Here is a 227875-nt window from a genome sequence, read left to right as displayed (position 1 = left end):
AATTCGTGGTAAATGATCGCCGACATTTTCTCATGGCTGAGATATGAATGTAGGCGACCGGACAAATCAAAAAAATGTAGCCGACAAGCATCCGATCGAAGGCTTTGGGGGGAGGGATTGCTGACGCTGATAAGTTGAAGGAGGGCGACAGTGTGTCGCCCTCCGAGATCAGAGAAACTGCTTGAATTCGTAGTGCCGAGGAACGGCTGAATTACGCCGCGATCGGAGTCAGGTGTTGCTTGGCCAGTCCGACCAACTTCTCAAAGCCAGCGGCATCCTTGATCGCCATGTCGGAGAGGACTTTGCGATCCAGCAGGATTTCTGCTTTCTTGAGGGCATTGATAAACCGACCGTAGGTCAGTCCCTGTGCCCGGACGGCTGCGCTGATGCGTGCAATCCACAAACGCCGGAAGTCACGCTTCCGATTCTTTCGTCCGTCATACGCGTATTGCTGTCCCTTATCAACTGATTCAGTCGCTGATCGGAACAACCGGCTTTTTGCGCCGTACTGTCCCTTTGCTAGTTTCAGCCGCTTCTTCCGTCTCGCTCTAGTTTTCGGTCCACCTTTTGCGCGGGGCATGACTCAATACTCCTTTTATCCGTGAGGGTCGCTTTTTAAGAGCTTAGTTATACGGCAAGAGGCGGTTCAAAGACAAGGTGGAAGTAGCATCCACCACGGCGGTTCTGCTTAACCGGCGCTTTTGATCGCTTTTCTTATGGCTTAACAAATGCCGCTTTCCGGCTTTCCGTCGGACAATTTTCCCACTTCCAGTGCGGGAAAATCGCTTTTTGGCCCCTTTGTGTGTCTTGGCTTTGGTTTTCATCGAATCCATCCTCTCCGTTTGTAAGCTGCAAGCATATCCCTAATTTTTTGGTGCCACGATCATGATGAGGCTGCGGCCTTCCATGCGTGGGGCATACTCAATGGTTCCGGTTTCAGTCATTTCGGCGATCACCATATTCATCAGTGACCGGCCCATCTCTTGATTGGCCATTTCACGGCCACGAAACGTCAATGTGACCTTGGTCTTGTTCCCGTCAGCCAAAAATTCCTTGATCTGACGGATCTTGATGCCTAAGTCGTGCTTATCGGTGCGCGGCCGAAGCTTGATTTCTTTGACCTGGGTCGACTTTTGGTGACGTCGATTCTGATGGTCCTTCTTGCTGAGCTCGAATTTGTATTTGCCGTAATCCATGATCCGGCAAACCGGCGGCGCTGCCGTCGGAGCAACTTCCACGAGGTCGTAGCCGCCCTCCTGGGCCTGGCGCAACGCGTCTGGCGTGGGGAGGATCCCCAGTTGCTCTCCTTCGGGACCGATGACTCGAACCTCTCGCACTCGAATTTCGCGGTTCACGCGCAGTTTGGGGACGATAACCCACCTCTTAGTGTGTTGGTTGTAGCTCCGGCTGCGCGCGCGTGACGTCGTTCCTGAGAAGATCGATCACTGCAGCCCCTGTCATATTGCCGAGATTTGCCCCGCTCCGTCCCCTGACGGAGAGCGTGCCGCTCTGGACTTCCCGATCCCCCGCCACGAGCATGTAGGGGACCTTGGCTTTCTCCGCTTCGCGAATCTTAAAGCCGATTTTTTCGTTGCGCAGATCGGCATCAGCCCGAAACCCTGCGGCTTTCAACTGAGCGACGACGGTGTTCACATATTCGCGCTGGTTGTCAGTGATGGCCATGACCACGACTTGGACTGGTGCCAGCCAGGTCGGGAAGGCCCCGCCATAGTGCTCGACGAGAATGCCGAAAAAGCGTTCGATGGATCCCATCAAGGCCCGATGGATCATGATGGGCTGGTGAGATTTTCCATCCTCGCCGATATAGCTGAGCTCAAACCGTTCAGGATTGTTGAAGTCTACCTGAATGGTCGAGCATTGCCAGGATCGGCCAAGGGCGTCCTTGATCTTAATGTCGATTTTGGGTCCGTAGAAGGCGCCGCCACCCTCATCCAAATGGAAGGCGATCCCTCGGCTCTTGAGCGCCCCCTCCAGTGAATCTGTCGCGAGAATCCATTTGTCATCCGAGCCGACTGACTTTTCGGGTCTGGTTGACAGGAAAATCTCAAAGTCGGCGAAGCCGAACGATTTTAAGACAAAAAAGGTGAAGTCCAGTACTCGGCTGACTTCATCTTGAATCTGATCGGGCCGGCAAAAGAGGTGCGCATCATCTTGCGTGAAGCCGCGGACGCGCAACAGGCCATGCAGGACCCCCGTGCGTTCATACCGATACACCGTACCAAGCTCGCCGTAGCGGATAGGGAGATCCCGATAGCTCCGCAAGTGCGACTTGTAAATCATGATGTGGTAGGGGCAGTTCATCGGCTTGAGCTGGTACTCGCTGCCTTCCAGCTTCATCGGGGCAAACATATTTTCCCGATAGTAGTCCACGTGACCGCTTGTCTTCCACAAATCGAGCCGCGCAATGTGGGGCGAGTAGACCAAATCGTAGCCGTCTTTGATGTGCTGTTCGCGCCAGAAATTCTCGATCAAGAGCCGTACGAGAGCGCCCTTCGGATGCCAGAGAACTAAGCCTGGACCGATTTCATCTTGGATGGTAATCAGATCGAGTTCTTTTCCGACCTTGCGATGATCGCGGCGTTTGATCTCTTCCAGGCGCGCTAAATAGGCGTCGAGTTCGGCCTGGGTCGGGAAGGACGTTCCGTAGATCCGTTGCAACATCGGGTTGCGCTCATCTCCGCGCCAGTAGGCGCCGGCGGTCGTCAGGAGCTTAAATGCGCCGACGTGACCGGTGGCGGGGAGGTGAGGTCCGCGACAGAGATCAACAAACTCGCCCTGGCTATAGGCCGTGATCGGCTCATGCTCAGGGAATCCTTGGATCAATTCGACTTTGTAAGCTTCGCCGCGGGATTGGAAAAACTGAATGGCTTCTTGTTTCGACAGTTCTTTCCTGGTGACCGGCAGGTTCCGTTTGATGATCTCGCGGACGCGAGCCTCGATTTTCTCGAGATCTTCCGGCGTAAAAGGCCGCTCAAAGGCGAAGTCGTAAAAGAAACTATCTTCAAGCGCCGGACCGATGGTGACCTGTGCCGTGGGAAATACTTCTTTCACGGCCTGCGCCATGATGTGGGTGCTGCTATGGCGGTAAACCTCTCGCCCTTCAGCCGAATCGAACCGGACTGGCTCTATGACAGCGTCTTCAGTCAGCGGCCGTGACAGATCAACAACGATTCCATTGACTTTGGCGGCGAGGACATCGGATCCGACCGATAGGCCGCAGGCCTTCAAGGCCGCTCCCACGGTCTGTCCTTTTTCCAGGACCTGGCTATTCCCGCCTTTGAGAGTGATCTTCATACGTCCGAGTGCTTTTCTTATCCAAACAAAAACAACAAAGGCATTCCGCCGCCTCAAGGCAAACGGATGCCCCTAGCCGAAATGGTAGGCGCGGACGGTCTTGAACCGTCGACCTTTACCGTGTCAAGGTAACGCTCTCCCCCTGAGCTACGCGCCTATTGTCCGGGTGGGCATGCTAATATAGGCCTGCCCACACTGTCAAGAAATGCAAAAGAGAAGGCGGACTCCTTCCGCTGCTTCTGGAAGGCCCCGCCTTCTCTTTATGTTACCGAATACGCAACGAAGTCGTTACTTGACTGCCGAACGCAGTTCCTTCCCTGCAGAGAACTTCGGGACCTTGGCGGCAGGAATTTTGAGTGATTCTCCTGTGCGCGGGTTCCTGCCCATCCGTGCCTTCCGCTTGGAAATCGTAAAGGTACCGAAGTTCACCAGAGAAACGCGCTGCCCTTTTTTTAGCGACGTGGTAACGGCGCCGGTAAAGGCTTGCAGTGCAGTACCCGCTGCGACTTTGGTGATTCCTGCGGAGGCTGCCATCTTCGCAATCAGCTCTTCCTTGGTCATCAGTCCCCTCCTTGGTTATGAATGAATGAGGATGCCGAACGCCTGAAGCTGTTTCCATTGTCCGGGCGAATGTCCGGGCGAATCTTCTGTTGCACTGCCGCACTAGGAGGAGCCGGTGGTTTTTACGCGACTCCGCTTCAATGGAATATGGAGATTCGTAATTTTCTTTCTCAACGTATTTCGATTGAGGCCCAGTAATTCAGCCGCTTGAATTTGATTGCCTTGAGTTTCGCGTAGCGCAGAGGAGATCAGGGGGCGCTCGACGGCGGAAATCAGCATCGGATGAAGATTCTTGGCCGCGCCGTTATGCATCCCCTTCACGAAATCACCCATTTTCTGGTCGAGGAAGTCTTCCAATGAGAGGTCGTGTCCTTTGCCCTTCTGGGATTCCTCGTGGCGCTGGCTCATCATTTGGATCATAGCCGGAGCCCGCTTCAGCACCGTCCGTGATCCCACGATGACCAAAGTTTGTGCGGGATCAATCTGAACGGGAAGTACTTCGGAGAGGCCCTGCCCAGTGTGAGCTTCCACCACTACAGCATCATAGGGGAGTTTCGGGAGATCTTTAGGGAGCGAGTCGGCATCCTGAACCATTGTGACGGAGGCATTCCCGAAAACGGCTTTGAAGTGAGCGTGGACATCGGCATCCGCCGTCAGTAACAGAATGGAAAAAGCCGATGTGGGAACCGACATGCGGGCACCATGCGAAGAAGAGGGCGGAATTATTGCCCAGGGCCGGCATGATGTCAATTGGATATTTCCCCTGCGTGAGGCGGTCATGAGTAAATTGGGGTGAGCGTCGCGCGCGGTTTTCACTGCGTCACGGAAAAGCGCTGTGCATAATTTTCAGAGTAAGAGTCTCCCAGACTGAGTTGGACGCGAGTCCTTTATGCAAACATCGAGTTTTTCGCAAGAGCAAAGACGGCTGCTTGACAGGCGGGAGTTGAGAGCGGTATATGTCTGAATGATCAATTCCTACCGGAATTATCAAGAATGAAAGTGTCGCATCGTGCAACATACGGAATATTGGCTGCTGTCGACCTCGCCATGAATGGGAAGGAAGTCCCTATCCAGGCGCGAACCATCGCCAGACGGCAATCTATTCCAGTGCGATTTCTCGAGCAAGTGCTGCATGCCATGAAAAAGGCCGGTCTTGTCGATAGCACGCGGGGTGCACAGGGGGGCTATCTCCTCCTGCGTGCTCCATCCGAACTATCGGTGGCCGATTTGCTCGAAGCGCTTGATGGACCGGTGTTTCATGACGCCTCACAAAATGGGGCCGGGCAGAATCGGCGCGATACGAGAGAGCAGCTCTTGCTCGGGGCGGTGTGGGAAAAAGTGCATCAAGCCGAACGAAGTGTCCTCTCTGCGATCACGATTGATCAATTAGTCGATCGCCAAAGGGAGCTCGATCAGCAACAGAATCCCATGTATCACATCTAAACTGACGGAGCGGTTTCGGCGGCAGGGTGGTATCTCTGTCGCGGCAAGGGAGGAATATATATGAGTCCCCAAGATCAGCTGACCATACCGGAGATCAAAACCTCTCCGATTCCTCCTGCCTTGCTCGAGGAAATCGAAACGTTTGAAGCGGAAGCGCTTCGTACCATGGCTGGGGAAGTATCGATCGATCTCTTCAAGCCATTCCGATTGCAATATGGAATCTACGGGCAGCGTCAGCCGGGTGTGCAGATGGTCCGTATCAAGATCCCGTTCGGAGGCATCTCGGCCAATCAGCTTCGGCGAGTGGCAGAACTGGCTGATCGCCACGCTACCGCCGTCGGGCATGTCACGACGCGCCAGGACATTCAGCTGCACTTCGTGGAATTGAAAGATGTCCCCACAATTATGCGCGGCCTGGCTGAAGTCGGGCTGACGACGCGTGAGGCCTGCGCCAATACCGTCCGCAACGTGACGGCCTGCCATCTGGCCGGGGTCTGCCAGGGGGAAGTCTTCGATGTGACGCCTTACGCGAAGACCATCGCGTATCACCTGTTGCGCAATCCCTTGAATCAAAGTCTGCCGAGAAAATTCAAGATCGCGCTTTCAGGTTGCAAGCAGGACTGCGCCCTGACCCCGATCCATGACGTCGGGTTGCTGGCAGCCAAGCGAGCCGACGGGACGATCGGGTTCCGCATGGTAGCAGGCGGCGGGTTGGGGTCGGCTCCGCGTATGGCACAAGTGCTGCGTGAATTTACCCCGATGGAAGAATTGTTGCCGAGCATTGAAGCCGTCATTAAGGTGTTCGATACGCTCGGGAACCGCAAGAACCGCAACAAAGCCCGTATGAAATTTGTCATCGAGAAGCTGGGTTTCGATGAATTCAAGCGACGATGGGAAGCCGCCTACGAATCGATGGGATATGCCCGTCCATCACACGAGCCCATCGCGTTGCTCACCCATGCGGACGAGCCCACGCCACTCATCATGCCGACGCGCAATGGGTCAGGTCCGTCGTCGTTGAATGGCAATGGAGCCGGTCATGGCATCGGTCATGAAACTCCGTTTGAAATGTGGAAGCGGACGAACGTCGTCAAGCAGAAGCAGCCCGGGTACGTCACAGCGGCAATCAAGCTTTTTATGGGCGATCTGACATCCGAGCAGATGTTGTGTGTCGCTGACCTCGCCGAGCGGTACGCCAATGGAAATATTCGGACCACCATCAACCAGAACATGGTGATTCGGTGGATCCCGGAGTCGCAGATCGAATCGCTGTACGGCGAGCTCTCTACTCAAGGGCTTTCCGATCCAGGCGCAGAGTTGGTGGAAGACATCATCGCTTGCCCAGGGACCGATACCTGTGGTCTGGGGATTACCTCATCAAAGGGGTTGGCGCGGGCGCTGGCCGAAGTCTTTCCGGCCGGGCGTGTTCCTGAAGACCTGTCCGATGTGAGTGTCAAAATTAGCGGATGCCACAACTCCTGCGCACAACATCACATCTCGACAATCGGGCTACATGGTGTCGGGAAGCGGTTGGGGGAACATGTCGCGCCTCATTATGAATTGCATCTGGGGGGGCAAGTGGATGGCACTCCGAAGATCGGGCAGATGACGGTTAAGCTGCCGGCGAAGGCTGTGCCGGCCGCCCTGTCGCATCTTGTCACCGTGTATCGGCGGGATCGCCTGCCGAAGGAAAACCTGTCCGCGTTCGTTGCGCGCGCCGGAAAAAATAAACTCAAGGACGAGCTGATTCCCTACACCATCGTCCCGGCCTACAAGGACGATCCAACCTTCTACTATGACTGGGAAGGTGAAGCGGAATTCATTCTTGAGGACTTGGGGCCCGGCGAGTGCGCAGGCGGCGCGCTGGAAATGATTGAGAACGGTATCCTCGAAGCAGACCAGGAGCTGTATCAGGCCAAACTGCTGGTCGAGAACCATCAGTATTCCGTGTCGGTGAATAAGTCGTATCGTGCGGTCCTGGCGGCGGCCAAAGCGATGTTGGTCACAGAGGGGCTTGAGCCGTCGACCGACTCGGAAACGTTCATTGAGTTCGATAGCCGGATTGCGCAGAAGGGGATCATCCCGGCGCAGTATCGCGAGCTCAATAAGAAGGTCGGCGATCTCGGCCCCAAAGATACGACGGCGGAGTCGGCGCGTGAAAAAATGGCTTTCGCGAAGGGATTTGTGGATGCCTGCCGTGCTGCGACAGAGCAGATGGGGAAAGACCTCAAGCTTGCGCCGACCCAAGAGGCGGCGGCTCCTGTGAAGGAAGTGGCGGCAGCGGCACCGGTTGCGCCAGCCGCTCCTGCACCAACGGGGGCGCCGGTCTACGATCTCCGGGGTGTCGCGTGCCCGCTGAATTATGTCAAGACGAAGCTCAAACTCGAAATGATGGATGCGGGTGAAAAGCTGGAAGTCTGGCTGGACGCCGGTGAGCCGATCAAGAATGTTCCGATGAGCTTGAAGAACGACGGACATCTCGTGCTGCTTCAGGAAGCGCTGGAGCCGGAGGCCGCGCATTATCGCGTCCTCGTGGAAAAGGTCGAAGGCTAAGGGAGTCAGGGTACGATCATGGCCAGCGGCGGAAGTCCAGAGATGGTGGCGGAACTGAAGCGTGCGAGCGACGCGTTCGAATCTCAGCAGCCGCAAGAGGTGTTGAAGGACGCGATCAAGCGGTTCGCTCCGAAGATTGTCGTCGCCTGCAGTTTCGGTGCGGAAGATGTGGTGTTGGTCGACATGGTGCATCGCATCGATCCCTCGATTCCGCTGTTCTATTTGGATACGGATTTTCTGTTTCCAGAAACCTATGAGACCCGTGATCGCATCATTCAGCAGTATGCGCTGAAGCCGGCACAGGTCATTCAGGTGCAGTCGCTGCTGACGCCGGATCAGCAGGTGGCGCAACATGGGCCGGCGCTCTGGTCGACCGAGCCGGATCGCTGCTGCCAGTTGCGGAAGGTGGAACCGCTGACGCGTGTTTTGAAAGGGTACGACGCCTGGATTACCGGCATCCGCCGGGATCAGTCGCCGACGAGAGCCAACGCGGGGTTGATCGAATGGGACAGCAAGTTCCAACTGGTCAAAGTGAATCCGTTGGCGCGCTGGACCTGGGCGGACGTCTGGACCTACATCAAGGTCTACGAAGTTCCCTACAATCCGTTGCATGATCAGAATTATCCGAGTATCGGGTGCACCCATTGCACCGCTCCGGTGGCGCCGGGTGAAGATCCGCGTGCCGGACGTTGGAAAACTTTTACCAAGACCGAGTGTGGGCTCCACAAAACCTAATATGCCTATTCAAGACTTTATTGCGAAAATCGCCAAGGGGCCCAAAGCCTCCAAAGATCTGACCTGGGATGAATCCAAGCAGGTGATGAAACTGTTGATCGAAGGCCAGGCCACGCAGGCGCAGATCGGCGCCTTTCTCATGGCGATGCGCTTTAAGATGGAATCGGTCTCCGAGTTGGCGGCCTTTACGGCAGCGGCGCGTGCGTACGTTGCTCCGCTGTCGATTCCCAAAGAGCTGGCCGTGGTGGATGTGCCGAGCTATGCGGGAAAATCAGAGACCTTTCACGGGTTGATTGCCGGCGCGATCGTAGCGGCGGCGGCGGGTGCGGCGATCGTGATGCACGGCTATGACGGCATTCCCGGTCGCCCTGGCGCCGCGGGTGTTTTGAAAGCGCTCGGGATTCCAATCGACCTGGATCCGAAGATGGCCGGTGAGCACGTCACAAAAAAGGGATTCGTCTATCTCGATATCGGAATGTATCATCCGCCGCTCTATCGGTTCCTGGAGATGCGCCAGGAAATTGGGGTGCGCAATCTTTTTCATCCGATCGCCCGCTTGCTAAATCCGTCGCGGGCGGCCGCACAAGTGGTCGGCTTATCGCATCCGCCTCATTTTGAAAAAACGGCGGAAGTGTTGCGGATGTTGGGCTGCCCGCGCGCCTTAGTCATTCGTGGCGTGGAAGGCGATCCGGAATTGTCCGTCACGGCAGCGACCCGGGTGCTGGAGTTGCGGGATGAGCGGATCACGCCGTTGGGGATTTCGCCGAAGGATTGCGGTGTGGCGCTGGGCACCTCTCGCGACATGGCCGGGTTTCCCCCGGGGCAGCAGGATAAGGAAGCAGAGTTGCTGCGGCGGATCATTCAGAATCAGATTTCGGGCGGTCCGAAAGATTGGGTTCTGATGAATGCGGCGTTGCTGCTGTATGCCGCAGGCAAAGGGGCTACGCTGCCGGCCTGTTTGCCGATCGCACGCGTCGCGCTTGAAAGCGGCGCCGCCGGGCGCAAGCTGGACGAGTTGGTGCAGGCGCCTCTGGCAGGAAGTAAACGGGGATAATAAAGAGAAAGGTCGCCGGTCGTGAACCATCTTCGTCAGTTAGAAGATCAAAGCGTCTACATTCTTCGCGAGGCCTACAAGAGTTTCGACAACCTGGGCATGCTCTGGTCGATGGGTAAAGATTCGACGGTGCTGCTCTGGCTTGCCCGCAAAGCCTTCTTCGGACAGGTGCCCTTTCCGTTACTCCACGTCGATACGAGCTACAAAATTCCGGCCATGATCGAATACCGCGATCGGATTGCGCGGGAATGGCGTCTGGATTTGGTGGTGGGCCAAAACAAGGAAGCCTTGGCGGCGGGCATGAATCATACGATGGGCCGGGTCGCCTGTTGTACCGCCCTCAAGACGAACGGACTGAAACAACTGATCGAGCAGAAGGGGTACACCGGTATCATTCTTGGTGTGCGAGCGGACGAAGAGGGAACGAGAGCGAAGGAGCGGTATTTTTCGCCCCGCGATAAGCATGGCGACTGGGACTTCCGCGATCAGCCGCCCGAACTCTGGAATCAGTTCAAGACAACCTTCCCGCCTGGTACCCATATTCGCATCCATCCGTTGCTGGATTGGACTGAGATTAATATCTGGGAGTACATCAAGTACGAAAATATTCCCTTCATGGACTTGTATCTCGACAAGGGCGATGGCACTCGCTACCGGAGCCTCGGTTGCGCACCCTGCACCACGCCCATCAAGTCGACCGCGAAGACGGTCGACGAGATCATCAACGAATTGCGTCACACGACAGTCGCCGAACGGGCCGGCCGCGCGCAGGATGAAGGGCGTGGCATGGAGTTGCTACGAAAAGACGGGTACATGTAACGAGGATGATGAAAAAGGCCCCCAACTTCGTTCTCGGCTCATCGAAATCCTCAACGTACCGCAGAGTGTACGTTTCCGGTTTCGACTCGCCTCGGGCCTTGTTGGATGGCTTTTTTGATCATCCTCTCTAAGACTTAAGATGGATTAAGGTAACCATGGACAATCAAACACAGAAGCCCTCGGAAAGTCTGAACATCGTCATTGTCGGACACGTCGATCACGGTAAGTCTACCTTGTTGGGGCGGCTCTATGCCGACACCGGGTCATTGCCTGATGGCAAGCTCGAGAAGGTGCAGGCGATTTGTCGCCAGCAAGGCAAAGAGTTTGAGTATGCCTTCCTGTTCGATGCTTTCCTCGAAGAACAGGAACAAGGAATTACGATCGATACGGCGCGGACCTTCTTCAACTGGAAGGGGCGCCAGTACATCATCATTGACGCACCGGGCCACAAAGAGTTTCTCAAGAACATGATCTCGGGCGCAGCGCGGGCGGAAGCGGCGTTGCTGCTGATCGATGCGCTGGAGGGAGTGAAGGAGCAATCCAAGAAGCATGGCTATCTGCTGTCGCTGCTGGGCGTCCGGCAGTTCGCCGTGGTCGTCAACAAGATGGACTTGGTCGGTTATCGGCAGGATGTGTTTGACGGTATCGAGAAAGAATATCGGGAGTTTCTTGGTCAGTTCAAAGCCGTGCCGGAATGTATTATTCCGGTGAGCGCCAAGCTTGGCGACAACATCGCGAATCGCAGCGCCAATATGGCGTGGTACACCGGCCCGACGGTCCTGGACCAGCTAAGTCGTTTCAAGAAGGAAGCGGCACAATCGGAGCAGCCGCTGCGGTTCCCCGTCCAGGACGTGTACAAATTCGACGCACGTCGGATCATTGCTGGCCGCATTACCGCCGGGAAGCTAAAAGTCGGCGATCATCTGGTGTTCTCCCCGTCGAACAAGCGGGCCAATATACGGTCCGTCGAAGCCTTTAATATCGATCCGCCGCCGACGGAGGGCTATGCCGGTCAGTCGATCGGCATTACGCTCGATGAGCAGATCTTTGTGGAGCGCGGTGAAATCGCGACGCATCAGGACCAGTTGCCGTCCGTCTCGACGGCCTTCAGGGCCAATCTGTTCTGGTTGGGGAAGCGCCCGCTGGAGCGCGGCCGTAAATATCAGTTGCGCGTCGCCAACAAGGAAGTCGACTGCGAAGTAGCCACCATTCACCGGATTATCGATACGATGGATCTGGCGCAGCAACAAGGCAGCACGACCGTGAATAAGAATCAGGTCGCTGAATTGACGCTGCGGACGAAGACGCCGGTGGCCTTCGACTTGTCTGCTTCGTTTGAAGCGACCGGGCGGTTTGTCTTAGTCGATGAATATGATATCGCCGGCGGCGGGATCGTCACGGAACTGATTCACGATGATCAGGAGTTTCTGCGGGAGGAGGCCCGCCGTCGAGATTTCGCGTGGGTCAAGGGCGAAGTCGGCATCGAGGACCGTGCGCGGCAGTATGGGCATCGCGCCGCTATCGTATTGTTTACCGGCGGGCGACATACGGGCAAGTCCTTGCTTGCCAGGCAGTTGGAAGGACGGCTGGTGGGCGACGGGCGGCATGCCTATCTGCTGGATGGAGAGAATCTTCGCCGCGGGCTCGACGCAGATTTGACGGATGAGGAGCGAGGGCAGACCGATGAAATGGCCAGGCGGTATGGTGAAGTCGCCCGTCTGCTGATGGATACCGGTTTGATTGTGGTCTCCACTACGAATCCATTCGGGGCGCACTATAAGGAAGCCGTGCAGGCGATCAGAACGCTCGTCCATCCGGCTCCCGTCATTGCGGTGCACATGAGCAAGACCAGCGAAGAGCCGCCACAGAATACTGACATTGTTTTGAGTGGACCGACGGATCTCGACAAAGCCACCAAACAAATTATGGAGGAGCTCAAGAAGCGGGGCGTGCTGGCCGAAGCCATCGGAGCTAAGCCGACTTTCCAATATTCGATTTAGTCGAGCGCGCTGAATCGTGAGGGGATTGCGGAGATCATTTTTCTTCCGCACCCCCACCGTTTGCGTGGTTTGACTCCCCAGAAACCCCTGTGTTACCGTACCGCCCTGCATCGTTTGACCTGTGAATAGAAAGACTTGTATGGCAGCCGACAAAGACCTCAAGACCATTCTTGGCAAGCTAAAGTATTCCGATGATGCCAAGGTCGTCGAACAGATAACCGAGCAGACCAAACAGGTCCATGCCCGCTTAGCCGGCATCAAGTACAAGCTGGCTGTCATGAGCGGGAAGGGTGGTGTCGGCAAGAGTATGACGACGGTCAACTTGGCGCTGGCATTTGCCCGCCAGGGTGCGAAAGTCGGGCTGCTGGATGTCGATTTGAACGGGCCCTGCGTGCCGCGCATGCTCGGGCTGCATGGGCAAGTGTTGAAGATGACCCCGGCAGGGGCGATTCCTCCGGTCGGTCCGCTCGGTGTGAAAGTAGCGTCGATGGATTTTTTCCTCGGCGATGCCTCGCCGGTCCGGTGGAAGGGGCCGATGGATGTGAGCCCGGTCTGGCTCGGGTTGATGGAAATGAATGTGATCCGGGAGTTTCTCGCCGACGTGATGTGGGGCGAACTGGATTACTTGCTCGCCGATCTGCCTCCCGGGGCGGCCGCCGATAAGCCGCCGGTCATTGCCGGGTTTATCCCGGACCTAGCCGGAGCCATCGTGGTGACGACACCATCAGAAGTGGCCTCCGATGTGGTGCAGAAATCGGTCACCTATGCGCGCGACATGGGCATCAAGGTTTTGGGCATCGTCGAAAATATGAGCGAGTACCGGTGTCCGTCCTGCGGTGAAGTCAATGAACTGTTTGAAGGCAACACCGAAGCGATGTGTGAAGCGCTTGATCTTCCGCTTCTTGGGCGGGTCCCGTTTGACCGAAAACTAGCCCGCACGTTCGATAAGGGCCAGCCGCTGCTTGACGAAACGTACCCGACCATTCAGCGGTACCAGGAGATAGCCGGGCGGATCCGCACGCTGCTCGATTACAAAAAGGTGTTGGCGGATAAGCTGTGATGCGAGAGGAGTTCCTATGAAATTTGTTTGTCTCAATTGCGAAACTTATATGAATTTCGAAAAGGTTGAAAAGCCTGGCGAGGGCGCGCTCGGCGTCTTTTTCGGCTGTCCATCGTGCAACGCCAAGTTCTCGATGGTGACCAATCCAGGCGAAACGCAGATGGTCAGTTCACTCGGCGTCAAATTTGGCGGTCGCACGGTGGCGGCTGAGCCGTTTGAAATGACGCGCGGCACGCTCAAGGATGAAGCCCAAGCCGGTGCCGGGCAGATGGGCGCGTATTTGAATGAAAGAATTCAGGGCGGGCAGCCGGTGGCGACATCGACGGCGACTCCGGACAAAGCCGGAGAAAAAGCGAGCGGCGGGTGTCCCTTCTCCGCGATGGTCGCGGAAATGGGATTGACGGGTACCGGAAAGCCCGGTAACGGAACCGCCCCCGCACCCTCAGATTTTACGTGGACGGCCGATGCCAAAGAAAAGCTCGATCGGTTGCCGGCATTCGTGAAGCCGATGGTGCAGAGCAGCGTCGAAGCCTATGCCAGGAAGAATGGGTTCAAATCCATTACGCTCCAAGTCATGGACGATTCCAAGACCGACTCGCCGAACGGGATGACCTGGTCGCGCGAGGCCGAGCAGCGGCTGGAGAACATCCCGGACTTCATTCGGCCCATGGCGAGAAAAGAGATTGAACGCGTGGCCAAAGAGCGTGGCTTGGTGACAATCACCGCACAAGTCATGGACGAGACCAAAGACAAGTTTATGAAGTTTATGTAAGTAGGAGTTTCATGTCGCAGGGTTCACCTAGGCCCATCCGGATTCCCGGATGGGCCTTTCCTTTAGCCTCAGTGTTAGGCACCTCCATCCGGTCAAACCCTGTCCGGATGTGGGTGCTCTGTTGCTCGCTCGTCGCCCTGCTGGTAGGCCTGGACGGCGGTCTCCTCTTCGCTCAGCATGGTGAGCCTGGTCACGAAGCGGCTGCCGTGGGTTCCTCGGAGCATGGCCACGATCATCACGGACTCACTCTTTCACCGGATAGCTGGGAAGGATCGAATGCCGGTATGGCCTATTCGGAGTTCAATCATCATCTCGCCGGACTTTTTGTACTCCTGATCGGATTTTCTGAGATGGCGCAGGCGCTGCGATCTTCCTCCCTTAGCTGGGCGAGAATGCTCCTGCCTGCCGCCTTGCTGGGCATGGCGGCGTTTCTCTTGATCTGGAGCGATCACGAAGCCTGGCCCATCGGCCCACTGAGTTTCGCGGAAACATTCTTCGGTAACGATCATGAAATCCTCCAGCATAAAGCCTATGGTCTCCTTGCCTTGGCCGTCGGACTCATTGAGCTGTATCGGCGTCTTGATCGGTTGGATCACGTCGGTTGGCTCGTCCCGCTCCCGTTATTCGCCATGATCGGCGGGATCATGCTGTTCGCGCATTCCCATGGCGCTCATCCTGCCGCCCAGAAGATTGCCATGCACCATGCCGTGATGGGCACCTTGGCGGTGTCGGCTGGTTCCAGCAGGCTGGCTTCAGCATGGAAAGGCGTCTTCATGGGGTGGTCTCGTTCCCGTTGGGAGAAGGTCTGGGCGGGTCTCATTCTGCTCATCGGATTCCAGCTTCTTTTTTATTCCGAATAACCCGTGTCATGTCTGTACGCCGCCCGATTGATTGACTCCTTTCAAAGGCCTATGCTACGTCTACGATGGTGAGGGATCAGCCGTTGGCAGCGGCTTCACACCGGTTACGCGTTTCAAAGACGTAGACGAGGGACATATGGGTGGACATAGCCATTGGGCGACAATCAAGCGGTATAAGGGTGCGCAGGACGTCAAGCGCGGAAAGGTTTTTACTAGAATTATTCGCGAAATCGCCATCGCTGCGCGCACCGGCGGTGATCCTGACAGCAATCCGCGTCTGCGCCTGTCGATCGCCAAGGCTAAAGAAGCCAACATGCCCGGCGACACGATTAAAAAAGCCATCCAGCGCGGCACGGGAGAGCTTCCCGGCGTGGCGTATGAGGAGTATGCGTTGGAAGGCTACGGGCCCGGTGGCACCGCGGTCTTGCTTGAAATCACCAGCGACAACCGCAACCGAACCGTGGCGGAGATCCGCAATCTTTTCACGAAGAACCATGGAAATATGGCGGAAGCAGGGGCGGTGGCCTGGCAGTTCCACAAGAAGGGCCTCCTGACGATCGACAAAGGAAAAGCCGACGAAGACCAGTTGCTCACGCTGGCACTTGAAGCTGGCGCAGAGGATGTGAAGGTGAGCGACAAAACTTTCGAAGTGATTTGCGGCACTCACGAATTCGAAGCCGTGAAAAAGGCTCTGGCTGACGCCAAGATCGAGACGACGCTCGCCGAAGTGACCTTTATTCCCCAGAATACAATCCGCCTCGAAGAAAAAGCTGCCGAACAGATGCTGAAGCTGATGGAAGCCATGGACGAACATGATGACGTCCAAAAGGTCCATGCGAATTTCGACATCTCAGAGGAAGTGATGGAGAAGGTGGCCGCGGCGGCGGCGGGATAAGTGCCGACTTGTTCAGTCGTTTTCTGCCACACGAGACGTGAGTCACGATGATCGCCTTTCTCACGGGGCGGCTGGCATTTAAGGCGCCAACCCACCTCACGTTGGATGTGCAGGGTGTGGGCTACGAAGTCCATATTCCGCTGAGTACCTACTACGCCCTGCCCAATCTCGACGAAGTCGCCGCGCTTAATATTCATACCCATCTGCGCGAAGACGCGATTCAGCTATTCGGCTTTCTTTCGCAGAGTGAGAAAGAGGCCTTTTTGCTGTTGACGACGGTCTCCGGTATTGGTCCGAAACTCGCGCTCGGTGTGTTGTCTGGGTTGCCGCTTGTCGAGCTCGTCCGTGCCATTCAATCCGAGGATGTCGAGAAGCTCGCCACGATTCCGGGGATCGGAAAGAAGACGGCGGCTCGTATCGCCCTTGAGCTCAAAGAGAAGATCGTGAAGATTCATTCCGGCCTGCCTTCCGCAACGATCGAGGAGCCAACGGTTTCGGCAGGTCCCTACGATGACGCGCTGTCGGCTCTTGTCAATCTCGGGTATCGCCCTCAAGATGTCAAAGATGCGTTGAAGCGAGTTTCCAAGACGGTCGAGCCTCAGACGGGTCTCAAAGAATTGATTCGTGAGGGTTTGAAAGAACTTGCGAGGGGGTAAACGATGAGTCTATCTACGCGCGCACGAGTGCTGGTCCGGTGTAGCTTAGTGGTGGGCTCTCTCTTGGGACTTCCGTTTGCTGGGTGGGCACAGGATGCCGGCGAGCAAAAGAGTATTCGCATGACCTGCGGAACGTGTCCCGAGGGGTACGCCACCACTGGCACCACGCAGGCTCCGTCAGTCTGTAAAGATGGAGATCCGACGCTGGTCCAGTGTGTGCCTCTTGGGGCTAACATGCTTCCCGTGTGCGGATCCTGTCCCGAGGGCTATGCGGAGATCGGCAGTTCGTCGGTTCCCTCCCGCTGCGGGAACAAGGATGGGGGGCGGTTGTCGCAATGCCAGTTGCAGAAGATGGAGCAGAATCTGCCCGACCCGACGCAAGGCGTCAAGACCTGTCCTCCTTACTGCGGGAGCGCTGCTCAACCAGGCCAGGGTGCTTTGCCGCCGGTCCCGCGTTTTCAGCAGGCTCCGGACCACAAGTAGCCGTCGCGAGATTGTATGACTGAACGGCTCCTCGCACAGCGGACCACCGACGATGACCGTAGCATGGAAAACGTGCTGCGGCCGCAGTCCTTCCACGACTACGTCGGGCAAGAGCGGATGAAAGAGTCCCTGCGCATCTGTATCGATGCGGCTTTGCAACGGAGCGAGGCGCTCGATCACACTATCTTTTACGGACCTCCCGGCCTTGGGAAGACGACAATCGCGCACATCATCGCCAAGGAAATGGGGGCGTCGCTCCGCTCAACCTCCGGGCTCGTGTTGGCGCATGCCGGCGATCTGGCGGCGATCCTCACGAATCTCCAGGCGCATGACGTACTGTTCATCGATGAAATTCACCGGCTGCCGGCGTCCGTCGAAGAGGCGCTCTATCCGGCGATGGAGGACTATCAACTCGATCTGGTCGTCGGGCAGGGGCCTGCAGCCAGAACGGTCAAGTTGGACCTTCCTCCATTCACGTTGGTCGGAGCCACGACAAAAGCGGGGGCGCTGACGTCTCCGCTCCGCGACCGGTTCGGACTCGTGTATCGCCTCGACTTCTACTCACCGACCGATCTGGAGCGGATCGTGACGCGGTCGGCCGGTGTGTTAGGCACATCGATCGATCATGCCGGTGCCGCAGAGATTGCGAGAAGAGCCCGAGGCACGCCTCGTATTGTGAATCGCTTGATCCGGCGCGTCCGGGACTATGCGCAGATTAAGGCCGAAGGGCATATCTCCAGGCAGGTTGCTCAGGAGGCCCTGGTCTGGCTGGGAGTCGACAGTGCGGGGTTTGACGATATGGATCGGAAGATCTTGATGACCATCATCGAAAAGTTCAACGGTGGACCGGTCGGAGTAGAATCCCTGGCTGCAGCGGTGCAAGAAGAGAAGGGGACTCTGGAGGATGTGTACGAGCCCTACCTCATTCAAGCCGGCTACCTCGACCGCACCGGCCGCGGCCGCCAAGCGACAAAGCTCGCCTTCGATCACTTTAGCAAGCCGACGGATCAGCTATTCTAGCGACCGAGTGGTTGAGAATCACACAGTACACGAGGGCCCCGCTCAAGTTGGAGCTGGCGCTCGATCATCGAGGCCTCGGCTCATCCAGGCCGCCGCTAGTCTCCTTTCGCAACTGATTCCTCCCGATTGCCCGTCAATCATTGATCTCCCCATGGTAGTCGCAAGCTCTTGAAAGACTGGGGAGTCTCCTTGCAATAGGCGATTCGAATCCTGTATCATCCTTTGCTTACTTGCACTCGATCTGCCTCTGGACAGTCGTCCAACTCATGAGGCACGGGTGGAGGGGGTTCGCGCATGCCTGGTGACCTTTCCGGTTATCGGAAGGAGATTGATCGTATCGACGATGAGATTCTTCGTCTGCTCAATGAGCGGTCGAAGAGCGTCATCGAGATCGGTCATATCAAGAAAGCTCAGGATGCGGCCGCTAATCTGCATACCCCGGCTCGCGAAGCCGCCATTATCGAGCGATTAGTCGGTCAAAATCCCGGTCCTTTTCCCTCAGAAGCCATCCGTCCCGTCTATCGGGAAATCATGTCGGCGTCTCTTTCGCTGGAAGGTCCGCAGAAGGTGGCCTATCTGGGCCCACGCGCGACGTTCACACACATGGCCTGCATGCAGAAATTCGGCTCGTCGGCTCAATACATTCCGGTCCACAGTATCAAGGAAGTATTCAACGAAGTGGAACGGGGCCGCGCGAATTTTGGTGTTGTGCCGATCGAGAATACGACCGAAGGTGTTGTGAATCACACGCTCGATATGTTCATCGATTCGAACCTCCTGATCTACGGAGAAGTGCTCCAAGAGGTCTCACACCATCTGATGTCGAAGTCCGGCGTGATGGAAGAGGTCAAAAAGATTTGCTCGCATCCGCAGGCGATTGCACAATGCCGCAACTGGATCGAAACGCATATGCCGCATGTGTTGGTGTCGGAAGTCGCCAGCACGGCCCGCGCCGCGGAGATATGTCAGGAAGACGTCACCATAGCCGCCATCGCATCGGAACTGGCGGCTCAGCTCTACGGGCTCAAAGTGATGAAGGCGCGAATCGAAGACAATCTGAACAATTTCACCCGTTTCCTGGTCCTGTCGCAGAAGCCGCCGCAGCGCACCGGGAAAGATAAGACCTCGTTGATGCTGTCGATTAAAGACAAAGTCGGCGCGCTGTATGATCTCCTCAGGCCGTTTGCGTCAAATGGCATCAGCATGACGAAGATCGAGTCGCGTCCCTCCAGGCGGAAGGCGTGGGAGTATATTTTCTTTGTCGATGTGGAAGGCCACATGGAAGAAGAACGCGTGAATCGGGCGATCGAAGAGATTAAAGGCCGCTGTCTCTTTATGAAGATTCTGGGTTCCTATCCGGCCCACAATTAGATCTATGGCACTGCGTATTCATCCAGATATTGCTTCGCTCAGTCCCTATGTCCCGGGGAAGCCGATTGAGGAATTGCAGCGTGAGCTGGGTCTGGCGCGCGTGATCAAGCTCGCCTCGAATGAGAATCCGCTTGGACCATCGCCGAAAGCGCTGGCTGCGCTCGTCGGGGGGCATGATAGTCTGCATCGGTATCCGGATGGCGGCGCCTATCGCTTGCGTCAGGCATTGGCCGATCGATGGAAGGTCAGCCTCGATCACATTATTCTCGGCAATGGATCAGACGAAGTCCTCGGCCTGCTGGCTCGGACGTTCCTGGCGCCGGGCGATGAAGCGGTGATGGCCGATCAGACCTTTGTGATCTACAAGATGGAAGTCACGGCGGCCCACGGGAAAGCGGTGATCGTTCCGTTGGTCAATTGGACGCACGATCTCGACGGAATGGCCAACGCCATTACGGCCAAGACCAGGCTCGTCTTTCTCTGCAACCCCAACAATCCCACCGGGACCATGGTTGCTGCCGATGCCGTCGCCCGGTTCATGGCGAAGGTTCCGGACGATGTGGTCGTGGTTTTTGATGAAGCCTATCTTGAATATGTGTGCGATCCGCATTTCCCGGACAGCTTGCAGTATGTGACGCAGGGGCGGAACGCGATTGTGCTGAGAACGTTCTCGAAAATTTACGGTCTGGCAGGGTTGCGGATCGGGTACGGGATTACGACTCCGGAGATCACGAACTGCCTGAATCGCGTGCGGCCGCCGTTCAATGCCAATACGCTGGCGCAGCGTGCGGCTCTGGCCGCGCTGGGTGACGACGAACATGTGACGAAGAGTCGAGCCGTGAACGCGGCGGGCATGCAGCAGCTCGAACGCGGTTTGCGCGCGCTGGGATTTGCCGCGATTCCCAGCCAGGCGAATTTTGTGTATTTCGACGTCAAGCGCGATGGCCGGCGGGTGTTCGATGCCTTACTGCGCGAGGGCGTGATTGTGCGGCACATTGAGGGCACGATGCTGCGCGTGACGATCGGTCAGCCGGACGAGAATGACGCGTTCCTGGCCTCGTTGAAGAACGTCTTGCAGTCGACGTGACGTAATAGAGAGGGCATCATGATCATCGTCTTAAGACCTGACGCATCTGAACGCGAAGTCGATCATATTATCGATCGCCTGCGCGAGTTGGGATTGAAGTCACAAATTTCAACCGGTCAGGAGCGCACCATCATCGGGGTGATCGGCGACGATCGGATTTTGCACAATCAGCCCCTGACCGCGCTGCCCGGTGTGGAAAGCGTCTTGCCGATTCTCGCGCCTTGGAAGCTGGTGAGCCGGGAATTCAAGAAAGAATCGACGATTATTGATGTGGGCGGGGTAAAAATCGGCGGGAAGAAGCTGGCCATCATGGCCGGACCCTGTGCGGTGGAGCGCCTTGAACTCACGGTTGGAATTGCTCATGAAGTGAAGGCCGCCGGCGCGTCGGTATTGCGCGGAGGAGCCTACAAGCCACGAACGTCACCCTATTCGTTCCAGGGGTTGGGGCGAGAAGGACTGGACTATCTGCTTGAGGCCAAGAAGCAAACGGGATTGCCGGTCGTCAGCGAGATTTTGGACACGCGAGACATTGAGTTGTTTCTGGAGAAGGCCGACATCATTCAGATCGGCGCCCGCAATATGCAGAATTTCGAACTCTTGAAGGAAGTCGGGGCCTATGACAAGCCGGTGCTGTTGAAGCGCGGATTGTCGGCGACTATCAAGGAGTTTCTCCTGTCGGCGGAGTACATTATGTCGCGGGGCAATCGTAACGTCATGCTCTGCGAGCGGGGTATCCGGACGTTTGAAACTCAGTATCGGAATACACTGGATCTGGCGGCGATTCCGACGCTGAAAGAGCTGTCGCATCTTCCCGTCATCGTCGATCCGAGCCATGCCACGGGGAAATGGCAGCTGGTGGCGCCCATGTCCAAGGCGGCAATTGCGGCGGGCGCCGACGGGTTGTTGATCGAAGTTCATTCCAATCCTGAATGTGCCTTGTGTGACGGAGAGGAATCGATCAAGCCGTCAAAGTTCAAAGAGTTGATGCGCGATCTTGGGAATATTGGACGAGCGGTCGGGCGGGACATTTAGTCTGCCACACCTTCTCTCAGGGGAATAGGCCGCGATAGCGTATGGCAGTTCATTTCAAACAGGTCGCAATTATCGGAGTGGGCCTAATCGGTGGGTCGCTCGGGATGATCTTGCGCCGCAAGGGGTTGGCCGATCAGGTGGTCGGCATCGGCCGGCGGGTGGAAAATCTCCAGACGGCCGTCGAGCTGGGTGCGATCGATCGATATGTGGCTGACCCTAAGGACGGTGTGCGTGGTGCGGACCTCGTCATTCTGGCTACACCGGTCGATACCTATGACCGACATCTGAAGGACTGGGGCTCGTGCCTCTCACCCGGGGCCATCGTGAGCGATGTCGGGAGTGTGAAGGGCCTGTTGGTGGAACAGTCCGAAGCCAGCATGCCGGCCGGCGTACATTTCGTTGGCGCGCACCCGATTGCCGGAAAAGAAAAAACCGGTGTGGCAGCGGGAACCGATCAGCTGTTTCAGGGCGCGCGCTGCATCGTGACGCCTACGCCCAAGACCGATGCGCAAGCGCTGGAGCGAGTGCGGGCGTTGTGGCAGGAGACGGGCTCGATTGTGCTGACGATGGATCCGCATGTGCACGATCAGATTCTGGGCGCCGTGAGTCATTTGCCGCATGTTGCGGCCTTCGCGCTGATTGCCGCGTTGGCGAATCTTCGTGACCGTGAAATTCCATCGCTCGACCTGGGGGCGCACTCCGGAGGCGGGTTGCGGGATACGACCAGGATTGCGGCGAGTTCTCCTGAGATGTGGCGGGATATTTTCCTCTGGAATCGCGAGAACGTGGTGCATTTCATCGATGCCTATCAGGAATCGCTCCAGGAGTTTCGGCGGCTGGTCCATGCGGGCGACGGAGCTGGGATCGAAAAGGCGATTGAGTGTGCCAAATCCGAGCGCGAGAAATTGAACGTACGTCCTGCTGTGACGGTGTAACTGAACTATGGCTTCCTTGACGATCACCCCTGGCCGCGCGCTCACCGGAACTCTTACGGTACCCGGCGATAAGTCTGTGACGCACCGCGCGATCATCCTCACGTCGCTGGCCGAGGGTGAAAGCCGATTGTCCAGCTATTGCCGCGGGGAAGATTGCTTGAATACGATGCGCGCGTTTCAGGCGCTGGGCATTCGCATTGATGAACAGCCGGACGCGCTTCGCGTGCATGGCAAAGGGATGTGGGGCTTGCGGGAAGCCGATGGTCCGATCGATTGCGGCAATTCCGGGACCGGGACTCGTTTATTGACCGGGTTGTTGGCCGGTCAGGATTTCTTCACGATTTTGACCGGAGACGAGTCGATTCGCCGGAGGCCGATGGGGCGTGTGGTGAAGCCTCTGCGGGAGATGGGCGCGGTGATTGCCGGGCGTAAAGGCGGGGAGCTGGCTCCGTTGGCCATTACTGGCACGCGGCTCCACGGGATTGATTACACTTCCCCGGTGGCCAGTGCGCAGATCAAGTCGTCGCTCCTGTTCGCAGGGCTCTTCGCCGAAGGCATTATGCGGTTTCGCGAGCCGCGCTTGTCACGCGATCATACGGAGCGGATGTTTCAGTCGTTCGGCATTCCGTTGCGGCAGGATGGCGGGACCTTGGTGCTGCAAGGGCGGCCATCGTCCGGCTGGACCGGGCGTGCAATCGTGATCCCCGGAGATTTTTCCGCTGCGGCATTCTTTCTGGTGGGCGCGAGTATTATCCCGGGCTCTGACGTGACGATTCAGAATGTCGGGATCAATCCGACCAGAACCGGGCTGATCGATGTGTTGACGGCGATGGGAGCCAAGATCGATGTGCTCAATCGGCGGGATGAAGCCGGGGAACCGGTGGCAGATCTTCGGGTCCGGTCGGCCGCACTGAAGGGCGTGACGGTTGGTCCTGAACTGATCCCACAAACAATCGACGAGTTCCCGATCCTCTGTGTGGCGGCGGCCGTTGCGGAAGGTGAGACCACGATCTCCGGGGCTGAAGAGCTTCGTGTGAAGGAAAGCGACCGCATTGCCACGATGAGTGCCGAGCTGAAAGCCATGGGAGCCCAGATCACGGAACTGCCAGACGGTATGGTGATTCGTGGGCTGGGGCAGGCGGGAAAGAATGGCCGGTTGCTCGGGACACTGGCGGGGCAAAGCCATGGCGACCATCGCGTGGCGATGTCGCTGGCTATCGGCGGGTTAACGGCGAACACCTCTACAGCCGTGGCGGATACAGGCTGCGTGGATACCTCGTTCCCGAATTTCGAGCGCACCCTAGCGAGCTTGTTGACGGCATAGGCCCGGGGGCTATAATACGGCTCTTTTGGCTTGAGGAGGCAGGTAGCGGCAGTGATCATCGCGATTGATGGACCAGCTGGCGTGGGGAAAAGTACGGTGGCTCGACAGCTGGCGTCGAGGCTGGGCTACCTCTATCTCGATACGGGAGCGCTCTATCGGGCGGTGGCCTGGAGGACGCTGCGGAGCGGCATCGATCCGACCGATAGCAAGCAAATCTCGGCGTTGCTTCCAGCCCTCTCGATTCAGATGTTGTTTCAAAACGGCGCGATGCTGGTATTGGTCAACGATGTGGATGTTACGAATGAACTGCGTACGCCCGACGTGACGGCAGCGGCCTCGATCGTCTCGGCGATTCCCGCCGTTCGCGAATGGCTCTTGCCGGTGCAACGGCAAATCGGACAACGCGGGTCGGTGGTGGCGGAAGGGCGTGACATCGGAACCAAGATATTTCCTTCGGCGCCGATAAAATTCTTCCTTGAAGCGGACGCGACCGTGCGGGCCGAGCGTCGCCATCGCGAATTGGTGGCGGCTGGGCATCACGCTTCGATGGAAAAGACCTATCAGGATCTATCCGGTCGGGACGAGCGGGATCGTACCCGCGCCGTCGCTCCGCTGGTGCCCGCAGCCGATGCCCGGTTGATCGATACCTCGTCGTTGCGGATTGAAGACGTGGTGGAACAGATGTTAGCGGCGGTTGCGGCGGTCTCGTGAGCGGATTGATTTACGGGATCCTCTGGGTCCTGGTGCGAGCTTCTGCAGCGGTCTTGTTTCGGTTTAAAGTGGAAGGGGCGTTGCCGCGGACGGGGGGAGTGCTGGTGGCGGCCAATCACGCCAGCTATGTCGATATTCCGCTGCTGGGTTGCGGGATGACGCGGCGGGCCTGGTATCTCGGGCGCAATGATTTGTTTCCTGTGCCGGTGTTGAACGGGATTTTGCAGCGGCTTGGCTGGATTCCTCTTCGGCCCGGCCGATTGGATCGAGAGGCGTTCGGGAAAGCGATCAGTCTGATTCAGGCCGGCAAGGTCGTGGTGATTTTTCCGGAAGGCGGGCGCAGTCACGATGGCCATTTACGGCAGCCGAAATCGGGCATCGGGGTGATCGTCTCGCAGACCGGTTGTCCGGTAGTGCCGGCCTATCTGAAAGGGACGTTCGATGTCTTGCCGACCGGTGCCAAGTGGCCGAGGTTTCGGCAGGTGACGGTGAAGCTGGGAGACCCGCTGACCTTCGAGAGCGGGCATCCCAAAGAACACGATAAGGCCGATGCCAAACGTTTTTACCAACAGGTCAGCCGCACGGTGATCACGCAAATCGCCGCTCTCGGAAACGTTCCGCCTCCCATGGCGGGACATGAGGGTGAGCGAGTGTCACCGGAGCAGCAGACTACCGGAGCTCGCAACGCTGAGTGAGCCCGGCTTTTTCACCATCAGCACCCGGCCCATGCCGGAGGATTAGGATCTCTCCATGAGTACCGCATCGACAGGGAATGAACCGAAGTTAGACCGCGCCGCGCTGGCCGCCCTCTACGAGGAGACTTTCCGCAATCTCGAGGAAGGCACAATTACCGAAGGCCGCGTGGTGGCATTGACGAAGGACAAAGTTGTCGTTGATATCGGCTACAAGTCCGAGGGGATGATTCCGAGTGATCAATTCTCGCCGGATGATCTCCAGGCCCTCAAGGTTGGGGACAGCCTCCAAGTCTACATCGAAGAATGTGAAGATGACGACGGCAACTTGGTTTTGTCCAAGGAAAAAGCCGACAAGATGAAGATCTGGGAAGAGCTCGAAAAGCTCTTCAATGAAGAAAAGAGCATCGACGGGAAAATCATTTCGCGGATCAAGGGCGGCATGATGGTCGATATCGGCGTCAAGGCGTTCTTGCCGGGCTCACAGATCGATCTGCATCCGGTGCGTGATTTGGATGGCCTCGTCGGCAAGACCTTCCCGCTGAAGATCATTAAGATCAACCATCGCCGCGGCAATGTGGTGGTGTCCCGTCGAGTCCTTCTTGAGGAGACGCGTGACAAGAAGCGTCAGACGACGCTGGCGAATTTGAAGGAAGGCCAGCTGATTCAGGGCATGGTCAAGAACATCACCGATTACGGGGCGTTCATCGACCTCGGCGGCATTGACGGCTTGCTCCATATCACGGATATGTCATGGGGCCGTGTCGGCCATCCGTCGGAAATGTTCACCGTCGGCGATCGGGTGGAAGTCAACGTGTTGAAGTACGATCGGGAGACCGGCCGTATCTCGCTCGGTCTCAAGCAGAAGTCCGCCGATCCCTGGACGAATGTGGCTGGGAAGTATCCGATCGGCACGCGCGTGCGTGGGCGGGTGGTGAGCTTGACGGATTACGGAGCGTTTATCGAGCTCGAGCCGGGCGTCGAAGGATTAGTCCATGTGTCGGAAATGTCCTGGACGCATGAAGTGCGCCATCCGTCGCGCGTGGTGACCGTGGGCGATCAGGTTGAAGCTGCCGTGTTGAACGTGGATCCGGCCAGCCGGAAGATTTCGTTGGGCATGAAGCAGACCGCTCCCAATCCCTGGGATATGATTGAGAGCAAGTACCCGATCGGCACGAAGATCGAAGGAAAAGTGAAGAGCCTCACCGATTTCGGAGCCTTCATCGGACTGGAAGAGGGCATTGATGGTTTGATCCACATTTCCGATATGTCGTGGACCAAGCATATCAAGCATCCGTCGGAGCTGTTCAAGAAGGCGCAGAAGGTCGATGCGGTGGTGTTGCGGATCGACAAAGAAAAAGAGCGGTTGTCGCTCGGATTCAAGCAGCTCTCACGCGATCCGTGGGACGATGAAATCCCGGCGCGCTACCATGTCAGCGATTCGGTGACGGGGAAGGTCAGCAAGGTGGCCGACTTTGGAATTTTCATCGAGTTGGAAGGTGGGGTCGAAGGGTTGATTCACATCAGCGAAGCCGGATTGGACGGTGCGGCGAAGCTCGAAGAGAAGTTTAAGCTGTTAGATGACGTGACAGCGAAGATCATCAAGGTCGATCGCGAAGAGCGGAAGATTGCGCTCAGCTTGCGCGAACATCAATCCGACTCCGATCGCCGGCAGGTCGATGAATATCATTCCACGCAGGGTGCGCTCGATCAAAGTCTCGGACGCGCCGCGAAGCAGAGCCGTAAGAAGTCGCAGGCGGAAGACTAATGCGAGGCCGCTGGTTGTCTCACACATACATGAGGCATCATGGCTGACGATCAACCGATAGAACGCAGTCCCAAGCGCTCCCTGCTGCGCAAGATTCTTTGGGTCGTGGGGGGTGGTTTGGGGTTGCTGTTCTTGGTCAATCTATTGATGCCTGATCTCGACCTCTCGGGTGAGGATCGCATCGCGCTGATCCGCATCGAGGGGGTCATCGTTGATGCCCAGGAAACGCTCGGCGAACTGAAGAAATTCAGTGAGAATCCCTCCGTCAAAGCGATCGTCCTTCGGATCGATAGCCCTGGCGGAGGGGTGGTCCCCTCGCAAGAGATTTACGATGCCGTGCGCCGGGTGCGGACGAAGAGCAACAAGGCCGTGATTGCTTCCATGGGGAGCGTCGCGGCCTCGGGCGGTTACTACATTGCCGCCGCGACCGATCGTATCGTGGCGAATCCCGGGACCTTAACCGGGAGTATCGGCGTGATCATGGAGATGGCGAATTTCGAGGGCCTTCTCCAGAAGATCGGGGTCGAGGGGGTCGTTATAAAAAGCGGGAAGTATAAAGATGTCGGCTCTCCGCTGAGAAAAATGAGTGAGGAAGAGCGCGGGTTGCTGCAAACGGTTATGGACGACGTCCATAAGCAGTTTATTGAAGCGGTCGCCGAAGGTCGCGCGCTCGAAGTGCCGGAAGTGCAGGCACTGGCCGACGGACGGATTTTTACCGGTCGGCAGGCGAAAGCCGCGAAACTGGTCGATGAGCTTGGCAACCTGGATGATGCGATTCAACTGGCGGCCGATGTCGCGGGAATCGAGGGCGAGCCGAGAATCATTGAACAGCGCCGCCGGTTTTCAATTCGCGAGCTGCTGGAGTCGAAGCTCTCATCGGTCTTGCCAAAATTCGATTTCCATCCAGGGGTGAATCTGAAGTATCTCATGGCCTATTAATCGTGCGGCCATGCGTATGGCCGCACGTGTCCATCAGTGGGACGAAAGGGGGGCGGACATGACGAAAGCGCAGATCATCGAACAGATGTCGGAGAAAGTCACCACGTTGACCAAGCGACAGGCCGAAGTCGTCGTGAATACCATTTTTGACTGTATTCGAGATTCCTTGAAAAATGGCGATAAGACAGAAATTCGTGGGTTCGGAAGTTTTCGCTTGCGGGCGCGGCGGATGAAAGAAGGGCGGAATCCGAAGACCGGAGCGACTGTCGCCGTGCCGGCGAAACGTGTGCCGTTCTTTAAGGCCGGCAAAGAACTCAAAGAGTTACTGAACCAATAGCGCGTGAGAAGGAGTGCCCATGTCATCCTCAGATTCTGCTGAGTCTCCCGGCGCGGAAATTCGCTGGACCGATGGTGCGCTGAAGCGCATGGAGCGTGCTCCGGTCTTTCTGCGAGGCATGGTCCGGCGGTTAGCTGAAAAAAAAGCGCGAGAACTCGGCTACGAAGAGATCGACGAAATCAAGTTGGACCAATTCAAGGGTCAGATGATGGGCTCGATGGGTGGCGCGACCGGTATGGCGTCCGCGGCCGAGGCGATGGAAAAGGGGCAGCTGCCGTGGACTGCGGCGGCGAAGGCGCGGCTCGATGCGGTGCCCGAGTTCATGCGCGGGATGATCAAGCAGATTGCGGAAGAGATGGCTCGCGAAGGCGGGCATATGGAAGTCAATATCGACTTACTCGATCGAGTCGAATCGCTGGCCGATGCGCGGGAGCGGGAGTTGCCTCCGTTGAGATGGAGCGAAGGTGCGTTGGCGCTTCTTCAGCAGAAGATCAAAGACTCGCCACCGATCGCGCTCGAATTTGTCAGTGACATGATTCGGCACGACACGGAAGAGGCGGCCCGTGAAAAAGGGTTTACGGCCATCGATGAAGTGAATGTCATACAATTGTGGGAGGCTCCGCAACAGAAAGTCGCCTGGGCGGATGAGGCGTGGAAGCGACTCCAGACCTCGCCTGATTTCGTCCGGAGTGGTATCCGAAAGGCGGCAGAACGCCGCGCCAGGAAACTGGGCTTGTCCGAGATCGACTCGGACTCTTTGACGACGTTTCGCAATCAGGCGATGATGAAAGCGGTCAAACGGATTCGGTCGTTCGGGTACAACGAGTTGACGTTTGACGCATTTGATACGGCATTGACCAAGACGAAGCGGCTTCAGGGAAACGATCAGGCAGAGAAGCGCTTGCAGGAAATCCGCGGGCATTTTTCCGATCCCAACGTGAAAAAGCCAGAGGGGGGCACGCTTGGGGCCGATCTCATGGGCCGATTCAGAAAGTATCTCAAGGGGGAAGGCGCGTTATAGCGTCCGGTGCAGAGCGCATCTCCGCCGATCTCATCGTATTAGGGCGAGTCGATCCCACCATGTTGATGTTTAACGTGGGTTGCTTGAGTGGGGGATGATGCAGGAACAATTCTCCCGGCATCGCATGCGCGATGCCGGGAGAACTTTCTTAGTGAGTGCCGACAGCTTGCGGCCAGAACTTGTGGCGGATTTGAGGAAGCGGTTCGTTATCGAAATTCGGGATATCGTAGAGACAGCGGTCAATGGTCGCCACTTCGTCTTCCGTCAGATCCAAGGACACTTTCTTTTTCCAAAATTGGTCGAGGGTGAAGTAATCACCCGATTGCGGCTTTTCCGCCATTAACGCGGTCATCTTCTGGAACCCTTCGGTATCGACCCCAGCGATCCGGCCTTTGTTTCGATCGTGGCACCAGCTGAGGACTTCAGCAATGCCGTACATTGTAATGTCTACCTTGACTCGATTGCTCATTGGTTCCTCCTCAAAATGAGCTCGTATTCTAGCGCAAATCCGGTTGAATCGACAAGGCTCAAATCCCTATTCTCTGAAGAATCCGGCAGATTGCATGGTGAAACCAGGGGTCTGTATACTCCGCGAGCGCTCGATTGGGTGACGCATAGGTCGAGCGCACGTCCATGAATAGGCCCATTGGCCCAAGTTGAGAAAGGTGTGAGCTGTGAAGCCAATCTGCCGCCGTATGAACCGCAGGGGGATACGGCTGTTGATTCCCATTTTATCTCTCTTCGCGGGAATCAGCCTGCTGTCTTGTTCCAAGACGGATCCCTACACGCCCCCCGATCTGTTCTATTACTACACGAGTTACAAGGTCGGAAAAAATCCGACGACCATTACGACGGGGGATTTCAATCACGATACATTTACGGATCTCATTACGACGAATATTTCCAGCAATACTCTCTCAATCTTACTGGGCAATGGGGACGGAAGTTTTAGCGACCAAATCCAGGTCAAAGTGTGTCAGGAGCCACGGACTTTGGTTATGGCTGACTTCAATCACGATACCCATGCGGATATCGTGCTGGCCTGCTCAGGCGGTGATGAAGTCGCGTTCTTGATGGGGCGAGGAAACGGCAAGTTTGAAGAGGGGCCGCACTACCCGGTCCATCGAACACCGGTCGCCTTGGCCGTCGCGGATCTGAATGGAGACGGACACTCCGACGTGGTAGTTGCGCTGCGAAACGATAAAATCCAAATATTTCTTGGAACCGGAACCTCAGAGTTTCGTCACGGGGCGCAATATACCTATGGCGATACGCCCACATCTGTGGCGCTGTCGGATCTCAATGGCGATGAGAAGATCGACATGGTCGTCACCAACGGCGGTCCCATGTCGAATGCCGTTTCAATCTGGCTGGGAAATGGGGACGGGACGTTTCGCGATCCGAAAGACTATCGGACAGGCAAGCGCCCGCTCTCAGCCACATTTGCTGATTTCAACAATGATCGCCACCGCGATCTGCTCGTGATCAACGGCGAACGAGATAGTTTCACCACGTACCTCGGTAATGGTAATGGCACATTTCTGCCGGGAAAAGATTCAGGCGCCGATGCCGGGCCTATCTCAGGCGTCACGCGCGATTTCGACGGCGATCGGATTCTTGATGTCGCCATTGCGAATTTGCAGTCCAACGATCTATCGATTCTCTTCGGCAAGGGGGACGGCACCTTTCATTATCCACCGAGAAACTATCCGGCCAAATCGGGCCCGTTTGCGCTGGCGACATTCTGGGTGACCACAAAAGCCGTCGAAGAGCCAGGACTCGTGACGGCTGACAATGGAAATGGCACGGTTTCCATTTTTCTTCATCGCGGACTGAAAGCCGTTAAACCATTGCCACTTGCCTCAGCTGAGCAGTGACTCCTCTATTACGACGCGCAATATCGGCACTTCTTGACAGGTCTTGGACCCTCCGTTAGAGTGACCGACAGGTGTGAGTCAGCGACATATTATTGTCCGTGTGAGCGTAATGCCCCTGAGAACATTTACCTGGTGGTTTGCAATGGGTTCAGTCTTGACCCTTGCGGTTCTCATGGTACAAGGGGGGATACGCGATCTCTTGGAAGGGACCCAGCCGGCTGCAGGCACCTCCGCAGTGGTCTCATTCGGCACCACGATTCTTGGTGGAGGCCTCCTGGCCGGATGCTTAGCGGTTGTGCTCAATCGACTTCGGTAATGACATTGTAGACGCGATGGTATGCGTTGCTTGAAATGCAAAGGGTTTATGATGGTCGAGCGGCACTATACGCTCATGAACCGCCGGCTCTTTGCGCGCTGTTTGAACTGCGGGTTTTGGATTGATCTCGCGGATGTCCTCCGGTTTTTTCATAAGGTAATCGATAGTGGAGTTCGTGGCGGGAAAGTCCGAGAATCCTACCCGCTGTAAGTATGTCCCTGTAGCTCACCCTCCTGGGTAAGGAGCCTCTCTTTGGCTAAGACCTCTGTCCTCACGTCAACGATCCTGGCAGCGGTATTTGGCATCGCGGTCTTGGGAATCCCGCTCGACGCCCAGGCCGAGTATAGCCATAAACAGAAGCGCCATGTTCGGGCCGCGAGTACTTCGGGGGACCGCCTTCCGTGGCGAGTGGCTCCCGCTCATAGCATTTTCATGAAAGAGCTTCGATCTGGCCGGGTGCTCTACCAGCACGACTCTCTCAAGCGACTCTCGCCCGCAAGCCTCACGAAAATCATGTCCGCGCTGGTCATTTTAGAAAAGGGGAAGCTGGATGATCAGGCGACCATCAGTCGCAATGCCGCGCGGGCGCCTAAAACGCATCTTCGGCTTCGTCCGGGAGAAGTGTTCAAACTCGAAGACTTGCTTAAAGCGATGCTGATCGTGTCTGCCAACGACGCGTGTCTGGCTGCCGTAGAACATGTCGGCGGTGATGAAGAGCAGTTTGTCATGCTGATGAACGCGAAGGCCGCGGCGCTGGGGTTGACCGATACCCACTTCAGCAACGGGTGTGGCTTTGATGGTCCTGAGCATTATTCCACGGCCGAGGATCTGGCAAAGCTCAGTGAGGTCGCTCTGCAAAATCCTATCTTCCGCGCGCTCGTGCGCGAGGAACGTGAGATTATCACTCCGATCAGCGGCCACCGTGCGTATGTGTTGCACAGCACGAATCGGCTGTTGGGGCGCATCCCCGGCGTGGAGGGCGTCAAAACCGGGTTCACCTCAAAAGCGGGACGATGCCTCATTGCCAAAGTTTCACAGAACGGCAGCGATTTATTGGTCGTGATTTTAAACTCCAATCGACGCTGGAACACCGCCATGAGCCTCATCGATTTCGGGCTCAAATCTACGGCTACCGTGCAGTAAGTCCCTGTATCAGTCTTTCCTTACCTGTAGAATTATCCCCGCGCGCAATATTCGATTTCCTCAGACTCATTTTTCACACCAGTTCCCCGCGCAGCGGCCTCTGCAAGTCAGCTGGCGCTGGTATCTCCATTTCAAGCGTGATCGATAGGGCTCTTATACGATCGAAATTTTATGCGGATTCCATGCAGCAGAAAAACTATGAGCTCGTGCGGCGGTAGATATCGAGGGGGGAATAGTCGGTTTGCGACGGATCGCGAGGAAGGTCTTGCCTAAAGAACAGCGGTCAGCGGTTTAGTGGGGGGCAGAAAATTCGATGTTGACGTCCTTCCCGAGATAATTGACCTGAAAGCCTTGCTTGTCGTAGGCCATGACGGCGCCCATCACATTTTCATCTCCGTACTCTTCTTTTCCCAACAATTTCCGGATGTCCTCAGGGCTTTCGCTGTTCAATACATTTCTAAAGATGCCTCGAGCCTTGTGGGTAAAGCGGTTGTTGATGAAAATAAGGTCGACTTTCCCATCCTGGACACGGACGCCAGCCATTGGGCCGGTGGGCTTCCGTTGGTCGATCAGGAATATAAAGGCGGCTTCCTGTTCCGCTTTGATCCCGGCGATCTTTTCATTGACCAGGACATCCAGCGCCTTCGCTTCCGTGTCGCCTAGCTTCACTCCGAACAGCGATACGGTCGCGCTGGAAATCTCCTTCGATTCCATCACATCATTTTTGCTCAGCTCGTAGGGCTCTGCGTGCAGCGATGAGGTTGCACTGGTAAGGATCGCCACGAGCATTACGGCTAGCGCGGACAATCCAGATTTCTTCCTCATCGTCTCCCCTTTCGCAGATCAAAGATAGTAGTTGATCGTACCGATTGTTCTGATCATTTCAAGGATAGGCAGGGTTGATTCAGCTTCGAACATTCTATCCAAGGGGCGATGAACTTGCAAGAAAGGTCCAACTCGGAGTGGCAAGGACCGCAGCAGGGAATTCGATAACACAAGACGTGTCTTAGGCGGATACCGTGGTGGCTAGCAGCAGTTCGCCGAGGTGATGGAGGCGTATGAAGTAGTGCTGGTGCTCAGTTTCCAACTCCGACGTCACCGCTTCAAGATCTGCGAGGCAGTCTTTCAGAATCTCGACTCGCTGATGGTCCAACCCTTCCGAACTGTCTAAGAAAAACACGACGCAGCCGCTAATGACGGTATCGAGCGTCATCAGCTGTCCCTGATTCGGGCTGGCAAAGGTTGGCCAGCCTTCGTTGCAATGTGTTTCCCAGGCCGATGTGATGGCGTCACGATTCACAGTCATGGTCTTCACCCTTCCAGTTATGACGATCCCATCCACCCTAGCGCATGGAGAAGGAGTGCGGCAAGCGTGCATAGGCCGATCCCGACAAACCGGTAATCCACATCGTCGCGGTTCAGGCACCACTCAACCACACGCGACCGCCACGCTTCCGGTCCCAGAGCGAGAAGCACCCCCTTGAGGAGCATGACTAAGGCGGTGATAATCCACAGAGGCTGGTAGGTGAGTGGCCACGCTGCGATCAGCAGAACGGCTCCCGCCAGGACCGACACCCACTGCCAGGTCCAGATCGCTGGTTGGTGGCGGATCACCTCCCGCAGACGTTCAACCATGAAGCGGGGTGCCAACAGTAGAGAGCACCCATCGGCGAGCCAGATTCCCGCGATGGCGGCCAAGGCATAGTCCCTCATGATGAACCGGCATCTGTCAGGAAGGACTGGCTCACGGGTACAGACCGCGTTGCAAATGTGCTTGGGCGACCTTGTCGATTCCGTTCATCAGCGCGGCCATTCGCATTGAGACCCGTTTTTCAGTGGCGAACAGCTTGGTCTGATGAAAGGCCGAAGTGATAATGTCGTGGAGTCGGTTTCGGATATCCGCCTCATTCCAGAAGAACCGCTGCAGGTCCTGGACCCACTCGAAATAGGACACAATGACGCCCCCTGAATTCGCCAGGATGTCGGGGATAATAAAAACGCCGTTGTCCTCAAGGATCCGATCGGCCTCGAGTGTGGTCGGGCCATTGGCGCCTTCCGCGAGGATGCGGCACCGAATGGCGGCGGCGTTGTGCACGGTGATCTGCTCCGACAACGCGGCTGGGACCAACACGGTGCATGGAAGCCGGAGCAGCTCTTCATTCGTGATCCAATCGCCCATCTTGGTGTCCTTGAGCGTCTGGCCCTTGGTCTTGTAGCGCTCTAAGAGCTCCCGGATGTTGAGTCCCTTTTCATTGTAGAGACCACCTGTGACATCGCTTACAGCAACGACGCGGGCTCCTTCTTGTTCCATGATGAGGGCGGTGTGCATCCCGACGTTTCCGAACCCCTGCACCACGACGGTGGCGCGATCGATAGAGAGCTGGAGATGCTGTAGCGCTTCCAATGTGACATACACGACTCCTCGGCCAGTCGCTTCTTCCCGTCCTAAGCTCCCGCCGATCGAAAGAGGCTTCCCGGTCACCACGCCGGGGACGGCGTAGCCGACTTGCTGGCTGTAGGTGTCCATCATCCAGGCCATGACTTGTGCGTCCGTCCCGACGTCGGGTGCGGGCACATCTTTATCGGGGCCGATCAACGGGAAAATCTCCGCGGCGTAGCGTCTGGTCAGCCGTTGAAGTTCCGCGTGGGACAATTGTTTGGGCGCGACGGCCACGCCTCCCTTGGCGCCGCCGTAGGGCAACCCGGCCACAGCACATTTCCAGGTCATCCACATGGCGAGCGCGGCGACTTCACCGAGGTTGACGTTGGGATGATAGCGGACACCGCCTTTGGAAGGGCCGCGAGAAGAGTCGTGCTGGACGCGGTATCCGGTGAAGACCTCGACGTGATCATCATCCATCCGGACGGGAATGCTGACGACGAGCGACCGCTGGGGTTGTTTGAGGCGCTCACGCAGGTTGTGGTCCAAGTGCATCGCTTCCGCTGCCTGGTCAAACTGGGAGACGGCCAATCGAAAGGTCGGAGTGTCGAATTCGTTCATGGCGACCTCACTCTGTATCTGGAGAGACTGGCGAGTTCATGCTCATGCTACCGTCTGGAATTCGATAGGGGCCGGTGTCTCGGTCCACCTGAGCGCCAAGGTCTGTTGCAGTTGGTCCAGGAGCGTGTGCGTCACGGCCGCTAAGGAAACCGGACGGCCGATGACCTCAGCCATCGACGTCGCGCGGCTGCCTTGCAGACCGCAGGGCGTGATCCCTTGAAACGGTGAGAGATTCATGTCCACATTGAGAGCCAGCCCGTGCATGGTCACGCCTCGATCCACACGAATCCCGACCGATGCGATCTTGGCATCTCGGGGATCGGTCACCCAGACGCCCGGGGCCTTCGCTTGCCGCTGGCCGACAATCCCATTCTGCCGCAGACAGCGAATGACCGCTTCTTCTAGTTGCTCCACGTAAGCCCGTACGCCTCTGACATGATCTGTCAGGCGAAGGATGGGGTACACCACCAGTTGCCCAGGGCCGTGATAGGTCACAGAGCCGCCCCGGTTGACGTGGTGGATCTCGATTCCGTCCACATGGGCCGCCGTGGGGTCGCCGCCCCAATCAGATAGCAGGGTTCGCCGGCCGACGGTATAGACCGGTTGGTGTTCGAGGATGAGGATGGTGTCGGGTCTTGAATTCATGACCCTCTCATGATGCAGGCGCCTTTGAAGGTCCCAGGCAGCCGCGTAGCCGACAGGCGAAGAGAACCAGATCAGTTCCGTCGGAGCGTGGAACCCGGGCATGTCGGACGGAGCAGCGGCGATAGGCGTGTGGAGAGTCAGCGGTGTTGTCATGGCACGAATTTCTGTATGGGCGGCCGTGGCATGGTTAACGTGGTCTGGCCGGCACGTCCCTGAATGGTCATGTGAAGGGATTGTTGTTCACTCTCCTGCATCGCGCCATGCCAGAAGTCTCCCATGTTGTAGAGCTGGCGTTGATCCAAGGCGGTGATGACATCCCCTGTTTGCAAGCCCGCTGCGCCGGCGACTTTGGCCGGATCAACATTGAGGGCGAGAATCCCGCGCTCTGCCTCTAACCCGAAGCTGGCGGCGATACTGGGAGTGACTGTCACCGGCGTAAACCCGAAATCCGGCCGCGTGATAGTTCCACGAAGCATCATGGAGTGGATGTGAGGATAGACGGTTTCAATGGCAATCGCATAACTGATTGCCTGAGCCGATGGCGCAATCGCGACATTGATGCCGACGACCTGGCCGGATAAATCCACAAGCGGGCCACCGCTATTGCCGGGATTGATAGCCGCATCCGTTTGGATCAGATCGTACAATGTTTCGCCGTTCGGGGTGAGAACCGACCGGTCCAGTGCGCTGACGACTCCTACGGTGACCGTCGATCCGCCCTTGAGAGCCAGGGGGTTGCCGATCGCGATCACGGTTTCTCCAATTTCCAAGGTGGCTGATGCGTTCAGTATGGCAGGGACGAGATCCGTCGCATTGATCTTGACCAACGCGAGATCCAGCAAGAAATCACGGGCAACTACGCGTCCAGGGGTCAATCGCCCGGTCGGCAATCCCACGACGAGACTTGTGACCCCTTCCACCAGGTGATTGTTCGTCAGGATGTAGCCGGTCGGATCGATCACAATGCCCGATCCGGAACCTGATTGTGTTCCATGGAGGGATGGAGCTGAGGGCATGCCGCGCGTCAAAATCGTCACGACCGACGGGCGTACCGCGGCTACGACGGCCGGCACCGACAGAGGCTTTTCGTCAGCGATCGCGTGCGTGTTCCATGCGAAGGTTCCAAGAGCCATGATCGCGAGGATCATCGCAGTCCGTGGCAAGAGAGAGCGGAGGATTGGCTGGGGCAGTTTCATCGGTGTCCTTCAACAAGCTGGAGATACGAATCCTCTGTGGATCGCATTCTCTCACACCTGAGAGGGCGGGGAAAGACGGAACAGGCGCACGTACTTGAGAGCACATGCGCCTGTTGATGGAGAGAGTCGGGCTACTTGATTGCCGCAAACAGCTCTTTAATTTCCGGAGTCTTGAGCTTCTTCAGCGCCTTGGCCTCGATTTGCCGGATTCGTTCACGGGTCACCGACAGGTTGTGGCCGACTTGCTCAAGGGTGCAGGGCTCGTCATACCCGATTCCGAACCTGAGCCGGATCACCGTCTGTTCTCTCGGGGTCAAGGTCCCCAAGATACGATCCAGCTGTTGGGTCATCTCGGTACGATGCACATGGGCATCGGGTGGCGGTACTTGGTGATCGGGAATCATCTCCCCGAACTCCGTATCCCCATCCCCGACCGGCCGCTCGAGGGCGATCGGTTCCTGAAATGCCTGAACGGTTTCATGCAACCGCTCAGGCCTCATGTGCAGTACGTTGGCAATCTCCTCCAGTTTAGCCGGACGGCCGAACTGTTGCCCCAGGCGACGCGTGACCCGGAGAATCCGGCTGGACGCCTCCGTCTGGTGCACGGGGATTCGGATCGTCCGAGACTGATCCGCCAGGGCCCGCGTGATCCCTTGACGGATCCACCAGGTCGCATAGGTGCTGAACTTAAAGCCTTTCCGATGTTGATACCGCTCGGCGGCCTTCATCAATCCAATGTTCCCTTCCTGCACCAAGTCCAACAAGGTCAGACCTCGATGGGTGTAGTGCTTTGCGACATCCACCACCAGGCGGAGATTGCACCGGACCATCTCGTCTTTCCCTCGCTCCAAGACGAGCCGTGCGGCTCGAATCTCATCGAGCAAGGCCTTGAGCTGTTTCGCGACGGTCGCGGCCGGCTTCATCTCCCGGATCGCAGGTTTCAGAATATTCAACATGGCCCGCTCGACGGTATCGAGTGCGGTGGCGGAGAATCCGCTGAGCCCGCGTGCGAGTTGAAGGGCCTTTGTCGATTCCAGCAGAACGGGAGTGCGTTTCGCGCGCGCCATGACTTTCAGCGCGTCCTTCAAGGCCACTCGAATACGGTGCGAGCCTTCATCCAAGCGCTTCGCCAAGGCGATTTCTTCTTCTCGCGTCAGGAGCGCGCGCTCCCCGAATGAGCGAAAGTAGAGCGACTCCAGGAGGAAGGGGCTCGCGCCAGGACTTGTTTTGAGCGTGGCGGCTTCCATGTCTTTCTCCGCCGGCTCCGCGTCCACTTCCGCTTCCCGCCCGATTACTTCCATCGTATCGCTGGCGTCAGAATCGTCGGTGTCGACGTCGGCTGTCGTGGTCTGGTCGTCCATGTGTTCCATTATCCGCAAGTCTTCATGTTCCATCGCGTCACCTCTTGTCTCTTGGTTTCGCATCTGTTCACTCCTGTTAGAGCCGCCTGGGGCCGAGAAGATTCATTCCGATCGCTGGCATTCACTATCCTTCTACGAAGCAAAAGCGATGCTGGATTGAAGATGAGAAGGCCGGTACGCAATCCTGAAGATATTGCAGAAAGATTAGGGGAGCTTAATGAGAGAATTCGAATCGGAGTGTGATGTGAATGCGGCAACTATGTAGGATTTGCACTGCGAATCAGCCGATCTGCCCCACCCGTTCTCTTTGCGATCATCGTTCGTGGTTGATGGAGACGGTCCCGCGCACTGATTAACGGCGAATGGTTTTGGGGAAGTGATATTGAGAGGGATGCGCACTTCACCGGATGGATATAGAAGAGGAGGCTGACGACAGTGGTTGCTATCATCGGTTGCAAAGGGGAGAACGAACCCCCTAGAATGCCGCCCCATGTCACAACTTTTATCAGGCGAACGCATCCATCTCGTCGACAAGAAAGGGCGGCAGTACGCGCTGACGCTCAAGGCCGGGGAGACGTATCAATTTAGCGGGCAAAAAATTCCTCATGACGAGATGATCGGCCGTCCCGACGGGACGGTGGTCATTTTATCTGGCGGGAAAAAGATGCTCGCGTTGCGGCCGACGTTCGGCGACTACGTTCTGAAAATGCCCCGCGGCGCGCAGGTGCTATATCCCAAGGATCTGGCACTTATTCCAATGTGGGCGGATGTGTATCCGGGCGCGCGCGTCTTTGAGGCAGGGACCGGGTCCGGTGCCCTGACGATGGCGCTCTTACGTCTTGTGGGGCCGCAGGGCCTCGTCGTGACGTACGACTTGCGGGAAGACTTTGCAAAAACAGCGCTGACGAATATCAATCGTTACTTGGGTCCGACGCCGAATCTGGTGTCTTTGAGGAAGAGTGCCTATGAGGGGATCGACCTCCTGGATGATGGCGTCCCGTTTGATCGCGTCGTGCTCGATTTGCCGGAGCCCTGGCAGGTCGTGCCGCATGCGGCCAAAGCTTTGCGGTCAGGCGGCATCTATCTGAGTTTTGTGCCGACGGTTCCGCAAGTCGTTCAAACCGTTGAAGCGCTTGAGCGGGCGAAGGTGTTCGGTATGGTGGAGACGTTCGAGTCCCTCATCCGGACCTGGTCGGTGTTGGGCCGAAGTGTTCGCCCCGATCATCGGATGGTGGCCCATTCAGGCTTTATTACGGTGGCAAGGAAGGTCGAGCCGGGTTTGCTGGGGGTCGTCCGCGAGTCAGAGCTTGCGGAGGCGTCTGCCTCAGAGTCTCTCGGGGACAGCGATACAGAAGGGGCCGCGTTATGAAACGGTTGGACGGAAAAGTAGCATTGATTACGGGCGGGAATGCCGGTATTGGAGAGTCTATCGCCAAGCGGTTTGCCGAAGAGGGCGCGGCGGTCGTGATTACGGGTCGACGCCAGGCCGAACTCGATCGGGTGGTCCGTGAGATTGCAGCGCATGGCGGCAAGGTGCTCGCTGTCGCCGGGTCGGTGACGGATGAGGGGCATGTCCAGGCTGTGGTCCAGCAGGCGTTAGCGTCGTTTCGAAAAATCGATGTGTTGGTGAATAACGCGGGCATTGGAGATTTTGGCAAGCGCCTCCATGAGATGGAGGATGCGGCCTGGGCGAATGTGCTGGATGTGAATGTGACTGGAGTATTTCGCATGACGCGGGCGGTCATTCCGGAAATGCTCAAGCAGGGCGGCGGCGCCATCATCAATCTTTCATCGGTTGCCAGCCTGGTCGGTATTCCTCTCTTGTCGGCGTATGCGGCTTCCAAAGGGGCGCTCGACGCGCTCACTCGATCGATCGCGATCGATTACGCCACCGATGGCATTCGCTGCAATGTGGTGAATCCAGGCCTGATCGATACGCCGATGGCCGCTCCCTTGATGGCTAATCCCGATCAGCTGGGATCGATCTTGTCGCACTATCCAATCCGTCGCCCGGGCAAACCCGAAGAAGTGGCGAGTATGGTCCTATACCTCGCGTCGGACGAATCGGCATGGGTCACCGGCGGGACGTTTCGCATTGATGGGGGAATGACCGTGTGGTGAGTCGTCCCACTGGATCTAGAGTACAGGTGAGATGAATTATGGAGATTGACGCACACACAGGGTTTTGCGGGGTTATCGGAAATCCTGTCGAGCATTCGCTGTCACCCGCCATCCACAACGCAGCGTTCCAGCAACTCCGGCTGAATCTAGTGTACCTCGCGTTTCGAGTCGAGGCGATCGGTGAGGCGATCAAGGGGCTCCGCGCGTTGGGTGGATTTCGAGGCGCCAGCGTCACGATCCCTCATAAAGTTTCGTCGATGCCATTTCTCGACGAGATTGACCCGACCGCCAGACACATCGGGGCCATCAATACGATCGTGGCAAAGCAGGGTGCGCTGATTGGGTACAACACCGATGCCACCGGCGCGCTGCGCGCGCTGCGTGGCGGGGTGGGGTCTCTCGCCGGTAAGCGTGTTGTGATGGTGGGATCGGGAGGGGCTGCACGAGCGATTGCCTTTGCCCTTGCCGGAGAATCAGGACTTGCGGGATTCACGTTGCTCGGCGTGGACGCGAACGAGCGGTCGCGATTGGCGGCTGATCTTCGATCGAAGACGGCGCTTTCAGTGGAAGAGGCTCACCTCGACGAAGCCATGCTGGAGAAGACCCTTCCCGCTTCGCACATCCTGGTCCACTGTACTCCGATCGGCATGTCTCCAAAGACAGAAGGGACTTGCGTGCCGGCGTCGCTGTTACACTCAGGCCTGGCCGTTATGGATATTGTCTATAATCCGCGCGAGACACAGTTGCTGAAGGATGCCCGGCAGGCAGGATGCGTGACGATTCCCGGGTTAGAAATGTTTCTGCATCAAGCCGCCGCGCAATTCGAGCTGTGGACCAATCACACTGCTCCGGCGGATATCATGCGAGCTGTGTTGGAGTCTCGCTTTCGATGAATATCGTGTTGATCGGTTATCGTGGGACGGGGAAGAGTACGGTTGGGAAAGTGCTGGCCACGAGACTCGGATGGCCGCTGGTCTCGACTGATGCGGAAATTGTTCGGCGAGCGGCGCGATCTGTTCCGGAGATAGTCGCGCAGCACGGCTGGGAGTATTTTCGCGATCTTGAATCGACGGTCTGTCGGGAATTTTCCGCACAAGATAGATTAATCATCGATACGGGCGGAGGGGCGATCCTTCGTCAGGAGAACGTGGTGTGCTTGAAGAAGACCGGCATGCTATTTTGGCTGACCGCTTCCGTCGAGACGATCGCCTCGCGCATTGGGCGTGATACACAGCGCCCCTCACTCACGGGTACCAAGTCCTTCGTTGAGGAGATTGAGGAGGTCCTGTCGGTGCGAATGCCCCAATATCGAGAGGCCGCCGACCGCATTGTGTCTACCGACGGATGCGCTATCAACCAAATCGTCGAGACGATTCTTTCCTCCATTCAGCCAGAGACCAAGTAGGCCTCTATCTTTCGTGCTGAAGTATGGAGTGGTGCTTCGGTCATCCTTGACATTTCTGCCGCAGAAGTGATTGAACTGTCGTTGTGCGCCCGTAGCTCAGTTGGATAGAGCGCCGGGCTTCGAACCCGTAGGTCGCAGGTTCAATTCCTGCCGGGCGCACCACTTGCTTCGACTGACTGCTAAGTGCTTGAGAAGTAAGAGTCACAACCCTCTCAGACGTCTTCAATCCTCCCTTTGCTTCCATTCCGTTCTCCCGCCAACGGGGAATAGTATTCAGATAGTCCAGGCCCTACAGTAAAAATAATTCATGTGGGGGGTTATTCCATGAGTGGTTATTGCCGAAAAGAGAGACATGGAAGAAACCGGTCTGGTAGGATTTCATTATCAGCACGGTGGCGATGGACTCGTTCCTGCCCGTGCTGTGGTCGGATCCTCCCAAAAGAAGAGCCCATGGGTGCCTGGTGTTGCAAGTGCGGATGGCAATGTGGGTAAATAGATAAGGAGGGAATGATGATTCCTGTATTGCATGATGTAAAGGCAGGTTTTCTTCTTGCTGTGGGTCTTGCGATGCTGATGCTAATCTGTGCCGTTGCCGGATTGGGAACGATTATGCGACCGGCCCGGTGGTCTGATCGGAGGGATTCGCGCTAGTCTTCCCCAGCCAGAATAGTGGATGATCGTCGCTCGGCATCTAGTTCGCTCAGTTCTCCCCCTCGTTCTTTGTTCCCATCACTTCTGTTCGGCGCAATCCTCAAGTGTCAGTATTTGCTCATATAATTTAATGTGTTGCGCCCGCCACCGGTAAATCTTTCCAGAGCAATTTGAATCAAAGGTTTGAGCCCCTGTTGCCCGCGATTGAACTTTTGTGAGGGGACGGCCTAGAGAGGCCCGCTCGGGGAAGACAATTTTGAACCTGGTGCTATAGTTGATCTAACGATTTGCACTGGTTGTCTTTACGCAGGGAAGCCGAGCCTCGACAGAATGTGAGATTCATACGCATTTGAATAGAGGCTGTGACGATCATATTCAGGTGGAATTTTTAACTGAGGAGAATTGTATGACGGGAAGAAAGGTTTCTTTGACCAGTGTGGCGCTGTTGGGTCTAGTCATGATTATGAGTCAAGGTTGCGGGATGAAATGGCTCCAGTCCGATGGCGATGTGGCGACGTCGGCGCAATCAGATAAATCAGACAAGACGAAGAATTGGAATGGGGAAGGTGTCAATCCCAACTTTCCAGGAATGGCACGTGGGGGCGCCTCAGGAGAACTCAGAGGATTTTCACAGAATCCCGATGAAGAGCGATTGGCGCAAAGTGGCTATCGAGCCTCACTGAATGCTTCCGATGTCACCGTAAGGCGGCGCGCGGAGTTGTCGAGGGAAGAGAAGGCGGCAATTGAAGCCGGACTTCAGGACGTGTTCTTCGGTTACGATCAGTGGACTGTCTCTGATGCCAGCATGGAAGCGTTGAATCGTGATGCGAGCTGGCTGAAGGATCATCCTGGTGCCGTTCTGAAGATTGAAGGGCATTGTGACGAACGGGGGACGACCGACTACAATATGGTCCTCGGGGACAAGCGAGCGAAGGCCGCCAAGACGTACCTTCATGAAGCGGGGATCAATCCCAAGCAAGTCGCAATCGTGTCATTCGGCAAAGAGCAGCCGTTTTGTTTTGATCATGCCGAGTCATGCTATCAACAAAATCGGCGGGGACACATGTTGCTTCAGGTGAAGCAGTAGAAGGTTTGCGTCGGCATCATCGCGAGGCGTCCTTCTGAACATCATGTTGAAGGACGCCTCGCCAGAGAGACATGTTCGTAAAACCGCACCCACGTAGCTTGCAGGCATGCCAATTTCAGCGATGAAAAAAATGGCCTCGCTGTTCAAATCCGAGACAAAGTTGGATGAGCCTGGCCCCTCGAGTCCCGATGAGCGTCGGGTTCAGCCGCGCTTCACCACACAGTTTCGAAGCACCTTCTCGGGTGGTCCACATGAAGGGAACGGGCGAACGATCGATCTGTCTGTCGGAGGATGCAAAATCGAAAGTGAAACAGTTGTCGGTCAAGGGAATAAGTTTGAGTGTCGTCTTCATATTCCAGACCTTGATTGGCCGATCATGATCGATGAAGCAATCGTTCGCTGGGTTGAGGGAAAGACCTTCGGATTAGCGTTCACACGGATCAGGTCAGGAGAGCAGGCTAAGATCACTGCGATTATCAGCAAGATTGAGCAAGAACAGCAGGGCTGACCGCTCACCACCTACGCCGAGCCGTTTCGAAATACTACGTGCCGGACCTCCCTTCCTTCCCCAACGATCCCCCCACGCTAGATGGTTTTTGGCCGGACCAACGTCAGTGAGGGGGCTTCATTTGGCTTAGGGAGCCAGTTGGAAGCTTAGTATGAGGAGGACTACCGATTGACATGCTCCCTCTCGCTGTAACAAAGTACCGACAATAGACAGGATGAAACGGAGAGTCTCTTCGTGGCCCTCGTTCTCAGCCTTTTCATTTTTGCAGGAGAACCGAAAGGAGTGTGGAGTGGAGCAACGGTATGCAATTACAGTCAAGTTCTTGGTCAGTGCTGATTCAGCTGAAGATGCTGAGGAAATGATAGAGACTGCCTGTGAAAAGGCGACTGCCGCATTTCCAGAGATGAGCTATGAGGGCATTGAGGATATTGAAGAAGAAGAAGACGACTAAGATGCCGGAGGGCCCGACCCAATGAAGGTATGTGCACGATTCGGAAATAGACAACTGGAGCGCGATGGAAGGACGGCTACCCGATGAGCACCGGAACCGAAGTCATCACGCTGGCGGGCGGATGCTTCTGGTGTCTGGAGGCGGTCTATGATCAACTCAAGGGCGTGCATTCGGTTGAATCCGGCTATATCGGAGGCGCCCTTGAGAATCCTTCCTACGAAGCGGTGTGCGGCGGGAGGACGGGTCATGCCGAAGCGGTACGTGTCACCTATGATCCGACGCTCATCTCTTGTCGGGAGTTGGTCGAAATCTTCTTTTCGATCCACGATCCCACGACCCTGAATCGTCAGGGCAACGACGAAGGCACGCAGTATCGTTCCGCGATTTTCTACCATTCCCCTGAGCAGCGGCAGGTGTCCGAGGCGGTTAAAGCCGCGGTCACAGCCCAAGGGTTATATCCTAACCCGGTCGTTACGGAGATTGTTGCTGCCACAACGTGGTATGAGGCTGAACGATACCACCAAGAATACTTTGCCAGAAATCCGCTTCAAGGCTACTGTCAGTTTGTGGTCAGCCCCAAAGTCGCTAAGTTTCGAAAACAGTTTGTGTCAAAGTTGAAGCACTGACGGGAACCGTCCCGTCATCCTCCGACAATCCACGACAGCCCTCGTTTCGGCACATCCCACGGATCGGGTTTCTGGAATATTTGACGCGTGCTTATATGTACTTGGGTGTGGGGTGGACAGAACGGCCATTCTGAAACAGGATTGCCTTGTACCGTGGTGAGCAATTCATCTTCCTCCTGCCCATCCTGCAATTGAAGAATGATGAGAGGGGTATTGGGGTCGAGCAGGCAGGTTTCCCGTATCTGATGCCCTATAGCTGTTCCGGAAGCATCGACGCGGACTTGTTGCTGCCCTTGAGAGAAAACGGTGTCCCCTATGCGCAGCGGACCTGACGGCGCCAGCGAGTACAAAATCAACGGGGCAGCAAGGATGACGAGGACGGCCAGTCCCATCGACCAGAGTGGCGGATCGGAGCTTTGACCGCCGTTAGAATCAGACGAGACGCTCATGTTTCGGCAATGTCTGAAGTGATTCGGTTATCTGGTAAGTGTAGCTGCTTGGGGAGCTACTGTGGTAGGTGTGCCTCAGCATCCAACCAGGCGTCACCTTCGCCGGTACTGTCCTGCGCTGTGCGAAGCGTTTGGAAATCGAATAGGCGTTGGTCCATGAGAAGCGCCGGGGCCACATTGGCGATCGCCGCCGCGATGCTGTCAGAGGAACCGGGCGAACGTTCTTCCCACTGGCGGAGAAGCGTCTTCACTTCCTTTCGCTTCAGGTCGTCTTGAGAGCCGCACAGATCACAGGGGATGATCGGGAATCCACGGAGTTCCGCATATCGGGCCAGGTCGATCTCTTTCACAAAGGCCAGCGGGCGAATCACAAGATGCCGGCCGTCTTTTGAACGGAGTTTGGGAGGCATGGCTTTGAGCTTGCCGGTGTACAGGAGATTCAGAAACAGAGTTTCATTAATATCATCGCGGTGGTGGCCCAGTGCGATCTTGGTGGCGCCCAACTCAGAAGCAATGCGATAGAGGTGCCCGCGTCTGAGCCGCGAACAGAGGGAGCACGTCGTCTGGCCTTCAGGGATCAGGCGCTTCACGATGGAGTAGGTGTCGCGCGTTTCAATGTGAAACGGAATACCCCGGTTGGCCAGGTACTCTGGCAGGATGTGCGCGGGAAAGCCGGGCTGTTTCTGGTCCAGGTTGACCGCTACGAGATCAAAGCGAACGGGCGCGCGCTGTTGCAAGAGCAGCAGGATGTCGAGTAAGCCGTAACTATCCTTTCCGCCGGACAGACAGACCATGATCTTGTCTCCGTCTTCAATCAGCCGATAGTCGGCGATGGCTTGGCCGACCAGGCGACAGAGCCGGGTCTGGAGTTTTTCAGTCTCTTCGTCTAACTTTGTGAAGGGCGTCGTAGGAATCGGTGATGAGCGCATGGGGCGATTGTACCTGCTCACTTGTCCGGCTGTCGATGGAACCAGGGTAGAACAACGATGGCGCAACCGTCAGTACGATCGATTCTCTTTGTCTGCACCGGTAACATCTTTCGGAGCCTGGCCGCAGAGTATGCACTCAAGCAGTATCGTGAGCCGTCAGGCCTGTATCGTGTCGGATCCGCCGGAATTGAAGCCAAGCCACAATCGATTCATCCCATCGTGCGCGCCAGACTTGTGGAGCGTGGCGCTGATCCTGCTGGGCACCTACAGCGCAAGTTGACACAAGCGTTACTTGACGAGGCGGACTGTGTCGTGGCGATGGGGCGTGATCATCAAGAAGCGGTGCAGCGATTGTTTGGACGATCGATCCCTCTCTTCAATCAACTGTGTTGTGCTCGCGACGAGCCGATCCTCGATCTGCACGAAGCGATTCCCACATGGGAACAGGATGTCGAGCTGGCGCAGGCCTATGTTGTCTCGGTTGTGGATCACATTTGCGATGCGATTCCTCACTTCGCGGCACGATTGTCGTATCTTCTGTAATTTCCAACGCCACACGTTCGTCTCGCGGTTCATTCTTGTACGCGCAGTGACAAAATATTCCGCATTTTCCTGACAAGTGGGCGAAGCCATGTTCAGTGGCCGACGAATTTCACTTTGAATGCTATAGTTTATCAAGTAGCACAATCATTTTGTCGTGAACGTACGAGACGATTGCACGATGCATCGATCAGCTCTTGAGATAACCAAACATCCTGCACATGACGTGATTGATCCGGAATGGGTCGGGTGGTCCGACGACCAGTTGTTGGATCTGCCGATGGGCCGGCTCAATCTGGAGATCAAGGGCAGTTTTCTAGAGGGGCCGATTGCTGAGTTGGACGGTGAGCTGGAATCTCGGCACTTGCGATTCCGTCCACACTATTGGCTGTCGAATGAATGGTTCACGCCGGATGGCGTGCCGGGCATTGCCATTCCGTTCTATCTGGCGCATCCGCGCCTGGCTAAACTTGAGTTGGCGCAGATGCTTGAAGTTGAAGGCGGGACTCCTGATTGGTGTTTGCGGATTCTGCGACATGAAGCCGGCCACGCGATTGAAAATGCCTATCGGATTCGCCGGCGGCGAACACGCCAGGCGATTTTCGGCAAATCCTCCCAGGCCTATCCCAAGTACTACAGTCCCAGGCCGTACAGCCGGAGTTTCGTCCGGCATCTCGATGTGTGGTACGCCCAAAGTCATCCGGATGAAGACTTCGCAGAGACGTTTGCGGTGTGGCTGACGCCGGATTCCACGTGGCATGACCGGTATCGCGGGTGGCCGGTGCTGAAGAAGCTGAAGTATGTCGATGCGGTGATGCAAGAGCTTGCCGAGGTTGACCCGGCCGTCGTGATCACCGACGAAATCGATCCGCTCCCCAGCCTCAAGAAAACGCTTCGTGAACATTATGAGCACAAGCGCGCGCACTATGGCGTGGAACATTCCCTCCTCTACGACCCCGACCTTAAGCGGCTGTTTTCAGACGGGACGGCGCAGCCGGGTAAGCCCAGCGCTGCGACCTTTCTCAACAAGTTTCGGCGGGAAGTGCGTCGTAAGGTCGCGAGTTGGACCGGTGAGTACCAGTACACGATCGACCAGGTGTTGGAGGACATGATCCAACGGTGTCGCCAGTTGGATCTTCGCCTGTCGGTGGCAGAAGAACAGGCCAAGCTGGACTTCACCATTCTGTTGACGGTCCACACGATGAATTATCTGCGTAGCGGCCGACATCGGGTGGCCCTATGAGGCGACTGCGTATTCTTGTGCTGATGCATGAAGACCTGGTGCCGCCGGATGAACTGAACGGCCATGACCTGAGCAAGGTCGGATGGAAGACCGAATATGATGTGGTGTCGACCCTGAGGAAATTGGGCCACGAGGTGCACCCACTCGGAGTGAAAAGCGATTTAGGAGTGATCCGGACGGCGATCGAAGAATGGCGTCCGCACATTGCCTTTAATCTACTGGAAGAATTCGACGGAGTCTCGGTGTATGACCAGAATGTGGTGTCGTATCTTGAATTGCTGCACGTGCCCTATACCGGCTGCAACCCTCGAGGGCTCATGCTGGCGCGCGACAAAGCGCTGACGAAAAAGGTTCTTTCATACCACCGGATTGCCTATCCCGATTTCATCGTCGTGCCGCAAGGACGGAACGTCAAGCGACCCAAAGGGTTACCGTTTCCTCTCATCATCAAATCCATTAGTGAAGAGGCTTCGTTGGGGATCTCGCAAGCCTCTATCGTTGAAGACGATGAGAAGCTCAAAGAACGCGTCACCTTTATTCATCAGAGCATCGGAACCGGGGCTCTGGTCGAACAGTACATCGAGGGACGAGAATTTTATGTCGGGGTGATGGGCAATGGTCACATTCGGGTGTTGCCGGTATGGGAACTGATCATGGACAAACTTCCCGAAGACGCCAAGCGCATTGCCACCCAGCGGGTTAAGTGGAGCCGGAAGTACCAGGATAAGTACGGCATCACATCAGAGGAAGCCAAGAATCTTCCGCCCGGCAAGGCCGAGGAGATCCAACATCTGGCCAAACGGGTTTATCGAGCGCTGGGTCTCAGTGGATATGCGCGAATCGATGTGCGCATGGATGCGGAGGGGAAAGTCTACGTGCTGGAGGCGAATCCCAACCCGCAGATCGCGCATGAAGAAGACTTTGCCGACTCCGCCGAGAAAGCCGACTATAGTTATAAAGACCTGCTCCAGGAACTGCTCAATGTCGGCTTGCGCTGGCAGCCAGCCAAAGCCGCCTAGTCTCTCGCAAGCATTGTCATTGGATCTTGGATAGAACCATCCGGCGTTCGGCCTGGTGAATCGCTATGCAGAGATTCTTGCTTCCTATGAGGAGTCGGCGTGTCTACGGTCCCCAGCGGAAGCCAAACATCAGACTGATGCTGGTTCGATCTTTCTCCGGCAGAGAGGGCTGAAGATTGATATCGTGGAGATTCACCATCAACGTTGATGACAGCGCGATGTTGTGAATGACTTGATACTCGAGCGAGAGGCCGATGGGAATGTACCAACTGGTGTCGTTTCGATTGATTTGGGAGGGCCCGGTGCCGCGGTCCAGATCGGCGTGGATGAGACCGATTCCAGTGAAGGGGACGAGGTTGATGCCGTTATTCAGCCGGAGGTGGTATTTCCCGACTCCGGCAAACGCAATCTGAAAGAGGTTGCCGGTGGGACTGATCTGCATCATCGGTCCGAAGGAAAAGTTTCGATCGGCGTAGTAGTCGACATTGAATCCCAGGGCGAAGACGGTTCCGTCCACCGTGCCGGTCGTTAACCCAAGATCTGACCCAAATCCCCACCGGTTCTCATCTGCACGGACGTGGCTGGGAGAGATACTACTCCACATCAGAATGGCCAGTGCGAATATCCCGATGAAGCGGAGCGGACTGGTGTTCGGTGTGAAGGCAGAGTGTGATCGCATGGCGGGAATCTAGCATAGCGTTTTGACTCGAACAAGGCGCTTGAGAGTCGAGGCACAGGTGCAGTACCCTCACCTTTTTCTCATCGATCTGCCGAGGGAGATTCGTTACCATGACACCGAAAGATGCTGCTGCCGGCCTATTCGCCGCCCTTCCGAAACCCGTCTCAATCGATCAGATCCAAGAGTATGGGATTGAAGTCACCGAACCTCAGGCGCGCCATATCGCGAGGGAGATCCTGTCGCTGAACCTCTATTGGATTCTTGCGGCGGTCGATGCCCACATTCTCCAAAAGTACCGGGTGTTGATCGGCGGGCTCTTGCTCGAATCGGTCACCGCACAATGGTCGTCGGATACATTCGGCTTGGAGCAGTGGGAGGGGTATCGGCACGAGCTAGATGAGCGGCGGGTGTACTATGCGCGACTGATGGACGACCGATTGAACCCGATGGGGCTCAGCGCGGAAGCCGCCACGTTGTTGGAAGACCTGGGCGTGGTGTCGTCCGACGATCGGCCCAAATTACTGATGCTCTTAATCGATTACGCACCGGTCGATCAGTACGCGAAACTCCTTGACGACGTCAGATAATTTCCGGTTTCATGCGCGTTCCCCTTACAAGTATCGGTGAGACAACACCTTCCCGTTCTTGTCGAGTTCATAGAGGAGCGGAGCGCCGGTGGGGATGTTGAGCTCCAACACCTGCTCCTTCGAGAGTTGCTCCAATTCCATGACCAGTGCGCGTAGACTGTTGCCGTGGGCGGCGATCAGAATCGTTTCGCCCTTCAGTACGTATGGCTTGATCTTGCTCTCATAGTAGGGGAGCACCCGCTCCGCCGTATCCTTCAAGCTTTCTCCCCCGGGCGGGCGCACATCAAAGCTCCGGCGCCAGATCTTGACCTGGTCGTCACCGAACTTCTTGGCCGTTTCGGCTTTGTTCAGCCCCTGCAACTCCCCATACATCCGCTCATTCAGCGCCTTGTCCTTCTCGATCGGAATATTTGTTTGTCCGCTTCCCTCAAGCGCCAGGCGCAAAGTTTCATTGGCCCGGGCCAGCACCGAGCTAAATGCTCGGTTGAAGGTAAAGCCGCGCAGTTTATCGCCGGCATTCTTGGCTTCCTGGATGCCGCGCGGGGACAGCGGGACATCGACCCAACCGGTGAACCGATTTTCCAGATTCCATTGCGATTCACCGTGACGCAGCAAGACCAAGCGAGCCATAGTCATCTCCTTTGCTCAGGAAGCCAAGTGTCTGTCAGCAAGAATACTGGATCGGCCGGTCAAGTCAAGCCGTTGCTTTCATCCGGAACCAGCAGTACCATGCCGCTCTATTCGCTCCACTCAGGAACAGACGATCCATGACGGTCCCGCCGGCAGCTGATATGAATTGGTCCGCGCTTGAAGCCTGGTGGTGTGGGATGGGCGAGCGGCTTGCAGTCCTGGACCGGGCGCAGGCGTTCTTCGCCGCCGTTCAGACCGGAAATCATTTCGATCGCATTGCCCAGGTCGGCGCGCAGGCCGATTATGTTTTGTTCGTGCTCATGCGCTATTGGGTGCCGACCGTGCTGCCCCCACCGGGCCGTGAACGGCTGACCAAGAGCGATCCGGACTACTGGCTTGAATCGGAACACATTCTGAAGGCGGCCGCCGTTCGCTTGCGAGAGCTGAAGCCGCTGATCGAATTGCTCACCGCTCCTGGTCCTTTATCCGAATCCTCTCAGGGAAAAGGGCTGAGCGCGTCGCCGGTTACGGAACTCGAGCTGGCGAACATCGTCGAAGGGATTGCCGAAGCCGCAGGGACGTACGGTGGCCCGGACTACACGTCGATCGTCAAAGCCTTCGATCCTGTGCCGCTCCGCCAGACTCAGCCGTTCAAGCACAACAAGAAGCATAGCGCCGAACTGTGGGTTGTCTTTCTGTTGCGTGAACATTTCCGCAGCCTCGGACTGGGAAAGGACCGCTACTGGCCGCTGGTCGCCCCGCTCTGCGCGGCCGCCGGTATTCTGAATCCCAATGGTCAGCCCTATCCGCCGGACGAACTCAAATCCTGGTGGCAGAAAAACTGGCCGCGCACCTACACGCAACTCGAACAGCGACAGGAAGCGACCGACGCGGGTGGGGCTGCGTACGAACAGGACTTTCAATGGTTCCGCGCTTGGATGGGGTGGCAGCAGGGAAGAAGCTGACGGAACGTTTCAATCCGCCGCCCGGTAGCGCTACGTCGAGACCGTCGAAACAGGCTTCGCCGGACGCGTTGGAATTTTGTCTCCGTCCAACTGTCCTTCATCGATCATCTTGGCCAGGCCAGCCAGCGCAATCACATAGAGCACGATTCCCACGTAGATGACATAGGGTTGGACTCCGCCGGCTTCCTTCAGTGCGGCCTCCTGCGCTGAAGGATTGAGCTTTCCTGCTTTCTTAATCTCTGCGATCTCTTCTTTGCAGTGCCAGTAGTACAGGTAATTGGCCGTGGCGCCGGCCATGACGCTCCACACGAGGCCGACGGTCATGTCCCCGGTGATATAGGTCGAGGCCATGGGGCCGATGGCGTACACCGCGGCGTGTAAATACATCTTTCTGTAGAGAAACCAGAGAAATGAGACATAGAGGAACGCGGACCAGTTCCAGCTGAGAGCGAATTTAGGTTGCCCGTCGGAGGAGAACTTTTTGAACTGTTCAAGGTAATAGTCGGCCTTCGGGCCGACGAACTGCCGCCAGAGATTCTGGTCGGATGCCCAGGGTGTGTAGGGGGTCGCTTCGGGTGGCGCATCAGCGGTGGTGCTCCCCGCCGAGTCGGCAGAGGGCGTCACGGAGAGCGCGCGGCCGCATTGCGCGCAGAAGTTGGCGTCTTCAGAATTCTGGTGCTGACAGTGCTGACAGGATTTCATGGACATGCAGCTTAACACACTCAGATAGCCTGACCGAGGTCTTATTGTGAGGAGCCGGATGACTCACTGCCTGACATAGGGCGAGGGAGCATGCTCTGGTGTCGCACGGTCAGATCGCCGTGGAAGCCGGACGGCAATCCTCCTTGCCGGTCTTCGCGTTATTGATTTCGACTCAACCCTATGCTAACTTTCCCCTTCTTTCTTGAGGGGATACGTCTGCTATGCCGACAGAGGAACTCAAAGATTTAGCCGCCAAGTATTTGATGCAAACCTATGCGCGCCAGCCGATTTCAATCGTGCGGGGGCGTGGGGCCAAGGTCTACGATATGGAAGGCCGGGAGTACATCGACTTTGTCGGTGGCATCGCGGTCAATATTTTGGGCCATGGCCATCCGGATTTGGTGCAAGCGATCCAGCGCCAGGCGGCGCAGCTGATTCATGTATCGAATCTCTACTACACCGAGCCGCAAGTCAGACTCGCGCAAATGCTGGTGGATCATTCGTTCGCCGACCGGATCTTTTTCTGCAACAGCGGCGCGGAGGCGAATGAAGCAGCGATCAAGCTGGCACGGCGCTACGGGCATGAGAAACACGGCGCGGACCGGTTTGAGATCATCACGATGAAGAACTCTTTCCACGGCCGCACGATGGCGACGCTGACGGCGACCGGCCAGGAAAAGGTGCAGAAAGGCTTTGAGCCGCTCGTGCCGGGGTTTGCCTATGCGCCCTTCAACGATTTTGCAGCAATTGAAGCGCTTGTCACGGACAAGACCACCGCGATCATGCTGGAGCCGATCCAGGGTGAGGGAGGCGTGCATGTCGCCGATCACGCTTATCTGAAAAATCTGCGGGAGCTCTGCACGCAGAAAGATATTCTCCTGATTTTCGACGAAGTTCAGACAGGAATGGGGCGAACCGGGACGTTGTTTGCCTATGAACAGCTGGGCGTGGAGCCCGACATCATGACGCTTGCCAAGGGACTCGGCGGCGGGATGCCGATCGGGGCCTGTCTGGCAAAGGACGCGGTCGCGGCGGTGTTCACTGCCGGGACGCACGCCTCGACATTCGGCGGCAATCCGCTGGCCTGCGCTGCAGGGCTCGCGGTCTGTCGGCTGTTGATCGAAGGCCGCATGCTCGAGCAGGCCCGGCGCATGGGGGATTATCTCTCCAAGGGGTTGGCCGATTTCAAAGACCGCCATCGCGCGGTGCGGGATGTTCGCGGACTGGGCTTATTGCAGGGATTGGAAGTGGAGATCGATGCGAAGGCGGTTGTCGCGGACTGTCTGACTCGCGGCGTCCTGGTGAATGCCACCAGTGAACGGGTGTTACGCTTTGTTCCGCCGCTGATCATTACTCAGGCGGAAGTCGATCGCGTTTTGGACGTCTTGTCGTCGATCTTCAATCAGCGGACGATGGCGGAAAAGGATCAGCAGCACTGACATGGCGACTTCACGGACATCGAAGAAACGGACCGCCGCCTTTGCGAAAGATTTACTGGATGTGGCGACGATGCCGCGTCCCCAAATCGACGCCTTGCTGCGGCTGGCGACAGCGCTGAAAATGAAGCTGCGGCGGGGGATTTCGCATTCTCTGCTGGAGGGCAAGACACTCGGGCTGCTCTTCCAGAAGCCGTCGACAAGGACCAGAGTGTCGTTTGAAGCCGGTATGAATCAGTTGGGCGGCCATGCGATGGTCTTGCCCATGGCGGATATTCAGCTCTCGCGGGGCGAGAGTGTGGCGGACACCGCGCGCGTGCTGTCTCGTTATCTCGATGGAATCGTGATCCGCACCTACGATCACGGCATCGTGCAGGAGTGGGCGGAGGAAGCCACCATGCCGGTGATTAACGGACTGACCGATCTGAGCCATCCCTGTCAGGCGCTGTCCGATCTGATGACCATCAAGGAAAAGAAGGGGCGCTTCAAAGGCGTAAAGCTCGCCTATATCGGCGACGGGAACAATGTCGCGAATTCGCTGATAGAAGCGGCCGCCAAGGTGGGGATGCACATCGCCTTGGGGTGCCCGGTCGGGTATCAGCCGGATCAGCATGTGGTGGACCGAGCTCGCGTGGAAGCGGCCCGCAACGGATCGGACATCGAGGTCGGAGTCGATCCGCAGATTGCCGTGAAAGATGCCGATGTCCTGTATACCGATGTGTGGATCAGTATGGGGCGGGAACGGGAACAGGCGCGGCGCCTGCGGACGCTGGCGCCCTATCAGTTGAACGGGCGGTTGCTGCAGAAGGCGAAGCCCGATGCCATCGTCATGCATTGCCTGCCGGCGCATCGCGGAGAGGAAATTACCGCCGAGGTGCTCGACGGACCGCAGTCCGTCATTATCGATCAGGCGGAAAACCGGCTGCACATGCAGAAAGCCATTTTGGTTCAGTTGCTGACTCAGAAGAAAGGCAGGGCCTAAGCGCGCATTATGAAACAGACATCGATCAAGAAAATTGTTCTCGCCTATTCCGGCGGACTGGATACCTCGGTTATCTTGAAGTGGTTGCAGGAAACCTATCAGGCAGAAGTGATTGCGTTTTGCGCAGACCTCGGCCAGGGCGAAGATTTGCAGGCGATTAAGGCGAAGGCCAAAAAGCTCGGCGTGAAGAAAGTCTATGTCGAGGATCTGCGCGAGACCTTCGTCAAGGACTACGTGTTTCCGATGTTGCGCGGCAACGCGATGTATGAAGGCTGCTACTTGCTGGGGACGTCGATTGCGCGGCCCCTCATCGCCCGCCGACAGGCCGAAATTGCGCTTCAGGAAGGTGCCGAGGCCGTGTCTCATGGCGCCACCGGAAAAGGCAACGATCAGGTGCGGTTCGAGCTCACCTATATGGCGCTGGCTCCCGGTCTGAAGATCATCGCACCCTGGCGCGAGTGGACGCTGCGATCGCGTCGCGAATGTATCGAGTACGCGGACCGGCACGGCATTCCCGTGACGGCGACGAAAGCCAAGCCCTACAGCATGGATCTGAATCTCTTTCACGTGAGCTACGAGGGCGGCATTCTTGAAGATCCCTGGAAGTCTCCGCCGGAAGAAATATTCCAGATGACGGTGTCTCCCGAGAAGGCGCCTAACAAACCGCTGGAAGTTGAAATCGAGTATGAGCGGGGGAACCCGGTTGCCGTCGACGGCAAGAAGATGAGTCCGGCCAAGCTACTGGCGCATCTCAATAAGCTGGGTGGGGCGCACGGGGTCGGCCGGGTCGATCTGGTTGAAAATCGGTACGTCGGGATGAAGTCCCGTGGCGTGTACGAAACGCCGGGCGGGACAATCCTGCACGTCGCGCATCGCGGTCTGGAATCGCTGACGATGGATCGCGAAGTGCTGCACTTCCGTGACAGTCTGATCCCGCGGTATGCCGATCTGATCTACAACGGGTACTGGTTCAGCCCGGAACGGGAAATGATGCAAGTGGCCATCGATGAAGCGCAAAAAGATGTCTCGGGGACGGCTCGCGTCAAGCTCTATAAGGGCAGTTGCACCCTCGCCGGTCGGAAGTCGAAGAATTCTCTCTACCGGTTGGATATTGCGACGTTTGAAGAAGACGATGTGTACAACCAGAAAGATGCGGAGGGCTTCATCCGGTTGAATGCGTTGCGATTGAAGATTCGGGCGCAAAGGCGGAAAGCGAAGTCCTAATGGCCAGTCGGAAATCCGGCAAAGCGGGGGCAGGCAAGCAGCCGAGCAAGGCCTGGGCGGGGCGTTTTCGCGAGCCTACCGATCGGTTAGTGGAAGCCTTTTCTCGCTCCATCGCGGTGGATAAGCGGCTGTACCCGCAGGATATCCGCGGCAGCATCGCCCATTGCCAGACACTGGCGAAGGCCGGTGTGCTCAGCCGCCGCGACCAGGCGGCGATTGTACGAGGCTTGCAGCTGGTGCAGCACGAACTGGAGCGGGAGCGCTTCAAGTTTCTGCCGGAAGACGAAGATATTCACATGGCGATCGAGCGCCGATTGACCGAGTTGATCGGTCCGCTCGGCGGAAAATTGCACACGGGGCGCAGCCGGAACGATCAAGTGGCGCTCGACGTGCGGCTCTATGTGCGTGAGCAGCTCACGGTCCTGATCGAACGGCTTACGGAATTCCAGCGCGTGCTCGTCGCGCAGGCGACGAAACATCTCGATGTGCCGATGCCGGGCTACACGCATTTGCAGCGCGCCCAACCGGTGTTGTTGGCGCATCATCTGCTCGCGTACGTGGAAATGTTTTTGCGCGATCAGGCGCGTCTTGCGGATGCCCGGACGCGTGTCAACGTGATGCCGTTGGGGTCCGGGGCGCTGGCGGGATCGAATTACCCGGTGGACCGGCTTTACACCGCGACGTTGCTGGACTTTCCCGCGGTCACGCAGAACAGTCTTGATGCGGTATCCGATCGCGATTTCATGATCGAAGTGGCGGCGGCGCTGGCGGTCATCATGATGCATTTGTCGCGCATGAGCGAAGAACTTATTCTCTGGGCCACGCAAGAGTTTCATTTTGTCGATCTGCCGGACGGATTCTGCACCGGCAGCAGCATGATGCCTCAGAAAAAGAATCCTGACGTGCCCGAACTGGTGCGTGGAAAGACCGGCCGCGTCTATGGTCATCTCATCGGATTGATGACGACGTTGAAAGCGTTGCCGCTCAGCTATAACCGCGATTTGCAGGAAGATAAGCCGGCCCTGTTCGACGCTCTCGATACGACGCAAGACTGTGTCGAAGTCATGACGGAGTTGATGCGCCGACTCAAAGTAGATCGGGCGGCGCTGACTCGCGCCTTGACGGGCGGCGGGATGTTGGCGACAGAGCTCGCCGACTATTTAGTGACCAGGGGCGTGCCCTTTCGGGAGGCGCACGCGATTACCGGCAAGATCGTCCGCTGGGCGTTGGATGCCGGGCGCGAACTTTCCGACCTCACGGTCAAAGAGCTCGGCGTGTTTTCGCCCCGCTTTGAGAAGTCCGTGTTGCAACGGCTCACGGTGCAGGGCGCGATCGACCGGAAGTCGCAAATCGGCGGGACTGCCAGGGCGCAAGTGGTTCGCCGCCTCAAAGAACTAACGAAGTTGTTGGCATGACGCAAACGAGCTACATTTTTTTGGCTGGTGTGAGCGTCACTGTATTGACCGTGGTGACGGCCTGCGGCGTCGTGGGCTCGCCCGTGGCTCCGGAGAACGTGGGCGTCAATCCGACGATCACCAGACAGAAGATACAGCTGCAGAAGTCTGGTACGGTGCAGCGAGCGGACAATACCTCGGGGGCGGCGGTTCCGCTAGAGCCGGTGGAGCCAAAAGGGCAAGACGAAGAATTGCCGCCGTTACGACCGGTCGGAACACGATAGTCGAGGGGTTGGGCTCACCGAGCCCGCGTGCTGCTCGCATCAAGAAGACTGCTCCGTCACGGTTTTCGGTGGCGGGTCTCAAATTATTGAATGAGGATTGTCTAGATGCATAATTTCGAATATCGCCAAGGTGAGTTTTATTGCGAGCAGGTGCCGGTGAGTCGCATCGCTAAAGAAGTCGGGACGCCGTGCTATGTCTACAGTCACGCGACCTTGATCCGGCACTTCCATGCGTATGACGGGGCGTTTAAGAACATCCCGCACATCGTCGCGTTCGCCATGAAGGCCAATTCGAATCTGGCCGTCTTGAGAGTGATGGCTAAGGAAGGCAGCGGAGTCGATATTGTGTCGGGTGGTGAATTGTTCCGTGCGCTCAAGGCGGGAGTGCCGCCGTCAAAGATCGTCTTTGCCGGAGTGGGGAAAGACGCTGGCGAAATTGCCGACGCGTTGAAGGCCGACATCCTCATGTTTAATGTCGAGTCTTCGGCGGAGATTCGCGCGATCAACGATGTCGCGGCCTCCGTCGGTAAGAAGGCCCGCATTGCGTTGCGGATCAATCCGGACGTCGATCCCAAAACACATCCCTATATCTCGACAGGGATGAAGAAGAGCAAGTTTGGCATCGCCGCGGACCGCGCACTGGAAGAGTACAAGATGGCCGCCTCGCTGAGCCATATCGAGGTGGTCGGCGTCCATGCCCATATTGGCTCCCAGCTCACCGAGGTGACCCCGTTCGTAGACTCATTGAAGAAGGTTGTCGGGCTCATCGGCACGCTGAAAGCGCAGGGGATCAACATCCAGTATCTGAACATCGGCGGTGGGTTGGGGATTACCTATTCCGAGGAAAAACCACCGCTGCCTCAAGATTTGTCGGACGCGATTTCACCGATCGTAGCCCATCTCGGCCTGACCTTGGTGATGGAGCCGGGGCGTGTCATTGTCGGCAATGCCGGCATCCTCGTGACGAAGGCGTTGTACTTGAAAGAAGGGGAGGCCAAGAACTTTGTCATCGTCGATGCGGCGATGAATGATCTCCTTCGCCCCAGCCTCTACGGCGCCTACCATGAAATCAAGCCGGTCAATGAAGAAGCCGGCCACCGAGCCAAGCAGCAGGTCGATATCGTCGGTCCGGTCTGTGAGTCGGGAGATTTTCTGGCCAAGGACCGTTTGCTGGCCGCCGTGAAGCCGGGTGAATTGATGGCGGTGATGAGCGCGGGAGCCTACGGGTTCGTGATGGCGTCGAATTACAACTCGCGACCCCGCATCCCGGAAGTGCTGGTCCAGGGCGAAGACATCCATGTCATCCGCGAGCGTGAAACGTACGAGGATCTGGTCAAGGGCGAGATGATTCCGGCGTTCTTGAAGTAGGGCGAGGCGCGGGCGGCCTGCCGATTCCCGTACCTTGAGAAGGAGCCATTATGTTTACCGGTTCTCATGTCGCGATCGTGACACCCTTTCGAAAGGGCAAAGTCGACGAGCGGGCGTTGGGCGATCTGATCGAGTGGCAGATTGCCAAGGGTACGAACGGTATTGTCCCGTGCGGTACGACCGGAGAGTCCGCCACGCTGTCACACGAGGAGCACAACCGTGTGATCGAGCTGACGGTAGAAGTGGTTCGCCGTCGAGTCCCTGTTACGGCAGGGACTGGCTCCAATAGTACCGATGAGGCGATCTCGCTGACGAAGCATGCGAAGGAGGCCGGGGCCGATGCCGCCCTGCTCATCACGCCATATTACAACAAGCCGACGCAGGAAGGGTTGTATCGCCACTATAAGGCGATTGCCGAGGCCGTCGATTTGCCGCTGGTGCTGTACAACATTCCCGGGCGAACCGGCGTGAATATGCTCCCGGCGACGGTCGCCAGATTGGCCGTGATCCCGAACATCGTGGGTGTAAAGGAAGGCAGCGGAGTGATTCAGCAGGCGTCGGATATCGTGCAAACGTGCGGCGGTCGCCTTGCGGTGCTTGCCGGCGACGATGCGATGACCCTGCCCATGATGGCGGTCGGCGGTCAAGGTGTGATTACCGTGACGGCCAATATCGCTCCAACTGAGATGGCGAACATGGTCAAGGCGTTTGCGGCCGGAAACATTGAGGAGGCTCGACGTCTCCACTTCCAACTGTCGCCCTTATTTGCCGCGCTGTTCTATGAAACGAATCCGATTCCCGTGAAAGAGGCGCTGGGAATGATGGGGAAGATCGATCCCGAGCTTCGCTTGCCGCTGTGCCCGATGGGGAAAGAGAATCGAGATAAGCTGATGCAAGTCATGAAAGAGGCCCGATTTATTTAGTGTGACCGGCAGAAGGATGAGACGCGGTTATGATTAAAGTTGTAGTGGCTGGTGCGGCGGGACGGATGGGCTGCCGGTTGGTTGCGCTGGTGCGGGATTCGACGGCGTTGACATTAGCCGGGGCGCTTGAGGGGAGTGGGCATCATGCCATCGGCGATGACGCCGGCGAGATCTCCGGGACCGGGCGCGCCGGGGTGGCTATCACCAGTGATCTGGCTGCGTTGATGGAACGCGGCGAAGTCGTCATTGATTTTTCCGCTCCTGATGCGACGCTCGAGCATTTCCGTATTGTCGCGCAGCATCGCCGGGCGATGGTCATCGGCACGACGGGGCTCAATCCGTCTCAACTTGAAGAGGTCAAGGGGCTTGCGAGACACGTTCCCTGCGTGTTGTCTCCCAATATGAGCGTGGGCGTTAACTTGATCTATAAAGTCATCGGGGAGATGGCCAAAACATTGGGTGACGACTACGACATCGAAGTGATTGAGGCGCATCACCGTCTCAAGAAAGACGCACCGAGCGGTACCGCATTGAAAATTGCGGAAGTGCTGGCGCATGCCGTCAACCGTGATCTAGATCAGGTCGGCGTCTATTCCAGAAAAGGCCTGATCGGGGAACGGAAGAAACAGGAAATCGGCATTCAGACTATCCGGGCCGGCGATATTGTGGGAGATCACACTATCCTCTTCGGCGGGATGGGCGAGCGCATCGAAGTGACGCATCGTGCCAGCAGTCGCGATACCTTTGCTCGTGGCGCGTTGCGCGCGGCTCGATGGGTCGTGCGCCAGCCACCGGGCCTCTATGACATGATGGACGTGTTAGGTCTGAAGTGATCCGGTTCTGAGTCAGTATTGAGGCAGGTTTCCTCCCCCTCGTATCACCCTACCAACTTCAGCGCATTTCCGTACGGTCTCTGTGCAGCTTGATCTGGATGAACATCTAGGCAATGTTTCTCCAGGCAGCGGAGGGATGCGGCTATACAGCCGACTCTGTACGTGTGGGAAGTTTCGAGCTAATTCGACGAGGGGGCAGATTGCGGGAAACTGTGGCCGCAGGTCTCACAGGACACGACCAGTTGGTCGCGTGTGTAGCTGATCATACGATAGCAGGATGGACAGCACAGCACGGCCGTCCGGGGAACGGTAGACAACTTCGTCACCGCGGGTTTCATCGACGGGTGGTATTCCCGTCATGAATCGCGGATCCGGTTGACGTACCGATCGTCTCTTTCGAGCGAGTCTGGACCGTCGCCGAAAGCCTGGCGTAGAGCAGTTGGGCGGCCTCCGTCCATTTCGGATTCGAAGGAGCGCCAACAAAAGCTGCCTCAGCAGCTTTTTGCTCATCGTACGTAAGTGGTTTTGGTTCTGCCATAGACGGTCAATGTCTTGCCGTGATGGGCCGTGGTTCTTGGTCCGCTGCTTTTCTCCGACCACAGTTTAAGCACGCAAACACTGTGATCGCAAGTCCTGCGTCCAAATCCACCGCCCGCTCTGGCAACATTGAACCGCTGCATTTATCGCATGTCTTCATGGGCGGACTGTAACACTTACAGAAATGGATGCATATCCTTCTGAAGTACTGGATGGAAGGGGGCAAGAGTCCTTTTTACCTAGTTGTACCCTAGGCCATTTGGCCATTCTTGTACGCGTTGCAACAGGCCGCGCAGTAGGCTCAGCCTTGACAGTGCCAGGACGGTTCCATAGGATTGTGGTCAGCTTGACTGGAACACACTATGTATAGATTATTTCTGATCATTGGATTGCTAGTCCTGTTATTCGTGCTCTTGAGGAGCATGTATCGGAATTTCCAGCAGGCCGGTAGATCGACCCCGCCGCCATTGGATGGCGATCAGATGGTCCAAGATCCGGTCTGCGGGGTATTTGTCCCGAGAAAAACTGCAATTGTTCGGGAGATCGGAGGGATCTCCAATTGCTTTTGCAGCCAGGAATGCGCGGTGAAATTTCAGGAGTCGCGATCGAGTTAGCAGCCGGAGTAACTGTAGTCTGACAACTTTTCTTCTTTGTCGAACTTCAGCAGAATCTGACACTGGTTCGGTGAAAAATTAAATAGCGGCATGCCGGACTTTCCGCCGGCAATGCGGTAGTACGTCCAGGTTTCGCCGCCGAAGAAGCGAGGCGCTTTCCCGTCAGGCGTGCCCCAGTTTTTCTCAAACCAGGTTTTGTCTTTTCCTTGAAGTTCGGCCGGTTTGAGCGAGGCTTCAAGATAGGGATTGCTGGAGCTACAGGCAGTCAGAGCCAAGCAGCCGATCAAAAACACAGCAGAGAGACGCATGAGCGATTCCTCCTCAGATGCGACACACAACGGACGATGTGCGGCTTGGTTGAGGCGCAAATTCTAACCCCCGTCAGGAGAGCTGTCAAACCGCGGTATCGCGTTGCGTCGTACTTGAGTTCCCCCTAAAATGGCCGACACAGAGTATGCGTAAACGTCATCTCGACAATGAAAGGATGCTCCCATGAAATTTTATCTCGATACGGCGAATGTAAAAGAAATTCAAGAAGCGGCCAGTCTTGGGTTGCTCGACGGGGTCACGACCAATCCGTCCCTCGTGGCGAAGGAAGGCCGCAGCTTCAAGGAAATGCTGGTTGAAATCTGTAACATCGTCGACGGGCCCATCAGCGCGGAAGTCGTCAGCGTCGAAGCGGATGCCATGGTCAAGGAAGGAAAAGAACTGGCGAAGATTCACAAGAATATCGTGGTCAAGGTCCCGCTCATTGCCGAAGGATTGAAGGCCACCAAGCGGATGGCCGCTGAAGGCATCAGAGTGAACGTCACTCTGTGCTTCTCGCCCACCCAGGCGCTGCTTGCGGCGAAAGCCGGAGCCTGGTGTGTCTCGCCCTTCATCGGGCGTCTCGACGATATCAGCTCCAACGGCATGGAGCTGATCCGCCAGATCCTGACCATCTATAAGAATTACGACTATAAGACGTTCGTCTTAGTGGCAAGCGTTCGCCATCCGCAGCATGTCGTGGAAGCAGCGCTGGCCGGTGGCCATATCTGCACGATGCCGTTTTCGATTTTCCAGCAAATGGTCAAGCATCCGCTGACGGACATCGGCCTCAAGAAGTTCCTGGCCGATTGGGATGCCCAGACGAAGAAATAAGTGCGCTGGTCACTTGGCGGGATGGAGCTTGTCGATTTCGCGGCGTGCCTGCGCAAAGACCGAATGGAACATGGGTCGCGTCAGCTTTCCGGTAAACGTATTCTGCTGGCTGGGATGATAGGAAGCGAGCAGGAGGTCTCCCCACGGAAGACGGTAGGCGACGCCGTGTCCAAACTTAGGCGTTGGTGACGGGATAGTGTGTCCATCAGCTCTGTGCGTTTTCAGGTAGTGATCAAAAGCAATCTTTCCGAGCGTGATGACGATGCGCTTTCGTGTGAGAAGGCGCATCTCATCACGCAAGAATCGGCCGCACTGTGCAAACTCATCGGGTAACGGCTTATTGCCAGGAGGCGCACAGCGGACGGTTGCGCCGATATAGCAGTTCGTGAGAGCCAAGCCATCGCCTTGGTGCGTCGATGAGGCTTGGTTGGCAAATCCGAAGTGATGCAAGGCTTCATAGAGCCAGTCCCCGCTGCGATCGCCCGTAAAGATCCGACCGGTTCGATTGCCGCCGTGAGCCGCCGGTGCGAGCCCGAGCACATAAAGTTCCGCGTCCGGGTCGCCGAATCCTGGAATCGGTTTTCCCCAGTACGTCCATGCCAGATACTGCCGGCGTTTGGTTCGTGCCACAGTCTCCCGGTAGGTCACCAGGCGGGGACAGGCCGTGCAATCGGTGATCGCGTGATTCAGTACAGTCAGTGAGCGCATGGCCGATCACTGTACCATGAATGAGAAGTCATTCGTGCTTGCTGGGGTTTGGGCTTGCTGTTAGCATGGCCACGACCTACATTTATTAGTTCAAGAATAACAGAGGAGTACCTCGGATGGCAGAGTCTGGTGCGCGAATCGGATATTGGGTCCTTGCGGGTCTTCTTAGCTGGGGGGCAAGCCAAGCCTGGGCGGAACCGGTCCAGGGACATCCCGAAGGCAAGGATGCGGCAAAATCAGAAACGGGATTTCGCGACCTCCTTCTCCCTGAACCGCTGGACAATCAGCCCGATCCGGAAGATCGATTGGTGATTCTCCCGGAGATCAAGCGAGACGGAGAACGGTACTTTCTGAGTTCGTTCAAATTGCCTGACAAGATTACGTTCGGCGGGGTTCCGGTTCCGCTGGACAACTGGCAGGTTCGAGAGCGCATCGAATACGAGTTCTACCAATTTCTGGAAGACCAGGGCGAAAGCATCATCCTGGCGAAGCGTACCGGACGGTGCTTCCCACCGGCCGAAAAACAGCTGGCCGATGCCGGGCTCCCGGACGATTTGAAGTACATGCTCTTAGTCGAGAGCAAGTGCATTGCTGCCGCCTATTCCAAGGCTAAGGCCTCCGGTCCCTGGCAATTCATCCCGTCGACCGGGAAACGGTATCGCCTCAAGAGCGACTCCGTGCTCGATGAGCGCCGCAACCTCGAAATGTCGACCGAGGCCGCGGTTAAGTACCTGAAGTATCTGAAAGATTTTCAGCAGAACGATTGGTTTTTAGCGATGGCCTCCTACAATGCCGGTGAAGAACGAGTGCGCAAACTTCTCAAGGAGCAAAAGATCACCGACTATTGGAAGATGCATGGTCCGCGTGAAACCATGCGCTACGTGCCTCGGATCATCGCAGCGAAAGAGATCTATTCACAGCCTGAAAAATATTTGGGATTGAGCAAGAAAGACCTCTATGTGCCGTTGGAGACTGAGACCGTCACGGTGACCGTGAAAGATTCGCAACGGGCCTTGACCGCGATTGCCGAAGAATACGGGACTTATTTCCTAGAGCTGAAGATGCTCAACCCGGAGTTCAAGAAAGACGTCCTTCCGCAGGGCACCTATCAGATCAGAGTGCCGCGTCAAACTTGCCCGAGCCGCTGTTTCAAACAGGCGAAGACTCCCTAGGCCCCATGCCTCTTGCGCTGCCGGCATCTTCCGCCCGATCCATTCTCAGGCGTGTGATCGGGGCGGGGTTGCGGGCGGCGGACCCCGCTTCCGCTCTCCTCAAGTGCGTTCATCGAGCCGGTCATCGCTTACAGGTGGGCCACCGCCGTTACGATCTGCGATTCTTCGATCGAGTGGTCGTGGTCGGGGCAGGAAAAGCCTCAGTGCGAATGGCTCAAGCTCTTGAACGGGTATTGGGCCCCTATCTGGACGGCGGGCTTATTGTCGTCAAAACCGGCCATCGCCTTCCCACCAAACGCGTGACCGTGATCGAAGCCGGTCATCCGATCCCTGATCGGGCCGGGCTGGAAGCCGCCAAGCAACTGTGCGCTCGAGCGGCCGAGTTAGGCCCTCGCGACCTGCTCATCGTGCTGCTCTCAGGCGGGGCATCCAGTTTGATTCCCGCTCCGGTCGACGGGGTCAGTCTTGCCGACAAACAGAAACTTACGCAACTACTCCTGAGAAGCGGCGCGGCGATTCAAGAGGTCAACGCGGTCAGAAAGCATCTCTCGACGATCAAGGGCGGCCGCCTCGCCGAAGCCACCCGTGCACGGATTGTCACGTTGATTCTCTCCGATGTGATCGGCGATGAACTGACGGCTATCGGTTCCGGTCCGACGACTCCCGATCCTTCGACCTATCGTGAGGCGATCGCGATTATGAAGCGGCGACGAATCTGGATGAAGGCGCCGGCGTCAATCCGCCGACATCTTGAGCGCGGGGACCGCGGCGATGTTAGCGAGACGCCGAAGCCGGGGGCGGCCCGATTCCGAAGGGTGCAGCATGAGATCATCGGGAATAACGAGATGACGCTCGTTGCCGCCGCGCAAGCGGCTCAACGCGCGGGCCTGCGAACCGTTCTATTTTCGACCCCCCTTGTCGGCGAAGCCGCTCAAGCCGGAAAGACCTTCGCATCACTTGCAGCGCGCTTGTCCGAGGGAAATGGAATTGTCCGGAGACCCTACTGCCTGGTGGCTGGCGGGGAAACGACGGTTACGGTTACAGGGCGTGGCACAGGTGGCCGCGCACAGGAATTTGCCGTGGCGGCAGCTGGTGAAATCTCGGGTCTTCACAAGACCTGGGTTGCTGCGATCGGAACCGATGGGACTGACGGTCCGACGGATGTGGCTGGCGCGGTGGTGTCTGGATCCACCCTTGATCAGGCAAAGCGCAACGGCCTGAATCTTCGTCGCGCACTCACGCAACACAATGCTTATCCTGCGCTGCGCGCACTCAAGAGTCACATTGTGACAGGGCCCACCGGGACCAACGTGAACGACCTTTACCTTCTCCTCGCACTCTAGTTAGTATCCGGTCCATGCCTTCGCCGCTGGTTCTACCTCTCAAAGACTGTACCAATCGATTCTTGGCCGGAGGGAAAGCGGCGGGCTTGGCGCGCCTACTTATCGAAGGATTTCCCGTTCCCCATGGGTTCTGTCTCACCGTCGAAGCCTACCGGAAGTTCCTGCGCGATCAACAGATGGATGCTGCAGCGATCTGGAGGCAGGTGCAGAGCGCCACAGGAGCGGCCCGCGTGGCACTCCTAGAAGACTGCCGAAGGCGGATTCAGGAGGGCCGTCTCACCGGCGAGTGCCTGACAGAGCTGGAGCGGCATCTCCGAGCTATGCGGCATCCGGTCGATCAGCGTTGGGCCGTTCGATCCTCTGCCACGAATGAAGACGAGACTCACGCCAGCTTCGCGGGGCTGTATCACACAGAGTTGGGTGTTGCCGGAGAACAGTTGGGATCCAGTGTGCAAGCCGTCTGGGCGTCGCTGTGGGACGAGTCAGTGGCAACCTATTACGAGCGGATCGGGTGGAGCGACCGTCCGCCGGCGATGGCAGTGGTCATTCAGCCGGTACTCGATGCCCATGCCGCTGGCGTGCTCTATACGATTCATCCCGTCACGGGGCGTCAGGATCAGGCTGTGGTCAATGCGGTGCCGGGTCTTGCGGCGGGGCTTGTCGATGGTACGATGACTTCGGATCAGTTCACGTTGCAATGGGATACTTCGACCTCACGCGCTCGCGTGCAGGAACGAGTCATTGCGAAGAAGGAACGTGCCTTGCGGCTGGGGGCCGCCGGCGTATGTGATCAGGAACTCGTGTCATCCGAGCGTGAGCGGCCGTCGCTCACGGACGAAGAGTTGGAGACGCTGGTTCAACTGGGGAAGCGGGTGGAGACGGCGCTGGATCAGCCCGTCGACATTGAATGGGTCATGGACCGGCAGGGACTCTGGTTCTTGCAAGCCCGGCCGGTCACGGTTGTGTCGACAGAGGCTCCGTCGGTACGGGCTGTCTGCGAATGGTCCCGTACTAATTTCAAAGAGACGATGCCGGATGTGCCCAGCCCGCTCGGGATCTCGTTCCTCGAACAGTTTATGGATCTGTTTCTGATGGGGCCGTACCGGCGGTTGGGGTGCCAAATCCCTCCCGGCATGTCCTCGGTTCGAGTGTATCGAGGCCGTCCTTATCTCAATGTGAGTCTGATGCATGCGCTGATCGAACAGCTACGCGGCGACACGTCGACGCTGGCGGAACATATGGGCGGGCATACCGTCTCCAGGCCGCTCCCCGTCAAACAGCTTAGTCCCGTAGCCTTGCTGCGGGCGGGATTCTTGGCTGCTTGGTGGATCCGCCAGGCGGCTCGCCAGTCGGAGCCTTGGTTTGCCGACATGAAGCGGATGGGGCTGGAGCATCATCACGAGGCGGTGCAGGCACTGACGCTGGTCCAGGTTCGCGAGCGGATCCAGGCCTTGAACGAGGAATTTATTCGACGAGAAATGACGTTCGGCATTGCCGGCGGGGTGACGCAATGTTTACAGGCGCTGGGGTTTTTGTTGCCGCGCTGGCTGGGAACGGATTGGCGTGGGTTGCTCAACGCGGCACTCCAAGGGCAGGCACAGGTCATCAGCGCACAGCAGATTATCAGGCTGGCTGAACTGGTCGAGGTCGCGCGTCGTGAGGAACCAGTCCGGCGGCTGTTTGAGCGCGCGGACTGGGATGGGCGAGCGGCGGGTCAGGCGCTCCGTGGGACGCAATTCTGGGGGCTCTTTGAGCAGTATCTTGCCGACTATGGTCATCGGGGGCTGGGAGAGTCCGATATCATGTCCCCGCGATTTGCGGATCAGCCGGAAGTCGTGCTGGATGTACTGCGTCATCAAATCATCGCGCCAACGGCTCAATCGCCGACAGACATTGCGGCACGGCAGCGGAGGGTGCGTGAGCAGGGCTGTGCAGATATCCGTGCTCGTTGTGGCCGGCTCCGTTGGATGGTGTTCTCCTGGTGGTACCGGAGGCTGTGTCGGTTCTATGCGCTACGGGAAGCCAATCGACATCATCTGATGTATTACGCGGGTGCGACGCGCCGGCTATTGATGCGGGCAGGCGTCTTGCTGACGGAACAAGACCGGTTGGATCAGGCGGAGGATGTCTTCTTTATCCGCGTTGAGGAGCAACAGCCGTTGCTCAGCCTGGAAGCGCGTGATTGGCGTGCCCTGGTGCAGTCGCGCAAGCAAGCGCGTGCCCGCGATGTTCAGATGGCGGCCTCCGATCAGTTGATCGATGGAGCGGAAGAGCTCACGGCGGAGCACTCGCCGGATGCGGCAGAGTGGCGGGGTGTGCCGATCAGTGCCGGTTTTGCGATGGGACCGGCGCGAGTGATCCGAACCGTGGAGGATTGGAAGAAGGTGACTCCCGGCGACATCCTCGTCGCTCCTGTGATCGACCCCGGGATGGCGCCGTTATTCGGGATTGCGGCAGGGCTCGTCGTCGAGATGGGCGGGACCTTGTCGCATGGCGCGATTATCGCCCGTGAATATGGCTTGCCGGCAGTGGCCAATATTCCGGGGATCACGACGGTTGTGCGCGATGGCGAGGTGATTGAACTAGATGCGGCAGCCGGGGTTGTGCGGCGTCGGGAATCCGTCCGTGATCGGCACCGTGAGTAACGACGTGGCCAATCCAACTCGGCGTTGATTTGCTTAATAGCGTCCCTAGGTGAATGGCGGTAGGGCCGAATGACATTGGGACTTTTCGGTGCTTGACCTTTGATAGCGTATCTCGTACGCTCCAAAAATTCTCCAGGCCGTACTTTACTATCGAATAGATTTTTTGCCCGTGAGGATGCGGCGCGTCAGATGACGGAGAGGGTAGCGCAATGGATGTGACCGGCATATTGCTGGGAATTGTCATCGGTCTTGTCCCTGGCGCGCTCGTCGGTTGGTTTCTTGGCGTTGGCCGACTCTCCCGACAATGGCAACAGCACACAGTCGAACTCAGTGCCCGGGCCGAACGAGCGGAGTCGCTGGAGGCGGAGTTGCGCCGTCAGTTGGAGCAGGATCGCCTGGAAGGGGGGCAGCTTCGGGCTGACCTGGCGACGGTCCAGCAAGCGCGGGCCTCAGCCGAAGTGCGCACGGAAGAAGCGCTGAAGCATGTCGCCGAACAAAAGCAATTAGTCGATCAATCCCGCCAGCAGTTGCTCGAATCGTTCCAGGCGCTGTCGAACGACGCGCTCACGAAAAACAATCAGGCCTTCTTGAATCTGGCACGCGTGTCGTTCGAAACCCTTCAGGCCAAAGCCGAGGGCGAACTGTCACAGCGGCAACAGGCAATCGACGGGCTGGTGAAGCCGCTCCATGATTCGCTGCAGCGCTACGATGAACAGATGCGGTTGCTCGAACAATCGCGCCAATCGGCGTATGGCGGGCTGGATCAGCACCTGAAATCGCTGGCGGAGTCCCATCAACGCCTCCAGCAGGAGACCGGCAACCTGGTCAAGGCTCTCCGTGCGCCGACGGTCCGTGGTCAGTGGGGTGAAATCACGCTGAAGCGGGTGGCCGAGTTGGCCGGGATGGTCGATCATTGCGACTTCTTCGAGCAGGAAAGCGTCACCGGCGAGGATCGGCGGTTCCGTCCTGACATGGTGGTACGGCTGCCGGGAGGCCGACAGATCATCGTCGATGCGAAGACGGTTCTGGCGGCCTATCTGGATGCCCACGAAGCTCCGGACGATCAGCGTCGGATCGACGCCTTGCGGCGGCATGCCGCGCAGGTCCGTAGCCGGATGGACGAGTTATCGCTCAAGGCCTACTGGACGCAATTTGAACGGGCGCCTGAGTTTGTGGTGCTCTTCCTCCCCGGTGAACAATTTCTCGGCGCAGCGCTGGATCATGATCCGCGCTTGATCGAAGAAGGGTTTACGCGCGGAGTCGTGCTGGCTACGCCTACCACGTTGATCGCGCTCTTGCGGGCCGTGGGGTATGGCTGGCGGCAGGAGCAGATGAATGCCCATGCGGAAGAAGCCGGACGGCTGGGGAAAGATCTCTACGAGCGCATGGCGGTGTTAGCTGAGCATGTGAACGATGTCGGACAAGCCTTAGGCAAGAGTGTGTCGGCTTATAATCGGGCGGTGGGTTCGCTGGAAACGAGAATCCTTCCGGCAGCGCGCCGGTTTAAAGAGCTTGGGGTGGCGTCGGAAAAAGAGATCCCGCAGTTGGAGCCGGCTGAGCTGGTGCCGCGCCGGACATTGCCGTTTGACGGTGAGTAAGGAGTACGCATGACGGACGAGCAGTCGATGGTCGAAGAATTCCATAAGAAATTCGACAGCCTTGTGCAGGACACTCCCACAGCCGCCAGTGAGGAGACGAAGCGGCTTCGTATCCGTCTGATTCAGGAAGAGTTCGACGAACTCAAGGAGTCCATGGCGGAGGGCAACTTGGCCGCCGTGGCCAAGGAGATGGCGGATCTGCTCTATGTCGTGTATGGCACAGCCGTCTCGTATGGTATTGATATGGGGCCGGTGTTTCGAGAGGTCCACCGGTCGAATCTCAGTAAAGTCGGCGGATATAAGCGCGAGGATGGCAAGTGGGTCAAGCCCCCAACCTATTCACCGGCCGACATCGCACCGTTATTGGCGATACAAATGAGCGCGTCCGAAGAATCGCAGAGGCCGGTCGGGAGTGGTGAGGAGATGCTGCGAGGCGTATGAAATCGCTGCACTGTCCAAGTTGCGGAACGTCGTTCGTTCGAGTGACTTCCAACGAAGGAATGGTTGAGAAAGCACTCAACCATATCCGCATGTTTCCATTTCGCTGCCAGCTCTGCACCAATCGCTTCCGCGCCTTCTACCTGAGCGCGCGCCAAAGCACGCAGGCATTCGATCGCCGCCAGTTCAAACGTCTCGCAACGGCGATGGACGCCCAAGTGATCGACAGCAAGCTGTTGCCCTTCACCAATCGCATTACCGATATTTCAATGGGGGGCTGCGCGATCCTGGCGGGCGGATTGGCCAAGGGGGCATTTGTCGAGCTAGTGTTGAAGTCGAGTATCGCGGGGGAGGAAATCAGAATCGAAACCGCGATGGTCTGTTCCGTCAGACCGGAATCAGTCGGGATACAGTTTCTGGAGTTTCGTCCGGATGAGCAGCGCCGTTTGAGCCAAGTCGTGCTTGGACTGCTCGTCGGCCAGAGCGGGCACTCGAATACCTATTCCTGACATAGATCGTTCCCGCGTGGCTCTAGCGCCGTTCTCGTTTCGCCGGCCTTCTGACCACTACATTGTCGATGAGCCGCACGTGTCCGATGCGGATGGCTCCCAGCAGGATCGCTCGATCGCGCACGGATTCGAGCGGGGTGAGGGTGTCCGGATCGCACACCGCAAGGTAGTCGACGGCTGCGGCTGGTTCCCGGCGCAGCACCTGTGTCATCACCGCGTGAATCTTCCGACCTGCGGTCGCCCCATCTTTGATCGCCGCCGCCCCGGCCTGCAAACTCTTATTGAGTATGGGGGCCAGTGCGCGCTCAGTCGCGGACAAATACACATTCCGTGAGCTCATCGCCAGTCCATCCTGCTCGCGTACGGTCGGGTATACGATCAGCTTGACTCCCAGGCTCAGGTCGTCGATCACGCGCTGAACAAGGGCGGCCTGCTGAAAATCTTTCTGTCCGAACACGGCGATATCCGGCCGCACCATCCCGAAGAGTTTTGTGACTACCGTGGCCACGCCGGCAAAGTGATGCGGGCGGCTCTCGCCTTCCCAGCGCCTGGCGATTCCGGGAACCGTGACGACCGTGTCAAAACCCTCCGGATACATCGCCGTGACGCCCGGTTCAAAACAGACATCGACTCCCTCAGCTCGGCAGAGCGCCCGGTCTTTAGCGATCGGCCGCGGGTATTTGGCGAGATCTTCCGTCGGGGCGAATTGGGTCGGGTTCACGAAAATACTGACGACGAGCGCATCGCATTGCAGCCGGGCAGCGCGTATCAGCGCGCGGTGGCCGTCATGCAGCGCACCCATCGTCGGGACGAATCCGATCGTGACCCCTTCTCGGTGGAGCCGTTGACTCCAGGCGGCCATGGTTTTGGGGGGCCGGATGATTCTCATGAATCCTGACGAGGGCTACAGGACGGACGGGAGCCGTAGCGCGTCGACGGCTGGGGGAAGAGCAGGCGGACTTCAGACTGGTCCTTGACGTCCGCGAGCAACTGCGTGGCTGTGCGTTGAAGCGAGGGATGGACCAGGAGCGGATCGAGTTCGTTCAAGGGCATCAGGACAAACCGCCGGTCCTGCAGCCGAGGATGCGGCACCACGAGATCCGCTTCATTGATGAGACGACTGCCATAAAACAAAATATCCAGGTCGATGGTTCTGGGGCCTGAACGATTCTCCTCATCGCGCCCCAACGAGCGCTCGATTTCCCGCAAGATCGTCAGCAAACTGCGGGGCGTGATGTCAGTCTCGAGTTGCACGACGCCATTCAGAAACCAACCGTCCCCAGGCTGCGCATGGTCATTTACAGGCTCGGTTTCGTAAAGCAGTGAAATGCCGGTGACCTGTGAGTGTGGAAGCAGACTCAATAGCGTCACCGCCCGATCGCAAAAATCCAGGCGATCGCCGACATTTGACCCGAAGCCGATGTAGACCGTCTCTCTCATGGTGACCAGTAACTGGTGGTGAGTGACGGGGAAACAAGGCCTGCCCGGCGCACATCTTCGTCACTCACCACCTAAATCACAGCGCGTTAGAATCCCGCCTTCTTGATCTGTTCAACAGCTTCCGCCAGCCGATCTTTCGTTGTACACACTGTCATGCGGCTGTAGCCTTTGTCCGATTGCTCCGAAGCCGATGTAGACGGTTGCCCACACGTCCGTCAACTACCACTTGTCCTTCGTGAGGAAGCCTGTACGGGTGACGAGTGGCGAATGACGTCTTGCTCAGAATCCCGCCTTCTTGATCCGCTCCACCGCTTCTGCCAGTCGTTCCTTGGTCGTACATACGGTCATGCGGATATAGCCTTCGCCCGGCGCGCCGAATCCGTTACCCGGCGTCGTCACGATGCCGGCCTTTTCCAGCAAATGCGCGGTGAATGAGGCGGAGGAATAGCCCTTCGGCACCGTCACCCAAATATAGAAGGCGGCCGGCGGCGAATCCACCTCGAGCCCGAGCTTCTTCAGGCCCGGCACCAATGTGTCGCGCCGTTCTTGATAAATCTTGCGCAGTCCGTCCGTCACCGAATCGTCCAGCCCCAGTGCCGTGATGCCGGCCGCCTGCACCGCCTCAAACACGCCCGAGTCCAACTGGCTCTTTACCTTGCCCAGTCCGGCCAACACGTCCTTGTTGCCGACGGCGAACCCGAGGCGCCAGCCGGTCATGTTGTAGGTCTTGGAGAGTGAGTGGAATTCCACGCCGACATCTTTCGCCCCGTCCACTTCCATAAAGCTGGCCGGGCGCTTGCCGTCGTAGAAAATTTCCGAGTAGGCCGCATCGTGGCAGACGATGACCTGATTCTCCTGCGCGAACTCGACCACCCGCTTGAAGTAGTCCTTTGTCATGATGACGGATGTCGGATTATTCGGCGAGTTCAGCCACATCAGCTTGGCTTTTTTCGCCACATCTTTGGGGATCGCATTCAAGTCCGGCAGGAACCCGTTGGCCTTGGTCAGCGGCATGATGTGCGAGACCCCGCCGCAGAAGCTCGTGCCGACCGGGTAGACCGGGTAGCCGGGGCTGGGGACCAGCACGATATCGCCCGGATCGACAAATGCCAGATGGATGTGGCCGATGCCTTCCTTCGACCCGATCAGCGTCAGCACTTCGTCGGCTGGGTTCAGCGTCACGTTGAACCGGCGCTTGTACCAATCGGCCACCGCCGTACGAAACGACAGCATGCCTTCATAGGAGGGATATTGGTGGTGCTTCGGGTTCTTGGCCGCTTGCGCCAGACTCTCGATGATCGGTGCGGGCGTGGGCAAATCCGGATCGCCGATGCCGAGGTTGATGATATCTACGCCCTTGGCAATCGCCGCCTGCTTCATCTTATCGATGGCAGCGAAGAGATAGGGGGGTAAGGTTTTAATGCGAGTAGCGAATTCGATGGGAAAACCAGCCATGGTGACTCCAACTCCTTTTGTGGGGATCGCCTTCAGCTATCAGCGTTCAGCCTACATCTGATGGCTGTACCAATACGGTCGGTTAGAGTACTTCAGAGCAGTGCCGTCAATCAACGCCCAGAAGCAAGAAGATGCCCGATCAGCCGGTTGGCAAACCGGTGCAGAGTGGGGAGGTGCGAGATCGCCGCCGCTGTCACATCCGGGGCAGTGAGCTGCGCCTTCGTCAGGTCCGAAGCGCATTCCCGGCAGAGCGCATCAATCCCGGCCTGCTCCATCTCCAAGTGAAACAGCAGCCCGTAGGCCTGGGTGCCATAGCGAAAGGCTTGCAGCGGCGCAATCGTGGAACCGGCCAGCGGGACGCAGCCCTGGGGTAAGTCGAAGATCTCCCCATGCCACTCGAAGACATCGAACGAATCGGGCAGCGTGGCGAACACCGGATCCTGCTTGGCTTCGGGCGCGAGTCTTACCGGCGTCATGCCGATTTCCAGTGCCTTGCCAGGCCGTACGGTCGCGCCCAATGCCTTCGCCATGAACTGACTGCCGAGACAGACGCCAATGACAGGAGTTCTGGAAAGTAGGACTGATCGAATGAAGGCCGTTTCCTCGGCGATCCACTGATTCGAATCATTCACCGACATCGGCCCGCCCATCACTATGAGCAGATCGCCGGCATCCTTCGGCAGCCCGTCTTGCGGCACGAGATATCGATCGAGTCTCACGCCGCGATCAGTCAGCGCAGTAGCAAAGGCTCCGGGGCCTTCGAAGGGAACATGTTGGAGGCAGATGGCACGCATGCAGACAGTAAATCTCATAAACCTAAAAGCGCGGTCAAGTCGGTAGGTTCTGTATCGACACGGGCACTGGAGGCTGGCGGAATATTTATTTTATTAGGTGTGATAATAAATAAATGATTAGATGTACTACCGTAGTCGGTCAAGTAAAAGAGGGGAGCGTCAGATGAAGATCGATGTGATGCGAATGCGATGGTTGGCCTGTTTCATCGTCATCGCCCTGGCATGGAGCGGTGGCGATTTGTCCATTGCTGAAGAGGCCGCCCCGGCAACGCCAACATATGCCTGGCAAAAAGGTCCCCTGGAAGCGAGGTTGGGCGATCAAGCGGTACTCAACATTCCTCAAGGGTATGTGTTTCTAGATCCGCATGAAACGCAGCGCCTTCTGAAGGCTATGGGGAATTTTCCTTCCGGGGAGGAGCTTGGATTGGTCGCGGGAGGATCCGAGGATGAGGACTGGTTCATGGTCATTCGGTTCGTGGAGGCTGGTTTTGTCCGTGATGATGATGCGACCAATTGGGATGCCGACGAAATGCTCGCTTCGATCAAAGAAGGGACAGAGGAATCAAACGCGAAGCGGCAAGAAATGGGCATTCATCCGCTCGTCGTCCGCGGATGGGAAGAAAAGCCGCATTACGATCAAGCTACCAATAAAGTCGTATGGGCGATTTCCGCCGATGGCGGTCATGGCGCAAGCGTCAACTACAATACCTTGGCGCTTGGCCGTCATGGGTATATGAGCATGAATCTCGTGTCAGGTCTGGATCAACTCCCCGCCTTAAAACCGCATGCCGCTACACTCCTGACCAATCTCAACTTTGTCGACGGTAAGAAGTACGCTGACTTTAACGGCACCACCGACAAAGTTGCTGCGGTGGGACTTGCGGCATTGGTGGCCGGGGCCGCGTTCAAGTCAGGCCTATTGGCAAAATTGCTTGTCATGGTCGTCGCATTTAAGAAAGTCATTCTGATTGGTGCGGCAGGGATTGGGGCCTGGGTCTGGAAGCTCGTCAAAGGCCGGTCATCGACCTCTTCCTCTGTGTAGCCAGCGGAAGCGTCTATATCATGAAAACTCTCATCGCGCTTTTGTCCGGTGTGAAGTTTGGCAAGGTCTTGCTAACTTCCGGCACGATGGTTCTTTCGGTCGTTACCTATAGTTTTGTGTACGGGTGGCCATATGCCGTCGGATTGGTGGGGCTCATATTCTGTCATGAGATGGGGCATTTTGCCGCTGCGAAGCAGCGAGGGCTAGAGGTTGGCGCACCGACATTCATTCCGTTTGTCGGCGCGTGGATTCAGTTGAAAGCGCAACCGATGGATGTCGAAACAGAAGCGTATGTGGCGATGGCGGGTCCCGTTGTGGGCACAGTTGCGGCGATGGGTTGCTACTATGCGGCCAATTCCACGCACAGTCCATTGCTGCGTGCCCTCGCTTACGCTGGATTTATGATCAACCTCTTTAACCTGATTCCGCTCTCTCCCTTGGATGGCGGGCGGATCACCTCGATCATTTCCCCCAAGACCTGGTGGGTTGGAGCGCCGCTCATCGTCGCGCTCTTTGCGTGGAGCCATAGTCCCATGTTGTTGCTCATCGCGGTCATGGCAGTCCCCCATCTGCTTTCAACCATGCGTAAGGGAGAGTCGTTCTCCGGGTCCTACTATGATGTATCTCCAGCCACACGATGGAGCTACGCCGCATATTATTTACTGTTGGTAGGGTTTCTTGGAGTGATGACGTTTGAATCATACCGGACAACGGCTTTGTAGAGCCATGGCGGAAGACCGATCCTCAGAGCGATAGACGCAGGTTCGATGGTACGGGCGCGTTCTTTTCAACAAGGAGGAAACAATGAGGCAATGGGGTACGTGGTGTCTGGTCTTTGGCCTTGGATCATTTGTCCTGCCGATGGTTGGGTTGCAATTCACACTCCTTAGCCTGTTCGGGGAATCGTTGCCGATGGTTGCCGCCGGCCTTGCTGTTGTGGGGAGCGGGCTGCTGGCACTGTCGTATCGCTAGGAGTGATCCGGAGGGAGTACTCATCGGAACGAGGAGGAAGAGGTTTTTCTTCCTCCATCCATTTTCTCGTCCCGCCTCGCGCGGCTACAGAGTGAGGCGGCATGGGTACATCAACAAATCGATGTATCGTCCACATCCTTCGGCGCACTCTCCCGAGATCCAAGATATCGATTGAGGCGCATAATTCGGTCGGTCGGAAGTTCGGAAGATAAACCGTCCACTGTGTGCGCGAACATCGATCTGTAGGCTAATTCTCTCTTCCCCCTCTTCAGCTTTTCCGCTAAATGGCCGAAAAGTAATACATGATTGCCGAAGTCGACTATCCGGTGCAGGAGGCTGAGCGAACGCTGCCGGCTGTCGTTACCTCCGCGCCACGCTATTCGCTGCCGCAGCGGATTCGTTCAGGGTATCACGCCTTCTGGTACTGGCTCGGCGAAGGGTTGGAATGGTCACGCGGTCTGTATCGCGAACGGCCGGTGGAGCAACTGACGCATCTCAGCGGGAGCCAGCAGGCGAGAATTGCCCGGTTACGGCGCCAGTTCGATGTTCGGTTTGAACAGCACTGCGCCGCGCTCACGACGCTAAAGAACTACGACTATCTCGACATTCTCGATCAGGCCTGGACGGCCTGGGGACAGCCTCGGCCGGTCGGCGGCGTGGTGCACGATGTCGGCGCGTCCAATTTTTGGTATGCCCGGGCGCTCCATGCCTTTTTCCTGCCGTCGGCCCTGACGGGCGTCGAAGTGGAAGGCCATCGCATTTATTATAATGGCTACAGCCGTCACGATTATGCGCAGGGCTACGTGCACAAGCTGCCGCAGACGGATTTTGTCATTGCCGACTATGCGCAGTATGCGCAGCCAGCCGATACGATCGTGGCCTGGTATCCCTTCGTAACCCCAACACCGGTATTGGCGTGGCGCATGCCGTTGACGTTTCTCGCGCCACAGGCCTTGTTCGCGCGCATCGCCATGAATTTGAATCCGTCCGGGTTGTTCGTGATGGTCAATCAGGGGCAGGAAGAAGCCGACGTGGCCGCCGGTCTTTGTCAGACGGCAGGCTTGAAGTGCGAACGTTCCTGTGAATTGCGCGTGACGTTGCGTCGGCGGCGCATCCCTCCGGTGGTGTCCTGGTGGCGGCATCCCTAGCAGGCTGCTGAAAAAACCCGCCAGTGGCGTTCTCGCGGCGCTTAGAGGCTCACCGTACGGCACAAAGTACGATGTCGCCTCTTCGCTTGCTGCGGCCTTGCTGGACGGTCTTTTTGAGCAGCCTGCAGGCCGTTGTCTCTAGCCGTTGCCTATGGGGCTGCGTTACAATCCATGCTTATGCAACACGCAATTAAGACAGTTGAAGATCTGCGCTGGCTGATGGCTCACACGGGTGGCTTTCGTTCCGGCTATGTGACGGACTTGCAGATGTCGAAGCGCCGGCTGTTCGACGAAGAGTCCGGACGCGATGTGCTGGCCGATACTACGGTATCGATGACGATCCGCTATCAGCTGCGCGGGATGGTGCGGGTGGCGAAGCTGGTGATGAATGGGGTGACGGATTTTTCGATCTTTGAGCAGGAGGGGAGTGACTCGTCGGCGCTCAGTGTGATTCAAGCGGAGTGCAACGACGGCCGGCTGCGATTCTGGTTTGATCCGCAGGGCGAGCTCTACGCGGTGTGCGAGGACGCGCATTTGGAAGAGATTGCCACGCCGATTTTGACGGAGCAGGTGCTCCCGGAATTGGCACGCTGGACGTTCCAAGGGCACTCCGGGGAAGCTCCCACCATCGCATGGTTTTTAATGGAACTCGAAGACGCAGGGGTGCCGTGCTCCTGGGCCATCTCGAAGAAGCGGCGTGCGAACGGCATGTCGTCGCGATGGGAGGGGGATCTGACGCCGGCCGGCGATGGTCAGAGCCCGCGCGGGAATGCGGTGCGCGTGTTGGTCTACGGAGCGCAGGACGGCGAGGGGTTCGGTGTCGTTCTTCGCGCGCTCGGTACGCCGGATCGGCAGGTGAGCCGCGTACTGACCATCTTGGCTGATCGCATTGCACAGCGGTATGCGGGAAGCTGTCTGGTGGGGACCACGATTATTCCTGGTCGGGAGTGGGAATCCTGGCGCTCCCGAGGCGACGCCAGGGCATAAGCGCGGTGAAGCGGCGGGCCTGAGTTGGGCTAGTGCGAGTGCCCGTTCGCGAAGTGGCCGTTGGTGTTGGTGTGGTGCTCGGTCGCGTGGCCATTGCCGTTCGAATAGACCGCGGTGCCGTTTCCGTTCTTCACGACCTGCCCGTTCTTTCCGTTCACACATTCCACTAATGCCCAGAAGCGCAGCGGGTTCACGTTCTGCTTGCGCGCGACCTGCAGCGATGTGCCTTCCAGGACGGTGTGCAGCGACAGGTCGGTGCGCCATCCCAGGTGCTTCGTGAGCGGAGAGATGACTTTCTCCATCGCGGCGATGATCTTGTTGCCGTTGCTGAAGTGGTTGAGCATGATGATGCGGCCGCCGGGGCGGCAGACGCGGATCATTTCATTGACGACTTTGCGGTGGTCCGGCACGGCGGTGACGACGTAGGCCGCAACGACTGTATCGAAACTGCTGTCGGCAAATTCCATGGCGCCGGCATCCATGCGGTGGAGCTGCACATGCGTCAGCCGATGCATCTCCGCGCGCTCTTTTGCCTTGCCCAGCATGCCTTCGGAGAGATCGATTCCGGTAATCTTGCAATGCCGCGGGTACATCGGAAGGGCGAGGCCGGTACCGACGCCGACTTCGAGGATCTGCTCGTTCGGTTGCACGTTCAAATTGCGGATCGCGGATTCGCGTCCTTCGTGGAACACCTTGCCGAAAATCTGATCGTAGACGCCGGCGTACGACGTATAGACCCGCTCAACTTTCTTCAAATCCATGAGTCCTCCGAAACCCGCATGAATTGGGGGTGGCCGCGCCTAAGGAGCAGCCTGGCGTGGAACCCAACCATCTGGGAAAAAACAAAAGGCGGGGAACCCGTGTGAGACGCGAGAGGCCCGCCTGGATTGCAAACGGCGCTACTGTAGCCAAGTCGTGGAGGTGAGTCAACTGATTCTTCTGAGGATATCTGCTTCGGCACGCAGGAGCGGAAGACGGCCCGGCCGTGCTGTCTTGATTCATGCCGCGCGCCTGTGGGATAGGTACGCGCCATGATGCTTGCAGGATTATTTGCCGGTGCGTTGTTTCTCGGATTGCTCGTGGGCGATCGCTGGTATTTCCGCACCCTCTCTGTCGAGGCGAGCCGCTACGGCTGCAAGGTCGGGCGTGGAGCCGCGCGGTTGGAGGCGACGAGTCTCGCACAGATCCACACCTGCTTCGATAAGCTGGGGCTCCTGCCGATGCGGCATGGGGTGGTCCGGTTGTTCATCGAGAGCAATCGCCTCCTCCTTCGTCCCCGCTATCCGACCCTCTGGGCATTTCTCTGGATCTGGCCGATGAAGGCCACGATTGATCTCCAGGTCGACGGCGAGGCGGTGATATTGGCGTCGACGAAGCGCACGCCCTGGGCCTCGGCGATCCTTACCGGCGCCTGGTTCCTCATCGTCACGGTCGGGACGCTGGCCACGATCATCAGCTATGCGGTGGAAGGGGGCTTGTCCAGCTCTAGCGGAGTGCTGATGGCTAGCGGGATTCTCACCCTCGGATTGTTCTTTATTTTTTCCGGCCTGGTGACGGTGGTGATGGCCTATCGCTTGGAGAACAACCGGCTCGCGCGGTTGCAGCAGGAGTTCGAAGACGTGGTGGCCGGCCGGGCGTCAGCTACGCGTTGAACAATCCTAAAAAGTGGTCGTATTCGGGAGGCAGGTTTAGGGCCGAACGATTGCGTGCGAGACCGGCGATGATGCCGCGGTGTTTCTTGCTGAGGCCGGACTGGTCGAACGCTTGGCGGAACTGCGCCCAGCGCTGGACCGGATCCGCCGAGAGCCGCGCCTGATCCGGTTTCGGGAGCGCATGGACGGCGGTCGTCAGGGTCCGGATCGCTTTCTCCACGCTTTCATAGGGCGGCGCGAGCTTGAGCTGCGCATAGAAGGTTTCCAGATGAGACCGGAACTCCTCGCGCAGGCTCTGCAAGGGATCGAGTGATGGAACAACTGGTTCAGGCATGGTCGTAGCCTGGATGATACGGTAAGATGATTCGTAGTCACAAGGGCTGTCGGAAATGTTCACCGGTAGGTTGTCACAGGAGGGTAGTATGACGAAGATGCGTTGGATGGTGTTGTCGGTCGTCGGGCTGTTGGCGTTAGGCGGCTGTTCCTCCCATCATCATCACGGGATGATGGAGTCGGGCAAGAGCGACGCCTATTGGCAAAAAGGGCAGCAGGACATGGCGGGGTTGATCGATCGGACGGTAAAGGATCCGGCCAAGGCCACGCAGGTGAAGGCTCTGGTTAGTGAGATCGTCACGGAATTGAAGGCGGGCCGAGAGCAGGAGCGCGCCTATCATCGCCAGCTGTATACGCTCAATGCGAGCTATACGGTCTCCCCTGAGGAATTCACCAAGGTCCTCGATGAGGGGAACAATCAGCGCATGAAGACCTCGGCGAAGATTCTGAGCCTGCGGTTCAAGATGAAAGAGTTGATGACGGCCGACGAATGGAAGGGCCTCTCCGATCAGATGCTCTCCTATAGCAGCCGGTATCAGCATGGCAGTGCAGGAGCGAAGACGGGCTACTGAACGGCTGCTGAAAAATTCCGCCAGCAGCGTTCTCGCGGCGCTCAAAGGCTCCACGTACAGTACAAAGTACGCCTCGTCTTCTCGCTCGCTGCGGCCTTGCTGGACGGGATTTTTGATCAGCCGCCTGACAAGTTGCTGAGAGCTAACTCTTAGCGGCAGCGGCTTTCAACGGCATGGGCGTCCAGTTTGTGGCGCCGTCGGTGGAATGGTAGAGGCCGCTGCCGTTGGTGCCGACGAAGAGGTCTTGGGGATTCTTGGGGCTCATGGCCAGCGAACGGATGTTCAAGGACGTGAGCCCCGCGTTCATCGCCTGCCAGGTTTTGCCGCTATCCAGACTCTTCCAGACCCCGCCCGGCCCACCGATATAAAGCTGTGCTGGTTGTCTCGGATCGATCAGCATGCTGCTGACAAAGGGATCTTTCAGCCCTCCCCCGATTCGCTCCCATGAATTGCCGCTGTCGGCGGTGCGGAATAAGCCTTTCGTCGTTCCGGCATACACGATGTTCGGTGTGACCGGGTCAATGGCAATTGCATTCACGCCCAGCGCCATCGCCCCCATCAGTTCCGTCTCGGGGATGAGACCGGTGTTGATCTTCTTCCATGAGGCCGCACCGTCCTCCGATCGATACACGCCGCCGGTAGTGCCCGCATAGAGAATGCGCGGATTCGTCGGGTGGATCGCGATCGACACAACGATGTGCACCTCTTTCATCCCCGCCATCCGCTCTTCCCATTCACGTCCCCCGTCTTTTGTAGAGAAGGCGCCGACGGTCGTCGCGATGTAGATCTGCTCGTTATTGGTTGAATCAAAAACGAATTCATTAATAAACGAGACGTGTTCCTTGAGGCCGACGTTGTGGGGGAGCCAATGTTGTCCGCCGTCCGGGCTTTTATAGACGGCGTCGGCCATGGTGCCGGCGTAGATCGTGGCCGGGAACTGCGGGTCGATGGCCAGCGTGGTCACGCGGCGTGCGCTGAAACTCGGAAAGCGTTCCCACGACGCTCCGGCATCGCGGGACTTGTAGACCGCATCGTTCGTGGCGACGTAGAGAATCTGCGTATTGGTCGGGTGCAGTGCGATGGAGACAATCGACTCGCTCTCTTTCTCGCAGCCGAGGCTGAAGATGAGGAGGGCGAGCGACGCCAATCTGAATACGGTACGAAGCAGCATGACAGTCGTGGACCTAATCATAGGCCTCGTTGCGGAGTCAAGAAGGGGCGCGAGGCGGTTGGCAAGTCTCTGTGCTCGCGGAACGCGCGCCCTCTGAAGGGCCTCGTTCGACGCGCGCAGGTGAGACTCCGCCAGCCGCCTCGCTGAAAGGGGAAGCAAAGAAGAATAGAACGTAGCGCATTGAACGAGCGTCGATGATGGCGTATTGTTCGCGATCATTGACGGTGTGTCATGCGGACAGGTAATGGCCGATTCGATTCATATGCAGTCCGGTCGAAACATTGTTAGGCCACATCACGCGACATGAAATTCTCATTCGGTCATTCAGAGCAGGAGCGCATCGAGGTTGAGGTGTATGGCTACGAGCGTGCGCCTGTCGGCGAATATTTTGATGACAACTGGCTGGGGATCGAGATTCGAGTGCAGGCCGGAGGGTTTCGCGGCAAAGCGGCAGCTGCCATCATCACCGTCGACTTAACCAAGTTCTTGGCACAGCTTCAACCGCTTTACCAGACTTTGAACGGCACGGCAGTTTTCACGACGATGGAGGAGCAGTTAAGTTTGCGGCTCGTTGGAGATGGCAAGGGGCACATCGAGCTTCGCGGGGAGGTCTCAGACCAGCCGGGCATTGGCAATCGTTTACATTTCAAATTGCAGTTTGACCAGTCACAGTTGGGAGTATCTATTCGTGAGCTTGAGCAGGTTGCATTGCAGTTTCCAGAGCGGGAGACCTAACCGGCGCGCTGTAGCGAACCACTTCCCCGTTGAGAGAGTTTAAGGGGGTAGACCCCTTTGTAAGCTCGGACTGAAGTGGGTAGATCCGTTTCCAATGCGGATTTGCCTAAACATTATTAGACCGAATCGGGGAGTATCGCGTGGGTATCGAAGAGTTTCCGCTAGCGTGGCGATGGACTCAGGCATCCCACGCCGCTCTCCCCCCAGAAGTTCTCGCATCGCTGGCGCCACTGCGAACTCATGACGCCGAGCCTCTCTATCGTCGCGGCGAACAGTTGTTTCCTCGAGGCACTGTTGCTGCCATTTCACATCAAGCTCTTGAAGATCCAGAAGCCACGCGGGCTTGGCTGGGGGCATTGCCCATCCCCGCGAGCGCTCGCGTACTCGTCGTATGGAGTCGCGAAACCGCAATCTCTTTGCCCTGGCAGACCTTCGTCGCGTACTGGGACGACTTTTGCTATCCTTCGAGTGATGACGCCTTTGTGTTTCCTGATGAAGGTAGGAGTGCGTTGGCATGGAATCACTGCGAAGTCTTCGAGTTCATCAAGAGTGTGCCCTAACTAGGTACTGAACACGAACCGTCCAACAGCTGCGTTGTTGGATTTCTCTCACGCGTTGCGCGGTGGTGGCCGGTTAGCGCCGTTGGGTTAAGGTCGAATTCGTGCTCCAGGCCGCGTAGCAAATATTAATGAAAGGGGGCTGTATGTTTTGGGGACTCATCGCAGGCGCTCTGGCGAGCGTACTCGTTGTAGCGAGTGTGCATGCTGATGACAGTTTCAGCTCAAGCTCCCTCGTTGTATTTGCCTACTCCGATCGTCCGTCGGTGTCTGCGGCTATTCGCATGGAAGCCGACTATGTGTCCATGCCACTGACGATTCAAGGTGATCACAAAGACACCGCGAAACAATTCAACATCATTGCTCAAGCCAAAGCGGCGATAGTCAGGATGGCTGCCGCGAGCAAGGGGATTCACGTGCATGTTGGCCCAGTGGCGCTTTCTGCGCATCCTGCGAAAAAACTCCAAAGCTTTTCATCCGGTGGTTATGGCGGGATGTCGCAGGCCCATCTTCATATCCTGTCGCCTCTTGGTAGTTGTGACAAGGATGTTTTTCGGTGCGCGACAGCCATCAATGAATTTATCAAAGGCGTGCGCCTGCCTGACGACGCGAAAATCGACTTCGGCCACATGCAGTTGGCGGTAGACAATCCAGAACAGTACCGAGATGCGCTTCTTAAGAATATTGCCGTTGAGATGGTTAAGACGAAATCTGCTCTCGGGCCCACGGCGAAGGTCACGATCTCAGGGCTTGAAAGCCCTGTCTTCGTGCGACAAGCTGACGAGTTGCGCGTGGATCTGTTTCTGAACTATGAGCTAGCAATGACCATGGTTCAATAGGACCGACATCGAGCCATGGGCTGGTTCAGCGAGATGTACGAGGCAGATCTCGGGGTTGCCTCGTGGGGCTTGTTGGCCGTGTCAGTGTGCCTGGTTCAGTATGCGGGTCACAGTTGTTTTCAGCGTCGGCAGCTTGTGCTGAGCGACATCCCACACGGAGCTGAATTCACGGGGCAGACCCCTTAATTTTGTCGGATATGGCGTGGGTGAATTAGTTTTGAGTAAACTGAAAGGACTGCCCCTGCATTTTTTGTTTAACAGATTTATCGGTTATGCATCATGACCGAGAGCATCGAGTACGTCCAAATTGAGCCGGGAACCACCCCGCCGACAATCGGGATGTCCGAACCCTTTCGGGCAGTGGTCATCATTGAAAGTGCCGTATCGCCAGAATGGCAATCCTCAATAAGTGATTGGTTGGTCCATCCGGTTGTCTCTATATGATGGCTTGGGGGGGAGAATTGCAGCTCCTGGAATGATTCAGTAGATCTCGCAAATATAGAACAGTTCGAGCCTGCTGAAATCCCAGCCAGTGAGTTTGTTATGACGACTTGGCATGAAAGCGAGCCGATGGAAGAAGTGTTTTGGTTTTCCAAGAACATTGCATTTCATCCCACCGTTAAACTCGGGCGCACAGTGTTGGTTCATATCTCATCCCGCAATAAGCATGATGAACTGCTCAAGGCATATGCTGATGCATAATGGATAATCGGTTCAAGCAAAGAGTCAGCGGAGGAAACGGGGATATTGTGGTTTTCTAGTAGTGTGAGTTGATCAGGATCTCTCCGAAAATCAGAATGTCCCTATTCTGGGACTTTTGAGTTTTATGGTTGGCATTGGCCCGGTGCTCACACCGAACATAAGCACATTGGCTAAGAAGGTGCTCCAGCTGGTCTTTGAAAGCGCCGGCTGAGTTTGCCAGTGGTGTCGCCTCGGGCGATCAATCAGATCTAGTCAACAGTAATGCCCCCCCTATCCTGCAAGGGGAAGATGTGGTTGTGATAAGGACATGACCATTGCCGTTTCGTGTCAACGCGCTCTTCCAGCAACTTGAGTATCGTAACGCAATGGGTTGCAGTACGTCGCGTGATCCGAAGCTTTAAGCATAAAGGCTTGGGCCGGTTCTTCGAGACCGGGAGTAAGTCGGGTATCCAGGCCCAACATGCGGAGCGGGTGTGCCTTATCCTAGCCCAATTGAACGCGGCCACTTCGCCACGGGATATGGTGCTGCCAGGGTTAGACCTTCATCCGCTCAAGGGTGACAGAAAAGGTACCTGGGCTGTGTCAGTCAGTGGAGACTGGCGGCTCACGTTTCGGTTTGTCGGTAAGGACGCAGAGGCAGTCGATTACGAGGATTATCACTGACAAGGTTACTCTATGCGAATGCACAATCCCCCTCACCCAGGGACCATCATTAAGCACTTGTGTTTAGAGCCGCTCAGTTTGAGTGTCACGCAGGCTGCCCAGGCGTTGGGTATCAGCAGAAAACCCCTTTCTGCCATTCTAAATGGTCGAGCGGGGATTAGTCCCGAGATGGCGGTTCGCCTGTCGATGGCGTTCGGCACATCGTCTGCGAGCTGGCTCAATCAGCAAACCCAGTATGACCTGTGGCATGCCGAGCAGCGCCGCAAAGAACTTCGTGTCGCCAAGCTTGCGGTGTAGAAGTAGGATAATTTAAGGGGCAGCCCCCGTTGCTCTTGTTAACATGAGATGGCGAGGCCGAATCATGAAAACGGTCATACAAGGCATTGCCGTTCTATTGGTGGCGTTGCTCACTAGTTGCGCATCACTGCCCAATTCAACTACAGAGAAAATCAATGATCGCCATACCGAGTTCGCACTGACTCAGCATGGCACCGTCCCCGTTGTTTTTGAAAACGGACTGGGTGGAAGAATGGAGTGGTGGAAAAAAGTAATACCGGAAATCTCAAAAGACACCACGACATTCGCCTACAACCGTTCTGGTTATGGGAGCAGCGATCCCGTATCAACGCCCCGTGACGGGTTGCACATAGTGGATGAACTGCGAATGCTACTTCGAAGCAAAGGTGTGAACCCGCCCTACATTCTGGTGGGGCACTCACTGGGCGGTTTGTACATGCAGCTTTTTGCCCGACGCTACCCAGATGAAGTGAGCGCGCTTATTCTCGTCGACTCTACTCACCCCAAGCAACTTGAGGGCGAAGGTTCCTTGGATAGGCAGTCATTCTTGGTTCAAGGTTTACTTGGCGTTTTAGTGACAGGTACGGCTAAGGAAGAACTCGACCTGCTTCCTCAAACTGGCGAGCAGCTTCTCCGTTTTCCAACCTTGCTAAACAAACCGGTGTTCGTTCTAAGCGCATCTGAGCCGATGAAAGAAAGATCACCGTTGGCGGATGATGCAAACGCAAAACGTAAGGACGTCGCCCGGTTTTACCCCGGCTCTAAACAAATATGGGTAGATAGCGGACATGGCATTCCATTAGAAAAGCCTGAGGCGGTTATCTCCGCTATACGCGAGGCTCTGTTAAAGCAATCAAGTAGTACTCAGGTCAAATGAGTGTAACTTCATTGAGGAACTGCTTGAGGCGATCGAGGAGATCCAAGGACTGACGGCGCTTCTCAAGCCCCTTCCCACGACAAGCGCCAAGCGAGAAGAATATGAGGGGCGGCTGTATGCCGCACTGACCCATCTTGAACACCATGTGAAGCCGGCGATCAAAGAATGGGATCGTGTGGTGGATCGGATGACCGAGGACTGACCCGACCTGCTGCTTACAGCTTCTGTTTGATCCGCTCCGCGTAGCCTGTCATTTCGATATAGCCCCGGCCGTTGAGGGGCTTTCCCTGCTCCGTTCCCGTCACATCGACCGCCCCTTCCCAGTAGGTCACCTGTGTGCTGCGTGTCGTGCGCAATTCCTGATCGGCCAGGAGCGGGGTCAGATTCAGCACAAGTCCGAGTGAGGGAATAGAAAGCTGCCAGCGGCCGGGATAGGTGGCTTTGCTCGTTGGACTGGTCCAGGTATCGAGCGGGGTCAATTGGATGTCGGTGGCCGACAGGTGCTGTGTGCGACCGTCTGCTAAGACGAGCGTTCCGCTGGAGGCGGGGTCTGATGATCCATCGGTATGACGGAGGCGATAGACCATGAGTTCACGCTTGTCGGCGAGTTGAATGCTGAACCAATCCCACCCGGCGAGGTCTGCGCTTAAGTCCGCTGAGCCAAATTCATGATCCATCCAACTGGTGCCGGTGACGCGGTAGGTTTCGGTGCCGATTGTCAAATTGCCCGCTGTCGCGAGGTTGGTGAATGAATAGTAGTGTGACGCTTGTCCCGCTGCCGCTCCTTTTTTGCTGATCCCTCGCTCTCCATGCACGACCGGCGGTTTGGCGGGATCGAGCGTCAGAGAAAGCGCGACGCCATCGGCCTTGGCCTCGAGCTTCTGCTGATCGCCAGCCCCATCGGACGATTCTGCGCGCCATTGATCGAGCCAGACGTGCAGATGAGTGGGGTCGGCTCCCGCCTTGCCTAAACCGGCGCGGCTGATGCGATCGTGAAAGTGGAAGCGCTTGCCCGTGATGTCCGTGACGGCGAGATGAGCCAGATAGAGCTGATCGACTGACCAACGGGAGGGGCGCGTTTCGACTTGATCGGGCGCAATCGCGCGGCGAAAGAACGTGAGTTCAAATCCGAATCGCCGGCCCTCGGCGGTTTCTAGGTGGCCGGTGTAGTACCACCATTCGGTGCGGAAGGCGTCATGCGAGCCGTGGTCGCGTGGAAACTCGTACAGATAGCCCTCTTGCGCCAGGCGAAACGAAGTAGTTGGCGGATCGGCCGGTGCTCCCAACGCTCCACCTGTGAGCACGGGGAGCAAGCAGAGTCCGGTGAGTGCGATTCGCTTCAGCCGTCTTGCGAGATGAATGGTAAGGGATATCATGGCTCACGATCAGGGCAATGTCGGTCCTCGTGCGGCTTATAGCATGCGAGAAAGATCGCGCACAAATCACCAGTATTGGTGAGGCCTTTCGCGCTGTCTCGCATGCAGATGAGCGCCGGTCCCGGCGTTGACAATTTTCACAACTCTCGGCTATCGTGAGTCATGCAGATTGATCGCGAGCGCGACCAACCCACGAGAGACCCCTACGACAACGCCGTCCCGTTCATCATTCCGGAACGTGTTCCGGTGTTTGCGTTGCCCAACGTGGTCTTTTTCCCGAAGACGTATCTGCCGCTCCATATTTTTGAGCCGCGCTATCGCCAGATGGTGGCAGACGCCGCGGCGGGCGGACAGTGTGTCGCGATGGCCCTGCTGAAGGAAGGGTGGGAGACGGATTACTACGGCCATCCGGCGATTTATCCGATCGGCTGTGTGGGGCGTCTTCTCAGCGTGGAGCCATTGCCGGACGGTCGGTCGAATATCCTGCTCCAGGGGTTGGAGCGGTACGAAATTCAAGAAGAGTTTTTTGAGAAGCCCTATCGGGAGGCCCGGGTGGCCTTGAAGAAGGCGGCTGTCGAGCCGTCGCTGGCCCCGGAAGTGCGCCAGGCCCTGATGAAGGTGTTGGAGAAATACCTGCGTGCGCGGGAAGATGCGGCGACGTGGGAAGGATTGTTCCGCGACGAGGTGAAAGACGAAGTCCTCGTCAATACGCTCTCGACGTATTTGGACTGCACACCATTGGAAAAACAATTTCTTATAGAAGCCGAAGGTCTCCACCAGCGGGCGCGTCGTCTGAGCGACCTGATCCAGTTCATGGTGCATGATCAACAAGGCGCGAAGGGTTGGGGGTAATGGACCGGACAATTGCGATTGATGTGAATCGGCTCTGTAAGAGCTACGACGGCCATAAAGCGGTCGACGATCTTTCTTTTCAGGTGTATGCCGGCGAAATCTTCGGCTTGCTGGGGCCGAACGGCGCCGGGAAAAGCACGACGCTGCGCACGCTCATCACGCTGCTGCATCCGACATCCGGCACCGCCACGGTGCTCGGGCACGATACGGTGCGCGAGGCGGATCTGGTGCGGACGCTGTTCGGCTATGTGCCGCAGGAGCGGGCCATCGACCGATTCCTCACCGGGCGCGAGCATCTCGAATTGCTGGGGGCGCTCTACCATCTGACGAAGGAAGAAGCCACAAAGCGGATTGCCGAGCTGCTTAAGCTGGTCGAACTTGAAGAGCATGCGGATCGCCCGGCGAAGACTTATTCGGGCGGCATGAAGCGGAAGCTCGATATTGCCTGCGGTCTGCTGCCGAACCCGAAGATTCTCTTTTTGGATGAGCCGACCTTGGGGTTGGACGTGCAGAGCCGGCTGCGGATCTGGGACTATATCCGGATGCTCAAAGCGCGGGGCATGACGGTGGTCATGACGACCAACTATCTCGACGAAGCCGATCAATTGTGCGATCGCCTCGCGATCATCGATTGCGGCAAGGTGAAAACGATCGGCTCTCCGGCCGAACTGAAAGTGGCGCTCGGCGGCGACATCGTGTCACTCACGATCAAGGAAACCGCGCGGCTTGGCGCCTTGGCTTCCGCGCTCAATGGGCAGCCGGCCATTCGCACCGTAAATGCGACGGCTACCGGCCTCGATATTCGCGTGGAGTCCGCTGAAAAAGCGCTTCCGGCCATTTTAGAGGCGGCGAACAAGCTGGACTGTCGCCTCGATTTTATTGACTATCACCGTCCCCGGTTGGACGATGTCTTTATCGCCCATACGGGCCGTTCGTTAAAAGATGCGGCTCCGGCGGAAGAAAGTAATTAGGAGATACATGGCGCACTATTGGCAAGAAATCGGGGCCCTGACAATGCGGTGGGTCCGCCGACTGAGTCGGGAAAAATTCAGCATGCTCTTTACGCTGGTCCAGCCGATGCTGTTCTGGCTGATCTTTTTCGGCAATCTGTTTCAGCGGGCGGCGGATGTGCAGGTCACACAGGCACCCAATTACATCAGCTTCCTGGCGGCCGGTGTCGTCGTGATGACGGTGCTGAATAACGGACTGGCCGGCGGCGTGGATTTGCTCTTTGATAAGGAGAACGGATTTCTTGAACGGTTGATGTCCGCGCCGATTCATCGGAGTTCAGTGATTCTCAGCCGGTTTATCTTTGTGATGACGATCACGTCGCTGCAAGTGTTGGTGATCCTGGGCATCGCGTTTCTCTTCGGCGTGCATCCGGCGACAGGGTTGGCCGGTGTGGCGATGATTCTCGTGATCGGCATGTTGTTCGGTGTGGGGTTGACGGCCATCTCGATGGCGATGGCGTTTTCGGTGAAGAGCCACGGCGACTTTTTCTCGGTCCTCGGCTTTCTGTCGCTGCCGATGATTTTCCTTAGCTCGGCGCTGGTGCCGTTGACGGCCATGCCGACTTGGATGAGTGTCCTGGCGCAATTCAATCCCATGACCTGGGCGATCGACGCCGTGCGGCCGCTGATTCTGACCAATTGGAGCGATGCCCTACCGCATGTGGGGATGGCGGTCGTCGTGATGCTTGTTTTTGATGCATTGTGTTTGTACGGTGGAGCCAAGGCGTTCCGCCGGGCGATGGGCTAGCAGGCAGGACAGTGAACGTGTTGTCCCGCGGCGTTCTCGCATTGTTCGGGCCCTCGACGTACCTCAGAGGGTACGCCTCCTGGCCTTCACTCGCTGCGGCTTTGCCCGCGGAACGGCGCGTCTTGGCACGCCGGGGTTGGGCGGGTGAGAATAGGGGGCTTTTTGAGCATCCTGCCGATTGAGGATAGAGAAGGATCTGCAATGATGGTGATTCCAGAGAGTCAAATACGCGCGCTCATCCGGTTGTTGTCGGATGAGGATGCGCGCATTGTCGAGACCATCAGCGACAAGCTGATCGACATTGGTCCTTCGGCCGTGCCGTTGCTCCAGGAAGCCGAGATTGAGCAACCGGAGATGGCGGATCGCATCGCGACGATTCTGGAAGAGATTCGTTGGGGCAAGCTCGAGGACGAAATGCGGGTCATGGCCGCAGGCCCTGACCAGACCATGAATCTGGAACAGGGAGCGTTTCTCATTGCCCGTTATACCTATCCTCTCCTCGACACGGCGGAATATGGCCGGCTTCTCGATAGGATGGCGCAGGAAGTCCGGGAACGGATCGGTCCGCGCGCGTCCGGTGAAGAAACGGTCAATGCGCTGAACCGCTATGTGTTTACCGAGCAGGGCTTCAAGGGCAATACCAAAAACTATTACGAAGTCGAGAACAGCTATCTAAACCGCGTGATCGACCGGCGGGTGGGGATCCCGATCAGCTTGTCGGTGGTGTATCTCCTCATCGGGCAGCGGCTGGGTTTGCCGCTGCATGGCATCGGGATGCCGGGCCATTTCCTCGTGAAGTACGAGTCGGATCGCTACAAGATTTTCATCGATTGCTTCAACGGCGGCGCGCTGTTGACGGAAAAGAATTGCGCCCGATTCTTAACGGAAGCCGGGTATGGATTCGATGACAAGTATCTACAGCATAGCCCGGTTCGCGGCATCCTCTCCCGCATGGTGAAGAATCTCCTGGCGATTTATTCCAAAATGGATGAGCCGGTGAAGACGGCGCGGTTCACGACGCTCATCGACATCCTCGGCGGGGAGCCCCGCGAAGAGGGCTTGTAGTCCGGCTGGTTTCACTCTCGCCTCACATGCGAATTGTGAGCAGATCCTTCCCCTTTATCACCGTCCCGCGAAAATTCTCCGCTGCCTGCGCTTTCACGTCGGCCCGATCTGCGGGTGGATAGAAATGCGATAGCACCAGGCGATCCACGCCGGCCTCCTCCGCCACCTGGCCGCATTCCCCCGCGTGCATATGCACTGGCCCCGGCTTCGTGGCCGGGAACGAGCAGTCCAGCACGGCCACGTCGGCGTCTCTGCAGAGGCGCACCAGGCTGTCACAGTATTGCGCATCGCCTGAGTAGACCAGCGTCTTTCCCTTGTACTCGATGCGATACCCCACACTATTGAGATCGGGAACATGAACAACTCGGCGGGGAGTAATGAGGGTCTCACCGACCCGCAAGGCTCGATCCGTCACTTCTTTCAGATGCACCCGGAACGGCGGGTCGGAAAAGCTGGGGAAGGTGGCCATGATACTGCGGAACAGGGCTTTTGCCCCGCGCGGGCCGATTAGGGTGAGATCGGGGCGCCATCCGCCGCCATGCTTGGTGTAGATGACCGCGTCAAAGTAGAAGGTGATGAAGTCTGAAAAGTGGTCGGCGTGAAAATGCGAGAACAGGATGTGGGTGATGCGATGGCGATCGACGCCCGTTTTCAGCAGATTGGACAATGTCCTGGGGCCGAAGTCCAACAGGATGGTCTGGTCGGTGCGGACCAGATAGCCGGCGGCGGCTCTGGTCGGGTGAAGATTTGTGCCCGAGCCGAGAATGGTCAACCGCATGCCTAGGACGTGCCTCGCTTGAAGCTGTCGCGAAGGCGGAGCAGCAGCACCCGTGCGGCCTCGACCTCTTTCTGACTCAATGCCTGTTCGAAAAACGGTTTCAGAAACGCGATATGCGCCCCGTACGTTTTGCGGAAGACCGTGTCGCCCTTCTCGGTCAATCGGACGCTGATTCGCCGGCGATCGCTGTCGACGGTTTCGCGGCGAATCAATCCCTTGGCCACCAGCCGGTCGAGGACGCCCGTGAGGGTCCCTTTGGTGACCAGGGTTCTGGCGGATAATTCAGAGCAGGTCATGCCATCCGTATCTCCCAGCGTCGCAATGACGTCGAATTGGGATGGCGTCAGCTTCAATGAACGGATATGACGGTTATCGACAAGCCAGAATGCCTGGTGGGCCTCCACCAGGGGTCTGACCAACTTGAGATAGGGGTCGTCTTTCAGGTCGGGAAGTTCCATGAACGGAGCATATTCTGCCGCGGGCAAGGGGTCAAGGGAGCACGGTGCGCCATCATTGGGTGGGGCTTGGCAGGGGGATCCTTCATTGACGGCGCGAGGGATGCGCCCGTATGATCCGCTCCCATGTTGCGACGCGCCGACCAGGGCCAGGCCAATCTGAGCGCCATCGTCATCCTTCTGGGGATCGTCATTACCTCAGTGTGGGTGTGGAAACGTCTCTCGCTGGACGTGCAGGACTACGTGGTCGATCAGGCCATTCCGCTGGCCGCTGCGGTGCTCGGTATCGCTGTGCTGGTGCTGGTGGTCATCAAGAAAATCCGCCGGCGTGTCCAACAAAGGCGAAGACGGGATCGCTTGCTCGCGGCGTTTCAACGGGAAACCGTGCGAGACAAAAAGCTCGAACTGTCATTCGCGCTGGCGGAAGTGAACGGGTATCGGGCAACCGGGCTTGAAGCGGCGGCGCCCGCGCTCAAAGAGCTTTGGGTGAGCACGTTGCGCCGTGCGGTCGGAGAGAAGCAACATCGCATTCGCGGGATGGCGGCCAGCCATTTGGGCGTGCTGCAGGACCGCTCGGTCGTCCCGCTGTTACTCGTCGCGCTCGAAGACGATCATGCCTATGTCCGGTCCTGTGCAGCCTTGGGATTGGGCCGTTTGCGCGCCCCCGAGGCCCGGGACAAGCTTGAAGAAGTGATGAAGGAAGATTGGGATCAGACCACGCGCAGTCGCGCCAAGGAAGCGCTGGAACGACTCACGCAGCCATGATCGCGGGGGCGGCTGATTCGACGGTCCATTCGATCACGGCGATCTCCGGCCGGCAGTTCCACCGCAGCGGGAGAAACGACCAGCCGAGCCCGCGATTGACATACAGCCGATGGCCGTGCAGCTCGTGGTGACCGGCGATGCGGCCGTTGCAGCCGGGCGGCAGCCAGATAGTCGGAATGCCGGGAATCCTCCACTGGCCTCCGTGGCTGTGCCCGCACAGAATCAGGTTGGCGTGATGCTGCGGCTCCATTTGATCGAGAATGTTCGGGGCATGCGCGAGCAGCAGTGTAAACCGATGTTGCGCCTGCGCGGGCAAGCATCGGAGATCGGCCCGGTGCAGCGACGGATCATCCACTCCGACAAGGGCCAGTTCCCCGCCGTTCGCGTGAATCGTCGCCGACTCATTGATGAGCAGCGTGATCTGATGCCGATCCGCCCAGTCGCGGAACTGTTCGACGGGGACTCCGCTGTAGTGGTCGTGATTGCCCAGCGTGATATAGACCGGGGCGATGGCGCGCAGTTGCGCGAGAAATCGAAACAGGTGCGGCAAGCCCTTCGGGACATTCAACAGATCGCCGGTAATGAAAATCCAGTCCGGCTCCAGTCCTTTGACCTCGCCGGCGACCAGATCATGGCGGGATTGGTAACGGTCGAGATGCAGATCGCTCAAATGGACGGCCCGGTGACCGGCCAGTACCCGATGGGGAAAGGTCAGGCGGGTGACGGCATGGTGCGACAAGCCGATTTCGCACTGGGGAAATAGGCTGAAGAGGCGATAGAAGGGTTCGCTCAGGCCGGCGCCGACAAACGCCCGGACGCGGTCAGGCCACGAATGCACCATCCTCATCTGGTGACTCGGTCAAGCTCGGCTCGGTCGGCCGGTGAGACCCGATAGCCTTTGTCGTAGAGTTGGGCCATGCCGGTCATCAGGTGTTCAAGATTTCGCAGGCGGTACCAGTCGTCGAAGCGTCCGGCGAGTGAGGCGGCCTGGGCGACGGGAGAACGACTGGGATCAAACGTGAGGGCCAAGGCCGGGAAAATATCTTGTAGCTCGGCCCGGCTGTAGCGGCCATCGTCATCGCGGTCGCCCACCAAGGCGTACTCGTAAAAAGTCAGGCTTACCGACAACGAGGCTTGGGTGCGTTGAAAATCCTGACGGACCGAGTCCAGCCCGCGCGGATATGCCCGCAGGCATTCTTCCTTATTGGGAGACTGGAGGACCAGATCCAAGCGGATGGGCTGGGCGATCGGTGGCGCAGCAGGTTGTTTGTCTTGATGATAGAACCAGTTCGTGCAGCCGCTGGCTTGCGCGAAGGCCGTTTTATCCAACTCGATTTGCCGTTGAATATGTTGCGTGAACAGACGGAACACGTCGGTGTGTTTCCCCGGCCGGTCAGGATCGGCTGAGACGGAAAGCGGATATAGATTTGCCAAACAGGCACAGGCGATAGCGATAAGCAGCGGCATCGCCGGCACGTTTCCGGTATGATCGGACAGGGATCGATGGCTGCATTTCCACATACGGCAATATACCATGGGTCTTGGTTTTCCCCGAAGCAAGTGTCGAGATTTATCCATCACGCAATTATCGGATGGTGAAGAGTGACTACACAAGCCGAACCGTTTCTGACCGCTTCAATCCCCGGTATCGGCGGGGTGATGCGTGCGACTCACGAAGATTTTCAGGTCGAGGAGCGTCCGTTGTATCTCCCGTGCGGGGAGGGCGAACATTTATACCTGAGCGTGACCAAGCGCGGACTATCGACGCCGGATCTGGTGAAGAACTTTTCGTCGGTCTTGGGAGTGAAAGCGCAGGCGATCGGCGTTGCCGGATTGAAAGACGCGCGCGCCGTGACGACTCAAATGGTCTCGGTTCAAGGTGTCGATCAAGACCGGATTTCCCGGCTGGCGATCGATGAACAGTTGCTGAAGGTGGAGGTGCTGGGGCGGCACCGCAATCGTCTGCGGACCGGCCATCATGCGGGCAACCGGTTTCGCCTGGTGATTCGTGACGTGGCCTCGCATGCGGTGGAATCGGTGCCGGCGGTCCTCGCGGAACTCAGCCGCCGCGGCGTGCCGAATTACTTCGGTCCTCAACGGCAGGGGAAAAGCGGCGACAACCATGAAGTCGGCGCCGTCCTGCTGCACGATGCCCGTCGACGTGACCGGATGAGCCGGACCAAACGGATGTGGTATTTGAACAGCTATCAGTCCTATTTGTTCAATCACATCCTGGCCCGGCGCATCGATCGGCTGGATCGGCTCTTCGTCGGCGACTGGGCGATGAAGTCACAGAACGGCGCCTGTTTTTTGGTCGAGGATGCGGAGAAAGAACAGATCCGCGCCGATTGTTTCGAGATCAGCCCGACAGGCATCTTATTCGGCTCACGCGTGTCCTGGGCAGAAGGGGAGCCCGGCTTGATCGAACAAGCGGTCGTGATCGAGGCAGGCGCGACGCAGGAGGCCTTGGTTGCGGCAGCCAAAGATTGCGGTTTTCGCGGTGAACGGCGAGCCTTGCGGGTTCCGCTGGCTGAATTGGACTGGTCGCTTGATGGGACGACCCTCACGCTCACATTCGCACTGCCTCCCGGAGCCTACGCGACGAGTGTCTTGCGAGAGGTCATGAAACCGTCCGCAGGATTTTGAACGACTCGCGCACGTCGTACTCGCTCCTTCCCATCACTTCTGCCGATTCAGATCCGGGGAGTGGTAGAATTATGACAGGGCAGCGGGGAGCGTGGGATGACGACGGCTCAAGAAACGATCGTTCTGCGTGGCCACATTATCGACTCTCTGATCCTGGCGAAGGTCCTGGATCTGATTCTGATGATGGGAGGCTCGTTCGATCTCGATCAGGTCGAGATCGGCCGCACCCGGGAGGACCAGTCGCAGGCGAGGATTGTCGTACGGGCTCCGACGCCCGCGACGTTGAACCATATTCTGCGTGCGATTCAGCCGCACGGCGCTGTGGTCGAGCGGGATTCCGATTGTGCCGTGCAGCCGGCACCCGCCGACGGCATATTCCCTGACGAGTTCTATTCCACTACCCATCTGCCGACCGAAGTTCGCCTGAACGAGACCTGGGTGGATGTCCAACGGGTCGAGATGGACCTGGGCATTACTGTGGATCTACAGCACATGACCGCTCGAACAGTTCCGATGGCCGATGTCCGCAAGGGAGATCTGATCGTGACCGGCCAGGCGGGTGTGCGCGTGATGCCGTTGCAGCGCCCTCGCGAACGTGACGTGTTTGCCTTCATGGAATCAAAGGTGTCCGCTGAGCGTCCGCATAGCCACGTCATTGCCGACGTGGCCCGGCGAATGCGCATGCTTCGTGAGGAGCGGCGGGCGGGAAGCGGGCAAGCCAAGGTACTGCTAGCCGGAGGACCGGCCATCATCCATGCCGGTGGGCGGGATGCGTTGACCTGGTTGATCGAGGAAGGGTTCATCCATGTCCTGTTCTGCGGCAATGCCCTGGCCGCTCATGATATGGAGGCCGATATGTACGGAACCTCGTTAGGCTATGCGATGAATGCCGGTCACGCGGTTCCGCATGGGCATGCGCATCACCTGCGGACCATCAACCGGATTCGAGCCATCGGCAGCATTCGGGATGCCGTCGAATCAGGAACGATCAAGCGCGGCATCATGGCGGCCTGTATCAAGACCGGGGTTCATGTCGTGATGGCCGGCACGATCAGAGACGATGGCCCATTGCCCGGTGTCATCACAGATTCCATGCGCGCGCAAGCGGCCATGCGGGAAGCCATTCCGGGAGTCGGGTTGGCACTATTGGTCGCCTCCACGCTGCATGCGGTGGCCACCGGGAATCTGCTTCCCGCGTCCGTGCCGACCGTCTGTGTCGATATCAATGCGTCGGTTCCCACGAAGCTTGCCGATCGAGGCAGTTTCCAAGCCGTCGGTCTGGTGATGGATGCGGCCTCCTTTCTCAACGAACTGGCCAGGCAACTCGGGAGGTCTCTGTGAGCCGGCTGTTGGTCTGTCCTCCGGACTATTTCGACATCGAGTATGAGATCAATCCCTGGATGCGGCGTTCCAACACGGTCGATCGTGTCAGTGCCGTTAGGCAGTGGCACGGGCTCATGCATGTGCTTGAGCGGAAAGCCGGAGTGGTACTGGAGCGGATGCGCCCGGTGCCGGGGTTGCCGGATTTGGTGTTTACTGCCAATGCCGGTGTGGTCGTCGGCCGGCGAGCGGTCGTTAGCCGGTTTCGCTATCCCGAGCGTCAACGGGAGGAAGCCTATTTCGAGGATTGGTTTCGCAGCGCCGGCTATGACGTGGTGACCTTGGAGCCCGAGTTCTTTTTCGAAGGCGCCGGGGACCTGCTGGGGTTTTCAGATTGCTGGTTCGGAGGCTATCGCCAGCGATCGGATATACGGGTGTTCCCCCTGCTTAGCGAGGTCTTCACGCAGGAGATCATTCCCCTCGAACTTGTCGACGGACGTTTCTACCATCTCGATACGTGCTTCTGTCCCCTGTCCGGCGGCGAGCTGCTCTACTTTCCCGCGGCGTTCGATACGGATGGACAGGAGGTCATCACGGAGCGGGTGCCCGATGGGTTTCGCCTCGTCGTTCCCGAAAGCGAAGCCCTCCGGTTCGCGTGCAATGCGGTGTGTGTGGGAAAATATGTGGTGTTGCCCGCCGGATGTCCCGAGACGGAACAGCAGCTTCAATCCCGCGGATATCGAACGCACGCTCTGCCGTTGGACGAATTCATGAAGTCCGGCGGGTCGGCCAAGTGTCTCACGCTGGCTCTGGATTGAGATTTCAAGACCGCTGAAAATGCCTACGTTCTCACCCGCCCAACCCTGGCGCGCCGAGACGCGCCGGTTCCCAGACGTCGTTCTCGGCTCGTGAAAATCCTCAACGTACCCCACCGGGGAGAAGCTGCGCTAGCAGCGAGGGGTGGGCGGGTGAGACGGGTACGCTTCCGGTTTGCACTCACCTGCGGCCTAGTTATCGGGACATTTTGAGCGGCCTGATGACTTGCAGTTGAGTTCAATGAGTAAGACTTGTCATTTGGTGTCTGATTTACGGTCTTTGCCTGAAGAAGAACGCCCCGTACAAGCCCCCAATGGTGATGGTGGTCAGCTCGATGGTGAGCAACATGCGGCTGATGATCGCCTCGGGAGTCGGCGGGGAGAGGACGCTGTGAAAACCGAGGAATTCCGGAGGCTGACTCGGCGGGGTTTCCCATGGGGGGAGCAGTACGGCGAGGATCAACGCGCCCACCATGCCATAGAGGACATTCAAGTTTAATTGTTCCGGTGCCGTCGGCTGCGCAGGAGGCGAGGCAGGCTCCGGTGAAGACGATGCGGTCGCCGCGAGCCGTTGTCCGCACTGGGTACAGAAGCGATTGATCTCCGGGAGTGACTGGTGACAGCTCGGACAGATCTGCATACCCTGCATACTACGGTGAAACGGCACCCCACGTAAACCGGTGGGACAGAGTAGTGACGGGAGCGGGAAATAATATCGGATATGTGTGGTGTGGGTATGTGCCGCGCTGTTGTTTCATGACAGCGCAGCGGCGGCTAGAAGTGGTAGCTAACTCCGAAGGAAAGGAAGAGAGGGTTGTAGGTGCCTCTGAATCCAAAGCTACCTGTGCTATTAGATTCGAAGTTGAATCTCGCATAGTTGTATTTGGCCTCAACAAACCCTGTGAAGTGTTTTGTGAAGAAGTATTCCGCACCCACCTTAGCATTCAGGCCTAGCTGGGTGGAGCTCTGCGAACCAGCAAAAGCAGGTTGAGTCGTAGTCACTTTTGCCAGGAATATTCCGGGGCCAATTCCGAAGTAGGGCTGAAGTCGTATTTTGTGGTATCGGAACATTAAATTGATAGGCGCTATTGTTATGACGCGAAAGTGGTCACCGGATAATATTCCATTTGCTTCTCCGCCGGTGACTGGTCCGAAATCTCTGAGAACCGCAGATGTGGGAATCGATACCCTCGTCTGCTGCTGCTCTATGTGGGGAGTTCTATAGTTGGCTTCGAATTCGATGCCGAACCAACGAACTTTTGGGAAGTAGTACCCAACCTTTCCACCGAGTAAAGGAGAGCCTGCGAGGTCACGGCCTGACATCGATCCCAAGGGTGAGAAGTCAGTGAGGTCCACTCTGCTAAGGCTGTTTCCTGCGAGTGTAGTTCCGATCTGTCCCCCGATGTAGGCCTCAGGATACGCATAGGGCGTGGCGATAAGAAAGGACAAGAGGCCCACCAATAGGGCTCCTCCCCAGGTACGGTTTGTAGACATTCGTTGCGTCATAGGCGTTCTCCGACTACAGCAGTGGTTGACCTATCCTAAGTCCCGATGCGATTCCGGCGAAGGATTTTTGCAAAACTACGCATGGATGGAGCAAGGCATGTGCCATCGTCGTCCGGAGTATTGATGTTCCATCGCTCCTGGCTTGACAATTCCAAGAGCGCTGTTCCGTTCGTTGACTCCTAGCCGGGGGCTTCCTATAATCCGCGCCGCCTCCATTTTCACGATAGGATTGATCCGAAATGCAGGAGATCAGATCACTCGGAGTCATTGGAGCCGGTGCTTGGGGGACCGCTCTGGCCAAGCACTTGGCGGAGAAGGGGCTGGAGATTCACCTCTGGGCCCATGAACGTGAAGTGGTCGATTCCATCAATGCGACACACGAGAATCGAGTGTTTCTTCCCGCGGTTCCGCTTCCGCACTCGCTGACTGCGACTGCGTCCCTGACGGAGGCGATTGAGCAGCGCGACGGCATTCTGTTTGTGGTCCCGTCCCATGTGACGAGACTGGTGCTTCGGAAGATGGCCGCTTGCCTGTCGCGTCCGATTCCGCTCATCAGTGCTACCAAAGGGGTGGAGGAGGACAGCTCAAAACTGATGACGCAGATCATGGACGAGGTGCTCCCGGAATCCATGGAGCAATATCTGATGGCGCTATCCGGGCCGAGCTTCGCCAGCGAGCTCAGCGCCGGGAAGCCGACGGCGGTCTGTCTGGCCGGGCGTGATGCGCAGCTGGTGGCGCGGTTTCAGGCTGCCTTGATGACACCGGCTTTGCGGGTCTATGGCGATACCGATCTCATCGGGCTGCAACTCGGCGGGGCGTTGAAGAATGTCATGGCGCTGGCCGCCGGAGTGGTCGATGGATTGGGCTTAGGGCATAACGCACGGGCCGCCTTGATCACGCGCGGGCTTGCCGAGATTGTGCGGTTGGGTGCGGCGATGGGCGCAGATCCGCGAACGTTATACGGACTCTCCGGTGTCGGCGATCTGGTCTTGACCTGCACCGGTTCGCTCAGCCGGAACCACACGGTTGGTGTGCGACTGGGCCAGGGCGAATCCCTCAATGCCATTTTGGGAGGGATGCAGGCCGTGGCGGAAGGGGTTCGCACGGCGCGGGCCGCGCTGGGACTCGCGCAGCGGCATCAAGTCGAGATGCCGATTACGCAGGAGATCAATGCCGTTTTGTTCGAGGGAAAATCTTGCCGGAAGGCGGTGAGTGATCTCATGGAACGGGATGCAAAGCCGGAGAAGGGACGGATATGAGTCCAGAGGGGATTGAGCAGCTGTTAACGGATGTGCGCACTGGTCGGATGACGGTCGCCCGCGCTGTCCAGCGGTTGCGCAGCCTGCCGTTCGAAAATCTTGGCTTTGCCTCGCTGGATCATCATCGGTCGCTCCGTCAGGGGTTTCCTGAAGTGCTGTTGTGCGAAGGCAAGACGGTGAAACAGTCGGTCGCCATTGCCCGCGCCTTGATCAAGAACGGCGGGCCGTTTCTGGCGACCCGAGCCGAGCCAGGGGTTGCGAAGGCCATTCTGAAACTCGATCGCCGGGCCCGCTATCATGCCGAGGCGCGCATCGTGGCGATCGACCGCAAACCCGCGCGCCGCGCAGGACATATTCTGGTTCTAACCGCCGGGACTGCCGACGTGCCGGTGGCCGAAGAGGCGCGAGTGACGGCGGAGGTGATGGGCAGTCATGTCGAAACGCTATACGATGTGGGTGTTGCCGGACTGCACCGGTTGCTAGGCCGGAAGGAGCGGCTCTTTGAGGCGCGCGTGGCGGTTGTGGTTGCCGGAATGGATGGCGTGTTGCCAAGCGTTGTCGGAGGGTTGGTCGATTGCCCTGTCGTGGCGGTGCCGACGAGCCGGGGTTACGGCGCAAGCTTCGGGGGGCTCGCCGCGTTGCTCACGATGCTGAATTCTTGCGCAGCGGGTGTCGGAGTGATGAATATCGACAATGGATTCGGGGCGGGATGTCTCGCCCATCGCATCAATATGATGGGCAATGCCGCCCGTTTGCCGGCCGCTACTTAATGGTCAGCTCCCCGCGTTTAGGCCAAGCCACCATCATGGTGCGCAGCCCTTTCTCGCCGTTCGCCAGCAATTTCGTGCGGACTTCGTATGCATAGACGCCTGGGCCGGCCAGTTGCTTTCGGTGGTCCTTCCCATCCCAGGACAGGCGGATCGGGAGGGTTGTTCGTGCTTCGCCGGGCTTGGTTGATTGCGGCTGAAGCGCCTGGCGATGTGTCAGAAAGCGCAAGGATGTTTTCGAGGGAGAACTGATCAGGGCAGAGACTTCGAGGACGGTCGCGCCGTTCAGCTCTTTCGGGAGCTGGATATTCATAGAAAAATCCAAGGACCCGTTGCCTGCCTCATAGGGCGTTGGGGCGATGCGTAAGTCCAGAATTTTGAGTTCCGGATCCGGGCGCGGGACGCGCGGCGCCTTTGTCTTGGCAAATCCGTCGGCAGGAGCGATCGCCATAAAGCCGATCAGGCATCCAAGCAGGAGGAAGATCGGAGTTGAGCGGCTCGCGCGTGTGATCGAAGTAGTCCGTGCAGCTGTGGAAGCGAATTCGAAACATGTGTGCGTCATGTACCGGGGATAACATAGCCTCCAGGGGCTGTCAATGAAAGACCGCACAGGATGCTGAAAAAGACCGCCAGCGTCGTTCTCGCGTCGCTCAGAGGTTCCACGTACCGGAGCGGACGACTCGCCGGGGTTGGGTGGGCGAGAGCCGTGATCTTTTTGAGCATCCTGCCGCTACCACCCGATGAAGCGATTGCCGTTGTGCGGCGCCTTGGGTAAGATGAGCGGATTTTTCACGATGTGTCGATAAGGAGTGTGCGTGGGACGACGGTTGCATGTCGATTGTTTCTCGGGCGTGAGCGGGGACATGGTGCTCGGCGCTCTCGTCGATGTCGGACTTTCGCTGGCCACGCTACGGACCGAACTGAAACGTCTGAAATTAGCGGGATATCGTCTTGAACAGCGGCAGGTGCACCGCGGGGCGTTGCATGCAACCAAGATTACGGTGGCAATCCAACGCGGATTCGATCGCCCGCTCACGCTTTCCCGCATTCACAAGATTCTGACGGACAGCACTTTACCGGCGGTGGTGAAAGAACAGAGCCGGACGGTGTTCGACCATCTGGCGGAGGCCGAAGGGCAAGCCCATCGAGTCGAAAAGCGCGATGTCCATTTTCATGAAGTCGGTGTGATCGATTCGTTTATCGACGTCGTAGGGGGCATATTGGGCTGTCATCTGCTGGGAGTCACGACGGTCACCGCTTCGCCGGTAAATGTCGGCGCCGGGACGATACGAACTGCTCACGGGTTGCTCCCGGTTCCCGGACCGGCCGTTGCCGCGCTTGCGAAGGGCATTCCCATCTATTCGGACGGGCCACGCTGCGAATTGGCGACGCCGACGGGGATGGCGCTGTTGCGTACGCTGGCGACTTCGTTCGGAGCAATGCCCGTGCTTGAGTCTGCGCAAGTCGGGTACGGTGCCGGCGATGCCGATCCTGAGGGGTGGCCCAATGCGCTCCGGGTCTTTCTGGCCGATGAGACAGCGGCCAGCGGGCGGCCGACCGACCGAGTGGTGCAGGTCGAAACCAATCTTGATGATCTGAACCCTCAAGCCTACGAGCACGTGATGGCGCAGTTGTTTGCTGTGGGCGCGCTCGATGTGGCGTTGATTCCCGTCATTATGAAACGCAGCCGGCCCGGCGTCATCCTGAGTTGTCTCGCGCCACGCACATCTATCGATGCGGTGGTGGAGGTCGTCTTGCAGGAAACCACGGCGTTGGGTGTCCGGATTCAGGAGCTCGACCGGCAGGTGCTCCCGCGGCGATTTGTAACGGTTGCGGTACCCGGCGGATCGGTGCGGATGAAAGTCGGCGAGGTCGGAGCCGGGTGGGAAAAGGCGGCGCCGGAATATGTCGATTGCCAGAAGATTGCCGTTCGAACCGGCCGTCCGTTGAAAGATGTCATGGATGAGGCGCGCGTGGCGTACTCTCGGTTGGCGCTGCGGAAGGGCAAGAAGGGACAACGCTCGTGACTCTGCTGTTCTATGTGCTGTTGTTTCTCGTGTCAGTGGCCGTCACGCTGGGCGGATGTAGCTTATTCACCAATGCCATCGAGTGGCTGGGGAAGCGGCTCGGTATTTCCGAAGGCGCGGTCGGCAGCATTTTTGCGGCAATCGGAACCACCTTGCCGGAAACGTCGATTCCCGTCATCGCGATTTTTTTCGGGAAGAGTCAGCAGGAAGCGGACGTCGGTCTGGGCGCGATCCTCGGAGCCCCGTTCATGCTCAGTACGCTGGTACTGCCGATTCTCGCCCTGCTGCTGATCTTGTTTGCCCGCGCCGGCAAGCGGTCGGCGCAGTTCCATTTGAATTACGGTGAGGTTCGGACGGATCTGACGTTTTTTACGGTCGGCTACGCCGTCGCGCTGGGCTGCGTGTTCATTCCCTCCCATGCGGTCCATGTGGCGGCGGCGATCGGATTGATGGGTCTCTACATCTACTACATGAAGATCAAATTCAGCGCCGAGGATGAAGACGGTGGCGAAGGATCGCTGGACCCGCTGGTGTTTGCCAAACGAGCTCAGACGCCGTCGTATACGATGATCGGGCTGCAAGCGGTGGCCGGTCTCGGTGGATTGATTGCGGGGGCGCACTTATTTGTGACCGCCGCGGAGACCGTGGCGACCACGTTTGCGGTTTCCCCGCTGATTCTGGCGTTGCTCATTGCTCCGCTGGCGACGGAATTGCCGGAAATGTCGAACAGTTTTCTCTGGCTCTATCGGAAAAAAGATCGTCTGGCGATCGGGAATGTCACCGGAGCCATGGTGTTCCAGGGGACCTTTCCTGTCTCGGTGGGGTTGATCGGAACTGAGTGGGCGCTGGCCCCGTCAGCGATGCTCACCATGGTCTTGGCCATGGTCGCGGCAGGCCTTTGCCTGCTCCAAATTCTCGTCGGCGGTCGATGGCAGCCCGCGCTGCTGGGCGCTGGCGCCATCCTGTATGTGGGGTATACGGTGTATCTCTATGCCTTCTAAACGTTCAGTCAGCACGCAACCGTCATTGCCCCTGCTTGGGATCACGATGGGCGATCCCGCCGGGATCGGTCCGGAGGTGATCGCCAAAGCGCTGGCGGGTCGAGAGGTGCAGCGCCTCTGTTTGCCGCTGGTGATCGGGTCTGTGTCGGTCATGGAGCGGACCGTCAAGAAGTTAGGGCTCAAGCTGGCGGTGGTGCCGGTGCAGGGTCACGATCCCGTTCCGCCGAAGGGGAATGCCGTGGCCGTGCTTGATCCGATGGAGAAGCCACTGAAGAAATTTGCATTAGGCATCGCGGCGGCGGAAACCGGCGCGGCCTCCGTCGAGTTCATCAAGAAAGCCGTGCATCTGGCGGAAATCGGCTGTATCGACGGTATCGTCACGGCGCCGATCAATAAAGAAGCCATCAACATGGCGGGCTGTCACTACCCGGGCCATACCGAACTGCTAGCGGATCTGACTCGCGCCAAAGAATCCGGCATGATGATCGTCGGCGGGCCGCTGCGCATCATGTTCGTGACGACGCATGTGGCGATCAAGGATTTGTCCAAGCTCCTGACGCAGGCGAAGATTGAAAAGGCGATTCGACTCGCCCATCGGGCGCTTACCGATCTCTATGGCATCAAGAAGCCCAGAATCGGAGTCGCCGCATTGAACCCCCATGCCGGTGAACATGGGCTCTTCGGTAATGAGGAGGCCCGAGTGATTCTTCCTGCCGCCCGTGCCGCGCAGGCGCAGGGGATCATGGCCAGCGATCCACAGCCGGCCGATACGCTATTCGGGAAAGCGGTCAAGGGGCAGTATGACGGTATCGTGGCGATGTATCATGACCAGGGTTTGATCCCATTGAAGCTCGTGGCGTTCGGGACCTGCGTGAACTTGACGGTCGGACTCCCGATCATCCGCACCTCCGTCGATCACGGCACGGCGTTCGATATTGTCGGGAAAGGCGTGGCTGATCCCGGCAGCCTGGTGGAAGCGATGACGCTGGCCGCCAGGATTGCCCAAAATCGTGCGATGGCGCGCGTCAAATAGGAAGGACTCCGCCGATATGTCGCAGGAAGTATCTAAGGGCCTGGCAGTGGTTCAGCAGCAGATCAAAGAACTGGACGCGCTGGCCAAGCAAACGCGCGAGGATTTGAACACGGTGGCGGGTGACGAGCGGGTGGCGAAGTGGAAAGCCCGCACGGTCACGCTCATTACCGAGGCGGTGGGGCCGGCTGAGGGGCAGAAGTTTGCCGCGATTCACCCGGGGCCGTCGTTTACCAACGATTTGGTCGAAGAGTTCAACGACACGATTGACGGCTACCGTACGCCGCTGGCGACGTTGGCCAAGCAGTTGGCGGCAACCCCACGCACCCCTCCTGGTGCGTGAGGCGTGGGACAGTCGGATCCTTTCTTGAATTCTCCGGCCGATCCTCCCGCCGCGATCAAACGGCTCGGTCAGAACTTTCTCATCGATCCCAACATCGTGCGCAAAATCGTGGCGCTGGCGGACATTTCCCAGAACGACCCGGTCCTAGAAATTGGCCCGGGTCGCGGTGTGCTAACGGAGGTGCTCTGTAAGACCGCTGGCCATGTCACGGCCGTGGAGATCGACCCGCGGCTCTATGCCTATCTCACTGAACGGCAGGCGGAGTTTCCCAATCTGACCCTCGTGCTTGATGACGCCTTGGTCTATCCCGTGGAAAATCTGCCGAGCGGAACCATCGTGGTGGCTAATTTGCCGTATTACATCTCGACGCCGTTGTTGTTCAGATTGCTGGATCAGCGGGATCGATTCCCCCGCTTAGTCCTGATGCTTCAGAATGAAGTGGCCGACCGTTTGGTCGCTAAGCCCGGCAGCTCCGACTATGGCGTCTTGTCCGTCATGGCGCAGTATGCCGCTGAGATCACCAAAGCCTTCCGCGTGTCCGCCCAATGTTTCCGGCCCCGGCCGGAAGTTGGGTCCGCGGTGGTCTTGCTGCGGACGAGAGTGCAGCGGGAGCTCAGCGCTGCAGAAGAGCCGAAGTTTGCGGCGCTTGTGAAGGCCGCCTTCGCCCACCGGCGCAAGACGCTGGTGAACTCGCTCAAGGACGAAGGCTACGATCAGGGGCGCATTGCCGGAGCGCTTGACCGCCTGGCTCTCTCGCCTTCCGTCAGAGCGGAAGTGTTGTCGCGTGAGCAATTGATCCAGCTGACGCGGGGCATGCTCTCCCCGGGATAACTGCTGGGCGTCGGGATCGCGGCATGCTCAGTCTTGTTCCGGCGCCATTGTTTGAAACGCTTTCCCCCCTGTGTTAGCATCCGCGGCATGGGTGCTACTACGTCGGCGAAGCGGGGTGAAGCCCGCCGCGCCCCCGCTCCTCCTTCCCATATCCAGCGTGAAGTCATTGGCGTGATCTTAGTCGCGCTGAGCTTGCTCACGCTGTTAAGCCTGCTGTCATTTGTGCCGGGTGAAGCCGAGACAGTGGCGTCCGGCGCTCCGGCTTCGGCCCCGCCGCGCAATTTGATCGGTTCATTCGGGGCGGTCCTTGCCGGGGGATTTTTTTTCCTGATCGGCGGGGCGGCCTACCTGTTTCCTCCCTTGCTCGGCAAACTCGGCTTGCGCTGCTTTTCTCAGAGTCCCGTCAGTATCCGGCTGCGCACGGCCGTCAGTTCGCTCGGAGCGGTCCTGTTCCTGAGTGCCTTTCTACATCTCGAAGCCACGGCCGTGCCTACGTTGAGCAGCGGCTTCGTGCATCGAGGGATGGCGGGAGGCGTGTTCGGACAAGTCCTGGCCGATGGACTTCGATCTTGGTTTGCCAGCACCGGCGCCCACATTGTGATACTGGCCAGTTTCTTGGTCTCGCTTCTGTTCACGACACCGCTGTCATTGACTGAGTTGGTTCAGGGCTTCCCGGAGCGTTGGGCAGCCTGGAGAGAGAAGCTGGCAGCATGGATGCCGGAACCGGTGGATGAACCACCGGTAGAGACCGGTAATCGACGGCAGCGGAGCCGAGTGGTGAAAGAAAGTGTCCTGCCTGCCGCGGAAGAGATTGCCGAGGCTTCAGCGGTCCAAGAATATGAGCCGGCCGCGGTGACGGAGTGGCCGGTGATTCAGCCGCCGATCGCGTCCTTTCCTGCTCCCGCCGAAGCGAACGACCAGGAGGTGGAGGCCGTTTCGACGCAGGTCGATGCCGGGGATTATGAACTTCCCGATCCGGATGTGCTGTTGAGCGATCCGACCGGTCCGATCACGCGCATGTCGGATGATGAATTGAAGGCCCAGTCGGATGTGCTGACGCGCGCATTGGCCAGCTTTGGAATCATCGGCAAGGTGACGGAGGTGCGGCCAGGACCGGTCGTGACGATGTATGAGTTTGAACCGTCGCCCGGAACGAAGGTGGCGAGGATTGTGAATCTGGCGGACGATCTGGCCCTGGGATTAAAGGCGATCAGTTTGCGCATTGTCGCGCCGATCCCTGGGAAGTCGGTGGTTGGAATCGAAGTGCCGAACCTGGCCCGCGAAACGGTGTCGATGAAAGAAGTGGTGATGAGCGAGACCTTCACGAAGGCCCGCTCAAAGCTTACGCTGGCGCTGGGCAAGGATATCTTCGGCGCTCCTGCGATCGCAGACCTTAAGACGATGCCGCATCTGCTGGTGGCCGGTGCCACCGGTGCCGGCAAGAGCGTTGGACTCAATACAATGTTATTGAGCATTCTGTTTTCCGCTCGGCCGAGCGAAGTCAAGTTGCTCTTGATCGATCCGAAGATGCTGGAATTTTCGTCGTATGACGGTATTCCCCACTTGCTGCGGCCCGTCATCACCGATGCGAAGTCGGCGGCGCGCGGGTTGGGATGGGTGGTGGCTGAGATGGAACGGCGGTACAAGTTGCTGTCGGAAGCCGGTGTGCGGAATATCGACGCCTATAATCGCAAGGTGGCAGGGTTGCATGAGGTGTTTGCGGAAGAGACGGCGGCGGCGAATCAGCCGGAATTGCCGATGCAGTTCCTGACGGAAGAGCAGCGCCTTTCCGCCGGTGAATCGACGGATCCCGAAGTCGATCCGGCCCCTCGTGATCGTCCGACGCCGCCTGAGCCGCTGCCCTATATTGTCGTGATGATCGACGAGTTGGCCGATTTGATGATGGTGGCGCCGAAAGATGTGGAAGACAAGATCGCCCGCCTGGCGCAGATGGCCAGAGCATCCGGCATCCACCTCGTGCTGGCGACGCAGCGGCCGTCGGTGGATGTGCTGACGGGCCTGATCAAGGCGAACTTCCCTGCCCGAATCGCCTTCCAAGTGTCATCGAAGACCGACTCGCGCACGATTCTGGATGCCAACGGCGCCGAAGCGTTGTTGGGCCGCGGCGACATGTTATATCTGGCTTCGGGCACGGGACGGCTCGCCCGGTTGCACGGCTCGTTCGTGTCCGATGACGATGTGCGGCGCGTCGTGGAATTTGTGAAGAAACAAGCGTTGCCCAAATATGATCCTGAGCTGCAGTCGTTGAAGCAGGAAGATGCAGCGGAAGAGGAAGCGAAAGACGAAGTCTACGAGCAGGCGAAAGACTTGGTGCTCACGAGCGGGCAGGCGTCCGCGTCGCTGATTCAGCGCCGGTTGCGCGTCGGTTATCCCCGCGCTGCTCGGATGATCGAACAAATGGAAGCGGATGGAATCGTCGGAGCGGCGGGCCGGGACGGGCGTAGGGAAGTGCTGGGTCGCCGTGGACCAGTGGGAGCAACTGAAGCATGAGCATATGGAAAGCCTGGGTGGTGGTCGGGATGGTCGCCTGCGTGCCGGTCTGGTCTGTCTGGGGCGCGGAAGAGCTGCCCAATGAGAAGGCGATGCAGGAAGTTCACGAGGTCGTGAAGCAGTTGCAGGCTCGCTATGAGAAAACCAAAGATCTTCAGGCGGACTTTACGCAAAAGACCAGGATTGAAGGATTTGAGCGGCCGGTGACTTCTTCGGGCAAGGTTTACATCAAAAAGCCGGGACGCCTGCGGTGGGACTATCTCGATCCGGCGAATGAGCAGATTTATGTGAATCATGACGACGTCAAAGTGTATGTGCCGGAACATAAGCAGGTGCTCATCGGCAAGCTGACACACATGGCGGCCTCGCAAGCCCCGTTGGAGCTTCTCCAAGGCGCGGCGAAGCTGGACGAATCATTTGAGATTTCTCCGGCAACCGGGAAAGAGCGCGGCGTGGGCGGGCTTCGCCTCTTGAGTCTGGTGCCGAAGGGACGGGAGACGGATCCCTCGCGGCATGTGCAGCGGATTGTCGTGGAGGTCTTTCCGAAGACCTATTTTATTCGCACGGTGTGGCTGCATGAGATCAGCGGGAATGTCGCCACCTTTGAGTTTTCATCGTTGAAGCCGAATCTTGGACTGGGGGAAGAGGTCTTCGAGTTCAAAGCGCCTGCCGACGTCGAAGTGGTGAAAGCCCCGGTGTTGAATTAACCGCTCCGGTACGTCCAGGTGAGATTGGTGGATGGGTGATGCGGGAGGCTAGAGCGCACATGCAATCGATCAGCATGATGTCAGTGACGGAAGCCGTAGACCAGGCCGTTGCGGCCCTCGATTTCGACCGGTTGCACAAGGCCTATTGGGAGCAGAACGAGTTTCTTGTCATCAAGCAATTTCTTCCGCGGTCGTTTGTCGAGTCGACGTTTGTGCCGCAGGCGAACGAGCTCAAGCCGCGCATCAACCGCAACTATATTCCCGGCCACAAAAAAGGCGGCAGCGTCAGTTACTACACGGTGCAGGAACAGGCGCCCCTGTTCCTCGATCTTTACCGGTCGTCCGCCTATCGCAGTTTTCTGAACCGGTTGGTGCAGGCGAATCTGCTGTTGTGCCCGGACGATGACCCGCATTCCTGCGCCCTCTACTACTACACGGAGGCGGGGGACCACATCGGGTATCATTACGATACGTCGTACTACAAGGGTGCGCGCTATACGATCTTGATGGGGATGGTCGACCGCTCAACGCACTGCAAGTTGGTGTGCGATCTGTTTAAGGACGACCCTGCGAAGGAGACGCAGCATCTGGAACTCATCACCGAGCCCGGAGACATGGTGATCTTCAACGGTGACAAGCTCTGGCATGCGGTCACCCCTCTGGCAGAAGGCGAGGAGCGGGTTGCGCTGACGATGGAGTATGTGACGAATCCTGAGATGGGGCGGTTCCAACGGTTCTACTCAAATCTGAAAGATTCGTTCGCCTATTTCGGGCTGAAGGCCGTATTCAAGCGGGCCTTCTCAGGCCCGCGCACATCCTGATTGTCCGATCACGACTCCCTCTTCCACATAGCGGAACTGGAAAGCCAGACGCTCAGTTTCTTACGCGCTCTTCCGTGCTGGTTGCGACGGATGGCGTGTTGATTCCGCTGTGATTCGGTGGCGCGGGCCATTTCTTCGATGAGAGTGCCGCCGATCCGCCGGGTTGTCCGGATATCGTTTGCCGGATCAAGAGTGTCTTGGTTTGTCCTGCCTTCCGCGTTCCGCGCGGGCGCCCAGCTTTCAGTTCTTGCTCACGAGGGGGGAATGGGCCACGATTTGTGGCTTCCATCGTCGTGAGGGCCGCACGAAGGGCGTCTTCAACGAGCCAGGCCAGTGTGGTCTGCGGCGTCCAGTAGGCGGCATCTCGCAGTTGATTGACCAGTTGCAATGACAGCGTGATCGTCAGCCTGGTCGTCGGCTTGTGCTGTAAAGAGACCCGTCGAGGCTCTTTTTGAGATGGCGGACGTTCTGATTGTGAGCTGATCCCCATGGTCGACTCTGCCGGAGGATGAATCATCAACATAGCAACCCTTTCATGATGACGGCGATACGCAAAGCGTTGTGTCGAACCTGTTGGAAACAATGAGTACGATAGGCCGTGCCTCCTTTCGGAGGCACGGCGCTCATGGCGATGGACGAAGGCACCAGCGTGCTTTTGGATGGGCACAATCCAAGAACAGCATCACCCTGCAGAGGGGAACCCTCAGAGACAAGGTGCGTAACTGGCGGCGTCGCGCCATGCCATATCCGATCGAATGGAGTACTGAATGAAAAAGACGTCATAGCCAAAAGGAACGATCCTTTCTTCGAATGGGCCCTAGGGAGAACAAGTACGTACCAGTGCTACAGCAATGGGCGTACCAGACATAGCGCAGCCCTCGTTCAAGCAAAGGAGTCCTAAAGCATTGATTTTTTATGATGCGGAAATGAGGTGGAGAAAATTCCTGGCGAGAGGAAATAACCGATGGCGAATCAATGTATCTGAAACAGTACGAGCGCTATCTGCTTTGATACAGCGTGGGAGCGAGAGCGAGGGGACGACGCGCTTATAGGTGGAGATGTTTCATTGCGGCCGCACAGAGGACAATGAAAAACCCCATCCAGAGAGCCGCACGTTGATAGGGAATGACTTCATAATCCTCGTCGGCCTCTACGTCATCATCTGACTTGAAGATGACGGTATAGAGAAACAGGGTCATGAGACAGAGGACTAATCCAAGCTTGATGAAGAACACGGTCAAGTACTTGGCATTGTGCTGGATGCCCAGTTGCGTCTGCGAGGTCATGACCTGATTGACGTAGTGCAGGTTGACCCCGCCGGTAAACAGCAGCACCACTAAAAGAATTCCGGCGATCTTCTTATAGTGTTGGTAAAACACGTCGCTGATGGGCTTAATCTGCTCTTTCGCCACGGCTTTCTTTAGGCCCGGGGTCACGGCCATGACGAGAAACGCCAGCCCTCCGATCCAAATGATGGCGGACAGCAGGTGGAACCAGTGATTGATGATCGGAATCAGAGTGTTCAGATCCGTCGTAATACTTTGGAGGGCATCCATAGCGCATTCGTGAGGGAAGACAGCAACCGTTCGCCGCCGTTACGACCTCACTCTTTACCCTTCATGTCGAAATTGAAGACGGGCGCGTCGTTGCCGAATCGCTTTTTCCTGAGTTCTTCCATCAACTCAATGGTGATCAGCGGGACGCTATTCTCGCGGGCGTGCTTCTCGACGCCCTTCTTGACCATCGCGCGGAGAAAATAGGGAATGCGGCTCAAGCGCAGCTCGGATGCCTCGTCCCAGGGGATTGCGGATTCTTCCGCGACGTTGAAGGCGACTTTAATCTTTTCTCCGCCCTTGGGCGTGTAGAGACACCATTCGTCTTCATCCAGCCAGTCGCCATGATCTACGTAGGGACGGGCGCGGCAGCCGCCGCAGATATCGGTATATTCGCAGTCGCCGCATTTCCCCTTGAGCTGTGGGTAGCGGAAGGAATTGAAGACGTCGGACTTTTCCCACAGGTCGACGAAACTATTCTCGCGGACATTGCCGGCCGAAAGCGGCATATACGGACAGGGCGTCAATTCGCCGTTCGGTGTGACCCGCGCGTAGTTCGTGCCGGCGAGGCAACCGCCGCCCATGTAGCCGGTGGCTTTTGTGATGGGAGAGTTCGGATCCTTCTCATAGGCCAAGCGCTTGAAGTGGGGAGCGCAACGGGCGCGGACCAGCATGCCCTTGTAGTTGTCCTGGCAATTGACCAGGTAGCCCAGCACTTCTTCGTACTGCGCCGGCGTAATGTCCGTGAGCTCTTCGCCACGGCCCGTGCAGACCATGAAGAACACATTGAGCACCCGCGCGCCGAGTTGATGCGACCATTCGATGACCGCCGGCAGCTCCTGATAGTTCATCGGCTGCGCGCTGAAATGGACTTGGAATTGAAGGCCATTGCGCTTGCTGGCTTCAATGCCGGCCACAGCGGCTTCCCAGGCGCCCGGGACGCCACGGAAAGAATTGTGTTTGGCGGCATCGAGCGAATCGATGCTGATGCCGACGCCCATGACGCCGATCTCGACCAGGGCCTTGGCCATCTGGTCGTTGATGAGCATGCCGTTGGTGCCGAAGACGACCATGAAGCCGAGTTTCACCGCATGGCGGGCGATGTCGAGAATGTCGGGACGGACCAGCGGCTCTCCGCCGGTAATGACCAGCAGGCAGCCCTTATTCACTTCTGCGATTTGATCGATGAGTTTGTAGCACTCTTCAGTCGAGAGCTCGTCGTCGCCGCCGGCCGATTTAGTGGTGGCATCGAGGTAGCAGTGATCGCATTTGAGATTGCAGCGCTTTGTCAGATTGAGCGCAACGAGATACGGCTTGAAGTCATCGACGGTCCGGCCGTCATAGACTCCTTCGCCCTTCGGCGCGGGGGTCATGAACTGCGTGATCTGCTGTTGAAGCGACCCGAGCGCTCCCTGCAACGAGGGAAGGCCCAGCATCGGGAGCGATTTACCCATCAGTTGGCCCCGGACTTCGAACCGGTCAGATTGGCAATCATGTCTTTGAGATTGCCTGTCTTCATGGCGTCGGCCATATAGCCCTTGGCCTGTTCGATGCCTTCATTGGCCACTTCAGCCGTGATGAGGGTCGCTCCGATCTTCTCCGCATGCTTTTCGATCAAGGCCTTGGTGCAATCGCGCATAAAACCTTCCGGAGCCCGCTCCAGCCGAGCCTGGGCGTCGGCGCTCCAGGTAAACGGAGAGGTCTCTTCTGGCTTAGCGGTGCCGTTGCCGTTTGCATGTTCGCCGTTCGTCCCATTCGTGGTCGTTGCGGCGAGCTTGACCTCAGCGGCCGGCGAGGTGCCGGTGCCTTTATTTGCGAAAATGGGTTGATAGTCTTCATCCGCTGCTTCTTTGATCGTAGGAGCGGCGTATTCCAATGTAATTGTCGTCATGCCGAGCTTTCTGGCGCTCTTTTCGATCCTGGCTTTGGCGCGACGGCGTTGGAAGCCGGCGGGAACCGCGCGGATCGCTTCCTTCGCGTCCTTCGTCCATTGCATAGGGACATCGTCATAGGCCAGATCGGTTTCCAGTTCGCCTTCGGCTTTGGCGGCCGCTTCGAAGATCTGTTTATCGACCAGCTTGAATTTGTCGCCGTCGGCTGAGCAGACCGGGCATTTCACCGGCGTGTCGCCCTTTCCGATATACCCGCAGCCGTCGCACACGAAGTAGTTTTGGCTCATGCGGTCGAGATAGGCTTGGGTTCCGGCAGAATTCTTCGGTTTCTCTTCTACAATGCCGGTCATCATGCCGCTCAGGGTGTTCCCCATGAGGTCTTGGGCGACCGAATCGTCCGCCTGCATCTTGTCGCGATCGATTCCGGCCGCTTCAAGGTTGCCGCCCAACGCGCGCATCGCGTCCATCGCGCCCTTGGGGAGAATGTGGCCGACCGCAGCATCAATGACGGTGTTGCTGATAATCGTGTGGCCCTTTTCGATCGCATAGCGGTGAATGGCCGTCTTGGCGACGCCACGGGCGAAGATCGGGATCTTTTCCATGCGGCGAAGGGACTCTTCCGTCCAGGCGATGGTGTACTCGGCCTGGGTATCGATCGGGGGCACATACTTGCGATTGGACACTAAGACATTGCACGGAGCGCTGCGCAAGAGATTCTCCGTGTTGCTGCCGATATCCATATCTTCATCGCTATGGACGCCGATGCGGCCGACGATCAGCAGCCAGGGGACATCCTTGCGGACATACTGGATGATCTTTTCAAACGCCTTGCCGTCGAGGAGCGTCGTCTTGACGTCAGTTTCCTCGGCCTGGGCGATTTCTCGGGAAATATCGAGATGCGACTGGTAAATTTTGGCCAGGCCGCTGTCGATGATTTCTTCGTGGAGCTTTTCCTGTTCTTTAAAGCGGAAGACTTTGCCGGCCTCTTCGTTCAATACGCCCGAGATGCTGTGGAAGGCGGCATAGTGGAAATAGGGATCGAATGCCGCGATGGCTTCAACCGGACGATTAAAGGCTTTGCCGAGGGCCAGGCCCGTCATTAATCCGCCGAATGAGTAGGGGCTGCCGTCGACCGCCACTACGATCTTGCCATTGTTCATCGGCTCGGTGTTCTTGATGATGAACATGTCCGAGTTGCGGATGCGGCGGATCACGCGTTCGGTATTGCTGCCGATCACGCTGTCTTTTACCGCGCCGACGCCCAGCGCGCCCATGATGACCAGATCGTAGGCGTTGGTATTGATATCTTCGACCAGCACCTTCCAATTGCGGCCCTCAAGGGATTTCCGCTCAATCGGGAGGTTGGACTCGTTGCATTTCTTGTCGACGTAGTCGAGGTAGGAGTCCGTGATGATCTGGAGCCCGCGCGTGATCAGCGAATCGTGGATCTGCCGCTGGCGGTCCAGTTCCTTTTCATCGTGATACTCCTCCGGCAGTCCCGCTTCCATCTGCTTGAAGCGTTTGTCGTGCATCTTCGCCGCGTAGACGTGGCTGCCGACAATCTTGGATCCGAAGGTCTTCGCGAACTCGACGCCCACGTCGACGGCTGTATTGGAATGGTCGGAATTATCGACCGGGATATAGATGGTCTTATACATTGAGACGCCTCCTCCAAGGCCTCTTTTTGTCGGGGCGAACCGTCATAATTGTGAGAAAAACCAAACGGTTGCCTGAGATCCCCGGCATAAAAGAGGTCGGATGATAGCATTGGCCCGTTCTGGAATGCAAGGCGCAGATCCAGAGTCAACGGCCTCGTGAACGGTGAGCTTAGGAAACGGGTGTCGCGGATGATTTTGAGGAGGAGGGCGCAGAAGAAGACAGGTTTTTGCGCGACCGAAGAATCTCTTCTAGTGAGAGCAATGCATCCCGGCCGGAGTTCCCCTCGATCCCTTTGACCAGGCTCTTGTCGGCATATTGGCCGGATTGCCCCGTCGTGTCGGCGGACGCTGTTTGAGAGAGGGAGCCGGTCCATTTCCTTGGATCGCGACTGCCTTCCTTCCGTTCCCAGGCCTTCAGACAGGCTTTGGCAATGAAGCCGTTGAGAGGGGCTGGGTTATAGAGCAGCTTCCGGATGCTGGTCGGGGTGAGCATCAAGGGGTTATAGCCGGCTGATAGGTACCCTTCTTCAAGCAAGCGCTGCTCAAGGTCGGTATTCGGCTGGATGCCCAGGAAGAACATCAGGGGGAACACCCGTTCTTCTCCAAGGATCGAGGCGACGATCTTATAGGACTCCACACTTTGCAAGAGCGTCTCTTCCGTCTCTTTGGGAGAATTGAGCGAATAGTTCAGGATGACTTTGCCTTTGAATCCGGCTTCGGCCAGGTAGCGGCATCCATCATAGAGGCGTTCGAGCTTGAACCCCATATGCAGGTTGTTCAGCACCTCCTGGGATCCGGATGTAATCGCCACTTCCAGATCTCCGACGCCCGATCGGACCATCAGCTTCGCCAGCTCAGGCGTAATGAGAGAGGTGCGGATATAGCCGGACCATTCGATCTCCAACTTTTCACTGACAATCCGTTCCAGAATCTCCGTGCATTGGGGATAGGCTTCTTTCCCAGTGATGAACTGCGCGTCGGTAAACCAGAACCGCCGCGCTCCCCACTGATGGTAATGCTGGGAAATATCCTTCACGACCATGGCGGGCGGCCGATACCGGACCCGTTTCCCTTCAATATAGGGGTAGAGGCAGAAGGCGCAGTCGTAGGGACAGCCCCGTTTCGTCTGCACGCCGATCGATTCGCCGATAAATTCGCGATGCTGAGGGAAAATCGACGTCAGATAAGGAAGATCGACGGTCAGGGCATCAAGCAGCGCCGGAGAGCCCTGCTGGCCTTTCCGAACTTTTCCGCCTTCTTTAATAATGTAGCGTTCGTCTTCGATTGAGCGTCCTTCGATCACTTTCAGGATCGCATCTTCCCCTTCGCCGAGCAGGCCGATCGTGCCCTCCGGCAATTTCTCGATGAGCTGATCGGCAAAGGCCGTAAAGGCTCCGCCCCCGATCATGATCTGCGCCTTGGAAAACTCTTTGCGGATCAACCAGGGATACGACAGAATTTTGTAGATGTGGCTGTAGTAGCGGTAGAGCTGCTGCACGCCCGCAAACGAGGCCACCACGCGCTTGAGCGGGTTGCTGGCAAAGTAGAAGTTGAACGCATGTTCCAGCGACGAATCGCCTTCATGGGGGGAGAAAATCTGAATATCCCGCCAGGAAAAACAGACCAGGTCAGGCTTGAAGGCGGTCGCCGCATCGCGCAGGGCCTGGCTGCGCTGGGAAACGGGAAAGAGTGACAGATCGAGGATTTGCTGACGTACGTCCGGCTGGCGGCGGTGAATGAAGTCAGCCAGATAGGTGATTCCTATCGGATAGACCTTCTTGCATGGCAGAAAAACGTAGAGAACGGAATTCATGGGCTTATTTCACCGCCACATGGATGGCCACAATGCCGCCGGTCAGATTCTGATAGGACACCTGTCGGAAGCCGGCCTCGCGCAGAACCTGGCAGAGCCGCTCCTGATCGGGAAACGTGCGGATCGAGGCGGGGAGATACTCATACACGCCGGTGGTATCCCGCGCGACCTTCGTTCCAACCCAAGGCAGCAATTTAAACGAGTACCAATCATAGAGCGCCCGCAGCCAGCCAAAGACCGGCCGAGAGAACTCCAGGCAGACAAACGTGCCACCCGGTTTCATCACCCGGCGAATTTCGCCGACCGCTTGCGGCAGGTTTCCGACATTGCGCATGCAGAATCCGGTCGTCACCGCATCGAATGTGTTGTCCGTGAATCCGAGATGTTCCGCATTGGCTTGCAGACAGGCGATTCTTCCCGTGCGACCTTTGAGGTCCACCTTCTTGAGCCCTTCGGCGAGCATGGCGTGATTGAGATCGGACGCGACCACGCGGCCGTTAGTTCCCATGCGGGGCTCGACCAACAGGGCCAGGTCGGCCGTGCCGGCTCCTACATCGAGCGCGGTGCCCTGTTCGACTGGCGGGACGAGCGACGCCGTGATTTTCTTCCAGCGGTAATGGAGTCCGAAGCTCAGGAGCGTGTTATTGAGGTCGTAGACGCCCGCGATGGCGGTGAACATCCGCTGCACGGCCTGTTCGCGCGCAGGTCCGGACCAGGTCGAGACCGCCTGCGCGGGGACTTGGGTGCCGGATGAAGCAGAGGGCGGTCGCGTTTGTACCATGGCGCCGTGGTAGCACCTGCCTTCAGACTTTGTCAAGGCAACCGGACGGCCATGGTATAATCCCGCGCTTATGAGCAATACGATCACCATAAAAGGCGCCCGCGAACATAACCTCAAAAATATCGACGTCGTCATTCCACGCGACAAGCTGGTCGTCATTACCGGCTTGAGCGGGTCAGGCAAGTCGTCGCTCGCGTTCGACACCATTTATGCCGAAGGACAGCGGCGCTATGTCGAATCGCTGTCGGCCTACGCCAGACAGTTTCTTGAGCAGATGGGCAAGCCGGATGTCGATTCGATCGAGGGATTGTCGCCGGCCATTTCCATCGAGCAGAAGAGCACCAGTCACAATCCGCGTTCCACCGTCGGGACGGTCACGGAGATCTACGACTATCTGCGATTGTTGTTTGCGCGGGTCGGGCGGCCCTACTGTTTTCAGTGCGGAGAAGAAATCGCTGCGCAGACGGTGCAGCAGATGGTCGATGCCATTGCGGGTCTTCCTGAGGGCGCGAAGTTTCAAGTTCTGGCGCCGATCGTGCGGGGGCGCAAAGGGGAATATCGCAAAGAGTTGTTAGAGATGCGCAAGGCCGGCTATGTCCGGGCCCGCGTGAACGGGGAGATCGTCGACCTCGGCGAGGACATCGTCCTCGATAAACAGAAAAAGCACACGATTGAAATCATCGTCGATCGCCTCGTCATGAAGGCGGGTGATGCGCTGATGCGACGACTGGCCGACTCGGTCGAGACCTCGCTGAAGCTGACCAGCGGGCTGGTCGCGGTCCTGACCGACAACGGCAAGACCCGGCTCTATAGCGACAAGCTGGCCTGTATCAAGTGTGGCGTGAGTTACCCTGAAGTCGAACCGCGCATTTTCTCCTTCAACAGCCCGCACGGGGCTTGTCCGGCCTGTGACGGTATCGGCTACGCCATGACCCCCGGGGCCTCGGAAGAAGAAGACTTTACGTTGCTGGATGCCTGCGAGGTCTGCCATGGCGCCAGGCTCAAGCCAGAAAGTCTCGCGATCAAGCTGGAGAAGAAATCCATCGCCGAAGTCACGAGTCTGTCGATCCGGGCGGCGGCGGAATTTTTTGTCTCGCTGAAGTTTACGGACCGTGAGCTCGTCATCGCGCATCGCATCCTGAAAGAGATTCGCGAACGGCTGGGCTTTCTGGTGAATGTGGGGCTGGATTATCTGACCCTGGATCGGGCGGCCGCGACCTTGTCCGGCGGCGAAGGCCAACGCATTCGTTTGGCGACGCAAATTGGCTCGGGCCTCGTCGGCGTGCTCTACATTCTCGACGAACCGTCGATTGGATTGCACCAGCGCGACAACCGCCGGCTCTTGCAGACGCTGCTGCGGCTGCGCGATCTCGGCAATACGGTCGTGGTGGTGGAGCATGACGCCGAAACGATGATGGCCGCGGATCACCTGCTCGACATGGGGCCCGGCGCCGGCACGCACGGCGGCCATGTTATCGCCCAGGGCACGCCGCAAGAGGTGATGGGGAATCCCGATTCCATCACCGGCCAGTATCTGCGCGGCATTCAGACCGTTTCGCTGCCCAAGCGAGACCGCAAGCCGAAGGGCTATCTCACAGTCGCGAACGCGCAGAAGCACAATCTCAAGAATGTGACGGCGAAGATTCCGCTGGGCATGTTGACCTGTGTGACCGGCGTCTCCGGTTCGGGGAAGAGCACGCTCGTGCTCGAAGTGCTCTTCCATTCGCTCTCGCAGATGCTCTATCAGAAGAAGCCCAAGATCGACGGCTGCAAGGAACTGCGCGGCGTGGATGCGCTGGATAAGGTTATCGACATCGATCAATCGCCGATCGGCCGCACGCCTCGCTCCAACCCGGCGACCTACACCGGCCTGTTCAGTTTCATCCGGGATCTCTATTCGAATCTTCCCGAGTCCCGAGTTCGTGGCTACAAGCCGGGCCGCTACAGTTTCAATGTTAAAGGCGGGCGGTGCGAAGCCTGTCAGGGCGACGGGCTGATCAAGATCGAGATGCATTTCCTGCCCGACGTCTATGTGACCTGTGAGGTCTGCAAAGGGCAGCGGTACAACCGCGAGACGATGGAGATTCTGCATAAGGGCAAGAGCATCGCCGATGTGTTGAACATGACCGTCGACGATGCGGTGGAGTTCTTCGAGCACATTCCCTTTATCAAGCGGAAGCTGGAAACGCTGCACGATGTCGGCTTGCACTATGTGAAGCTCGGCCAGTCCGCCACGACGCTTTCCGGCGGCGAGGCTCAGCGCGTCAAGCTCTCGCGCGAACTTTCGAAACGTCCGACGGGACGGACCATGTACATTCTGGACGAGCCGACCACCGGTTTGCATTTTGCCGATGTGCAGCGGCTGATCGATGTGCTGGATCGGCTGGTGGAAGCGGGCAATACGGTCCTCGTCATTGAGCACAATCTCGACGTCATCAAGAACGCCGACTGGGTCATTGACCTCGGTCCCGAGGGCGGCGATCGCGGCGGCGAAATCGTCGTCGAAGGCCCGCCTCGCGAAGTGGCGAAGTCCAAGCGGTCCTACACCGGGCAAGTGCTCAAAGAAGCCGGTCTGTAGGGGACTGGCTCCGCCACCCGGCGGTGCCTGTCCCCGTTAGGATGGGAGAGGGGTGCGGAGTGGAAGGGCAGATCTTTCGAGAGTCGCCACGATGCGATGAATAGAGGCTGCTTCAGGCTCCGTACTCATCGCGTGCGACTCTAAAACGCGATGAGAATCGCATGTCGTCGCACTGCGGCATCCTTATGGCTGTCATCTCTCCATGCCCGCTATGACGACTTCCGAAAGGTCCGCCCTTCCACCCCGCTGAGGGAGTGGAAGCTGATGTCCTTGAAGCTATCAGCCCATAGGGTATCTGTGCTTTTCGCATGAATGAGTGCTCGGTAGGAAGAGGAGCTGCACGAATGGGCTATCTTAGACTCTATGGTGTTGCACTCTTCTTGTTTCTGAGTGGATGTTACCGTGATGGTGCGTTTGACCAAGAGGTCATTATCCGCCCTGGAGCAAATGGGTATATCTATGAAGTGCAGATAAAAGGGCACTGGGAGGGCAGAGGTGGAAATCCCCACAATCTTTTCGATTGGAAACTGTACAAATGGGACAGCTCTTATTGGATTTACACCAACAAGGTTGACGGCAAGATTCCCTCGAGTGAGCTAATTCTTACACCCCAATGGCGGTGTATCGAGTTTCCCTGGAATTACGAAAATTTAATGGGTTATGTGGAATTTGGACCCGGGAAGATAATCGTCGCACTAGATTTAGCGGAATATGATAACAGCGGCATTGTAAATGGGCATTCACCGATGGATGCAAATGGAACGTACACCGTGCGGACCATCAAAGAAACGTGGAAGCCTACAACCGAGGCTGAAGTGAGTAATCTTAAGCAGGCGCCCTGTAAACGGTAAGAACGCCCTGCTGTGGTCTCTCAGGTTTGATCAAGATTATTTGGAAAGATCACATGCACACAATTCTCCTGCTCACGATCTCCAATATTTTCATGACCTTCGCCTGGTACGGGCATTTGAAGTATAAGGACTCGCCTTTGTGGATCGTGATTGTGGTGAGTTGGGGGATTGCGTTCTTTGAGTATTGTTTCCAGGTGCCGGCGAACCGGATCGGGCACTATGAATTCACGGCGGCGCAATTGAAAACCATTCAAGAAGTGATTACCCTTATCGTGTTTTGCGTCTTTTCTGTGCTGTATCTCAAAGAGCCGCTCAAGTGGAATTATCTGGCCGGATTCGGCCTGATGATTGGAGCCGTGTTCCTCATATTCAAGGAATGGTAAACGATGCCGCCTAAGAAGAAAGAGACAGGGAAGTCGAAGGAACCGGTTGCTGCAAGTTCAGCGGAAGATTTCGAAAAGCTCGGGGTGTTCTATCTTGGCCGTCCCTATGACATGGCGGCGAAACAGGCGAAGCCGGGCTGGTTGCTCTACGATTCGAAAGATCTTGTGACCCACGCGGTTTGCGTCGGGATGACCGGCAGCGGAAAGACCGGCCTCTGTCTCTCGCTGCTCGAAGAAGCGGCCATCGATAACATCCCCGCCATCATCATCGACCCCAAGGGCGATCTCGGCAACTTGATGCTGACGTTTCCGAGTCTGAAGGGCGAAGACTTTCAACCCTGGATCAATGAAGACGACGCACGCAAGAAAGGCTTGTCGCCGGCCGACTTCGCCAAGGTGCAGGCCGAGCTCTGGGCCAAAGGGCTGGCCGGCTGGCAGCAGGACGGCGCGCGTATCCAGCGGCTGCGCGATGCAGCGGATGTGGCGATCTACACGCCAGGCAGCAATGCGGGGCTTCCGGTCTCTATTCTGAAGTCTTTCGCCGCACCGGCTGCCGATGTGCGCGAAGATACCGAGCTCTTCCGCGAACGTATCAGTACCACCGTGACCAGCCTCCTCGGCCTGCTCGGGATTGAAGCCGATCCAATCCAGAGCCGCGAGCATATTCTGCTCTCCACGATTCTTGATCGCACGTGGAGGAACGGGGAAGATCTGGATCTGGCCTCGCTCATTCACGCCATTCAAACGCCGCCGGTCTCGAAGATCGGCGTGATGGACGTGGATTCCTTCTTCCCGTCCAAGGACCGTTTTGCGCTGGCCATGAAGTTGAACAATCTTCTCGCCGCGCCCGGCTTTCAGGCCTGGCTCGAAGGAGACGCGCTCGATATTCAGTCGCTCCTCTATACGCCGGCAGGCAAGCCGCGCCTGGCGATTTTCTCCATCGCGCATCTCAACGACGCCGAGCGCATGTTCTTCGTGACACTCTTATTGAGTCAGATGGTCGGGTGGATGCGGGCGCAATCGGGCACGACGAGCCTGCGGGCGCTTCTCTATATGGATGAGATCTTCGGCTACTTCCCGCCGGTGGCGAATCCGCCGTCGAAACTGCCGTTGATGACGCTGCTCAAGCAGGCGCGCGCGTTCGGTCTGGGCGTGGTGTTGGCGACGCAGAATCCCGTCGATCTCGACTATAAAGGATTGTCCAATACCGGCACCTGGTTCATCGGACGGTTGCAGACGGAGCGCGACAAGGCGCGGGTGCTCGAAGGTTTGGAAGGCGCCTCCTCCAGCGCGGGAAAGAAATTTGACAAGGGGCGCATGGAGCAGACGCTTGCCGGTCTCGGTAACCGCATCTTCCTGATGAACAATGTCCATGAGGATGAGCCGGTCGTATTTGAAACCCGCTGGTGCCTGTCCTACTTGCGCGGTCCTCTGACGAGAACGCAGATCAAACAGCTGATGGATTCGCAGCGCGCCGCGCATGCCGGGACTGCCGCAGGTTCGGCGGCCAAGTCGATGAAGAGCGCTACGGGTGGAGAGCGCCCGATTGTTCCGCCGGATGTGCCGCAGCAGTTTGTGCCGTTGCGGGGTTCCAAGCCGGAGGGCAGTGAGCTTATGTATGCCCCGATGCTGCTGGGATCGTCTCAGATCCGGTTCTCTGATACGAAAAGCGGCATCGACCAGACGCAGGAGGTGACGGTGTTGGCACCTATGACTGACGGCGCGGTGCCGGTCGATTGGGATCAGGCCCTTGTTGCGGACATCGCGGTTGCGGATCTGGAGCAGTCGCCGGATGGGAATGCCCAGTTCCTTCCGCTCCCCGCCAGCGCCGGCAAGGCCAAGAGTTATGCCGACTGGAATAAAGACTTCGGCGGCTGGCTCTTCAGGACCCAAAAGCTTGAGCTGTTGAAAAGCCCGACGACGAAAGACGTCTCCAAGCCGGGCGAGTCCGAACGGGATTTCCGTGTGCGGCTCCAACAGTCCGGCCGCGAGTTGCGAGACAAAGCGGCCGGGGCGTTGCGCCAGAAATACGCGCCGAAGATTGCGATGCTGCAGGACCGCATCAGGCGAGCCGAACAGATGAAGGCCAAGCAGCAGGCGGAGTCCCGTTCCAGCCAGGTGCAGGCGGCCATCAGTGTCGGCGCCTCGATCCTCGGCGCATTTTTAGGACGCAAGACGATCAGCGCGACGAACATCGGGCGGGCGACGACGGCGATCAAGAGCGCCGGCCGCGTGATGAAGGAGTCGCAGGATGTCGGTTACGCCGAAGAAAATGTGTCGGCACTCCAGCAACAGCTGGCGGACCTCGACGCGCAATTCAATGCCGAGAGCGAGGCGATGGCGGCCGCGACCGATCCATTGAACGAAAAGCTCGAGTCCATCTCCATCAAGCCGACCAAAGCCAACATTGCCGTAAAGCTTGTCGTTCTTGCGTGGACGCCGCACTGGCGGGATGCGAAGGGGCTGGTCACGCCGGCCTGGTCCTAGCGGCGGTGGCTGCGGTTGCGGAGCGGGCTCCGGAGCAGTCACTAGGGTAATTCGCCTCTATGGTACGAAGGGGCTGTAATTTTGTAGGATAGTCTCCGTCTCTTAGCAGGAAGGCGGACTATGGTTATTGCTCCGATCCCTTCCCGTGAATCTGCCCGGCTCGAGGCCCTCTATCGCAGCCGCATCCTCAATACGCCTTCGGAGCCGGCTTTCGACGAACTGGCCCAATTAGCGGCCTATGTGTGTCAGGCTCCGATTGCGGTCATTTCTTTTGTCGACTCCACGCGCCTGTCGTTCAAGTCCGTAGTGGGCCTGTCTTCTTATACCCCGTTCCCGCGATCCAGAGCGTTCTGTGCTCACACCATTCTTGGAACGGATCTCTTTATCGTGGATGCCGCCGATGCCGATGAGCGGTTTCGCGATCATCCATGGGTCGTCGCGTCTCCGTCCATCCGGTTCTATGCCGGAGCGCCGCTGCTCACACCTGATGGCCATGCCCTCGGTGCGTTGGCCGTCATGGATACGGTGCCGCGCGCGCTGACTTCCGAGCAAGGCAACGCCTTGCGCACCTTGGCCAAACAGGTGGTGGCTCAACTTGAACTGCGACGAGGCGGCGAGGCCGGGGCGGCGTCCGTCGAGTCGTCGCCCGCTACGGCGTTCTTGCAAGACCCCAATGTCGGCCCGCGAGTGAATGAGGAGCGGTCGAAACGGGACATGCTGTGTGCCCTTATGTTGAACACCGGGCCGGGCTGTATCAAGCGCGTGGCCGCCGATGGAACGCTGCTGCACATGAATCCCGCCGGGCTCAGCCTGATTGAGGTGTGTCGTGAGGAGGAAGTGGTGGGCTGCTCGGTCTTCGACCTGGTGCTCCCCGAGTATCGCGAGGCATTCATGCGCATGCACCACGACGTGATAGGGGGCGCGTCGCGAACGCTTCAGTTCAAAGTGCAGGGCTTTCAAGGAACCCGCCGGTGGCTGGAAACCCATGCCGTGCCCTTTCACAATCCCGTTACCGGTGGGACAGAGCAATTGGCCATTACGTATGACATCAGTGAGCGCAAACAGACGGAGGAAGCGCTGCGACTCTCGCAGGAGCAGCTTCATCTGGCGCTTCAGGCTTCCAATACAGGATTGTGGGATTGGAATACCGAGACGGGCGAAGTCTGTTACTCCAAAGAATGGAAAAGCCAGATCGGATACGACGAGACGGAACTGGCGAATGGTCTTGAGACGTGGGCTTCCCGGCTGCATCCGGATGACCGCGACCGGGCGATCCTGTACGCGCAACGATATCCAGCCAATCCTGTCGGTGTCTATCAGCAAGATTTTCGTTTGCGGCACAAAGACGGCTCCTATCGGTGGTTCGACTCACATGCGTCGTTCGTCACGGAAGATGACGGTCGGAAGATTCGTCTTCTTGGATCGCATACGGACATCACGGCGCGCAAGGAGATGGAGCAGGCGCTTGCGGAGAGCGAGCAGCGTTTTGCGCTGGCTGCGGCCGGAGCGAATGACGCCCTCTGGGACATGCATATTAGGCCGGGCGAATCATGGGAGTCTGCCACCCCGGTCTGGTGGTCTCCGCGCACGCGTATGATTCTAGACTTGGAGGAGTCGGAGCCGTTCGACTTGGTGTCACATTGGGCCAGTAGGCTGCATCCCGACGACAAAGAACGCGTATTCAACCTGCTGACGGCACACCTCGACCGCCGTATTCCCTATGAGATCGAGTACCGGCTGCGCACCAGTCACGGCGATTATCGATGGATCTACGCGCGTGGGCAGGCGACCTGGGATGAGTTCGGAATCCCTCGGCGCATATCCGGTTCCTGCAAGAATATCACCGACCGGAAGATTCGCGAGTCGCTTATCGTCACGGAGAACGATCTGTTGAATATGATCGCCACGAATGCGGCGCTGCCGGCCATCTTGACCACGATGTGCCGTGCGTTGGAGGTGTGTCTGGCAGAATCGTTCTGCTCCATTTTGCTGCTCGATCATGACGGGACGCGTTTGTGGCATGGCGCGTGGCCTAGTTTGCCTGAGGCCTATGTGCGTGCGATCGACGGCGCGGCGATCGGGCCCGCTGCCGGTTCATGCGGGACTGCCGCAGCCACAAAACAGCGGATCATCGTGTCGGATATTGCCGCAGATCCCCTCTGGGAGAATTACCGCGAGCTGGCGCTTTCTCATGGCCTGCAGGCCTGTTGGTCTACGCCGATCCTTGCCGCGGACGGCGCCGTGCTCGGCACCGTTGCCGTCTATTGGGCCCGGCCCCGCTATCCCAAGGCCGTCGACCTGGAATTGGTCGACCGCGCAAGCCACATGGCCAGCATCGCCATCGAACGGACCCGCGCGGCGGATAAGCTTCGCTTGACGCAATTTTGCATCGACCATGCGACCGACGCGTTCTATTTGGTCGATCAGCACGCTCGCATTGGCAATGTGAATCACGCGGCCTGTGCGATGTTGGGGTATACGGTGGAGGAGTTCAGGCAGATGACGGTTCCTGACATTAATCCGCATTTCGCTGTCGTGAGCTGGCCGGATTTTTGGGTCAAGCTCAAACGAACGGGAACGACCTCGATCCAAAGCGAGCACTGTGCTAAGGACGGCCGAAGGATCCCTGTCGAAGTGAATGTGCAGTTCTTGCAGTATGAGGGACGTGAGTATAGCTGCGCGTTCGTGCGTGACGTCAGCCAGCGGAGGCACGACGAGCAAGCGCTCAGAGGGAGCGAGGAACGGTTCCGGCTCGTGGCCGAAGCGACCAACGATATTTTATGGGATTGGGATCTTGTGACGCAGGAGCATTGGTGGTCGCCGAATGCGCGGGAAAAGTTCGGCTATGACTCGCCTGAAGCTCCGAGTCTGGCGGCTTGGGCCGACCGGCTGCATCCTGAGGATCGGAGTCGCATCCTGGCGGTCATTGATGCGGCTCTGGCGTCGGAGGTCAAGACCGTCACGGCGGAGTATCGCTTTAGGCTGGCGGACGGGTCCTACGGATATTTCTTCGATCGCGGGCAAATCGTCCGCGATGCGGCCGGCCGGCCGCTCCGGATGATCGGGGCCATGATCGATGTGACCTTTTCCAAGCGGGCGTATGCCTCATTAGAGGCAGCCTATCAGCGGCTTCAAAGCCTGTCCCGAGAGTTGCAGGTCGTGGAGTCCAACGAACGCCGCCGGCTCTCGCGGGAATTGCACGACGAGGTCGGACAATTGCTGACGGCATTGAAGTTCGATCTCGAAGCGACTCGCCAGGCGCTGGGCGAGACCAGCGTGGTGTCGCCCGCGCGTGCGCGCGAGCGGACGCGGTGCGCGCTGGAGACCACGGATGAACTGTTTGTGCGGCTGCGGCGCATCGTCCGGGCGCTGCGACCGTCGGTGCTTGAAGCGCTGGGATTGAAAGAGGCGCTTGAGGCCCTGGTGTCGGAGATTCAGTCCCGGTCGGATTTAGTGTGTTCCATTTCGATCGAAGCCGAAGCCGTTGAGACGCGGGCGAACTCGACAATTGAGGCGGCGCTCTACCGAATGGCTCAAGAGCTGGTGACCAATGTGGTCCGCCATGCGCAGGCGATGACGATGTCGGTCGTCCTCACGGTGGATGCCCAGGGTTGGATGTTGACGATTCAGGATGACGGGATCGGATTCGACCCACAAGCCGAGTCCAGCAGCGGGATGGGGATACGGGGTGTTTGTGAGCGGGCCGAAATTTTGGGAGGCCGGGTGGATGTCACTTCAAGCCCCGGCGCCGGCAGTACGGTGACGGTGTGGATTCCGGTGGCCGAACCGGCGCCGGAGAAAGCGGGATCATGAATACCTGCCGCTGTCTTTTGGTTGATGATCATCCGATCGTTCGGCGGGGTGTCAGGGATCTGTTGTTGCATGAACAGCTGTGTTCCGAGATTGAAGAAGCCAGCGGCGGGGAAGCCGCGTTGGAAGCGATTCGGCGGGAGCCCTGGGACCTGCTGCTCCTGGATGTCGCGCTGCCGGACAAGCATGGGCTGGAGGTGTTGAAAGAGACGAAGCTGCTTCAGCCGCGATTGCCGGTGCTCATGCTGAGCCTGTATCCCGAGAAGGAGTTTGCGATGCGGGCGATCAGGGCCGGCGCGTCCGGGTATCTGACCAAGCAAAGCGCCCCGTCCGAACTTCTCACGGCTGTTCGCCGGGTGCTGCAAGGCGGCCGGTATATTACGGAGGCCCTGGCCGATCAGATGGCCGAGGCGCTCGAAGCCGGCGTCGAAGGAGCCTTGCACGCGCGCCTGTCCGATCGGGAGTTGCAAGTGCTGCGATTGTTCGGGCAGGGAAAATCCGTGAGTGTGATCGCCGAGGAGCTGGCGCTCAGTGTGAAAACGGTCAGCACCTACCGCGCCAGAATTCTTGAAAAGCTGTCCTGCCAGACGACAGCCGAATTGATTCGATACGCCATTGACGCCAAATTGGATGAATAAGTCCTCTCCGTCCACGCGTTCGCCTGGAATCGGTATCGGAGTTATCCCTGAGAGGGGGCGTGCCGCGCCCGCAGTGCGTCGAAGGCGCCCGGCAATGTGCCGGCCTGTGCGGTGACGGAGGCGAAGACCTCTTCTGCCACATGTCTGCCCAGCCGGCGATACGATTCAAATTGGGACTCGTCGAAAAATTGATCGGATGTCGGTTCATGCGGGAATTGCCCGTGATGGGCCGCATACTCCAACACGTCGACCGGTTCATCCCCGCTCAGAGAAGGTTTGAGGTAAATCAGGATGCCGTCAGGGGCACCCGGATCAACCCGACTATAGCGGATGGCGCCGACCGCATAGTGGACTCCGGAGCGGTGCTGGGCCGACGGTCGCAGCGGCTCCACATTGATGTCGATATCGATGCCCAGATCGATTCGGATCTTTCGAATGGCATTCCCCAGGTCCTGAAACTCCATCTTCTCATCGCAACCCGCGTCACTCACGAGTATGTAGTGGCATCGCCGTAACACCATCTCGTAGAGCCCGAGGTTTTCAAAATGCCCGCCATCGGACAGGTACACATACCGCTTTTGTTCATTGGTGAAACCGAACGCTTCCGCCAGCATCGGCCCGACGGCGAATTCCGGGCAGGACTGTGAGTAGGTATCTTGCCCGGCGCGGCCGGGATTACCCAGCCACCAACCCAGCCGGATATTGAAGAGCGTCAGTAAAAACGTGATGGCCGGCGACGAATGGTAGCCCATGTTTGGGCTGGCGGCCGCGCCTGAGATCGCGAGGGCGGTGCCGAGGGTGATGGCTTGATTGACGGCCGGGTTCTTTCCGTACTCAGAGGATCGGCGGTAGCCGAGCTGGTTCACGAAGCTGCCGCAATGCAGCGGTGACACGGTAAAGGACTGGGCTTTGCGTTGTTGCCAGGCGAGATTATTCCCATGGACCAGATTCAGTGCGATGTTGACCACGTGGAAAGGTTTCTGCGCCGCGCTCGCTTGGGGGGCGAGATCGGCCATAGCGAGATTATCCCCCGAGTCGAATCCCGTAAAGGAGTTGGGTGTACGAGAGTTCCAGCGCGACGCGCCGAGATAGGCGCGAATCAGACGGTTGCGATACATCGAGTGCAGCGAAAATTTGTTGATATTGATGACGACAGACAGCAGGACGCTGAAGAGCGCCATGCCGACGATGAATTCACCGACCTGAAACCACGGTGCCTCGGCGACGATGGCCTGCGTGATGCGCGCGAGCTGAATGAGGATGAGCCCGATGGTCAGCGGCGCCAACAGAAGCAGATAGACCTGCTTCCCGAGTTGCTTCCACCAGGCTGGCTCGGACCCTGAGGGCTTCGCATCGGTCTTGGCGCTGAATCCCAGCACCACGGTGAGGAGGCCCGTGATCCCGCCCGCTGAGGCGACCTCTGTAGACAGTTTTCCCCACCAGGCCGGACCGAAGATGGCGATGCTTCCCAGGCCGACCCAGCAGACGGACGCGATCAGTATCCACGATCCCGCGCGGCCCCACCATTCCCTGTCGCCGTCTCCGGTCGAGCGGCTGGCAATGCCGATGAAGAGAGTCGCGGCAAGGAGGAAGAGGGAGAGGAAAGCCGGGACTGCTGCACAGGTGTACCAGAGCAGATCGGGGTCGAGCGCTTTGATCCGATCGAGCTGCTTGAGGGCGACCCAGAGGAGTCCTCCTCCGAGCAGGCCGCTTAGGACAATCGTCAGCGACTCGAAGAAGCGCCACCAGTCCAGCCATGGCCGGCGGAGGAGAATGGCTGCGATGAGCCACGCGGTCAGGTGCATGGCACCGGCTCCCAAGGCCAGCGTGACCAAGCTGGGCAATCCGAACAAGGAGAGGCGATCGAGTGAGTAGTCCGGCTGCCGGTGAAACCATCCCCAGGCGATGGTGAGGCAGACAGCTCCCGCCATGAGGGGCAGGAGACAGGCAACGAGGAATGTCCCTTGAGTTTCGATCCGTTTCCAGACGGGAGCTTGCCGCAGTTTCCATAAATTCGGCCGGCAGAGGTGCAGATACGTCAGGTTGATCAGCAAGCCGGAGGATCCCAGCAGTACCAGTGCTGTCATGGCTGACGGGGAAGCCGGTGCGTTCAACGCGGAGTGGTAGAGCAGGGGCAGGGCCAGCAGTGCCAGTAAGAAGGGGACGAGCACCAGCCAATTCAGGAGGAGGTTGCGCAGATAGGTGCCCACGAGGGTCCACGAGTCGGCCGACATCAGTCCCAGGCGGGGACTGAGATAGTTACTGTAGGTGCGGAGCCAGCTCACCGGCTCGGGCTCATGGGCCGTTGCGCCGGGTGGCGCGGCCTGGCCCAGTTGGTCGCAGACTCCTTGGAGGCCGTCCGGATCGCGATGAATCCAGGCACTAAACCAGCTGCCGATGTAGCCGCCACCCGATACGGTGGAGAGGTAATCGAAATGCCGGAGCAGATTGTGCCGCGCCAATCCCTGCAACACTCCGAGTCCGAAGGTGGCGCTGCGAATGCCTCCGCCGGACAGACAGAGTGCGGAACGCGTGGGATTCAGCTGATGGATCGACGAGAAGACCTGCTTCAAGTGCTCGTCCGGCGAGAGATGGTCGGGGAATGAGCGATGGGCGTCGTGCAATTCCGCCGCTTCTTCCGCGAGGACTTGCGCCAGCGGGATCGGGCCGTCGGTCTGGTCAGAATCCATCATGGTCATATTCTTGTCCGGTTGCTCCCTCGGTCAGTTCGGTGGTCAGTGTGCCGGGGCTGCTTGTAAGAATGTCACAATTCGGCGCTGCTGTTTCTCCACGACTTTCTTCGCTGCGGTGAACAGCAGCGGCGCGTGGCAATCCTCGTCGATCTTGAACAGGGTCGGAATTTTCCGGATGACCCGATTCACATCCGCCGGGGTCAGTCCGGACGGGCATCCGGCGGGGATGGGATCGTCCTTCGTCCACTCGGCGTCGGTATGCCGAAGAATAATGAGTTTCAGATGATCGTAATCCGGGAGGAGGACGCCTTCTGCCCGGAGGCTGTGCCAGAGCATCGCCTGATAGGCATTGGCTCGTTCCTCCATGATGCCGACAATCCGGGAAGGATCGTCGATAAATACTTCAAACCCTTTCTCGCTGCTCCCGAGATCGGCGGATCCCTCATCGAAGGGATAGGAGGTATCGATGACGAGGATCAGCCCGCGGCCTGTGTGCGGGTGGGCCGGGTTCAACTTGTTCAGGAACAGGGTGGTCAGCGATTCCGTGCCGAGGTTGTCGAAGAGGCCGCCGTCGCCGACGTGGGTATACGATGAGGATCCTGCGGTCTGATAGGTGACCGGTCCGACCACCGGCGGGAAGGAGGCGGAGGTGGCGACGGCGAGCGACAGCGGCAATGTGCGGTGATCGCCGCCGAGGTCTTCCATTGTCAGCGGCAGAAATTGATTCTTGGCCCGGTCCACGCTTCGATCGAAGCTGGCCTTGCCTTCCGGGGTGAATTGGAGCCCCTTGGCGATCAGCTTGGCGCGCAACTCTGCGGTGAAATCGTAGGCAAAGTCAGCCGGAGCCAGCGTGGTCAGTACGAACCGCCGGCCCGAGTTGTAGATCGTGCCATTCAGCATGATCTGCGGCGCATCTCCTTGTCTGGTCCGCTCATACAGTCCGGCAAAGGTGATCTCGTCGAAGAAGTTGGCATCCCAGACGTCGGCGAACGAATGCGCAAATTTAGTTGGGTTGGCCACCCGGAAGTTCAGCACTTGGCGTCCCAGTGCCCGGATCTGAAAGTTCTTCTGCATGTCGTCTTTGAAGCGGGCAAAAAACTGCTGGTAGGCGGGGGATAGCTGTGAGCCGGCGAAGACGGGTTCCGTCTTCGCCGGTTTCTTCACGGCGTAGTAGGCCGTCGCCAGGCTTCCGCCCGAGACGCTCGACATATGGGTGATGGCTTCGAGGACGCTGCGTTCCTGCCCACCCTCCATGAAGCGGACATTTGCCAGCGCTTCTAACGTGCCGGCGGCAAAGGTCGCGGCGCGGCTTCCGCCGCCCGATACGGCGAGGCCGACCAGCGTGTCCCGATCAGGCAACGGGGCAAAGACTGGCTGGTGTTGGTCGGTATGGGCAGGGAGTTGATGGATCTTGGCAAAACATCCGCTGAGTGGGAGGAGGCATGCCAGAATAAGGCTGAATGAGCGTGTGCGTGTCATCGAATCCTCATCAGTTCGTCAGATGCGTTGAGAGCAAGCGATTAGGGATGCGGTGTGACTTGAAAATAGCAGAAGCCTTCGTGCTCGACGAGCTTCTTTGCAAAAACCCCCGCGGCTGTTTCAAGCGTGGCGACAACGGTTTCGTTGTTTGTGCCGAACAGACTCCCGCCGCGCAGAGCTTTCCCTGTCAGAGAGAGTACGATGGCTTCAGTCTTGAGCGCGCGCTGGGTCACTGTCGCCAGCGCATCCAGTGAAATGGACGGGTGTGAGGGGTCGAATGCCGGATAGAGCGGCGTTTGTGCCGGCAGATGGAGAGCCGTGGCCTGGTGCACGGCGGGAACACGAAACGCGGCATCGAAGAAGGCTTCAAGGAAAATGCGCGTGAGGTCGGCGCTGACCTGTTGAGAGTTGACGGGAGTCGTCGTCAGTTCAACGGTGCGAGTCGCGTCAATCTGCGCGGTGGCGGAGAGGCCGGGAAACCGAACGGTGTTGCCACCGCGGTCGACAAACCCCCGCGAAGTGATCTGGACAATCCCGCGCACCGTTCCTGAGGCGGGGTCGGGGGCGATGGCATAGCGCACGTCGCCGAAGTAGGCCCGGTTGTAAGCGAGGAAGAGTCGGGCAAAAAGCGAGGCGTCTTTCGCCAATGCATCGTCGTCGAAATCGAGGTGAGCCTGCCAATGGCGGATGGCGTCGGTGAGTAGGCGGAGTTTGTCCAGATCCAACCGGCGCCGTGAGGAATCGGCGAAATCATCGACCATGCCGGAGAGGACGCCGAGGGACGTTGCGTTGTTCCCGGCCCGTTCGTGAATCCGTTCGACCAATGCTTGCACCGGGGCCCGAAGTCTGCCGGCGCTTGTGACGGGTGCGCTGACCGGTTGCGTTGCGGGAGTATCCGTTGCAAGGCTGAGGGGCAGGCTGCTGCCGTCATGGGCCTGTCCGCTGCAGGCCCTGAATTGTTCCATCTTCACCGGATCGCCCGCGAGCTTTTCCTCGAACGAAGATCGATGCCCGTCGAGATTCTCTCGCAAATCGATGAACGACGAGGCACAGCCCGTCAGAAGCGGAAGCGTGAGGAGCATGACGAAACCAAGGCGAAGCATGATGGTCTCCAATCGCAGGATGTAAGATGGGGGCACGGCTGCCTATGAGATGGAACGATTCGCAAGGGCTATGCCCTCTGTGGAGGGTGGCCCGAGAGGCATAACGTCAACTATTTGCCTGGAGGCGGTTACCTAGATCCAACCGGCAGGCTTTCGGTAGGCCGAGAGCGATACAGTTCTGTATGGGTTTCGATACGGGCTCAGTGCTTTTTATCTTTCTGCATGATCTTGTCTGTCCAGGCCAGGAGGATGGCGGAGCCGAGGAAGGTGATGTGGATGAAAATTTTCCACTTGATGTCGTCGTAGTTTTCGTTGTGAATGTTGACGAAGGATTTCAAGAGATGAATGCTGGAAATGCCAATAAGCGACGCCGCCAGCTTGATCTTGATCGTCCCCGGATCGATGTGGGTGAGCCAGTCGGGGCGATCCGGATGTTCTTCCAGATCCAGCTTGCTGACGAACGTGGCGTACCCGCCGATGATGACCATGGTCAACAGATTGGCGACCATAGTGACGTCGATCAATCCCAGCACGCCCAGCATGAAGATGGTTTCTTCCTGCTGGTTGATGTGCCGGACCATTTCCCAGAGTTCGATCAAAAACTTGTAGGCGTAGAGCAGCTCCGCGATGATCAGCCCGCCGTACAGCGGCGCTTGAATCCAGCGGCTGGCAAACACGATGGTTTCAAAGACGTGTTCAACCTGGGCTCCGGTGGTTCGTTTCGCTGCGGTCGACGTGTGCAATGGGGACGAATGCTCGCTGGACATCAGGCCTCCTCAACCAATCATCTGCCCGCTTCGGGCACAGTGTGCCGCGTATCCTAAAGTGCGTCGGGCGACCTGTCAATTCAGGCAAGGAAGGTTCGGTGTAGTTCGGTGGCGTGGTGCTTACGCAGCTCGGGCGGCGATGGATTGCGTTGCGGATGTTGAAGGAGCGGGTGACGGAGACGCTCCCGGAGCGTGAGTCTTGATCAATGCCGCGGCGCGTTTCCCGGCCAGATGAATTTGCTCGGCGCTCATATGGGCCGGGCTGTCGGGTGGGAGCTGGGCGAGCAAGAGATTGGCAAACCCATTGACGGAGGTGAGGAGATTGTTCAGGTCGTGGATCAGCCGGGGCGGCGCGGTCGAGATGCTGAGGCGCGAGGCATCCGGCTTGAGCAGCCCGGGACGTCCATTCACTCGGGCCAGGGCTCGTTCAATGACGCGAGCGTGGTCGGCGTCGGCCGAGGGGAGCAGGCAGAGCACTTCGTGAATGCCTTGCCGAAGCATGGAAAGCTGAACGGAGTCGTCCATCTTCATGATCAGCCCGATGATCGCAGTGGCAGGCGAGACGGTGTGGATGGTGCGCAGCTCGCTACGCGCCGCTGTTTCATCCGCAAGGATCAGATCAACTCGATGCGACTGGAGATAGGCCAGCGCCTCGGGGACGGTGTGAACGGACGCGATCTCCAGCGGTTCGGCAAACTGCGCGCGCAGCCACGCGTCGAGGGCTCCGGCCAAGGAGGCGTCAGACCCGAGCAGTACAAGGGACGTTGGGGCGTGGTCTGTCATGGCAGGTTAGGCCGCCGCGCGGTCATCGGGTGGGCTCAGCCAATGGGTCAGCACGGTTTTGAGGTCCTGACTCTTGACCGGTTTGCTGACAAAATCATCCATGCCTGAGGCCAGGCAGTGTTCGCGGTCCCCCTCCATGGCATTGGCGGTCATGGCGATGATGGGAAGACGGGTGCCCGGTTGCTCGTGGGTGCGGATCATGTTCGTCGTTTCAAACCCATCCAATTCAGGCATCTGACAATCCATGAACACCAGATTGTAGTGATGGCGGGTCAGCGCGGCGAGCGCTTCGTTCCCGTTGCTTGCCACGTCGACGCGATAGCCGAGTTTCTCCAGCATTTTTACGGCCACTTTTTGATTGACGAGATTGTCGTCCACGACCAACAAACGAATGTGCGCGGTCACCTCCTTGACCTGGTGGCGGGTGATGAGGGGCGTCTCGGCGGGAGCGGCCTGACTCTCCTGGTAAGAGACGGGGGCTTGCCCCATGACAAGGCGTAGGCAATCGTAGAGATGGGCTTTGCGGACCGGCTTCGTCAGATAGCCTGAGAATCCCGCTGATTGAGCCAGCTTGGCGTCGCCTCTGCGACCCAGCGAAGTCAGCAGGACGAGCCGCGTGCCGTTGAGATTTGCATCGGCCCGGATCGTCCGCCCGAGCTCAAGTCCATCCATGCCGGGCATATGCATGTCGAGAATGGCCAGGTCGAAGGGCGTGCCCGCGGCCGCGGCCCGGCGAATCAGCGCCAGCGCGGAGGGGCCATCCTCCGCGCTCTCGTAGTGCATCTTCCAGTCGCACGCGTGGTACTGCAGCAGACTGCGATTGGTCGCATTGTCGTCGATCAGGCAGATGCGCAGCCCGCTGAGGCTTTCAACGAGTGCCGGTGCCGGGAGCGCGGGGGCATTGGTCTGCGTGCGCAAGCGGATGGTAAACCACACGCAGGTGCCTGTTCCTGGATAAGACTGGATCCCGATCTGGCCGCCCATGAGTTCCGTCAGACGCTTGCAGATGGCTAGACCGAGGCCGGTTCCGCCGTATTTCCGAGCCGTCGAGCTGTCGGCCTGCGTGAAGGATTGAAAGAGTTTCGCTTTGGCTTCTTCGGTCAATCCTACGCCGGTGTCGACGATTTCAAAACGCAGCAGCACGGACGACGCCTCTTCCTCCGCTTTGAGGACCTGCACCAAGACTTCTCCGCGATCGGTAAACTTGATGGCGTTGCCGATGAGATTCGTGAGGATCTGGCGGATGCGCCCCGGATCTCCGATCACGCCGTTGGGGGCCTGCGCATCGATGAGCCCCACCAGTTCAAGATGCTTCGCTTGAGCGGTGGGCGCGAGGAGATCCAGCGTATCCTCAATGGTCATGCGCAAGTCAAACGGGAGCGTTTCGATCGTAAGCTTTCCAGCCTCGATTTTTGAAAAGTCCAGGATGTCATTGATGATCCGCATGAGCGATTCGCCGGAATGCCGGAGCGTATGGACAAATTCCCGTTGTTCCGTCGTCAGCGTGGTGTCGATCAACAGGTCCGTCATGCCGAGGACGCCGTTCATCGGCGTGCGGATTTCATGGCTCATGGTCGCGAGGAATTCAGACTTGGCCCGAATGCCGGCCTCGGCGGCGTCTTTGGCGGCGACTAGGTCCAGCTCCATCTGTTTGCGGAGGGAGATATCCCGGCAGGTGCAGAGGATAGTCTGCTGTGCCGTGCCGGGTTTCTCCAGCAGCGTCAGCGAAAGGTCGACGTGGAACGCATCGCCCGACTTCTTCTTTCCGACCACCTCCCCTTGCCATTGCCCCTCGGAGCGCAGAATCGGGAGATACATCTGCCCGATCATTGCCGCCCATTCTTCGGGATAGAGGTGCGTCCAGTTCTTGCCGAGCAGGTCCCCGACGGCATAGCCGTAGATCGCCGCGTGCGCCGGGTTCATATACGTGAAGTGGCCGGCGTCGTCGAACAACGCGATCCCGTCCTGTGCATGGTCGATGGCCTGTTGCAGCTGGAACCGGGTCGATTCCATCTGCTTGCGCAAGCTGATATCGGCGACGGAGGCCATCACATCGATTCCCTGAGACGTCTGAACGGGATTGAGCCCGATCTCTACGGGAAATTCGGACCCGTCTTTCCGGAGTCCATACAGATCCCGGCCGGCTCCCATTCTCCGGGTCGCTGGGTTCGAAAAGTACCGGCGTTGATGTTCGGGATGCGGCGAGCGGAATCGTTCGGGAATGAGGACTTCCATGGGCTGACCGATGAGCTCGTTGCGTGAGTATCCGAACATTTCTTCCATCTGCGCATTGATGAGCTGAATCGCGCCGTGATGATTGATCAGCAGAATGCCCGTCGGGATGGCCTCCACGACCAACCGCAATTGCTCCTCGGCGCGTTTCCGGTGCGAGCGGTCTTGTATTTGTGCAATGAAGTAGCGTGGCGTCCCGTCGGCATGCCGGACCAACGATACGCTGAGCAGCACCCAGACAATATGCCCGCTTTTGTGCAGGTACCGCTTTTCCATCTGGTAGGTGCGGATGTCCCCGTTCAGCATCTGCTGCACATATCCCAGATCCGTTTCCAGATCGTCGGGATAGGTGAGAGCTTGGAAGGTGGTGGCTTCCAATTCTTCCCGCGAGTACCCGACCAGGTCGCACAATGCACGATTGACTTGCAACCAGCGGCCGTCGGTCGAGACCAGCGCCATGCCGATGGCGGCTTCGTGAAAGGATTGACTGAATTGCTCGTCGCTTTCTTGGAGTGCGTCGGTGGACAGCCTGCGGGTGGCGACGTCGCTGTGAGTGCCGACCACGCGAAGCGGTGTCCCCTCGGCATCACGCGCAACCGCGTGGCTGCGATTCAGCAGCCATTTATAGGATCCGTCTTTGCACCGCACCCGATGTTCATGCGTGTAGAGCGGCATCTCACCGCGAAAATGGCGGTGAAGATCGGCCTTGAGAGGCGGAAGATCGTCGGGATGGACGCGGGACAGCCATTCGTCGAGCGTATCCCCGATGTCGGAGGGCGAATAGCCGAGCATGGTCTTCCATCGATCCGAGAAGAACACGGTGTCGGTCGCGGCATCCCAATCCCAGATTCCGTCGCCGCTGCTCTCGAAGGCGAATGTCCTGCGTCTGTCTGTTTCGCTCGGGCGGGCCAGGGCGTCCTTGTGCTCGGTGATATCGATCTGTGAGCCGACCATGCGATACGGCGTGCCTTGTTCGTCGCGTACGCAGATTCCGCGAGCCAGCATCCACCGGTAAGAGCCGTCCTTATGGCGAAGCCGGCATTCGAGTTCGAACCCGGATGCCTGTCCCGCCAAATAGGATTCTACGGTGGCGAGTGCGCGGGTGCGATCGTCGGGATGGAGATGGTCACGCCACTCTTCAAACCGTCCTTGCAATTCATGAGCGTCATAGCCGAGCTGCCGTTTCCAAATAGGAGAGAAATAGACCTGATTGGTGCGTATCTCCCAGTCCCAGATTCCAGTTTGCGATCCTTGTACCGCCAGATCAAGCCGCTGCTGACTTTCCCGTAACGCGGTCGTGGCAAGGGCTCGTTCCGTGATGTCTTCCAGCGTGCCGATGTGGCTTGTGACGCGGCCTTCATCGTCCCGGCATGGGCGGGACCTGGCCTGGACCCAGCGAATCGTGCCGTCAGGTCGTTGCATCCGGAACTCTAGCGCACAGTCGTCGTCGGCTTTCGCAGTTTGATTCCATGCGGCCAAGACCCCGGCGCGGTCTTCTTCATAAATAGCGCGGCGCCATCCGGCGCCCAGGGTCTCCGAGAGCGAGAGCCCCGCGATCGTTTGCCAGGCGGCATTGGCGTAGAGGCAGCTTCCGTCCGCATCCATTTCAAAGAGGCCGACCGGGGATGCGGCAGAGAGTGTTTCAACGCGCACACTGTGTTTCTGTAAGGTCTCCCGCTGCCTGACCGCCTCGGCCAGATTATTTTCGAGTCGGCTGGACTGGGCGTCCACTGCTTGTTCTTGCACCGTCAGGATCGCTTCGAGGGTGGCGACACGGTCTTGCAAGGCGGTGAGGGTGGCGGGGGGCTGTGCGCCCCTGGCCCCGGACGCGGCCGTTGCCGTCGGCAGGATCAGGACAGGGTGTTCGAACGGCGCGAGGGCCAGCTTGGCGGATAGGGCGACGGCTTTGAACAGGTCGGCCGTTTCTTTGGAGACGGCGATTTTCGAAAAGAGGACGAAAACGAACATCTCGCCGGTCGGCAGCAGCCCTCCGCAGCCGAAGACCGACTGTACTCCGAAGGGAACGACGAAGTCTTGTTGTCCCGGCACATAGGGACTGTTGAGGGCCTGGGGGACATGGAAGGCATTGAAGGTCGTGGCATGCTTATCCAACAGCAGCGACACGGGCGTATCCTGAAGATACGGCAGGTCGATATGGAATTGAGTAAATAGTTGGGCGAACATCGGCAACTGTTCCAGCGCCTCCGGCCCGGCTAAGGGAATGACGCGGAATCGACTTGAGAGGGCGGGCGTGTTCCAGCCGGAGACGGCGCCCGTGCTGGCCAACAGTGTCAGGCATTTCATGTCGAGGTGGGCGGGTGTGCGCCCGAGGCGCGTATCAACCAGGGCCTGGAGTTCTGGGGTCAGCCGACTATAGGGATGCGTCTTGAACGCGCGCACGAGGACGCAGGCGGGATCTTCGTTCGGTCCGGTGGTGAGGTTGGTATAGAGAAAGCGGGTGATCCGGTCGGCGGCCGCTTCTATGGATGAGGCACCCTCTCCAAGTTGGCGGACTGTCATGCTGCAGAGCGCCATGTCTTGCAGCCGGAATGTAGATAGATCGAACATGAGCTCCTCATCTGACACAGGGCCGTTGAGATGCGAAGGCCCACGTCTTTGTCGGATGGTGGAGGAACGAACTTGATGCGCCTCTCGTGAGGCCGGCTGAAACGGAGGGAGGCCGAGCCTCTCTGTAGGCAGCGGATCTGTATCGGCTCGCGAGAGGAAATCTTGAGGTCGATGGGGATGGCTCGAGGTGAGGGCGTCTCGGATGGGTGCCCGTCCTAGGAGGATTTGGAGGCGAGTGGCGGCGCGGAACCCTTGAAGCTTCCGGCGTACATGGCGGCGACCTGGGAGCGCCGTCCGATCTGGAGTTTGGAGTAGATGTTGGCTAAATAATTCTTCACGGTCTTCTCGCTCAGATTCAGGCGTTGCGCGATCTCTTTGTTGGTCAGGCCTCCGGCGACATGCGGCAGGATCCGCTGCTCTTGAGGCGAGAGGAGGGAGCGTTTGGCGAGGGGCTGGCCGTCCGGCAGGTGCTTCATCCATGAGAGCGTGTGCGTGGCTAGGCGCGGGTCGATCAAGGGGTGTCCGGCGGCGACGGTTTTGATGGCGCGGATCAGCGCAGCGGAGCCGATGTCTTTCAGCACATAGCCTTGGGCGCCGGACAGGATCGCTTCAAGCACCGTGTGTTCGTCGGCGAAGCTGGTCAGAAACAGGATGCGGATGTTCGGGTGCACCGACAGAATCTCGCGGGCGGCATCGATTCCGCTGCCGTCCGGCAGACGGATGTCGAGCAACACGACGTCCGCTTTTGTGCGACGGCATTGCGTGATGGCATCGGCCTTACTCCGGGCTTGGCCGACGACTTTCATTCCCGGTGTCAGATCGAGCACCGCACCGAGCCCGATTCGAACGACCTCATGGTCGTCGACGATCAGCAACCGAATGACGGAGGATTTTGTCTTAGCAGGCATACGGATCTCCTGTGGGCACGTCGATCGTGATCGAGGTGCCGTGGTCCGGCGCACTGTCGAGCGTGAATTGCGCGCCGATGGTTTTGGCTCGTGCCGCCATATTGGCCAGTCCGTGACCGCGGCGCCTGGTGCGGCCGGGGTCAAAGCCGCTGCCGTCATCGGTCACGCGCAGCCGGATGGCTCGGTCGGTTGTCATGAGGCTGACGGAACGGCGGGTTGCACCGGTATGGCGGACGCTGTTGCTCAAGGCTTCTCGCGCAATGTTCATCAATTGCTCGCCGATCGCCGGGGTGACGGCCATGAGTGCGGCCGGATCGATGTCCAATGTCGGCATGGGATGATTGTTCGATGAGCAGGAGGCGACGAGTTGCTTCAGCGCCACACTGAAGTCCAATGTCGGCGCCGTGCGGCGGGTCAGATCCGTGATGAATTGCCGGACCTCCAGCACAAGATGGTTCAATTGCCGGATGGCTTGAGTGACATGCCGCTTGGATTTGCGCGGGGCGGTTCCCACCAGAAACTTTCCCGCTTCGAGCTGCATGCCGATGGCGTAGAGGGATTGAAGAATATTGTCGTGCAGATCCTGGCTGATTCGTTCTCGCTCCGCCAGGGCTTGCTTGCGGTCGGTAATGTCTTCCACGACGGCGAGCACCAGCGGCGTATCGTTCCTATGAGCGGAGAGATGACTCGCGCGGACGGAGACCCAGATAATTTCGCCGTTTTTCCGGATGTACCGTTTCTCGTAAAGATAGGCGTCCCGTTGCCCTGCAAACAGTTCATCGGTCAATTGTAGATTTTTAGGCAGGTCGTCGGGATGGGTGTACGGCGCGTAGGTGTTATTAATCACTTCCTGCTCGGAATAGCCCGTGAGCGTACAGAAGGCTTTGTTGGCGCTCAGGATGTGTTTGTCGGCATCGACGACGACCAGCCCCACCGGCGCATCGGCGACGAACCGCTGCCAGCGCTCTTCGCTTTCCAGCAGCGCGGCTTCCGCTTCTTTCTTTTCCGTGACATCCGTGCCCACCGTGAGGATGCACCGCGTCCCGTTGAGTTCGATCAATTGGCTTGAGACCAGACAGTGCCGCAAGCGGCGGTCCTTGGTTTGGAGCGTGAACTCCACGCCTCGGAGGGTGCCCTGCGCCAGAAGTTGCGTCACAAATCGCACCCGGTCGTCCGGCTTCGGCCACAGCTCAATGGCGATGGTCGTGTGCCCGACTGCTTCGTGGCGTTGAAACCCAAAGAGGTGCAGGGCCGTGTCGTTGACCTCGATGCAGCGGCCCGTCTCCAATTCGGTAATTATGACTGGATGGGGGCTTGACCGAAAGGCAATTTCGAAGCGCTCTTCGCTCAGGCGAAGCGCCAGTTCGGCTTGTTTGCGGTCGGTGACGTCGCGCGTGATGGCGAGCTGAACCATGGCGCCATCGGCGGGATTGCGCAACGGCACGGCATGGGTTTCCACCCAGCGGCGAGTCCCTTGCAAGCCCACGACCTCGTATTCAAGCGATTCTCTTTGCCCCCGGCAGACCCGTTCATTCATGGCCCGAAAGGCCTCGCGATGAGGTTCGGCGACAATCGGATAGATGCATTGGCCGAGTACGTTTCGTATGTCGTCGGCCTCGATCATGGCCAGCCCGGTCGCGTTTATCTGGAGCAGTGTCCCGTCAGCGGCCACCAGTTTGAAACATTCCGGCGACGTCTCGATGATGCTTTTTAAATGGAGCTCGCTCAGGTGCAGTGCTTCCGCCGAGCGTTTTTGCTCCGTCATGTCGCGGACGACACAGGCGACGGTCGATGGGGTGCTCGCACTCGCCGGAATACGGCTGAGGATGGCGGAAAAGTGCCGAAGCTGCCCATGCATCGCCAGTGAATATTCGATGGTGTCCGGTTGCCCCGATTGGAGGACACGGTTCACAATTTCTACGTAGCGTGCTCCGGCTTCTTCTCCGTGGAGATCCAAAAGTGTCTTTCCAAGAAGCGCTTGCTTCGGCACCAGCAGACTGTTTTCGTTCCTGGTCCAGGCGTTCACGTAGGTGCCTGTCTCGTCGAGCTCAACGGCGAGGTCGTCGAGGGCATTTAAGAACGATCGGAGGCGTTCTTCGCTGTGCAGGCGGGCATCCTCTGCCCGGCGGAGTTCCGATTGATCGACGTAGAGGCCGACCGCGGTTTCCAGCTGCCCGTTGGCATCGTTCACGAACACCGGCCATAACAGCAGATCGAGGAGCGTTCCGTCTTTCCGTTGCCGGCGCAAGGGGATTGGTCCACAAATCGCGCGGCGGGTGCCCTCGCCCCAGAGGGCATCGGCCTCCGTCTCTTGGCCGGCTGGCACATAGGGGAGTTCCTGGCCGAGGACTTCCTCTTCGGTCCAGCCGAAAAGTCTTACGGCGGCCTGGTTCCAACTGGTGACCAGCGCGTCGGCGCTTAGACTGATAATCGGAAGAGGAGACTCCCGCACCAGGGTATGGAGAAACTGCGTGGTGTTGTGTAGTAGCTGTTCCCGATCCTGGATCAGCGCTTGCGTCTGCCGTTGTTCCGTAATGTCTTCACACACGATGAGAATGATCGGAATTCCATCCGGCCCGGTGATGGCCCGCGCCCGTTCCTTGACCCAGAGGCGCTGTCCATCCTTCCGTACTTTCTGAATTTCCCAGTTGAACGTTCGTCCCGGGCTCTGTGAGCAGAGGCGCAGTTGTTCCAACACGGTGTGGTGATCGGCGGCTAGGAAGACGGTGAGGACCGATTGCCCGGCCAGTTCGTCCGCACGGTATCCCAATTCTTCCGCCCCGAACCGGTTGACGGAGAGGACGGTGCCGTCAGGCGTCAGGGTGAAGTACATCGTAGGGTTGTGTTCGTAGAGAGCGTGATACCGTTGCTCGCTGGCCTTCAGAGCGTCTTCCGTTTGCTGCCGCTGCTCAATTTCCTCTTGAAGGTTCCGCACGGTTTGTTCGAGTCCGGCGGTACGCTCTCGCACTCGCTGCTCCAGGGTCCCTTGCAGATCGAAAAGGGCCAGCTCGGTTTCTTTCCGACGGGTAATATCTTCGGTCGTTCCCGCCATGCCTGTGACGCGACCGTCTGTATCCAGAGCCGCGCGACCTCGACAGGCAACCCATCGGACGGTTCCGCTCGGGGTGATGATGCGGTGATCGAGCTGATAGGGCTGACGGGTTTCGAGCGTTGTCTGAATCGCCGCTTGGAACTGCGGCCGATCTGACTCATGCACGAGGTTCAAGAATCCTTCGAATGTGCGGGGAGAATTGCCAGGTGCGAGCCCGAAAACGGTATCGGCTTGCGGGGACCACTCGATCCGTCCGCTGGCGAACCGCCATTCCCAGGCGCCGATAGGCGTTGCTTCTACGGCATGATGAGTAGGGGAAGAAGCCTGCAGCGCGGACTGTTCCGGCGGGATGCCGTTGCTGGCTTGGGTTGTGGCCTCGGTCGGCGAGGAAGAGCGGAAACGGTGCATGATGGCGCTTCGTGCCTCGGTTCGCTGGTCAGCTGTGGGGCATCGGTCTACCCCGGAGTGATCCTACTCACCTCACTGCGGGTGTTCTGGCGGACTGACTAGCATAGGGCCTGAAGCCCCTGAATTTCTAGAGGGTGCGGGATTGAACAATATGGAATACGTAGAGTCTAGAGTCAGGAGTGTTGCGAGGAGGCCCGAGTTGTTCGGATATACCAGCTCACGGCTTCGGTGCGCCGGCGTACTTGGAGTTTGTCGAAGATATTGGCAAGGTAGTTCTTGACCGTCTTGTCGCTCAAGTGGAGGTCGATGGCAATTTCTTTGTTGGTCTTGCCTTCGGCGAGCAAGGGCAGAATGGCGCGCTCTTGCGGGGAGAGGTTCGTGAGACGATCCGTAGCGTGACCGGGCGCTGCGTGGGATCGATCGCGGATCCAATGCAGGGTCTGCTGGGCGACGCGCGGGTCTAGATAGCCGTGGCCGCTGGCGACGGTGCGAATCGCATGAATCAGGTCCTGCGTGCGGACATCCTTGAGCGCGTAGCCGTGGGCTCCGCCTTGAACGGCGTCGACCACGATGGCGTCGTCCGAAAAGCTGGTCAACATCAGGATGCGGGTGGCCGGCATCGTCGCGAGGATCTGGCGGCAGGCGGCGATTCCGGATCCGCCGTGGAGTTTGACGTCAAGCAGCACGACATGCGGCCGGAGGGATTTCGTCTGCGTGACGGCATCCTCGGCCGAGGCCGCTTCCCCGATGACGCGGAGATCCGGCTCAAGGTCAAGGAGTGTTCGGAGCCCCTGTCGTACGACTTCGTGGTCATCGACGATAAGGAGTGTCGTGCGTGCGGGTTTCATACGGGCGCCAATATCGGCTCTAGTAAAAATTCCGCGGTCAAGCGAGTGCCATGGCCGGGCTTCGAGCGAAGCAGCAGGCTGCCGCCGAGTTTCTTGGCCCGTGCTTCCATATTCATCAAGCCGTACCCTTTGGGGTGCCCCCCAGTTTCGATAAATCCCTTGCCGTCATCGCAGATGCAGATACGGACTCGATTGCCGTGCGTCTTGATCGCTACTTCGGCATGAGCCGCCTGCGCATGGCGGATGCAATTACTCAAGGCCTCTCGCACAATGTTCAGGATCTCTTGCTCTTCCTCACGGGTGAGAATGTCCAGCGCCGACGGCTGCAGGCTGAGCGTAATCCTAACGGGACTCAGCTGCTCGTAACTGCTGGCCAATTGCTTGAGCTCCTCGGACAAGTTCATGTCCTGGACCGATCCGTCGGCAAGCCCTTTGATGAGGCCTCGGACTTCGTGAATCAAGCGATTGAGCTGATCCACGGCATGACGGTATGGGCGATCGCCGCTGGGCCGTGGCGAGGCGTCGGTGCGGTGAGAGGTCTCCAAGCTGAGGCCGATGGCATACAGCGATTGCAGGACGGAGTCGTGGAGGTCCCGGCTGATGCGCGCTCGATCTTCCAGCAAACTACTCAAGCGCTTTTCTGTGGTTTTGAGCGCGACCGTCAGCTGGCCTCCGGCCGGTGCAGTGGGTTTGGAGAAGCGATCGCTCTCGTTTTTGGGCCGAGAGCCCTCCCCCTGTCCAAATGAATGGCGATGCCCTAGGGGTGGGGATTGCCGAAACCCATCAATGAGATGGAGTCGTGTGTTTTCACTCACAGTGTCAGTCCTCCTCTCTTCCTAATTTTCGCGCATACACGGAGTCAGCGTTTTCTTCGTTACAATTTCGCACCTAGGTGGAGAGTAATACGTGAGGACAAGCCCTTCCGTCACCTGGCGGATCCGCCAGGTGACGGACATCAGGAGAAGAGCGCAAATGCTTGCATTGAATTTCCCCACACTCTATTCGAGGAGGATTTATGCAAGTACTGGAAGAGGTTCGCGCGATAGAATTTTCCGATGGCGGATTACTTGTTAAGACCCTTACCAGTGATGAGGAACTCCGAGAATCCTACCGGCTACGCCATCGCGTGTTTGCTGAGCGGTTGAAGTGGGTTCCTGAAAGCAGTGACAGATTGGAAGTGGATTCATACGACCCGTACTCTTCAACAGTTGGGCTGTTCGATGAAGAGCAATGCTTGCGCGGGGTGTTTCGAATGGTGAGTGCGGCTCATCCCTTTATGCTGGAACACGAATTCAGGCCTTGTCTGCTTCCTGGGTGCGAAATTCGTAAAGAGGCTGATACGGTGGAGATTACTCGACTGGCCTTAGACCCGAGTCTAATGGATAAGGGATTATCTATTCGATACATGCAGGTTTTGTATAAGGGTGTATATCAGTGGTGTCTTCAAAACGAGGCTAGATTTCTATACATGGTGGTTGAGAAGCGATTCTTGCGTGTCCTTCGCGGCATGGGATTTACGTGTGATCCCATCAGCCCAGCAGTCTCGCTTCCTCCGGCAGAAGCTCTTTCAATTGCGGCCGTTCTTGATTGGAACAGGTTCGAAGAAACTTGCCCGCAAAAGCAGCCTGAGTTTTTCCGTTGGATTAATATGGCAATGGGGCAGACGACATTTGAGAAAAGTTCATTTTTGGCATTGGATCCAAAAGTGCGAGTTTCAAGAGATGGAATGCAGGAACGTCAACCGATCCGCCTAGAGGCGAATCGAAAACTTGTGGCTGCCTGAGGGCTGTAGAAAGAAGAAAGGCTGGTAGGTTACTCTTCTTTGACTAACCCATGTTCCATGGCGTAGGCCACGGCTTGAGTTCGTGAACTTACGTCAAGTTTAGAGAAGATGCCTTCCACATGAAAGCGGATGGTGCGTTCGCTGACGCCTAAAATTTTCGAGATTTCCCAGTTGGTTTTGCCTTGTTTCATCCACACTAATACCGCAGCTTCGCGAGGAGAAAGCCCTTTCACACGATTCGACAAAGGGGTAGATGTGTTGGCAATCAAGACGTGGTGAAGATATGGAAGAAGATATTGGAGGAGATCTTTGTAGCGGGTGGTAGATTTTCGATCTCCTCCCGCAAATGAGAAGAAGGTTGCGAAGTTTTTGGTCCGCTCTACCATTCCGGTAGTAATTCCATGAGTGAGGCCAAAGGAGCGCGCTTCTTCTATAAACTCTAATTGTTTTGGCGAGCGAGCCCCCTCGTAGGTCTGTTCCCAGACCTGTGTCTGGAATGAAGAAACTGCTGATTGAAGGACCGGATCGACCTCAGCATATCCGTTCTTGCCGTAGGTATAGAGCCAGTTGCTGGAGTAACTGACATTGATCACGCTATTAAATTCTTTAAAAATTCCCGCTGATGTCAGTTCGACCACTCCTCCAATGACATTGGGACAGGCGACAGTCTCCTTAAGAAGCTGAAGGACATGGAGAACATCGTCGCCCGTGGTTGCAGCGACAGAGTAATGCAGAATCTCAAGGACGCGTTGGATTTCTTTTCGGCTAAGATCTTGAAATACTTCCGACGGAAATCGACGGGGCGAGTTTACAGACTGATGCTGACCCGTGGCTCTGACTTGGGGGAAGGCGGTCAACTCATTTTCTGAGGAAGCGCTGTTCTCGCATGCCCCATATCGGATAAAAGGAAACTCCCCACATAAAGATTCTGGTGAGATTTCCTGATGCTGTTTCTGAATCGAACGCATCATCGGTTCCTGGCACGCATCGGTAATGACTCTAAAATAGTTAAATAGTGAGGGAATTCTAGACATCTGGGATCGGAAAATCAACAGGGACGGCTTCTTACGAGCGAGTCTGCCATGTCGAGCAAGCTGGAGTTGCACGGTGATCTTTTCAACTGGCATCTCTAGATCGCTCTCGCTATGATCCCGTGGAGCACCGACTTATACACAGTCACGCGATCCAGAGTGGCTATGAAGCGCCGGCGATAAGTTCTATTACTGTCAGTAGGATAGAGTTTGGCGTGTTGAACTTGCTTCTCTTTGTATTGCTGACGAGTCTTCTCCTCAATCCGGTAGAAGTCTTCGCCCAAGCCCTTCGATTCCAGCCACAAGGAGCCAATGCCGTAGGGCAGGGCAATGCGTTTGCCGCTCAGGCTGATGATGCATCGGCTATTCAGTACAATCCTGCGGGGCTTACACAGGTCGAGGGGGTTCAAGCTGTCTTTGGGACGGCGCTTCTGGGGGGATCGATCAAAGCGAAGGGCCCGACGGGGATCGATACCCGCGGTGACTTTGGGGGAAGTCTTGTGTTTCCTCCCCCCAGTCACACCTATCTCAGTGCCAATCTTGGATCGCTCGGATTCTCTAGCCTTTCTGCGATGACCATAGGCATTGGCCTGACTTCTCCATTCGGATTGAGCACCCGGTATCCTGTCGATAGTCCTTTCAATACTGCTGGGACATCAGCGGCGCTGCCGCTCGTCGATATCAAGCCAACTCTTGCGTACAAGGTCAATGAGGACCTGTCGCTAGGACTGGGTGCCGATATCTACACCTTCTCCAGTTTGCTCGGGCAGGGGCATGTTGAACAAAAACAAGTGGGGGCCGGTCTCTTTGGGATTCCGGCCGGAGCGTCCGTTGAATTAAACGGGAAGGGGCCCGCTGTAGGGGTGAATGCCAGTCTGCTTTATACTCCGATCCGAAACAGTGATGGAAAACCATTGGCGTCAATCGGCTTGGTCTATCGTAGCCAAGCGGTCTTGCCGTTACGCGGCACGTTGTTGGTCAACGGGGCTAAGGTGGCAGATGCCTCGACGAGTCTGGCGTTGCCACCGATTTACACGGCTGCCGTAGCGGTCTGGCCGATTCGTACCAGTGAGCAAGAATGGAAGCTGGAGTTGGATGTGGATTTTGTCGGCTGGAAATCCAACAAAGATTTGAATGTCTATTTATCCAATGGATCGACGGTTCCGCAACCGCAACAATGGAAGACCGTTCAGGTGGTTGCGGTGGGGACCGAGTACAAATGGCTCAATCCGTCTTGGTTGCCGCACTGGGATGTGGCGGCGCGGGGCGGCTATACAAGAACCGAAAATCCCGTTCCGGATCTGACCTTCAATCCGGTGTCCATCTCGTTATCGTCCCATACGCTCTCACTGGGCGCCGGTTTCCTGTGCAAGCAGGGAGGGAGGTTTTTGGGAATGCTTCCCTGCGGAGGGGAATCCGCTCTCTGGCCTAAGGCCATCGGCTTTGATGTGGCCTACCAGGAATGGTTTTACGAACCGCGTACGGTGACGGGGAATATCAATCCGACGGTCAATGGCACCTATCACGCCTTTGTGCATCTCGGAACATTCAGCTTCAAATTTCTTTTCTGACCAGGCGGGCACCCTCTTACGGGAGGGTGTTGCGGAGCGCGACGATGGTCTTGGAGTCCAGGCCGGCTTCTGCAAGCGCCGTATCACTCGCGTTGATCAGAGCGTCGACGCTTCCAAATTCCTTGAGTAGCTTGGTGCGTGTGATTTCGCCGATGCCGATGATTTGATCCAGCTTAGAGGCGGTGAAGGCTTTACCGCGAAGCTTGCGGTGATAGGTGATGGCGAACCGGTGGGCTTCGTCGCGGATGCGTTGGACGAGGTGAGTGGCGGGGGCGTTCGGTCTGAGCAGAATAGGATTCTTGCGGCCGGGAAGAAAAATGCGCTCGTCTTTTTCGCCGCGCGCTTTGGCCAGACCCATGATGGCTTGATCGCGGTGCCCGACCTGCCTCAGCCCTTCCATGGCGGCGGCTAATTGCCCTAAGCCGCCGTCAATCAGGATCAGGTCCGGTCGGGCGAGATGTTCCGAGTCGCCATATCGCCGGGCCACCACTTCCTGCATACTCGAAAAATCATTGGCGCCGATGACCGTCTGAATTTTGAAGCGGCGATAATCCGCCTTTTTCATCTGGCCGTCTTCCCACACGACCATCGACGCGACCGACTGATTGCCCATCGTATTGGAGATGTCGAATCCCTCGATGCGCCGGGGCGCTTTCTCCAGATGCAGCAGCCGTTTCAGATCTTCGACGGCCTGCCGGTCAAGGGCTTCGTCGCGCAGGTGGTTGGCCGCCGAGGCCGCCGCATTTTCTTCGGCCAGCAGGACCAATTGGTGCTTCGCTCCGCGTTCCGGGGCGAGCACCTTCACGCTTGATCCCCGTTTGTCGCTCAACCATTGTTCGATGAGCGCTGCGTCGGCAAGCACGGTGGGCACCAGCAGCTCTTTGGGCGGCTGGCCGTCTTTGTTGTAAAACTGCTCGATGGCGGATCGGACCAGATCTTCATCGCTGACATCGGCCGATTGCGGCCAGAAGAAATCCTTCCGCCCAATGAGCAGCCCGCCGCGGACGAACAGCAACTGCAGGTCCACAGCCGTGCCTTGTCGCGCCAAGCCGATCACATCCTGGTCGGTCGCCGTCGTTTGCGTGATGCGCTGCTTCTCCAGCGTGCGTTCGATCTTGAAGAGCCGGTCGCGCAGTCGGGCCGCTTCTTCAAACTCCTCCCGCTCCGCCGCCGCTTCCATCTGTGCGCGAAGATCGTCCAGCAGTTCATGGTCGCGGCCTTCCAGAAACTGGCGGACCTGGCCGACGATCTTGAGGTAGTCCTCCTGCGATTGGTTGCCCGTGCAGGGTGCCATGCAGCGCTTGATTTCAAATTCCAGGCAGGCCCGCTCGGCGGTGCCGTCGATCTCGATGGTGCAGGTGGCGAGTGGAAAGGATTTCTTAATGACCTTCAGGGTCTCGCGGAGCGCGCCGGCCGGCGTATAGGGGCCGTAGTAGAGCGCGCCGTCTTTCTGAACCCGGCGGACGATAGAGAGGCGCGGGAAACGGTCTTTGATCGGCAGACGGAGGTAGGGATACTGCTTGTCGTCGCGGAGCACGACATTGAAGCGCGGACGATGGCGCTTGATGAGATTGCTTTCAAGGATGAGGGCTTCAAGTTCCGAGCGGGTGACGATAGTTTCGAGGTCGGCAATGTGGCCGACAAGCAACGTCGTTTTAGGCGAATGGTCGGTGCCGCGCTGAAAGTAGGAACGGACACGGCCGGCGAGCGAGGCGGCTTTGCCGACGTAGAGCAATTCGCCGGACGAGTCTTTAAAGAGGTACACGCCCGGATTATCGGGCAAGTGATCGAGCTTGGATTGGAGTGTGTCGGTCGTCATGCGTCATCCGTCAATCGTAAGAATAGCAAGAACCGCAGTCCTTTATCTTCCCGGGTGACGAATGACGCGCGACCGCCGATCTTACTTCAGCGTGCGGAGGAACGATGGACTCAGGGTGCCGCGCGCGACTTCGGCCACCGGCCCCTTCATGGTGAGCGAAAAGTCCTTCGCTACTTCGATATTCAATGTCCCGCCGGGCATCTTCACCGTGACCGGACTTTTGACCAGCCCGAGGCGAACTGCCGCGCTGGCGGCTGCACAGGAAGAGGATCCGGAGGCCTGGGTCTCTCCGGCGCCGCGCTCCCAGATGAGGATGAAGATTTCTCTGGGGCCGGTCGGGATGGCCAATTGGATATTCGTTCGTTTCGGGAACAGGGAGTGATTCTCCAGAACAGGGCCGAGCTTCAGCAGATCTTCGCGCGACCAAGACTCTCCCGCTCGCTTGAAGACCACGCAATGGGGGTTCCCGACGCTCACGCCCGTGAAGGACAACGCACGTCCGGCCGCTTCGATCGGCTGCTGAATCAATTCGTCGACTGGCATGGTGCAGGGCAGTGCCGCCGGCTTGAATGTGGCTTGCCCCATCTCAACTGTCACGGCGCGCGCATCGCCATGGCGATCGATATGCAAATCGATCGTGACCAGACCGCCTTTCGTCTCGACGGTGAAATGTTTCTTCTTCGTCTTTCCCGTGGCGTGGAGATAACGGGCGAAAATGCGCAGGCCATTGCCGGATTTTTCTGCTTCGCTGCCGTCTGGGTTGTAAATGCGCAGGCCGAAGTCGGCTTTTTTGCTCGGGACAAGCGCGAGGATGCCGTCGCTGCCCAGACCCCAGTTGCGATCGCAGACCGCTTTGATGTTTTTGGGCGTGAGCTTGAAGGTCAGTTCCTTGGGGTCCATCACGATATAGTCATTGCCGAGGCCGTGACCGCGAAAAAATCCGTTCTTCATGCAGAGGCTCCTCTTGAGTGGCTATGGATCGAAGGATCGAATCGGGCGAGAAACGTAACACGAAGGAGAGGAGAAGGAAAAGGGGTTGGTGCCGCTACATGATCTTCACACCTTGAGGGCGTTCAATCAGCTCAATCTCATAGCCATCGGGGGCGTCGATGAAGAGAAAGCGGCTGCCGGACGATGTCTGGGTTGGGCCGTCCGTGATCGTGACGCCCTTAGCCGTCAGGGACGCAATGGTTGCGTCAAGGTTTTCGACCTGAAAGGCAAGATGGACGAGATCTTCCTGCACCTTCACGGGTCCGCTCGGAGGAAAGCTGGTCAGTTCGATCAGCTCCTCGCTGTTAGGGACTTTCAAAAAAGCCAGATGTGACCCGCGCGGGGAAGTCTTGCGCTCGATGACTTCAAGGCCGAGCACGGACGTATAGAACTGAATCGTCTGATCCATATCACTGATGCGCATTCTGGTATGGAGAAACTTCGTTACCTTCATTGAGTCACCCGCCTTTTCTCGCCGGTCCGGCCGTTTTCCGCAGCAACATTTCGGCGCTGCCGGGGATTAAAAAATCAGGCATGGGGCCGATTTCCTGAAACCCATGTTTTTTGTAGAAGGCCCTCGCCGGCGCGTTGAAATCGGATACGCAGGCAAACAGGTTCTTGGTTCTCGCGAAGACCGAGTGCTCCACATGGGCGAGGAGAGCTCCGCCGACGCCGGATTGTCTCGCCCATGGAGCCACTCCGAGCAGCTCCAGATAATCCCCCAGCAAGAATCTTTCCCGGATCAGAGCCACGCCCGCGATTTTGTCAGTCACCAAGGCAACAATCGCGTCGCGCCCTTGGGGGATCGGAGCAAAGATCCGGGTCCAGTCGGTGCTGGTATAGCCGAGGGTCTTCCAGGGGTCGGAGTCCGCCAGGAATTGCACCACGGCGTCGCGGTCGGCGGCTTGCATGGATCTGATGTGGGGTGTGCTCATGGGTTGCGCTGTTTGCAAGCCAACAACTCGCTCACGGTCATAGGTTTCAACGCCTTTCGCGGGAGCACGTCGGTCGTCAGTCGTTCGATCACCGCTCTCGTCTGTTTGCCTTTTCCGTTGGCATGCAGCACCACGATACTGCCGGGCTTGGCGCGCTTCTCAATGCGGGCCAGGATCTGGTCCGCCGTCAGCATCGGATCTGGATCACCGGATTCGATGCTCCATTGGATAAACCGCAGGCCGAGGAGTTTCACGACGTCTATCGTCGTGTCGTTGTATTCGCCGTAAGGTGGGCGAAAGAGTGTGGCGTCATGGGCATAGTGCTCGCTCAGAAGCCGGACCGGAGCGTGAATTTCTTTCTGCTGTTCGCCGGCATTGTGCATCGGCAGATGCGCATGCACCTCGCCGTGGGTGCCGATTTCAAAGAACTCGACCCCCAGCAGTTGTTCCACTTCGGCATCGTGTCTCGCGATCCATTTGCCGGACATGAAGAAGGTGGCGGGGATCTGATGTTGGATCAAATAGTCGACCAGTGCGTGATCGTATCCCGGACTTTTTTTTACGGGGCAGAGATCGAACGTCAGCGCGATTCCCGGGCAGGAAGGCGGACCGGACTTGATGACTTGAGCCATCGTGTCGGAAGGCCGGAATCCTCCCAGACCTCCGATGAGCAGGGCGCTCAGCACCCATGGGAATGCCTTCGGTGACATGGCCTCCAGTATACCTCAAGCCGAGTGAAGATGAATTGACCGCGTGCAGTTCCCGCTGGTACCGTGCAGACATGCAATTCGGTTCCTGGGAAATCGGTCGTGCGCTGGGCATTCCCATTCGGGTCCATGTCTCCTGGTTCCTCGTCTTTTTTCTGGTGACCTCCAGTCTGGCGTCGGGATATTTGCCGGCCAATCTACCCGGATTGTCCGAAGAGCGCTATTGGGCCATGGGGGCTGTTGCGGCGCTGCTGTTGTTCGGATCCGTCCTCCTCCATGAGTTGGGCCATGCCTACGTCGCGTTGACCTATCGGATCGCGATCAGCCAGATCACCCTGTTCATCTTCGGCGGTGTCGCGCAGATGCGAGCGGAGCCGCCGCATCCCCGCGCAGAATTTCTCATCGCCATTGCCGGGCCGGCCGTAAGTGTTGTGCTGGGGGTGGTGTGCTTGGGAGCGGTCGAGCTGGCCGGAATGGCAGGCGAGGCTGCGGGGTGGCGCGGGTTGCTCGTACTTGGCAGCCTGGTGGGGTTTGTGAATTTACAACTCGGCCTATTCAATTTGATTCCAGGGTTCCCGCTGGACGGCGGCCGTGTCTTGCGCGCCGGGCTCTGGGCCTGGGGGAAAGATTTCTATCGCGCGACCGTGCAGGCTTCGTGGGGCGGCTTGGTGTTCGGTGTGTTGTTCGGACTGGCCGGGGTGATCGTCGTGATCGCTGCGCTCAGCGGAGATTTGCCGGGATCGATGGCTTCCGACGGCAGCTGGATTATCCTCGTGGCCACCTTCCTCTTTGCGGCCGCACTGGCCAGTCGCCGGCAGGCCCGCTTGCGTCAGTCCTTGGCGGCCGTTCCCGTTCACGAGCTGATGGTTCGGACGGTCGTGGCTATTCCACCGGATTGTACGGTCGCAGACGCGGTGAATCAGTTCTTTGTCCCGCACGGATACGGAGGCTTTCCGGTCGTGGCAAACGGGGAGCTGGTCGGATTGGTGACCGTGATGGACGTCCAAGCCGTTCCCCAAACGCTCTGGGCGTGGAAGCAGATCGGCCAGATTATGCGCCCCGCGTCGCCCGGGTTAAGGATTGAGCCGAATGTGCCGGTATTGGAGGCGATGCAACGGATGAGTCAGGAGGGGTTGGATCGTTTGGTCGTCGTGCAAGAGGGCCAGGTCACCGGGCTCGTCACCCATTCAGCGATCGTGCACTATCTGCAACTGCACAAAGTGTAACGCCGATCTCTCCGCGACGAGATACGAACGACGCGCCACCGCTCATTCTGAGCGCGCCACGGAGATATTTTGTGCGATGGCGACGCGGATGAGGTGGACGACGAGCAGAAAGCCGTAGACCACACAGAAGAATTTGAAGGTGACGCGATAGGAGTCTATTAAGAGAATGGGCAGGCACAGGGCAAACATAAGGCTGGCGACAAGTGTGACGAAGGTGAGTCGCCGGCAGAATTCATACGACGGTTCTTTCCCGATCGGCTTGAGTGCGCGGGCATACCGTTCCGCGCGTTCGAGGCGGGCCTCGTGCAACACCTCATCCGTCGATCCCCAATAGCGCAGCTTGAAGTAGCCCATCACAATAAAAATCCACGGCAGCGACCAGAGCGGCCAGAACTGCATGCCGGCATAGCTTTCGCTGCTGATGAGTGTCGCATAGGACGGCGCATAGAGCAGGCCGAGGACCAACGGCAGCATGCGCTCATCGCCGGGTGGTTCTTTTGCAGGGCCGCCGTGGATCAACTCCTGCTCAAATAACGGGTAGCCGTACTTGAGCACGACCAGTGCGATCGCCGCGCTCATGGTTTTGTCTGGAATATACCGGACGATGTTCTGTGCCCAGTTCACGACATACCAGCTGATGCTTTCTCCCCATTGCACGCCCAGCATTGCTTCAATGGAACTCCGTACGACGGTTTCCCACTGGAGCACGCGTGCGCTGAGCGCTTCCGCCACCTCCGGGTTCAACGCGAAGACGGCGCGCTCATTCAGCGCTGCCTGTACGAATGTGCCGGGGATGCTCATGACCACTGCTCCGACCAGGCCGAAGCTCAACAAAAACCAGGTATGGGCCAGGGCTGAACTCTTGGCCGTCCGCACGTACTTCTGGAAACCCGGCTGTCTCGCCATGACGCCCCAAAAGAGCGCGCCGGTCATATTCACGAGCGACCAGGGGAAAATGACGACATCGGCGCCGGCTTCCGGATACAGCAGCCAGTTCACAACGGAGTTGGAGAGAAGGGCCACGATGGCTCCCCACCAAGGACCCAAGAGAAATGCGACTAGAGCCGTGCCGGTCATGTCCAGGAACAGAATACTTTCCATATGACGGCTAAGCGTGAGGCCGACATAGTTCAACATGACGCCGGCGGCGACGATCACACTGGTTTCATACAAGAGGAGATAGGACGATCCGCGAAGCGGTTTGGACGAGAAAAAGTCGATGGTGGAGGCTGATTCGGGTACGGCTCGCTCAGGCCTGGGCGAGCCCTTCGTTTCTTTCTTGCCGTGCATGCGGGCTTGAAAGTCGAGAAGCTTTTCGAGAACCGTGAGCAGCGCGGCCACAAAGCCCGCGATGGTTCCGCCCAACATCAACAGTTCTTTGCCGAAGTCGTCCGACATGCCGCTCCCTTGTATAGCCGGAAGCCATTGTATCGAGGAAGAAGAGGATCGCCTAGAAAAAGGCCGGAAGTCGCATGGGTATGCGGGTCGGGTAAAGACCGTCTTGACTAGGCGGTGGCGGATGGAGCTGGTGGAGGCGGAAGGGCTTGAGCCTGCTGCTGGAGTTTGTGGGCCACCACCGCGCCAAAGAGCAACAAGACGGCTGAATAGTAGACCCAGAGCAGCATGAGGACGATTTCCAGGAGTGAACCGTACAGCCGCACATAGACTGTGGCATACCCGCTATAGGTGACGAACAGCAATTTGGCCGACACCCACAGCAGTCCGAATGTCATGCCGCCGATCATCGCTTCGCGCCACGCCGGTCGCCGGCGCGGGACGAGCCGGTACAATGCCGTGACGGCCAAGCACGCCAGTCCGAACGGGACGGTGTAGGTGAGTAGAAAATCATGCGCGGCCAGCGCCACCAAATCCAACCCCCATAGTCGCGGCACGTAGCCGGTGAGGAAGTTGATAATCTGTGTTGCCACGTACGAAACAATCAGGAGCAATCCGGTCGCGCTCAGAGACGCGACTGAAATCGCCGTCGAGATCAGCGGGTGACGTTTCCAGGTACTTTCGAACACGACATTCAACGCGTAGTCTAATTCGTAAAATACCAGCGCGCCGAACCAGGCAAACGACAAAAAGACCGCCCATCGCACGCTCTCCAGCACGCTGATACGGTGCAGCTCTTCGGCTAGGCGCTCACCCAGCGACGGGAGAAAGCCTTTCAGAAAGCTCAGCAGGAACTGCTCGCCGATGACGTCCTGGCTGACCAGGAAACTGATTCCGTACAGCAACAGAAACACCAGCGGAAACAGGGAGAGCAGCGAGAAGAACGCCAACGACGCCGCCAGACTGGCGCAGCCGTGGCGTTGGAAGGCTTTGAGGAGATCGAGAACGAACCGGATAGCTTGCATCATGTTCAGTTCAGGATGCTCGCGATGGTGGATCTGTTGCGGCTTCAGGTGCGTGCGTAGATGAGCCTAGCACGGGTTTGCCGGTGGCGCATCCTATTTGAAGAACAGGAAGCGCTATTTCAATGTGAGGGCGGCCTGGGTTGCCAGGTTCACAATCGGATCGGGATAGAGCCCAAAGAACATCACGCCTGCAATCGCACAGGCCAGGACAATGGAGAGGGCCGGGGACGACACAAACCTGGGCGACAATGCGGTGACCGCTTCCGGCTCCCGCATGTACATCACCATCACGAGCCGCAGGTAGAAGTAGGCCGAGATCGCGGCAAAGACCAGGGCCAGTACCGCCAGCCAGGCGAGTCCCGCATGCACGGCGGACATGAATACGTAGAACTTGCCAATGAAGCCGGCTGTCGGCGGGATGCCGGCCAGCGAAACCATGAAGACCATCATGAGGAGCGCGGCGAACGGGTGGCGTTTGGCCAGGCCGCTGAAGTCTTCAATCTCATCGCCTTCCAGGCCGCCCTTCCGCAGCATCGCAATGATGGCAAAGGCGCCGAAGGTCATGAAGGCGTACAAGGCAATGTAGAGCATGACGCTTGAAATCGCGGACGAGGCTTCAGCCGGAGCCAGGCGGCCGGCGGCCACGATGCCGATCAAGGCATAGCCCGCGTGGGCTATGCTCGAATAGGCGAGCATGCGTTTCACGTTCGTTTGCACCAGCGCGACGATGTTGCCCAGAATCAGCGTTCCGATGCACAGCAGCAGGAACATCAGCGACCAGTTGGCCCGCACGCCGCCGAGTCCTTCGACGAAGACCCGCATGAAGGCGCCGAAGCTGGCGGCTTTTGAGGCCACTGCCATAAAGGCCGTGACGGACGTCGGGGCGCCCTGGTACACATCCGGTGTCCACATGTGGAAGGGCACGACCGCCAGCTTGAAGCTGAACCCCACGGCGATGAGGATGGTGGCGAAGAGGAGCAAGGGGTCGTCCAGGCTCCGCCCCGCGATCGCGGCGGCGATGGCCGAGAGTTGCGTGCTGCCGGCCGAGCCATACAGCAGCGAGATGCCGTAGAGCAGAATGCCGGATGAAAATGCTCCGAGCACGAAGTACTTGGCCGAGGCTTCGAGCGATTTGGCGTCCGCCCGCTTGAGACCCGCCATGACATAGAGGGAGAGGGACATGAGTTCGGTGCCGAGATAGATCGTGAGCAGATCGGCGCCGGAGACCATGACCATCATGCCGGCGAGGGTGAGGAGGATGAACCCGTAGTACTCGCCGAGATAAATGCGTTCTTCTTTCAAGTAGGGGAAGGACAGCAGAATCGTGAGCCCGGTGACGAAATACAGGAGTAGTTTCCAGAAGCAGGAATAATTGTCGATGACCACCAGCCCGCCGAAGGCCGTCGTTGGCGAGCCGAAACTCGCGGCGGTCAATCCCATACAGACGGCCATGGTGCCCAGGCTGAGCCAAGCCAGGCTGTCTTTCTTGGACGGTGGCGTAATCGGGTCCAAGACCAGGATCGCGCAGGCGGCGAAGACGACCAGTAATTCCGGCAGAATGGCGAAGAGATCCTGAGCCGAGAGCATCATGGGCGTGGCGCCTCCGTCGACTGTACGGTCTGCGTGGCCGGAACTGGCTCAACGACCGGGGTGACCTGACCGGTTGAGGTCGGAGACTCTTGCGGTCCGTGCGTCGCGCGGGCCACGACATTCGTGACCGAGGCATGCATACGGCTCAGAATCGGATTGGGAAATAGACCGATCCAGAAGACCAATACGACGAGCGGAATCAGTGTCGCCATCTCGCGCCGAGTAAGATCGGTCAGTTTGGGTAACTGGTGAGGCGACGGCACGCCGAACGCGACACGCTGAACCATCCACAGCATGTAGGCCGCGGCGAGGATGATCCCCAGCGAGGCGAGGGCTGCTGCGATCTTGCTCCACAGGAAGGTGCCGACCAAGATCAAGAACTCTCCCACGAAACTGTTGGTGCCCGGAAGGCCCAGCGAAGAGAGGGAGAAAATCACCAGCAGCGTCGCATACTGGGGCATCGGTTTCGTCAGCCCGACATTGTCGGCGATCTGCCGGCTATGGGTCCGTTCATAGATCACGCCGACGCAGAGGAAGAGGCCGCCGGTGGTGATCCCGTGGTTCACCATCTGCATCACCGCGCCTTCGATGCCTTGCTGATTGAACATGAACAGGCCGAGCGTCACAAAGCCCATGTGGCTCACGCTGGAGTAGGCGATGAGTTTCTTCAGGTCCGCCTGGGCCAGCGCCATATAGGCGCCGTACACAATCGCGATGATCGAGAGGGCCACGATCATGGGCGTGAAATCCTTGGACGCATCCGGCAGCATGGGCAGGCTGAATCGCAGAAAGCCATAGGTGCCCATCTTCAGCAGGACGCTCGCGAGGATCACACTGCCGGCGGTCGGCGCTTCGACGTGGGCGTCCGGCAACCAGGTGTGGAACGGGAACATCGGGACCTTTACCGCGAAGGCGGCAAAGAACGCGATGAAGAGCCAGAACTGGAGTCTGGGTGAATAGGCCTGCTGGCTGAGTTGCACGATGTCGAAGGTGTGGCCGCCCTGGAAATAGAGCGCCAGAATCGCGACCAGCAGCAGGATACTGCCTGCCAGTGTGTACAAGAAGAACTTGATGGCGGCATACAGCCGATTGGGTCCGCCCCAGACGCCGATGAGCAGATACATCGGGATCAGCATCGCTTCCCAGAACACGTAGAACAGGACGAAATCCAATGCCGAGAAGACGCCGATCATCGCGGCTTCCATAACGAGCAGCGTGGCCATGAAGCTGCTGACCCGCGTGGTGATCGAGCGCCAGGAAATCGCGACGCAGAGGGGCATGAGTACGGCCGTCATCAGGACGAGCGGCAGGCTGATCCCGTCCAGGCCCAGATGGTAATGAATGGACGGCGACGTGATCCAGACCACATTCTCGGTAAACTGCATCTGGCTCGATGAGGCGTCGAACAGCCACCAGAGGGGGAGGGCGAGCAGCAGGTCAGCGACCGTGATCCCGAGCGCCACCATCCGGACGCTGGTCTCTTTCACAAAGAACAGCGCCGCCGCGCCGGCCAGCGGCAAGAAGATCAGGAATGTCAGCCAGGGAAATCCGCCCGATTGCATAGGACCTCAGAACACCAAAAAGACTGTCATGAGAATGACCAGGCCGAAGGCCATCGCAAGCGCATAGTGCTGCGTCTGACCGCTTTGGACCAGGCGCAACAGCCATCCGCTCCAGGCGATCCCGCGTGCGATCCCGTTCACCGCGCCGTCGATCACGGCCACATCGATTCGCTTCCACATGTCGGCGGCTACGGCAAAGGTCGGCTTCACGAACGCGCGGTCATAGGCCTCGTCCACATACCACTTATTCAATGAGCCTTCGTACAACGTCTTCCATCGGACGGCGAATTGATCCGGCAACTGTGGGTTCAACACGTAGAGATAGTAGGCTCCGGCAATCCCCGTCAGGCCCATGAGAGTCGCGACGATCATGATGACCAGTCCGGCATCCCCATGATGGGCTGCGGCGGATCCGCCGTGGGCAAACACCGGTTCAAGAAATTCGGGGATCCCGACGTACCCGGCCGCGATGCTCAAGACCGCCAGTACGATCAGCGGAAAGGTCATCGTGCTCGACGGCTCATGCACGTGCTTAGCGTGTTTCTTATCGACGTGGGAGGGGCCCCAGAAGGTGACGAAGACCAGCCTGAAGCTGTAGAACGCGGTCATCAGGGCGGTCAGCAACCCCAGCACGGTGAGCACTTGTCCAAGCGGGCCGGATGACCAGGAGGAGATCAGCAGATCGTCCTTGCTGAAGAAACCGGCGGTCAACGGGAATCCGGCCAGCGCCAGTGAGCCGATGATGAAGGTCCAGTAGGTTACGGGGAGCTTACTCTTCAAGCCGCCCATGCGACGCATGTCTTGCTCGTGGTGCAGCGCGATGATCACGGACCCGCAACCCAGGAAGAGCAACGCCTTGAAGGCGCCGTGCGTGAGCAGGTGATACATGCCGGCGCTGTACGCGCCGAGGCCGCAGGCCATGACCATATAGCCGAGTTGGCTGACGGTCGAGTAGGCGACCACGCGTTTGATGTCAGTTTGCGTCATGGCGATGGTGGCACCGAGCACCATCGTGGCCGCCCCCACCAGTGCGACGACAGTCATCGCGGTCGGCGACAAATTATAGAGGGGAGCCAGCCTGGCTACCATGAAGACGCCGGCGGTCACCATTGTGGCGGCATGGATCAACGCGGAGATGGGGGTCGGGCCTTCCATCGCATCCGGCAGCCAGACATGCAACGGCACCTGTGCCGATTTGCCGACGGCTCCGGTAAACAACAGCAGACAGATGACGGTGAACACCGACACATTCCAGGTGCCGCCGAAGGGGCCCAACAGGTTCATCGTTAGATTGGCCGTCTCAAGGGCCGCAGGAAAAATATCCAGATAATTCAGCGAACCGAAGGAGTACCAGACGAGCAGGAGGCCCAGCATGAAGCCGAAGTCTCCCACGCGATTGACGAGAAACGCTTTGGTCGCGGCGGCGCAGGCCGGGGCGCGTTCGTACCAATGGCCGATCAAGAGATACGAGCAGAGTCCGACCGCTTCCCAGAAGACGAACAGTTGCAGCAGATTGTCGGCCAGCACCAACATCAGCATTGAAAAGGTAAACAGTGCGATGTAGCTGAAAAATCTCGCGTAGCCCGGTTCTCCATGCATGTAGCCGATGGTGTAGATGTGGACCAGGGAACTGACGGTCGTGACCAACAGGAGCATTACGACGGTCAGCCGATCCAAATAGAGGCCGATGTGGATATCGAGGTTGCCGGACGTCAGCCAGGTATAGAGCGGCTGGTTGATCGGGGCGCCCTGGGCGACTTCAGAAAAAGCGAACAGGGATAGAAGCCAGGACAGAACCACCGCCGGCACGGCGACGAGGTGCGCGCGGTCCTTGATACGGTTGCCGGCCAGACCCAGGATGAGAAAGGCAGCCAGCGGGAACAATGGAATCAGCGCATACATCGTCGAGTTACCACTTCAACAGATTGAACTGTTCTACGTTGATCGTGTCTTTGGACCGGTGCAGGGCGATGATGATTGCCAATCCGACCGCGACTTCGGCGGCTGCCACGGTGAGGGTGAAAAAGACAAAGACCTGTCCGCCCAGATCGTGCAGATGTTCGGAGAAGGCCACGAAGTTGATATTCGTGGCGTTCAACATCAATTCCACCGACAGCAGAATCGCGATGATATTGCGGCGAATGAGCACGCCCACCAATCCCGTCAGAAAGACGATGGCGCTCAAGACCAGATAGTAGGTAATCGGAACGGTCATAACGCGGGTGTCTCCGGGACTTCTCGCTTCGCCAGGACAATGGCGCCGATCATGGCCACCAAGAGGATGAGCGAGGCTACTTCAAACGGGAACAAGTACGTTGAAAACAGTGTTTCTCCGATCGCCAGCGTATTGTCCCCGGTTTCCATATCGATGCGCGGCAAGGCCGCGGGCGGGGCGGACAGGCTGCCGGCCAAGAGCACCAGAAATTCGATAAGCAACGGCCCACCGACAAATGCGGCTGCGCGCCATTGGCTATGGTAGCGGTCGTCGCGATGGAGATTGAGGAGCATGACGACGAAGAGGTAGAGGACCAGGATGGCGCCGGCATACACAATGACCTGAACGGCCGCCAGAAATTCGGCGTGCAGCGTCACGTAGAGCCCCGCGACGTGGAAGAACATGATGAGCAGCGAGAGCGCGCTGTAAATCGGGTTTCTGAACGCCACGACGAATACTGCCGTGAGGGCGATCACGCCGGCGAAATATCCGAAGAACAAGTGCTCCACGTCGTTTCCTCTAGGGCCGTGCCTTGTCGTATGACGGGCATGGATTTATCACTGTCCGGTCTCTCCGTCGGGGAAGTCGGACCCCATCAACGGTCCGGCCTCAATTCGGTTTCTGCGGCACGTGCTTGAACGCCACATTAAAGAAGGCGACGTTCTGGTGCTGGAGTTCCAGGCGTTTCTCACGAACGGGGAACGACCGGTCGCCGATGGCGAGCAGCTGTTGTTTGTTCAATTGGAGGTCGCGCTTATCGTAGACCGCCCACTCGAACTCCCTGGTCATGCCGAGGGCATCGACCGGGCAGGCATCGACGCACATCCCGCAAAACAGGCAGCGGGTCATGTTCATGGAATACTCTTTGGAGTAGCGCTTCGTCGGCTCACCAGGAATTTCCGCGCTCACGACGCGAATTACGCGCGACGGACAGGCCGCTTCGCAGAGGTCGCAGCCGACGCACTTCTCCGTCCCATCGTCGTAGCGCAGGAGTGCGAGCATGCCGCGATAGTTATCCGGCAAGGTCCGTTTCTCGTGCGGGTATTGCAGCGTGATGGGCTTGTAGTGAATGAGATGCGACATCGTGGCTTTCATCCCGACCAGGAGTTCATAGAACGTGATGGTCTTGAGCCAGCCGAGGAAGCGCTCTGTTGTCGTTGCTTGGGCCATTGGGTTCGCCGGTCTTACTTGAACTGGTTATAGATGTACATGGCGATGGCGGTCACGACGATGTTAGCCAACGCGATCGGGAGCATGACCTTCCAGCCGAACTTCATCAATTGATCGTAGCGCAACCGCGGCAGCGTCGCGCGCAGCCAGAAAAATAGAAACAGAAACCCGTACACTTTCACTGTGAACCAGGCCACCCCTTCGATCCAGGCGAAGGACTCCAGGCCGATATGCGCGAGAATGGTGCCTGGATAAGGCGCATTCCATCCGCCGAGGAACAGGGCTGCGGCGACGCAGGAGACCAACACCATGTTGGCGTATTCCGCGATGAAGAAAAAAGCGAAGCGCATGCCGCTGTATTCGGTGAAGAATCCGGCCACCAGTTCGCTTTCGGCTTCAGGCAGGTCGAAGGGGACGCGGTTCGTTTCCGCAACGGCTGAAATCACATAGACGACGAAGGCGAAGATCTGCGGAGCCGGGAAGGCGAATACGTACCAATGCCAGAAGCCGCCCGCCTGAGCGTCGGTGATCTTCACCAGGCTGAGCGAGCCGGACATGATCAGGACGCCTACGATGGCCAAGCCGACGTTCAATTCGTAGCTGATGATCTGCGCGGCCGACCGCAGTCCGCCCAGCAGCGAGTATTTGCTGTTCGACGCCCAGCCGCCCAGGATGATGCCGTAGGCGCCGATCGAGGCAAAGGCCAGGATATAGAGTACGCCGATATTGATATCGCTGATGACGAAGGGCGTGATGGTCATCCCGAATACCTGGATGGTTTCACTCGGGCCGAAGGGAATGACCGCAAAGCCGATTAACGCAGGCACCATCGCCAGAATCGGCGCGAGGCTGAACATGAACTTGTTGGCGCCGGCCGGAACGATGTCTTCTTTGAAGAAGAGTTTCAGACCGTCGGCGATCGGCTGCAGAATGCCGTAGGGGCCGACTTCCATGGGGCCCATCCGATCCTGCATCCATCCGAGCACTTTTCGCTCGGCGAGCGTCAGAATCATCACGGTGAGCATCACAATGCCCATGACCGCGGCGATTTGTGCGAGCGAGACAGCAAGACGCAAGCTGAGTTCAGTCACGATGACACCCCTGGATTAGCGACCGTCAACATCGACACGATTTTCTCACGACACTTTCACCATAGAGACCGAGGTCGTCCGGATGTACGGCACCTTGGTCTCGGTATCTATGACACAGGCGAACAGGTTGTTCACTTCCTGACTGAAATGGTCTGGGAACCAAGCGTGGCCTTCCGGCACCCGGTCCGCGACTTTTACTTCCGCGGTGACCTCGCCCTGTGAATTCGAGAGGCGGACACGGTTGCCGTCGACGAGGGCGAAGCGGGTCGCATCGCGTGGGCTGATGCGCAGCGAACTGCGGCCTTCGATTTGGATCAACCCTTTCGACTTAGTGGACAGCTTGCCGGAATGGAACAAGCTCTGCACGAGTTCAATCTGTACGGTTCCGTCGGGACGGGACGGCGTGCGCGGCATCTGATAGCGCTCGGCGAGATCGCGTTCAAAGCCTTGACTGAGATAGCGATCGATCGCTGCGCGATCGACTTTTACGGGAAGCGGAGCCGGTCCTAACGATCCGTATCCCGGGATGAGGCTGCGGATCTCCTTCAGGATCTCGCGGCTGTCGCTATAATCCAGCGGTGCGCCGAGCAGCTCCGAGAGGGCCGAGAAGATTTCCCAATCAGGACGGGCTTCGCCGACCGGCTCGACGGTTTGCCGAACGGCCTGGACGAGGCCTTCCGTATTGGTAAAGGTGCCGTCTTTTTCGAGCGACGAACAGACCGGCAGGACCACATGGGCCAGGGCGGCGGTATCCGTCAAGAAAAGCTCCTGGCAGACCAGCAGGTCCAACGCGTCGAGCGATTCGCGTACTTCTAACGGAGCCGGCAGGCTGGCCAGGGGGTTCTCTCCGACAATGAACATGGCTTTGATCTGGCCTGATTTGGCGCGGGCCAGCATCTCAACCAGCGCCACGCCCTCGGTTGCCGGCGGCGCTTCTTTCCAGATATCCAGGACTCGGTCTCGTCCGGCACGATCGCCCGTTTCGACGGGGCCCGGTAGGAATTCGGCGACCGCGCCCATTTCGATTGCGCCCTGGTCGTTGTTTTCTTCCGTCAGCGGAGCCAGCCCGCAGCCCGGCTGATCGAGTTTGCCCAGGAGGAGTAGCAGGTCCAGCAGATTCATGGCGCCGGCATAGCCCTGGTCACTGCGTAAGAGGCCCTGTCCAGTGACGACGACGACGCGTTTCCCTGTGGCCAGCGCCTGCGCGGCGGCGACATAGGCTTCCTGGCCGGACCCTGTTGCGGCTTGGATGTCCTGCCAGGGGAGTGTTTGCAGGCGAGCGGTGACGGCGGTCACAAAGGGTGAACGTAGTTGGGTCAGATCGGCGGTGACCAGGTTCTGTTCGACGACCGCTTTCTGCAGGCCGAGGATGGCGGTGCGGAACAGCGTAGGCGAGACGCAGAAATGGTGCTGCGACAGATTCGCGATGTTACTGATCGTGCCGATCGCCGGCCGCAGCGATTCCACGGTGATGAGAGTCGCCTGGCGTTTCTTGACGGCTTCTTTGATGGCGAGGCCGGTGATGGGATTCGTTTCCGTGATGTTCGTCCCCACCAGCAACAGCACGTCGGCGGCTTCGAGATCCTCGAAGGTCACGGTCCAGCGGTGGGTGCCCTGCACCCGGCGCATGGCCTGCGCACTGTTCATCTGCCCGTACCGGGCGCTGCTGTCGAGATGGTTGGTGCCGAGGGTCAGCCGCATGAATTTCTGGAAAAGATAGAGCTCCTCATTCGTGCAGCGGCCCGTAATCAGGCCTCCGAATGCCTGGCCGCCGTGCGCTTGTTTGATCCCGCTGGCTTGTTCGGCGATGAACTCCAGCGCTTCTTCCCAGGTGGTTTGCACCAGGGTGCCGTTTTTGCGGATCAAGGGATGCGTGAGCCGCTCAGGATGGCTGGTGGCGTGAAAGCCGAAGAACCCTTTAGCGCAGAGGTCGCCGTTGTTGCGTCCGGCGCCGTAGGCAGAGTTCACTTCGATCAACTCATTGTCTTTAGTCTGGACGGTGAGTTGGCAGCCGTCGCCGCAATAGCCGCAGATCGTCTCGGCGCGTTTCAGCATCCAGGGACGGTATTCATACATGGACAGGCGGCTGGTGATCGCGCCGACCGGACAGATCTGCACGCAGCCTCCGCAGAACTCACAGTCCAATGGATGGGCGCCGAAATGCTTGATCTCCGTCATCGTCCCGCGGCCGACCGGGGCGAGGGCCTTCACGTCCATCACTTCGTCGCAGTACCGGACGCAGCGGAGGCATTGGACGCAGCGATTCATCTGGGTTTCGATCAATGGGCTGAAATATTCTTTCTGGAAAATGCGCTTGGTTTCGGCGAACCGGCTCGTGGTGGCGGTGTACTGATGGGAGAAGTCCTGGAGGTCGCATTTGCCGCCCTGGTCGCAGACCGGGCAGTCCAGCGGATGATTCGCGAGAATGAATTCCAGGACGGATTTATGGGCGTCGTTCACAACCGTCGTGGCCGTCCGGACGCTCATGCCCTCGGTGACCGGCGTGCTGCAAGCCGTTTGCAGCTTGGGCATCTTTTCGACTTCGACCAAACACATGCGGCAGTTGGCGTCCGGCTTGAGCTTGGGGTGATAGCAGAAGTGCGGAATCATCGCGCCCACACGCCGCGCAGCTTCAATCAGCAAGGTGCCTTTCGGCACGCTGATCGTGTGGCCGTCGATCGTGACTCGAACTGTTTCCGCTGGCGTATTCGGCATAATGTCAGTGCCTGGTTCCCACGGACTCCGGGCGGATCAAGTTCGCCGCCTCTGCTTCCTGAATGAGCGTCACGTATTCATGCCGCCAGTGCTTCAATGTGCTCATGATCGGCGCGACCTCGGCATCACCGAAGGCGCACACTGTGCGGCCGGCGATGTTCTTGCACAGATCTGTCAGCGTTTCAAGGTCCTGCATTTGGCCGCGCTTGGCCATAATCCGGCGCATCGTCTGGACGAGCCAGGAGCTGCCTTCGCGGCAGGGACTGCACTTGCCGCAGGACTCGTGATAGAAAAATTCCATCAGCCGGAGGGCGGCCCAGACCATGCTGGTGCCTTCTTCCATGACCGTGACACCGCCGGAGCCGAGCATCGACCCGGCTGCCGCGACTGATTCAAAATCTAGCTTCACATCCAGGTGACTGGGCGTGAGGAACGGGGCCGACGCTCCGCCAGGGATAAACGCTTTCATCGGCTTGTCCGAACGCATCCCTCCGGCATGTTCGAAGACCAGGTCGCGCACGGTTACACCCATCGGCAATTCATAGTTCCCGGGACGCTTCACATGGCCGCTGACGCAGAAGACCCGCGTGCCGGTGCTCTTGGGAGGCGAGCCGATGGAGGCAAACCACTCGGGCCCGCGGGAAAGAATGTGCGGGAGATTGGCCAGCGTCTCCACGTTGTTGACGACCGTCGGTTTGTTGTAGAGGCCATGGGTCGCCGGGAACGGCGGCTTGACCCGCGGCAGGCCCCGCTTCCCCTCCAGCGATTCAAGCAGCGCCGTTTCTTCTCCGCAGATGTAGGCGCCGGCGCCGCGATGGACCCAAACATCTACCGTCACGCCGGTTCCAAAGATGTTCTGGCCGATGTATCCGGCGGCACGGGCTTCTCCGATGGCGTGCTCCAGAATCTTGGAGCCGAGGACCATTTCGCCACGGATGTAAATGTAGGCGGACTGGGCGCCGATGGCATAGCAGGCCAGCACAATGCCTTCGAGGACCTGGTGCGGATCCCGCTCCATGAGTTGCCGGTCCTTGAAGGTCCCCGGTTCGCTCTCGTCGGCATTGCAGCAGAGGTACCGCGGGCCTTGATAATCCTTCGGGAGAAATCCCCACTTCACGCCGGTCGGGAAGCCTGCGCCGCCCCGGCCGCGCAGGCCGGACTTCATGACCGTGGCCGTGACGTCGGTCGGCGCCAGCTTGGTGAGTGCGTTGCGCAAGGCTTGATAGCCGCCGGTCTTTTCGTAGTCCGCCAACGACCCGGTGTATCCGGGCTGCATCATGTTTTTCAGAAGGACGAGTTCGTGTTTCGGCATAGTGTGTTCGAGACGTTTATCGCGTCGATTCCGGCCACATGTAGGGGCCGCTTTTCAACGGGCTGGTTCCGGTGGTCCGGAGATCCGCCAGGATCTTCTCCACCTTCTCTTCCGTCAGTCGTTCATAATAATCGTCGTTGATCTGCATCATCGGCGCGGTGCCGCAGGCCGCCAGGCATTCGACGGCGGTCAGTGTAAACAGCCCGTCGGCCGTCGTTTCGCCGGGAGCGATTCCGAGCTTGGTCTTGATCCAGCCGATGACGGTGTCCGATCCGACCAGCGCGCACATAAGGGATTTGCACACCTGGATATGGTGTGTGCCGACCTTCTTGAGGTTCAGCATCGTATAGAAGGTCGCGGTCTCATAGACCTGCGGCGGCGTCAGCTTCAGCAGGCCGGCGATCTCCGTCATGGCCGCTTCCGTGATGTAGCCCGGTTCACGCTGCGCTAGGTACAACAGCGGAATCAGTGCGGAGCGCTTCACCGGATAGCGGGACAGGATCTCCGCAATTTCGTCCTTATATTTCTCTGATAGTGTCATGCCGTTGATCGTCTCTCGCTCGTTACCGGTCACACTCGCCCATCACGATGTCATAGGAACCGAAGATCGTGATGATGTCGGAAATCAAGTATCCTCGGGCCATATGATCGAAGGCGCCCATATGGATGAAGGAGGGGGAGCGGATCTTCAATCGGTAGGGACGGGGACTCCCGTCGCTGATGATGAAGAATCCCAACTCGCCCTTCGGAGCTTCGGTGGCGCAATAAGTTTCGCCTTTCGGCGGCTTGAAGCCCTGCGTGAAAATAATGAAATGATGAATCAGGCTTTCCATATCCCGCATCACTTGCTGCTTGGGCGGCGGGATGTATTGCGGCACGTCCGCCATGATGGGCCCTTCAGGCATCTGATCCAGGCACTGTGCAATGATCCTGGCGCTCTGTCGCATTTCCTCCATCCGGACCCAGTACCGGTCGTAGGTGTCGCCATGTTTCCCGAGCGGCACGTCCCACTCCACCTTGTCGTACACTCCGTACGGTTCCAGCTTGCGAATATCGTAGTTGACTCCGGAGCCGCGCAAGGTGGGGCCGGTGAGGCCGAAATTGATCGCGTCTTCTCCGGAGATCACGGCCACATTTTTCGTGCGCCCGACCCAGATGCGGTTGGATGCGATGAGCGAATCATATTCGGAGACTCTCTGCGGGAACGTGCTCAGGAATGTGCGCAGCCGCTGGACCAGCTCCGGCGTGAAGTCGCTGTCGACTCCGCCGATCCGGTAATAATTGAGCGTCAGGCGGGCGCCGCAGAGCTGCTCGAAAAGATCAAGAAGGATCTCGCGCTCGCGGAAGGTCCAGAAAAAGACGGTCATGGCTCCGATGTCGAGCGCCTGCGTGCCCAGCCAGAACAGGTGGCCGATGATGCGCTGCATCTCCGCCACCAGCGTGCGGATGTATTCGGCGCGCTCCGGCACAGTGATGTCGAGCAGCTTTTCCACGGCCCGGACGTAAGCGTAATTGTTGGCCATGGCGCAGACGTAATCGAGCCGGTCGGTATGCGGAATAATCTGCATATACGCCAGGCCCTCGGCCAGCTTTTCGACGCCGCGGTGGAGATAGCCGAGATCCGGGGTCGCCTTAACAATCCGTTCGCCGTCGAGTTCGAGCACGACGCGCAACACGCCGTGCGTGCTGGGGTGTTGCGGTCCCATGTTCAAGAGCAGTTCTTCCCGCCGCCGCGATCCAGGGGCGACATCCGTGGAGATAAACGGCTTCTTTTCCGTTTCCGAATACTCGCCGTCAGTCATCTCCTCCGGCGCTTCGTCGAGGCGCGGAATAAAGTCGAACTGGCTGCGCCAGCCACGGCCCTCCGTGGGGAAATCTTTCCGAAGCGGATAGCCTTCGGCATAGTCTTCCGGCATGAGGATCCGGCGGAGGTCCGGATGTCCGGTAAAGATGATGCCCATCATGTCGAACACTTCCCGCTCAAGGAACTCCGCGCCGCGCCACACGCTCGTGACCGAAGGGATCGAAGGATTATCTTCGGTGACGCGGGCTTTTACGCGGATCCGGCGGCCATGCGGCAGTGACAGCAAATGATAAATTACTTCAAACCGGGTCTGGTCCGCGGGGTAGTCCGCGGAGCAGATATCGGTAATATGGTTGAAGGCCATCTCGGGCGCGTCGTGCAGGTAGCGGGCGACCGCGAGCATATCCGTCGCGCGCACCTGGGCGGCCATCTCACCGCGGCCGGTGTCGAGATCGACGGAGAGGACGGCGTCCGGAAATTGTTTCACGAGCCTGTCGGCCAGCGCTTGCAACATTACTTCACGAACACCTTTTCGCGTTGAATTTTCTCTTGGAGTTTCAGCAGCCCGTCCATCAAGGCTTCTGGCCGCGGCGGGCAGCCCGGCACATACACATCCACCGGAATGATTTGATCGACGCCTTGCACCACCGCATAGCTGTTGTAGTGATTGCCGGAGGTGGCGCAGGAACCCATCGAAATCACATAGCGCGGCTCGGGCATCTGATCGTAGATCCGGCGGATCACGGGGGCCATCTTGCGTGTGACGGTGCCGGCGATGATCATCAGATCCGATTGGCGCGGAGACGCGCGGAACACGCCGGCGCCGAACCGATCGAGGTCGTAGCGGGATGACACGCTGGCGATCATCTCGATCGCGCAGCAGGCGAGACCGAAGGTCATAGGCCAGAGGGCCGACTTGCGCGCCCAGTTCACGACGGCATCCAGATTCGTCGTGAGGATATTGGCTTCGAATTGTCGTTCTAGAAAGCTCACAGTTTTTCTCTCTCCTCCCCGCTGGCCTTTAATCCCACTCCAACGCCCCTTTTTTCCAGGCGTACCAGAACCCGACGACCAGGATGCCGATAAAGGTCACCATTTCAGCAAGCCCGACGAATCCGAGCTTGGAAAATGCCACGGCCCAGGGAAACATGTACACGATCTCGACATCGAAGATCACAAACAACATCGCGATGATGTAATAGCGCATCGGAATCTTGACGCGGGCGTCCTGAAACAGCGGACTGCCGCTTTCGTAAGGCGCCAACTTGGCGCGGTAGGGGCGGCTCGGCCTCACGAACCATCCGGCCAGTAGCGACACGGCGCCGAAGGCGATCGCGATCCCGATAAACAGGAGGATCGGAAGATAGTTCGCTGGAACTGCGGCGTTTCCCATAGCGTCCCTTAGGCGGCGTGATGCAACATCAAGGCGGTTCCGAAGAACGGCTTAAAGGCCAGTCCGTCCAGTGTCGGCGCCTCGATGCCTTTATGCTGAATAAGGACTTTGAACGTGCGTCCCATGCCTTCCGGCCGCACCAGATGAATGGCCGCGCGAAACTCGGCGCCTTCCGGGTCCATCTTCGCGAGAAAATCTTCCAACCCGAGCCCCATCAGGAAACTCATCTGATTGGTAAAGCCCGTCACGTGCAGACCCTGCGCGTCGCCGGCGGTGGCGAGGGTTGAAAAATCCACATGTGAGGTCATGTCCTGAAGGCCGACCCGCTCATAAGGATTCTCCGAGGTCATTTGCGAGTAGTAACAGAGCAGCGTGCCTTTCGCACGATCTGGCCCATAGAGATCCTGCGCGGTATGGCCGTAATCGATCGTAATTGCCAGGCCGCGATTGATCGCGCGGGCCACCTGCGCCATCCAGCGCACCGCGGCCGTATTGATCTCGGTCTGGTAACCTTCCGGCAGCGTCAGCTTCAAGTTGTCCAGATAGTGCTGAACGTCCGGCGACGACAAGGGGCGGAGACATTCCACGAAGTTGGTGCCGTCATAGTCGACGCAGATTTCCTGCGCCCGGCCCTGCTCGATCTGGATGCGGTGGACGGGAAACGCATCGGGAAGCTCGTTGCTGAAACACAGGCCGGTGACGCTCTGTTCCGTCAGCGAATCGAGTCCTTCGAGCCAGGTAATACGGCCCGGCTCGCAGAGCCCATGCAGCAAATTCTGGCGTTGCAACTCCTGCATGGCCGGGCTGCGCTCGATGAGGACATAGCGGAGGCGCTGGCTGAACGAGTCGTCCGGATTGACGCGGCAGGCCGACAGAAAATGCTTGGCCAATAACCCTTTCCCTGGTCCCATTTCGACGACCGTGAATGGATCGGGATGTCCGAGGGCGGCGTCGAGCTGCCGCGCTTGCTTTGCCAGCGCCTGGCCGAGAATGGGATGGACGTCCGAACTGGTGTAAAAGTCGCCGGACCAGCCGATGCGTTCGGCTCCGGGTTCAGGCGGGCGCATGTAGTAACCGAATTGGGGATGATAGAGCGCCAGTTCCATAAAACGGACGAAGGGCATCGGACCCGAGGCGGCAATCTCGGCGGTTATGGCGGCAACGAGTTTAGGATGCCCGATCGTCACAAAGAAGTCCGTTTCTCTGCTGACAAGGCGCGTCAGTGAAGACACCAATCCACGACAGGTAGACTGCACCCGTCGAGACGGTCAAAAAGTGGGCTAGAGTAGCCTTCCCGCCTTCTCTAAGTCAAGGAAGAATCAGTGAGAAAGGCGATACGATTGAAGCGCGCCTCATGGATTCATTCGGAAGAGTTTCGATTGAAATTGTGGAAGGGTGTCCGGCCGTTATTCGGCTAGGTTCCGTGACACTTTTTATACTTTTTCCCACTCCCGCAGGGACAGGGATCGTTCCGGCCGACTTTATCGTCGACTCGCTCGACAGTCCGTGGAGCCTCGGCGGCCTCGCCGCGGTTCAGTGTGAGCGTCGGCAGCGGGCGCGTGATGACCGGAGGGGGAGGAGGCGGTGCCGCAGGGGTGGGCTCGACTTCTTCATGTTTCACAGCCTGGACGCGGAACAGCCGTTCCAGCGCATCCGATTTGACCCGCTGCATCATGCCGGCGAAGAGGTCGTAACCTTCCTTCTTGTATTCGATGAGCGGATCTTTTTGGCCATACCCGCGCAGGCCGATGCCGTCGCGCAGATGGTCCATGCCGAGGAGGTGGTCTTTCCAGTGGTGGTCGATGACTTGGAGCATGAAGGTCTTTTCCAGGAAGCGCATCAGCTCTGAGCCCAGTTCCTGTTCCTTCCGCTCGTAGCCGTCGTGCACGAGTTTCTTGAGATCTTCGGTCAGCGCATCGCGACCGAGATCGCGGAGCGAATCGCCCTGGTCCTGTTTGCCCTGCGTGATGTCGATTCCGAATTGGCCGTGCATCATCTCGACGAGGCCGGGCATATCCCATTCTTCGGGATATTGTTCGGCCGGACAGAAGACGGCCATGGCGGAGTCGATCATGTCTGACATCATCCCGAGGAGGTCGGCTTTCAGATCCTCGCCCGCCAGCACGGCATGACGGTGTTGATAGATGACTTCGCGCTGCTTGTTCATCACATCGTCGTATTCGAGCAGCTGTTTACGAATCTCGAAGTTGTGCGCTTCGACTTTCTTTTGCGCATTGGCGATGGCGCGGGTAACCATGCCGTGCTCGATGGGCACGCCTTCTTCCATGCCGAGCTTCAGCATCAGCTGCGAAACGCGCTCGGAGGCGAAGATTCGCATGAGGTCGTCTTCGAGGGACAGGTAAAATCTGGATGATCCGGCATCGCCCTGGCGGCCGGCTCGGCCGCGCAACTGGTTGTCGATGCGGCGGCTCTCGTGCCGCTCAGTGCCGAGGATGTGCAAGCCGCCGGCGGCGACGACTTCCTGTTTGTTTTTTTCACAATCGCTGCGGATTTCTTCGAAGATTTCCAGCTTGCGCGATTCCGGCAAGTTTTCCTCGCGATAAAGAATCTGCTTGAACATGAAGTCGGCGTTGCCGCCGAGGAGAATGTCGGTGCCGCGGCCGGCCATGTTGGTGGCGATGGTGACGGCGCCTTTGCGTCCGGCCTGGGCGACGATTTCCGCCTCGCGTTCATGCTGTTTCGCGTTGAGGACGTTGTGTTTGACCCCGTTCCGGCTCAGCAGGCCCGAGAGCTTTTCGGACTTTTCAATGGAGATCGTCCCGACGAGTACCGGTTGTCCGCGCTCGTTGGATTCCTTGATTTCCTCGACGATGGCCCCAAACTTTTCTTTTTCCGTTCGGTAGACCACGTCGGCATAGTCCAGGCGGACCATTTTTCGATTTGTCGGAACGACGTTCACGTCGAGATTGTAAATCTTGGCGAATTCCGCAGCTTCCGTGTCGGCCGTGCCGGTCATGCCGGCGAGCTTCTTGTACATGCGGAAGTAATTTTGGAACGTGACGGAGGCCAGCGTTTGATTCTCGTTGGCGATCTTCACGCCTTCCTTGGCCTCCACGGCCTGGTGGAGCCCGTCACTCCAGCGGCGGCCTTGCATGAGGCGCCCGGTGAACTCATCGACAATGATGACCTCGCCGTCTTTCACGACATAATCGACATCGCGCTTATACAAGGTGTAGGCCTGGAGCGCCTTGACGACGTGGTGGACCAGATCCATGTTGTCCGGATCGTAGAGGTTGTCCACGCCGAGGAGCTGCTCAATCCGGATGTTGCCCTCTTCCGTCAATGAAGCGGTCTTGGTTTTCTCTTCGATCGTAAAATCATGTTCGGGCTTCAGCTGCGGGATCACGGCGTTGATCCGGTAGTACAGATCGGTAGTCTGGTCGGTCGGACCGGAGATGATCAAGGGAGTGCGGGCTTCGTCGATCAGAATGCTGTCGACCTCGTCGACGATCGCGAAGTTCAGCTCGCGCTGGACGCACTGGCTCAATTCACTCACGATCAGGTTATCGCGCAAGTAGTCGAACCCGTACTCGTTGTTGGTCCCGTACGTGATGTCCGCGTGATAGGCCTCCCGCCTTGTGCAGGGGCGGAGGGATTGCAGGCGTTTGTCGGCCGCATCGTATGTCGGGTCGTAGAGGAACGAGGCGTCGTGTTGGATAATGCCGACGGATAATCCCAGCGCGTGATACAGCTGCGCCATCCATTGGGCATCACGTTTGGCGAGATAATCGTTCACGGTGATCAGGTGAACGCCCTTGCCTTCGAGCGCGTTTAGGTAGATCGGCAGGGTCGCGACGAGCGTCTTCCCTTCGCCGGTCTTCATTTCCGCGATCCGGCCCCGGTGGAGAATCATGCCGCCGATGAGCTGGACGTCGAAGTGCCGCATGTTCAGTATGCGGCGGGACATCTCGCGGCAGACGGCAAAGGCCTCCGGCAGGATGTCGTCGAGTGTCTGACCGTCGGCCAGGCGCTGTTTGAATAGCTGAGTTTTTCCGACCAGGTCCTGATCCGACAAGGGCGTCAGGCTGGACTCCAGGTCGTTGATGCGCGTGACAACGGGCAGCAACGCTTTGATTTCACGGTCGTTCTTACTGCCGAAGACGAGATTCAGGAGTTGTGTCAGCATAGAAGATGTCGTCGGGTCGTTTGGATAGTACTTGCGGGAGAGGTCGATCTACCGCCTACCGCACAAAATAGTCCGCGCAGTATACAGCAAACTTTTTCCGAATCCTACCAGGAAGACACTGGGCTTCCGGCTGAGCCCGTGCCTTGACTCTTTCCGCGGCACTCCAGTACCATCCGCTCGCCGGTCCTGTTACAGTACGAGATACGATGTACGGAATGATCCCACGGCTTCTTGCCTGTCTCCTTGTGGTGTGTATTCTTGTGGTCGGGGGGCTTGCCTCGGCCCAGTCGATCTCGCACGAATCCCATCATAATCAGCACCATCAGAAAGCCACTCACAGCACATCCCTCTGTACCTGGATGTGTGCGGCCGGGAACGTGCTGGATCACGGTACGGCTCCCTATCTCATCGATCTTGCTCCGGTGGCGTGGTCCGAGACCGACAGCAGGGTTTCACTCCTCACGAGTCCTCTTCATCGAACGACCTCTCGCGGGCCTCCAGCTTCTTCGACCATCTAGTTCATCCTGCTCTGTGTGAATGGCCGTTGAGCCCGATCGATCGGGAACAGCGATCGATTTCAACCACAGCGGGGCTCTCGGACTTTCCATCTGATCGAACATCGCGCTTGATGTCCTAGTGGGACAGAGCAAAGAAGCAAAGGTTGATTAACGAAATGAAGCTCTCCGGTCGAATCCTTATTGCCGCAGCCATTGTCAGTATCGTGATCTCCCTGTCCTTTGCTCCCGGCGCATCAGCCTCGTGCGGAGCGGTCAACTGTTTTGTCGTCATCGGGTCCCAACAGCAGGTTCCGCAGGCGGGGCTCCTTACGGTCAACGGCATTTACAATTACACACCCATGCGACTCTTGGAGGGGACCTCCGGCGTGATCCCGGCCGTCGATCAAGCTAGCCGGCAGATGATTCTGGATCACCACAAAGAGACCCGCACCATTACGCAGCAGGCCACGTTGGATCTGAACTATGGCCTGACCGACCGGCTGGGCGTGCAACTGACGGTTCCGTATATGTGGCGCACGCATAAGCACATCGACGGTTTGGGAGAAGGTGGTGCAAACGGCGAGGGAGATCCGAACCGGTTTTCGGCTAATGGGATCGGCGATATTCGCGTGGGGCTGAAGTACAACGTGTTGCCGACTCTTCGCAATATGGTGGTGCTGGGCCTAGGGGTCTACCTTCCAACGGGTAATACTCATGCGCATGACAGCGAAGAAAATATTATGGAGTCGCCGACGCAGCTGGGGCGCGGACAAGTCGGGCTGAACCCGACCGTCTACCAGAGCTATGAGTTGATCCCCCATCTGTTGAATCAGTTTGCCTCGGCCAGCTACCGTCATACGTTCCGGAACAATGACGGGTATCAGTTCGGCGACGAGTACATGATCAACGCCGGTCTGAACTATGTGGCGACGCCCTGGCTGGTTTTGACCGGCCAGGTGAATTACCGCTATTTGGTTCATGACAATTTTAAGTCTTCGCTGTCACGATCGGCCACGCCGGCTGATGCGCCGGACTTTCCTGGGGAGCCAGTTGTGCTTGACCCCACAATTAGAAATCGCGCTGTGCCAACGACCGGTTCGACGTACCACGCCTTCTCTCCTGGCTTTCAGGTCAGTCTCGGACAGCTTGTTGAATCCAGCTGGACGAACATGACCTCGATGTATTTCTACGCACAGATTCCGTTTGCGCGGGATTCCAACGGTAGTTTGGCGCAAGGCACCAGTTTCGTGTTCGGACTCACCCGCTCGTTTCAGCTGGTGAAGCCGTCGTAGTGCGACTGTGATGAATGAGGAGAGTCCTATGAGAGCACAGACCTCTCGATGCGTATGGGCGTTGGCGGTTGCGGTGTTACTGGCCTCCCCTGCTCTCGATGGGTGGAGTATGGGATCGCGGGTTCCTACGGTGGGCGCGCCGGCAGACGAATTCCGTCTGGCGGATCTCGACGGCAAGATGCATAGCCTCAGCCAGTACCGTGGGAAAGTGGTCCTGGTGAATTTCTGGGCCACCTGGTGCAAGCCCTGCACGACGGAAATGCCGGCCATGCAAGCCAGCTTCGATAAGCTGCGGGATAAGGGATTTGTCGTGCTGGCGATCAACGAACTTGAAGACGATGCCAAGGTGCGGGAGCACATCAAGCAGTATGGCCATACCTTCCCCGTGTTGATGGATCGCGACAATAAAGTGGCGAACCAGTTCGGGGTTTTCGGCTTGCCGGTGAGCGTGTTCATCGATCAGCAGGGACGCGTGCAGGAATACATCAAAGGCGGCTTGCTGACGGAACAGATGATCGTTGACGTCGTCGCGAAAATGCACAAACCGGAACCGATCAAGGCGGCGTCGCTTCGATAAATTTATGATGGCGCAACTGAAACAATCCTGGTTGGTCTGGCCGCTGCTGCTCTGCCTCGTGCTCGTGAGCGGGTTCCTGGCGGCCCCGGCGGTTGCCCATGCCGATCATCATGCGAAGCATCAGGCAGGCACGCACTCCACCGGCCTTTGTGCCTGGGAATGCGCGGCCGGTCAGAGCATCGACACGGCGGTGGTGGTCTTCAGCGCCTCCCTACAGTTCATTGAATTGGCCGATACTCAGCGGGCCGATCGTATCGCTGCGGCCTCACCTGTCTCCCGCTTCCTCCGCGGACCGCCCGCGCTCCTCAGCTAACTTCTTCGACATACGACAGCGTCATGGCATCGAGCGGCGGTGAAAAATTCACGGCCACTCCGGCGCCTTCACCTCAACCATTGTGAGACTTATGATGTTCTTTTCCCGATTCCGGCGGCTCATCCTTCTCTCTCTCGGCGTCTTCTTTCTGAGCGTGGGGGCCGTCCGTCCGGACTCGGTTCAGGCCTCGTGCGGCTCCGTGAGCTGCTTTGTCGTGATCGGCTCGCAACAGCAGGTCCCGATGGCCGGTCTGCTGACCGTCAATGCGATTTATAACTACACGCCGATGGAAGCGCCGTCGGGCCAAGGCGGGAGCATTCCGTTTTCCAACCAAGGCAGCAGAACCTTGACCCTGGCAAACCTGAATGCCAATCAGATTCGCACCCTCATGCGAACGGTCACGTTCGACATGAATTACGGCTTGACCGAGCGGTTAGGCCTGCAAGTGACCGTGCCCTACAAGCATGTGAATTCCGACGCCCAGATCGGCGGACTGACGCCGGTGCCCTATAGCGACAAAGGGATCGGCGATGTTCGCGTGAGTCTCAAGTACAACGTGTTGCCCACGTTGCGTAGCATGATTGTGGTGGGGGTGGGCGTCGATTTGCCGACGGGCGACTACGGGCAGCGGGTGCAGGGCGGATCTCTGGCCGAGTCGACGTTGCAAATCGGCAAGGGCAATTTCGGATTCGTGCCGTCGATCTATCAGAGTTACGAGTTGATCCCGCACCGGCTGAATCAGTTCGCCCTGGCGAGCTATCGGCACACGCTCAAGAACAGCGACGGGTACAAGTTCGGCGACGAGGTCAATCTCAGCGCCGGGTTCAACATTATTCCGGTCGAGCAGGCGCCCTGGTTCGTACTGACGCAGCAGGTGAATTACCGCTGGATGCAGAACGATGCGATGGACGCCTCTCTGTTTCAGTTTAATCCGGGTGGCGGCGCCATTCTGCTCGATCCAACAGTGCGATTCCGCGCCGTGCCTACGACTGGCTCTACCTACATGGCGTATTCACCCGGCGTCATGCTGAATCTTTGGAGCTATGCGTCGATGTATTTCATCGCGCAGATTCCGGTCATGCGGGATTTCAACGGCAATCTGGAACAGCAAGTCAGTTATGTGTTCGGGCTTACGAAGTCGTTTCAACTGTTGAGTGGGTCATAGCAGGATGCTGAAACAATCCGCCAGCGGCGTTCTCGCTTCGCGCAGAAGCTCAACGTACCGAAGCGTACGCCTTGCCTTTTCTCTTGCTGCGGCCTGGCTGGGTGGCTTGTTTGAGTATCCTGCTGGGCGAGACGGGATGCTGCGTGCGCGAGCGACAGTGCGTCGAAGTGGCCTGATGCAGAGAGCGGTCGGCCGCGCGCTGGTGGGGTTTTGCGCCCTGCTCTGGGTCGCGGGGTCGGTGTCTGCGGCGTACGGCAGTCTGACGCCGCAATGGACTACGCCGCATTGTCCGCAAGGAGCGTCACATCATGCCCAGCATAGTCAGAGCCATTGCGTCTGGCATTGCGACGGGGTTGATACGCAGGCATCCGCCGGAAGAAATCCCGGCGCTCAGCTCGACCCCTTCGGATATTTGGCGAATACAGGAGGCCGGTCCCCCCGGACCGTGGCCCATCAAACGGGAACCATCCCTCGCGGCCCTCCGGCCGTGTGAATGATGTGACGGCCTCTCTGAACCGGCAAAAGATAACGTGAGTATCGAGACTAGGAATTGAGGAAGGAACAGACCCATGAGATTCATCAGTGCACAAAAGCAGTATTCAACCTATGCCAAGATCAGTCTGCTCGGTCTGGCGCTAATTGGCCTCGCCAGTTGCAGCTCGGGTGATTCCAGCGCCCCTGTGGCGACGTCAGGCGGCAGCGCGGCGCTGCAAGGGCCGATCGTGTTTGTAAACAACACCACGAGTAAATCGCTTGTGAGTGTGGCGCTCAAGGGCGATACGGGGAACACTAAGCTGGGCGAGATCGATGCGACGAAGTTCGAGAATGTGGCGTTGGGAGACATGCAGTTCTCTGAAGGTGAATGGGTGTTCCTGAATTTGGCCGCCGCCAATAAGGTTGCGGCGATCGATCCATTGACAGGAGCCCAGCCTGTCCATGAGGCAAATTTGGCAGCGGGGACGCGGCCGGTACATATGTACCGGGATTCGAACGATGGAGAAATTGTCTGGATCATGAACGACGGCGACAATGCCGGGGGAACGTTGACGCCGGGGGATGATCTCATCAACTGCGCCGCGCAGGGCGGCGGATCGGTGACGGTGATCCATAATTCCCACCTGGGCCCAGGCGGGGTTCCGCCTGTTGTTTTGGGGACGACTTGCCTGTTGGCCGATGGGCATAAGGTGACCGCGTTCTCATCGGGCGCGGGCATGCCAAAGCGGGCCTTCGTGTCGAGCGAAACGGCTGGTGAAATCGCGGTCATCGACGGCGACGAAACATCCGTCAATTTTCGACGCGTCATCGCCCGTATCGATCTTTGCCGATCCGCCAAGGAAGCCGTGCCGGCGACGTGCAATGATGAATCGACCACGGCTGCGAACGCGGCGTTTACGCCTAACGGCTCTGGGCCGCACGGCATTCGCTGGTCCAAGCTGACCCAGAAAGTCTATAGCATTCAGGAAGGCTATCATGAGATTTCTGAAATCGATCCAGTGACCTTCACCGTCACGCCGATTCTCGATCTGACGGGATTGCCGTATACGGCTTTCGGCATCAGCCCGAACGGGCGGTTCCTCGTGTTGCGCGGGCAAACGACGGCGCCTCAGGGGACGAAGCTGGGCGTGCTGGATTTGAGCGTTACTCCCGCCGTGCGCACGGATTTCACTATTCCTGCTTTAGATGGAACCGCGCCCGGCGCGTTCAAGTTCTCGCCGGACGGCAATCGCTTCTATATCCTTGCGGCGAATTCGGCGCTCGCGACGGTCACCAAGAAAGACCGGCTGTTCGCGTTTGACGCATCGACCTTGACCGCCACCCCGGCGGCGCTCACGCTCCTCAGGGAGATTCCGCTAGTCTCGACCGGTGCGCATAGTTTCGATGTGCTGGCGCAGGGCGCTGGCGCAGCGACCTTCATTGCCGTGTCCAACAGTACCGACAATTCCATTTCCGTTATTAACGCGACGGATAATCTGATCAAGCAGACGGTGCAGAATATTGGGGCACTCGGATCGACGCTCGGTGGTGTGATGGTCTATGCGCCCGGTACGGTGGCCGCAGGCAATCAAGCGACGTCGTCCTTGACCGGTGGTTCATCGGCGGCTCCAACAGTGCTGGCAGAGCGGCTGGACGATCACGGGATGCCGGAGTAAGGCGGAACAATTATCACCAGGGCTGGGGAAGGAGGCGGACGTGCCGTTTCCTTCCCGCACCCGGACGTGAGAGGACCATGAATAAACCACTATTACGTGTCGAAGAGGCGGCTGCGGCGCTTGCCGTCAGCCGATGGACGATCTACCGCTGGGTGGAACAGGGCCGGTTGGAAGGCACCAAGATCGGTCGCGGCAGTCTGCGGGTGTTTAGCCGGTCGATCGAGAAACTGGTTGAACAGAATCGGACGGATGACGTGTCTTCCGGCCTGCTCGTTCATCGAGGAGAATTGTCTCCTGCAGGCTCTGCTGTCGGCTGAAGGCGCAGGGTCTGATGCCGGCGGATGTGTTGGATGATCGGTGCGCTGAGTCTTTTTTGTGTCCTTCAGTGAGGTTGCCATGATGGTTGCTGAGAATTATGAGGGCATGCCGTATTCTGCCTGGGGCGTATCTTTTGCCATCCATGGCGCGGCGCTCTGCGTCGCGCTGGTGTTGTCGGCTCAGGTGCAACCGGTTCTCAAGGAAGAGACCTTTCAGTGGGAAGTGGCGCTCGTCCATCCTTCACCGGACGTGCCTCAGCCTGAAACAGCGCAGTCCACACCGACGGTGCAACCGTCGAAACCGACACCGGTTCGGACCGTTCAGGCTACGCCCCCGGTAGAGTCGTCGGCTGACACGGTTGTGACGCGCGTAGCGACTTCGTACAGTCCTGAGATTGTCCATCCGACGATGGTCCCGCCTAAGCCGGAGCCCGTGCGGGAAATTGTTCAGGCAAAGGTCCAGCCGGTTGAGCCGCAGGAAATTAAGCGAGAAGAGATAAAAAAAGAAGAGGTCAAGCATCAAGAAGTGGTGAAGTCTGAGCCGGTGGTGCGCGAGCCGCATCCGGCGCCTGTTGCCAGAGAAGTTGCGCCGCCGGTCGAATCGGTAGCCACCGCGCAGGCGTATGAGCCTCCCGCGTCGTCTCGCGCGCATCATGCGGAGGCGGCTCCGGTGATTCATCGTGAGAGCCCGTCTCCTGAAGAGGCGGCGCCTGAATGGCGGCCGCTTACAGCGGTCGGAGAGGCGCCGGCGAAAACAGTGGTCGCGGCCGCATCCGTTCCGGCTGAACCGGCCCCGGCTGCTGCGGCTCCCGTTTCAGCGGCTGCGGCTCCGGTCCAGGCGCCGGCTCACCATGCTGATGCGCCGGTGGTCGCGAGTGTGGCTCCGGTTCGACCGGCGACGAAGGCGGACAATGCCTGGCTGGCGGAGTCGCTCGGCCGGCGCATTAAAGAACTGACGCGCTATCCCAGTTCGGCTCGTTTGAACGGTTCGGAAGGGAAGGTCGTGTTGCGCGTCATTCTCCGTGCCGATGGCCATCTGGCCGATGTCACGGTACACCGCAGCTCCGGCCACGAGGTGCTCGATCGCGCCGCGATGGAGACCGTTCGATTGGCCTGTCCCATCCATATGAAACAGGCGTTGAGCGCGGCGGAAGTGGCGGTGTATGTGCCCATCGTCTATAGCCTCGCGGGATAGGAACCATCCATGAAACCCATGATGCAAATCATGACAAGTCGAATTGCCGGGTGTCTTGGAATCGCCGGCAGCCTGTTGCTCTGTGCCGCGATCGCGTCGGCGGAGTCTGCGCCGTCGTTCGTATTCGGTCCTAAATCGACGGCGGATCGCAAAGTGCGGAGCGTCGTGGGCCCATCTGTCCGGATCGACGGCCAGGGACAGATCTCTCTTGCCTGGGTTGAGGAGGAGAAGGACACCCGCACCGTGCTCTACTCGCGCATCGAGAAGGCCGGGGACTCTCTCGGCGACGTTGTGCGGGTGAATGGCCCTGGCGAGGTGCCCTATAACCGTCAGGAAGCGCCGGCGCTCGCGTTGTCCGGCGACGATCTGCTCATCACCTGGGCCGTGACCCATCCGAAGATGACCGCGGACAAGCCGTTTTCCAATGATCTGCGTTTGAGCCGGTCGACCGACGGCGGGAGGACTTTTCAACCGTCGGTGTTGGTGAACGACGATCAGCAAGTCATCGGTCACAGTTTTGATTCGATCCATGTGGCGCCTGATGGCGTTGTCCATATGGCCTGGATCGACGGGCGGGAAGGCAAGAAAGAATCCGGCACGTTTGCCACGCGTTCCAGCGACCAAGGTCGCACGGTGGAAAAGAATCTCAAGGTTGATGAGAACACCTGCGTGTGTTGCCGGACGTCGATGACCAGCAGCCCGGACGGTACGTTGTACGTCGCCTGGCGCAAAATTCTTCCGGGCGATCTCCGCGAGACCGTCGTGGCGCGGTCGACCGACGGAGGCCAGACGTTCGCGGCCCCGGTCATCGTCGGCCATGATCGATGGGTCTTTCCCGGTTGTCCCCATCGCCCCGCGTCTGTGGGGACGGATCGTCTGGGACGTCTCTATGTGGTTTGGTACACGGAAGGGTCGGACGAAACGCCGTCGGTCTATCTCGCCTATTCAGACGACAAGGGCGAGACGTTTTCGCCGAAACAGAAATTGAATCTCTCCAAGGGCACCTTCCCGGACCATCCGCAGATGGCCGTCGATCCCGAAGGCCGGCTGATCATCGTGTGGGAAGAGCAGTCGCCGGTCCGGCGCGAGGTCGTGATGCGGGTGTCGCTGGATCGCGGGCAGACCTTCAGCGTGCCGCAGAAATTGAACGAGAAGAAGGGGCAAACTCCGACGCTCTCTATCAATGCCCAAGGCCTTGCGGCGCTGGCCTGGATGGAGCATGCCATGCCGGCGCACCGAATCGTGGTCCAAACGATCCAGTTGCCTGCAATTCAGGCCGTCGCGAAACAGGAGCCGTAGCGTGGGCGTTGTGCGGCAAGGATGGAAGCTTGCGGGCTTGCTGGCCATACTCAGTCTGGCTGGGGCGGCTGCCGTGTCTGCCCACGATCCCGTTGCCGCGCTCAAGATGAGCCGGATGCCCGCAGGCATGCAGGCTGTCCCGTTCGAACTCACGTCGTTGGATGGCGCGCGGGTCAAGTTGAGCGACCTGGCGGGCAAAGTCGTGCTGGTGAACTTTTGGGCGACCTGGTGCGGGCCCTGCAAAGAGGAAATGCCGTCGCTGGCCCGTTTGCAGCAGCAGTTGGATCCGAAGAAGTTTGTCCTCTTGACGGTGACGGCCGATCTGCAGCGCCAGGGCATCGCCCAGTTCCTCTCGCAGACAGGCGTCGCGCTGCCGGTGCTGTTCGATGAAGATCAAGAAGTGTCGCGATCCTTTCTGGTGCGCGGGTTGCCGACCACCGTCGTGATCGGCCGCGACGGGACATTGTTCGGGCGGGCGGTCGGGCCGCGCGCGTGGGACAGCCCGGAGGCGGTCGCGATGATTCGGCAGGCGATGGAACCGGCCCAGTGAAGAAGTGGACCCTCCCGCTCGCGCTTGCCACCGTCGCCGTTTATCTGACCTTGTCGTTTAGTGCCGCCGCCTGTCTGCTCACGCATCAAGCGTATCCGAGCGCGCCCCATCACCATGGCGACGGGGCGGCCCACTCATTGCTCTGCGCCTGGGCTTGCCAGGTCAATCAACCGGTTGACGGTTTATCCGCAGCGCCGGAGTTACAGCCGCTAGCTCTGGCGGTGTTTGTGCTGGTCGTCGCGTCCATCCGGTCATCGCTGTTCTTCCCGTATTTTTCTCCGTCGCGGGCGCCGCCTCGTTTCTAACCCCTCATCATCACATCGTTCGATCGGTCTTCCCCTGTGCGGGCAGTGCTGCGTTTTACGCAGTCTGTGTCTGTGGCGGGGAGTTGTGTCTCATCATCATTCATTGTCGGGAGAGGAGTGTGGGCCATGGTGTCGTTTACGTGTGTCAGTCGGATCGCAGTCGTCATGACGGTCATCGGAACGCTCGCGGCGGGGCAGCTGCTCGCGCAGGCGCAGGAGCAGAACTCCGCAGAGGCGACGGCGTTGCCGCGTGAACAGGAACTGCGCGGGCAGCTCAAGGGAATTCTTCAGGAGCTGGAGGAGATTCAGAAAGGGCGGGAGAGCGGGGTGCCGCCGGCAGAACGGCCAAAGATCGTGACGGAAAAAGTGAAGCCAGAACAGACAGAGGCGACGGAGGCAGCCGGAGCGATGCCGGAATATGAATTGTCGGACACGAGCATCGTGAGCAAGCGATTCCAAAAACGCCCGGAGGGAGTCTCCCTCTCTTCGACGATTCAGGCCGAGACGGATTCGCAGCCGACCCGCACGATGAAGGAGTCGATGGAGTCACTGCCCGGTGTGGTGATGCGCCAGGCGAACGGTCCACGGGATTTCAGCATGATGATCCGCGGGCAAGGTGCCAAGACGACCTTTGCCGTGCGCGACATCAAGATGTATGAAGATGGCTTTATTCAGACTCAGTCGGACGGACTCTCCCGCCTCGACATTCATGATCCCTGGTTCATGCGCAGCGTAGAGGCAATCCGCGGCGCCTCCTCATCCATGTACGACAATTATGCGCTGGGCGGTATGGTCCATTTCAGGACGCGCCGCGGCAGCGATATCAACGGATTTGAGAGCTTTTTCTCCGGCGGTTCGTACGGGTATCACAAAGAGGCGTTTGCGGTAGGGCAGGAGACCGAGCATCTCGATATCTCCATGTTTGCCAGCAACGTGCAGGAAGACGGGTATATCCGGAACAGCACCTATAAGACCCAAACGGTCAATTTCAATCTGCGGTTCAAGATCGACGACAAGCAGAGTTTCTACTTCAAAGCGATCTCCAATTGGTTGGACACCAGAGTGCCGACCAGGCTGACCCAGGCGGAATTCCTGACCGACGATCGGCAGGCCGGCGGCGCGCTCACGCCATGCGTCCCCGGTCAATACCGGTCCGGTTGTGCGAATGCCACGGCACTGCGACAGGGGCGTTTCGATCGTCGCACGATCGTCGGCGGCATGTACGAGCGCCAGCTGAACGCGAATACGGTGCTGACGATCGAAGGCGACTATGACGTGAAGGATATCAATCAAACGTTTTCACAGATATCCGATAACGTGAATCCCAACTATAAAATGTATGTGGACTTGCGGCATGACGGCCGGTTGGGTGAGATGCCGCTGAAGAGCTATCTCGGATTCTTCTTCAATAACATGGAGCAGGAAGGACAGACATTCGAGAATCTGGGTGATGGACAGGGAACTCGCGGCGTGTTGTTGGCCAATAACCGAGGGAACATCCGGAATATCGGGGCCCGGTTCGGCGAGGAGCTGGAGTTCATCCCAAAGTGGACGGCGGCCATTCGACTGGGGTTTGAGCAGTCGCAGCTCGGCGTTCAAACGATCAATTACTGCTCGTCTACGGATGCTGTCGTAGGAACGGGCGTAGCGCCATGCAACAACACGGCTGGGTTGGGAGCCGGGTCTGTGAGGACGCGAGCCAACGCCAATCGTACCTTCTATAACTGGGCGCCCGAGGCGTCGCTCACCTGGAAGCCCGCCGAGGGGTACCGGCATTGGGTCCGGGCTTCGACGGGGTACGGGATCCCGCAGTTTAGTAATCTCACCCGCGATCCGGTCACCGGGTTGCCCGGCACGAACTTCGATTTGAAGCCGCAGAAAAATCTCAATACAGAAATCGGAACGGAATCGAGACTGACCAAAGATCTCACGATTCAGCTCGTCGGATTTTGGACGATCTTCAAGGACGAGATCATTTCCCGGGCCGTGTCGGGCACGAATGTGGCTTCGGTCAATGCCGACTCCTCACGCTATCGAGGGATCGAAGCCTTCTACGACTGGCGCCCGTTGTCCGGGCTGCGCGTCTCCGGGGCCTACACGCATATCGACGCGAAGTACATCAACTTTTCAGATCAGACGAATACGGCGGTGGGACTCTTAGTCCGTGACGGCAAGAAGGTGCCGAACGTGCCGACCGATGTGCTGAATAGCAAAGTGGAGTACGAACATGCCGAAAGCGGCTGGGGCGGTTGGGTGGAAGGCAGCTACTACAATAGCTACGTCTTGAACAATAGTAATACGTTCGGCATTCCCGCCTATATGATCGGCAACGTCAATATTCATAAGCATGTTGAAGTGAAGAATTACTGGTTCCGGTTCGCGAAATTCTTCGTTGAAATCGACAACGTGGCTGACAAGAAGTACGCCGCGTCCGGCCAGATCATCGGAGGCGAAACGCATGCGGCAGCAGCGGGGCAGTTGGCCTTTTTCTCCGGCTACGGTCGGGCTATTTACGGCGGTGTGACGCTGGGATTGTTCTAGGGTGTGAGTATGCAAACAGGGCCACCGTCTGGCGGCCCTGTTTGCATGGACGGTTGTGAGAGATGGATTTTGTGCTGGCCGCGTTGGAGCGGCGAAACAATCTGTTGCACAAGTGAGCAGCCATCGGTAGACGGTTTCGTGGGATCGGCGTAGATGAATACGGTGAAGGGGTAGGCAGGTATGAGCGGTCGTTCAGTCAAAACAGTCGGGATGGTCGTCGCCGGAATTACGGCGGTGATGTATGTCGGACTGGTGTGTCTGGTCGCGACCTGTTCGCTGGTCTTGCCGGTGTCCGCCGGCGCCGGCGGACATGCGCCGCATCACAGTCATGAGACTGCGCACTCGCCCCTCTGCGCCTGGGCCTGCCAGGCTACTCCGGAGACCGGGTTGGTCGCGTCGGCTCCTGCCGACGTTGTTGAGTCGGTCGTACGTGTTCCGGTTGTTGCGCCCGCTCAACGGGTCTTGGTTTCTTCACAGTCATTTCTCCATTCTCGTGCTCCTCCCGTGCTCCCGCTCGGATAATTCAGGCGGGACGCGTTCCATTCTTTTCAGATTCCATGCGGCAGGGCGCTCGGACTCCTTAGGGAGACCGGTCTAGGCTCAGCCGAACGCCTTCCGCCTGAGCGATCCGGGTTGCCCCGGTCTGTCTCGAAACATCTGTGTGGTCCGGGTATGGCGGCCTCCTTGCCCGGACCCACTGGGGCGCAGGCTCTCTCCACGAGTCTCCGCTCCGGCCTTTGATCGGGATGCTGAGCAGTCCGCCTTGTCTCTTTGCGCCGGGGTTGGGCGGGTGAGATCAGCGGCCAGTTTGAGCATCCCGTGTATTGGACGCGACGGGATTGTCGTCGCCGGTTGGATGGTAGTGACTTGGCAGTAACCAAGAGGAGGGGGAACTATGAAGCTTGGTCATATGGGGATTGGATTGGCGGTGTGGATGAGTCTGTGTGCGCCGGTTCAGGCCGAAGAGGGCCCTCAGCCGGCGACTGGGCTAGAACAGGACGCTTCGGTGCTCAATCAGGTCATCCTCCAGATCGGCGGGCGCTTTTGCGAATACCATCGCGAGGAGGTCGAAGGAGCGCTGCGGCGTTTTTCAATGGTGCACGCCGTCGAGTTCTTGAACGATCACGGCACCGTGTTGGTGCGCTATCAGTCTGACGGCGTTCCTCCGATGCAATTGGCGATGTCGGTCGAGCAGGCGCTTGCATCGGGGATCGGTTGCAAAGCCTGGGTGGATCGCGGCGGATCCTCGCAAGCGAAATCATAGGAGGCCGATGCTGAAGCGCAGCATCGTGCGTATGCCGGCTTGCTGGTACCGCTGATGGCCAAGGACTTTGTGCATCGGTATGACGAGTATTTCGACCAGCGGATGGCGCACTAGCCGGGCAATGGTGTGGAGGAGTTGGAGTCTGCGTGTAGGCGACCTCCTGACGCAGATTTCATCACGGGGGAGCGCGGGTTGGGCGCTCCCCCGCCACACGCGCCGTTCGAGAGGACCGGATGGAACCATCGTTATTGCGAGTCCAAGAAGCGGCCGCGCTGCTCCGGGTGAGTAAGTGGACGATCTATCGATGGATCGAAGAGGGCCGCTTGCGCGCAACGAAGATCGGTCGTGGCAGCCTGCGCATCTTTCGCGCGTCGCTGAACGGACTCATCGAAGGACAGTGCGCCGATCAGGGGAGTCGTAAGCCGGATGGGCGAGGCAAGGTCGTGCGGTTGCGATCGGGGCTCCGGGCAAGCAAGAGGCGAGGATGAGTGGAAAACGGGTCTGGCGGTTGTGCACCCTTCTTCCAGACCTGCCCGGGGAGTCGGAGGTGGCCTCCCTCCGAGTCCCCGGCCCTTCGGGGCTATACAAACGGTGCGCCGCATAACTTGCCTGAAGAGTCGAAGATGCATTTTCCCCAAACCCCCGGTCTTCGGGGAAAGGATGAGGTGAGTGATGCTCGGCAGTCTTGAGATGACCCGCGCCGCGTTCGTCAGTGCGGTGACACGGAAAGATCCTGGCGACTATACGCTCAATGTGGTCGTTGTTCGGCTGCTGGCGATCGCGCTGACGGTGTCTCGTTGGCGGCCGAATGCCGCCCCGGTGCCGGGCGTGCCGGTGCCGACGCACTATCGGACCTGGCCGCTCGTCGAGTCTGACGTGGAGGTCTCCGGTATTCCCCGCTATCTGCGCTTTGCCGTTTGTCCGAAGGCGGCGTCGGTGACCGACGAGGACACGTTTCCTGTCGGGACGGCGCTGGTGGTGGAAACCTTCTCGTCCGCCCCGGTAACCGGAGGGCACTTGCGATCGGTCTTTGTGATGGAAAAAGTGTCGAGCCTGGATCACCCGGGTCTGGGGTGCCATTCGCGGGAAGGATGGGCGTATGCGACCTACGATGGCGGCGGCCGAGTGGTGGCGAGGGATGTGTTGGATTGCGGCGTCTGTCGATTGCCGGTGATGTGAAGAGAATCGGGGCGGACGAGGATCGTGCTCAGTAGCAGCCGTGAGCAGTCGTCGGTAGACGAGTGGCTGCAAAGTCTATATAGTTCGTGTCCCTTTCTATGTGTGACGCGAAAGCGGTGATGCGATCGGACGGTTGTCTTTGATGGGCGTGAGGCTGTTGTGCTTGCTCTACCTGCTGCTGGTAGGGCAGGCCGCCGTGTGTTCGCAGGAGTCGTTGATTCTGCACGAGTCGGAGCGCGGTTCCGGCGAGCGTGATATGCACGAGCTGTTTTGTGGGGGAGATTGCCAGAACATCTCGTCGGTGGCGATCGTCTCGTGGCCTCCTGCGAGCGCGTATTTCCCGCTGAGCATCTGGCTGGCCGTTGTTTTTGGGATCCGAGTTCGGTTTGTGCCGTTGCTGCTTGCTTCCTCACGGGCGCCGCCTCTGGCCGGCCTCGCATAAGGTCTCGATCTCTCAACAACGTTCTTGCAAGGAGCATGGAATCATGGCTACGGGATGTGGCTGGCTGAAGTTCTGCCGGCTGGTGGTGACGCTGAGTGTCGTCAGTACAATAAGTGTGGGATTGGGGTGGTCGGAGTCCCAGGCGCAGGAGTCTGTCGTAGGTGGAGATGAGCCGCCGGTGCTTGAGATGGCGCCGATCCAGGTCGAAGGCCAGCGGATTGAGAATGTGGAATCGGTCAAGAAGGAGCTGGCCAGGCGGCCGGGCAGCAACATTCTCATCGAGGAAAAGCAGATTACCGAATCACGCGCGATGAATCTCAATGACGTGTTGCAGTTCGCGCCGGGCGTGCGTTTCCAGTCCCGCTTCGGCGCCGACGAAGGGCAGTTCCAAATCCGCGGCACCTCGCTGCGGAACAATTATCATCATCGCGGCATCAATATTCTCATCAACGGCATTTTCTTCGGCGACGCCGACGGATTTTCCGACTTCGAGTCCATCGACCTGCTGGCCTATGAGCGGATCGAAGTCTATAAGGGCGCCAATGCGCTCCGGTACGGGGCCAATACGATCGGCGGGGCCATCAACTTTGTGCCGCGCACGGGCTACAGCGCCTCGATTCTCCAAATGCGGTTCCTGGCGGGCAGTTTCGGCATGGTCAGCGGCCAGGTCTCCAGCGGAAAAGTCTCAGAACCCTTCAAGGTCGGCGACATGAATGCGACGGCCGACTATTACATCAGCGTCTCCGGTAACCGGCAGGACGGGTTTCAGGATCACAGTCAGCAGGCCAGGGAGCGGATCAATGCCAACGTGGGGTTGCAACTCGGCACCCACCAGGAAATTCGCGCCTATTTCCTGCAATCGGTCGTCTCCGAATCCATCCCCGGCGCGCTGACCAACCAACAGCTGTCTCAGAACCGGCGTCAGGTCGGCGGGCAGACGCCTTTCCCGGTGCCCGGATTCTTCGCCTGCGTGACGAACAACCAGACCTGCCAATGGGGGCGCTACTACAATCTGCAGCGGCTCGGCATTGCCTATCACAACGAATTCGCCATCAATCAATTCATCGAGATCATTCCCTACGTCTCGAATCAGTATGTCGATCATCCGATCTTTCAGACGCTGCGACAGAGCACGCAGAACGTGGGCGGCGAGATCCGCTATGTGAATACCAATCAGCTATTTGGGATGAACCATTCGTTCACGGCCGGCCTGCAGCCGCGGTATGGAAATCAGAAACAAACCAGGCATGTGAATATCAACGGGAGCATCGGCGCGCTGGCTCAGGAGTATCGAGCCATATCGACCTATATCGGCGCGTATGCCGAGGATGCGCTCGATGTGACGAAAGATCTGACGGTCGTGATCGGAGGGCGGTGGGATCATAGCTCGCGGGAGGCCACGATCCAGAACTACGGGCCGGCGGGCAATCCCTTCGATCCGACGATTGCGTCCACGCCGACCACGGCGCAGCGGCCGCTGCGGCAGTTCGAGGCCCTGAATCCGAAACTCGGCTTTGTCTATCGCACGACGCCGACTTCGCAATTGTACTTCAATGCCAGCCGGTCCTACGAAGCGCCGCTCAACGTCGAGCTGCTCTCCTCGGTGAACGCCAACGGCAGCGCCAATAACGGCTTCCTCAATCTCGATGCGCAACGCGCCTGGCAGTTTGAATTGGGCCATCGCGGCACCTCCGCGGATAAACGCTATTCCTGGGATGTGACGGTCTATGACTTGGAGATGCAGAAAGAACTGCTGGCGTCGGTCATCAACAATCAAGATACGTTTCAGAATGCCGGAAGCACCCGCCATACCGGCGTCGAAGCCGGCGGAGCCATGGTGCTGACCAAGGGCTTGTTTGCGCAGGGCGGAGGAGGCAAGGAGGATAGTCTCCAAACGCGCGTCGCCTACACCTGGTCGCGCTTCAAGTTCACGGATGATGTGTACGGCGCCGGGACGCTGATTGCGAAAGACGGGAACACGATCGCGGGGGCGCCGGAGCATAGTCTGAGTCTCGAACTTCGGTACGACCATCCCGACAAATGGTGGGTGGCGCCGAACGTGGAATGGTCGCTGTCGGGCTACTACGTGGACTATTTGAATACGGTGAAGAACCCCTCCTACTTCGTGCTCAATATGAAATCCGGCTGGAATATTACCGACCGGCTGACGCTGTACGCGGAAGGCCGCAATCTCACGAACAAGACCTATGCCGGGTCGGTTGTCGTGAACGACTCGCTCAACCGGTTTGCCAATCCGGCGCAAGGCATCAGCGCCTATGGGGGCGTTGAATACAAGTTCTGATCGGGACGAGCGGCGGCGGGGGCCGCCGCTCGTTGCCAGAGGAAGAGAAAGAGGAGGGTGCGTTGACTCATTCAAGCGATGGGGTGAAAGAAATGCGGCCGAACCGTACGGAAGGCCATCGTCTGCGTACGGTGCTCGGTATGGTTCTGAACGGAGTGGGAGTCGCGATGACACTCCTCCTGCTGCTCGGCCCCATTGCGTTCAAGCAGGGAGCGTCTGGCGATGACGCGGCCGGCGGGTCTGCGCCGAAACGCTATGAATTGGTCAACGGGCGATGGTTCGATGGGCGTGAGTTTCAGGAGGCCACCTTCTATACGAGTGACGGACGACTGACGACAACAAAACCCGCCGTCGTGGATGAACGGATCGATCTGAAGGGTGGCTATGTCGTTCCGCCATTCGGCGAAGCCCACAATCATAACGTCGAAGGGCCGTGGAATCTGGATGCGGTCGTGGCCCGCTATCTCCGTGACGGCGTGTTTTACGTGAAGAACCCCAACAGCATTCGGGAATTCACGGCGCAGATTGCGCCGCGCCTCAATACACCGGGCAGCATCGACGTGGTCTTTGCGAATGCGGGCCTCACCTCTTCAGGCGGGCACCCGGTTCCATTGTATGAACAGGTGCTGCGAGGGTCTCGATACCGGGCTGTCATCGGCGAGGTGACGGCCGGTTGGTTCAATGATCGGGGCTATGTCGTCATCGATCGCGAAGCCGATCTGCAAAACAAGTGGAGCGGCATTGTCGAAGGTAAGCCGAACCTGCTCAAAATCTTTCTCGTCCATTCGGAAGACCGCGAGCGGCATCGTGACGCGGGCGGAGCACATGTCCGGAAGGGGCTCGATCCCGAGCTGGTTCCGGGGATTGTCACGCGCGCCCATCGTGCAGGGCTGCGAGTGGCCGCGCACGTTGAGACGGCCGCCGATTTTCGCCTGGCCCTGACGGCGGGCGTCGATGAAATCGCGCATGTGCCGGGGTGGTTTCTGGAGCCGGCCGACCAAGAGTCCCGCATGATGCTGACGGAAGAGGATGCGCGTCTTGCGGCCAAATCCGGGGTGATCGTGACGACCACCATGGTGGCGATGAAACCGGCGGAGGGCGAGCACGGACAGCATGCGGCGCCCCACGATCCGCATAGCGCGCATAGTCAAGGTGGCCACGCATTCTCGATGGACCTCACGGTCTGGCAGCGGGCGATCGCCGTGCAGCGGCACAATCTCGGTTTGCTTCACCGCCACGGCGTCACACTCGCGATCGGCAGCGATCATGCCGAGACGTCACTTGCCGAAGCGGTGCATCTGCATGAACTCGGGATCTTCGACAATCTGACCCTGCTCAAGTTGTGGTGCGAAAATACCCCGCGGTCGATCTTTCCCGACCGGAAGATCGGATCACTCAAGGAAGGATTTGAGGCAAGCCTTCTTGTTCTGAGAGCCAATCCGCTCGAACGATTCGAGGCGGTCACGCAGATCGATTTTCGAATGAAGCAGGGTCACATCGTTGCAGTGGAGAAGGGCGAGTCATGGACGCATTGAAAGAGATCGTGGACTACGGGGTGATCGGCCTGTTGTTGGCGTTGGGGCTAGTGGCGTTAGGCGTGGCGATTGAGCGGTGGAGGTATTTTCAACGCATCAATCCCGCCGAGTTTCAGCATCGCGACATGTTGGAGATGGCGCTCACAAAGCATTTGGTCATCATCGGGACCATCGCCGCGAATGCGCCCTATATCGGCCTGCTCGGCACGGTGCTCGGCATCATGCTGACGTTCCACACGATGGGTACGTCCGGGGCGCTGGCGGTGGCCACGATCATGGTCGGCCTGAGTTTGGCGTTGAAGGCCACGGCGGTGGGGCTCCTTATCGCGATTCCCTGTGTAGTCATGAACAACGTGCTGCGCCGCCGTGTGAGTGAACTGCTGACGCTGCATCAGGCTCACTATGGATCATGAATTTAACCGCTGGCGGATGCGCAACTCAATGCGATGCTCCTGGCCTATCTTCGCGAGTCGCCGGCTCTGGTCCGGGCGACAACGTAACGCGATTGGAGCGGTTCGTTTCGGTCGTCAATCGCATCTGTGCGCCGGGATTCCGGCAGGCGAGCGTGGAAGTGGTTCGTGCGTGACCGGCGTCCCACGCGGTTTTTCCGTACGAGTTGTAGCACCCGTGAGCAGAAGTAGGTAGACGAACTGCCTGGCGGTTTTGTAAAGTCACAGCCTTATTTATCGGAAGGTGTGGTTGGTGAGCAATGGGCCTCGTTCCATGCACGTGACTCGATTGTCGGGCCGGGCGTCACAGGCGGTGATGCTGGTGGCTTGCCTGCTCGTCTGCATCCGGCTGATCGCCGGCGTGATCTGCTCAACGTGCATTCTGCCGTTAGAGCTGGTGAAGAGCTCTGTCGCGCACCTCCATAGCGGCGGCGATCATGAGCCCTGTGGCCATGGTCGAACGGAAGCCGTTCCGTTAGTGCAATGGGCCTGCACGGTGACGCAAGATGAGACGGCCTTCGTTCTGCCGGAGATTCCCCGCCTGCCGGTCGTGGTGTCAGTCTTCGTGCCCTTGGTGCTCGTCCTCGTTTCCTATCAAAGCCGCTCCCTGATCGCGACCCATGGCCGCGGGCCTCCTGTCAGCATCTCCTAATTGCCATCGTTCACCGTCACTGAATAGTCACGAGCCGGACACCCGTGAGGTCCGATCTCGCTTGCGAGAAGCACCCGGCGTCGCTTGATGCCGGATAAGCGGGAGTATGGATTCCTGCCGCCCTTCTTTGTGCGCGCCGCAGGAGGGTGATCCTCTTACGAGGCTTCGGTTTCAGGAGAAGCGTTCCTCCGCATGGAATGAAAGGAATGTGTGCAGTCATGAAGATGGGTGTGGGCGATCCCAAGGTCAGAACTGGAATCCTCGTTGTCGTCGGACTCGTTGCAGTATGTGCCTCTCTGCCGGTTTGGGCTGCCGAGCCGGCGGCCTCGGAACCGTTGGAAGAGCCGCCGGATCTCTTTGCGGCCGACGTGATCGTCTCTGCCACGCGGACTCCGACATCGATTGGAAATGTGAATCAATCTGTGACCATCGTCACGGAAGAACAGATTCAGCAACAGATTGCGGCGTCGCCCGGACGAAGTTTGAGCCAGATTCTGCCCAAGCTCGTTCCAGGCTTGTCTCAGAACGATGGCTCTATGGATTCAGGCACGTCCCAAACCATTCGGGGACGCCAGATTGCCGTCTTGATCGATGGGGTGCCGCAGTTGAGCAGCCCTACGGTCCAGTTCGACCTCGCGCACATCGACCCCAGCGCCATCGAGCGGATCGAAGTCGTTCGTGGCGCGACGGCCATCTATGGCAATGGCGGGACCGGCGGGCTCATCAACATCATCACGAAACAGGCGGGGGAAGGGAAACCCAGTTTCCATACCGAGGTGCAGGGGAGCGGATCGTTGACCCGTGTGCTGCGGGGACTCAGCGGGACCGTCGTGCAAGGCTTTCAAGGGAAGAAAGACTGGTTCGATTACAACATCGTCGGCAGCTTCAATCAGCAAGGGGGCATGTTCGATGCCGAAGGATCACGGACCATGCCGGGGACCAACGGAGTCGGTGGCTTTGCCGATACGAAGACATACAATATTCTGAGCAAATTCGGCGCTACCTTTGGGGAGCACCGTTTGCAGCTCACGTTCAATCGAAAGGAGTCCCGGCAGGATACCAACTACGTCGTCGATCCCAACGTAGATACGTTTCCTCGCACCACCGCCCGGTTTGTCCCCGGCCTTGCGCTCGACGAGCAACCCAAGCTGGTGAACTCGCAGGTGAGTGTGGACTATTCTCACCCGCATCTGTTTCTCGATAGCCGTGTGCATATTCAGGGGTACTATCGGAATCAGCAGACGCGGTTTCCAACCCTCGATGACAGGCTTTTCGGGGGAACCGACATTGTGCAAGGCCTCGTGCAGACGGATGTCTTGGGGACGCGGGCCGAGATCACGACGCCGATTCCAGTCTACGGGAAGCCGCAAGTCACGTGGGGCATGGACTTTTCCAGTCAGCACGGTGTCCAGAATCAGAATCTCTACAACCCCACGATATTTGATGCCACGGGAGGCCGTGTCTTCACGAAAACCGGCCAGAATCAACTGCTGCCGGCGCGGGTCTTTCAGTCGGCCGCGGCCTTTGCGCAAGGCGAGTGGACGCCGATCAGCGCACTGGTGTTTCGAGGAGGATTGCGGTACGAACGGCTCGGGATTTCGAGCAGCGACTTCACCGACAGTCTCGGGACGTCTTCTCCAGCCAGTTCTATTAGGTTCGACGCCACGGTGTTCAATGCCGGGTTTGTCTACCATCTGAACGATCCGTTGGATCTGTTCTTCAACTTCAGCCAGGGCTTCAACGTGCCCGTTGGGTCGATCGACGGGGCCTTGTCCGTGACGCCGGGCACGGCGATTCAGCTGACCAAGCTGCAGCCTCAGCGCGTAAATAATTACGAGGTTGGATTGCGGGGCAAATGGTCCAAGGTCCAAACGTCGCTCTCCGGGTACATTTCTAAATCGAGCCTCGGTCTCGCTTTCGATCAGTTCACGAACTCGCTGCATCGGGCGCCGCAAACTATCTATGGTGTCGAGGCGACGCTCGATGTGCAACCCTACGAAGGCTGGCGGATCGGCGGGACCTATACCTTTGTGGAAGGAGACCAGACCATTTCCTCTAACCCCGATGTCCGTGTGCCTATCAACGGATTCAATATCCAGCCGCAGAAGGTCACTGGCTATCTTGAGTATCTGGCGGTGCCGGAGTGGCAATGGCGGAACCGGCTACAAGTGTTGTATTCCGCGAGCCGCACCCGTTCCCTGACGGCGTTTACCACCGGCCTCGACCCGAGCGGCGATCCTTTCTCGATGAGAGAGTATTTCGTCGTGGACTTCATGAGCACCGTCAAGGCTGGGCCGGGAACCCTGCGTTTCGGCATCGAGAATCTCTTGAATCAGAAATATGTTGTGGCGTTCAATCAGATTCAGTCTCTCAACAGTTTCAATTATGCCGCGAGGGGAGCTACCGTGACGATTGGATACTCCATGACATATTGATGCCTCGGGCCGGAGGTCGTGGGTCACAGGAATGTTGTCGGGTATGAGGGGAGCCGCGATGAGTGCCAGTCAGGCAAGCTTGGCGGAGCCGCGTGCGAATCGCCTTCGGACGTGGCGCAGTTTGTGGGTACAGGTGCATCTGTATCTGGGGCTGTTTATCGGGGCGCTGTTGGTTGTCTTCGGATTGACTGGCAGCGTGTTGGTATTCTGGCAGGAGATCGATGACTGGCTCAATCCGGCGCTCCTGACGGTGGAGGCGCCCCCACCGGGGCAGGATGCTTCCCGGCCGTTAGGAGAGCTGCTGGCGGCCGCGTTGCAGGCGGCGCCGCCGGACAGCCGCGTCACTCAGTTCTATGGCGCGCCGACTCGTGAGCGGGTCGTTGCGGTGTATGTCGAGCAGCCGTCGAAAGCCTGGGCGCGAATTTTTGTCGATCCCTATCGGGCTAGGGTCACGGGAGTTCGCCCGTATGGAGCGAACGAGTGGGTGCCGTCCTCGTTCATGGATGGGGTCTTTGCCCTGCACTACACGCTGTTTACCGGCGAGACCGGGGTCACGCTGGCGGCCATAGGCGCATTGCTGCTGATCCTGTCGTTGCTCACCGGGATCGTCGTCTGGTGGCCGCGCACCGGACAATGGCGCCGGGCCTTCGTCATCCGGCGACCGATGGCGTCGTTTCGGTTTCTGTTCGATCTGCACAAGACCGTCTCGCTCTACCTCTGTCTGGTTTTAGGGGCGGTGTTGTTGTCGGGGGTCGATATGAACATGAATGGGCCGTATGTGTGGATGGTGCAACTCTTTTCCCCAGCCACCCGTGGACCGGCGCAAGCGCCGCAGTCGGCGCCGGGGCCTGGCCTGACTCCGATCGGCGCGGAACACGCGGTCGCGCTTGCGGCCGCCGCGTATCCGGAAGGTCTGTTGAGCGGCGTGGCCATGCCGGACGATGAAACCGGGGTCTATCTGGTGAGCCGTCGCCAGGTGCCGGGGTTGAGCGCGTTCTGGTCGGAGCGGCAGGTGGCCGTCGATCAATATAGCGGCGCGATATTGGAGGTCCGAGATCCGACGACCAGGCGGAGCGCCGGAGAGACCTTTCTGGACTGGCAGTGGCCGCTGCATTCAGGCCAGGCGTTCGGTCTGGCCGGGCGGTTGCTGGTGTGTCTCAGCGGCCTGGCCTGTCCGGTTATTTATGTCACCGGCGTGCTCATGTGGTGGCGGAAACGGAACCCTAACGCGGTCTCGAACTGATGGCCGCCGGATTGACGAGCGCCGGGCGGGGCTCTCGGCACAGGTGGCGCTGTAGCAGGTTGGACGGTCTATGGTAAGCTTCGCGTTCCATGACAACGGAGGTCCTGTGTCTGTGCACCCAACACCCGAACGTCCGGATCCATTGAAAGTCGGCATCCATGATGCGGATTTGGATGGGTTGACTATTCAACGTGAGGAGCAGGCCGCGAAACGCTCACCGGCCCGATCGGGCGGGTGGCGCTGGTGGCTGCTGATCGTATTATTGGCCGGAGCCGTGGCCGTATGGAAGACGGGATTGCTCGATCCCATGCCGGCCGTCGAGGTGACGGCGGTGGTGCGCATGCCTGCCGGTGGCGTCTCGGGGCTCGCCGCGACGGGGTATGTGGTGGCGCAGCGTCAGGCGTCGATCGCCTCGAAAGGCACCGGCCGGATGGAGTATCTCGGGGTGAAAGTCGGCGATCGGGTGAAGGAAGGTGAGGTCATCGCGCGGCTGGAGCATACCGATATGGACGCGTTGCTGCGGCAGGCCCGCGCGAAGTTGGACGTGGCCCGCGCGCAGCTGGCGACGGCCAAGCCGGAGTGGCAGGATGCGACACTTCATTTCGACCGGATGAAATCTCTCATGGAGCAATCTTTCGCGACACAGTCTGAGTTCGACATGGCCGGCGCACGGCTCCGGCGCGCAGCCGGCGCGGTGAAGTCTGCCGAAGCGGCGATCAAGGCGGCCGAAGCGGAACAGCAGTCCGCTGAGGTGCAAGTGGAGAGCACGATTGTTCGCGCGCCGTTCGACGGCACGGTGGTGAAGAAGTTTGCCGAAGTCGGCGAAGTGGTGGCTCCGATGGCCGCCTCCACGCTCTCGCGCGGGTCGGTCGTGGCCATTGCGGACATGCATTCCGTGACGGTGGATGCGGAGGTGTCGGAATCGATGATTCATCGCGTGCAGGCCGGTCAGCCGGTCGAGATCCAGCTGGATTCCGTGCCCGACCATCGCTATCGCGGCGAAGTGGCGCAAGTCATGCCGATTGCGGACCGGGCGAAAGCGACGATCCTGACCCGCGTGCGGTTTCTCGATCTCGACGAGCAGGTGCGGCCGGAACTCAGCGCGAAGGTGACGTTCGGGGTTCGTCCGGGGGCGGCCGAGTCGATGGGAGAGGAATGGGGCGTGCCGTCTACGGCAGTCGTGACCAAGAGCGGCCGCTCGGTTGTGCTGCTGGCGCGGGATGGCACCATCGTGGAGCAAGAGGTTCAGCCCGGTGCTCCGGTGAAGTCGCTCACGCCGGTGCGCGGCGCGCTGTCGCAGACCGATGAGGTCGTGATCGCGCCGTCTGACAGTCTCCGCTCCGGCGTGGCCGTCACCGTGCACCGTCGTTCGTCGTAAGGCCTGCTCACGTGTACGATCCGGTAGTTACGCTGCAGCGCATCTCGAAGGTCTACTCCAGGGCTGGCACGGAGATGTCCATCCTGCGAGACCTCTCCTTTTCGATTCCTGCCGGTACGTTCCTCGCCATTATGGGGCCATCCGGGTCGGGAAAGAGCACGCTGCTCAATCTGATGGCCGGGATCGATCGCCCGACCAGCGGGATTGTGGTGGTGGCCGGCACGCGATTGCACGAACTGTCCGAAGGCGACATGGCCCGTTGGCGCGCGCGCCACATCGGCTATGTGTTTCAATCCTACAATCTTATCCCTGTCTTGACCGCCGCTGAAAATGTCGAGCTGCCGCTTCTGCTCACGCACCTATCGCGGGCAGAGCGGACGGCGCACGTGAAGACGGCGCTGCGGCTGGTGGGGCTTGCAGACCGGATGGACCATTACCCGCGGCAGCTCTCCGGAGGACAGGAGCAGCGGGTCGGGTTAGCCCGCGCGATCGTGAGCGATCCCACCATGATTCTTGCGGATGAGCCGACCGGCAATCTGGACCGTGAATCGGCGGAAGCTATTCTGACGCTGTTTGTCCGGCTGAATCGCGAATTGGGGAAGACCATTGTGATGGTCACGCACGATCCCCGCGCGGCCGAGCGGGCGCAATTGATCCGGCATCTCGAAAAGGGCGTGTTGGAGACTCCGCCATGACGCTGGGCCGGCTCATTCTTCGCAATACGGTACGGCGGCCGGTCCGATTGGGGCTGACGGTCGGCGGGCTGGCGATGGTGGTGCTGGCGTTCGGACTGATTCGGCTGACGCTCGATCAGTGGCAGGCGGGGTCGCGGGCGGCCTTGAAGAACCGGTTGATCACGGTGCACGCCATGTCGGATGAGTTGCGACTTCCGCTGGCATACAAAGACCGGCTGGCGGTAGTTCCCGGCGTGCGGATCGTCCACTATGGGTCGGTCTTCGGCGGAGTCTATCAAGATCCGAAACAATCGTTCGCCTCATACGCCGAACAGGCCGCCACGTTTTTCGAGACGTATCCGGAAGTCGTCTTGAGCGACGACGAGCGGCTGGCCTTTCAGCAGGACCGGCGCGGTTGCATCGTCGGACATCGGCTGGCGGCGCGGTTCGGGTGGAAGGTCGGCGAGGCGATTACGCTCAAGGGCACGGTGTATCCGGGGGACTGGGAACTCGTGGTGCGCGGGATTTTCAGGAGCACCAGTCCCAATGTTATGGGCGAGGGGGAGATGTATCTGCATTGGGCCTATGCCAACGAACGGTTGAAGACGACGGAGCCGGATCGAGCCGATCAGGTCGGCTGGTATGTGGTCCGCATCGACGACGAGGGTAAGGCCCAGGCGGTGACGCAGGCGATCGATGCGAGCTTTGCTAATTCTGCCGCCGAAACGAGGACGGAGTCGGAACAGGCGTATTTCGCGGGATGGGTGGCGCGCTCCGGCGCATTGTTGCGGGGCTTGGAGTGGATGTCCGGGGTCATCAACGGCATCGCGTTGCTGGTCTTGGTGAATGCGCTGGCGATGGCCGTCCGTGAGCGGACCCGTGAGTATGCCGTCATCAAGACGCTCGGGTTTCAGCCGCATCATTTTGCGTCGCTGGTCTTGGGCGAGTCGTTGCTGTTGGCGCTGTTGGGCGGCAGCCTCGGGCTCGTGCTCCTGTTTCCCGCCGCGCAACTCTATGCGGTGTTGACGCAAGACCGCGGCTACGACGCGACATATCTTATCACGCCGGAGACCATCGTCCTGTGTCTCGCCGTCATGCTCCTCGTGGGCCTGGTGGCTGCGGTCTGGCCCGCGATTCGGTTGATCCGCATGACGACGCTGGAAGGATTGCGGCATGCCGGATAGGCAGGGGTGATCGGATGTTGCTGTGGGGCGCCTACAGTCTGAGAAATCTTTGGTCTCGCCGGGTGACGACGGCGTTCACGGTGGCGGGCATGGGCCTGGTGGTGTTTGTGTTGCTGGCCGTGCTGATGCTGGCGCATGGATTGGAGCGGACGTTGGGGAAAACCGGCGATCCGGCGAATGCGATCGTGTTGCGCAAGGGCGCGCTCTCGGAAATCGACAGCAACATTTCCCGCGATCATGCCAAGGTTATCGCGCTTCAGGCGGGGGTTGAACAGACGCCCGAGGGCCGGCCGATGGCGGTCAGCGAGATCGGGCTGCAGCTCACGCTTCGAAAGGCGAAAGAGCGGAGCCTTGCGAGCCTCAGTTTGCGCGGGACGTCGCACGACGCGTTCACCGTTCGGCCGAAGGTTCGGCTGGCGCAGGGCCGTTTGTGGGAGCCGGGCACCACGGAGATCATGGTGGGGACGCAAGTGGCCAGACAGTTTCCCGAAGCCGGACTGCGCCGCGTGCTGCACTTTGGGAATCGGGAATGGACGGTGGTGGGCGTGTTCGACGCGGACGGCAGCGGATTTGACTCCGAGGTCTGGGGCGATGCGGAGCAATTCATGACGACGTTTCACCGCACGGGTTTCTCCTCCATGACGGTTCGGCTCGTGCGGCCCGACATCTTGAGTCAGGTGAAGGAGCCGCTGGAGCGGGACCCGCGGTTCAATCTTTCGGTGAAACGCGAGCCGGACTACTATGAAGGCAAGGCCGAGAGTCTGGCGAAGATGATTCGCGTCACCGGACTGTTTCTCACGGCGGTCTTCAGCCTCGGGGCGATTTTGGGCGCGACGATGACGATGTCCGCGGCTGTGGCGCAGCGCACGACGGAGGTCGGGACGCTTCGGACGCTCGGCTTTACGCGGCTCGCGATTCTGCAGACCTTTCTATTCGAGTCGATGGCGTTGGGTGCGGGCGCCGGGGTGCTCGGTATCGCCGGAGCCTTCTTCCTTCAGTCGGTGACGATCTCGACGGTGAATTGGGATACTGGATCCGAGATCGCCTTCGGGTTCCAACTGTCTGCCGGTATGATCGGGTTAGCCCTGGTGTTCGCCGTGCTCATGAGCATGGCGGGAGGGGTCATCCCGGCGGCGCGCGCGGCCCGTCTTGAAATCGTGCAGGCTCTCGGCGAGCGGACGGTGTAAGCGCGCTGCCCGTTGCTTTCTAATTTCTCCATACCTCGGTACAATCCGTTCGGTCTTGTTGGACTATCCACATTTCACAGGAGGATGTTGTATGACGAAAGCTCGCGTGCTGTTGGCGGTTGTCGCGTGCGGTGCGGTGATGGCGGTCGGGCCGGTTGGAACGGCGCTGGCCGGGAATGCGCATGTGAAGGAAACGATTGCGCACGCCAAGGAAGCCATCGCGCATGAAAAAGAAGCGATCGTGCACCTGGAAGAATCGGTGAAAGCCAGCGTCGATGCGCATGCGAAGGAAGCGTTGGAGCATGCGAAAGAAGCCGTGAAGCATGCGGAAGAAGCCTTGATGCATGCCGAGCAGGCGGAGAAGCCGGCGAAGGGCAAGAAGAGCAAGTAGCCGACGCGCGGTGGTGTGTCCGGATCGATCTCTCAGGCACGGCTCTTCTGATAGGGCCGTGCCAGTTCTCCCTCCCTCTGCCCGTCCTCTGTTCCTTCCCTAAGCGTTCAAGCCGGTTCGTCCCTGGTCAATTCGACCTTCTGTTGCATGGATGTGCATCGGTTGGCAGGCGTCGGTGGACAGGGTTGGGGTCGGCGGCTAGAGTACCGGCTCCTCGGAGAATGTGTTGTGCGTCTTTGGTTTGCCACGATGCTCACCGGCACGGCCCTGCACCCAGGGCTATCTATCGCAGCTCCGGACCAATTTCTGGAACAGTGGCTTCGCGGGCATCCCTTCTCTCAGGTCTTCAACGGCATCGACTCCTATTCAATGACTCGTGAAGCGGATCAACCACAGGCAGATGGTTCGCGGAAAGTAACCGCGGTCGGCGGCGGCATTCTTGCGTCACGAAGCAGCATTGCCGGACGCCGCTTTGAGTATCCTGAGGATTTCGTTCTCTGTGCTTTACGAAGGATTACGCGAGGCGTGTGTGCATGTATGGAGTTTGTTCCGCAGGGCCCTAATCGTTCTTAACTCAGGAGGAGGTGGCGTATGGTACGGAAGTTAGGTCTTGGTCTTGCCGTCTGTGCCGGTGTGGCGATGATGGCTTCCGGAGCCTGGGCATTGCAGTCCGGGGGCGTGGAGGTCGGCGATCTTGAAACCGGATCGGTGGTCGGCCAGGCGTTCAAGGAATTGCCGGTCGATCTGGATATCTATGCGACTGAGGTGGGGGCGCTGAAGATTTTGTATCCACCGACGTCGGTTTTGGACATGAAGAATCGTCCGGGTACGCCGGTGTTGCTGCGGGTGACCAATAAGTCGGCGGTCGAGCGCGGATTTCATATGACGGCGGCGGAGAATCAATCGGCGCCGACCGTGTTGAATGTGAAGATCGTGTTGAAGCCGGGAGAGACGAAATATATCGGCATTCCGACGAGCGATCTGCTGTATGCCGCCGGCAGCACGTTTGTGTATCGGGATCAGCTCAATCCCAAAGATGCCGGAGGAAAGTTGTTGCTGCTGAAGTAGGCGAGTCTTCGATGCGGGAGCGGCGCCGCGTCGGCATCGCTCCCGCGCGTATCGCATGGGGCGCTGTGCCCACGTTGATTTCCCTCCTGCGGCCCGTTTATAGTCCGACCATACTGGTTTCTGTGGAAGGAGGGCACGCCTTGATTTCAGGCCGCCGGATTCAGGTTGTGACCGTCCTTAGTTTCTGTTGCACCCTCCTCATTCTTTCCGCCTCCCATTCCGGCTATGCCGCGGCTCCTCACGATGCGCTCCAACATGAGCTGGATCTGACGCGCGCGGCGCTGGGGCGCGGCGATCTCAAAGCGGCTGACGAGGCGGTGCAGAAGGCGCTGCATCTCAATCCCGCGTCCCCTCAGGCGCTCCATCTCCACGGACTCGTCTTATTGAAAGGGCGGAAGCCGACTGAGGCGGCGGAGGAGTTCGTGCGCGCGCTCAAAGTGAAGCCGGCATTCGCCGAGGCGCTCAACGATCTCGCCGACGTCTACGCCGCGCAGGGGAAGTCGGCTGAGGCGCAGCAGGCGCTGACAAAGGCGATCGACGCCGATCCCAAGCATGCGGAGTCGTATCTGGATCTGGCGAAGCTCTATGAGTCGCAGCGGGACGCGCCGGCGGCGATCAAGACGTATCAAGGACTCCTGGCGGTTCAGCCGGCCCATGCCGAGGCGTTGTTCTCTCTGGCGAGGCTTCAAGATTACACCGGTGACACGAAGGCGGCGGCGGAGACGCTGGCCCGGTTGACGAAGGCCCATCCGAAACATGCCGATGCCTGGTATTTGACTGGGCGGATGGCAGAAAAACGCAATGATCTGGTGGACGCGGCCTATGCCTATAAGCAGGCGGTCGCGGCCAAGCCAGACCTGGTCGATGCGCACTACAATTTGGGCTTCATCTATCGCAGTCAGGGAAAGTCCGCCGAGGCCGAGCGGGAATTCCTGGAAGTACTCCGGTATCAGCCGGCCTATGCGGAGGCGCATTTGAATTTAGGCGTGGTCTACACGAGCTTGGGGCAGCTGGACGAAGCCGAACGCGAATATGCGTCGGCGGTGGAGTTGAAGCCGGAGTATGCCGAAGCGCACTACAATCTCGGCGTGTTTTATGAATTGCACCGGAAAGACATGCCGCGCGCCCTCGCGCAGTATCGCAAGTATCGAGAACTCGGCGGCCGGGATGATCGCGTGGAGCGGATCGTCGGATCGACGTTCCGGTAGCGGCGCACTTACCAGTAGGGCCAGGGTCTCCAGTAGGGAGACCAATAGGGTCCCCAGTAGGGGCCTGGTCCCATGTGGGGACGAATACGGACCGGTTGATCTTCCACCCTCACCCAGACTTTCATGGTCTTGAGTTCGACGATCGGATAGGCATATTCCATTTCGTCCAAGGGCAGGGTGATTGAACCGGCGACTTCTCCGGTGATCGTGAGAAATGTGCCCGCTGGAATGGTGGCCGGATCAAGAAATTCCCGCCGCAACGCGACAAAGCGCCCCTGCGACTGGTTCAGTTCCGTCGTGGGCTGGAGCGACGAATTGAGCGGGAGTTGTAGAATCTCGATGCGAGTTCCTTCCTTCAGGCGCCGGGCGCTCAAAACTTCTCCACCCCAGATGACGGTTTGGTTTTTATAGGAATCGGGGGCCGCTTTGACCTGCGCAAATGCGAGCGGGGGAGGCTGGGCGCTGTCGCCGGACTCCTGGCTCGTCGCACAGCCGGCGGCACCGAGGAAGAGCGCGCTGAATAGGAAGATGCTGAGCCTCTGCATAGGCTTCAGTATAACAGAGGGCAGGTGACGCCGGTATCCGTTATAATGGGACGCATGGTTGGACAATCTCGAAAGGAGCAGGACATGACGCATAGCAGCAAGTGGGGATGGCGTGGCGCTCTCGTGGCCGTGGGGGCCCTTCTGGCATTAGGGACATCCCCGGGAGTTTCTGCGGCGACGCCCGAGTTGAAGGGGAAGTTCGAAGTCCTCAAGGACGAAAAGTCCACGCATCAACCGGGGAAGGTGAAGCTGATCGAGTTTGCCGATTTCTACTGTCCCCATTGCCATCGCTTTGACAGTGAAGGCGTGGCGCTGCTGAAGAAAGAATTCGGCGACAAGATCGAAGTCACGATGGTGGGTTTCCCGGTTTTTCAGGGCAAGTTGCCGACGCCGTTCGATATGTATGAGCAAGCCCGGACGATGGGCAAAGGGGACGAGATGAAGAAGGTCCTCTTCCGGACGATTCATACGGAAAAAGTGACCGGCGTGCTGGATCGTTCGTTGCGCGAAGTCCTGATCAAGGAAGTCGGACTCGATCCCAAAGCGTTTGAAGAGGGAATGTCCAGCGGCAAGCCGGCCAAGGCCTTAGAAGAGAGCAAGAAATGGGGCGAGCGCATCAAGGTGCAGCAGACGCCGACGGTGCTGATCGACGGCAACATCAAAGTCGAGCAGATCGATCCGGACAATCTGAAGCTGGTGATCCATAGCATCCTGGATGCAGATAAGAAGAAGTGATCTAACAGTCCTGAGTGCTGAGGTTGGGAGGATCGGTCGTCTGAGCACGCAGCACGTCAGGCGCAACACTCGGTGAGGAATGATGGCCATTGATCCGATCTGCGGGATGACGGTCGATCCGGCCACGGCTGCCGGGCGGTATGAGTACGGGGGGCAGACCTACTACTTTTGCGCGACGTCCTGTCTCGATCGGTTTCGCGCCGACCCTGTGAAGGCCCTGAGTAAGGCGTCCGCTCCTCTCATCACGACTCCCATTTCTCCCACGGCACGGAAACCGTTACCGATGATGATGCCGGCGGCGCCTGCCGCCGGCGGTGCACTCGATCCGGTCTGCGGGATGACGGTGCAGCCCGAGACGGCGGCCGGTTCGCACGTGCATGCCGGAAAGACCTATTACTTCTGTGCCACGGGTTGCCTGACCAAATTCAAGGACGATCCCGCCTATTATCTCTTGCCCCCGGATCAGCGCCCGGCCCGCCAGGTTGTTGTTCCAGCGGGTTCGACCGTCGAATACATTTGTCCGATGGATCCCGAGATCCTTGAGACGAAACCCGGCGTCTGCCGTATTTGCGGGATGGCGCTGGAGCCGAAGATCGTGACGATGGAAGAGGGCCCCAATCCGGAACTCGACGACATGAGCCGGCGATTTTGGTGGAGCCTCGGGCCTGCCGTGGTGGTGATGATCCTGGCCATGTCGGACATGCTTCCCGGTCAACCGCTGCATCAGTGGCTGGGCGGCGCGCGGCTCAACTGGATTCAGTGGGTGCTCGCGACGCCCGTCGTGCTCTGGGGCGGGCTCCCGTTTTTTCAGCGCGGGTGGGCCTCGATCGTCAATCGGGCTCCGAATATGTTTACCTTGATTGCCCTCGGCACCGGCGCCGCCTATGGATTCAGTACCGTTGGGACGGTCGTTCCCGAGTGGCTGCCGGCCTCCTTTCATCAGCACGGCGGCGGCGTGGCGGTGTATTTTGAGGCGGCGGCGATGATCACGGTGCTGGTGTTGCTCGGTCAGATTCTGGAGCTTCGCGCGAGAAGCCAGACCACGTCGGCTATCAAGGGGCTGTTGCGACTGGCCCCGACGACGGCGCGGGTCGTACGGGACGGCCGGGAGATTGATGTGTCCCTCGATCAGGTGCAGGTCGGCAACCGGCTGCGTGTGCGGCCCGGTGAGCGTATTCCGGTCGATGGGGTCGTCGTCGACGGCGGCTCCGCCGTCGATGAGTCGATGTTGACCGGTGAATCGATACCGGTTGAAAAAACGGTCGGCGCACCGGTGACCGGCGGCACGATGAACGGGACGGGTAGTCTGCTGATGCAAGCACAGAAGGTCGGCAGGGACACGCTGCTTGCGCGCATCGTGCAAATGGTCAGTGACGCGCAGCGGAGCCGGGCTCCGATTCAACGGGTCGCCGATACGGCGGCGGGCTATTTTGTGCCGCTGGTCGTGGCGGCCGCGGTCATCACCGCGGGTGTCTGGATCTGGGTGGGGCCTGAGCCGAAGCTCGCCTACGCGCTGGTCAATGCCGTGGCGGTGCTCATCATCGCGTGCCCTTGCGCATTGGGTCTGGCGACGCCGATGTCGATTATGGTGGGGACGGGTCGTGGCGCCGCCGTCGGTGTGTTGGTCAAAAAAGCCGAAGCGTTGGAAGTGCTCGGCAAGGTGGACACGATCGTGTTCGACAAGACCGGCACGCTGACGGAGGGAAAGCCAGTGCTGGTCACCGTCCGGTTTGTGCCGCCGTATAGCGATCAGGATGTATTGCGGCTGGCCGCCAGTCTCGAACAGGGCAGTGAGCATCCGCTGGCCGATGCGGTGGTATCCGGTGCGCGAGCACGCGGTATCACGTTGGCTCCGGTCAAGCAGTTCCTGGCCGTCACTGGAAAGGGCGTGACCGGCATCATTGACGATCAATCTGTGGCGATCGGGACGGCGGCGTTCTTGAGCGACCGTGGTGCGGTCGGGCGGACGCTGGAGGTGTTGGAGGAAGAGGCGGCCGCGTTTCGTGAGCGCGGGCAGACGGTCATGTTTGTGGCGGTGAATGGGAAAGCGGCCGGCTTGTTAGGAGTGGCCGATCCGATTAAGGCCTCCTCGGCGGAGGCCGTCAAGCGATTGAAAGCCGATGGGCTTCGCTTGGTCATGGTGACGGGGGATCATCAACGCACGGCGGATGCCGTTGCCACGCAGCTCGGGATCGATGAGGTGAGGGCCGGAGTGTTGCCGGAACAGAAGGCTCATATTGTCCGTGAGCTCAAGGCCGGAGGGCGGATCGTGGCGGTGGCGGGAGACGGTGTGAACGACGCGCCGGCCCTGGCGTTGGCCGATGTCGGAATCGCGATGGGCACAGGCGCCGACGTTGCGGTGGAAAATGCCGGCATGACCTTGCTGAAAGGCGATGTGCAGGCGCTCGTGCGGGCGCGCCATTTGAGTGTGGCGACGATGCGCAATATCCGGCAAAACCTCTTTTTCGCCTTCGCCTATAATCTACTGGGTGTGCCGATCGCCGCCGGCGTGCTGTATCCGTTCACCGGGTTGTTGCTGAGTCCGATGATCGCCAGCGCCGCGATGATGTTCAGTTCAGTGTCCGTGATCTCGAACGCACTCCGGCTGCGGCATATCGAATTATAAGTGCGCTCATTATCTCTGCATGGTACCTTGGCCACGGCATTTCACCGATCCCAAGGCGACGAGTATTTCTGCAACCTGACTATGAATCGAGCGACTGCAATCACGACCTGGATGCTGAGTCTCTGTCTGGGAAGCCATCTGGCCGCCGGGACCGGCCTGGCCGCGACGCATCTGGTGCCCGTCGCGAACGGCCACGACCTACAAAGCCAGGTGAAGGCCACGGCTATCAAGGTCATTCCTGCGGTTGTGAGTATTGCCTCCACAGTAATGGTGCGCGACCAGGCGTTCAGCGACGAGACGCTCCCGTTCGGTTTGTTCAAGGAACCGCCGGCGCGGCGTCAGTACGGGCAAGGCTCGGGCGTGATCGTCTCACCGGACGGCTTCATCATTACGAACAACCATGTCGTGGCAGACGCAGTGGATGTGGAAGTGATTCTGGCCGATCGGCGCCAGTACAAAGGCAAAGTCGTCGCCACCGATCCGAAGACGGATGTGGCGGTGGTCAAGATCAATGCGACGAATCTTCCGACCGTGCCCTGGGCGGACTCCAACACGCTGGCCGTCGGAGAGTTTGTGCTGGCGATCGGAAATCCGCTTGGGCTGAGCCGCACGGTGACGTTCGGGATCGTCAGTGCCGTAGGGCGGGCGGATGTCGGCGTGGCCGACTTCGAGGATTTCATTCAGACCGACGCGCCGATCAATCCCGGAAATTCCGGCGGCGCGCTCGTGAACGTCAACGGCGAGTTGGTCGGGATCAATACGGCCATCGCGAGCCCGACCGGCGGCAGCGTCGGGGTCGGGTTTGCGATCCCGAGCAACATGGCGCGGGCCGCGATGCAGAGTCTGATCAAGACCGGCCGGGTCGTCCGAGGATTTCTCGGCGCCTCGACCCAGGACGTCAGTCCGTCGCTGGGAAAGATTTTTCGCCTGCCGGACGTCAAGGGCGCAATCGTGACCGACCTGCAAGCGAAGGGATCGGCGGAGCGAGCCGGGCTCAGGCGCGGGGATGTCGTGGTGCGGTTCGACGGCCGCGACGTGATGGACAGCGGGCAGCTGCGCAATCTCGTGGCCCAATCGCCGATCGGCAGCAAGCATCGTCTGGACCTTATTCGCGACGGCAAGACCTATCAGGCGGAGTTGACGGTTCAGGAAGCTCCGCGTGAGCGAGCGAAGAAAACTCAGAGCCCGTCCGCAGCCGCTTCAACCGCGCATCCGCTGACGGGGGTCGTCTTTGATGACGTGACGCCTCCGCTCGCCAGGCAGATGGATCTTTCCGTGAACAGCGGCGTGGTGGTCACCGACATTGAGGAAGGCAGCCTCGCCGAATCTTCAGGCCTGCAACCGGGTGACGTCGTGCTCGAGCTCAACCGGCAGGCCATTCACAATTTTACGACCTTCCAGCGCCTCGCCGATCCACTCAAACCGACCGACCTCGTGCTCCTGCTCGTCAACCGGCAGGGCAACGCTCTGTATATCCCCATTCAAGGGGAATAGCTCTCCACGCTGTTGAAGAATGGGGTAATCACGGGCGTCGCCCTGTCTTGACGCCCGTGTTCCTACAGTGCTACGTTTCAGAAAATCGTAGCACTGGAGGAGTATGAAAAAGCTGGTTCGTTTCGGCGTCTCTCTTGATCATCATCTGCTGGATGCATTCGATCAACATATCGAGCGGCGGAAGTACACCAATAGGTCGGAAGCTCTGCGCGATTTGATCCGCGATAATCTGGTCGGGCAAGAGTGGGATCAAAATAAGGAAACGGTCGGCACCATTACGTTTGTCTACGATCATCATGTGCCCGATTTGACGAGCAAGCTCACCGATATTCAGCACGACTATCACGGAAAGATTCTGTCCGGCATGCATGTGCATCTGGATCACGATCATTGCCTGGAAGTGCTGGTGGTGAAGGGAAAAGGGTCGGAGATCAGAAAAATTGCCGACGCGCTGGTGACGGTGAAAGGCGTGAAGCACGGCAAGTTGACGATGACCACGACCGGCAAGGGCCTGGATTAAACGGTGCGGGTCTGTGTGATCGATGGGCGGGGCGGAGGGCTGGGTTGTCGGTTGGTCATAGGCTTGCGGGAGACCGTAGGGCCGGATTGCCAAATTGTTGCCTTGGGGACGAACGAAGCAGCTGCCGAAGCGATGAGGCAGGCCGGGGCCGAGCAGGTGGCTGCCGGACCACACGCTATTATGCACATGGTTTCGACGGTCGATGTCATCGTGGCATCGTTGAACGTGGTGTTGCCCGGCGCCATGCTGGGTGAGGTCACTCCTGAGATGGTGAAGGCCATTCTTGCGGCAAAGGCCACGAAGGTATTGTTGCCGCTGAATCGAGCCCGGGTGGAGATTGTGGGAAGTGAAGACGGGACCTTGGATATGTTGATTGCCCGCTCTCTCGCGCGCGTCCGCGCCTTAGCGCAGCCGGCCTGCCAGACGTAGCAACGTGTTTCAAACGGTTGTGAGTTGCGAGGCCACGAGGGTCTACGCCAGTCGATGAGTCGGCTGTCGCGTGATCACCGTGGGCGTCTCATCCGTCCACACATGAGCAATGGGGAGTGGTGGATATGAGGCGGATTGCAGTCGCAGTCATCGTCATGTGTGTCTCGGCGAGTAGCATTGAACGAGCCGCGGCCCATGATCCGGATGTGCCTGAATTGGAAGTGTCCGAAGTCTCCGTCATCGGCGAGCGGCCCGTGGCGGCCTCCTCTCAGCAGTTTATTCCCGATAAAGAATATTTGCTCCAGCCGCAAGGCCGTCCGGCTCAAGTGTTGCGATTGATTCCCGGTTTTCTGGCCGTGGAACATTCCGGGGGTGCTGGGAAGGCCGATCAATACTTTCTGCGGGGGGTCGATGCCGATCACGGAACCGATGTCGCCTTTTTCGCCGATGGTATGCCGATCAATCTGCGTTCGCATGGCCATGGCCAAGGCTACACGGATCTCAACTTCATCATCCCTGAAACGATTGAAGGCCTGGATGTGAATAAGGGGGCTTATCTGCCGGAGTATGGCGACTTTGCGACGGCGGGGGCGGTGAATTTCAAGACGCGCGAGATGGTAAAGGAAGGGGTGGTGCAGGTTGCGGGCGGGCAGTTCAGTACGACTCGAAACCTTTTGATGTTTTCGCCGACGACGGAGAAAATCCGCACGCTCATTGCGGCGGAGGGGTATTACACCAACGGTCCGTTCCAGAGCGACAACCGATATTTCCGTACCAATCTTTTCGGGAAGCTGACGACGAATCTCACGGGCCGTGATGAGCTGAGTCTGACGGCAACATTCCTGAAGTCTCAGTGGAATGCGTCCGGTGAGATTCCGTTGCGCGCCGTCCATGATGGTCTGGTCGATCGCTTCGGGGCGATCGACCCGTCGGAAGGCGGGAAAACCATGCGCAGCACGGCCAGGCTGAAGTACCACTACGACACCACGTCCGGCGGGCAGTTCTTTGCGAATGCCTACGCCCAATACTATCGGCTCGATCTCTATACCAACTTCACGTTCTTTCAGAACGATCCGGTCAACGGCGACGGGATCGTCCAATCCGATCGCCGTGTGATGTATGGCGGCGATCTTGGCTACAAGCAGCGTGGCGACGTGTTCGGCCTTCCCAGCATCGGAACCATCGGTGTGCAAACCCGTGTAGACGACATCCATGCGCGGCTCGGCACGCAAACGAAGCGGGCAGTGACAGGGGTCACGACGGACAGCGATATTCTGGAAGCCTCCTACGCGCCTTTCGTCAAGGCCGAGGTTCAGCCGACGGAGTGGCTGCGGCTGGCCGGTGGCCTTCGCGGTGAAACCTTTACCTTCGACGTCCGTAATCGCTGCGCGACCTGCACGGAGCAGCCGGCCGGTCGGAAGAGTTCCGGCGTCGTCCTGCCCAAGATGAACGTTATCCTTGGCCCCTGGGCGAGCACTGAGCTGTTTATCAATTACGGGGAGGGGTATCACAGCAACGATGCGCGGTCGGCGGTGGCGCCGGGCTCTGCGCCGCTCGCGCGGGCCAGGAGCTATGAAGTCGGTGTTCGATCGAAACCCTTCGGTGCCGATGGCCTGGAATTGATCGCGACGCTCTGGCGCCTCGATCTGAAATCGGAGCTCGTCTTTGTCGGTGACGAAGGCACAACGGAGATTCGCGGGGCGACCAGACGGGAGGGAGTAGAAGTCGCCGCACGAGGTCAGGTGTGGGGACCACTGTACTTCAACGGGAGCGTGACCTGGACTAAGGCTGAATTCCGCAACGGCGACGCCATTCCCTTGGCTCCTGAAGTGACGGCATACGGAGCGCTCCTCTTGAAATGGCCCGAGGGGCTCACCTCTCAGTTGCAGGCGACCTATCTCGGCGTCCGGCCGCTGATCGAAGATCGCAGCATCAAGTCGCCAGCCTGGATCGATGTCGATCTATCGGAGCGCTATCAGCTGCCGATCAAGCTGCCTCATGGACGAATGGAGGCGTTCCTATTTATCCAAAATCTGTTTAATACAAAATGGGAGCAAGCGACATTCGCGTTCGCTTCCCAGCTGCGCAATGAGTCTGCTCCGGTCACCGACATACATTTTGTGCCGGGGAATCCGCGGACTTTCATGGGCGGCCTAGCCTGGTACTTTTAAATGGCACCTGAAAATAACTCCCAGCTGCGTTATCGGGCGCTCGTCTCCCTGCAACGTATCGAAATCGTACGTCTTGGTCGTCGAGCTTCCTGCGGCCCTGCTGGATGTCATTTTGAGGTGGCAGTGTGAGAGTATTTGCAAGCGGCTTCATATGAGCAACGTTCTCCCCCAGCACTACTTCTCCCGAGGCACCGTTCAGGTCGCGCGTTCGCTGATCGGTAAGTATTTGGTGCGCGTACTCGATGGTCGTGAAATTGCCGGACGGATTATTGAAGTCGAGGCCTATGTCGGGCCGCAGGATAAGGCTTGTCATGCGTCGAAGGGACGAACGAAGCGGACTGAGGTGCTCTTTGGGCCACCGGGGAATGCGTACGTCTATCTGATCTACGGGATGTATCACTGCTTGAATGTTGTGACGGAGCGGGAGGAGTTTCCCGCTGCGGTGTTGATTCGGGCGATTGAAGTTGATGGAGTGTTGATCGATGGTCCCGGACGGCTCTGCCGCGCGTTGCAGATTGACCGGAGCCTGAACCGGATGGATTTGACGACACAGGAGTCTCTCTGGTTTGAGGATCGAGGAGACCGGATCTTGCGCGGGCAGGTTGCCGCGCTTCCGAGAATCGGTGTGGACTATGCCGGCGCGTGGGCTAAGAAGCCCTGGCGATTTCGATTGCAGCAAGCTGTAAATACGCGGTTGAAGCGGAGCAAGGAGTAGCGATCAAAGGGGCGAAGAACTTGTGCACGCAGGTAGCGATAGGGACAAAATAAAACGGGGCCGCCGTAGTCATACGACGGCCCCGCTCCACGATCCGCTTAAACCGTCGACTACTCGATCTTCCGATCAGCGCCGATCTTGGTGGCTGAGGTCACTGGCGGTGCAATCTTAATCTGCGGTCCCTGCACGTTTGGGAGACGGCCAGCGCCCTGTCCCTCGGTGATTCTGGCATTGTCAGTCTTGGTCAAGCTCTGCTCGCTGTGCTTGATGGAACTGGCGGACTTCAGCAGCGTAGCCTCACCACGCGCATCAGACTGGCCTGGGTCATTGGCGGTAGGCTGGCCAGTGACGGGGCTTCCGCTGTTCTTCATCGGATAGCCTTCATGCTTGGGGAGCAGTGCGGGGTTGGCCGAGGCCAACGACAACGTGAAAAGCACACCGGACAACGTCGCAATAGTGCCGAGTACGAGCTTCATACCCTACTCCTTTGAAAATGGTGACTGGGAAAAATACGTTTAAAAACAGCGAATTTTTTAGGCCTAATCAAGTGGCCGAGATCATAGCGAGGGGGGGGTACCCCTGTCAAGCGAGAAAGCGAGGCCGCGGTTCGTGTCTAGGTATGCCCCATCCATAATAGTGAACGAATCCCTTCTGGATAGCGCAGAGACCATCCGTCGATGAGGAGCGTCGATGTGTGCATAAGAGGCTAGGCCGTAGGGCGGCGAGCCGGTGGTCGTCGTCCACGCCCGCGGTGGCGGAAGGCCGGGCCTCGGCTGACCCCTGGGAGGCGAATCGTCAGCGTCGTCCCTTCGCCGGGGGCGCTGGCGATAGCAATCGATCCGCCATGCTCTTCGATGATTTTTTTGACGGTCGCGAGCCCCAGGCCAGTCCCGGAGCGCTTCGTCGTAAAGAACGGCTCGAAGACCTTGTCGAGAATTTCAGCCGGAATGGGGGCCCCGTCGTTCTTAATCAGGATCTGCACTTCAATGCCGCGGCCGGCGCGATGTTGTGTGACCTGAATGTGCAGATGGCCGCCGGGAGTCATGGCTTCTCCGGCGTTTTTGAAGATACTCAGGAAGACCTGCTGGAGCTTCGCTTCATCGCCGCGCACCGGGGCAATTTGCGTTGCATAGTCTTTCGTGACCTGAATTCGAGTCACTTCTAAGTCGGTGCCTACCACGACCAGCGCGCTCTCGAGCACTTCGGGAATGCGGCACAGGCGCCGGTTCAGTTCGAGGGGTTTCGCAAAATCGAGAATTTCGTTCAGGATGGCTTCGACTCGGATCAAATCGCGCATGGCGTTTTCGACGCGGGTTTGCGGGTCGAAATCAAGAATGCCCTCGGCCGTCACTTCTTCCAGTTGGGAGCGGATGGCGCCGATCGGCTCACGGATTTCCGTGGCGAGGAAGGCGCTGAATTCTCCGATGGCGGCTTGCCGTTCCTGCTTGCGGATGACCGGTTCCAGGATTGTCGGCGCTGCCGCGGGGACCGCGGCGTTGTCGGATCCGGTTTCTGGTTGGGCTGCTGGGGCTGCCACCGATGCGGGCGGCGCTTGGAGGAGGTCAGCCAGCTTCAGAATGATCGGTTCCAATGTGCGGGCGTCGGTGGCTTGGTAGCGTCCGGCTTCTTTCGATCCGAGCGTCAGCGTGCCGCCGACTTGTCCGCGGACAAAGAACGGAACCACGAGAGAGGAGACAAACCGCTCTTTGTAGAGGTGTTTATGATCGAGGAAGCGCCCTTGGGTCGAAGCCAGGTCATGGTCGACGCGCGGCTTCCGGTGCCGGACAGCCCAGCCGGATGCCGAACTGTCGAGCGTGAGCCGATGTCCGGCCCGCATGTCTTTCTTGCTGTCCTTTTCGCTCTTTTGATCGCCGGCGACACCAAGGACTTCCATGCTGCCCGCGAGGGGGTCGTAATAACAGGCCCAGGCGCGGTCATAGGTCGTGTACTGGCTCGCTTCTTCCAATACCTTGACGATTTTTTCTTCCAATTCAGGCGTGAATTGCGCGGTCGGTGCGGTAAACATTTCCGAGACCGCCGGGGCGGCCGGTGCCGGCTCGCGCGACACATAGGGGCGGCTGAGCACCACGTTCATGTCGAACAGGCCGTCGCGCTCCAGCGCTTTCGTGATGTCGTCGCCGGCCTGTTCCATCAGGCCTTTTTCCTTCTTCGCGAAGGTGGCGTTTTCTTTTCGGGCGATGACCAAAAAGCCGTAGGTGCGCTGGCGATGGCGGAGCGGCATGCCGAGGAGCGATTTGGCCCCCGGCGTAATGAGGCGCAGTCGGACGGTGCGGCCGGCATCCTGATCCTGCGGTGAGCCCTGGATCGCCGCTGCTTGGGTCGAAAGCGTTCGCAAGATGGCTTGTACGTCGCGCGGGGTAAAGCCGCGGGTGGCGTGACTGATGAGCGGCCCCTGTTCCTGGTGGAAAATGGCGGCGAGCGCCGAATCCGTTCCCAGCTCATTCAGAGCGGTGTTCAACGTCCGTTGCAAATGTGTTTCAGCGTTTTGTTTCGATTGCGTCGCGGGCATGGTCATGGGTAGCGTTCTCGATTAAGGGATCGCATTCTAGCAACGATGGAGGGGTGATGCAATGACACGCGTGTAGATACTTTACTCCGGATTGATAATCTTCGGAGCCCGGCGTTCGACGATGACCTGCTCAACCGGCGGCGGTTCGAGTCGCCCTATGTTCAGAATGCTGGTGACGATGCTGATGACCAGCGCGCCGCCGACGGCGGGCCAGAAGCCTGCGACGGTAAAATCTTTCACGAGATAAGCGGTGAATTCCAGCAGCAGGGCATTCACCACTACGAGGAACAGCCCCAACGACAGGACGATCAGCGGAAGGGTGAGAACCAAGAGGATCGGTCGCAGGATAAGATTCAGAAATGTCAGCACCAGGACGGCGGCCGCACCGGCCGTCAGGGTTGAGGCTTCGATGCCGGGCACGATGGCCACGGCAAGAAAGACCGCAATGCCGGTTGTGAAGACCCGTGTGAGCACGGGCCGGAGGCCTCCGTGGAACGGCGACGCCTGAGCGAATCGAGATATCTGTACTCTCTCCATGTTGGACGGACCCTCTATGGCACCGCAGGCGCTTGCGGTGCGGCGGCGGCCTTCTTTGCCGCGGAGTAATGCACCTCGGTGGCCGTCAATGCCTTTTTATCCTTCGTCGCTTCGATCACCACGCGGTCACCGACAGACGGCGGCTCGGTTGACGACGGATTGCCCTTGGCCTTGAACTTGGTTTGCGTGGTCAGCGTTACCGAGACCACTTTCCCCTTGGGAGTCTTGACTTCGATATGGGTGCCGTCGATCACGGTGACGGTGCCCAGCACATGCTGGCCCGAGCCATGAGCCCAGGCGGCGGAGGAGGCGAACACGAGCGCGAAGGCCAATACGAGGTGTTGAATCATGGTAGGCATCAGCTCCTTATCGAAGATATTAATGATGATGACCGGATTCTGCGGGTGCGGCAACCGAGTCATCGCCCTGCAGGAATTGATCGAACGCCGCTTCCTCGTCCGCCGCATGTTTGGACTTCGGATTCAGCGACTTCATGGTTTCCAACTCCTGGGGCGTGAGTTTGGGCAGATGACGAATGAAGTGCACGAGCTTCCAGCTGTCTAAATCCTGCTCCGGGTCGCCTTCGCCCCAGGCCGGCATCGCGGTAAAACGAATGCCGTTGTGGATCACCCAGAAGAGTTCGCCATCCGACATCGTTTGGGTCGGTGCCTCGCGCATATCCGGCGCCTTGGGATACACATTCTTGCCGATGGGGGTTTGGCCGCTGCCGTCGTTCGCGTGGCAGGTGGCACAGTGATCGGCAAAATGCGCCAAGCCATCTTGCAGCACGTCCGGGGTGACCGGCACAGGATTCGGCTTGTTGCGCTGCTCAAGAGGGATCGCCAGGTAGCGGACCTGCCGGGCCATCAACACTTCAAGGGCATTCGGTTCGGCTTTGGCGCTGAATCCGGTCGTGAAGGATTGATAGCCGAACCAGCCTAGTAACGCCAGTGCGCCCACAATCAGGATAACGACTGTCCCGATGAATTTGGCTTTCATACGCGTAAATCACTATACAAAGATTGTGGAAGAATTGCCAATTGCTACAACGCGAGAGGGCGCTGTGTCGCCACGTATACGCGAGAGGCGAGCAGCACGAGCACCGGCACATGCATGAGGAGGCCGCTCAGAGCCATGAAGGATTCGCCGATCCAGAAGGTCATGGCGAGGTTGAAGAGCAAGACTCCGTAGTAGAGGCCGACGCCCAGTAGGATTTTGAGCGTCGTGTCGTCTGAAGGGCGGGCCTGCAGCACGGGGAGTCGGCGGTCGAGCGGAAAGTAGATGGCGAGAGAAATCAGCCCGACGACGGCCCATCCGACATAGTTGGCGAAGGGAATGCCGAAATGCCAGCCGGGGTCGGGGTAATAGTAGATCTTGCCGAGGAACCAGCGATCACCGCGGAGTGCAACCGGATCGATGACCATATCAATGAAGGCGAACAGGCCGGCCGTCAGGAGCCACAGGCGCCAGTTCGTGCGCGCCGTCAGATCGAAGCGGAGCGATCTGAGCGGAAGGGGGGAGGTCTCGGTGCGATCAATCGGCAGCAACAGGCAGAGCGCCACGCAATAGGCGGCGTAGAGCAGAAAGCTGAACGAGATCGAATCCATAAACGGGATGTTGGAAAAGTATAGTTCCTGTCCGATCGTTGAGCCGTTGTAGTGATACCAACCGAAGGGGATGCCGTTGCGCGTCGAGGAGTATTCGCAGACGAAGGCCGTGGCCCAACTGATCAACCAGAAGCGCCAGGTGCGCGGCCAGCCGATCAATTGAATTGCGGTAAAAAGAAAGGCCGCCAGAAAGACGAAGACGTAGGGGCGGAAGAGGATGGTTTTGAAAAAGAGGGTGATGTACTCCACGGTGGCGGGGCCTCAAGCGTACTTGTGGTCGCGGAACCAACGCACTGCTTTTTCGAGCGCGACATCCGGCGGTGTTTGCGGGATGCCGAGTTCGCGGATGGCTTTGCTGCAATCGTAGTGCATCTTGTACTTGGCCATCTTCACTCCTTCCAGTGGAATGCGCGGAGGAATACCGGTCACCCAGGAAAAGGCCAAGTTTAAATAGGCGAGGGGCAAGATAAGTTCCCGCGGGAGCTTCACTGACGGCATTGTGACGCCGGTGAGCCGGCTCAAGATTTCAAAGATGTCCCGCAACATCAGATTCTTCGTGCCGAGGATATAGCGTTCGCCGATGCGGCCTTTTTGCATGGCCAGGAGATGGCCGGCGGCCACATCGTCGACATCGACGATGTTCATGCCCGTTTCAATATAGGCCGGCATGCGGCCTTTCATAAACTCGACAATCATCTGCCCGGTGGGGGTCGGTTTTACATCACCTTCGCCGACGGGCGCGCTGGGATTGACGATCACCACTGGCAGCCCCTGTTTCGCCAGCTTCAGGACTTCCTGCTCGGCCAGATACTTTGACCGCTTGTAGTGGCCGGCCATTTGTTCGAGCGATACCGGTGTTTCTTCGGTGCCGAGGCCGCCATCTGGTGGTAACCCGATTGCTCCGATGGTGCTACAGTAGACGATGCGCTCGGTCCCGACATCCCGCGCGGCTTCCAGCAGATTTTTCGTGCCGGTCACATTCACATCATAGAAGATGGCCGGATTGCGGGCCCAGAGGGCATAGTGCGCGGCGACGTGGTACAGCTGTTGGCAGCCAGTGAGGGCTTTGCGCAGAGACTCCTTGTCACGTAGGTCGCCGTAGGCGCCGTCGATCTTAAACTGTTGCAGGTTGGAGAAGTCGCTGTCGCGGCGGGCCAGCACGCGGACCTCGACGCCCGCCTTGATCAAGGCGCGGACTACCGCCGCGCCGACGAACCCGGTTGCGCCTGTGACGAGAGCTTTCATGATGCCGAGGGAACTGGTTGCGGAGTGCTAATAGCAAAGAATGCGGGCCCGATGTCTGTGCCATCAGCCATAGGCTATCAGTTCTCAGTTTTTTCGGGACGTAATGTAGCGCGCGATCTCGCGGAGCGGATCGGCCGACGGACCGAATGACGACAAACGGCTGATCGCGCGTGTGACGCAGTCGTCGGCCAGCTTCTTGGCCCCGTCCACACCGTAGAATGTTGGATAGGTTTTCTTGCCGCGCTCGGCGTCCGTGTTGGGATTCTTGCCAAGTTCTTCGCGCGTCCCGGTCACGTTCAAAACATCGTCGGCGATTTGGAAGGCCAGGCCGATATCCTCGGCGTAACCCGTCATGTCGTCGAGCTGCCGATCGGTCGCTCCGGCGGCGATTGCACCCATCCGCACAGCTGCGCGCATCAACATGCCGGTCTTGTGCTTGTGAATGTTTTGCAGCGTTGGCAGATCGATGTCTTTATTTTCCGCCTGAATGTCGAAGACTTGGCCGCCGACCATACCCGCGTTGCCGGACCCGTAGGCCAGCTCTTGAATCAAACGGACTTGTCGCACCGGATCGCAGCCCTTCATCAGATCAGGCCGGCTGCAGAGATCGAAGGCCATGGTCAGCAAGGCGTCGCCGGCCAGGATTGCCATGGCTTCGCCGTAGACCTTGTGGTTCGTCGGCTTCCCGCGGCGGAAATCGTCGTTGTCCATCGAGGGCAAGTCGTCATGAATGAGCGAATAGGTATGGATGAACTCTAGGGAGCAGGCGACGGCCATCAATCCCGGAGGGGTCGTTCCTAAGGCTTCTGCTGTGGCAATCGTCAGGATCGGCCGCACTCGCTTGCCTCCCGCCATGAGGCTGTAGCGCATGCTCTCGTGCAACGTCGTCGGCGGCGTCGAGGCCGGGGGGCTCACGTCATCCAAGAAGCGATCGACTGCAATCCGCTTTTGTTCGAGATAGTCCTTAATGTTCATGGAGATAAAAAGAGGGTTGTCGAGACCGGCTGTGATTTTTTCGGAGAGTAACAAATGGCCTAGGGGGTGTCAAACGGGCGGCCGTACAGTTTTGTGATTCGGCATGTCATAGCCTGATAGATGAAGGGAGCTTTCTAGGAAGCTTAGCCAGCTGGATAGAGTACGGTGCTTGCGTGGCAAGTAATGCGTGCTGAAGTGAAATCTATTTCGTATACTGAGAATAGTAAGCAATGCAAAAAGTGTGTTGGAGGAATGATGAAAGCTGATCACGGTAGTCCGCAGGTCAATATTCCTAGCGTCTCCCGGCTGCTAAAAACCATTTTCATTATCCTTGCCGGACTTAGCGTTGGTGCTTGCCCAGGCCCTGATCGTCAGACTCCCCAGCAAGTTGTTGCCCAGCTCGTGCAAGAGGGATATCTCAAAGCGTCGAATACTGGTGTGGCGGATAGATTTGGATACAAGGTTGCTGTAAGCGGTGACACCCTTGCTGTGGCAGCAGTTCTCGAAGGGAGTTCAGCGACTGGTATCAACGGGAATCAAACAGATAATTCGGCGCCACTTAGTGGAGCTGTTTACGTGTTTACGAGAGAGGCTGGAGGCTGGTTGCAGCAGGCTTATCTTAAGGCTTCCAATACAGAGGGAAATGATCACTTTGGT

The 227875-nt window shown here is 58.5% G+C and carries 218 protein-coding genes, 2 tRNA genes and 1 pseudogene (1 of these 221 running past the window's edge); 136 read left to right on the top strand and 85 right to left on the bottom strand.

The window, feature by feature from the left end:
• Positions 1–211 precede the first annotated feature (211 nt).
• The 7 genes from rplT to NITLEN_RS04620 form a co-directional block, all read right to left on the bottom strand.
• Entirely contained in the window at positions 212–580 is a 369-nt protein-coding gene (rplT, locus tag NITLEN_RS04650; RefSeq protein ID WP_121988392.1) for a 50S ribosomal protein L20, read from the bottom strand.
• Between the two features lie 43 nt (positions 581–623).
• Positions 624–824, bottom strand: a complete 201-nt coding sequence (gene rpmI / locus NITLEN_RS04645) for a 50S ribosomal protein L35 (RefSeq protein WP_121988565.1) — start codon at positions 822–824, stop codon at positions 624–626.
• Between the two features lie 39 nt (positions 825–863).
• Positions 864–1355, bottom strand: a complete 492-nt coding sequence (infC, locus tag NITLEN_RS04640; RefSeq protein ID WP_245924379.1) for a translation initiation factor IF-3 — start codon at positions 1353–1355, stop codon at positions 864–866.
• 28 nt (positions 1356–1383) lie between these two features.
• Positions 1384–3315, bottom strand: coding sequence for a threonine--tRNA ligase (gene thrS, locus NITLEN_RS04635; RefSeq protein WP_121988390.1), 1932 nt, complete (start codon positions 3313–3315; stop codon positions 1384–1386).
• A gap of 82 nt (positions 3316–3397) precedes the next feature.
• Positions 3398–3472: transfer RNA gene (locus NITLEN_RS04630), tRNA-Val, on the bottom strand.
• Between the two features lie 131 nt (positions 3473–3603).
• On the bottom strand, positions 3604–3876 hold the full coding sequence (locus NITLEN_RS04625) for an HU family DNA-binding protein (RefSeq protein WP_121988389.1): 273 nt from the start codon (positions 3874–3876) through the stop codon (positions 3604–3606).
• 102 nt (positions 3877–3978) lie between these two features.
• A complete protein-coding gene (locus tag NITLEN_RS04620; RefSeq protein ID WP_245924378.1) occupies positions 3979–4569 on the bottom strand; it encodes a helix-turn-helix domain-containing protein in 591 nt (196 codons plus the stop codon).
• A gap of 300 nt (positions 4570–4869) precedes the next feature.
• Between NITLEN_RS04620 and NITLEN_RS04615 the strand changes: the two genes are divergently transcribed.
• The 24 genes from NITLEN_RS04615 (at position 4870) to NITLEN_RS04500 (ending at position 29443) form a co-directional block, all read left to right on the top strand.
• Entirely contained in the window at positions 4870–5319 is a 450-nt protein-coding gene (locus NITLEN_RS04615) for an RrF2 family transcriptional regulator (protein ID WP_121988387.1), read from the top strand.
• A 60-nt stretch (positions 5320–5379) separates the two neighbouring features.
• Positions 5380–7872: a sulfurtransferase TusA family protein gene (locus NITLEN_RS04610; protein ID WP_121988386.1), complete on the top strand. Its 2493-nt coding sequence runs from the start codon at positions 5380–5382 to the stop codon at positions 7870–7872.
• An 18-nt stretch (positions 7873–7890) separates the two neighbouring features.
• The gene (locus NITLEN_RS04605; RefSeq protein ID WP_219999381.1) at positions 7891–8607 is read left to right on the top strand and encodes a phosphoadenylyl-sulfate reductase; all 717 of its coding nucleotides are present in this window, start codon (positions 7891–7893) and stop codon (positions 8605–8607) included.
• A 1-nt stretch (position 8608) separates the two neighbouring features.
• Complete coding sequence (trpD, locus tag NITLEN_RS04600; RefSeq protein ID WP_121988385.1) at positions 8609–9661, top strand: anthranilate phosphoribosyltransferase; 1053 nt, start codon at positions 8609–8611, stop codon at positions 9659–9661.
• 21 nt (positions 9662–9682) lie between these two features.
• Positions 9683–10480, top strand: a complete 798-nt coding sequence (cysD, locus tag NITLEN_RS04595; RefSeq protein WP_121988384.1) for a sulfate adenylyltransferase subunit CysD — start codon at positions 9683–9685, stop codon at positions 10478–10480.
• A 155-nt stretch (positions 10481–10635) separates the two neighbouring features.
• A complete protein-coding gene (locus NITLEN_RS04590; RefSeq protein ID WP_121988383.1) occupies positions 10636–12480 on the top strand; it encodes a GTP-binding protein in 1845 nt (614 codons plus the stop codon).
• A 139-nt stretch (positions 12481–12619) separates the two neighbouring features.
• Positions 12620–13540 carry an Mrp/NBP35 family ATP-binding protein gene (locus NITLEN_RS04585; RefSeq protein WP_121988382.1) on the top strand — a complete coding sequence of 307 codons (921 nt, stop codon included), beginning with the start codon at positions 12620–12622 and terminating at the stop codon, positions 13538–13540.
• Between the two features lie 16 nt (positions 13541–13556).
• Entirely contained in the window at positions 13557–14312 is a 756-nt protein-coding gene (locus NITLEN_RS04580; RefSeq protein WP_121988381.1) for a PCP reductase family protein, read from the top strand.
• Positions 14313–14323: 11 nt separating this feature from the next.
• On the top strand, positions 14324–15172 hold the full coding sequence (locus NITLEN_RS04575) for a hypothetical protein (RefSeq protein WP_146216098.1): 849 nt from the start codon (positions 14324–14326) through the stop codon (positions 15170–15172).
• Positions 15173–15308: 136 nt separating this feature from the next.
• On the top strand, positions 15309–16067 hold the full coding sequence (locus NITLEN_RS04570; RefSeq protein ID WP_121988379.1) for a YebC/PmpR family DNA-binding transcriptional regulator: 759 nt from the start codon (positions 15309–15311) through the stop codon (positions 16065–16067).
• Positions 16068–16114: 47 nt separating this feature from the next.
• Positions 16115–16723: a Holliday junction branch migration protein RuvA gene (gene ruvA, locus NITLEN_RS04565; protein ID WP_121988378.1), complete on the top strand. Its 609-nt coding sequence runs from the start codon at positions 16115–16117 to the stop codon at positions 16721–16723.
• A gap of 3 nt (positions 16724–16726) precedes the next feature.
• Complete coding sequence (locus NITLEN_RS04560) at positions 16727–17206, top strand: hypothetical protein (protein WP_146216097.1); 480 nt, start codon at positions 16727–16729, stop codon at positions 17204–17206.
• Positions 17207–17221: 15 nt separating this feature from the next.
• Positions 17222–18226 (top strand): Holliday junction branch migration DNA helicase RuvB, encoded by a 1005-nt coding sequence (gene ruvB / locus NITLEN_RS04555; protein WP_121988376.1) that lies wholly within the window; start codon positions 17222–17224, stop codon positions 18224–18226.
• Between the two features lie 294 nt (positions 18227–18520).
• On the top strand, positions 18521–19597 hold the full coding sequence (pheA, locus tag NITLEN_RS04550) for a prephenate dehydratase (protein ID WP_121988375.1): 1077 nt from the start codon (positions 18521–18523) through the stop codon (positions 19595–19597).
• Between the two features lie 4 nt (positions 19598–19601).
• Entirely contained in the window at positions 19602–20684 is a 1083-nt protein-coding gene (gene hisC, locus NITLEN_RS04545; RefSeq protein WP_121988374.1) for a histidinol-phosphate transaminase, read from the top strand.
• An 18-nt stretch (positions 20685–20702) separates the two neighbouring features.
• Complete coding sequence (aroF, locus tag NITLEN_RS04540; RefSeq protein ID WP_121988373.1) at positions 20703–21716, top strand: 3-deoxy-7-phosphoheptulonate synthase; 1014 nt, start codon at positions 20703–20705, stop codon at positions 21714–21716.
• Between the two features lie 41 nt (positions 21717–21757).
• Positions 21758–22651 carry a prephenate dehydrogenase gene (locus NITLEN_RS04535; RefSeq protein ID WP_121988372.1) on the top strand — a complete coding sequence of 298 codons (894 nt, stop codon included), beginning with the start codon at positions 21758–21760 and terminating at the stop codon, positions 22649–22651.
• A 7-nt stretch (positions 22652–22658) separates the two neighbouring features.
• Complete coding sequence (gene aroA, locus NITLEN_RS04530; RefSeq protein ID WP_121988371.1) at positions 22659–23975, top strand: 3-phosphoshikimate 1-carboxyvinyltransferase; 1317 nt, start codon at positions 22659–22661, stop codon at positions 23973–23975.
• A 51-nt stretch (positions 23976–24026) separates the two neighbouring features.
• Positions 24027–24686, top strand: a complete 660-nt coding sequence (gene cmk, locus NITLEN_RS04525) for a (d)CMP kinase (RefSeq protein WP_121988370.1) — start codon at positions 24027–24029, stop codon at positions 24684–24686.
• Entirely contained in the window at positions 24683–25381 is a 699-nt protein-coding gene (locus NITLEN_RS04520) for a lysophospholipid acyltransferase family protein (protein ID WP_121988369.1), read from the top strand. Before cmk ends, NITLEN_RS04520 begins: the two co-directional genes overlap by 4 nt.
• 55 nt (positions 25382–25436) lie before the next feature.
• Positions 25437–27146, top strand: coding sequence for a 30S ribosomal protein S1 (locus tag NITLEN_RS04515; RefSeq protein ID WP_121988368.1), 1710 nt, complete (start codon positions 25437–25439; stop codon positions 27144–27146).
• A gap of 39 nt (positions 27147–27185) precedes the next feature.
• Positions 27186–28085 carry a signal peptide peptidase SppA gene (gene sppA, locus NITLEN_RS04510; RefSeq protein WP_121988367.1) on the top strand — a complete coding sequence of 300 codons (900 nt, stop codon included), beginning with the start codon at positions 27186–27188 and terminating at the stop codon, positions 28083–28085.
• Between the two features lie 58 nt (positions 28086–28143).
• Positions 28144–28422 (top strand): HU family DNA-binding protein, encoded by a 279-nt coding sequence (locus NITLEN_RS04505; RefSeq protein ID WP_121988366.1) that lies wholly within the window; start codon positions 28144–28146, stop codon positions 28420–28422.
• A 19-nt stretch (positions 28423–28441) separates the two neighbouring features.
• Positions 28442–29443, top strand: a complete 1002-nt coding sequence (locus tag NITLEN_RS04500; protein WP_121988365.1) for a PCP reductase family protein — start codon at positions 28442–28444, stop codon at positions 29441–29443.
• Positions 29444–29591: 148 nt separating this feature from the next.
• Here NITLEN_RS04500 and NITLEN_RS04495 read toward each other — a convergent pair whose 3' ends face one another.
• Entirely contained in the window at positions 29592–29912 is a 321-nt protein-coding gene (locus NITLEN_RS04495) for a hypothetical protein (RefSeq protein WP_121988364.1), read from the bottom strand.
• Positions 29913–30117: 205 nt separating this feature from the next.
• Here NITLEN_RS04495 and NITLEN_RS04490 point away from each other — a divergent pair, with 205 nt between their 5' ends.
• The 4 genes from NITLEN_RS04490 (at position 30118) to NITLEN_RS04485 (ending at position 32779) form a co-directional block, all read left to right on the top strand.
• The gene (locus tag NITLEN_RS04490) at positions 30118–31320 is read left to right on the top strand and encodes an FG-GAP repeat domain-containing protein (protein WP_146216096.1); all 1203 of its coding nucleotides are present in this window, start codon (positions 30118–30120) and stop codon (positions 31318–31320) included.
• A 142-nt stretch (positions 31321–31462) separates the two neighbouring features.
• Positions 31463–31636, top strand: coding sequence for a hypothetical protein (locus tag NITLEN_RS18030; protein WP_181416631.1), 174 nt, complete (start codon positions 31463–31465; stop codon positions 31634–31636).
• 21 nt (positions 31637–31657) lie between these two features.
• Positions 31658–31846 carry a hypothetical protein gene (locus NITLEN_RS17830; RefSeq protein WP_146216095.1) on the top strand — a complete coding sequence of 63 codons (189 nt, stop codon included), beginning with the start codon at positions 31658–31660 and terminating at the stop codon, positions 31844–31846.
• 42 nt (positions 31847–31888) lie between these two features.
• Positions 31889–32779, top strand: a complete 891-nt coding sequence (locus tag NITLEN_RS04485) for a D-alanyl-D-alanine carboxypeptidase family protein (protein ID WP_121988362.1) — start codon at positions 31889–31891, stop codon at positions 32777–32779.
• A gap of 291 nt (positions 32780–33070) precedes the next feature.
• Here NITLEN_RS04485 and NITLEN_RS04480 read toward each other — a convergent pair whose 3' ends face one another.
• The 7 genes from NITLEN_RS04480 to NITLEN_RS04450 all read right to left on the bottom strand — a co-directional run bounded on the left by NITLEN_RS04480 (position 33071) and on the right by NITLEN_RS04450 (position 39015).
• Positions 33071–33604: a hypothetical protein gene (locus NITLEN_RS04480; protein WP_146216094.1), complete on the bottom strand. Its 534-nt coding sequence runs from the start codon at positions 33602–33604 to the stop codon at positions 33071–33073.
• Between the two features lie 181 nt (positions 33605–33785).
• The gene (locus NITLEN_RS04475) at positions 33786–34085 is read right to left on the bottom strand and encodes a hypothetical protein (protein ID WP_121988360.1); all 300 of its coding nucleotides are present in this window, start codon (positions 34083–34085) and stop codon (positions 33786–33788) included.
• A 17-nt stretch (positions 34086–34102) separates the two neighbouring features.
• Positions 34103–34492, bottom strand: coding sequence for a DUF2065 family protein (locus NITLEN_RS04470; RefSeq protein ID WP_121988359.1), 390 nt, complete (start codon positions 34490–34492; stop codon positions 34103–34105).
• A gap of 31 nt (positions 34493–34523) precedes the next feature.
• Positions 34524–35780 carry a Glu/Leu/Phe/Val family dehydrogenase gene (locus NITLEN_RS04465; RefSeq protein WP_121988358.1) on the bottom strand — a complete coding sequence of 419 codons (1257 nt, stop codon included), beginning with the start codon at positions 35778–35780 and terminating at the stop codon, positions 34524–34526.
• A gap of 42 nt (positions 35781–35822) precedes the next feature.
• Positions 35823–36527 (bottom strand): lipoyl(octanoyl) transferase LipB, encoded by a 705-nt coding sequence (lipB, locus tag NITLEN_RS04460; protein ID WP_281267751.1) that lies wholly within the window; start codon positions 36525–36527, stop codon positions 35823–35825.
• 47 nt (positions 36528–36574) lie between these two features.
• Positions 36575–37621 (bottom strand): S1C family serine protease, encoded by a 1047-nt coding sequence (locus NITLEN_RS04455; RefSeq protein ID WP_121988356.1) that lies wholly within the window; start codon positions 37619–37621, stop codon positions 36575–36577.
• 131 nt (positions 37622–37752) lie between these two features.
• A complete protein-coding gene (locus tag NITLEN_RS04450) occupies positions 37753–39015 on the bottom strand; it encodes an RNA polymerase sigma factor RpoD/SigA (protein WP_181416630.1) in 1263 nt (420 codons plus the stop codon).
• A 457-nt stretch (positions 39016–39472) separates the two neighbouring features.
• On the opposite strand from NITLEN_RS04450, the gene NITLEN_RS04445 reads away from it, so the two are divergent.
• From NITLEN_RS04445 to msrA, 9 genes are all read left to right on the top strand, one after another.
• Positions 39473–40351, top strand: coding sequence for a tRNA (adenine-N1)-methyltransferase (locus NITLEN_RS04445; protein ID WP_121988354.1), 879 nt, complete (start codon positions 39473–39475; stop codon positions 40349–40351).
• Positions 40348–41103: an SDR family NAD(P)-dependent oxidoreductase gene (locus NITLEN_RS04440; protein ID WP_121988353.1), complete on the top strand. Its 756-nt coding sequence runs from the start codon at positions 40348–40350 to the stop codon at positions 41101–41103. The genes NITLEN_RS04445 and NITLEN_RS04440 overlap by 4 nt, the downstream gene beginning before the upstream one ends.
• Positions 41104–41141: 38 nt before the next feature.
• Positions 41142–41996, top strand: a complete 855-nt coding sequence (locus NITLEN_RS04435) for a shikimate dehydrogenase (RefSeq protein WP_121988352.1) — start codon at positions 41142–41144, stop codon at positions 41994–41996.
• A complete protein-coding gene (locus NITLEN_RS04430; RefSeq protein ID WP_121988351.1) occupies positions 41993–42508 on the top strand; it encodes a shikimate kinase in 516 nt (171 codons plus the stop codon). The genes NITLEN_RS04435 and NITLEN_RS04430 overlap by 4 nt, the downstream gene beginning before the upstream one ends.
• An 85-nt stretch (positions 42509–42593) precedes the next feature.
• Positions 42594–42670, top strand: a tRNA-Arg gene (locus NITLEN_RS04425).
• A gap of 895 nt (positions 42671–43565) precedes the next feature.
• On the top strand, positions 43566–44246 hold the full coding sequence (locus tag NITLEN_RS04420) for an OmpA family protein (RefSeq protein WP_121988350.1): 681 nt from the start codon (positions 43566–43568) through the stop codon (positions 44244–44246).
• A 106-nt stretch (positions 44247–44352) separates the two neighbouring features.
• Positions 44353–44754: a PilZ domain-containing protein gene (locus NITLEN_RS04415; RefSeq protein ID WP_121988349.1), complete on the top strand. Its 402-nt coding sequence runs from the start codon at positions 44353–44355 to the stop codon at positions 44752–44754.
• Positions 44755–45043: 289 nt separating this feature from the next.
• Positions 45044–45205: a hypothetical protein gene (locus NITLEN_RS18025; protein WP_181416629.1), complete on the top strand. Its 162-nt coding sequence runs from the start codon at positions 45044–45046 to the stop codon at positions 45203–45205.
• 83 nt (positions 45206–45288) lie between these two features.
• A complete protein-coding gene (msrA, locus tag NITLEN_RS04410) occupies positions 45289–45831 on the top strand; it encodes a peptide-methionine (S)-S-oxide reductase MsrA (RefSeq protein WP_121988348.1) in 543 nt (180 codons plus the stop codon).
• A 14-nt stretch (positions 45832–45845) separates the two neighbouring features.
• Here the strand turns inward: msrA and NITLEN_RS17825 are convergent, their stop codons facing one another.
• Positions 45846–46280: a hypothetical protein gene (locus NITLEN_RS17825; RefSeq protein WP_146216093.1), complete on the bottom strand. Its 435-nt coding sequence runs from the start codon at positions 46278–46280 to the stop codon at positions 45846–45848.
• 56 nt (positions 46281–46336) lie between these two features.
• On the bottom strand, positions 46337–47209 hold the full coding sequence (gene ttcA, locus NITLEN_RS04400) for a tRNA 2-thiocytidine(32) synthetase TtcA (protein ID WP_121988346.1): 873 nt from the start codon (positions 47207–47209) through the stop codon (positions 46337–46339).
• Positions 47210–47266: 57 nt separating this feature from the next.
• Here ttcA and NITLEN_RS04395 point away from each other — a divergent pair, with 57 nt between their 5' ends.
• The 3 genes from NITLEN_RS04395 to NITLEN_RS04385 all read left to right on the top strand — a co-directional run bounded on the left by NITLEN_RS04395 (position 47267) and on the right by NITLEN_RS04385 (position 50011).
• Positions 47267–47752 (top strand): arsenate-mycothiol transferase ArsC, encoded by a 486-nt coding sequence (locus NITLEN_RS04395; protein WP_121988345.1) that lies wholly within the window; start codon positions 47267–47269, stop codon positions 47750–47752.
• Positions 47753–47930: 178 nt separating this feature from the next.
• Entirely contained in the window at positions 47931–48992 is a 1062-nt protein-coding gene (locus NITLEN_RS04390; protein ID WP_121988344.1) for a putative zinc-binding metallopeptidase, read from the top strand.
• Positions 48989–50011: a D-alanine--D-alanine ligase family protein gene (locus NITLEN_RS04385; protein ID WP_121988343.1), complete on the top strand. Its 1023-nt coding sequence runs from the start codon at positions 48989–48991 to the stop codon at positions 50009–50011. Before NITLEN_RS04390 ends, NITLEN_RS04385 begins: the two co-directional genes overlap by 4 nt.
• 103 nt (positions 50012–50114) lie before the next feature.
• On the opposite strand, the gene NITLEN_RS04380 is transcribed toward NITLEN_RS04385, so the two are convergent.
• On the bottom strand, positions 50115–50690 hold the full coding sequence (locus tag NITLEN_RS04380) for a hypothetical protein (protein WP_121988342.1): 576 nt from the start codon (positions 50688–50690) through the stop codon (positions 50115–50117).
• A gap of 110 nt (positions 50691–50800) precedes the next feature.
• Between NITLEN_RS04380 and NITLEN_RS04375 the strand changes: the two genes are divergently transcribed.
• A complete protein-coding gene (locus tag NITLEN_RS04375) occupies positions 50801–51277 on the top strand; it encodes a hypothetical protein (RefSeq protein ID WP_121988341.1) in 477 nt (158 codons plus the stop codon).
• A 24-nt stretch (positions 51278–51301) separates the two neighbouring features.
• Here NITLEN_RS04375 and NITLEN_RS04370 read toward each other — a convergent pair whose 3' ends face one another.
• On the bottom strand, positions 51302–51907 hold the full coding sequence (locus NITLEN_RS04370) for a 2,3-bisphosphoglycerate-dependent phosphoglycerate mutase (RefSeq protein WP_181416628.1): 606 nt from the start codon (positions 51905–51907) through the stop codon (positions 51302–51304).
• Between the two features lie 137 nt (positions 51908–52044).
• Here NITLEN_RS04370 and NITLEN_RS04365 point away from each other — a divergent pair, with 137 nt between their 5' ends.
• Positions 52045–52872: a hypothetical protein gene (locus NITLEN_RS04365; protein WP_121988339.1), complete on the top strand. Its 828-nt coding sequence runs from the start codon at positions 52045–52047 to the stop codon at positions 52870–52872.
• Between the two features lie 30 nt (positions 52873–52902).
• On the opposite strand, the gene NITLEN_RS04360 is transcribed toward NITLEN_RS04365, so the two are convergent.
• Complete coding sequence (locus NITLEN_RS04360) at positions 52903–53580, bottom strand: zinc-ribbon domain-containing protein (protein ID WP_121988563.1); 678 nt, start codon at positions 53578–53580, stop codon at positions 52903–52905.
• A 215-nt stretch (positions 53581–53795) separates the two neighbouring features.
• On the opposite strand from NITLEN_RS04360, the gene NITLEN_RS04355 reads away from it, so the two are divergent.
• The 8 genes from NITLEN_RS04355 (at position 53796) to dapB (ending at position 62018) form a co-directional block, all read left to right on the top strand.
• Entirely contained in the window at positions 53796–55013 is a 1218-nt protein-coding gene (locus tag NITLEN_RS04355; protein WP_121988338.1) for an acetylornithine transaminase, read from the top strand.
• 1 nt (position 55014) lies between these two features.
• Entirely contained in the window at positions 55015–55992 is a 978-nt protein-coding gene (gene argF / locus NITLEN_RS04350; protein WP_121988337.1) for an ornithine carbamoyltransferase, read from the top strand.
• 9 nt (positions 55993–56001) lie between these two features.
• The gene (locus NITLEN_RS04345; protein ID WP_121988336.1) at positions 56002–57216 is read left to right on the top strand and encodes an argininosuccinate synthase; all 1215 of its coding nucleotides are present in this window, start codon (positions 56002–56004) and stop codon (positions 57214–57216) included.
• Complete coding sequence (gene argH, locus NITLEN_RS04340) at positions 57216–58631, top strand: argininosuccinate lyase (RefSeq protein ID WP_121988335.1); 1416 nt, start codon at positions 57216–57218, stop codon at positions 58629–58631. Before NITLEN_RS04345 ends, argH begins: the two co-directional genes overlap by 1 nt.
• Positions 58628–58894: a hypothetical protein gene (locus NITLEN_RS04335; protein WP_121988334.1), complete on the top strand. Its 267-nt coding sequence runs from the start codon at positions 58628–58630 to the stop codon at positions 58892–58894. Before argH ends, NITLEN_RS04335 begins: the two co-directional genes overlap by 4 nt.
• 105 nt (positions 58895–58999) lie before the next feature.
• Positions 59000–60262, top strand: a complete 1263-nt coding sequence (lysA, locus tag NITLEN_RS04330; RefSeq protein WP_121988333.1) for a diaminopimelate decarboxylase — start codon at positions 59000–59002, stop codon at positions 60260–60262.
• Positions 60263–60312: 50 nt separating this feature from the next.
• Entirely contained in the window at positions 60313–61185 is an 873-nt protein-coding gene (gene dapA / locus NITLEN_RS04325) for a 4-hydroxy-tetrahydrodipicolinate synthase (protein ID WP_121988332.1), read from the top strand.
• 29 nt (positions 61186–61214) lie between these two features.
• Entirely contained in the window at positions 61215–62018 is an 804-nt protein-coding gene (dapB, locus tag NITLEN_RS04320) for a 4-hydroxy-tetrahydrodipicolinate reductase (protein WP_121988331.1), read from the top strand.
• 1147 nt (positions 62019–63165) lie between these two features.
• Here dapB and NITLEN_RS04310 read toward each other — a convergent pair.
• Positions 63166–63477: a hypothetical protein gene (locus NITLEN_RS04310; protein ID WP_121988329.1), complete on the bottom strand. Its 312-nt coding sequence runs from the start codon at positions 63475–63477 to the stop codon at positions 63166–63168.
• Positions 63478–63661: 184 nt separating this feature from the next.
• Here NITLEN_RS04310 and fsa point away from each other — a divergent pair, with 184 nt between their 5' ends.
• A complete protein-coding gene (gene fsa / locus NITLEN_RS04305; RefSeq protein WP_121988328.1) occupies positions 63662–64309 on the top strand; it encodes a fructose-6-phosphate aldolase in 648 nt (215 codons plus the stop codon).
• A gap of 9 nt (positions 64310–64318) precedes the next feature.
• Here the strand turns inward: fsa and NITLEN_RS04300 are convergent, their stop codons facing one another.
• Complete coding sequence (locus tag NITLEN_RS04300) at positions 64319–65017, bottom strand: uracil-DNA glycosylase (RefSeq protein ID WP_121988327.1); 699 nt, start codon at positions 65015–65017, stop codon at positions 64319–64321.
• A 116-nt stretch (positions 65018–65133) separates the two neighbouring features.
• Between NITLEN_RS04300 and NITLEN_RS04295 the strand changes: the two genes are divergently transcribed.
• The 6 genes from NITLEN_RS04295 (at position 65134) to NITLEN_RS04270 (ending at position 72722) form a co-directional block, all read left to right on the top strand.
• On the top strand, positions 65134–66189 hold the full coding sequence (locus NITLEN_RS04295; protein ID WP_121988326.1) for a lytic transglycosylase domain-containing protein: 1056 nt from the start codon (positions 65134–65136) through the stop codon (positions 66187–66189).
• A gap of 5 nt (positions 66190–66194) precedes the next feature.
• The gene (locus NITLEN_RS04290; RefSeq protein WP_121988325.1) at positions 66195–67532 is read left to right on the top strand and encodes a glycerate kinase type-2 family protein; all 1338 of its coding nucleotides are present in this window, start codon (positions 66195–66197) and stop codon (positions 67530–67532) included.
• 14 nt (positions 67533–67546) lie between these two features.
• A complete protein-coding gene (locus tag NITLEN_RS04285; protein ID WP_121988324.1) occupies positions 67547–70177 on the top strand; it encodes a PEP/pyruvate-binding domain-containing protein in 2631 nt (876 codons plus the stop codon).
• A 209-nt stretch (positions 70178–70386) separates the two neighbouring features.
• A complete protein-coding gene (locus NITLEN_RS04280; protein ID WP_121988323.1) occupies positions 70387–71775 on the top strand; it encodes a DNA recombination protein RmuC in 1389 nt (462 codons plus the stop codon).
• Positions 71776–71784: 9 nt separating this feature from the next.
• The gene (locus NITLEN_RS04275; RefSeq protein ID WP_121988322.1) at positions 71785–72216 is read left to right on the top strand and encodes a pyrophosphohydrolase domain-containing protein; all 432 of its coding nucleotides are present in this window, start codon (positions 71785–71787) and stop codon (positions 72214–72216) included.
• Positions 72213–72722, top strand: coding sequence for a PilZ domain-containing protein (locus NITLEN_RS04270; RefSeq protein WP_121988321.1), 510 nt, complete (start codon positions 72213–72215; stop codon positions 72720–72722). The genes NITLEN_RS04275 and NITLEN_RS04270 overlap by 4 nt, the downstream gene beginning before the upstream one ends.
• 22 nt (positions 72723–72744) lie before the next feature.
• Here NITLEN_RS04270 and panC read toward each other — a convergent pair whose 3' ends face one another.
• The 4 genes from panC to NITLEN_RS04250 form a co-directional block, all read right to left on the bottom strand.
• Complete coding sequence (gene panC / locus NITLEN_RS04265) at positions 72745–73611, bottom strand: pantoate--beta-alanine ligase (protein ID WP_121988320.1); 867 nt, start codon at positions 73609–73611, stop codon at positions 72745–72747.
• A complete protein-coding gene (gene folK / locus NITLEN_RS04260) occupies positions 73608–74162 on the bottom strand; it encodes a 2-amino-4-hydroxy-6-hydroxymethyldihydropteridine diphosphokinase (protein WP_121988319.1) in 555 nt (184 codons plus the stop codon). The genes panC and folK overlap by 4 nt, the downstream gene beginning before the upstream one ends.
• A 279-nt stretch (positions 74163–74441) precedes the next feature.
• Positions 74442–75617: an LL-diaminopimelate aminotransferase gene (locus tag NITLEN_RS04255; RefSeq protein ID WP_121988318.1), complete on the bottom strand. Its 1176-nt coding sequence runs from the start codon at positions 75615–75617 to the stop codon at positions 74442–74444.
• Positions 75618–75727: 110 nt separating this feature from the next.
• On the bottom strand, positions 75728–76411 hold the full coding sequence (locus NITLEN_RS04250; RefSeq protein ID WP_181416627.1) for a type 1 glutamine amidotransferase: 684 nt from the start codon (positions 76409–76411) through the stop codon (positions 75728–75730).
• A gap of 163 nt (positions 76412–76574) precedes the next feature.
• Between NITLEN_RS04250 and NITLEN_RS04245 the strand changes: the two genes are divergently transcribed.
• From NITLEN_RS04245 to NITLEN_RS04230, 5 genes are all read left to right on the top strand, one after another.
• The gene (locus tag NITLEN_RS04245; protein ID WP_181416626.1) at positions 76575–77453 is read left to right on the top strand and encodes a DUF2167 domain-containing protein; all 879 of its coding nucleotides are present in this window, start codon (positions 76575–76577) and stop codon (positions 77451–77453) included.
• A gap of 17 nt (positions 77454–77470) precedes the next feature.
• Complete coding sequence (locus NITLEN_RS04240; RefSeq protein ID WP_121988315.1) at positions 77471–78175, top strand: site-2 protease family protein; 705 nt, start codon at positions 77471–77473, stop codon at positions 78173–78175.
• A gap of 82 nt (positions 78176–78257) precedes the next feature.
• Complete coding sequence (locus NITLEN_RS18020; protein WP_181416625.1) at positions 78258–78425, top strand: hypothetical protein; 168 nt, start codon at positions 78258–78260, stop codon at positions 78423–78425.
• A 302-nt stretch (positions 78426–78727) separates the two neighbouring features.
• Positions 78728–79573 carry a class I SAM-dependent methyltransferase gene (locus NITLEN_RS04235; protein WP_121988314.1) on the top strand — a complete coding sequence of 282 codons (846 nt, stop codon included), beginning with the start codon at positions 78728–78730 and terminating at the stop codon, positions 79571–79573.
• Positions 79574–79750: 177 nt separating this feature from the next.
• Positions 79751–80560: a hypothetical protein gene (locus NITLEN_RS04230; protein ID WP_146216092.1), complete on the top strand. Its 810-nt coding sequence runs from the start codon at positions 79751–79753 to the stop codon at positions 80558–80560.
• 29 nt (positions 80561–80589) lie between these two features.
• On the opposite strand, the gene NITLEN_RS04225 is transcribed toward NITLEN_RS04230, so the two are convergent.
• On the bottom strand, positions 80590–81315 hold the full coding sequence (locus NITLEN_RS04225; protein ID WP_181416624.1) for a class I SAM-dependent methyltransferase: 726 nt from the start codon (positions 81313–81315) through the stop codon (positions 80590–80592).
• A 276-nt stretch (positions 81316–81591) separates the two neighbouring features.
• On the opposite strand from NITLEN_RS04225, the gene NITLEN_RS04220 reads away from it, so the two are divergent.
• Positions 81592–82212, top strand: coding sequence for a hypothetical protein (locus NITLEN_RS04220; RefSeq protein ID WP_121988311.1), 621 nt, complete (start codon positions 81592–81594; stop codon positions 82210–82212).
• On the opposite strand, the gene NITLEN_RS04215 is transcribed toward NITLEN_RS04220, so the two are convergent.
• Complete coding sequence (locus tag NITLEN_RS04215) at positions 82202–82546, bottom strand: hypothetical protein (protein ID WP_121988310.1); 345 nt, start codon at positions 82544–82546, stop codon at positions 82202–82204. The genes NITLEN_RS04220 and NITLEN_RS04215 overlap by 11 nt on opposite strands.
• 88 nt (positions 82547–82634) lie before the next feature.
• Between NITLEN_RS04215 and NITLEN_RS04210 the strand changes: the two genes are divergently transcribed.
• Positions 82635–83117 carry a hypothetical protein gene (locus NITLEN_RS04210; protein WP_121988309.1) on the top strand — a complete coding sequence of 161 codons (483 nt, stop codon included), beginning with the start codon at positions 82635–82637 and terminating at the stop codon, positions 83115–83117.
• Between the two features lie 142 nt (positions 83118–83259).
• Here NITLEN_RS04210 and NITLEN_RS04205 read toward each other — a convergent pair whose 3' ends face one another.
• Entirely contained in the window at positions 83260–84309 is a 1050-nt protein-coding gene (locus NITLEN_RS04205; RefSeq protein WP_146216091.1) for a WD40/YVTN/BNR-like repeat-containing protein, read from the bottom strand.
• A 282-nt stretch (positions 84310–84591) separates the two neighbouring features.
• Between NITLEN_RS04205 and NITLEN_RS04200 the strand changes: the two genes are divergently transcribed.
• From NITLEN_RS04200 to NITLEN_RS04175, 6 genes and pseudogenes are all read left to right on the top strand, one after another.
• Positions 84592–85023 carry a WapI family immunity protein gene (locus tag NITLEN_RS04200; RefSeq protein WP_121988307.1) on the top strand — a complete coding sequence of 144 codons (432 nt, stop codon included), beginning with the start codon at positions 84592–84594 and terminating at the stop codon, positions 85021–85023.
• 703 nt (positions 85024–85726) lie between these two features.
• Positions 85727–86419, top strand: coding sequence for a hypothetical protein (locus tag NITLEN_RS04190; protein WP_121988305.1), 693 nt, complete (start codon positions 85727–85729; stop codon positions 86417–86419).
• A 279-nt stretch (positions 86420–86698) separates the two neighbouring features.
• Positions 86699–87121, top strand: a pseudogene (locus tag NITLEN_RS18785) (DUF7684 family protein).
• 384 nt (positions 87122–87505) lie between these two features.
• Entirely contained in the window at positions 87506–87784 is a 279-nt protein-coding gene (locus tag NITLEN_RS04185; protein WP_121988304.1) for a type II toxin-antitoxin system RelE/ParE family toxin, read from the top strand.
• Between the two features lie 12 nt (positions 87785–87796).
• A complete protein-coding gene (locus NITLEN_RS04180; protein ID WP_121988303.1) occupies positions 87797–88081 on the top strand; it encodes a HigA family addiction module antitoxin in 285 nt (94 codons plus the stop codon).
• A gap of 64 nt (positions 88082–88145) precedes the next feature.
• Positions 88146–88958 carry an alpha/beta fold hydrolase gene (locus NITLEN_RS04175; protein WP_121988302.1) on the top strand — a complete coding sequence of 271 codons (813 nt, stop codon included), beginning with the start codon at positions 88146–88148 and terminating at the stop codon, positions 88956–88958.
• A 215-nt stretch (positions 88959–89173) separates the two neighbouring features.
• Here NITLEN_RS04175 and NITLEN_RS04170 read toward each other — a convergent pair whose 3' ends face one another.
• Positions 89174–90334 (bottom strand): lipocalin-like domain-containing protein, encoded by a 1161-nt coding sequence (locus NITLEN_RS04170; RefSeq protein ID WP_121988301.1) that lies wholly within the window; start codon positions 90332–90334, stop codon positions 89174–89176.
• 162 nt (positions 90335–90496) lie between these two features.
• Here NITLEN_RS04170 and NITLEN_RS04165 point away from each other — a divergent pair, with 162 nt between their 5' ends.
• From NITLEN_RS04165 to NITLEN_RS04150, 4 genes are all read left to right on the top strand, one after another.
• The gene (locus NITLEN_RS04165) at positions 90497–91186 is read left to right on the top strand and encodes an LON peptidase substrate-binding domain-containing protein (protein WP_121988300.1); all 690 of its coding nucleotides are present in this window, start codon (positions 90497–90499) and stop codon (positions 91184–91186) included.
• Positions 91186–92157, top strand: a complete 972-nt coding sequence (locus NITLEN_RS04160) for an ATP-binding cassette domain-containing protein (protein WP_121988299.1) — start codon at positions 91186–91188, stop codon at positions 92155–92157. Before NITLEN_RS04165 ends, NITLEN_RS04160 begins: the two co-directional genes overlap by 1 nt.
• Before the next feature lie 7 nt (positions 92158–92164).
• Positions 92165–92944 (top strand): ABC transporter permease, encoded by a 780-nt coding sequence (locus NITLEN_RS04155; RefSeq protein WP_181416622.1) that lies wholly within the window; start codon positions 92165–92167, stop codon positions 92942–92944.
• 201 nt (positions 92945–93145) lie between these two features.
• Complete coding sequence (locus NITLEN_RS04150) at positions 93146–94009, top strand: SirB1 family protein (protein ID WP_121988297.1); 864 nt, start codon at positions 93146–93148, stop codon at positions 94007–94009.
• Positions 94010–94031: 22 nt separating this feature from the next.
• Here the strand turns inward: NITLEN_RS04150 and NITLEN_RS04145 are convergent, their stop codons facing one another.
• Entirely contained in the window at positions 94032–94787 is a 756-nt protein-coding gene (locus NITLEN_RS04145; protein ID WP_121988296.1) for an MBL fold metallo-hydrolase, read from the bottom strand.
• Between the two features lie 2 nt (positions 94788–94789).
• Positions 94790–95245, bottom strand: a complete 456-nt coding sequence (locus NITLEN_RS04140) for a MarR family winged helix-turn-helix transcriptional regulator (RefSeq protein ID WP_121988562.1) — start codon at positions 95243–95245, stop codon at positions 94790–94792.
• A 123-nt stretch (positions 95246–95368) separates the two neighbouring features.
• Here NITLEN_RS04140 and NITLEN_RS04135 point away from each other — a divergent pair, with 123 nt between their 5' ends.
• The gene (locus NITLEN_RS04135) at positions 95369–96007 is read left to right on the top strand and encodes a HEAT repeat domain-containing protein (protein ID WP_121988295.1); all 639 of its coding nucleotides are present in this window, start codon (positions 95369–95371) and stop codon (positions 96005–96007) included.
• On the opposite strand, the gene NITLEN_RS04130 is transcribed toward NITLEN_RS04135, so the two are convergent.
• Complete coding sequence (locus tag NITLEN_RS04130) at positions 95994–96854, bottom strand: metallophosphoesterase (RefSeq protein ID WP_121988294.1); 861 nt, start codon at positions 96852–96854, stop codon at positions 95994–95996. The two genes, NITLEN_RS04135 and NITLEN_RS04130, sit on opposite strands and share 14 nt — an antisense overlap.
• Positions 96851–97474, bottom strand: a complete 624-nt coding sequence (locus NITLEN_RS04125; RefSeq protein WP_146216090.1) for a hypothetical protein — start codon at positions 97472–97474, stop codon at positions 96851–96853. The genes NITLEN_RS04130 and NITLEN_RS04125 overlap by 4 nt, the downstream gene beginning before the upstream one ends.
• 135 nt (positions 97475–97609) lie before the next feature.
• Between NITLEN_RS04125 and truD the strand changes: the two genes are divergently transcribed.
• The 3 genes from truD to NITLEN_RS04110 all read left to right on the top strand — a co-directional run bounded on the left by truD (position 97610) and on the right by NITLEN_RS04110 (position 100791).
• Positions 97610–98653, top strand: coding sequence for a tRNA pseudouridine(13) synthase TruD (truD, locus tag NITLEN_RS04120; RefSeq protein ID WP_121988292.1), 1044 nt, complete (start codon positions 97610–97612; stop codon positions 98651–98653).
• A gap of 96 nt (positions 98654–98749) precedes the next feature.
• The gene (locus NITLEN_RS04115; protein WP_121988291.1) at positions 98750–99994 is read left to right on the top strand and encodes an ornithine cyclodeaminase, nickel-pincer nucleotide-dependent; all 1245 of its coding nucleotides are present in this window, start codon (positions 98750–98752) and stop codon (positions 99992–99994) included.
• Positions 99991–100791, top strand: a complete 801-nt coding sequence (locus tag NITLEN_RS04110; protein WP_219999379.1) for a dimethylarginine dimethylaminohydrolase family protein — start codon at positions 99991–99993, stop codon at positions 100789–100791. The genes NITLEN_RS04115 and NITLEN_RS04110 overlap by 4 nt, the downstream gene beginning before the upstream one ends.
• 268 nt (positions 100792–101059) lie before the next feature.
• Here the strand turns inward: NITLEN_RS04110 and NITLEN_RS04105 are convergent, their stop codons facing one another.
• Both NITLEN_RS04105 and NITLEN_RS04100 read right to left on the bottom strand, forming a co-directional pair.
• Positions 101060–101428 carry a zinc-ribbon domain-containing protein gene (locus tag NITLEN_RS04105; protein WP_121988290.1) on the bottom strand — a complete coding sequence of 123 codons (369 nt, stop codon included), beginning with the start codon at positions 101426–101428 and terminating at the stop codon, positions 101060–101062.
• Between the two features lie 134 nt (positions 101429–101562).
• The gene (locus NITLEN_RS04100; protein ID WP_121988289.1) at positions 101563–102294 is read right to left on the bottom strand and encodes an outer membrane beta-barrel protein; all 732 of its coding nucleotides are present in this window, start codon (positions 102292–102294) and stop codon (positions 101563–101565) included.
• Positions 102295–102533: 239 nt separating this feature from the next.
• Between NITLEN_RS04100 and NITLEN_RS04095 the strand changes: the two genes are divergently transcribed.
• Together NITLEN_RS04095 and larB are read left to right on the top strand one after the other, a co-directional pair.
• Positions 102534–103553, top strand: a complete 1020-nt coding sequence (locus NITLEN_RS04095) for an NAD(P)H-dependent glycerol-3-phosphate dehydrogenase (protein WP_121988288.1) — start codon at positions 102534–102536, stop codon at positions 103551–103553.
• Entirely contained in the window at positions 103550–104323 is a 774-nt protein-coding gene (gene larB, locus NITLEN_RS04090; protein ID WP_121988287.1) for a nickel pincer cofactor biosynthesis protein LarB, read from the top strand. Before NITLEN_RS04095 ends, larB begins: the two co-directional genes overlap by 4 nt.
• On the opposite strand, the gene NITLEN_RS04085 is transcribed toward larB, so the two are convergent.
• The gene (locus NITLEN_RS04085) at positions 104316–104771 is read right to left on the bottom strand and encodes a hypothetical protein (RefSeq protein ID WP_121988286.1); all 456 of its coding nucleotides are present in this window, start codon (positions 104769–104771) and stop codon (positions 104316–104318) included. The genes larB and NITLEN_RS04085 overlap by 8 nt on opposite strands.
• Before the next feature lie 162 nt (positions 104772–104933).
• On the opposite strand from NITLEN_RS04085, the gene NITLEN_RS18010 reads away from it, so the two are divergent.
• The 9 genes from NITLEN_RS18010 (at position 104934) to NITLEN_RS04045 (ending at position 113591) form a co-directional block, all read left to right on the top strand.
• Positions 104934–105095: a hypothetical protein gene (locus tag NITLEN_RS18010; RefSeq protein WP_181416621.1), complete on the top strand. Its 162-nt coding sequence runs from the start codon at positions 104934–104936 to the stop codon at positions 105093–105095.
• 40 nt (positions 105096–105135) lie between these two features.
• Positions 105136–106347: a nickel pincer cofactor biosynthesis protein LarC gene (gene larC, locus NITLEN_RS04080; RefSeq protein WP_121988285.1), complete on the top strand. Its 1212-nt coding sequence runs from the start codon at positions 105136–105138 to the stop codon at positions 106345–106347.
• Positions 106344–107348 (top strand): sodium:calcium antiporter, encoded by a 1005-nt coding sequence (locus NITLEN_RS04075; RefSeq protein ID WP_121988284.1) that lies wholly within the window; start codon positions 106344–106346, stop codon positions 107346–107348. The genes larC and NITLEN_RS04075 overlap by 4 nt, the downstream gene beginning before the upstream one ends.
• The gene (gene pdxA / locus NITLEN_RS04070; protein WP_121988283.1) at positions 107338–108381 is read left to right on the top strand and encodes a 4-hydroxythreonine-4-phosphate dehydrogenase PdxA; all 1044 of its coding nucleotides are present in this window, start codon (positions 107338–107340) and stop codon (positions 108379–108381) included. The genes NITLEN_RS04075 and pdxA overlap by 11 nt, the downstream gene beginning before the upstream one ends.
• 16 nt (positions 108382–108397) lie before the next feature.
• Complete coding sequence (locus NITLEN_RS04065) at positions 108398–108721, top strand: hypothetical protein (protein ID WP_121988282.1); 324 nt, start codon at positions 108398–108400, stop codon at positions 108719–108721.
• A gap of 3 nt (positions 108722–108724) precedes the next feature.
• Positions 108725–109552, top strand: a complete 828-nt coding sequence (gene rsmA / locus NITLEN_RS04060) for a 16S rRNA (adenine(1518)-N(6)/adenine(1519)-N(6))-dimethyltransferase RsmA (protein ID WP_121988281.1) — start codon at positions 108725–108727, stop codon at positions 109550–109552.
• A gap of 87 nt (positions 109553–109639) precedes the next feature.
• Complete coding sequence (locus NITLEN_RS04055; RefSeq protein WP_121988280.1) at positions 109640–112063, top strand: DNA translocase FtsK; 2424 nt, start codon at positions 109640–109642, stop codon at positions 112061–112063.
• Positions 112060–112770: a LolA family protein gene (locus tag NITLEN_RS04050; protein ID WP_121988279.1), complete on the top strand. Its 711-nt coding sequence runs from the start codon at positions 112060–112062 to the stop codon at positions 112768–112770. Before NITLEN_RS04055 ends, NITLEN_RS04050 begins: the two co-directional genes overlap by 4 nt.
• A gap of 59 nt (positions 112771–112829) precedes the next feature.
• Entirely contained in the window at positions 112830–113591 is a 762-nt protein-coding gene (locus tag NITLEN_RS04045) for a 2OG-Fe(II) oxygenase (RefSeq protein ID WP_121988278.1), read from the top strand.
• Positions 113592–113643: 52 nt separating this feature from the next.
• Here the strand turns inward: NITLEN_RS04045 and NITLEN_RS04040 are convergent, their stop codons facing one another.
• The 6 genes from NITLEN_RS04040 to mpqE form a co-directional block, all read right to left on the bottom strand.
• Complete coding sequence (locus tag NITLEN_RS04040; RefSeq protein ID WP_121988277.1) at positions 113644–114114, bottom strand: hypothetical protein; 471 nt, start codon at positions 114112–114114, stop codon at positions 113644–113646.
• 523 nt (positions 114115–114637) lie between these two features.
• Entirely contained in the window at positions 114638–115147 is a 510-nt protein-coding gene (locus tag NITLEN_RS04035; RefSeq protein ID WP_121988276.1) for a hypothetical protein, read from the bottom strand.
• A gap of 47 nt (positions 115148–115194) precedes the next feature.
• On the bottom strand, positions 115195–116598 hold the full coding sequence (locus NITLEN_RS04030; protein WP_121988275.1) for a radical SAM/SPASM domain-containing protein: 1404 nt from the start codon (positions 116596–116598) through the stop codon (positions 115195–115197).
• Positions 116598–118694 carry a universal stress protein gene (locus tag NITLEN_RS04025; protein WP_121988274.1) on the bottom strand — a complete coding sequence of 699 codons (2097 nt, stop codon included), beginning with the start codon at positions 118692–118694 and terminating at the stop codon, positions 116598–116600. The genes NITLEN_RS04030 and NITLEN_RS04025 overlap by 1 nt, the downstream gene beginning before the upstream one ends.
• Before the next feature lie 169 nt (positions 118695–118863).
• Positions 118864–120507: a B12-binding domain-containing radical SAM protein gene (locus NITLEN_RS04020; RefSeq protein WP_121988273.1), complete on the bottom strand. Its 1644-nt coding sequence runs from the start codon at positions 120505–120507 to the stop codon at positions 118864–118866.
• Positions 120508–120511: 4 nt separating this feature from the next.
• Positions 120512–121288, bottom strand: coding sequence for a methyl-plastoquinone biosynthesis methyltransferase MpqE (mpqE, locus tag NITLEN_RS04015; protein ID WP_121988272.1), 777 nt, complete (start codon positions 121286–121288; stop codon positions 120512–120514).
• A gap of 70 nt (positions 121289–121358) precedes the next feature.
• On the opposite strand from mpqE, the gene uvrA reads away from it, so the two are divergent.
• The 6 genes from uvrA (at position 121359) to NITLEN_RS03985 (ending at position 132035) form a co-directional block, all read left to right on the top strand.
• On the top strand, positions 121359–123866 hold the full coding sequence (gene uvrA, locus NITLEN_RS04010; protein ID WP_121988271.1) for an excinuclease ABC subunit UvrA: 2508 nt from the start codon (positions 121359–121361) through the stop codon (positions 123864–123866).
• 344 nt (positions 123867–124210) lie between these two features.
• Complete coding sequence (locus tag NITLEN_RS04005; protein ID WP_121988270.1) at positions 124211–124717, top strand: hypothetical protein; 507 nt, start codon at positions 124211–124213, stop codon at positions 124715–124717.
• 53 nt (positions 124718–124770) lie between these two features.
• The gene (locus NITLEN_RS04000) at positions 124771–125100 is read left to right on the top strand and encodes a DMT family protein (protein ID WP_121988269.1); all 330 of its coding nucleotides are present in this window, start codon (positions 124771–124773) and stop codon (positions 125098–125100) included.
• Between the two features lie 3 nt (positions 125101–125103).
• The gene (locus NITLEN_RS03995; RefSeq protein ID WP_121988268.1) at positions 125104–127587 is read left to right on the top strand and encodes an ATP-binding protein; all 2484 of its coding nucleotides are present in this window, start codon (positions 125104–125106) and stop codon (positions 127585–127587) included.
• A gap of 120 nt (positions 127588–127707) precedes the next feature.
• Entirely contained in the window at positions 127708–131400 is a 3693-nt protein-coding gene (locus tag NITLEN_RS03990) for a PAS domain-containing protein (protein ID WP_121988267.1), read from the top strand.
• Positions 131397–132035 (top strand): response regulator, encoded by a 639-nt coding sequence (locus NITLEN_RS03985; protein WP_121988266.1) that lies wholly within the window; start codon positions 131397–131399, stop codon positions 132033–132035. Before NITLEN_RS03990 ends, NITLEN_RS03985 begins: the two co-directional genes overlap by 4 nt.
• 41 nt (positions 132036–132076) lie before the next feature.
• Here the strand turns inward: NITLEN_RS03985 and NITLEN_RS03980 are convergent, their stop codons facing one another.
• From NITLEN_RS03980 to NITLEN_RS03935, 10 genes are all read right to left on the bottom strand, one after another.
• Entirely contained in the window at positions 132077–134728 is a 2652-nt protein-coding gene (locus tag NITLEN_RS03980; RefSeq protein WP_181416620.1) for a patatin-like phospholipase family protein, read from the bottom strand.
• A gap of 42 nt (positions 134729–134770) precedes the next feature.
• The gene (locus tag NITLEN_RS03975; protein WP_121988264.1) at positions 134771–136207 is read right to left on the bottom strand and encodes a patatin-like phospholipase family protein; all 1437 of its coding nucleotides are present in this window, start codon (positions 136205–136207) and stop codon (positions 134771–134773) included.
• 41 nt (positions 136208–136248) lie between these two features.
• A complete protein-coding gene (locus NITLEN_RS03970; RefSeq protein WP_121988263.1) occupies positions 136249–137310 on the bottom strand; it encodes a hypothetical protein in 1062 nt (353 codons plus the stop codon).
• A 200-nt stretch (positions 137311–137510) separates the two neighbouring features.
• The gene (locus tag NITLEN_RS03965) at positions 137511–138077 is read right to left on the bottom strand and encodes a TIGR00645 family protein (protein ID WP_121988262.1); all 567 of its coding nucleotides are present in this window, start codon (positions 138075–138077) and stop codon (positions 137511–137513) included.
• A 120-nt stretch (positions 138078–138197) separates the two neighbouring features.
• Positions 138198–138860: a hypothetical protein gene (locus NITLEN_RS03960; RefSeq protein ID WP_121988261.1), complete on the bottom strand. Its 663-nt coding sequence runs from the start codon at positions 138858–138860 to the stop codon at positions 138198–138200.
• 6 nt (positions 138861–138866) lie between these two features.
• A complete protein-coding gene (locus NITLEN_RS03955; RefSeq protein ID WP_121988260.1) occupies positions 138867–143660 on the bottom strand; it encodes a PAS domain S-box protein in 4794 nt (1597 codons plus the stop codon).
• Positions 143661–143875: 215 nt separating this feature from the next.
• Positions 143876–144568 (bottom strand): response regulator transcription factor, encoded by a 693-nt coding sequence (locus NITLEN_RS03950; protein ID WP_121988259.1) that lies wholly within the window; start codon positions 144566–144568, stop codon positions 143876–143878.
• Positions 144558–148028, bottom strand: a complete 3471-nt coding sequence (locus tag NITLEN_RS03945) for a PAS domain S-box protein (RefSeq protein ID WP_121988258.1) — start codon at positions 148026–148028, stop codon at positions 144558–144560. Before NITLEN_RS03945 ends, NITLEN_RS03950 begins: the two co-directional genes overlap by 11 nt.
• A 173-nt stretch (positions 148029–148201) precedes the next feature.
• Positions 148202–148876, bottom strand: coding sequence for a response regulator (locus NITLEN_RS03940; RefSeq protein WP_121988257.1), 675 nt, complete (start codon positions 148874–148876; stop codon positions 148202–148204).
• Positions 148873–149691 carry a sensor histidine kinase gene (locus NITLEN_RS03935; RefSeq protein ID WP_121988256.1) on the bottom strand — a complete coding sequence of 273 codons (819 nt, stop codon included), beginning with the start codon at positions 149689–149691 and terminating at the stop codon, positions 148873–148875. The genes NITLEN_RS03940 and NITLEN_RS03935 overlap by 4 nt, the downstream gene beginning before the upstream one ends.
• Positions 149692–149891: 200 nt before the next feature.
• Between NITLEN_RS03935 and NITLEN_RS03930 the strand changes: the two genes are divergently transcribed.
• Positions 149892–150659 (top strand): acyl-homoserine-lactone synthase, encoded by a 768-nt coding sequence (locus NITLEN_RS03930; protein WP_121988255.1) that lies wholly within the window; start codon positions 149892–149894, stop codon positions 150657–150659.
• Positions 150660–150688: 29 nt separating this feature from the next.
• On the opposite strand, the gene NITLEN_RS03925 is transcribed toward NITLEN_RS03930, so the two are convergent.
• A complete protein-coding gene (locus NITLEN_RS03925; RefSeq protein ID WP_121988254.1) occupies positions 150689–151786 on the bottom strand; it encodes a helix-turn-helix transcriptional regulator in 1098 nt (365 codons plus the stop codon).
• Positions 151787–151905: 119 nt separating this feature from the next.
• On the opposite strand from NITLEN_RS03925, the gene NITLEN_RS03920 reads away from it, so the two are divergent.
• The gene (locus NITLEN_RS03920; RefSeq protein WP_245924376.1) at positions 151906–153261 is read left to right on the top strand and encodes an OmpP1/FadL family transporter; all 1356 of its coding nucleotides are present in this window, start codon (positions 151906–151908) and stop codon (positions 153259–153261) included.
• Between the two features lie 16 nt (positions 153262–153277).
• On the opposite strand, the gene uvrC is transcribed toward NITLEN_RS03920, so the two are convergent.
• The 5 genes from uvrC to NITLEN_RS03895 form a co-directional block, all read right to left on the bottom strand.
• On the bottom strand, positions 153278–155080 hold the full coding sequence (uvrC, locus tag NITLEN_RS03915) for an excinuclease ABC subunit UvrC (protein WP_121988253.1): 1803 nt from the start codon (positions 155078–155080) through the stop codon (positions 153278–153280).
• An 81-nt stretch (positions 155081–155161) separates the two neighbouring features.
• Positions 155162–156031: a diaminopimelate epimerase gene (gene dapF, locus NITLEN_RS03910; protein ID WP_121988252.1), complete on the bottom strand. Its 870-nt coding sequence runs from the start codon at positions 156029–156031 to the stop codon at positions 155162–155164.
• Between the two features lie 94 nt (positions 156032–156125).
• A complete protein-coding gene (locus NITLEN_RS03905; protein WP_121988251.1) occupies positions 156126–156524 on the bottom strand; it encodes a VOC family protein in 399 nt (132 codons plus the stop codon).
• Between the two features lie 4 nt (positions 156525–156528).
• Positions 156529–157005: a GNAT family N-acetyltransferase gene (locus tag NITLEN_RS03900; protein ID WP_121988250.1), complete on the bottom strand. Its 477-nt coding sequence runs from the start codon at positions 157003–157005 to the stop codon at positions 156529–156531.
• Positions 157002–157715, bottom strand: coding sequence for a polysaccharide deacetylase family protein (locus NITLEN_RS03895; RefSeq protein ID WP_121988559.1), 714 nt, complete (start codon positions 157713–157715; stop codon positions 157002–157004). The genes NITLEN_RS03900 and NITLEN_RS03895 overlap by 4 nt, the downstream gene beginning before the upstream one ends.
• 71 nt (positions 157716–157786) lie before the next feature.
• On the opposite strand from NITLEN_RS03895, the gene NITLEN_RS03890 reads away from it, so the two are divergent.
• Positions 157787–158938 (top strand): site-2 protease family protein, encoded by a 1152-nt coding sequence (locus NITLEN_RS03890; protein WP_181416619.1) that lies wholly within the window; start codon positions 157787–157789, stop codon positions 158936–158938.
• A 42-nt stretch (positions 158939–158980) separates the two neighbouring features.
• Here the strand turns inward: NITLEN_RS03890 and NITLEN_RS03885 are convergent, their stop codons facing one another.
• The 17 genes from NITLEN_RS03885 to secA all read right to left on the bottom strand — a co-directional run bounded on the left by NITLEN_RS03885 (position 158981) and on the right by secA (position 180297).
• A complete protein-coding gene (locus tag NITLEN_RS03885) occupies positions 158981–160336 on the bottom strand; it encodes a hypothetical protein (protein WP_121988248.1) in 1356 nt (451 codons plus the stop codon).
• Between the two features lie 107 nt (positions 160337–160443).
• Positions 160444–161301 (bottom strand): YihY/virulence factor BrkB family protein, encoded by an 858-nt coding sequence (locus tag NITLEN_RS03880; protein ID WP_121988247.1) that lies wholly within the window; start codon positions 161299–161301, stop codon positions 160444–160446.
• Positions 161302–161412: 111 nt separating this feature from the next.
• Complete coding sequence (locus tag NITLEN_RS03875; RefSeq protein ID WP_121988246.1) at positions 161413–162888, bottom strand: NADH-quinone oxidoreductase subunit N; 1476 nt, start codon at positions 162886–162888, stop codon at positions 161413–161415.
• On the bottom strand, positions 162885–164450 hold the full coding sequence (locus NITLEN_RS03870) for an NADH-quinone oxidoreductase subunit M (RefSeq protein WP_121988245.1): 1566 nt from the start codon (positions 164448–164450) through the stop codon (positions 162885–162887). The genes NITLEN_RS03875 and NITLEN_RS03870 overlap by 4 nt, the downstream gene beginning before the upstream one ends.
• A 6-nt stretch (positions 164451–164456) precedes the next feature.
• Positions 164457–166352, bottom strand: coding sequence for an NADH-quinone oxidoreductase subunit L (gene nuoL / locus NITLEN_RS03865; protein WP_121988244.1), 1896 nt, complete (start codon positions 166350–166352; stop codon positions 164457–164459).
• Positions 166353–166359: 7 nt separating this feature from the next.
• Positions 166360–166665: an NADH-quinone oxidoreductase subunit NuoK gene (nuoK, locus tag NITLEN_RS03860; protein ID WP_121988243.1), complete on the bottom strand. Its 306-nt coding sequence runs from the start codon at positions 166663–166665 to the stop codon at positions 166360–166362.
• On the bottom strand, positions 166662–167174 hold the full coding sequence (locus NITLEN_RS03855) for an NADH-quinone oxidoreductase subunit J family protein (RefSeq protein WP_121988242.1): 513 nt from the start codon (positions 167172–167174) through the stop codon (positions 166662–166664). Before NITLEN_RS03855 ends, nuoK begins: the two co-directional genes overlap by 4 nt.
• A gap of 100 nt (positions 167175–167274) precedes the next feature.
• Positions 167275–167835, bottom strand: a complete 561-nt coding sequence (gene nuoI, locus NITLEN_RS03850) for an NADH-quinone oxidoreductase subunit NuoI (RefSeq protein WP_121988241.1) — start codon at positions 167833–167835, stop codon at positions 167275–167277.
• 14 nt (positions 167836–167849) lie between these two features.
• Positions 167850–168926, bottom strand: coding sequence for an NADH-quinone oxidoreductase subunit NuoH (gene nuoH / locus NITLEN_RS03845; RefSeq protein WP_121988240.1), 1077 nt, complete (start codon positions 168924–168926; stop codon positions 167850–167852).
• A 45-nt stretch (positions 168927–168971) separates the two neighbouring features.
• Complete coding sequence (gene nuoG, locus NITLEN_RS03840) at positions 168972–171641, bottom strand: NADH-quinone oxidoreductase subunit NuoG (protein ID WP_121988239.1); 2670 nt, start codon at positions 171639–171641, stop codon at positions 168972–168974.
• Between the two features lie 4 nt (positions 171642–171645).
• Positions 171646–172953 (bottom strand): NADH-quinone oxidoreductase subunit NuoF, encoded by a 1308-nt coding sequence (nuoF, locus tag NITLEN_RS03835; RefSeq protein ID WP_121988238.1) that lies wholly within the window; start codon positions 172951–172953, stop codon positions 171646–171648.
• 16 nt (positions 172954–172969) lie between these two features.
• The gene (gene nuoE, locus NITLEN_RS03830) at positions 172970–173494 is read right to left on the bottom strand and encodes an NADH-quinone oxidoreductase subunit NuoE (RefSeq protein ID WP_121988558.1); all 525 of its coding nucleotides are present in this window, start codon (positions 173492–173494) and stop codon (positions 172970–172972) included.
• A 22-nt stretch (positions 173495–173516) separates the two neighbouring features.
• Positions 173517–175271, bottom strand: coding sequence for an NADH dehydrogenase (quinone) subunit D (nuoD, locus tag NITLEN_RS03825; RefSeq protein WP_245924375.1), 1755 nt, complete (start codon positions 175269–175271; stop codon positions 173517–173519).
• Positions 175271–175750, bottom strand: coding sequence for an NADH-quinone oxidoreductase subunit B (locus tag NITLEN_RS03820; RefSeq protein ID WP_121988237.1), 480 nt, complete (start codon positions 175748–175750; stop codon positions 175271–175273). The genes nuoD and NITLEN_RS03820 overlap by 1 nt, the downstream gene beginning before the upstream one ends.
• 28 nt (positions 175751–175778) lie before the next feature.
• Positions 175779–176150 carry an NADH-quinone oxidoreductase subunit A gene (locus NITLEN_RS03815; RefSeq protein WP_121988236.1) on the bottom strand — a complete coding sequence of 124 codons (372 nt, stop codon included), beginning with the start codon at positions 176148–176150 and terminating at the stop codon, positions 175779–175781.
• 8 nt (positions 176151–176158) lie between these two features.
• Positions 176159–177337 carry a class I SAM-dependent methyltransferase gene (locus NITLEN_RS03810; RefSeq protein WP_146216089.1) on the bottom strand — a complete coding sequence of 393 codons (1179 nt, stop codon included), beginning with the start codon at positions 177335–177337 and terminating at the stop codon, positions 176159–176161.
• A 227-nt stretch (positions 177338–177564) separates the two neighbouring features.
• Positions 177565–180297 carry a preprotein translocase subunit SecA gene (gene secA, locus NITLEN_RS03805; RefSeq protein ID WP_121988234.1) on the bottom strand — a complete coding sequence of 911 codons (2733 nt, stop codon included), beginning with the start codon at positions 180295–180297 and terminating at the stop codon, positions 177565–177567.
• A gap of 661 nt (positions 180298–180958) precedes the next feature.
• Here secA and NITLEN_RS03795 point away from each other — a divergent pair.
• The 30 genes from NITLEN_RS03795 to NITLEN_RS03645 all read left to right on the top strand — a co-directional run bounded on the left by NITLEN_RS03795 (position 180959) and on the right by NITLEN_RS03645 (position 211089).
• Positions 180959–182086: a transporter gene (locus tag NITLEN_RS03795; protein ID WP_146216088.1), complete on the top strand. Its 1128-nt coding sequence runs from the start codon at positions 180959–180961 to the stop codon at positions 182084–182086.
• 28 nt (positions 182087–182114) lie between these two features.
• Positions 182115–182663, top strand: coding sequence for a peroxiredoxin family protein (locus NITLEN_RS03790; protein ID WP_181416618.1), 549 nt, complete (start codon positions 182115–182117; stop codon positions 182661–182663).
• Between the two features lie 4 nt (positions 182664–182667).
• The gene (locus NITLEN_RS03785) at positions 182668–182976 is read left to right on the top strand and encodes a hypothetical protein (protein ID WP_121988230.1); all 309 of its coding nucleotides are present in this window, start codon (positions 182668–182670) and stop codon (positions 182974–182976) included.
• Between the two features lie 91 nt (positions 182977–183067).
• Positions 183068–184141, top strand: coding sequence for a transporter (locus tag NITLEN_RS03780; RefSeq protein WP_121988229.1), 1074 nt, complete (start codon positions 183068–183070; stop codon positions 184139–184141).
• A gap of 175 nt (positions 184142–184316) precedes the next feature.
• On the top strand, positions 184317–184634 hold the full coding sequence (locus tag NITLEN_RS03775) for a hypothetical protein (protein WP_146216087.1): 318 nt from the start codon (positions 184317–184319) through the stop codon (positions 184632–184634).
• A gap of 76 nt (positions 184635–184710) precedes the next feature.
• A complete protein-coding gene (locus NITLEN_RS03770) occupies positions 184711–186291 on the top strand; it encodes an SMP-30/gluconolactonase/LRE family protein (protein WP_121988227.1) in 1581 nt (526 codons plus the stop codon).
• A gap of 77 nt (positions 186292–186368) precedes the next feature.
• Positions 186369–186608 carry a helix-turn-helix transcriptional regulator gene (locus NITLEN_RS03765; protein ID WP_121988226.1) on the top strand — a complete coding sequence of 80 codons (240 nt, stop codon included), beginning with the start codon at positions 186369–186371 and terminating at the stop codon, positions 186606–186608.
• Between the two features lie 79 nt (positions 186609–186687).
• Positions 186688–187803 carry an energy transducer TonB gene (locus NITLEN_RS03760; protein WP_121988225.1) on the top strand — a complete coding sequence of 372 codons (1116 nt, stop codon included), beginning with the start codon at positions 186688–186690 and terminating at the stop codon, positions 187801–187803.
• A gap of 9 nt (positions 187804–187812) precedes the next feature.
• Positions 187813–189102, top strand: coding sequence for a sialidase family protein (locus tag NITLEN_RS03755; RefSeq protein WP_121988224.1), 1290 nt, complete (start codon positions 187813–187815; stop codon positions 189100–189102).
• Position 189103: 1 nt separating this feature from the next.
• Positions 189104–189652 carry a TlpA family protein disulfide reductase gene (locus NITLEN_RS03750; RefSeq protein ID WP_281267744.1) on the top strand — a complete coding sequence of 183 codons (549 nt, stop codon included), beginning with the start codon at positions 189104–189106 and terminating at the stop codon, positions 189650–189652.
• The gene (locus NITLEN_RS03745; RefSeq protein ID WP_121988222.1) at positions 189649–189957 is read left to right on the top strand and encodes a hypothetical protein; all 309 of its coding nucleotides are present in this window, start codon (positions 189649–189651) and stop codon (positions 189955–189957) included. The genes NITLEN_RS03750 and NITLEN_RS03745 overlap by 4 nt, the downstream gene beginning before the upstream one ends.
• A gap of 126 nt (positions 189958–190083) precedes the next feature.
• Positions 190084–192498 carry a TonB-dependent receptor gene (locus NITLEN_RS03740; RefSeq protein ID WP_121988221.1) on the top strand — a complete coding sequence of 805 codons (2415 nt, stop codon included), beginning with the start codon at positions 190084–190086 and terminating at the stop codon, positions 192496–192498.
• 180 nt (positions 192499–192678) lie between these two features.
• The gene (locus NITLEN_RS03735; RefSeq protein ID WP_121988220.1) at positions 192679–193020 is read left to right on the top strand and encodes a hypothetical protein; all 342 of its coding nucleotides are present in this window, start codon (positions 192679–192681) and stop codon (positions 193018–193020) included.
• 373 nt (positions 193021–193393) lie between these two features.
• The gene (locus tag NITLEN_RS03730; protein WP_121988219.1) at positions 193394–193762 is read left to right on the top strand and encodes a hypothetical protein; all 369 of its coding nucleotides are present in this window, start codon (positions 193394–193396) and stop codon (positions 193760–193762) included.
• Between the two features lie 233 nt (positions 193763–193995).
• Complete coding sequence (locus NITLEN_RS03720) at positions 193996–194250, top strand: helix-turn-helix domain-containing protein (RefSeq protein WP_121988217.1); 255 nt, start codon at positions 193996–193998, stop codon at positions 194248–194250.
• Positions 194251–194434: 184 nt separating this feature from the next.
• Positions 194435–194941: a cytochrome P460 family protein gene (locus tag NITLEN_RS03715; protein WP_121988216.1), complete on the top strand. Its 507-nt coding sequence runs from the start codon at positions 194435–194437 to the stop codon at positions 194939–194941.
• A 142-nt stretch (positions 194942–195083) separates the two neighbouring features.
• Positions 195084–195383, top strand: coding sequence for a hypothetical protein (locus tag NITLEN_RS03710; RefSeq protein ID WP_121988215.1), 300 nt, complete (start codon positions 195084–195086; stop codon positions 195381–195383).
• A 43-nt stretch (positions 195384–195426) separates the two neighbouring features.
• Positions 195427–197685, top strand: coding sequence for a TonB-dependent receptor family protein (locus NITLEN_RS03705; RefSeq protein WP_121988214.1), 2259 nt, complete (start codon positions 195427–195429; stop codon positions 197683–197685).
• Positions 197686–197747: 62 nt separating this feature from the next.
• Complete coding sequence (locus NITLEN_RS03700) at positions 197748–199220, top strand: amidohydrolase family protein (protein ID WP_146216086.1); 1473 nt, start codon at positions 197748–197750, stop codon at positions 199218–199220.
• Positions 199208–199633 carry a TonB-system energizer ExbB gene (gene exbB / locus NITLEN_RS03695; protein ID WP_121988212.1) on the top strand — a complete coding sequence of 142 codons (426 nt, stop codon included), beginning with the start codon at positions 199208–199210 and terminating at the stop codon, positions 199631–199633. The genes NITLEN_RS03700 and exbB overlap by 13 nt, the downstream gene beginning before the upstream one ends.
• 310 nt (positions 199634–199943) lie before the next feature.
• The gene (locus NITLEN_RS03690) at positions 199944–200321 is read left to right on the top strand and encodes a hypothetical protein (RefSeq protein WP_121988211.1); all 378 of its coding nucleotides are present in this window, start codon (positions 199944–199946) and stop codon (positions 200319–200321) included.
• Positions 200322–200539: 218 nt separating this feature from the next.
• Positions 200540–202756, top strand: coding sequence for a TonB-dependent receptor (locus tag NITLEN_RS03685; protein WP_181416616.1), 2217 nt, complete (start codon positions 200540–200542; stop codon positions 202754–202756).
• Between the two features lie 58 nt (positions 202757–202814).
• On the top strand, positions 202815–203999 hold the full coding sequence (locus NITLEN_RS03680; RefSeq protein ID WP_245924374.1) for a PepSY-associated TM helix domain-containing protein: 1185 nt from the start codon (positions 202815–202817) through the stop codon (positions 203997–203999).
• 112 nt (positions 204000–204111) lie between these two features.
• On the top strand, positions 204112–205377 hold the full coding sequence (locus NITLEN_RS03675) for an efflux RND transporter periplasmic adaptor subunit (protein ID WP_181416615.1): 1266 nt from the start codon (positions 204112–204114) through the stop codon (positions 205375–205377).
• A gap of 74 nt (positions 205378–205451) precedes the next feature.
• Entirely contained in the window at positions 205452–206072 is a 621-nt protein-coding gene (locus NITLEN_RS03670) for an ATP-binding cassette domain-containing protein (RefSeq protein WP_121988207.1), read from the top strand.
• On the top strand, positions 206069–207235 hold the full coding sequence (locus tag NITLEN_RS03665; protein ID WP_121988206.1) for an ABC transporter permease: 1167 nt from the start codon (positions 206069–206071) through the stop codon (positions 207233–207235). The genes NITLEN_RS03670 and NITLEN_RS03665 overlap by 4 nt, the downstream gene beginning before the upstream one ends.
• Before the next feature lie 14 nt (positions 207236–207249).
• Positions 207250–208422 (top strand): ABC transporter permease, encoded by a 1173-nt coding sequence (locus NITLEN_RS03660; protein WP_245924373.1) that lies wholly within the window; start codon positions 207250–207252, stop codon positions 208420–208422.
• Positions 208423–208513: 91 nt separating this feature from the next.
• Entirely contained in the window at positions 208514–208813 is a 300-nt protein-coding gene (locus tag NITLEN_RS03655) for a hypothetical protein (protein WP_121988205.1), read from the top strand.
• A gap of 591 nt (positions 208814–209404) precedes the next feature.
• Positions 209405–209881, top strand: a complete 477-nt coding sequence (locus tag NITLEN_RS03650; protein WP_121988204.1) for a hypothetical protein — start codon at positions 209405–209407, stop codon at positions 209879–209881.
• Between the two features lie 140 nt (positions 209882–210021).
• Entirely contained in the window at positions 210022–211089 is a 1068-nt protein-coding gene (locus tag NITLEN_RS03645; RefSeq protein WP_181416614.1) for a tetratricopeptide repeat protein, read from the top strand.
• Positions 211090–211097: 8 nt separating this feature from the next.
• On the opposite strand, the gene NITLEN_RS03640 is transcribed toward NITLEN_RS03645, so the two are convergent.
• Complete coding sequence (locus NITLEN_RS03640; protein WP_181416613.1) at positions 211098–211634, bottom strand: Slp family lipoprotein; 537 nt, start codon at positions 211632–211634, stop codon at positions 211098–211100.
• Positions 211635–211718: 84 nt separating this feature from the next.
• Here NITLEN_RS03640 and NITLEN_RS03635 point away from each other — a divergent pair, with 84 nt between their 5' ends.
• The 7 genes from NITLEN_RS03635 to NITLEN_RS03605 all read left to right on the top strand — a co-directional run bounded on the left by NITLEN_RS03635 (position 211719) and on the right by NITLEN_RS03605 (position 220324).
• Positions 211719–212369 carry a DsbA family protein gene (locus NITLEN_RS03635; RefSeq protein ID WP_121988202.1) on the top strand — a complete coding sequence of 217 codons (651 nt, stop codon included), beginning with the start codon at positions 211719–211721 and terminating at the stop codon, positions 212367–212369.
• A 79-nt stretch (positions 212370–212448) separates the two neighbouring features.
• On the top strand, positions 212449–214995 hold the full coding sequence (locus NITLEN_RS03630; protein ID WP_245924372.1) for a heavy metal translocating P-type ATPase: 2547 nt from the start codon (positions 212449–212451) through the stop codon (positions 214993–214995).
• 81 nt (positions 214996–215076) lie between these two features.
• Positions 215077–216489, top strand: coding sequence for a Do family serine endopeptidase (locus NITLEN_RS03625; RefSeq protein WP_146216085.1), 1413 nt, complete (start codon positions 215077–215079; stop codon positions 216487–216489).
• A gap of 103 nt (positions 216490–216592) precedes the next feature.
• On the top strand, positions 216593–217009 hold the full coding sequence (gene nikR, locus NITLEN_RS03620; protein WP_121988199.1) for a nickel-responsive transcriptional regulator NikR: 417 nt from the start codon (positions 216593–216595) through the stop codon (positions 217007–217009).
• A 3-nt stretch (positions 217010–217012) separates the two neighbouring features.
• Entirely contained in the window at positions 217013–217438 is a 426-nt protein-coding gene (locus NITLEN_RS03615; protein WP_121988198.1) for a DUF3842 family protein, read from the top strand.
• Positions 217439–217563: 125 nt separating this feature from the next.
• On the top strand, positions 217564–219609 hold the full coding sequence (locus tag NITLEN_RS03610) for a TonB-dependent receptor (protein WP_121988554.1): 2046 nt from the start codon (positions 217564–217566) through the stop codon (positions 219607–219609).
• A gap of 151 nt (positions 219610–219760) precedes the next feature.
• On the top strand, positions 219761–220324 hold the full coding sequence (locus tag NITLEN_RS03605) for a DNA-3-methyladenine glycosylase (RefSeq protein ID WP_121988197.1): 564 nt from the start codon (positions 219761–219763) through the stop codon (positions 220322–220324).
• 110 nt (positions 220325–220434) lie between these two features.
• On the opposite strand, the gene NITLEN_RS03600 is transcribed toward NITLEN_RS03605, so the two are convergent.
• From NITLEN_RS03600 to NITLEN_RS03565, 8 genes are all read right to left on the bottom strand, one after another.
• A complete protein-coding gene (locus NITLEN_RS03600; RefSeq protein ID WP_121988196.1) occupies positions 220435–220800 on the bottom strand; it encodes a hypothetical protein in 366 nt (121 codons plus the stop codon).
• A gap of 230 nt (positions 220801–221030) precedes the next feature.
• On the bottom strand, positions 221031–222860 hold the full coding sequence (locus NITLEN_RS03595; protein ID WP_121988195.1) for an ATP-binding protein: 1830 nt from the start codon (positions 222858–222860) through the stop codon (positions 221031–221033).
• Between the two features lie 75 nt (positions 222861–222935).
• Positions 222936–223328: a phage holin family protein gene (locus tag NITLEN_RS03590; RefSeq protein WP_219999376.1), complete on the bottom strand. Its 393-nt coding sequence runs from the start codon at positions 223326–223328 to the stop codon at positions 222936–222938.
• A gap of 77 nt (positions 223329–223405) precedes the next feature.
• Positions 223406–223750 carry a DUF5666 domain-containing protein gene (locus NITLEN_RS03585; RefSeq protein WP_146216084.1) on the bottom strand — a complete coding sequence of 115 codons (345 nt, stop codon included), beginning with the start codon at positions 223748–223750 and terminating at the stop codon, positions 223406–223408.
• A gap of 19 nt (positions 223751–223769) precedes the next feature.
• On the bottom strand, positions 223770–224390 hold the full coding sequence (locus NITLEN_RS03580) for a c-type cytochrome (protein WP_121988192.1): 621 nt from the start codon (positions 224388–224390) through the stop codon (positions 223770–223772).
• Between the two features lie 44 nt (positions 224391–224434).
• Positions 224435–225247 carry a carotenoid biosynthesis protein gene (locus tag NITLEN_RS03575; protein WP_121988191.1) on the bottom strand — a complete coding sequence of 271 codons (813 nt, stop codon included), beginning with the start codon at positions 225245–225247 and terminating at the stop codon, positions 224435–224437.
• 12 nt (positions 225248–225259) lie between these two features.
• Positions 225260–226243: a hopanoid-associated sugar epimerase gene (gene hpnA, locus NITLEN_RS03570; protein ID WP_121988190.1), complete on the bottom strand. Its 984-nt coding sequence runs from the start codon at positions 226241–226243 to the stop codon at positions 225260–225262.
• A gap of 84 nt (positions 226244–226327) precedes the next feature.
• Positions 226328–227218 (bottom strand): polyprenyl synthetase family protein, encoded by an 891-nt coding sequence (locus NITLEN_RS03565; protein WP_121988189.1) that lies wholly within the window; start codon positions 227216–227218, stop codon positions 226328–226330.
• Positions 227219–227401: 183 nt separating this feature from the next.
• Here NITLEN_RS03565 and NITLEN_RS03560 point away from each other — a divergent pair, with 183 nt between their 5' ends.
• A protein-coding gene (locus tag NITLEN_RS03560; RefSeq protein WP_121988553.1) for an FG-GAP repeat protein crosses the window boundary here: on the top strand, positions 227402–227875 show its 5' portion. The gene runs 1140 nt beyond the window's last position; 474 of the gene's 1614 nt are visible here — the first part of the coding sequence; the start codon lies at positions 227402–227404; the stop codon falls past the right edge of the window.

It is taken from the genome of Nitrospira lenta (assembly GCF_900403705.1).
Lineage (GTDB): Bacteria > Nitrospirota > Nitrospiria > Nitrospirales > Nitrospiraceae > Nitrospira_D > Nitrospira_D lenta.
Note: the sequence above shows the minus strand (reverse complement) of the source record. Positions and strands in the feature narration are given on the sequence as shown.

What these genes read in the sequence shown, in the direction of transcription:
- NITLEN_RS03895 (WP_121988559.1), bottom strand. Translation starts at nt 157,715, where the DNA reads ATGTCACCGAAGGCATTCCCATGGGTGCTGAGCGCCCTGCTCATCGGA.
- NITLEN_RS03930 (WP_121988255.1), top strand. Translation starts at nt 149,892, where the DNA reads ATGCAAGTACTGGAAGAGGTTCGCGCGATAGAATTTTCCGATGGCGGA.
- NITLEN_RS04055 (WP_121988280.1), top strand. Translation starts at nt 109,640, where the DNA reads ATGGGTGCTACTACGTCGGCGAAGCGGGGTGAAGCCCGCCGCGCCCCC.
- NITLEN_RS04580 (WP_121988381.1), top strand. Translation starts at nt 13,557, where the DNA reads ATGAAATTTGTTTGTCTCAATTGCGAAACTTATATGAATTTCGAAAAG.
- exbB (WP_121988212.1), top strand. Translation starts at nt 199,208, where the DNA reads ATGGACGCATTGAAAGAGATCGTGGACTACGGGGTGATCGGCCTGTTG.
- NITLEN_RS04085 (WP_121988286.1), bottom strand. Translation starts at nt 104,771, where the DNA reads ATGGCGATCGCTCCTGCCGACGGATTTGCCAAGACAAAGGCGCCGCGC.
- folK (WP_121988319.1), bottom strand. Translation starts at nt 74,162, where the DNA reads ATGAGAGAGACGGTCTACATCGGCTTCGGGTCAAATGTCGGCGATCGC.
- uvrA (WP_121988271.1), top strand. Translation starts at nt 121,359, where the DNA reads ATGAGCAATACGATCACCATAAAAGGCGCCCGCGAACATAACCTCAAA.
- msrA (WP_121988348.1), top strand. Translation starts at nt 45,289, where the DNA reads ATGAGCACCGGAACCGAAGTCATCACGCTGGCGGGCGGATGCTTCTGG.
- NITLEN_RS04025 (WP_121988274.1), bottom strand. Translation starts at nt 118,694, where the DNA reads ATGTATAAGACCATCTATATCCCGGTCGATAATTCCGACCATTCCAAT.
- NITLEN_RS18030 (WP_181416631.1), top strand. Translation starts at nt 31,463, where the DNA reads ATGGGTTCAGTCTTGACCCTTGCGGTTCTCATGGTACAAGGGGGGATA.
- NITLEN_RS04200 (WP_121988307.1), top strand. Translation starts at nt 84,592, where the DNA reads ATGAAATTCTCATTCGGTCATTCAGAGCAGGAGCGCATCGAGGTTGAG.
- NITLEN_RS04480 (WP_146216094.1), bottom strand. Translation starts at nt 33,604, where the DNA reads ATGAGGAAGAAATCTGGATTGTCCGCGCTAGCCGTAATGCTCGTGGCG.
- NITLEN_RS03890 (WP_181416619.1), top strand. Translation starts at nt 157,787, where the DNA reads ATGCAATTCGGTTCCTGGGAAATCGGTCGTGCGCTGGGCATTCCCATT.
- NITLEN_RS04535 (WP_121988372.1), top strand. Translation starts at nt 21,758, where the DNA reads ATGGCAGTTCATTTCAAACAGGTCGCAATTATCGGAGTGGGCCTAATC.
- NITLEN_RS04615 (WP_121988387.1), top strand. Translation starts at nt 4,870, where the DNA reads ATGAAAGTGTCGCATCGTGCAACATACGGAATATTGGCTGCTGTCGAC.
- NITLEN_RS04435 (WP_121988352.1), top strand. Translation starts at nt 41,142, where the DNA reads ATGGAGATTGACGCACACACAGGGTTTTGCGGGGTTATCGGAAATCCT.
- NITLEN_RS04035 (WP_121988276.1), bottom strand. Translation starts at nt 115,147, where the DNA reads ATGGATGCCCTCCAAAGTATTACGACGGATCTGAACACTCTGATTCCG.
- NITLEN_RS04280 (WP_121988323.1), top strand. Translation starts at nt 70,387, where the DNA reads ATGGATGTGACCGGCATATTGCTGGGAATTGTCATCGGTCTTGTCCCT.
- NITLEN_RS04245 (WP_181416626.1), top strand. Translation starts at nt 76,575, where the DNA reads ATGAAGATCGATGTGATGCGAATGCGATGGTTGGCCTGTTTCATCGTC.
- NITLEN_RS04105 (WP_121988290.1), bottom strand. Translation starts at nt 101,428, where the DNA reads ATGCAGATCTGTCCGAGCTGTCACCAGTCACTCCCGGAGATCAATCGC.
- NITLEN_RS03660 (WP_245924373.1), top strand. Translation starts at nt 207,250, where the DNA reads ATGTTGCTGTGGGGCGCCTACAGTCTGAGAAATCTTTGGTCTCGCCGG.
- NITLEN_RS03770 (WP_121988227.1), top strand. Translation starts at nt 184,711, where the DNA reads ATGAGATTCATCAGTGCACAAAAGCAGTATTCAACCTATGCCAAGATC.
- dapA (WP_121988332.1), top strand. Translation starts at nt 60,313, where the DNA reads ATGTTTACCGGTTCTCATGTCGCGATCGTGACACCCTTTCGAAAGGGC.
- NITLEN_RS04380 (WP_121988342.1), bottom strand. Translation starts at nt 50,690, where the DNA reads ATGCGATCACACTCTGCCTTCACACCGAACACCAGTCCGCTCCGCTTC.
- NITLEN_RS03885 (WP_121988248.1), bottom strand. Translation starts at nt 160,336, where the DNA reads ATGTCGGACGACTTCGGCAAAGAACTGTTGATGTTGGGCGGAACCATC.
- NITLEN_RS03790 (WP_181416618.1), top strand. Translation starts at nt 182,115, where the DNA reads ATGAGAGCACAGACCTCTCGATGCGTATGGGCGTTGGCGGTTGCGGTG.
- NITLEN_RS04375 (WP_121988341.1), top strand. Translation starts at nt 50,801, where the DNA reads ATGACACCGAAAGATGCTGCTGCCGGCCTATTCGCCGCCCTTCCGAAA.
- rplT (WP_121988392.1), bottom strand. Translation starts at nt 580, where the DNA reads ATGCCCCGCGCAAAAGGTGGACCGAAAACTAGAGCGAGACGGAAGAAG.
- NITLEN_RS04345 (WP_121988336.1), top strand. Translation starts at nt 56,002, where the DNA reads ATGAAACAGACATCGATCAAGAAAATTGTTCTCGCCTATTCCGGCGGA.
- NITLEN_RS04355 (WP_121988338.1), top strand. Translation starts at nt 53,796, where the DNA reads ATGCCGACAGAGGAACTCAAAGATTTAGCCGCCAAGTATTTGATGCAA.
- hisC (WP_121988374.1), top strand. Translation starts at nt 19,602, where the DNA reads ATGGCACTGCGTATTCATCCAGATATTGCTTCGCTCAGTCCCTATGTC.
- NITLEN_RS03780 (WP_121988229.1), top strand. Translation starts at nt 183,068, where the DNA reads ATGATGTTCTTTTCCCGATTCCGGCGGCTCATCCTTCTCTCTCTCGGC.
- secA (WP_121988234.1), bottom strand. Translation starts at nt 180,297, where the DNA reads ATGCTGACACAACTCCTGAATCTCGTCTTCGGCAGTAAGAACGACCGT.
- larB (WP_121988287.1), top strand. Translation starts at nt 103,550, where the DNA reads ATGAGTCCAGAGGGGATTGAGCAGCTGTTAACGGATGTGCGCACTGGT.
- NITLEN_RS03650 (WP_121988204.1), top strand. Translation starts at nt 209,405, where the DNA reads ATGGTACGGAAGTTAGGTCTTGGTCTTGCCGTCTGTGCCGGTGTGGCG.
- NITLEN_RS04270 (WP_121988321.1), top strand. Translation starts at nt 72,213, where the DNA reads ATGAAATCGCTGCACTGTCCAAGTTGCGGAACGTCGTTCGTTCGAGTG.
- NITLEN_RS03625 (WP_146216085.1), top strand. Translation starts at nt 215,077, where the DNA reads ATGAATCGAGCGACTGCAATCACGACCTGGATGCTGAGTCTCTGTCTG.
- NITLEN_RS04045 (WP_121988278.1), top strand. Translation starts at nt 112,830, where the DNA reads ATGCAATCGATCAGCATGATGTCAGTGACGGAAGCCGTAGACCAGGCC.
- NITLEN_RS04415 (WP_121988349.1), top strand. Translation starts at nt 44,353, where the DNA reads ATGCCAATTTCAGCGATGAAAAAAATGGCCTCGCTGTTCAAATCCGAG.
- NITLEN_RS04300 (WP_121988327.1), bottom strand. Translation starts at nt 65,017, where the DNA reads ATGCGCTCACTGACTGTACTGAATCACGCGATCACCGATTGCACGGCC.
- sppA (WP_121988367.1), top strand. Translation starts at nt 27,186, where the DNA reads ATGGCTGACGATCAACCGATAGAACGCAGTCCCAAGCGCTCCCTGCTG.
- NITLEN_RS03785 (WP_121988230.1), top strand. Translation starts at nt 182,668, where the DNA reads ATGATGGCGCAACTGAAACAATCCTGGTTGGTCTGGCCGCTGCTGCTC.
- NITLEN_RS04250 (WP_181416627.1), bottom strand. Translation starts at nt 76,411, where the DNA reads ATGCGTGCCATCTGCCTCCAACATGTTCCCTTCGAAGGCCCCGGAGCC.
- trpD (WP_121988385.1), top strand. Translation starts at nt 8,609, where the DNA reads ATGCCTATTCAAGACTTTATTGCGAAAATCGCCAAGGGGCCCAAAGCC.
- NITLEN_RS04290 (WP_121988325.1), top strand. Translation starts at nt 66,195, where the DNA reads ATGCCTCTTGCGCTGCCGGCATCTTCCGCCCGATCCATTCTCAGGCGT.
- NITLEN_RS04135 (WP_121988295.1), top strand. Translation starts at nt 95,369, where the DNA reads ATGTTGCGACGCGCCGACCAGGGCCAGGCCAATCTGAGCGCCATCGTC.
- ruvB (WP_121988376.1), top strand. Translation starts at nt 17,222, where the DNA reads ATGACTGAACGGCTCCTCGCACAGCGGACCACCGACGATGACCGTAGC.
- NITLEN_RS03990 (WP_121988267.1), top strand. Translation starts at nt 127,708, where the DNA reads ATGGTTATTGCTCCGATCCCTTCCCGTGAATCTGCCCGGCTCGAGGCC.
- NITLEN_RS03635 (WP_121988202.1), top strand. Translation starts at nt 211,719, where the DNA reads ATGACGCATAGCAGCAAGTGGGGATGGCGTGGCGCTCTCGTGGCCGTG.
- NITLEN_RS03705 (WP_121988214.1), top strand. Translation starts at nt 195,427, where the DNA reads ATGGCTACGGGATGTGGCTGGCTGAAGTTCTGCCGGCTGGTGGTGACG.
- NITLEN_RS03730 (WP_121988219.1), top strand. Translation starts at nt 193,394, where the DNA reads ATGAAGCTTGGTCATATGGGGATTGGATTGGCGGTGTGGATGAGTCTG.
- argF (WP_121988337.1), top strand. Translation starts at nt 55,015, where the DNA reads ATGGCGACTTCACGGACATCGAAGAAACGGACCGCCGCCTTTGCGAAA.
- NITLEN_RS04180 (WP_121988303.1), top strand. Translation starts at nt 87,797, where the DNA reads ATGCGAATGCACAATCCCCCTCACCCAGGGACCATCATTAAGCACTTG.
- NITLEN_RS04575 (WP_146216098.1), top strand. Translation starts at nt 14,324, where the DNA reads ATGTCGCAGGGTTCACCTAGGCCCATCCGGATTCCCGGATGGGCCTTT.
- NITLEN_RS04390 (WP_121988344.1), top strand. Translation starts at nt 47,931, where the DNA reads ATGCATCGATCAGCTCTTGAGATAACCAAACATCCTGCACATGACGTG.
- NITLEN_RS04220 (WP_121988311.1), top strand. Translation starts at nt 81,592, where the DNA reads ATGATGCTTGCAGGATTATTTGCCGGTGCGTTGTTTCTCGGATTGCTC.
- NITLEN_RS03735 (WP_121988220.1), top strand. Translation starts at nt 192,679, where the DNA reads ATGAGCGGTCGTTCAGTCAAAACAGTCGGGATGGTCGTCGCCGGAATT.
- NITLEN_RS03880 (WP_121988247.1), bottom strand. Translation starts at nt 161,301, where the DNA reads ATGATGCAAGCTATCCGGTTCGTTCTCGATCTCCTCAAAGCCTTCCAA.
- mpqE (WP_121988272.1), bottom strand. Translation starts at nt 121,288, where the DNA reads ATGGTACAAACGCGACCGCCCTCTGCTTCATCCGGCACCCAAGTCCCC.
- NITLEN_RS03870 (WP_121988245.1), bottom strand. Translation starts at nt 164,450, where the DNA reads ATGCAATCGGGCGGATTTCCCTGGCTGACATTCCTGATCTTCTTGCCG.
- NITLEN_RS04360 (WP_121988563.1), bottom strand. Translation starts at nt 53,580, where the DNA reads ATGTCCATGAAATCCTGTCAGCACTGTCAGCACCAGAATTCTGAAGAC.
- NITLEN_RS04560 (WP_146216097.1), top strand. Translation starts at nt 16,727, where the DNA reads ATGAGTCTATCTACGCGCGCACGAGTGCTGGTCCGGTGTAGCTTAGTG.
- pdxA (WP_121988283.1), top strand. Translation starts at nt 107,338, where the DNA reads ATGCCTTCTAAACGTTCAGTCAGCACGCAACCGTCATTGCCCCTGCTT.
- NITLEN_RS04020 (WP_121988273.1), bottom strand. Translation starts at nt 120,507, where the DNA reads ATGAATTCCGTTCTCTACGTTTTTCTGCCATGCAAGAAGGTCTATCCG.
- nuoG (WP_121988239.1), bottom strand. Translation starts at nt 171,641, where the DNA reads ATGCCGAATACGCCAGCGGAAACAGTTCGAGTCACGATCGACGGCCAC.
- NITLEN_RS03980 (WP_181416620.1), bottom strand. Translation starts at nt 134,728, where the DNA reads ATGATGGATTCTGACCAGACCGACGGCCCGATCCCGCTGGCGCAAGTC.
- NITLEN_RS04000 (WP_121988269.1), top strand. Translation starts at nt 124,771, where the DNA reads ATGCACACAATTCTCCTGCTCACGATCTCCAATATTTTCATGACCTTC.
- ruvA (WP_121988378.1), top strand. Translation starts at nt 16,115, where the DNA reads ATGATCGCCTTTCTCACGGGGCGGCTGGCATTTAAGGCGCCAACCCAC.
- nuoI (WP_121988241.1), bottom strand. Translation starts at nt 167,835, where the DNA reads ATGGCCCAAGCAACGACAACAGAGCGCTTCCTCGGCTGGCTCAAGACC.
- NITLEN_RS04495 (WP_121988364.1), bottom strand. Translation starts at nt 29,912, where the DNA reads ATGAGCAATCGAGTCAAGGTAGACATTACAATGTACGGCATTGCTGAA.
- NITLEN_RS04370 (WP_181416628.1), bottom strand. Translation starts at nt 51,907, where the DNA reads ATGGCTCGCTTGGTCTTGCTGCGTCACGGTGAATCGCAATGGAATCTG.
- dapB (WP_121988331.1), top strand. Translation starts at nt 61,215, where the DNA reads ATGATTAAAGTTGTAGTGGCTGGTGCGGCGGGACGGATGGGCTGCCGG.
- NITLEN_RS04115 (WP_121988291.1), top strand. Translation starts at nt 98,750, where the DNA reads ATGACGACGGCTCAAGAAACGATCGTTCTGCGTGGCCACATTATCGAC.
- NITLEN_RS03580 (WP_121988192.1), bottom strand. Translation starts at nt 224,390, where the DNA reads ATGAAAGCCAAATTCATCGGGACAGTCGTTATCCTGATTGTGGGCGCA.
- NITLEN_RS04455 (WP_121988356.1), bottom strand. Translation starts at nt 37,621, where the DNA reads ATGAAACTGCCCCAGCCAATCCTCCGCTCTCTCTTGCCACGGACTGCG.
- NITLEN_RS04590 (WP_121988383.1), top strand. Translation starts at nt 10,636, where the DNA reads ATGGACAATCAAACACAGAAGCCCTCGGAAAGTCTGAACATCGTCATT.
- NITLEN_RS04170 (WP_121988301.1), bottom strand. Translation starts at nt 90,334, where the DNA reads ATGATATCCCTTACCATTCATCTCGCAAGACGGCTGAAGCGAATCGCA.
- NITLEN_RS03900 (WP_121988250.1), bottom strand. Translation starts at nt 157,005, where the DNA reads ATGAGCACACCCCACATCAGATCCATGCAAGCCGCCGACCGCGACGCC.
- NITLEN_RS04125 (WP_146216090.1), bottom strand. Translation starts at nt 97,474, where the DNA reads ATGCCGCTGCTTATCGCTATCGCCTGTGCCTGTTTGGCAAATCTATAT.
- NITLEN_RS03945 (WP_121988258.1), bottom strand. Translation starts at nt 148,028, where the DNA reads ATGCACCGTTTCCGCTCTTCCTCGCCGACCGAGGCCACAACCCAAGCC.
- lipB (WP_281267751.1), bottom strand. Translation starts at nt 36,527, where the DNA reads ATGCCCGGGTTCCACGCTCCGACGGAACTGATCTGGTTCTCTTCGCCT.
- NITLEN_RS03585 (WP_146216084.1), bottom strand. Translation starts at nt 223,750, where the DNA reads ATGCCTACCATGATTCAACACCTCGTATTGGCCTTCGCGCTCGTGTTC.
- NITLEN_RS04430 (WP_121988351.1), top strand. Translation starts at nt 41,993, where the DNA reads ATGAATATCGTGTTGATCGGTTATCGTGGGACGGGGAAGAGTACGGTT.
- NITLEN_RS04385 (WP_121988343.1), top strand. Translation starts at nt 48,989, where the DNA reads ATGAGGCGACTGCGTATTCTTGTGCTGATGCATGAAGACCTGGTGCCG.
- NITLEN_RS04005 (WP_121988270.1), top strand. Translation starts at nt 124,211, where the DNA reads ATGGGCTATCTTAGACTCTATGGTGTTGCACTCTTCTTGTTTCTGAGT.
- NITLEN_RS04205 (WP_146216091.1), bottom strand. Translation starts at nt 84,309, where the DNA reads ATGATTAGGTCCACGACTGTCATGCTGCTTCGTACCGTATTCAGATTG.
- NITLEN_RS04335 (WP_121988334.1), top strand. Translation starts at nt 58,628, where the DNA reads ATGACGCAAACGAGCTACATTTTTTTGGCTGGTGTGAGCGTCACTGTA.
- NITLEN_RS03595 (WP_121988195.1), bottom strand. Translation starts at nt 222,860, where the DNA reads ATGACCATGCCCGCGACGCAATCGAAACAAAACGCTGAAACACATTTG.
- NITLEN_RS03765 (WP_121988226.1), top strand. Translation starts at nt 186,369, where the DNA reads ATGAATAAACCACTATTACGTGTCGAAGAGGCGGCTGCGGCGCTTGCC.
- NITLEN_RS04505 (WP_121988366.1), top strand. Translation starts at nt 28,144, where the DNA reads ATGACGAAAGCGCAGATCATCGAACAGATGTCGGAGAAAGTCACCACG.
- NITLEN_RS04475 (WP_121988360.1), bottom strand. Translation starts at nt 34,085, where the DNA reads ATGACTGTGAATCGTGACGCCATCACATCGGCCTGGGAAACACATTGC.
- NITLEN_RS03965 (WP_121988262.1), bottom strand. Translation starts at nt 138,077, where the DNA reads ATGTCCAGCGAGCATTCGTCCCCATTGCACACGTCGACCGCAGCGAAA.
- NITLEN_RS04470 (WP_121988359.1), bottom strand. Translation starts at nt 34,492, where the DNA reads ATGAGGGACTATGCCTTGGCCGCCATCGCGGGAATCTGGCTCGCCGAT.
- NITLEN_RS17830 (WP_146216095.1), top strand. Translation starts at nt 31,658, where the DNA reads ATGCGTTGCTTGAAATGCAAAGGGTTTATGATGGTCGAGCGGCACTAT.
- NITLEN_RS17825 (WP_146216093.1), bottom strand. Translation starts at nt 46,280, where the DNA reads ATGAGCGTCTCGTCTGATTCTAACGGCGGTCAAAGCTCCGATCCGCCA.
- NITLEN_RS03565 (WP_121988189.1), bottom strand. Translation starts at nt 227,218, where the DNA reads ATGAACATTAAGGACTATCTCGAACAAAAGCGGATTGCAGTCGATCGC.
- NITLEN_RS03605 (WP_121988197.1), top strand. Translation starts at nt 219,761, where the DNA reads ATGAGCAACGTTCTCCCCCAGCACTACTTCTCCCGAGGCACCGTTCAG.
- NITLEN_RS03720 (WP_121988217.1), top strand. Translation starts at nt 193,996, where the DNA reads ATGGAACCATCGTTATTGCGAGTCCAAGAAGCGGCCGCGCTGCTCCGG.
- nikR (WP_121988199.1), top strand. Translation starts at nt 216,593, where the DNA reads ATGAAAAAGCTGGTTCGTTTCGGCGTCTCTCTTGATCATCATCTGCTG.
- NITLEN_RS18020 (WP_181416625.1), top strand. Translation starts at nt 78,258, where the DNA reads ATGAGGCAATGGGGTACGTGGTGTCTGGTCTTTGGCCTTGGATCATTT.
- NITLEN_RS04030 (WP_121988275.1), bottom strand. Translation starts at nt 116,598, where the DNA reads ATGGGTAAATCGCTCCCGATGCTGGGCCTTCCCTCGTTGCAGGGAGCG.
- NITLEN_RS03755 (WP_121988224.1), top strand. Translation starts at nt 187,813, where the DNA reads ATGAAACCCATGATGCAAATCATGACAAGTCGAATTGCCGGGTGTCTT.
- NITLEN_RS18010 (WP_181416621.1), top strand. Translation starts at nt 104,934, where the DNA reads ATGCTGAAAAAGACCGCCAGCGTCGTTCTCGCGTCGCTCAGAGGTTCC.
- NITLEN_RS03815 (WP_121988236.1), bottom strand. Translation starts at nt 176,150, where the DNA reads ATGGGAAACGCCGCAGTTCCAGCGAACTATCTTCCGATCCTCCTGTTT.
- NITLEN_RS03905 (WP_121988251.1), bottom strand. Translation starts at nt 156,524, where the DNA reads ATGAAGGTAACGAAGTTTCTCCATACCAGAATGCGCATCAGTGATATG.
- NITLEN_RS03740 (WP_121988221.1), top strand. Translation starts at nt 190,084, where the DNA reads ATGGTGTCGTTTACGTGTGTCAGTCGGATCGCAGTCGTCATGACGGTC.
- NITLEN_RS04040 (WP_121988277.1), bottom strand. Translation starts at nt 114,114, where the DNA reads ATGTTGATGATTCATCCTCCGGCAGAGTCGACCATGGGGATCAGCTCA.
- NITLEN_RS03955 (WP_121988260.1), bottom strand. Translation starts at nt 143,660, where the DNA reads ATGTTCGATCTATCTACATTCCGGCTGCAAGACATGGCGCTCTGCAGC.
- NITLEN_RS04445 (WP_121988354.1), top strand. Translation starts at nt 39,473, where the DNA reads ATGTCACAACTTTTATCAGGCGAACGCATCCATCTCGTCGACAAGAAA.
- NITLEN_RS03715 (WP_121988216.1), top strand. Translation starts at nt 194,435, where the DNA reads ATGCTCGGCAGTCTTGAGATGACCCGCGCCGCGTTCGTCAGTGCGGTG.
- NITLEN_RS04365 (WP_121988339.1), top strand. Translation starts at nt 52,045, where the DNA reads ATGACGGTCCCGCCGGCAGCTGATATGAATTGGTCCGCGCTTGAAGCC.
- NITLEN_RS04050 (WP_121988279.1), top strand. Translation starts at nt 112,060, where the DNA reads ATGAGCATATGGAAAGCCTGGGTGGTGGTCGGGATGGTCGCCTGCGTG.
- NITLEN_RS04155 (WP_181416622.1), top strand. Translation starts at nt 92,165, where the DNA reads ATGGCGCACTATTGGCAAGAAATCGGGGCCCTGACAATGCGGTGGGTC.
- NITLEN_RS04500 (WP_121988365.1), top strand. Translation starts at nt 28,442, where the DNA reads ATGTCATCCTCAGATTCTGCTGAGTCTCCCGGCGCGGAAATTCGCTGG.
- panC (WP_121988320.1), bottom strand. Translation starts at nt 73,611, where the DNA reads ATGAGAATCATCCGGCCCCCCAAAACCATGGCCGCCTGGAGTCAACGG.
- NITLEN_RS04515 (WP_121988368.1), top strand. Translation starts at nt 25,437, where the DNA reads ATGAGTACCGCATCGACAGGGAATGAACCGAAGTTAGACCGCGCCGCG.
- NITLEN_RS03960 (WP_121988261.1), bottom strand. Translation starts at nt 138,860, where the DNA reads ATGACAGACCACGCCCCAACGTCCCTTGTACTGCTCGGGTCTGACGCC.
- NITLEN_RS04140 (WP_121988562.1), bottom strand. Translation starts at nt 95,245, where the DNA reads ATGGAACTTCCCGACCTGAAAGACGACCCCTATCTCAAGTTGGTCAGA.
- NITLEN_RS04585 (WP_121988382.1), top strand. Translation starts at nt 12,620, where the DNA reads ATGGCAGCCGACAAAGACCTCAAGACCATTCTTGGCAAGCTAAAGTAT.
- NITLEN_RS03690 (WP_121988211.1), top strand. Translation starts at nt 199,944, where the DNA reads ATGCACGTGACTCGATTGTCGGGCCGGGCGTCACAGGCGGTGATGCTG.
- NITLEN_RS04165 (WP_121988300.1), top strand. Translation starts at nt 90,497, where the DNA reads ATGCAGATTGATCGCGAGCGCGACCAACCCACGAGAGACCCCTACGAC.
- NITLEN_RS04145 (WP_121988296.1), bottom strand. Translation starts at nt 94,787, where the DNA reads ATGCGGTTGACCATTCTCGGCTCGGGCACAAATCTTCACCCGACCAGA.
- hpnA (WP_121988190.1), bottom strand. Translation starts at nt 226,243, where the DNA reads ATGAAAGCTCTCGTCACAGGCGCAACCGGGTTCGTCGGCGCGGCGGTA.
- NITLEN_RS03710 (WP_121988215.1), top strand. Translation starts at nt 195,084, where the DNA reads ATGGGCGTGAGGCTGTTGTGCTTGCTCTACCTGCTGCTGGTAGGGCAG.
- NITLEN_RS04620 (WP_245924378.1), bottom strand. Translation starts at nt 4,569, where the DNA reads ATGTCGGTTCCCACATCGGCTTTTTCCATTCTGTTACTGACGGCGGAT.
- nuoF (WP_121988238.1), bottom strand. Translation starts at nt 172,953, where the DNA reads ATGCCGAAACACGAACTCGTCCTTCTGAAAAACATGATGCAGCCCGGA.
- NITLEN_RS04130 (WP_121988294.1), bottom strand. Translation starts at nt 96,854, where the DNA reads ATGAGGATGGTGCATTCGTGGCCTGACCGCGTCCGGGCGTTTGTCGGC.
- NITLEN_RS04275 (WP_121988322.1), top strand. Translation starts at nt 71,785, where the DNA reads ATGACGGACGAGCAGTCGATGGTCGAAGAATTCCATAAGAAATTCGAC.
- thrS (WP_121988390.1), bottom strand. Translation starts at nt 3,315, where the DNA reads ATGAAGATCACTCTCAAAGGCGGGAATAGCCAGGTCCTGGAAAAAGGA.
- NITLEN_RS03600 (WP_121988196.1), bottom strand. Translation starts at nt 220,800, where the DNA reads ATGAAGCTCGTACTCGGCACTATTGCGACGTTGTCCGGTGTGCTTTTC.
- NITLEN_RS04625 (WP_121988389.1), bottom strand. Translation starts at nt 3,876, where the DNA reads ATGACCAAGGAAGAGCTGATTGCGAAGATGGCAGCCTCCGCAGGAATC.
- NITLEN_RS04570 (WP_121988379.1), top strand. Translation starts at nt 15,309, where the DNA reads ATGGGTGGACATAGCCATTGGGCGACAATCAAGCGGTATAAGGGTGCG.
- aroF (WP_121988373.1), top strand. Translation starts at nt 20,703, where the DNA reads ATGATCATCGTCTTAAGACCTGACGCATCTGAACGCGAAGTCGATCAT.
- nuoK (WP_121988243.1), bottom strand. Translation starts at nt 166,665, where the DNA reads ATGACCGTTCCGATTACCTACTATCTGGTCTTGAGCGCCATCGTCTTT.
- NITLEN_RS04175 (WP_121988302.1), top strand. Translation starts at nt 88,146, where the DNA reads ATGAAAACGGTCATACAAGGCATTGCCGTTCTATTGGTGGCGTTGCTC.
- NITLEN_RS03655 (WP_121988205.1), top strand. Translation starts at nt 208,514, where the DNA reads ATGACGAAAGCTCGCGTGCTGTTGGCGGTTGTCGCGTGCGGTGCGGTG.
- NITLEN_RS03775 (WP_146216087.1), top strand. Translation starts at nt 184,317, where the DNA reads ATGCAGAGAGCGGTCGGCCGCGCGCTGGTGGGGTTTTGCGCCCTGCTC.
- NITLEN_RS04235 (WP_121988314.1), top strand. Translation starts at nt 78,728, where the DNA reads ATGATTGCCGAAGTCGACTATCCGGTGCAGGAGGCTGAGCGAACGCTG.
- NITLEN_RS04440 (WP_121988353.1), top strand. Translation starts at nt 40,348, where the DNA reads ATGAAACGGTTGGACGGAAAAGTAGCATTGATTACGGGCGGGAATGCC.
- nuoL (WP_121988244.1), bottom strand. Translation starts at nt 166,352, where the DNA reads ATGTATGCGCTGATTCCATTGTTCCCGCTGGCTGCCTTTCTCATCCTG.
- lysA (WP_121988333.1), top strand. Translation starts at nt 59,000, where the DNA reads ATGCATAATTTCGAATATCGCCAAGGTGAGTTTTATTGCGAGCAGGTG.
- dapF (WP_121988252.1), bottom strand. Translation starts at nt 156,031, where the DNA reads ATGAAGAACGGATTTTTTCGCGGTCACGGCCTCGGCAATGACTATATC.
- NITLEN_RS04310 (WP_121988329.1), bottom strand. Translation starts at nt 63,477, where the DNA reads ATGCGTCTCTCTGCTGTGTTTTTGATCGGCTGCTTGGCTCTGACTGCC.
- argH (WP_121988335.1), top strand. Translation starts at nt 57,216, where the DNA reads ATGGCCAGTCGGAAATCCGGCAAAGCGGGGGCAGGCAAGCAGCCGAGC.
- NITLEN_RS03975 (WP_121988264.1), bottom strand. Translation starts at nt 136,207, where the DNA reads ATGACACGCACACGCTCATTCAGCCTTATTCTGGCATGCCTCCTCCCA.
- NITLEN_RS04610 (WP_121988386.1), top strand. Translation starts at nt 5,380, where the DNA reads ATGAGTCCCCAAGATCAGCTGACCATACCGGAGATCAAAACCTCTCCG.
- fsa (WP_121988328.1), top strand. Translation starts at nt 63,662, where the DNA reads ATGAAATTTTATCTCGATACGGCGAATGTAAAAGAAATTCAAGAAGCG.
- NITLEN_RS04295 (WP_121988326.1), top strand. Translation starts at nt 65,134, where the DNA reads ATGGCAGAGTCTGGTGCGCGAATCGGATATTGGGTCCTTGCGGGTCTT.
- uvrC (WP_121988253.1), bottom strand. Translation starts at nt 155,080, where the DNA reads ATGACGACCGACACACTCCAATCCAAGCTCGATCACTTGCCCGATAAT.
- NITLEN_RS04450 (WP_181416630.1), bottom strand. Translation starts at nt 39,015, where the DNA reads ATGGAACATGAAGACTTGCGGATAATGGAACACATGGACGACCAGACC.
- NITLEN_RS04420 (WP_121988350.1), top strand. Translation starts at nt 43,566, where the DNA reads ATGACGGGAAGAAAGGTTTCTTTGACCAGTGTGGCGCTGTTGGGTCTA.
- pheA (WP_121988375.1), top strand. Translation starts at nt 18,521, where the DNA reads ATGCCTGGTGACCTTTCCGGTTATCGGAAGGAGATTGATCGTATCGAC.
- NITLEN_RS03670 (WP_121988207.1), top strand. Translation starts at nt 205,452, where the DNA reads ATGTCCATCCTGCGAGACCTCTCCTTTTCGATTCCTGCCGGTACGTTC.
- NITLEN_RS04395 (WP_121988345.1), top strand. Translation starts at nt 47,267, where the DNA reads ATGGCGCAACCGTCAGTACGATCGATTCTCTTTGTCTGCACCGGTAAC.
- NITLEN_RS04150 (WP_121988297.1), top strand. Translation starts at nt 93,146, where the DNA reads ATGATGGTGATTCCAGAGAGTCAAATACGCGCGCTCATCCGGTTGTTG.
- NITLEN_RS04160 (WP_121988299.1), top strand. Translation starts at nt 91,186, where the DNA reads ATGGACCGGACAATTGCGATTGATGTGAATCGGCTCTGTAAGAGCTAC.
- NITLEN_RS04605 (WP_219999381.1), top strand. Translation starts at nt 7,891, where the DNA reads ATGGCCAGCGGCGGAAGTCCAGAGATGGTGGCGGAACTGAAGCGTGCG.
- NITLEN_RS04065 (WP_121988282.1), top strand. Translation starts at nt 108,398, where the DNA reads ATGTCGCAGGAAGTATCTAAGGGCCTGGCAGTGGTTCAGCAGCAGATC.
- NITLEN_RS04190 (WP_121988305.1), top strand. Translation starts at nt 85,727, where the DNA reads ATGTTTTGGGGACTCATCGCAGGCGCTCTGGCGAGCGTACTCGTTGTA.
- NITLEN_RS03940 (WP_121988257.1), bottom strand. Translation starts at nt 148,876, where the DNA reads ATGAAACCCGCACGCACGACACTCCTTATCGTCGATGACCACGAAGTC.
- NITLEN_RS03685 (WP_181416616.1), top strand. Translation starts at nt 200,540, where the DNA reads ATGAAGATGGGTGTGGGCGATCCCAAGGTCAGAACTGGAATCCTCGTT.
- aroA (WP_121988371.1), top strand. Translation starts at nt 22,659, where the DNA reads ATGGCTTCCTTGACGATCACCCCTGGCCGCGCGCTCACCGGAACTCTT.
- NITLEN_RS03985 (WP_121988266.1), top strand. Translation starts at nt 131,397, where the DNA reads ATGAATACCTGCCGCTGTCTTTTGGTTGATGATCATCCGATCGTTCGG.
- NITLEN_RS03950 (WP_121988259.1), bottom strand. Translation starts at nt 144,568, where the DNA reads ATGCCTGCTAAGACAAAATCCTCCGTCATTCGGTTGCTGATCGTCGAC.
- NITLEN_RS03970 (WP_121988263.1), bottom strand. Translation starts at nt 137,310, where the DNA reads ATGCTTCGCCTTGGTTTCGTCATGCTCCTCACGCTTCCGCTTCTGACG.
- ttcA (WP_121988346.1), bottom strand. Translation starts at nt 47,209, where the DNA reads ATGCGCTCATCACCGATTCCTACGACGCCCTTCACAAAGTTAGACGAA.
- NITLEN_RS03925 (WP_121988254.1), bottom strand. Translation starts at nt 151,786, where the DNA reads ATGCCAGTTGAAAAGATCACCGTGCAACTCCAGCTTGCTCGACATGGC.
- NITLEN_RS04255 (WP_121988318.1), bottom strand. Translation starts at nt 75,617, where the DNA reads ATGGCTGGTTTTCCCATCGAATTCGCTACTCGCATTAAAACCTTACCC.
- NITLEN_RS03610 (WP_121988554.1), top strand. Translation starts at nt 217,564, where the DNA reads ATGAGGCGGATTGCAGTCGCAGTCATCGTCATGTGTGTCTCGGCGAGT.
- NITLEN_RS03640 (WP_181416613.1), bottom strand. Translation starts at nt 211,634, where the DNA reads ATGCAGAGGCTCAGCATCTTCCTATTCAGCGCGCTCTTCCTCGGTGCC.
- NITLEN_RS04230 (WP_146216092.1), top strand. Translation starts at nt 79,751, where the DNA reads ATGCAACACGCAATTAAGACAGTTGAAGATCTGCGCTGGCTGATGGCT.
- NITLEN_RS03665 (WP_121988206.1), top strand. Translation starts at nt 206,069, where the DNA reads ATGACGCTGGGCCGGCTCATTCTTCGCAATACGGTACGGCGGCCGGTC.
- NITLEN_RS03680 (WP_245924374.1), top strand. Translation starts at nt 202,815, where the DNA reads ATGAGTGCCAGTCAGGCAAGCTTGGCGGAGCCGCGTGCGAATCGCCTT.
- nuoD (WP_245924375.1), bottom strand. Translation starts at nt 175,271, where the DNA reads ATGTTGCAAGCGCTGGCCGACAGGCTCGTGAAACAATTTCCGGACGCC.
- NITLEN_RS03630 (WP_245924372.1), top strand. Translation starts at nt 212,449, where the DNA reads ATGATGGCCATTGATCCGATCTGCGGGATGACGGTCGATCCGGCCACG.
- NITLEN_RS04215 (WP_121988310.1), bottom strand. Translation starts at nt 82,546, where the DNA reads ATGCCTGAACCAGTTGTTCCATCACTCGATCCCTTGCAGAGCCTGCGC.
- rpmI (WP_121988565.1), bottom strand. Translation starts at nt 824, where the DNA reads ATGAAAACCAAAGCCAAGACACACAAAGGGGCCAAAAAGCGATTTTCC.
- NITLEN_RS03760 (WP_121988225.1), top strand. Translation starts at nt 186,688, where the DNA reads ATGATGGTTGCTGAGAATTATGAGGGCATGCCGTATTCTGCCTGGGGC.
- NITLEN_RS04100 (WP_121988289.1), bottom strand. Translation starts at nt 102,294, where the DNA reads ATGACGCAACGAATGTCTACAAACCGTACCTGGGGAGGAGCCCTATTG.
- NITLEN_RS03995 (WP_121988268.1), top strand. Translation starts at nt 125,104, where the DNA reads ATGCCGCCTAAGAAGAAAGAGACAGGGAAGTCGAAGGAACCGGTTGCT.
- NITLEN_RS04465 (WP_121988358.1), bottom strand. Translation starts at nt 35,780, where the DNA reads ATGAACGAATTCGACACTCCGACCTTTCGATTGGCCGTCTCCCAGTTT.
- NITLEN_RS03875 (WP_121988246.1), bottom strand. Translation starts at nt 162,888, where the DNA reads ATGATGCTCTCGGCTCAGGATCTCTTCGCCATTCTGCCGGAATTACTG.
- NITLEN_RS04285 (WP_121988324.1), top strand. Translation starts at nt 67,547, where the DNA reads ATGCCTTCGCCGCTGGTTCTACCTCTCAAAGACTGTACCAATCGATTC.
- NITLEN_RS04095 (WP_121988288.1), top strand. Translation starts at nt 102,534, where the DNA reads ATGCAGGAGATCAGATCACTCGGAGTCATTGGAGCCGGTGCTTGGGGG.
- nuoE (WP_121988558.1), bottom strand. Translation starts at nt 173,494, where the DNA reads ATGACACTATCAGAGAAATATAAGGACGAAATTGCGGAGATCCTGTCC.
- NITLEN_RS04210 (WP_121988309.1), top strand. Translation starts at nt 82,635, where the DNA reads ATGACGAAGATGCGTTGGATGGTGTTGTCGGTCGTCGGGCTGTTGGCG.